The following is a 230,686-nucleotide window of genomic DNA, read 5'->3' as shown; positions in this document are numbered from 1 at the left end:
AAAAACTGCTTATTGCCCGGAGTTTATGCAATTTTTTTCACAAAATAACTATCAATACTTATTAAGTTTTTATGATCCCTGCAATACTATTTAACGACAAATACGTCAGATTATATTACAAATAATGATTTCCTATTGTTTACCAACAAAGTAGACTATTCAGCAGGATGCTACAGGATGGTAAGTGGCGGTTTGACCAGATTGCTGATTGACAAGTTGACAGGATTTATAGAGTTAATGATAGGGAATTCCAGACACCCGTTTATTAGTTCATATGTTTTTTAGCTCTTGAAAGTATCCGGGCAGTGAGTCACTCCGCAAGATAGCCGAAAGTCCGATTTTCGAGAATACTGACGCTCGCCTGTTGAGATCAACAACGATCTTGCGCCGCCAAATACTACTTCCTACTTCCTACCTCTCACTTCCTACCTCCTGCCCTCATTATCATCCCTATCCACCCTGTCACCCCAATCAACTTTCTACCTCCACTGCCGTTTGCCGTCTGCCGTTTGCCGTTTGCCTTTCCTTCTTAACATATTTTAACATTTCCAAAGCAGTGTAGCAAAAGTATTGACAAAAGTGTAGTACAAACCACCACAAAGTGAGTAGTTAAAATCAATCATCACTCACAAGATGATTGCATAATACAACCATACGCTTATTAAATGGTTATTATACGGTAAAACTAACGCTCATCAGTGTTCTAAGTGTTTATTACTAACCGCTTATCAAACAGGCCTATTTGTGTATAAGTTTTGAGCAAAGACATTTGTCTGCTGTGCTATAACTGCGTAAATTTGCAGCGCAAAATCCAATATAAGCTGACAGCAATTGCAACAAAAATACTCTGCGATCATTCTAACCATTGTTGTGTAAAAGCCATAGCCATTTCAATTCTCTTGTTTTCATTGCCATGTATCAATAATTCACTGACAGAGCTTTGCCGTAACGGTTAATCAAACATAAATTGTTTCCTTAGCATATCCTTTCCGATCTATGATCGGAAACAGTATTCCATTATCCGTGGAAGACCAGATCCTTATTATCCAATATCAGTCCTTGTGCACTTTTTAACACTATTGTATCTGATATCCGCGAAAAACCAGGCTACGAAAATCCAGTATCGGTCCATGTATCGATTTAATCCCTATTAGTATTCAATATCCGGGGAAAACCACGTGTACAGAAATCCAATATCAAGTTGCCCTGTACCATTTAATTAACCTATTAGTAGCCAATATCCAGGAAAAGCCAATCCGGTTCTATGAGGACAATCAATTTTTTATTTGTCCCCAATAGACGCTTATACGTTCCGTCCCGTCCCTTAAGATCATTGACGGCCCAATATCTATGAAAAGACCACCCAAGCAACCGATAGCAACTCTTCCGTTAATCCAGTATCCAATTAAATGAAGACTATCCGTCGGATTTTTTTGAAAAAAGCCCCCTTAGCAACCGGGGGCTTTTTTATTTTTTTCCAGTCTTTTATTGCAGATCAACGTGTTCAAATCGTTGGAAAATAACAATAAAAAAAGCCATTCCGATGAATCGGAATGGCTAACCACTTAAACAGATAACATATGTTTTATACCAAATACCCAAACAGCGTATCGTTCTTATTTAACGCTGTATAGTTTATGTTATAACGTTGCATGTTCAGCAACAGTATATCGTAATCTTCCTTTTTCTTTAACTCGATCCCCACTAATGCAGGACCGGCTTCTTTGTTTGTCTTCTGCATGTATTCAAACCGCGTGATGTCATCATTTGGCCCTAATACATGATTCACAAACTCTTTCAGGGCACCTGGCCGTTGTGCAAACTTTACCAGGAAATAATGTTTCAACCCTTCATACTGCAGGCTTCTTTCTTTTATCTCCTGCATACGATCAATATCATTGTTGCTGCCACTTATAATGCACACAACAGTTTTGCCTTTTATAACATCGGCATAATCATCCAATGCAGCAATTGATAAAGCACCAGCTGGTTCAACCACAATGGCATCTTCATTGTATAACTTCAAGATGGTTGAACAGGCTTTTCCTTCCGGTACCAGGTGCATTTCATCCAGCACTTCTTTACATATAGGGAAAGTAATATCCCCTACTCTTTTTACAGCGGCCCCATCAACAAAGCGATCTATTTCGCTAAGCATTACAGGCCCGCCAGCTTTCAATGCTTCAAACATGGAAGGAGCACCTTCGGGCTCCACCCCAATAATTTTTGTTTTGGGAGAATACGTTTTCATATACGTTCCTACCCCGGCACTTAAACCGCCACCACCAACTGGTACAAACACATAATCAATATCTGTTTGCTCTTCCAGTATTTCAACCGCTACAGTTCCCTGTCCTTCAATGATCCGGTAATCATCAAATGGCGGAATGAATGTCATGCCCTGCTGCTCAGTAAACTGTTTGGCAGCTACGGCACAATCATCAAATGTATCGCCAATGAGTTGAATTTCGATGTTCTCTTCCCCAAACATTTTGGTTTGATTCACCTTTTGTCTGGGTGTAATAATGGGCATAAACACCACACCCTTTACATTGAGCTTTTTGCAGGAGAAAGCAAACCCCTGTGCATGATTGCCCGCACTGGCACAAACTACACCGCGTTGTAACTGCTCGACAGGTAAACTGCTCATCATGTTATATGCTCCCCGCAGTTTGTACGAACGTACAACCTGCAAGTCTTCCCGTTTCAGGTACACCTGGCACTGGTATTTCCTAGACAGGTTGTGGTTATACATAAGCGGTGTTTTGTTCACCACTTTTTTCAACCGCAAAGCTGCTTTATGAAATTCTAATTCAGGCCTGGCTTGTGTGAATGTGCTCATACTTTGATTATATTAAAAAAAAAAATTAGCCACCGTCGAATGTTCCAGTCTTTCGACTGATTTCCGCTGTTTTAGTTATCAGACTTTCGGAACGGTGGCTAATTTTTTATATCGCTATGCAATTAAGCAACTACTTCGGCAGGTTTTTGATTTTCCGGACGAAGGCTGCGAACTGTTTTACCAGCTTGCCACATTTCGCTTTCACGCAGTTCTTTCAATTCAGCTTCCAGTTTTTCACGGTAATCAACCTGGCTGTTGCTGTCGATTGAACGTTGTGATTCTTTACCGGTAGCAACGCTTTCATACAAGTCGTTGAATACAGGCAATGTTGCATCACGGAACTTCTTCCACCAGTCCAATGCACCGCGTTGAGCAGTAGTGCTACAGTTGGCATACATCCAATCCATACCATTTTCTGCAACCAGTGGCATCAGTGATTGAGTCAGCTCTTCAACAGTTTCATTGAATGCTTCTGAAGGGGTGTGACCTTTACTACGCAATACCTGGTATTGAGCAGCGAAGATACCCTGAATAGCACCCATCAGTGTACCTCTTTCGCCAGTTAAGTCGCTGTATACTTCTTTTTTGAAATCAGTTTCGAACAAATAACCGCTACCAACAGCAATACCTAAGGCAACTACTCTTTCTTTGGCTTTACCAGTAGCATCCTGGAAAATAGCATAGCTACTGTTCAAACCACGGCCTTGCAGGAACATACGGCGTAATGAAGTACCAGAACCTTTAGGAGCTACCAGGAACACGTCTACATCTTTGGGAGGAACGATACCAGTTTGCTCGTTGAAGGTAATACCAAAACCGTGTGAGAAATATAATGCTTTACCAGCAGTTAAATGTTTTTTAACGGTAGGCCACAGTTGAATTTGGGCAGCATCGCTCAGCAGGTAGCAGATAATAGTACCGCGTTGTAATGCTTCCTCAATTTCGAACAATGTTTCGCCGGGTACAAATCCATCTTTCACAGCTTTATCCCAGGTTTTTGAATTTTTCCGTTGGCCTACGATTACATTGATACCATTATCTTTCTGGTTCAGCGCCTGGCCAGGACCTTGTACACCGTAGCCAATTACAGCTACTACTTCATTTTTCAATACCTGTTGCGCTTTGGCAAGTGGGAACTCTTCACGAGTTACTACATTTTCTTCCACCCCGCCGAAATTTAATTTTGCCATTGTTGAGAATGTTTATTGTTATTGGTTTTTTGTTTTGGTCTTTTATTTTAAAGAGAACTTTAAGGGTGAGTCACCCTGCAAGAGCGACCACCCAATTATTTTACATGGTAAACACCTGATCGCCTTTACCTAAATATTCGTTTTCAATTACGTCTTCACCGGGTTCTTTTTTCTCAAACTCTTTCAGTTTGCTATGGAAACCACTGCTGGCTTTAATGATGGCCACCCGGGCGCTCCGTACAAATTCAATTAAACCATAGGGTTCCAGTACAGCAATAAGTTTGTTGATCTCTTCGCGCTGACCGGTTGTTTCAAACACGGTATAATCCTTTCTGATCACTACAGCCCTTGCACCGTATTCACGCAATAATCGTTCTACCTTTACTTTTTCAGCAATTTCATCAGTAGGCACTTTGTACAAAGCCAGTTCCTGCCATACGATCTCATCGTTGGTATTGTAATAGGCTTTCAGCACTTCCACTTGCTTTTCAATCTGGCGTGCCAGCTTTTTCACTACTTCTTCCACCTCATTAATGACGATGGTGAAACGGTGAATGCCTTCTATTTCCGAAGGAGAGGTATTCAAACTTTCGATATTGATCTTACGGCGTGAGAACATGATGGCGATGCGGTTTAGCAACCCAATCTGATTCTCAGTATATACCGTTACGGTGAATTCCTGTTTCATAATATAACCCAATGGGTTTTAGATGAATTACGATTTGAGCTTTAGTTTTCTTTTATGGCTACTACGCGCAACCTTTTATTATCTGCATACCATTTCTGGTTCCTGAACTGGGTCTTCCGCAAGGCTTCCTGCACTTCTTCGAGGATGTTGTCTTTCGCTGCTGGTTCTATTCCTTCCAGGAACGTGCCACCAAACATATTCACCCAATCCTTTATTCCCTGCTGTGTATCTTTCAACTCTGTTTCGCGATTATAATGCGCAGCGTAGGTAACCCTGAATCCCTGTTTTTCCAGTAACCCGGTGTACTCACTCAGTGAAGGAAAGTACCATAATTCCCGGGAGGCCTGTTGTTTGTAGCCATGGTTGATCAGCGCTTTTTTCAGGGCCTGGATGATCGTTTCCACATTTCCTTTTCCGCCCATTTCCAACACCAGTCTGCCACCGGGCTTCAGGTTGTTGTACATGCTTTTAACAGCCTGCTCTTTTTCAATTACCCAATGCAGTACTGCATTGGAAAAAAGGGCATCATATGGTTCGTTGAAATCGAAGTCAGTTACTGATGCCAGTCTGAAAGGCAGGTGCGGATATTCGTTCCTTGCTTTAGCGATCATGTCAATGGAATTGTCCATTCCTGTTACCAGGGCCCCTGAAGCAGCAATCAGGTTGGTAAGGTAACCGGTACCACAGCCCACATCCAGGATGCGTTCGCCTTCCTGCGGGGTAAGCATTTGCACCAGGTACTCACCGTACTTAAAAACAAAGTCATGTTTTTTATTGTACAGGGAGGTATTCCAGGTGTTGTTTTCTGTGATAGCCATTCGCTGTTATTTTTATTTTAAACGAATTTCTGCTACGCTGCAACCTTGTGGTACCATGGGGAATACATTGTTTTCCTTTCCTACCATTACTTCCAACAGGTATGCACCTTTTGTATTCAGCATTTCGGTCAATGCATTTTTCAGGTCTTCCCTTTTTGAAATGCTTTGACCGGGTATTTTGTATGCACTGGCCAGTGTTACAAAATTAGGACTGGCAATATCTACGAATGAGTAACGCTTGTCATTAAAGAGCTGTTGCCACTGACGTACCATGCCCAGGAACTGGTTGTTCAGGATCAGGATCTTTACATCGATCTCTGTTTGCATAATGGTTCCCAATTCCTGCAGGGTCATTTGGAAACCGCCATCGCCAATGATAGCAACGGTAGTTCTTTTGGGCGCGCCTACTTTGGCGCCTATTGCTGCTGGTAAGCCAAAGCCCATGGTTCCCAATCCACCAGAGGTGATATTACTTTTTGAATTGATGAATTTCGCATACCGGCAGGCTACCATCTGGTGCTGGCCTACGTCGGTTACAATAATGGCATCGCCACCTGTTAGCTCATTCAGGGTTTTTATTACCTCACCCATGGTCATTGCTTCGGTAGTAGGATTCAACTCAGGGTTGATGCAGGCTTCTTCTTCCTCTTTCATCATATCCTTGAACTTCTGCAACCATTGCGGATATACTTTTTGTTCTACCAGTGCGGTCAACATGGGCAGGGTTTCTTTACAGTCGCCCCAAACCGGAACAGTTGTTTTCACGTTCTTGTCAACCTCTGCCGGATCGATATCCAGGTGGATCACTTTTGCCTGTTTGGCATATTTATCTAAACGGCCGGTAACGCGGTCATCAAAACGCATCCCGATCGCGATCAATACATCACATTCATTAGTAAGTACGTTAGGGCCATAGTTGCCGTGCATCCCCAGCATACCAACGTTCAACGGATGGTCTGAAGGGATAGCGCTCAAACCCATAACGGTCCAGGCGGCAGGGATACCTGCTTTTTCAATGAATTTTATAAACTCCTGCTCAGCTTTACCCAGGATAACACCCTGACCAAAGATCACAAATGGTTTTTGCGCTTCGTTGATCAGTTTAGCAGCTTCTGCTACGTATTCTTTACGTACAATTGGTGCAGGGCGGTAGCTGCGTACATGATCACATCTGGTATACCCCTCGTAATCGAATTTTTGTATTTGCGCGTTCTTGGTAATATCTATCAACACCGGGCCGGGACGTCCGCTGCGGGCAATGTAGAACGCTTTTGCCAGCACGGCTGGAATTTCGGTAGCATCTGTTACCTGGTAATTCCATTTGGTTACCGGTGTGGTAATATTGATCACATCAGTTTCCTGAAAGGCATCGGTTCCTAGCAGGTGCGCAAACACCTGACCGGTCACACACACCAATGGCGTACTATCGATCATTGCATCTGCCAGACCTGTTACCAGGTTGGTAGCGCCAGGACCACTGGTGGCAAATACGACACCGACCTCGCCGGATGAGCGCGCATATCCCTGGGCAGCATGGGTAGCTCCCTGTTCATGACGCACCAGTATATGATGAAGTTTTTCCTGGTAATCGTACAGCGCATCATAAATAGGCATGATAGCGCCACCTGGATATCCAAAGATGGTACTGACACCTTCTGCCAGGAATGCTTCCAACACAGCGACCGAGCCGCTGATATTTGTTACTGCTGGCTTCTTATCCGTCTTTCCTTTGGCAGGTGCCTTTTCGATTGTACTCATAAACTTTTTTTTGTGATTCAATTGTCGTTTAATTCCATTTCATTTTTTATGTGATGGAGCGGCATCGTTTATTCCGCTTCATCAGTTACACATCCTTCTGAAGCATCTTTTACCTGCTTCGCATATTTATAGAGAAGACCCTTTGTAACTTTTAATGGGGGCTGTTTCCAGGCCGCCTTGCGTTTTGCCCATTCTTCCGGAGCAACCTTTGCATTGATGGTGTTCTTCACTGCATCCAGCTCAATGATATCACCATCTTTCAGATAGGCAAGACCACCGCCATCAAATGCTTCGGGTGTAATGTGTCCAACCACAAAACCGTGTGTACCACCGCTGAAACGGCCATCGGTGATCAGGGCCACGCTTTTACCTAAACCAGCGCCAATCAGGGCAGCCGTAGGCTTCAGCATTTCAGGCATACCAGGTCCGCCTTTGGGGCCAACATAACGGATCACCACCACATCGCCGGGTTGAACTTTTTTATTTTGAATACCGGCAATCAGTTCAAACTCACCATCAAATACACGGGCGGGTCCTTCAAAACGTTCCCCTTCTTTACCGGTGATCTTGGCTACACTACCATTTTCGGCCAGGTTACCATACAGAATTTGTAAGTGACCGGTAGCTTTTATGGGTGTTTCAAGGGGAAGAATGATCTTTTGTTTGTTGAAGTCGAGGTCTGGAACACCGGCCAGGTTCTCTGCCAGTGTTTTACCAGTTACGGTCAGGCAATCGCCATGCAGCAATCCTTTCTGTAACAGGTATTTCATCACTGAAGGCAAACCACCATGCTCGTGCAGGTCCTGCATCAAATATTTTCCGCTGGGCTTAAAGTCGGCCAGCATGGGGATCTTATTGCTGATAGTTTGAAAATCGTCTTGTGTGAGGGGAATGTCTACGCTCTTTGCGATGGCGATCAGGTGCAGTACAGCGTTGGTACTTCCACCGAGGATCATAATGGTGGTGATGGCGTTTTCGAAGGCTTTGCGGGTCATGATATCCTTAGGCTTGATATCTTTTTCCATCAACAACCGGATGGCTTTACCTGCATCAAAACATTCTTTTCTTTTTTCTTCGCTGAGCGCAGGGTTTGAAGAAGAATAGGGCAAGCTCATACCCAGTGCTTCAATAGCCGATGCCATGGTATTGGCCGTGTACATACCGCCACAGGCGCCGGCGCCGGGGCAGGAATTCATCACAATGCCTTTGAAGTCTGCATCACTTAACTGACCTGCTATTTTTTGTCCCAATGCTTCAAAGGAAGAAACGATATTCAGGTCCTGTCCTTTATAATGACCGGGGGCAATGGTCCCACCATATACCATGATACCAGGGCGGTTCAAACGGCCCATAGCTATCAATGAACCCGGCATATTTTTATCGCAACCAGGGATGGTAATTACTGAATCATAATATTGTGCACCACAAACAGCTTCAATGGAGTCGGCAATAACATCACGGCTCACTAATGAATAGCGCATACCATCTGTTCCGTTCGACATACCATCACTCACGCCAATGGTATTAAAGATCAACCCTACGAGGTCATTCGCCCAAACACCTTCTTTTACAATTTTAGCCAGGTCGTTCAGGTGCATATTACAGGTGTTGCCATCGTATCCCATGCTGGCAATACCTACCTGTGCTTTTTTCAGATCTTCATCGGTTAAGCCAATGCCGTATAACATGGCCTGGGCGGCAGGTTGTGTTTCATCCTGCGTAAGTGTCTTTGAATATTTGTTTAATTCTGCCATAGTACCTGTCTAAAAACTATTAAAATTGGATTTACTTATTATTTCTCCCGAACAAGTGCGGCTGCCGTTACTCGTTCTTTGTATGCCAGTTGAATTTTTCTACTCAGGGTATCGTTCCAGTTGGCTGGGAATACCGCTTCATCTAACGATTGCCAGCCGATCACTTCTGCAGCAGTACCGCAAAAGAAAGCGGCATCGGCCTGCTTTAATTCATCGGTAGTGAACAAACGCTCTTCAACCGGGATATTCAGTTCTGTACAAATTTCCATTACAGTTGCCCTGGTAATGCCAGGAAGAATATTTCCAGTAGCCGGCGTAACCAGTTTGCCATTCTTTTCAAAAAACACATTGGCGCCAGGCCCTTCTGCTACAAAACCATTCATATCGGTCAGCAATGCTTCATCAAAACCTTTTGCTTTAGCTTCCTGGCTGGCCAGAATGGAATTCACATAATGGCCGCTGGCTTTGGCTTCTATGCGAAAGCCTTTGGGGTTGGGGCGTTGAAAGGAAGAGGTCATTACACGTAATAATTTCTCCCCCAGGAACAAACCCATTTCCCATGCAGCGATCATAATATATGATTCATTATTGGGATTGAAACTCATATTGGCCGGAGCGTATATAACTGGCCGTATGTAGGCATTCTGCAGGTTATTTTTTTCCAATACTGCATAAGTGGCTTCGATCAGTTCATTGGTATCCCAGCTGTATGGCATATTCAATGCAAGGGCTGAGTTTTTCAAACGATCGTAATGTTCTTTTGCCTTAAAGATCTTTGTTTCGCCACCGGCTGTTTGATACGATCTGATCCCTTCAAATACAGCATAACCATAATGAAGTGACTGGCTGTAATAGTCAGTAGTAGCTTCCGCCGCTTTTACAAAAGCGCCATTGAGATAGATGATCGTATTATCGTGATAGTAGCCCATTAGTTATATTTTTAGAACAAGGTTATTGATTTTAAGCCCGGCACTTCGCCTATACTCCCGCCTTCGCCCTTCGGCTGCCATAGCCTTGGCCTTCGCTAAGGCTTCGGCGGCACACAGTCGGCAGGCAAAGCAAAAAAAAACCCGCCTCGTTGGAGGCGGGTCTTTATGCTGATTTTTAGTATACGTTAAGCACCACCTCCATTTGTTGCAGGAATAACCACCACCACCACAATAATTATTATTGCAGTTACCACAGAGATGATGTTATTAAAGCTGCTTTTTTGCATAGAGGAATTCGTGTGCAACAAATATACACCCGCCGTTTTGAATTAAAAAGAGCTTTTTTTCTAAATTTTTGTTTTCCGGCCCTGAGTTACTTAAGTAAGACGAATGAAGCACGAGGTATGATTGCGCTCGAAATTTCAACACCCCTTCTATTTTCTGACCTCGTCATACTTCTTCCAATTTCTTACCTCTTACTACCTACTTCTTCTCATCAAATCATTAGCTATTAACAAACTAAATGATTGTCGACTTCCTCAATTCTATATTAGCTTTATTCACTCCACCTGGAATACGATTCGCGACGAAGTCACTCACCAGTTCACCAATGGTTGACGTGAAATAAAAGTTAATTGGATCAATATCTTTTGTTACAAAACCATTCACCAGTGTCCATTCTACACCAAGCCGTACAGCTTCTGCTTCCTTAGCCAGTCCAAAATGGTCGAGCAACATGGCTGCAGAAAGAATACATCCCAGCGGGTTGGCGATGTCTTTACCGGCTGCCTGCGGATAAGAACCATGGATAGGTTCAAACAGGGCCACTCCGGTGCCGATCGAAGCCGATGGCAACAAACCTAAAGAACCGCTGATCACACTGGCTTCATCACTGATGATATCGCCAAACATATTCTCGGTAAGAATTACATCAAACTGTTTTGGGTTCAGGATGATCTGCATAGCCGCGTTATCAACAAACAGGAAATCAACTTTCACCTCTGCATATTGCGACGCTATTTCCTGTACCACTTTACGCCATAATCTCGATGTCTCGAGCACATTGGCTTTATCTACCAGCGTTAGTTTCTTACGGCGCTGTCTGGCATATTGAAAAGCCAGGTGAGCGATCCGTTCAATTTCTGTACGCGTATATACGCAATTGTCAGCGGCACGATTCCCATCTTCGCTTAATTCCTTTTCTCCAAAATAAATGCCGCCGGTCAGTTCTCTGAAGATTATAAAATCAACTCCTTCTAATTGCTGTGCTTTTAAAGGAGATAAGTGTTGAAGAGAAGAGTACGTGGTTACTGGTCGAATGTTGGCAAACAATTGTAAGCTTTTCCGCAGTTTTAGCAGGCCCTGCTCGGGGCGTACTTTGGCGGAAGGATCGTTATCGTATTTTGGATGGCCGATAGCGCCAAATAATATTCCATCACTGTTAAGGCAGGCCTCAATCGTTTCGTCGGGCAATGGGTTGCCGGTTTTATCAATGGCATCGGCACCCATTAAGCAATACTGGTAGTTGAACTCGTGACCAAATTGGTCGGCAATGGCATTCAATACTTTTACCGCCTGTCGGGTTACTTCAGGACCTATACCATCACCTTCTATAACAACAATATTCTTTTCCATAAAATGTGTTTCAAAACACGGTTATCAAATCTCCGCATTCATTCATACACCTATTGCCTAACCAGCGCATACCGTTTGTAATGAAAAAGTAATCCTGTCGGGGTTATTTTTTCATTCAATGGTTGCACCATCAGGCGCGATACAAAAACTCTTATTGGTAATTGTTGATAATGCGTAAGCGTATAATGGAGTATGGTTTCACCAGTTGGGCGAGCACATGGAACCTTGTCGCTATTGCTTGAATTGTTCATTGTTTTTCTTTTCCATTTTCATGTTTCCCATCTGTAATGGGAGCTGGTTTTGAGAAAAAGCGTGGTGCAGACGCACCACGCGTAACAAAAACTACATGATTATGAGAAAATACTGCTCACTACACTGTGGCGGCCTGGTATTGATTTGCCAATACCTTCAGATCCTCATCTTCTACCTCTTTCTTTCTATCTGCTACTTTCAAAAACTGGTCGTACAACACATCAATATCATTGCGGTTGAACATGAAACCCAGCTTATGAAAACGATGGGCTAAAGCGCTTCGGCCGCTGCGCGCTGTTAAAACAATTTTACTTCCATCAGCCCCTACTTGTTCGGGGTTAATGATCTCATAGGTTTGTGCATCTTTCAAAAATCCATCCTGGTGAATACCTGATGAATGAGAGAATGCATTAGCGCCTACAATAGCTTTATTCGGTTGAACAGGCATCCGCATGGTGTCGGAAACCAGCCTGCTCAGTGGGTTCAGTTGTTGCGTTTTGATGTCGGTATAAAAACCGAGTGTTTGGTGTTGCTGGATCACCATTACCACTTCTTCCAGTGAGGTGTTACCTGCTCTTTCACCCAAACCATTTATGGTACACTCTATCTGACGGGCTCCGTTCATAGCACCGGCAATTGAATTGGCGGTAGCCAGACCCAGGTCATTGTGACAATGGCAGCTTATAACCGCTTTGTCGATATTGGGTACATTGTTGATCAGATAAGCGATCTTCTCGCCATATTGATGCGGCAGGCAATAACCTGTCGTATCGGGAATATTTACCGTGGTGGCGCCTGCAGCGATCACTGCTTCTACCACGCGGGCCAGGTATTCATTTTCTGTACGGCCGGCATCTTCGGCATAAAATTCAACATCATTTGTATAGTTCCGGGCCCATTTAACGGCTTGTTTAGCGCGTTCCAGGATCTCCTCACGTGTTGAGTTGAATTTCGATTTAATGTGGAAATCGGAAGTTCCGATACCCGTGTGAATTCTTGGCCTTTTAGCTGTTTTTAAAGCTTCAGCCGCCACTTCTATGTCTTTCTGCACGGCACGGCTTAAACCACAAATGACTGCGTTCTTGATCACTGCTCCTATCTCACTCACGCTTTTGAAATCGCCAGGTGAAGAAATGGGAAAACCAGCTTCAATAATATCTACACCCAGCTCTTCCAGGGCCAAAGCAATCTCTATCTTCTCCTTGGTATTAAGTTTACAGCCTGGCACTTGCTCGCCGTCGCGCAATGTTGTGTCAAAAATATAGACTTTATTCTTTGGCATAGGTGACTCTATAAAGTAGGATTTTATTTAAAAAAAGCAGGCTGTTCGATTTTGTGTTGCTTGCTATAAAGAGAAAAACAACCTGCTGAACCGAAATTATTCCTGTTTAACTAACTTCAAAAACCAAATTTGTCCTTAATTTACACTATTTAAATTGGGCCAACCTGGTCAAAAGCCTTGTTGGTCAAGGACTTTAACGATTTTTGATTACGATGCCCAACCGTTCCACAGATGCTTTGTTCCAGCTGGTAAAATCGCTGGAAAAATCAGAGAAGCGCAATTTCAAGCTGTATGTACAACGTAATTCATCCAGTGAGAACCTGAAAATTGTGCAGCTTTTTGATGCCCTTGATAAAATGGAGACTTATGATGAAAATTTATTGCTTAGCAGGTATAAGGACTTAAAAAAGCAGCAGTTATCGAATATAAAGGCCCATTTATATAAACAGATCCTCAGCAGTTTACGCCTTATTAAGAATGAGAATAACATCGACATTCAACTGCATGAGATGATGGACCATGCCCGCATTCTGTACAACAAAGGGCTATACCTCCAAAGCCTCAAGATGCTCGACCGCATGAAGGAATTGGCCCGCAACAATAATCAGATCACCTATTTGCTGCAGGTACTTTTCTTTGAGAAAAAGATCGAAGCGTTGCACATTACCCGCAGTATGACCGACCGTGCCGAACAACTCACAGGTGAGGTGGATGAAACCAACCGCCGCCTGGTGATGGTGAGCAAACTGAGTAATTTATCGCTGTTGCTCTATAGCTGGTACATTAAAAACGGCCATGCCCGTGACGAAAACGACGAAAAGGAGATGCAGCAGTTCTTCGAGCAGCATTTTCCCAAAGGAGCCGATGAGGCCAAAGGCTTTTACGAGCGCCTGTACCTGTATCAGAGCTATTGTTGGTACGCCTTTATAAGACAGGACTTTCTGCAGTATTACCGCAACACCCAAAAATGGGTAGAATTGTTTGAAAAAGAACCCTTTATGATTGAGGTGGAAACGGCCCACTATATCAAAGGCATGCACAACCTGATGGGCGCACACTTCGATCTGCAGAACCATACCAAGCTAAAGGAATCACTTGACAAATTCGAGGTATTCTGCAACAGCGATCTGGTGACCACCAATCATAATAACCGCATCCAGACCTTTGTATACCTCCATGTGAGCAAGATCAACATGCATTTTATGGAGGGCACCTTCACAGAAGGGTTGAAGTTGGTGCCATATATTGAAGAAAAGCTCCAGGAATACGAGATCTATCTCGATCGCCACCGCATACTTGTTTTCTATTACAAATTCGCCTCATTGTATTTTGGCAGCGGCCATTATGAAAAGGCCATCGATTATCTGAATAAGATCATAAACTGGAAGGTTGACCTGCGTACCGATCTGCAATGTTATAGCCGGCTGTTGCATTTAATAGCCCATTACGAGCTGGGTAATTTTCAGTTGCTGGAATACCTGTTCAAATCGGTTTATCGCTTTATGGCCAAAATGGGGAACCTTAGTGTGGTGGAAGAAGAGATCTTTCGCTTTTTGCGCCGTACGTTCCATTTGTCGCCCCGGCAGCTGAAACCTGAATTTGCCAAATTACTGGAGCAGTTAAAGCAATTACAAGCCAACCGGTTCGAGACCCGCGCGTTTGCTTACCTGGATATTATCAGCTGGCTTGAAAGCAAAATGGAGAATATCCCGGCTACCGAGATCGTGATCAGAAGAAAGTTTTTGGCTAAAATGAAACGGAAGGCGGATCCACAGTCTTAGTTTGTTAGTTTACGAACTAACAAACTAAAGAACTGCCTTCCTGGTTAACTGATCAACTGGTTAACCGGTCAACTAGTATTTCGTCAACTCCGGTTTCACTTCATCAATATAGGCCAGTATTCCTCCCTTTAAATTGTACAGATTAGTGAACCCAAACTTTTCTTCCAGCTCCCTGATGGCTTTGGCGCTGCGGCCACCCATTTTGCAATGTACGATCACCGGGATGTCTTTGTTGAATTTATCAGCCTGCGCAGCAACAGTAGCGAGGGGTATCAATTCGGCGCCAATGTTCACAATCTCGTACTCATATGGTTCGCGCACATCTATGAGTTGGAACGGGGTACCCTTTACCTGTAGCTCATATAATGCTGCCGCCGTTAACTCCTTTACTGGTTTTTCTACTGCTTTTACACCACAGAACTGTTCATAATCGATCAGCTGCGTAATGGTAGGATTTTTTCCGTTTAAAGGATTGTCATCGCGACGGGAGATATTAAAAGTGCGACTTTCGAAGTTCAATGCATCAAAGATATAAAAGCGGCCCGCCAATGGCTCCCCTACCCCGGTGATCACCTTGATCACTTCCAGCGCCTGCAAGCTGCCAATGATACCAGGCAGCACACCTAATACGCCGCCTTCGGCACAACTGGGTACTAATCCCGGCGGTGGTGGGGTTGGATACAAGTCGCGGTAGTTCGGGCCCGGTTCCCCGTTGGCATGGCGATAGTTGAAGACTGACACCTGTCCTTCAAACTGAAAAATAGAAGCATACACATTGGGTTTATCCAGGATCACACAGGCATCGTTCACCAGGTACCTGGTAGGAAAATTATCCGTACCATCAGCCACTACATCGTAGTCTTTTATAATGTCCAGTGCATTTTGCGAAGTAAGCTGGGTATTGTACAGTACAAATTCGAGATGCGGGTTCAGAGCTTGTAGTCTTGCTTTGGCAGCTTCCACTTTTGGCTTGCCTATTTCGTTTACACCAAACAACACCTGGCGTTGCAGATTGCTGTCATCTACCACATCAAAGTCAACAATACCGATGGTGCCTACACCGGCTGCAGCCAGGTATAACAACACAGGGCTTCCCAACCCACCGGAACCAACAACCAGCACTTTGGCGGCTTTCAACTTCTGTTGTGCAGCCAGGCCGAATTCGGGGATGATGATATGGCGGTTGTATCTCTCTAACTCTGCTTTGGTAAATGTCACTTCTTTACTCATGATGTGCTTCGGTTTATTAATCGTGAAACGGAAATGGTGAGTGGTCAACTCAGATCACGAATGTCGTTATTTCCTACAAAGATATTTACAAATGAACGGATCTGGCCATTGCCTCGCCCGCCGAAGCTTTAGCGAAGGAGGGCCTATTGCCTTCCTACATAGCCAGCAAATGATTATTTTCCTCTTCAAATGTCATATCATCATTCAACCGCCACGACCTGATGGGCCCTGGTTCTTTTTCATTCACTGAAATAATGAGGTATGAAAAGAAGGGTTGCGCCGCCGCCCGGTCATGCTCCGATGGAATTGCCGGATGGTTGGGATGTGAATGATAGATCCCCAGCAATTCGATCTGCTGTTCTTCTGCATATTTTTCCGCATCGATATAATCCTGGGGCGCAATTTCGAACCGGCGGTGTTGATCGCCTTCCTTTACATTGGTTACTGTACGCGCCAGGGTAATGTGGCGACGGCCATTACTGTCTTCATGGCCAAACACAAAACCACAACATTCATTGGGAAATGCCTGCACCGCATCTTCCACAATTATTTTTTGTACGTCGTTTTCCAGAATGATCATGTTATAATAGTTTTTTGATGATGTCTTTGTATTTGTCCGCATTATCGAAGTATTCAATAAAAAAAGCTCCCCGATGGAACGGGGAGCTTTTCGTATAGATACAAATGTTAATTAATTTAAGTATGGCTATCCTCCACCATAATAAACCACCTTTGCTTACAACAACAGGTAGCTTATGTGCAATTATTGGTCATTGGGTGAATGTGCTATCCGAATATACGAAGAAAACCGGGAAAATGAGCATGCCGGTTTTGCAATCTGTTAACGCAAGTGTAATATTGTGTAAAGGAATGGGTTACCTTTTTATCAACTATGATTTTCCATTTCAAGAATAAATTCCCGCAATTAAATGCCTATTGGGACAAGTACCTGCCTTTTCAAAAAAAGCAGGAAGTGCCCGCCAAAACCTTATTGCTACAAGAAGGCAGGCGATCGCAGCAATATATATTTATTGAAAAAGGCTGCCTACGGGCATTTTTAAACAAGGATGGGAACGATAAGACCGTGCAATTCTTTTTTGAACAGGAAGGACTGGCTTCTTTTGAAAGCTTTGTTAACAATGTGCCCAGCCCTATCTCCATCGAAACCATTGAACCTTCTATCCTCTATACGCTACCAAAAAAATATGCTTTACAACTGATCGACGAGTTGAGCAAGGAACCCTACTTTACACAAATGGTGTTGCAAATCAGCGCCCAGCGGCAAAACCATTATATGAATGAGTTTGTTTCTTTCATCCGCGACACTCCAGAACAACGTTACCAAAACCTGTTGAAGAAAAGACCACAGATCGTTCAGCGGGTACCACAGCATTATATTGCTTCTTACCTGGGTGTAAGCACTGTACACCTAAGCCGAATAAAAAGCAAGCTGGCCAAAGGCAAATCCCATTTCTGAAACTTGATAACATATGTTATCGTTCAGCCCCTGCGCGCTGCGCTAAATTTGTTATATCAAAAACAAATCAAAATGAAAGCAGTCATACTTTACCCCAATCAGGGATTGCCACAATGTGTAGAGTTACCGGACCCAACCGTTCAAAACGGAAAAGAAGTATCGGTCACCGTAAAAGCCGTCGCCATTAAACACCTCGATAAAAGCAAGGCCAACGGTAAACATTATTCAAGTGATGCGTCTAAAGAAAATAGCCGCGTTATTGGCGGTGATGGTGCTTGTCTGCTGCCTGATGGAACCCGGGTTTATGGGATGGCTGTAAGTGGTATGATGGCCGAAAAAGCCATCATTGATAGCAACATGATGGTCCCCATACCTGATGGAGTAAACGATCTGGTGGCAGCAGCCCTTCCCAATGCTGTTGCTGGCGCCGCCATGGCATTGCTGTTTAAAGCAGACATTCAACCGGGTGATGTAGTTCTCATTAATGGCGCCACTGGTTTTACCGGTCGGGTAGCCGTGCAGTTGGCCAAACACTATGGCGCTGAAAAAGTGATCGCCACCGGCAGAAACCAGTCATCCCTGAATGATCTGCTATCAATGGGCGCTGATGAGATCATTTCTATAGTTCCCGATGATGATGGGTTTAAAAGCCAGCTTATGGCTATTCATGATCAAACACCCATTGATATTGTCATTGATTACCTGTGGGGCCAACCTGCAGAACTGATCCTCGACTGCTTAAAAGGCAATGGCTCTTTTACCAATAAAATAAGATTTGTATCTGTAGGCAGTATGGCGGGAGATATTATACAGCTCTCAGCCGCCAATTTACGCAGCACCAATATTCAGCTAACAGGCTCTGGTTTAGGCGCCTGGTCAAAACAACAGATACAACAGTTCTTTAAAGAACTATTACCCAACGCCTTTCAACTGGCTGCAGCCGGCAAACTCAATGTAGACACCGTTTCCGTTAAAATGGAAAACATTGCCGACCTGTGGGACCTCGAAGTACCTAACGGACAACGTCTCGTTGTTACCATCTAACAACTCTCCTCAATCATTTATTTTCCTGTTATGATAGCAGCATTATTAATTGCAGCCTGGTCATTCTTTGCCATTAATTGTCGCCGGTTTCTTCCGTGGTCCAGAAAGAAGGGTTCATAGTTCAGGGTTTCCATTCCAACACCTGAACGTCCTGCGGCTCAATAGCCCTGGAGGTTTCGGCATCGCCCTGTTCAACCCGCTCCACAAACAAATGCAGCACTTTATCCTTCCGCCATAGCTCTTTATCATAACTGGGTTCCCATAAGCCAACGGGTGTTGTGGTAAGGTGTTTAACCTGCCACTTCCCCTGGGTTATGTTGTCGCAAACGGAGATACTTACCTTATCGCCCTGCTCGGCATCACGGTAAATGAGGATGCCTTGCACCATGCCTTTTTTATTCAACACCAATAATTGTGGCCGGGATATGGGGATGCGCCGGGTGCCGGTGCCTGATAAAGAGAACGGGGTAGTACGATTGGAGATCTGTTGCGTGTTCCATTGATGGCCATTATGATATACCAGCCAATATTGCGGGATGGTACTGCTGCTATCGCGCCAATAGGTGGCAATATATGGATGCCCCGCTTCATCGGTGGTCATGGTGGTGGAGTTGATGAGTTCACTTTTCTGTGAAATGCGGCAGGCATATTCTGCGGTGGCAGCCGTAACAGGCAATACATATTTTTCACCCGTGCTCTTTTCCCAGGTACGCCCGCCATCTTTTGAGCAGGCATAGCCCATATCATGATTGGAAGCCACATCCGGGGATTCACGCCATACCCAGGAGATATGGATGGTACCTGTTTTATCAACGGTCAATTGCCAATAGGGACTGCGTTGCCCCTCTCCATTTATCCAGCCGTCCTGCAGTTGCGTCCATTCTTTTGTTTTAACGTTATAATGGTTCAGCATCAAACTACCATTGCCACTGGCGCCATCGCGGTACAGGAACAGCAGATTGCCATTGGGCAACCGGTAAAACTCAGGGTAAGTAACACTGTTTTCTTTTTTGCCGGTCATGGACAGTTTATCAGTAAACTGCAATGCCCCCGGACTTACACTCCGGATATAACGTAATGCATTGTTGTGATGGTCCCACGCAATATGCAGATAGCCTTCGCCGTCAGTCATAATGCTGATGGTATTGTGCGCATCGGAGGCTTTGCCGTTGTAGGGAGTGGTAACCACCGTCCATTTGCTGGAACCAATGGTCCTTTTACCAACTACCAGCCGTTGAGCTGAATCGTAATACGCGATATATTGGGAATTTTTATAACTGGTGAGGGAATTATGCCGGAAAATAACGGTATTGACGGAATTAGCGGCCCAGCCTTTACCTACTGTGGAAAGATGAACGCCCGTTTGTGCAATCGTTGAAACGGCGGCTAGCAAGAAGACCGCGCTGATGAGTTTGTGCATGGTGTAAGATAAGGAAAAAGGCAATGGGCAATGGGAAATGGCAGACGGCAGATGGCAGACGGCAGACGGCAGATGGCAGACGGCAGACGGCAGACATGGTCCTTCGCTGCGCTCAGGACCGGGAAAGGCCCGCCTTCGCCCCTCCTTCACTAAAGCTTCGGAGGACAAAGCAAGGCTACTGCGGACAAGCACGCTGAACGAAGAACCAGGAATAACTTACCTTACATACATGTTCAATATCATCAAACAATCCTTACAAAAAATAATGCCCTCGATCTCCGAAGAGGAAATGGTTTTCTTTATCAGTAAACTGGAACAAAGAACGATCGCAAAACATGATTATTTTGTAAAGGAGGGACAGGTGGCACACGAGATGGCCGTTGTGACCAACGGCGCTTTCAGAATGTATTTTACTTACCAGGAGCGGGAACAAACCGGTCATTTTATGTTTGAGGGACAATGGCTCGGCGACTATGAAAGCTTTCTAACCCAAAAACCGGCCATGAACAATGTGGAAGCATTGGAAGATAGTGAGATCTTTTGCCTGTCGTACGACAATATGCAGGCCCTGTACAGGCTGGGCGCTCATTACGAACGCTTCGGCCGGCTTATTGCCGAGTATGTTTACCTGGTGGCCATGAACTCCTATAAATCGCTGTTATTAAAAACGGCCGAAGAAAGATATATTGAATTATTAGATACGCAACCGAATGTTTTGGAACGGTTGCCACAACATTACATCGCCTCCTACCTGGGCATTCAGGCCCCAAGCCTCAGCCGCATACGAAATAAACTGGCCCAAAAGCGTTAACCCATGTTAAGAAACCGGCATTACTTTTTGCCATTGGTTAATTTTTTTCTCGCATAACCATACCAATTTTGTATGGACAATCTTTTATTTTATGGCATTCTTAATCGGACTTATTTCCTTTTTCGGGATCGGCTTTTTGATCAGCCTGTTATCAGGCAACACCTGGTTGCCCACGCTAAACGACAAAGGCGCCTTCGCCCTGGCGATGATGTTTATACTGGTAGGTATCAGTCATTTTGCAAAACGCGAAAAACTGGAAGCTATGATACCGCCCCACTGGCCTTACCGGCGTGCCATGAACTATATCAGCGGGGCGGCGGAGATTATATTAGGAATGTTGGTGCTATTTGCGGCTACCCGTACCTGGGCTGCTTACGGACTGCTTCTACTTTTAACAGCCGTATTTCCTGCCAACATATACGTTGCCCGTACAAAACCTACTTTTTACAATGTTTCACGGTTGTTCTTTCAACCTGTATATATGTTGTGGATCTGGTATTTCTGTTTGCGTTAATTGCCCTTTACGTCCACTAAATTCACCATGGTGCCAATTCCATCAATACTGATGGTAACGCGGTCATTGGGTTGTAAAGTAAAATCGGTTGGTGGTACCAGGCAGGTCCCGGTCATCAGAAAACAGCCAGTAGCAAAATCGCATTCCTTGTACAGGTAATCCACCAACTCAGGCAGCATCCGTTTCATACGACTAATGGTGGTACTGCCTTCATACATTTTTTCACCATTGCGATGTATGGTCATATAAATACCTGTTTCGGGTGCTATGGGTTGTGCCGGCACATACAGACAGGGCCCTAAACCCGCGCTTTTTTCATAAACTTTGGCTTGTGGCAGATACAGGGGATTCTCGCCCTCAATACTTCTCGAGCTCATATCGTTACCAATTGTATAGCCCTGAATAACACCGGCCGAATTGATGTACAAAGCCAGTTCAGGCTCAGGAACATTCCAGGTAGAGTCTTTACGAATGTATACCTTTTGTTCATGTCCAACTACCCGGTGGGGCAACGCCTTGAAGAATAATTCAGGGCGTTCTGCTTCATACACCCGTGAATAACAATCAGCACCACCAGTATCCTTCGATTCTTCCATCCGTGCATCGCGACTGCGCAAATACGTAACACCGGCAGCCCATACTTCCTGCGAACCAATGGGCGGCAACAATACCCGATGACATTCAGCGGCTTCCTCGTTAGTTATTTTCCTACCGTTTAAATATTCTTCCAGCAGAAAGGAGTATAAATTATCGCGGTTGATCAGTTTATCCCAGTCATGCTGCAATACATAATATTCCTCTTTAAACTGTAACAATATTCCTTTGCCTGTTTTATATAATTTCATATGTGCAGGGATTTTATTCCTGACACTAAAATAATAAATAAAAACCTTTCTTAATGCCCGGGTTTATCCTGTAATACCTGCTCAAAAATGTCTGTCATCCCTTCATAATATTGGGCAAGGGTATATTTCTGTATAAACCGCTCCCGGGCGCTATATCCCATTTGTATACGTTCTTTTTTATTTACTAATAACTGCTGCAAACGGGCAGTTAATTCAGGTACGCTGCCCGGCTGAACCAGCAGTCCATTCACGCCATCCTGTAAAATATCGGGAATCCCCCCAACGCTGGTGGCTACCACCGGTAAACCAAACTGCATAGCTTCCAGGATCGTTAGCGGAACGCATTCACTGAAAGAGGGCAATACGAAAATATCGGCCTTTGCCAGCTCCGCAAACTTATCGGGTCCAAACCTGGGTCCGGTAATATCAACCAGGTGTCCAATACCTGACCTGGCACAATATGCTTTAGCCTCATCTATAGTATAATCAACCGGCCCTCCCACTACACTTGCCGTGAAACGACAGCCCTGTTTATGCAATTCTGTTAAACTTTGCAGGAACACTTCTATCCCTTTATTTATAACCAGGTTGGAAAGATATAGTATGCGGGGCGCTGCCGGGTCGCGTTCAACGATCTGTTTGTTCACCACTTCAATACCATTGGGCAGAACAAATGGTTCCGGCTTATATACTGTACGAATGTCTGCCGTCAATTTTTTAGACAGGCAGATTATTTTCGTTTTCCTGAATGTTCTCTGCAACAACCATCTTTTGTGACGGGAATCCCTGGCCATTTCCTCAATCCCCCTTTTGTGGAGATGAAAAACAATGCGGCGGCGAAACAACTTGATAAGTGCCGTGATCAATGCATCCCGATAAAAGATCTTCCCTGTTGGAACGATCGTAAAATATACAAGGGATGGTCTGAAAGAAATGAGAACACCGCATAACCTCACCAGAAACCAAACCATATGCATCATTTTCAATGGTGTAATTTTGCCAATGTCATCCAACTTCTGCCCAAAATGCAGTGGTAAGGTCTTTATATCATATCTCGATTGCCAATGGGGGTTATCAACCGTGTGCTGATTCATTACGGTTACACCATGTACGGGAGGCGGAAGCTGAACAATGAATAATACCCTTGGTCTCTTCATCCGGAAATATTGATTAATGGGAACGATTGTAAGTGTCGTCGGTTAGGGAAAGAAGAATCTGATCTGGTATGGCAGCAATCGTTATAATAAAAGCAAGCAGATAAGGGATGGGCACGATCATGACCTGTAAAACAAGGAACAGATCAGGGTGGCAAGTGTAATACCCAGGAAATTACTGGTCATATCGAGTAAGGAAACAGACCTTCCGGGCACAAAGGATTGACATATTTCAAAAAGCCCGGAGGATAGAAATACAGCTATCCAGAATACGCCTTTATGGCGACCACGGCAAAAAGCAATATACAATAGAATGGTGATCACAAAATAATAGCCCCCGTGAAAGATCATATCGAGCCACCAATGATAATTGGCGCCAAAATAATGCTCGGGGTGAAAATTAGGCCATTCGCAAAATAATCCGGTTACAATCAACAAGGCGATAAACAGCAATACCTTTCCAGCGCCTTCACTTCTATATCTTTCTACTTTCGTCACGTTTGTCTTAGAATGCATTCTCTTCGCCTTTAATAGTGTTAAATACGGTCAGGAACATGATCTTCAGGTCCAGCCACAGATTCCAATTCTCCATATACCACAGGTCGTATTCAACCCGCTTCTTCATTTGGTCGAGGGTTTTTGTTTCGCCTCTGAAACCATTTACCTGTGCCCAGCCGGTAATACCGGGTTTCAGGAACTGGCGGATCATATATTCATCAATGATCTTTGAATAGTCGGCCGTATGTTTTAGCATATGCGGACGAGGCCCTACAATGCTCATATCACCCATCAATACATTCAAAAATTGGGGGAACTCGTCCAGACTGCTACGCCGCAGAAATTGCCCCAGTTTGGTAATACGGGCATCGTTCCGGGTAGCCTGCATGGTATTGGCATTATCATTCACCTTCATACTTCTGAACTTAAAACACCAGAAGGTTTTATTATCCTGCCCGCTCCGTTGTTGTCTGAAAAATATCGGTCCTTTTGATTCCAGTTTGATCAACAGTCCGATCAGGGGAACCAACCAGGAAAGAATGAAGATGGTAACAAGCCCGCTTACTATAATATCGAATACACGTTTTTTGATCTTGTTGCCCAGGTCATCCAACGGTTCTTTTCGTAACGACAATACCGGGATCTCGTTCAGATAATCCACATATACCTGCCGTTTTACCAGGGCACCTATATCTGGAACTATCCTGAAACGGATACAGTTTTGATCTGCTTTTTTGATCAGGCGGTAGATCCCGGGATTTTGTTCCGGTACTATGGTAGAATAAATTTCCGTGGCGCCATAGCGTTTACATACATCCAGTGCTCCATTGATATTGCCCAGAATGGGATATCGCGACAATTCATGGATGTTCTCCACTTCTTCACAATAACCAACAACTTCTTTATTAACACCGTCTTCTTCCAGGTAATCAACCAGCCGTCGCGACAGGTCGTTGTACCCCAGCACTACTACTTTATGTGAAAAGGAATCGCGCTTTTTAAAATAATGGTATACGGCCAGGTATAAAAACCGGTTACAGGTTAGCAGCAAAGGAATGCCACACATGATCACAGCAATAAATAACCGGGAAATTATAAACCAATGGGAGAAGAACAAAAACGCACAGATCAGGAGCATAAAGTACAGGAAGGCCTTGGTAGACCGTCCGGCAAACAATTCAAACGTAAATATATTCCGCTCATGATATACGTTGTTCGAGAAGGCTACTATTAGCCAGGCTACAGTTAAATAAACGCCAAAATAAGTATATTCTACATACGCTTCAATCAGCATTTCTCTTCTGAAAAAGAACCGGGCTATAAAGAACACCATGTTTATGGCCACCAGGTCCATCGCCAGCAAAGTCAACTGCAAATGGCGCAAAAATCTGCTATTCATATGTCATTGTTAATGGTGGGTTATCAATGGTAAGTAGTCTGATTGTGAGTGGTGAGACAACTTTATCAACCCTTTCAACTTGTTAACTTGTCAATTGGTCAACTCCCTGCAATTCTCCTCACACCATGTACCTTAAAAATCTTTTTAAAGAACAAGTATATAAACAAGGAATTAGTAACAACATATCGTTTAAACAGCCGTCTCGGCTCCTGCATCAACCGGTACAACCATTCCAATCCCATGCCCTGTAACCAGCCGGGTGCGCGCTTTTGCATGCCCACCATAACAGGTAATGCACCACCTACGCCGATCATCACGGCATTTATCCTGCCCTTCATAGAGGCCATCCATCGTTCCTGTTTGGGACAACCCAGGATCACCAGCACTACTGCAGCGCCGGAGTTATTGATCTTCTCCACCAGCTGATCTTCTTCCTCAGGCGTAGCTGGTCTGAATGGCGGACTGTACATACCGGCGATGGGTAAATAGGGAAATGCATAACGCAAATAATGTTCTGTTTTTTCCAGCAAGGCAGGCGTGCCGCCATAAAAGAAAGCCGGCAATCTTTTCAACATCATTTGTTGTAAAAGGTCCGGTAACAGGTCCATACCGGCTACACGGTCCTGCCGGATGCCATATACATAATTTAGCACCCAGGTAAGCGGTTTGCCATCAGGGGTAACCATGGTAGCATCATTAATTATGCTGTTGAATGATTTGTCTTTGTAGGCCTCGATGAACATGTGTACATTAGCTACGCACACATTGGCGCTTTCTTTTTGATGCGCCATCGTAACAATGTTACTTACAAAAGAAGAATAGTTGCCCGTTGTAATACCAAAGTTGATAATACTTTTCCTTTCCATACCAATAAGTATTTTGGGGATGAATTTTACAGTTTGCCGTAATATTTGGATTGAACCAGTTTCAGGTGTGTTTCCAGGTCCAGTGGGTCGTCGAACCTGCTTCTTACTTTACGGGCAGGAACGCCTGCATAAATTGAATAGGGCTCTACATCTTTTGTTACCAGCGAACCAGCGCCAATAATGCTTCCTTCACCAATTTTCACACCACACAGTACCGTAGACCCATATCCGATCCACACATCATCTTCGATGATGGTGACCATTCCGAGACCTTTCCAATTATATGCAGGATCCCTGATCTGTTCTGCCAGGCGTATGGGTACCCCTGGTTTCTGATAGTGATGATCGTAGCGTCCTATAATGGCTACTCTGTTTCCAAACATGACATTATTGCCTATAATTACATCCGCTTCAATAAAGGAATCCCTCCCAATATAAAAGTTACGCCCAATCACAACCTTTTGCCTTCCCCAGATCCGCACCCGTAAACCGGCATGAAATCCTTCTGCTATATCGTATCGCCGGTATAACACCTTGCGCAGCAAAAGATCTCGCATTTGCCTGATTACATTTATAATCGACATATTGATTATTTAGCGGGTTTGTTTTAACTAAGCAGTTTGATCAGCAGCAATTGATCAGGAATAGCTCAGCGTATTCATTACTTGATGCATGCCGGCACATACTTCCAGCCGGGTAAATTTCTTAGCGATCCTCCGGTTATTCTGCGACATAGCATTTCGTAATGCATGATTATCGTATAATGTATTTATTGCTTTTGCCACACTTTCCGCCGATTGTCCATCTACCCATAACACGTTTTCGGGTTCCGATAAATGATCTTTAGCGGCCCTGATGCAGGAAGTGATCACCGGCAAACCGGCCGCTACCGATTTAAACAATGCCATGGGAAATCCTTCACTATCATAGGTCGGAAAAGCAAGCATGTCGGCATTGGCGTAAAAGTGATCGCATTCGTGATCGGGAACAAACCCCGGGAAACGTGTATAGGCAGTTACACTCAATTCTTCAGCCCGCTTTTTCAAGGCTGCCATATCAGGACCATCGCCTACAAAAATGAACTGACAATCTTCCCTGCCCGAAAGCATGGGAATACTTTCCAACAAACTGAATACACCTTTTGCACGTACAATACGACCGGCAAACAATATCTTGAACTTGTCCTCATCCAATGAATATTTTTCCCGGAACGCGAGTGATGCCACCGAACGGCCTGGGTCAACTATATTGGCTGTGACAAATACTTTCCGTGCTAATTCGGGATCATATTTCCGCACCAACTCTTTCTCATCGTTCGATAAAAAGAACCATGCCACCACCTGTTTCCTCAAAAAGGGGATCAATAACCGACGGTAAAAGAATTCCTCCCGTTGTAATATGGAGATATCGGAACCATGCGTTTTGATCACAATTTTTACTTTGCGGAAATAAAAAAGTCGAATGATCAGGATGGTTATAAAATCACGAACAGAACCAACCGGTTCAAACCGCGAGTTGAGGTATAAGAAATGCGGTTTAAAGGAATAAAGCTCCTTTACCACATTAAATGCTTTTCCCACGGTGCCCCATACTTTTTTGAGCTTGCCGGCAGTAGCATCATTTCGGCCATAGGTAACAGGTTTACAGGAATACCCCAGATCGGTGAAACCTGCAATTTCATCCTGTGATAAAAGAACGTGATGTTTTGGCGGTACCCCCACCAAGATCCGTTGAGCCATTAATTGTAGAATTGAGAGGTTATTAAATGCACTTTCCGCTCCCAGGTATTGCTCTTGGCATAGTTATATGCATTTACCGAGCACTGTTTTCTGAAGGCGGTATCTTCATGCAACCGGGTTATTGCTTTGGCAATGCCCTGTGCAGTTTCTTCTTTTGTGGTAGGTTTTACTTTAATGCCGCAATCACTACTGACCGCCAACGAAGAGCCATGCAGATCGAGGCAGATAATGGGCAGGCCAAAGGCCATGGCTTCATTCAACTGGGCCGGACAGGAATCGCGCAACGAGCAGAAGATAAAGACATCTGCCTGTTCATAGTGATGAACCACCTCATTAAAAGGTATTTGTCCCAGTATACGTAAGCGTTTCGGGTCCAGTCCGTATTGTTCTATCCAACCTTGCAGGAACTGGTATTGTTCGCCGCCGCCAACGATCGTGAAGGTGTATTCAACATCTTCAGGCACCAGCGACAACGCGTGCAGGATCAGGTTCAACCCCTTGCGCGGTAACATTCTGCCCACCCACAACAGATTTATCTGCTTGCCTGGCTTGCGGTCAATGTATTCCATGTGCTGCATGGATAAAGGGATCGCATTATCCAGGATCAGATGAATGTTTTGCGGAGCTGTCGTTTTTATCTTCTGTACAATATTGGCGGTATCCTGGTTCGTTACCAGAATATGATGTGAACGGGTAACCGTGTTCTTTAAGTTAGCACTGAATTTTATACTCAGTTTCGAGATCAGGCTGCGGATCTGTTCAATTTTCCAGGCCTGGCCAAAATATTCTTTAAACGCAGGCAGGGCCTCCTGTCCGCCCCCAACGGGGCCAAAGATGATGCGGGTATCTTTTAGCTTCCATAAGAAAGTACCCTGTTGAAAGCTGCCAAACGTTACGTGATGCGCCACATTGAAATGCATTTTCCGGTGTAATTGCATGGCGATACGGGCGGCCTTTTTTCGCCACAAATAGTAATGCAGGTAAATTGTTTTGGAAGAGGCATTCAACAACCTTTTATCAAGGTTAAACTTCAATTCCACAAAAACAATGTGCAAATTGGGCAATCCCAGTTTTTGCAATTCTATTTCTGTAGCTTCTTTGTCTTCTACATTAGTTAAACACCATACATCATACCCTTGCAATGCCAGGTTCAACGCCCAGCTCCAACCGTTGCCAGGTTCGCTTCCTCTAATAGGCGAACAGGCATACGCACTTAATAATACTTTCTTCATGAGAATATTGTTGTTTGCTTTGCTATCTCGGATCTAAACCGTTTCTAAATGCTTGCAGTCGTTTCTTAATGGAGGTCTGTATTCACTCTCCGCCAGCTGGCGGACCGGGTGGGTTACGATGCGTAGGCGTGCAACAGTATCTCTGTATTCCTGTTCCACAAATCCTCAGCGCGAGTACTATTGATATTTTGGGCCAGCACTTTATAATGGTCATTACGTAATGCAAAGCACATACCTTCCGCCAGCTTTTCCGGATCATTGGGCGGAACGAGTAAGCCATTCACATTTTCATTGATAAATTCGGGAAATGCCCCCACATTGGTGGCGATCACCGGAGTGTTGAATCCAAAGGCGGTCATCAGCACCCCACTTTGTGTAGCATCTTTATATGGGCAAACAATAAATTTCGATCTCTGTATCAATTCAGCCAGTTCTTCATTGGGAATATGTTTATCGAGCAGCGTGATATTATTCTTATACTTCTTAATCAATTCCTCATCAATATTAAAGTCATGCACCGTTTTCCCGGCAATGATCAATTGCTCATTGGGAAACTCATTAAATACAGCCGGCATAGCCTTTAACAGATCATCAATGCCTTTGTACGGCGATAGACGGCCAAAGAAAAGGATATGCTTCTTCTGCACTTCAGAATCCGACTTCACCATATTTTTCAAAAACCCGTAAGGGCTCATCTGCAGCACTGTTTTATGCTGCTTTTGCTTTTTATAATGTTCCTCAAATTGCTGTTTGGCAAATTGAGAATAGAACATGTATTTCTTTTTACCCGGTATACCGAACATGAAAGTGCGGGGCAGCGTTACCTTCCAGCTGTCTTCCCCGGTATGGGGAACCGGATCATGAATGGTGATACACACATTCTTGAACGCCTTCAGGTAGAACAACATCCCGATAGTGCGCAAGCCGAAAGTCTCAAAATGGAGAATATCCGGTTTAAACTGCCGGATGTATTTCCAGGTATCGAACGAGGCCTGCAACGTACTGTAGGAGAACCCGGTCCTGTGCGGGTGGATCACAAAGTGAACACTGGCCGTTCCGGTAAAATATGGTTTCAGGCTCTCATAACACCGTTTGGTAAGTATTTCCTCTGGTGTAACCAGTGTTTTCTTTTCGGGGAATTTATCAATCTCCAGCACGGTCAGGTTCTTGCCGTGGGGCGTTAATTCAATCAACACATGTAACTGTACATGCTTCTTCAACACATTGATCAACTCAATGGAGATATCCAAAAAAGCAACCTGCATGTAATACACTACTGTCATGGTAAACTATTTTCTGGTTTTGTATTGGGAGAAAGCTGAAAATTGAAAACCGGTAATTTTATAAAAGCCAATCCCAGTAGCAACCAATATCCTGTGAATAATGCTACTGGCGGGAATTTCATTGATAAGAATACATAAATACCCGCCAGTGAACCGGTGAGCAAATAGAACCTGAGTACATGCCCCATGGTAACCATCTTCTTTCGCAGCAACAACACATCCTGACAAATATGAAAGATGAGGAATGAGAAAAAGATGGAAAGGTTTACCGTAGTAAGGTTTTTTACAAACAGGAATCCTATAAAACAAAAAACTACGTTCAGGATCAGGCTAACCACATTAAACCACATATCAGACCGTTCCCTGTTCATTGCTACCAGCACATTGGCTTGTAACAAGGCAGTGGGGAAGATCAGGATGGTCAGGAACATTTCTTTGGTGAATACCCCGGTACCATTGTAGGTACTACCAAATGCCCAAGGGATCAGTACATCGGCAAATGAATAAATAAAGGTGTAGGTAAACAGGCCAAACAGTAAGTAGTAGTTAAATACTTTCTTGTAATAATTCTGGAAGTCAAGCCCCGTACCTGTTTTAAAATGCTGCACCAGTGCCGGGAAAACCGACATGGATACGATCAGCGGCAGGATCTGCGCTATGGAAAATACCCGGAACGAGATCTCAAAATTCGCAACATCGGCCAGCGACAGTGTTTTTGAGATAATGATGTTGGAAATGCGCCAATAAGCAATTGACACACTGCCAATAATGATAAAAGGCCAGTTGGCAAATACGATCTTTTTCACTTCGCTACGCGCCAGCGGATACCTGAATAGCGACCTCAGACTGATGGTCTTTGAAGAGCCAAAGGCGAGGAAAAAATTCAGGGTGATAAATCTCACCCCGATTAATAATAGGCAGAGGGTCGTAATGGAAAATGGATAAAGAAATAGCAAGCAACCGCAAGCAAACCTGAGCACCGAATCGATGATCAGGATAATAAAGGTTTTATTCTGGTTAAACTCGGCAATGTTCAACGACTTGATAGCATATATGATGTTATCAAAAATAATGTTCACTCCCAGTAAAATGATCAGGTATTGCAACACAGGATCACTGTACAACAGGAAGGCTACAGCTATGTTGCACACATAAAAGAATACACCGCTGTATAATTGTATTTTCACAAACCGGCTAACCAATTCCTGTTTATCGGTTATATCAACCAGCTCCCGCGTAAACCATTGCCCCAATCCCATGGTTGAAATAGCCGCCAAAAATTGATAGACAGTATTGGCAATTAAGAAAAAGGCAAATTCATTGGTTGTGTATTTACGCGCTACAATCACAAAAAACAGGCTGAGCAATACACTTTGAAGGCCATTGGCCGTAATTCCCCAGAAACTGTTTTTTATCAACCGCGACTTAAACAGGCTCTCCGCTAACTTCATCAGTTTGTTCATCAACAATTTTTGAACGATTAGATAAATAGATCAGGAATGAACACAAGCAGATCAGCACGATCAGGTTCCTTCGATCAGTGATGGAATACAACGACACAAACGACACCAGCCAGCTTATTATAGGCGCTATAAATAACAACACCCGTGCATCTGTTTGCTTTTTCACCCAGGCCCGGATACCACCTACAGCAGCGCCAATTATAAGTACGAAGACTATTAAAAATGCCGGGCCACCATATTCGGTGAGTATTTTTAAATATCCATTCTCTGGCTGATCAAGAAAAATGATCTCATTTTCCAGTACCAGGTATTGGTCCTGTGCATACCGGGATACATAATCCTGGTAGTTGCCAATACCAATGCCTAAAGCAGGATGTGCTTTATAAATATTAAAGGCTTCTTTCCAAATGCTGGCCCTGAAATCGAGTGAGTTATTGATATCATCATCCCGATTAAATACAACAAGTGAATGGGAAAATATAGCGATCAGGACCCCACCCGCCAAACAACCTGCAATGATGTACTTTTTAAATTGCATACCGGCAAACAATAACAGGAATAACACGCCGGCGCTCAATCCCAAAAAGGCTGAGCGGCCGCCGGTTAAGAACATTGCTACTGCTACCGATAAAAAAAGCAACAGGTTTGTTAATGCCGGCCGTTTTACATTCTTGTTATTCAACAGGAACAAAAAGCTCAGCATCGCCAGGAACTGTCCGTATTTCTGTGAATCGTGGAAATAGCTGGGATATCTAATACCGTTTACATCCTGGGTATTTTGGTTCAACTCTGAATACAGCTTAAAGTCGAGCCCAACCACCAGCTGTACTGCCAGGAACGCCATGGAAAACAAACAGGCAAATTGTAACCCCCGCACCATTTTATTGATGAACTCATTATCCTGTATACACTCCACCATCAACAGGCGGGCGTAAATAAATACAGGGAACACCGATAAAAGCGACAGCAGGGAATTGGTGATGAACGAGGAGGTTAGGCTGCCAAGCAGCAGTAAGAAGATCAACGTACAAAAACCACCAAAGTAAAACCTGTTTGGTTTATAGATGCTTAAAAAATCCTTATATCGCCAAAACAGCATTATATAGGAAAATGCATCAAACAGGGTTAAGCTTCCAAATTGCCAGGGCGTAACCTTAAAATCTATCAGCGGCAGCACATACACCATATACAGGAGATAGGTGCGCCGGGGCTGCTTGCTGAGTAGTGCTAAAACTACAAAAACCAGGATGGCTGCGGCGGTTAATACCACCATCAGAGATTTCATATCTTATAGTTATTTTGATCAGCTGATCAAATGTTCAAATTGTACTTTACCTGCTTTCTCAAATTCCAGTATATCACAGGCTACCATTTCTTTTACCAGCATTTGCAGGTCGTATTTTGGTTCCCAACCCAACTTTTCTTTTGCTTTGGTAGCATCACCGATCAACAGCTCAACTTCCGTAGGACGGAAATATTCCTGGTCTACAGATACTACCTGTTTACCTATTTCCAATTGGTAACTGTCATTGGTGCAGGCAACTACTATACCTTTTTCATTTACGCCTTCGCCGGTAAACTCCAGCATAATACCCAATTCGGCAAAAGCCATTCTAACAAATTCCCGCACTTCAGTAGTAGTACCGGTGGCAATTACAAAGTCTTCAGGTTTGTCCTGTTGTAAAATGCGCCACATAGCCTCTACATAATCTTTTGCATGGCCCCAATCGCGTTGCGCATTCAGGTTGCCCAGGAATAAACAATCCTGCAGGCCAAGGGCAATGGCGGCTACTGCACGGGTTATTTTGCGGGTAACAAATGTTTCACCGCGCAACGGACTTTCATGGTTAAACAAAATTCCATTGCAGGCGTACATGCCATATGCTTCCCGGTAATTTACGGTGATCCAGTAAGCGTATAATTTTGCTACTGCGTACGGACTGCGTGGATAGAATGGCGTGGTTTCTTTCTGTGGCACTTCCTGCACCAGGCCATACAACTCGGAAGTAGATGCCTGGTAAATACGGGTCTTTTTCTCCAGTCCCAGGATCCTTATCGCTTCCAGCAACCGAAGGGTACCAATACCATCTGCATTAGCGGTATATTCAGGGGTATCAAAACTCACCTTTACATGGCTCATCGCAGCCAGGTTATAAATCTCATCAGGTTGCGTTTCCTGGATAATTCGAATAAGATTAGTACTATCGGTCATATCGCCATAGTGCAGACGGAAGCGTACTTCTTTTTCGTGGGGGTCCTGGTACAGGTGATCTATGCGATGGGTATTGATCAGCGACGAACGCCTTTTTACGCCATGCACCATATACCCTTTTTCCAATAATAATTCCGCCAGGTACGCACCGTCCTGACCATTAACACCTGTAATGAGCGCTGTTTTCATATTCTATTTTGAGGTCTTATTTATTTAAAAAGTACATTATAAAAATAGTTGGCACCGTAAGAGGAAGCGACCGGTATGATCTCCACATTGTTCTTTTCCACTTCCGCGGTCATAGCATAGCCGAGGGTAGGCAGTTGTACTTTTACCGTTTTGCTTCTCACCTCTATTACCTCCCCTTCCTGCGCCATTAAAGGGCCGCTGGAAATGCGCACGCGGTCGTGCATGTTTACGTTTATCTTCTCCAGTTGTACATTATGGTATTCATCGAGAAATTGTTTTATAGTGTCAATTTCTTCATCCCGGATAACAGCTGGTTGACCCAGCCAGTACACGAAATTGAGAATACCCTCTGTTTGCTTTATAGTTAAATGTTCTTGCAGTGTTGTATGCACAAAAACATAGGATGTAAATAATGGCTCCAGAACCAGTTTCTTTCTATCAGCCCATTGACGAACAATTTTGTTCATTGGGCAATAGTGTTCAATGTGCTTTCTTCCCAGCAGATCGGCTACCTTCTTTTCCCAGCGTGGCCGTGTATATACGGCGTACCATTTTTTATTTGTATCCATATGCTTCAATTGATTTTGAGTTAAAAACAGGCTCCGCCCAACTCAGTTACAGACGCTGTAACTGGCAATTAATTTTCAATGTGTTGTATTAAGGTCGTAGCGAGAAAGTGAGCCGTTCGCCTGTTGACGGACGACCCACCTGTTGTAGTCTATATTGGCTTAAATGAGGATGTCTTTTTACTACTTCTCTTTTCTTTATAAACATAGCCATCTCCATAACCGTAGCCATAACCGTAATGATGTTTACCAAAACCGCGGGGACGGATGCCATTAAATACAATGGCCATATTCTTCAGGATATTCACTTTGCTGCTCTTATCTAATTGTTCAACCAGCACTTTTGGCGTATGCCTGTGTCTGACAATATAGAGAGTAGCGTCGCATAAAGGCGAAATGATATACGCATCTGTTACCGGAGCAACCGGGGCTGAATCGATGATGATATAATCAAAGATGCCATCAAGGTAATTCAGCAATTCAGGCAATCGGTTATTCATTAAAAGCTCAGTTGGGTTTCCCGACAATGGACCCGCAGGAATAAAGAATAAGTTGTCATTTAATTCCGTGCGTCTGATGATCTCTTCCGGTTCGCGGGTCCCCAGCAGGTAACTGGACATCCCAACCTCTCTGTCAATGCTCAGGTGTTCGCTAATAGCCGGGCTATGCAGGTCCATTTCCAGCAATACTACTTTTTTACCTGTTAATGCCATGCTCAGTGCGAGGTTGGTAGCAATAAAGCTTTTTCCTTCACCTGAAATACCCGAAGTAACCAGTACTTTCTTATGTGTGGTATTAATACCCAGGTAATTGAGCGCCACCCGTAGTTTACGGAACTGTTCGGCCACAAACGTGCGGTTGTTTGCTCCTATTACGATCGGTTCTTTTGTTTTACTTCTGGAGACCTCTGCGATCACCGGATGACTTGTCAGTCGTTCAATATCCTGGCGATACATGATCTTCCGGTTGAACAATTCCTTCAGCGTTACCCATACCACAAAAAATGCCATGGCAACTACTATAGCAATTGCAAATACGATCGGCATTTTTGGACTTACCGGCGCTACTGTTGAAGAAGCGCGGTCAACCACGCGGCTATCAGAAACATTGGCTGCATAGGAAAGCGCGGTCTCTTCTTTCTTCTGCAACAGGAAAGCATAAATGCTTTGCATGGTATTTTGCTGACGGCTTATTTCTATCAGGTCACGTTCCTTTTTAGGAATGGTTTGTAATACGGAAGTATAGGAGCTGTTGGTGCTTGCCAGGTTCGATTTACTGGCCTGTAAGTTGTGCCGCTGGTTTTGAATGTTTTCCAGAATGCCGGGTTTTATCCGGTTGATCTGGTCAGCAACTGAGGTCAGCAATGGATTACCTTCACCAGTTGTAGATTTCTTCTTTTCGTATTCCAGCTCCTTCTCATATAATTTATCAAGCAGGCTCGATAACACAGGGTCAGTTACGCCTAATGTAGAAGGTGCAATACTACTGTTGCTATCTTTTTGCTTTACATAATGCTCTACCTGGTCCAGCGCAGCCAGTTTCATATCGATCTCACTTAACTTCTGGTCGTTCGCGCTTACATTTTCCAGGAACAATTTACCCTGCTCACTTACATCCACGGCCTGCTGTGATGATTTATATCCTTCAATCTTTTTCTCAATACCGCTCAAATCACGCGATACGTGGTTCAGGCGGTCTTCCACAAACCGGAGGGTGTTGGCCGCCAGGGTGTTTTTATCCTTAAGCATCGCCACGTTATAGGAAGTCAGCAATGTGTTCAGGATATCTTCTCCCCGTTCGGGCACCTCATCCCGGATGGAGAGGTTGAGAATCGATGATAATTTACTAGCCGATGCAATGACCAGCCTGTTCTGAATATCGGCAATTACCTTTTTGGGTTGTTGTAAGGAGAAATAGTATTGTCCGTTTGATACATAAGTTGAATCTTCTAACCGGGGGTTAGGAGCAAACTGTAATGTACCATACGGCGTTTCTACCCATTCGTTTAGCGGATAACCTGTTGTACCCAGCACTACTTTCTGTTGAGCCCTGTCATACACAAAAGGCACTTTCTTAACTTCTCTTAAATAGTCAGGTTTTTGGGCCTGCACAATTACCGGTGAAGTTGTGTAAGCAGGAAGTCCGCCTGGTGAAACGCCTTTTTTTGATAACCAGGCAGTGTTCGTCTCCAGCCAGGAATCGATCTTTCTTTCTTCAAATACAGGTGCGTACAGTTGTAGATTGTTTACTACTTCTTTTACGAGGCTGCGGGATGATAGGACCTCCATTTCATTCTCCAATATCTTTTTAGTAGATATCAGGTTGAGGGACTCAAGCCCTTTGGAATCTTCTACCCCTTTCTTTTCATCTTTGATTAATAACCGTGCGGTGGACTCATACTTTGGAATAGCAAACCGCATGTACAGGCATGCCCCGCCCACTGCCAGTAACAACAGAAAGACAAACCAGGGCCAGTAAGAAGCGTAACGGTTCCATAACTGGGCAGCGCTGGTTTCCTTGCTCTCCATCTCCAGTCCGTTTTTGTGCGTCACTTGCATAAAAAATATTTTTCTTATTTGATAATTCTGTCTGCGACAATTATTCCCAATGACAAAGCACTTAATAAGATCGGTATCCAGGTGTTTGTTCTGCTTGTGCTGGCCACTTTCGCTTTATTTGGTTCCACATACACCACATCGTTTGACTGTAAATAATAGTATGGGGAAGTAAATAACTCTGTAGAATTAAGGTTTAACCGGTGAGTAACCTTTTTACCACTTTCGTCCCGGATCACTAATACGTTATCGCGCTGGGCATAAATGGTTAAATCACCTGCCAGCCCCAGCGCTTCCAGCAAAGTGATACTTTCACTGGGCACTGTAACTACGGTTGGATGCGCAACTTCGCCCAACACGGTTACTTTAAAATTGAGAAAACGAACGGCAATAATAGGGTCCACCAACAGCTTTTTTTCGACCAGTGTTTTGGTGATCTTGTCTTTCAATTCTTCTTTGGTTAAGCCAGCGGCTTTTATTGTTCCTAAAAATGGGAATTGAATATTGCCTTCCCCATCAACGAGGTAACCATTAGCTGGTGTAGTGGTAGCAGTTGGTTGGGAATTATTATTATTACTGTTATTGGCCCCACCGGGTTGATTGAATACCGCAGATGCTTCCGGATTCAAACTGCTAACAGTTATATTCAACAGATCATTGTTTTGTATAACCGGCTTAGGCATGGCCGGAGGTTGAAAAGAACCGGTTTGCTGACCGGAAAAATATACCGCCTTGCGGGTGTTTGTACAGGAGGTTACACCAACCAGTATAAATAATAAAATGCAAAAACCTTGTATGGCACGCCAAGCAAATGGCTGCGTTCTATTGCTATAACCCATATATGTTATTTAGTTTTGCTAGTAAAGCATACAGCTACAGAGGATCCTTCCTCAATAAATCAGGTGCTACGCCAAAGGCAGGGAGTTTTTTAATTTCAATCGTTAGAGATCGTTAAGATCAGCTACATCTATCAAAAAGCTTGCACATTATCAGCTATTATCATATTATTTTTATATGCAAACTGTGGATAACTCTTGTTCATTAATGATTATCAGTACACAAACCATTCTAATTAATAAACACGTTCAACTACAGCCGAGGCCGGTTTTACCTTGTTGTTAACAGAATATAAATAGCGTTCACCTTTCAACTTCTTTACTTCATTCACGTATTGCTTTATATCCTGTTCCTTTTCTTTCTGGCAGATCAACAGTACATCTGTTGTATCTACTACTATATAATTATTCAGGCCTTGTAATACCACCAGTTTTTCATTCGAAGCATGTACAACGCATTGTGTTGTATCTATTACCACCACGCCATTCCCCGCTACTGCATTTTCACGAACATCTTTTCCCATATTCTCCCAGGCGCTGTTCCAGGTGCCCAGATCGCTCCATCTGAACGATGCCGGAATGATAAAAACATTGTTTGCTTTTTCCATTACCCCAACATCGATGGAAAGATTTTCGCACACCGCGTAGATATCGGCGATGAGTAGTCTCTCAAAACTTGTTCCAAGCCAACTTTGCTTCTCCTTAAACAATTGATACAGATCGGTCAGATATTTTTCAATTGCATTTATAATTGATCTTGCCTTCCACACAAAAATCCCCGAGTTCCACAGGTATTCCCCACTGTTAACAAATTTTGCCGCGCGTTGCGCATCTGGTTTCTCAGTAAAGGAAATAACCTGGTGAACCCCATCTTTATCTGCATCCTTATTAAATTGTATATATCCATACCCAGTATTGGCATAGGAAGGCTTAATACCGATAGTGAGAAGGGCGTCGCTTGTTTCAATGAACTGCAATCCCTGTAAACAAACGGCTTCAAATTCCTGCTGATCGAGTATCAGGTGATCGGCAGGCGCCACTATAATAGAAGCATTTGAATCTCTTTGAAGGATCTTGAAGGAGGCGTACGCAATACAAGGTGCTGTATTTTTTCTTTCAGGCTCACTTAAGATATTCTCTTTGGGCAACAACGGTAATTGCTTTTCTACAATACCGGTATAATCTGTGGAAGTAACTACATAAATATTTTCCAGCGGCGCTATTTGTTCAAAACGACGAAACGTTTGTTGGATCAACGTTTCACCCGTTCCCAAAATATCGAGGAATTGCTTGGGATAGTCTGTTCTGCTTACTGGCCAAAAACGAGAGCCAATACCACCCGCCATTATTACCACATAAGTTGATCGTTGCATACACGTTTTGTTTTGTTTAGCGAAAATGAATGCCCTAACAAACACGAAACAGTTTGTGAAATGTTAGTAGCAATCGTTAATAATTGAAATGGAAAAACTAATATCCCCCATCGAAGCAACTCATGTCCTACACACTCTAAAGAATTTTAGTGGTCAATCTCCAAAGGTTTGCATGGAACCCGTCACCATAATGCAAATGATAAGCCTCAATTATAATATATAGTTTATTACAATATAAAGAGGTAATCAACAAAAACTGACCGTGGTTATGTGTAATAAAATACTCAAACCCCATTCTCTTTGACTGAAATGATCAAAAAGAATGGGGTCAGGAAAAAATTACCCAATATTATTGTAGATTATTATATAACTGTTATCCTGCTATTTAAAAAGGCAGATGACTGTAGACGATTGTGTCATCTTTCCGCCTTCAAAGTTCATAAGCATGAACATAAGAATAGTATTACCACTGTCCTTTATTTGTCCCACATCAAATGTGATGGTTGATGCAGTCAGGTTTTTAGGATCATTATCCATTACATCTCCATAATGTTCGTAGGTAAAGTGGTAACCGTTCCAGGGGCTTTTAAATGGGTTATCACTATTATCAACACCTGATTTATTAGTGAGCTCCAGCTCCTTTCCATTATAAAGGGGTTCATTCAACGCGGTATTGAACCTTATAGAATCCAGCACCTTTAACCGGCCCGTACCTTGAAAAACGAGGCTATTCTTTTTACGGGTGATAACCAGGGTCTCTTCCCCGGTTTTTACCAGTTCGGGAGTTGACTTTTTTTCACCAGAAAGGAGATACTCATCAAATTCAGCTTTGGTTAATCCAAACTTCTCATAAATGAGGGTAGAATCGGTAACATTAGGAAGGGAATCACGAACCCAGGCGGCATTCTTTGTCATAGCCTGTCTTACTTTATTGGAGAGCTCGATCTGACGGGGAGTAATGTTCTGCTTTACAGTCATAATGTCAACCTTGTGTTCGCCCAGCTTCAACCAGGATTTAATATCCTCACCAAACTCCTGCCCGCCGGCCGATTGACAATAACTTTTAGCAATAAAAGATACCAGGGTAACCAGGATTAATGTAATGGGTTTCATAGATATAATGATTAGCTCCCAAGATAATATAGTTTTTCAAAATATAAAATAGAAGTTGCCTCCCGGTCACCAGTCAGGTTTCAGATTATTGGTTTGTAATTTATTAAGTTCTAAGTTCTTTGTTCTGAGTTCTTTGTTGCCGGCGTCGCGGATCTCCGCTTTCTACCTTCTGCCGTCTGCGGTCTGCGGTCTGCCTTCTGCCGTCTGCGGTCTGCCGTCTGCCTTCTGCCTTCTGCCGTCTGCGGTCTGCCGTCTGCCTTCTGCCGTCTGCCGTCTGCGGTCTGCCTTCTGCCGTCTGCCGTCTGCCTTTTTCTCAATCCCTGCTGACATACTGTTGTCACTACCCATAACTTTCTTTGTACTAATAAAAACAACAAATATGGTTACCCAACACATGACCCCGGCCACTACCTCAGAATCGGCTATTGCCTATTTAATGAAGAACTATGCAAATTATAACCTCTGGGCAAATACCACCCTTCTTAGATGGTTGAAAAGCAAGCCCCAGGCTGAGCTGGCGCAGGAAGTGGCATCCAGCTTTCCCAGCATACAACTTACCCTGCTACATATTTGGCAAACAGAGCGTTACTGGCTTCACATAATCAAAAAACAAGACCAACCGCCTTATAGTGAGTTCAACGGCACCCTGCAGGACCTGTTCGACTCACTGCTGAAAACATCTGGCGAACTGGCAACATATATCAATAGTATGACCGATGAGACCGTGCAGGAAAGAACGTTCATTGAAAGCCCCTGGTTTAGCTGTGATTTCAGGAACTTCGAATACATTGTGCAAGTCGCCAACCACAGTACTTATCACCGCGGACAAATAATAACCATTGGAAGAAACCTGGGTTATACCGATGCACCAATGACTGATTATAACTTATATAATATAGATGGGAAGGAGTTCTAAGCTGTCAGGACCGCGCCGTTCTTTATAAATGTGGTTTTTACTATTATTCAAATACTTCAGGCAATGTGCAATCGTTACCGGTATCGATTGCACAAATTAATGTTAAAATCTAACTCTAACAATTTAGTACATGTGCTAAATTTAGAAGAGAACATTTTTTTTAACGATTAAAATTGCCTTAAAGTATGAAAAAAAGTTTCAGCGCTGTGGCGCTTGTGATTCTTATTGCCAGTTGTGCAAAGAACACCGAACATCCTGTAGATCCATCAGTCAATGACCGCTCCGTAACTACAGAAACTAACACTACCGTTACAACCGAATCTGCCTTAAAAACGGCCATTGCCAATGCCAAAGCCGGTGATATTATTACGGTTAGCGGTACTATCAAATTAACTTCTACCCTGCAATTACTGAACAGCGGCACCTCCAGCTCCAAGATCAATTTTACCGGCGGTACCCTCGACTGCTCTGGTCAACCAAGTGGCAGCTGGGGTGTAAAATGTAATGGCAGCTATTGGAACATCACCAATATGGTGATCAAGAATGCCCCTGATGCCGGTCTTGTATTCCAGACAGGAGGCTACAACTACGTTAATAATGTTACCACTACAGGTAATCACGACACTGGCTTGCAGATCTACAATGGCTCACACGACAACTATGTTCTTTCCTGCAAATCGAATGAGAATTACGACAATGCCGACGGTGGTGAAAATGCAGATGGTTTTGCCTGTAAATTATCCGGCGGCGCCAACAACAAATTCCAAAGCTGCGTAGCCAATCATAACTCCGATGATGGCTGGGACCTTTATGGACAACCTTACACGGTTACCATTACTGGCTGTACTGCTTCTAATCATGGTTATGGTTCAGCTGGCGATGGCAACGGTTTTAAACTGGGCAGCGCGGGACAAAACGTACCACATACCGTTACTAATTGCACAGCTACCAACAACGCAGCCTGGGGCTATGATGGTAATGGCAATACCGGTCATATAACTATTACAGGAAGTGGTGGTTCAGGAAATGGATCAGGATTGATGACAAGAATTTATTAATTTGAGGGCTATCAGTTATACAGGTTGTCCCGACTATTCGGGATAACCTGTTTTTATTAGTTTGAATGTGAGTTGTGAGTTATGAAACGGCAAACGTGAAATAAAACCAGGGTATCTGGCATCTCACTGCGTTAGAGGCATTAGCGCCTTCGCTGCGCTCAAATCGGCAATCGGCAATCGGCAATCGGCAATCGGCAATCGGCAATCGGTCTCGGCTCAGCCGAGAGCAATTTTGCCTCGCGAAACCCGGCCTCACGAAATCGTGAAATCCGCCAGCTGGCGGAGGAAACTCAAAAAAGGCCAAAGCATCTGGCATCTCCCTGCGTTCGATGCATTGGCACCTTCGCTGCGCTCAGGTATGGGCACCGATTGTTGAGATTTATAATTACCTTGCGCCGCACGAATTTATTGCCCTCTGCCCTCTGCCCTCTGCCCTCTGCCCTCTGCCCTCTGCCCTCTGCCCTCTGCCCTCTGCCCTCTGCCCTCTGCCCTCTGCCCTCTGCCCTCTGCCCTCTGCCCTCTGCCCTCTGCCTATCTCCCACTGCCTGTTGCCTTTTCCAATAACCCAACACTCTCCTGATCTCCTGCTCTTTTAGCATGGTCCAACGCCGTTTCCCCATTCTCATCTTTAATAGTTTGATCGGCATTGGCAGTCAGCAATACTTTTACAACATCGGGATGACGGTTCCGGCAGGCAGCCATTAATGCGGTGGCTTTATAAGTAGTTTCAGCATTCACCAGGGCGCCATTATCAATTAACAATTGAACCAGGTCTGCATAACCCTTGGTACTAAGCATCATTAATACGGTTTCATGGTCCTGCATCAGGAAATTCACATCGGCATGGTTAGCGATCAACAGACCGGCAATGTCTTTATGATTATTGATACAGGCATATGCCAGTGGGGTCAACTTTTCTTTGCTCACCTCATTCACCAATGCTCCATGTTTTAAAAGCAACGAAACAATGCCATGAAAACCATAGGTAGCACTGTACATCAGGGGAGTTACATTATCAATATTTACCGCATTTACATTTGCTTTGTTTTCTACCAGAATGTGGGCCACCTCAGTATGCCCTTTCATAGCAGCAACAGCAAGCGGTGTTTCCCCAAACCTGTTCTTATCTTCAGTATGGGCGCCATTTGCGATCAACAGGTGAACAATGTCTTTTTCATCCAAACTGGCGGCCAGGAATAAAGGAGTCCGTTCCTCCGAATCCTTCTTGTTCACATCAACCCGATTATTCCTAAGCATATGGTCTACACTACCAATATCATTCCTTTTAACAGCATCGAACAGATCGTTGTCAAATCTGGCACAGCCTCCCAGTACCAGCACGCTAACCAATATAAGTAAGGGTAAAACCTTTTTCATTTGTGTATTAACTATAATTTAGAAAGCTACAAAACAATGGCTACAGAACAATCCGGATTGACGAATATCAACACAGGAATTCTTTTCCAACCGCACAAATCTATATTAAAAAAATAATATATTTGAATTAGCAATTGATTGACTTCCCGTAGCCATTTCTCCTCCTCGGCACCTCACAAAGATTCTCAGGCATATTCCGGACCTATGAAAATAGGTTATACATCTTATTTAGTTTGTTAAACAGCCCTTAAAACCCCTCGGCCAATGAGAACAAATTGCACAAAAAAGGCATACCTGCTATCGGTTGCCCTGCTCCCGCTATTTCCTGCAAAAGCCCAATTTCATATTGGTATAAAAACCGGTATTGTCTTTGCCAGCGTTTCTGTAAAACCAGCTACAACAGGTGTCAATTATAGTACCAGAAGAGCCGGTACGGGTGGTCTTTTCGCCTACATTCCCATTCACAAAAAATGGTCAATACGTCCGGAAACAATGCTTACAGGCAAAGGAGCTAAAGCCTCGGCGCGCTTGCCGTTACACTGGGGGTTATTGCATTGGCATCAGCTATTGTAGGTGCGTCTTACGCTGGTATGTATCCATAAACACCCATATGCCGCTGATCTCATCAACGCCATATGGTTGTTTTTCCAATTTGTAAAATAGGGTGAACACCCGCTACCTTACCAGCGTTACCGTTTCGGTCTTATCCCCGGTGCGCAGCTTAAGGAAATATACCCCAGCCGCCTTAATATAGTCATCACCTATCGGCAAATTGTATGTGCCGGCTTCCTGTTTACGATCGAGCAGTACAGCCAGCAATGCACCTTTTGCATCATACAACCCTAACTGCACTTTGGCCGCTTGGGGCAACACATATCTGGCAGTGAATTTGTCTCCTACCGGATTAGGGAATACCAATAACCCGGTAACTGCAACGTTATCTGTTAATGCTTCCGGTAAAGCAGTGGTCTCTCTTGTTGTTACCGAAGATTCAAAACAACCCAGGTCCGGCGCTGATCCATTGTAAGCAAAACCAACATTTGTTCCTTTATTGATCAGATCGCTGCCTGTTACCAGACGCATAAAATTATTGACGGGCAAACTTCCGTCCGACTGACGCGCAGCAGTAAGCAGACTTTGATCTATACTCAGAAAATCTGCACTGTTAACGGTCACCGATAACGTAAAATAATTATAACTTACATTGCTTGTAGAAGTATTCAGGTTGTTGTACTCGGTGCTGCGGGCACCAAAACCCAGATTATTTTTCAGGTTATGGTCATACCCCGGCACATCCGCGGTATGATCGGCACTGCGGTTCAGCATATTGTAATTTACTGCATTATAATAAGCGGAATTATTGTACCAATTGTTTCCGCCCAGGTGGTGATTGGCATAAAAACCGGCTGATTTATTCCGGATGGCCAAACAAAAACGAACGTTGTGGCGGGGAATAGTAGCCGGTAAATTACTGAAATCGGTAACGCCAAAACCGCCAACTTTGAATCCATTACCATCGCCTAAGCTTCCAAAAGAAGAAGAATACCCATTGTAAAAGCTCCAACAGTTTTCTATGGTTACCGCCTCAAATGCATTGATGCAATCAAAGCCATCGTCGCTATTAAACCAGGCCCGGCATCCTCTGAACACATTATTGGTATACCCTACCAGGTCATTGTTGGGATGACAGCCAAACCCATCCGTATTGCCACCCAATCCGTTTTCAGAAACATTGTCCCAGTTATTGTAAGCATCGCAATTCAGGACCAGGTTGTTGCCGCCCTTGGTCAAATAAAATCCGATGGCCTTCCCATCGTGCATAGTCAGTCTTTCATAGATATTATTGCTGCCCGTGTTCTCAAAGCACTCACTTTGGGTATGCGTGGTAATATTTACCTGTACACCCACCACTTCAAGGCCTTTGATATGGATCCAGGAACCGGTGACCTGAAAGGCATTAATGCGATAACCCGAAGGATTAATATTCGAATAATTAAACACCGGCTTTTCATTGGGATAGTTCCAGTATTTGATGCGATTGTTACTGGTGCCGCTTTTATTAAGCAGCGTAACATAGGCCCAGATGCTGGAATACTGGGCAATTTGTGCAGTCGTCATTACGTAGGTCCCTCCCCGTATGTACACCGTATCCCCCGCTGCAGCGGAAGTTTGCGCCCGTTGCATGGTAAGGAAAGGAGAAGCGAGGGTGCCGGTGTTGGCATCGTTGCCATTGGTGGCAACATAATAGATCTTGCAAAATGCGGGTGTAGAAAACCCGGTTAACAGCAGGCATAGCGCTGCTGCAGCGTACATTTTTTTCATAGCAGGTTCAATCGTTTAGTATCACATAAATTACCCAAATCAGGCAGCACAACCATCCTGCGCCATCCTTACCGGATCACTTGATAGAAAGATGTAAATTATTATCTGTTATATATAAAAATTAACGACTTTGCAGCGATTGATCTGTATAGCGGAAATTAAAAGACATCACATGGAATATAAATTACAAAAACCAGTTCACGGCACTATCGGCACCACCAAATACCAATGCGTTATTGAATGGCGTAATGGACAATTCATTGCCGATGAGCCCGAAATACAAGGCGGCAAAGACACCGGGCCTGATCCTTTTACCTTGTTATTGTCATCCCTGGCCAGCTGCACCCTTGTCACATTGCGAATGTATATCGACAGAAAAGGCTGGGATATTCCTGAATTTAAAGTGAAGACCAACCTGTGGCAATCGAAAGACGGCGACAGTACGATCACGTTTATTGACCGTGACATTACCTTACCTGCCGGTATAGAACCTGAGAAAAAGAACAGGCTGCTGGAAATTGCGGCCAATTGTCCCATTTCAAAGCTGTTGGAAGGCAACATCAAAGTGAGAAGTTATATTTTTCACGAAGAAGATGTTGACAAGAAAATAAAATATACCAATGGAGACATCACCGTGGTTTGGAAACCGGAGCTTTGCAAACATTCGGGCCGCTGCGTGACGCAATTGCCCAAAGTGTTCAATTTAAAAACCAAACCCTGGGTCACCATGTCGGGCGCCGACACGGAAGCCATCAAAGCACAGGTTGAAAGATGTCCAACAGGAGCGCTTTCCTGGATTAAGAACGAAGATACTCCTTCCGAATAAATATGCTTTACTGATAGCTGGTTGAAAAATTTACTTGCTATTGGCTACTGGTTACGCCCTTCCCAGATACAAGATCCGGGTTATTAAGTTATTAGGTTATTGAGTAACATACTTATGAACCTAATAACTTAATAACCTTTCTTTATACCCAGGAACAACTCCTTTTTATCAATGGCATTTCACGTTTACAAATAGCCCTTCCTCCCACTGCCTATTGCCTATTGCCCATTGCCCATTCCTATTGCCTACTGCCTTTCCTGGTCCTGAGCGCAGCGAAGGACCATCTCTGCCCTCTGCCTTCTGCCCTCTGCCGTTTGCCGTCTTCCATTAAATAATCTTTATCAAACCATTTCCAAAACTTTAATTTAATTAAATCTACAATCACATAAGTTTATTTAACTTTAATTACTATTACTTTTGTTTCACAAGTGCCGCACTGCCCATATTATTTCATAGCCTGAAACACACCTGGTTCGAACCGCCCTTTTTTATTCTACCCCTTGTATTTTAATTATTGTCAATCAATAATGAATGATCTATTTCCATAAACCAAATACTCAATTACCAAAAAGCATTAACTAAAACTTTATCAACATGAAAAAAGGAAATTCAACCGAACCCGCCTGCCAACAGGCGAGCTGGCCCTCCTATGTAACCAGCAGTTTCATCTGGTTCCTGGCCCTTATTATTGGTTTTACAGCCTGTAAGAAAGCATCTTTTGAGGAAGTTACCGACAAACCCGCCATTGCTACCAAATCCAATGCGCGGGCAGCAGTGGCCGCCTCCGCTATTTCAGCGATGGACCCCATCAAAGTAATGTCGTTCAACGTAAGAAATGACGCTGCCGGCGATCCCTTTTCCCAGTATGTACGCAAGGATTACTGTCTGCAGATCATCCTCGAAAATGATGTTGATATCGTAGGACTGCAGGAAATTGCCGTTACCGATATTGAAGAATGGTTCAATACCCAACTGTCGGCCGCTGGCTATGGCTATTACAAATCCGGCACCTCTAACGGTTCGCCCAAAACGATCTATTACAAAAACAGCCGTTTTACCCGTACCAACGCGGGTTGGTTCACCATGATGACACCCGATTTCCGTACGGGCAAATGGGTGGTATTACAGGACAAACTCAACACAGCCAACAGCTATTTTGTCGTAAACAGCCATTGGACAACAGTAAGCTCAGCCGAGCGTCAGCTCGATGCCGATACGGTATTGCTGAACATCAATAACAACAACACGGCCAACCTGCCGGTCATTTGTATTGGCGATTTTAATGCCAAACCTGGCACTGCTGAAATGGGCATTATTAAAGACGGGAGCGGTCTTAACATGGTTGATGCGTTGTTCGATTCCAGCGGTGATCCTACGTTCCATGGCTGGGATGCCGTGGGTGATGCCAAGATCGACTGGATCCTCAGCACGCGCAATATGGCCTTCACCAGCTCCAGCGTGATCACCAAAACCTTTACCGTAAACGGACAAATGCTCTATCCATCTGACCACTACCCGGTAATGGCTACCTATGTACCAGGGATCTTCGGTGGAGCGCATACCGACGGCAATGGCATCAGCGCCAGTTCCGCTACCAAATATTCTTTTGCCGATGTGGATGGCGATGGCGATGCCGATAAAATTTACTGGAACTATACATTCGACAGTGGCAAACCCAGGGTATTCCTGTCGAACGGCGATGGTACCTTTGCCGCTACTGCTGTAACGCATGCTGCCGGGGCCTCCACTGCTGCTACCACCCGGTATTATTATGCCGATATCAATGGGGATGGCAAAGCCGATGAAGTGCGCTGGAACCCTACCCTCAACTCCGGACATACCCTCGTTTATCTGGCTACAACAGGGGGCAACTTCAGCACCACCGCTGTTGATAATCCCGAAGGCACCAGCGGAGGTACTACTACCATTTACAATTTTGCGGATGTGAATGGCGATGGCAAGGCTGATAAGATCTATTGGAACGCCACATTCGATGACGGGCATACGCGGGTATACCTGGCTACTTCCGGTGGCAGTTTTAGCGGCACCGTGGTATCGGGAACAGAAGGCGCCAGCACAACGGCCGGTACGCAATTCTGGTATGCCGATGTGAATGGAGATGGCAAGGCCGATAAAATTTACTGGCATCCCGATCTAAACTCAGGTAAAACCATGGTGTATACTTCCGATGGCGATGGCACGTTCACTGCCAACACTTCTTTCAGCAATTCCGCTACCAGCGGTTTATCAAACACCCGTTTCTATTTTGCTGATATGAATGGGGATGGTTTTGCTGATAAAGTGTATTGGAACCCGACTAATTATACAGGTTTCTTAAAGGTGTATTATTCCGAGTCCGGCGCCTTTAACGGACCTGTATATACATTAAGAGGTACTTCTCAAAGCGAGAACACAAATTTCTATTTCAATGATGTGAATGGAGATGGGAAAGCGGATCAGGTTCGTTGGAATTATGGAGAAAATTCAGGAGAATTAAGGAACTATTTCGCTAAGTAATAGTTTTTTAAATAGTAGGTATATGAAGTAGGATGTAGGATGTAAGAAATACGAAAATCGCGCACTCCTTACCTTTTATTTTTTACCTCTTACTTCTTACCTCCTACTTCTTACCTCTTACCTCTTACCTCCTACCTCGTATTTCAAAAAGTGAGCCGTCCTATAAAGAACGACCCACCGGTTATTGACTAAGAAGTAATCGCCTTTTTCCATCCATCATACCACTTCTTATTCCTTTCTATATCGGTAGGAACAAGCGTATCCTTCACCACTTTCAATTGTTGTAATTGTTGCAATCCGGTATACACACCGGTCTTTAACCCGGCCATATACGCGGCACCTAACGCAGATACTTCAGGGAAACCGCTGATCACTACTTTTCGGTTTAACTGATTGGCCAGGAACTGCACTACAAACCGATTACCGGTAATCCCGCCGTCGACCATCAACTGATCCAACAACAACCCGGCATCTGTTTCCATAGCGCCTATAACGTCTTTTATCTGGTAGGGAATAGTTTCCAGTGCAGCCCGCACCAAATGATTTTTGGTAGTAGCGAAGGTTAACCCATGAATGCTGGCCTTGCGGTTCATTTCCCAGTAGGGAGCGCCTAACCCGCTAAAAGCAGGGATCAGGTATACACCCTGGTTATCCTCCAGCGCCATGGCCATGACTTCGGTATCGCGACTGTCATTAAATAATTCCCACTCATTCTTTAACCATTCAATGGTAGCGCCGCAGGTAACGATCACGCCTTCCAGTGCATAACAAACCTGTTGTTCAGTACTCCAGCAGACGGTGGTCACCATACCCGTAGTAGACGCTTTAGGCTGGTCGCCAATATTCATCATCACTGAACAACCCGTACCTAATGTGGCTTTGGCAGAACCAGGTTCCAGGCATGCCTGTCCAAAGGCAGCCGCATGCGAATCACCGATCATGCCGGTAACAGGAATGGAATTTTCCAGCACGCCCAACAGATTGGTTTCGCCAAACATAAAGGAAGAAGGAACACAACGTGGTAAATTGAGTGATTGCAGGCTGAAAGCTTTCAATAATTCGGCATCCCAATTCAGCGAGGCAATATTAAAGAAAAGCGTGCGCGACGCATTTGTATGATCCGTATAATAGCTTTGTCCGTTCGTGAATTTATACAACAGCCAGGTATCAATGGTACCAAAATACGCCTCGCCCCTGTCTATGGCCTGTCTTACTTCAGCTACATTTTCATACAACCAAACCAGTTTGGTACCTGAGAAATAGGGATCTACCAGCAGCCCCGTTTTGTTTTTGATCTCGTTGGCAAGGGGCAATGGCTTTAAGCGTTCACAAATTTCCACCGACCGCTTACATTGCCATACCACGGCATTATACAATGGTTTACCGCTTTTATCCCACACAACAAATGTTTCGCGCTGGTTGGAAATACCAATGGCCTTTATAGCCCGTACATCCAACTGCTGACTGGCAAAATCTTCCAGACAATGTTTTACTGATGCCAGCACGTTCTGCACAATACCTTCGGGGTCCTGTTCCACAAAACCATTGGCGCCATAATTCGTTTGCAAAGGCTCATGACCACGCGCCACCACTTTACCCTGCTCATTAAAAATAATGGTCTTTGTACTGCTGGTGCCCTGGTCTATTGCCAGTACATATTGTTGTTTGCTCATGATCTTTATTTCTTATTACCACCTTTATCAATAATTACCGCAATTAAAATAACAGCCCCTTTCACCACCTGTTGCCAGAATGGGGATACGTTCAACAACACGAGGCCGTTATTCAATACGCCGATGATCACCGCACCCATTACCGTACCGCCAATGCTGCCCTTTCCTCCTGATAAAGAAGTGCCGCCGATCACTACCGCAGCGATAGCATCCAGCTCATAGCCGGTCCCGGCATTGGGTTGCGCTGAATCGAGCCGCGAGGTGACCATAATGCCCCCTACCGCCGCCAACGCACCGGCAATGCTGTATACAATGAGTTTAACTTTATTGATGTTGATGCCCGATAAGATGGCCGCATTCTCATTACCACCAATGGCATAAATATAGCGCCCCAGTCTTGTTTGCCGGGTAATAAATACCGCTAACAACACTACTATGCCAGCAATCCAAACCGGTACAGGGATGCCCAGCAACCAACCGGTACCGATAGTGGCAAATGAAGGACCGAGGTTACTGATGGGGTGGCCTTGTGTCCATAACATGGTAAGACCGCGTGCAATGGTTAACATGGCCAGGGTGCCTACAAATGGCGGCACTTTGAATTTTGTGATCACAAACCCGTTAAACCAGCCAAGCAGCGACCCTACAATAATGCCGCCCAATAAGGCCCCTAACAAGGTAAAACCTATAAACAGATCAGCCGAAGGAAGCTTGATCCCATTTTTTAACAATCCCGCAGTTATGGCGCCACACAATGCCAGTATTGAACCTACAGACAAATCAATGCCTGCTGTCAATACAATAAGGGTCATCCCCACGGAAATGCAGATGTTCACCGCAATCTGTCGCAGTACATTCCAGCCATTGTCCATGGTAAGGAACTTGTCGCTTAAGATGGCTATGATGGTACACAAAACAACCAGCGCTATCACAGATTGCAGCCGGGCAAGGTTTATCGTATTATTTCTTTGGATCGCAGTCATCAGGCAGTAATATTATGTTGTATGGCATGTTTCAAAATATTGCTTTCGGTCGCTTCGGCAATGGGTATATTGGCAGTGAGCCTGCCTTCCGCCATCACCAGTACCCGATGGGACGCCGTAAGGATCTCCGGCAGTTCTGACGATACCAACAGTATGGCCATGCCGCCGGAAGCCAGTTTCTTCATCAGGTTATAGATCTCAAAACGGGCATTAATGTCGATACCACGTGTTGGTTCATCCAACAGCAAGATGCTCGGGTTGGTGGCCAGCCATTTGGCCAGCACGATCTTTTGTTGATTGCCACCGCTCAGGTTTCCCGCCAAATTGTTTTCTGAATATGTTTTGATACCCAGTTGTTGAATGTATTCTTTCGATAGCTGGGTCTCTTTCTTATTATATAGTACGATGCCCCATTTTTCCAATTGGTTCAGCACCGTAATACTGATGTTTGTTTTTATTTTCTGATCGAGGATCAGGCCATGGGCCTTTCTGTCTTCAGGCACCAATGCAATGCCCTGATCAATGGCTTGTATGGGCGATTGTACCTGTACGGCTTTTTCATTTACGAAAATATTACCACTGGCTCTTTTAGGATGCATGCCAAACAGGGTTTCCATTAACTCCGTTCTACCGGCGCCCATCAATCCGTACAAACCAACGATCTCCCCTTTGTGCAGCGTGAAAGAGATATCAGTGAGCACATTAGTCTTATGACGCGAGGCGCTTTTCAGGTTAATATTTTGCACCCGCAAGACCGGTTCGGTAAACGTTTGCGTGGCCGCCGAGGTAGTACCGTTTACAGCACGGCCTGTCATTTTGCGGATCAGCTCATCCTGTGTCATCTCTGCCATTACCCCACTCTCTACTGAACAACCATCGCGCATTACCACAAACCGGTCGGCAATGGTGAACAGCTCCTTTAACTTATGCGAAATGTAAACGATTGTTTTGCCTTCGCTGCGCAGTTCATTAATGATCACAAACAGGTTGTCAACCTCTTTATCGCTGATGGCCGAAGTGGGTTCATCCATTATTATGACGTTGGCTTTTGTATGCAACGCCTTGGCTATCTCAACCAGCTGCTGCTGGCCAACTTTTAAAGAACCCACCAACTGACCGGGATCTGCATCCAGCTTTACTTTTTGCAGCAACGTTCTTGTTTCCTGCGCCATTTCCTTTTTATCCAGCATGCCCATGACATTGCAACATTCACGGCCCAGGAAAATATTTTCGGTGATACTCAAACCGGGTACCAGGTTCAATTCCTGGTGAATGATCACAATGCCTTTTGCTTCTGCATCTTTGGTGCCCGTGAGTTTTAATGGTTCGTTGTTGTAGATAATGGTGCCCTCATAATCTGTATACACCCCAGACAACACTTTCATGAGGGTTGACTTACCGGCCCCGTTCTCCCCAATAATGGCATTTACCTTGCCGGGATGCAATTCCAGGTTCACCTTATTGAGGGCGGTAACGCCGGCAAACTTTTTCGTTATGTTTTGTGCAATCAACATTGTTATTGTTGAATGATTTTACATTGTACAGGTATAATTTCCAGATCGCTGAGCGAGTAATGGGCTTCATTAAGCTCTAAAGCACCAATACAGGTTACCATATCGTCTTTCTTTACGTTGGCTTTAAAAGGAGGTAATACCACTTTCCTTACCTGTTTATTCAGCTCTTCTGAAATTTTATTCAGGTCGGTAGTGTTTACAAAATCTTTTATATTAATTAAACGCGAAGCGTCCCTTATTGCATTGCCATACACGTACTCCGTAGCAATTTTTACAGTAAGGGGCTCGTTGCTATTACCAGCCAGCAGGGTAACCTCATCATCACTTACCGCCAGTACTTTACCGCTTAATTTCACCAGACCATAGCGAATGTTGCCAATGCTCATGGAATTGAAATACGTATCGAAAGCCGCGCCGGGGTTCAACTTTATCGCTGTCTGCAAGGCATCGAGCGTAATGGCGCTATCGAGACGGGCGGGCAATTTGCCATCCCACAGCTTTTGTACAAAACCGGGGGCATCAAAGGCCTTTGGTTCTATGGTCTGAAGCTCGCTGAGCTTTATTATGAAGACTGATTTGTAGGCAAGCAAACCTATTACAATCGTGAGCAACCCGTATTTTATTATTTTCCTGGCCATACATTATTTTTTTCCGTAGGCAATATAATCGTTGATGTTTTTGGGTGTCACCAGCTCTACAGCTACCGGTATCTTCTGTGGAAAATCCCTTCTACCCTTAACGTATTCATCGGCAAACCGGGCAGCCGTTTCAGCCATAACTTTTGGGAACTGCATGCCGGTTGCGTATACTTTATTTTCCTTGATGGCGGTGATCACATCTTCTGCGCCATCAAATCCAAATACTTTTACTTTGGTGGCTTTCCCCGCAGCTACCAGTGCCTGGTAAGCACCCATGGCCATACCATCATTGCCACAGAAAACGGCATCGATATCAGGATGCGCCTGCAGAATGCTTTCCATCACTTCCATGGCCTTGTTGCGATCGAAATCGGCGCTCTGCTGGGCTACCATTTTCAGATCGGGGTAATTATCAGTAACGCTGTGAAAACCTTTTGAGCGGGCCCAGGTGTTGTTATCACCTACCAGGCCAAGCAACTCAACATAGTTGCCCTTCTTATGTAATTGCTGGGTAAAATTCACGCCGATGGCAACGGCACCGGAGTAACTGTCGGATAATATTTGAGAAGTAGCGGCATTGGTGGAATTGATCTCGCGGTCCATACAAAAGACCGGAATGCCAGCTCTCTTTGCTTTCATCACATTGGCCACCGATCCATTGGCATCGGTTGAGTTAAAAAGAATGGCATCATAACCGGCCACAATGATATTATCAAAATTATCGCCTTCCGTGGCCGTATTATTTTGTGAATCGAAGATCTTGGCATCGTAACCCAATGCCGTGGCTTTGGCAGCAGCCGTTTCGGCCAGGAAAACAAACCAGGGATTATTGAGCGTTGATACAACAACGGCCATTTTCTTTTTCCCGTTTTTAGCCTTTTGTTGTTTGCACTGGGTAAATACAAACAACAGGCTAAGCAATGTTATAAATATCGGCAAGCTTCGCTTCATCTGTGGAAATTTTTGATGATCCTAAGGTGGGTCACTCTTTCAGAGTGGCTCACCTTTTTATTTTACCAAGGTGAGCCGCCCTTTAAGGGCGACCCGCCTTACAGGTCATTATAATAAGCCTTTCACAACCTCAGCTATCCCCTCTTTGGTAAGATGATAGTGATTGAAAATATCCTGTTGAGAACCGGTCACTGTATATTCATCGGGAATACCTACAATACGGAATGGCTTGTGCAACCCATGTTGCATTAAGTATGCGGCGCAGGCTTCACCCAGGCCTCCATACACACTATGTTCTTCTACTGTTACAATAGCTTTGCAGTTGGCAGCCAGGTTAGCCAGCAGATCGGTATCAAGTGGCTTAATGGTATGCATACTTACCACAGTAGCATTGATACCCTGTTCTGCCAATAACTTCGCAGCCTGCAAGGCAGGATACACCGTTTCACCACAAGCAATGATAGCAGCATCGTTCCCTTCGGTGATCACGCGCCCCTTTCCAAAGGCAAAGGTATCGTCGTTTACATCCTTCAGGTTATTCATTACCCGCTTGCCAAAACGCAGGTATACCGGACTGTTGGTCTTTGCTGCCAGCGCCGTAGCCTGGGCCGTTTCAAAATTATCGGCAGGTACCACTACGGTAATATTGTTGATACACCGGAGTGCGGCAAAGTCGTGCAAACTATGGTGAGTAGAACCGAGTGCGCCATAACTTACGCCAGCGCTGATGCCTACTACCGTAACAGGATTGTCGCTATACGCCACATCGTTCTTGATCTGCTCCAGCGCCCGCGCAGTTAAAAAGCAGGCGGGCGAAACCGCAAACACTTTTTTTCCGGCAGCAGCCAAACCAGCGGCCACGCCTACCAGGTTTTGTTCGGCAATACCTACTTCAACAATTTGCTCAGGGAACTTTTTGCCAAAGGGAACCAGTTTACCCGATCCACGGGAGTCGCTGGTTACCGCAATAATATCCCTGTCTTTTGCTGCTAATTCCTGGAGTATTTCTGAGAATATCTCCTGGTTGGGTTTGTATCCGTTCGGATCTGTTGCTTCTATATGCGCCATTATCTTAAATTGTTACCGGTTTCCAGTTACCGGGGATCTTCATACTTCTTATTTCTTTCTTCCTTTGGTCGCCGAAGCCTTGGCGTAGGTGACCTACCTCCTACTTCTTACTTCCTACTTCCTATCTCCTACCTCTCACTTGATTTAAATTAGGACCTTCTCCATACTACTATCCAGCTCACTCAATGCCAATGCATACTCTTCCTTGCTAGGCACACCATGGTGCCACTTAAGATTGTTTTCCATAAAGCTCACCCCTTTGCCTTTTACAGTATGGGCAATGATCACACTGGGCTTACCGGGTTCAAAAGGCAAACTGTCAAAAGCCGCTTTCAGTGCTTCCACATCGTGCCCATCTACTTCTTTTACCGCCCAGCCAAATGCCTTCCACTTTTCATCCAACGGATCGGTGTTACACACTTCAGCTGTTGACGCGGTGATTTGCAACGTATTTTTATCTACAATAGCGCACAGGTTATCCAGCTTGTAATGGGCTGCAGTCAAAGCCGCTTCCCAGTTAGACCCTTCAGGCAACTCACCATCGCCCATAAGGGTATATACTTTATAATTGCGTTTATCGAGCTTGGCCGCAATAGCATTTCCAACGGCAATGGGTAAACCATGACCCAGGGCACCGGTATTTTGTTCCACCCCTTTTACTTTACGGGTGGGGTGCCCAATGTAGTGCGACTTATACTGACACAAGGTTTCCAGGTGTTCCTCCGGAAAAAAACCTTTATCAGCCAGTACTACAAACAAAGCTTCCACACAATGTCCTTTGCTTTGGATGTAGCGGTCCCTATCGGGCGAAGTAAAAGTCTGTGGCGATACCTTTAATGTGTGGTTGTACAACACATTCAGGATATCGGTACAGGACAGGCTGCCACCGGTATGACCGGCTTTGGCGCCTACAATATATTTGAGGATCTTTTTTCTGTATTCGACAGACTTTTTCTTCAGTTCTTGCATTTTCATATAATATTCATTTATCGGCAATCCGTCTCGGCTCAGCCGAGAGTCCCCTATCAACCTTATCACCCCTGTCAACGCTATCAACTAAGCATGCTGATACACCTGCCAGCCTAAATAATTCTCAAATGCCTCTTTTAAGATGCCTGCAGTTTTCGAAGCATTCATCACCACGTGGTGTTCAAAACCATTTCTGCATACATATTGCATCAGGCCCTGCAGGTTATTGATCTGTGCAACGGCACGGTTACCAAAAGTATTCAGCGCATCGTTGGTCAATTCGCCCTCACCAACATAGGCTTTAATGATCCCCTGGCTGTCATCGGTACTGATCCTGCCATAAGTAAGCGGCGAAGCAGGGGTACGACCTTCCAGGGCACCGTAAGTATTTTCAACACCCACAGATGTTCCCAGGATCGGCGCCGTGCTGATCTGGATATCGGGCAGGAATGATTTGGCCCAGTTACCACAATGGAACAGTACACACTTGGTATCATCATCCGCATAGTTATTGTTCCAGTCAACCAGGGCGCTGGGGGTGCCAGAAGCTAACTGCATGGCATACATGCTCAGCGTTCCGGTCACATCTACTTCGCAGGCGCTGGGCAACATATTCTCACTCATCATACTCATGTTGGTACACACGTTGCAACCATAATTCTGTTGCAGGGAGGTCCAGCATTGAATGGCAGTAGCATCCAAGGCATTTTCTGCCATGAAGTCTGCTAATACCACATCGAGCTTGGCAATTTGTACAAGTTTATCATTGGGCGTTTTGCCAGTTGGGGTATAGGCTTTAATGCCTTCCAGCTTTTCCTTCACGCGGGCATGGTCGGCTGTTAATTTATTGGCATTGCCTAAGATCTCAGACAGGTCAACAGTGGTAACAGAGATACCATTGCGTTGCAGGATCTTTTCGCTGTAGCGCACGGTATTAAAGGCACCGGGTCTGGCGCCTACGGCACCAATACGCACATTGCGCATGCCTTTAACTACCCGGCAAACGGCGATGAAATGTTGAAGATCGGCAATAAACGATTCGTCAGAAGGACTTACCACATGTTTGGTGGTGAGCGAGTATTTTATTCCAAATTGATACAGGTTATTACAAACAGAGATCTTTCCGCACCAGGCGTCTCTTCTGTTCACCACATCCATTTTTTTCAGATCGTCGGGGTAACCTTGCACCAGCACTGGCACATTCAGGTTAGCCAGCTTGATGGTTTCTGCCACGCCTTTTTCGTCGCCAAAGTTGGGCAACACTACCAGGATGCCCTGGATGTCGGCTGCATGTTTTTTAAACAGATCAGCACAACGTTGCGCTTCTTTAAAAGTTTCCACGCCACCCAGTTTGGTATCGGCATCAGTTAATAAGATGGGGGTGATGTTCAGTTTTTCAAACAGGGCAACAATTTCGGTGCGTGCTTCGGCCACTAATTTATCAGGAAAAAAATCTCTGTTTCCAATGATAACACCGAGCGTTGTTTTAGCAGTCTTCATCTGTAATTATTAATAATTTTTTTTCGATTTCAATGTGTGGATGACCTGTAAGGTCCGCATCGGGTCTTAAACAATCGGAAGGTTTATGCGGCCCCCGATAAATCGGGGCAGGATCTGACAGATCAGCCTTCCTATTCAATCAGACCTGTCAGATGCAAGGCAGCATACTACATGTGCTGGCTCAAATGATGCACCTTACAGGTCTTCTTTCAGCTGGCTACTATGAGTTCTATTTCGTGTTCTTCAAACAGTTTTCTGTCTTTATCTTCTATGCCATCATCGGTGATAATGTAATTGATAAGCGACAATGCCCCCAAACTGGCAAAAGCGTTCTTTCCTATTTTGGAAGAATCGGCTACCAGGTAAGTGGTTTCCGCCGCTTCTATCATGGCTTTCTTTACTATGATATCGCTTAAGCTGGGATAGGTCAATCCCGATTTCAGCGAAATGCCCGCTGTTGCTAAAAAGAGCTTCGACACATTGATGCCCTTAAAAAAGTCGGCAGCTTTTTGCCCCGTCAATGACAAGGTGGGTGGTTTAAATTCCCCGCCGGTCATTACGACCTCAATGCCCGGTTCCGTTCCCAGCAACATGGCAATGTTCAGGGCGTTGGTGATCACCGTCAGGTTTCTAAATCCTTTTAGTTTCCGCGCTATCTCGGTTACGGTTGAACCGGAATCGAGAATAATGGTATCACCGCTTTCAATAAATTCCAGGCATTTGGTGGCGATCTTTTCTTTCGCCTGCATGTGCAATTCCTGGTGGGCCACATAAAACTCTTTTACCTGGTCTTCGATATTTTTCAGGTAGGCGCCGCCATGTTCCCGGATCACCATTTCCTCTTTCTCGAGTTTCTCAAGGTCCTGACGGATAGTTACTTCGGTCACTTTAAAGATCCGCGCCAGGTCACCCACTTTTGCCGAACCATCCTCACGGAGCAATTCCAGTATTTTCTCTCGCCTTTGATTAGGAAGCATATAGTTTGTTTTGAGGGCTATGAACCAAAAATAAGAAAACAATCGAAAAAATAACAAAACAAACAAAAGAAAAAGCAAAATATTAAGCGCCCCAAGACTTTCGATTAATGCAGCAATTGAGCATATTTAATTGATTATCAGTAAAAGTTAGATTTAAACCTAATTTTTGGTTATTTACGTTCGAAGAAAAAACGAAAGAAGGTGGCAATAAAGGCATTGTTAGGTTATGTGATATTCCCAAAAGATAGCCATTTAGTGCCCTGGGGGTTGCACTGATATACTATGAGGGTTGCACTGGCTCCTTATTAATCAGTGCAACCCCCAACGTATAACAGTGCAATATGTAGCGTACATAAAGCCTGTTAAATATGGCTTTAACCCGTATATTATGCGATTAAAACGCGGTTGGGTTACAGCCAAAAGGTTCCACAATTCCTTCACTTTGGCGCCACACTTACTCCATTGATTCAATGGGTGAACAGTATAGGAACACTGGGGGCAGCATGAAGGAACAATGGAGGAACAGTGAAGGAAATAAAAACCGTCCCCCGTTTTCGGCCATTCGTCACACCATTTTCCCCGGACCGTCATACCTAAAATGGAATTTTCGAGGAGAGATAACCATTCGTCCCACCATTTTACGAAGACCGTCACAACAGTTTCCGAAGCCCGTCCCAGGATGGCGCTATCGCATGAAAGTAAAAGGTATCTTTAGATTATGAATAAATACGCACGTTATATACTGATAGGTGCGATTGCAATCCTGCAATTGTTTGCCATAAAAAGCGCTTATACCCAGGCGCCAGATAAACGGCTTAACATCATTTATATCATGAGCGATGACCATGCTTATCAGGCCATTAGCGCGTATGGATATGGGCTGAACCAAACCCCCAATATTGATAAACTGGCCGACCAGGGCGTGCTGTTTAAAAGGGCCTATGTTACCAACTCCATTTGCGGCCCGAGCCGGGCTGTAATGCTTACCGGTAAATTCAGCCATGTAAATGGATTTACCGATAACCATAGTACGTTTGACGGCAACCAGCAAACTGTTGCCAAACTATTACACAATAGCGGTTATACCACGGCTGTTATAGGAAAGTGGCATCTGGTCTCTGACCCGCAGGGGTTTGATTACTGGAATATTCATCCCGGACAAGGCGATTATTACAATCCTGATTTTATTGAGAATGGCGTGCGTAAAAGGGTGGAAGGATATTCAACCAACCTGGTGACTGATTTTACCATCAAATGGCTGGACCAACGGGATAAAAGCAAACCTTTCTTTCTTATGTACCAGCAAAAAGCACCGCACCGCAACTGGATGCCCGAGCCCAAATATTATCACCTGTTCGACAGCATACAATTCCCGATTCCCGCCAACTTCTTTGATGATTACAGTACCCGGACAAGTGCTGCCCACGAACAGGAAATGGAGATTGCCAGGCATATGAAAGACACCTATGACCTCAAACTGGCCTTTGATCTGCCTAAAGAAAAGCAACAGGGTTATAATGCAATCTGGCAGAACATGTATGATCGTTTAACACCCGAAGAAAAAAAGAAATGGGAGGAAGCCTACAAACCTTCCAACGATGCATTTTATAAAGCAAATCTTTCCGGTAAGGAATTGGCGCTCTGGAAATACCAGCACTATATGAAAGATTACCTGCGGTGTGTGCAAAGCGTTGATGACAATGTTGGCCGGTTGATGGAATACCTGAAAGCCAACGGCCTCGATAAAAACACCATCATTATTTATACCTCCGACCAGGGATTCTTTCTGGGAGAGCATGGCTGGTTTGATAAGCGATGGATGTATGAGGAATCTTTCCGTACACCACTTATTGTAAAATGGCCCGGGGTTACCAATAAAAAAACAGTTACGGAAAGCATGGTACAGAATGTAGATCTTGCCGAAACCATCCTGGATATGGCCGGTCTGCCCATTCCCGGGGACATGCAGGGAAAAAGTTTCGTACCCTTATTAAAAGGTAAGCAAAAAGGAAATGTTCACGATGCGCTGTATTATCATTTTTATGAGAACCAGGAGCACAAAGTGGCCAAACACATTGGCGTGCGGACAGACAGGTACAAACTGATCTATTTTTACGAAAAGAATGAATGGGAGTTGTATGATCTGCAAAAAGATAGTTCAGAAATGCACAACGTTTACAACGATGCTGCTTATAGTAAAGTACAGGGTCAGCTAAAACAAAAACTGCAGGAGCTTAAAAAACAGTATAACGACCCGGTTCCCGAGAAGATCCAATAAATAAATGCATAAAAAGCAAATGGGCCCATAGGGGCCCATTTGTACTTACTACCCATTTACTTATTTTATGAAGAAGCTTTCTTTCTGTTTTATATCGGTTGAAGAAGAACCTACCATTACACTGAACTCACCGGGCTCCAGCACAAACTTCATGTCACGGTTATACAATTTCAATTCTTCACGGGGAATGCTGAAGGAAAGCGTTTTGGTTTCACCTGCTTGCAGATGCACGCGGTCAAAACCTTTCAATAATTTTTCGTACGTTGTTACCGAGCTCAGTACATCCCGAATATAACATTGCACTACTTCATCACCAGCCAGTTTGCCGGTATTGGTAACCTCAACCGTTACGGTAATGGGATCAGCAGCTGTTTTGCCAGTATTTATTTTCAAATTGTTATAGCCAAAGCTGGTATAACTTAAGCCAAAACCAAAGGGATATAAAAGCCCTTTAATTTTTGCCCCTTCGCCCTGATCTGATTGTGCGCCAGGCTTGCTGGGGAAATTCAGGGGTATTTGTCCAACCGATTTTGGCCAGGTAAGCGTAAGCTTGCCACCAGGATTATAATCACCAAACAACACATCAGCGATGGCCGTACCGCCTTTTACGCCGGGGTAACCTGCGTAAACGATGCCATCGATGTATTTGTCGATCCAGTTAATACTCATAGGTTGTGTGCCGAGCAATACCACCACTACTGGTTTGCCGGTTGCTTTGATCGCTTTCACCAGTTCTAACTGATGACCAGGCAAATCAAGACTGGTGCGGCTTTTGTTTTCACCAGCGGTTTGGGTATTCCCCCCTAAAACGACAACTGCAAGCTGTGCCTGTTTGGCAATTTGTACAGCCGAGTCAAGCATAGCCTGTTCTTTTGCATCCAATGGCTCAGGCAGGATTTCACTTTCCGGCCAGCGTTTGTCAACCAGGTCGGCGCCTTTTGCATATAGGACTTTATCGGCGCCCAGTTTTGCCTGAATGCCCTGTAACACATTTACACTGGGAGAACCCAAAGGCCCATAATGCGTATGCGCATAATCGTCATCGGTGGCATTGGGACCAATCACCGCTACTTTTTCCAATCCTTTTGAGAGGGGGAGAATATTATTACCGTTTTTCAGCATCACAACGCTTTCGCGTGAGGCCTGTAGTGCTATCTGCTGGCTGGCTTCGCTGTTCACTAATTTGCGGGTTTCTGCGGCGCTTTCTACATATGGATGATCAAATAAACCCAGCTTGAATTTCACCCGCAATACATCAGCCACCCGATGGTTGATGGTATCCATGGGAATGCGGCCTTCTTTCACCAGTTGACGCAGATAAATAATAATACTATCGGGCGTACGGAAAGTAGTGCGCACGTTCATGCCAGCCATGAAGGCCTGGTAAACGGCTTCTTTTAAATTGGCAGCCACATGGTGTTTGGTGCTCAGGTACTCGAGCGCATCGCTGTCACTCACCACATAACCGGTAAAACCCATTTCAATACGCAGACGCTGGATCAGCCAGTAGTTACTGCCGGAAACGGGAATACCATCATAATCGTTGTATGAGCTCATGATCCCCATGATGCCCGCTTCTTTTATTACTTTTTTAAAGGGATACAACAACAGGTTTTCCACTTCACGCGGCGCCACTTGCGGGTCGGTGCGGGCTTGTCCTTCCCGGGCCCCTTTATTAGCACTGTACACCGCAAAATGCTTGGCAGTTGATGCTACCAGACCATCCTGTTGAATACCTTTTGCCATGGCTATGCCCATGCAGGCTACCAGGTAAGGGTCTTCACCAAAAGATTCTTCCAGCCGGCCCCAGCGTTGGTCACGTGCTACATCCAGAATGGGCGCGTACACATTTGTGTAACCCAATGCACGGGCTTCGCGCCCGGTAATAATACCTTCCTGGTGTACCAGCTCTTTATTCCAGGTCATACCCATATTGAGGGCGGTAGGAAAACCAGTGGCTTCGTATGCTTCAATGCCACGAATGCCTTCATTGGTGAAATCGGCGGGAATACCGAGGCGGGTTTGTTCTATAAAGAAACGCTGGGTCTCGTTCATGGCCCATACGTGCTTTTCCATATTGGTTACCAGTTCAACCGGCTTTGTTTTGCCCCAACCGGCAAAACCGTTCAGGTGTTCATCTATATTGGCAATACCATCTTTCCAGATAGCATTCTTCCATTCAGGAGTTGGTAACGAATCTTTCAAAACCCGGTGCCAGCCATAGAGGGTAGCCATCTGACAGGTCTTTTCTTCCAGCGTCATTTTCGATAACAGGTCGGTAGTGCGGGCGTTTACCGACTGTTTGGGATCTTCATAAATGTCTTTCTTACCGTTTTTATTCAGGTCTATCCAACCGTCCTTATAAATTGTAGTAAGGGGTTTGAATGAGACTACACCAAGCAGGGCAAGCAAGGCAGCATAGGGATATTTTCTTCCTTTCATATTTTGTAATGTGCAAGAAACAAATATATATAGAATGAATCCGTTGCCAGGAAGAATGTTACGCTAACGTTTGCGTAATAAAAAAAGTCCCCGGTGGTGGGCCGGGGCTGTTTGAAGATTAAAATAATTTATTGCAGTTTAAAGATCCAGGTATCACTCTTTCCATGATTGCCGCTTACATCACCATCATTTGCATTAGCAGTATTCGTAACGAGCATTGATCCATCAGCCCAGGCTGCTATACCACAATTGCCATCATACGCCGAGCTGCCAAATGTTTTTTGCCATAAAGTTTTACCACTGTTGTTTAATACAACTACCCAAATATCGGTGGACCCATGGTTTCCGGTTATGCCGCGATCGGTGCTGTTGGAGGTGCTTGAAATGGCAATATTGCCGTTGGGCAAACGCACCATGCTGTTTCCAATATCATCTTTCGATCCACCCAGACAGGCTTGCCAACCAATTTGACCATCATTGGTGAGCTTCACTACCCACATATCATTGTTGGAACCTGAACGCCCAACCACATCTCCATCCACACTGTTTGTTTGCCCCATTACAATGCAGCCACCATCGGTGTCGCCAATAATAGATGAAGATAACTCCAGGCGGGAACCGCCGATAGTCTTACTCCAGACCTTATTTCCATTGGCATCTATTTTTAAGACCAGCAGGTCCTGATCACCATGATTAGCACCCACATCCCCACTATTATTGCTTGAGGTATACCCCACTATTACATAACCGCCATCTGAACTAACAGCGGTTGTAGCAATATACTCATCTCCGGCACCACCAAAAGTTTTGGTCCAAACAACGCCACCATTGGCATTGAATTTTACAACCAATAAGTCCGAGCCACCCCGATTGCTTATAAAATCACCGGTCTTGCTATAGGTATTTCCGGAAGCAAGGCATCCACCATCCGGAGTACTGATTATGGCCCGTGCGAAATCGTGGGATTCCCCACCATATTTATTATTCCACATCACATTTCCAGCTGCGTCATATTTTATTACATCAAGATCAAGGAACTGGTTTGCAGCGTTGAGATTTCCTAAACCTACCGCTCCCCCATCGGGTGAAGCCGCTATCGACCTGTATCCTACACCTATTTGATTAATTTTTCTTTGCCAAAGCAGGTTGCCATCGCTCGTCGCACGGAATGTCCAGCCACTCATCTCGCCCATATTTCCCGATGCGTCGCCATCGGTACTGTTCGAATAACCTGTTGAAACAAACTGGCCATTGGGAAATATAGTCGTTGAGTATATATCCTCAATTTCTGATCCACCGTAACATTTTTGCCACGCCAGGCCGTATGCTTTTCGTGTAATGTTTATCTGCCGGTTTTGCCCATTCCAACCTACCGGGGTAATAGTAACCGTAGCCGTTTGAGCACCTGTTATATTAGCGGCAATAATTTTTATGGTGAGAATCGTAGTATCGCCTGTCGCATTTGTTAATGGATCAACTGATAACCAGGTATCGGACACATTTACTTTCCAATCGATATTTGATTGAATGACCACCGTATCGGTATAGCCGACATCATTGCCTACCTCTATATCGGTACGGCTGATGTTCAAGATGGGATCAGGACCTTTAGCGTCTTTTTTACAGGAATAGCCTAGTATGAGCAACAGGCAAATAATGAAAGATGGGAAAGGATTCGTTAGCATGGGAATGGTTTATTGAATACTAACAAAATTAATATCGGTCATTTATAACCGTTGAAAAACCTTACCAACGTGTCATTTTAGCCAATAACCGTGCAGATTTGGCAGATAAGTGTGTAACCGGGAAGGGCCATTATGCCTTCAATTTTTGCAACGTCCGGTTCAGGCTGCGGATGGTAATACCCAGGTAAGCCGCCATATCTTCCTTGGAGATCTCAAGCCCCTGCATTTGCTGTAATTCCAGCAATTTACCTAACGTATGCTCTACGGTATGTAACTGCTGAAAGGAGGCACGGGTGGCCGTGTTGCTGATGCGTTCGGCAAAAGATTCCAGTAATATTTTATTAAACGTCAGGTCTTTTTCCAGCAACGATTTAAAATAAGAGATGGAAATAGCATATACTTTCACCGGTGTTAATGCCTTTATATTACATAAACAGGGACTATCCTTTATAACCTCAATTTCGCCCATGATCTCTCCCCTGCCCAGGAATTCGACAATAAACTTACGGTCGTCTTCCTCATTAAAATAACATTTGGTGATGCCCTCTTTTAGCAGCAACACTTTGGCAGGCTTTTCCCCCTGCTGCAACAATAATTGCTCCCCGGCATACTCTTTTAAAAGAATGTCTTCCTTATGCTGTTGGATATTATACAGCGGTTCTATAAAAGATAAAAAAGCGTTATTGGTACGAAGCATATTATCAGGTTGGGACAAATGTCCTTTTTATTATTGAAGTAACCCTGGAATTTTGCAAGCTGGAAATATAAACAAATGTAGCTATGAGAACGCAAATAAAAATCATTGCTTTTGATGCGGATGATACCCTTTGGATAAATGAACCTTACTTTCAGGAAGCGGAAAACCATTTCTGCGAATTACTGGCAGGTTATTTACCACCCGACGCCGCCCGTCAGGAACTGTTTAATACCGAAATGAAAAACTTACACCTGTATGGTTACGGGATAAAAGGAGTTATTCTTTGCATGATTGAAACCATTACCCGGGTTTCGAATGGAACGGCCCCGCTGCAGTTGATCAACCAGGTGCTGGAACTGGGTAATGACATGTTAGAAAAACCCATCGAGATCCTGGAAGGCGTTGAAGAAACACTCAATGCGTTACAGGGCAAATACCGGCTGGTTATTGCCACCAAAGGCGATCTGCTTGACCAGGAAAGAAAACTAAACAAATCAGGCCTGCAGAATTATTTTCATCACATAGAGATCATGAGCAATAAAAAGGTCGCCAATTATCAAAAGCTGTTGAAACACCTGGATTGTTCACCGGCCAATTTTCTGATGCTGGGCAATTCAGTAAAATCAGATGTGTTGCCAGTACTGGCATTGGACGCATTTGCCGCACACATTCCATTTCATACTACCTGGCAACACGAATTACATGAAGAAAAAGTGGAACACCCCAACCTGCTTTCATTAAACAATATTGCTGACATCATTCAATATTTAGATTAGCCATGAAAACACCGATCGATATAAACAACTGGGTTAGAAAAGACCATTATAGGTTCTTTTCCCAATTTGAAGAACCCTTTTTTGGAATAACCGTTTCCATAGATTGTACAGCTGCATATCACTATGCCAAAGAGAATGCGATCTCCTTTTTCCAGTATTACCTGTACCAGTCATTAAAAGCGGCCAATAGCATTGAGAATTTCCGGTATCGCATTGTGAACGGAGAAGTTTATCTGTTCGATCAGATCAATGCCTCGCCTACCGTTCATCGCGCAGATGGAACTTTTGGGTTTTCTTACATAGATTATAGCGACAATGAAGATGTTTTTTATGCCAACGCCACCCAGATAGTTGAAGCAGAGAAACTGGCGAGCGGATTAACCCCGGCGGTATCAGGAGAAAACGTTATTCATTTCTCCGCCCTGCCCTGGCTAAACTTCACCTCGGTTTCCCATGCGCGGTGCTTTTCGTTTGCAGATAGCAGTCCGAAAATCACCTTTGGAAAGATCACGGAGGAAAATGGGAATAAGTTTCTGCCGGTATCGATACATGTTCATCATGCACTGGTGGATGGCTACCACGTAGGGCTTTTTGTTGAGCAGTTTCAAACATTAATGAATAGGACAAAGAAACAGCTGCCAGTTGTTAACAGCTGACAAGTGTTATATCCTAAAAAGCTGAAAATTCCGGGTATTTATGAATAATTAAAATGTTTTACTACTTTAGTCGCAAATAAACTACCCTATGAAGAAAATCCTACTAACCCTTTCAGGTGTTTGCAATTGGCTCATTTTTTTTGAACTATTATTTGCCGTGTGGTCGTTATTTGGCATTTTTTCCATGATTAACGGTGGATATACTGATTGGCAGATCTGGGCCTCCTTTGCGATTTACAGTACCCTGCTTTATCTTTTTGTAACCTTAAAAAATAAAATAGTCTTCTTCCGCGATAACGATGAAGAAAGTTTGTTAGAGGTGGATCCCACTGCCATTGTTCCAAACGGGTTCAGTACTCTTTTATTGGGCTTGTTTTCTATACATATGTTGTGGGCGCTCTATCTGGGAATAAGAGGTCTTGACGCACTACTCTATTCATTCATATCCTTCTCATTCAGAGGATATATGCTTCTCACTATTTTGACCTTTTTTATATTACCATTGGGAGTGGTTATAAATGGAGTAAGGCTGTATATTTTGATACTCAAATTCTACCGGCTTAAAAAACCCATTCGAATGATTGATAATGCATAATATACATTAAATATCTTTTTTCCATACCACTTGCATACATTGCATTAGTATGGGATACTATAAATACAAAAGCCTGCCATCGTTGAGTGGCAGGCTTTTGTATAACAAGCACTTTTGAAACTATATATCCTTTTATTGGCTGCATGACGCAGCCGAAAAAACTTTTAGAGACGACCACTATTTCTTGCCATACATGGCTTCTTTTATTTTTAAAAGAACATCAGGGAAACCGTTTTTTTCAATGAATTCCTTGGCTTCCTGACTTTTTTTATCCTTCCTTGGGTCCCTCACTATAAAATTCATTACCCACTCTTCTACAACCCCTTCAACAGCTCTTCTAACACTGCAGGGTCCATCTTCACCTTTACCATACCCATAGGACGGAACCGTTTGTTGGGCTGGTTGTAAGCCGCATATACGATCGTATAAACATTGTCGCCTTCAGGGAGCAGGCATAACGGCGTGCGCATGGTACTCCACCAGCGTTTTACTTTGGTGTGCAGGGGAATGTAACGGGCTTCGCTCCAGTGTATCCCATCTTTTGAAAGTGTGTAGCCGATCATATTGGGGAAATGATGTGCACCACCATCGGGCCCACCATCAAACACAGTTATATATGCGCCGTTTTGCAATTTATATACAATGGGATTTTCAACAAACTCGGGATTGATACTTTTAACCGGATTAACTGTAGTATCCAACCGTTTCCACGGACCATCCATGGAAGCTGATTTTGCCAATCCGATAAACCAGCCAGTGCCAGTCTTCTTAGGATAATCGGCCCAGGTTTTAAATGGGTAAGCGCCGGCATAAAAACCCAGCCAGCCATCCTGTACCGGATAAGGATAAAAGGAAGCCACGCCCTGCCGGCCCTCCCAGGGTTGTGCATCAAGACCTGGCTCCATGATCAGCTGTCCTTCATCGTAAGGACCACCAATGCCTTCCATTCCCTTTGTCTGAGATTTTGTGCACCAGATGCGGCCAAAGGAATGATTGGGTTGTATGTTTCGATCTACTGTATACGCCAGGTAATAACCATACCACCGGTCTTCTTTTTCATTAAACACCGCGTTGTACGACCAAATAGCACCGCGCCGGTCGTTCATTGGGTTATCTTCTTCGGCAATAGCATATTTACCACTTGCCTGATAGATGGTGCCTACCCGTTTCCAATGAATGGCATCAGGGCTTTCCCAATGACCTATCCGGGTTTTAACACGATCATAATAAGGTTCCACGCCTATTTCACCGGCGCGTTCTGTAGGGAACATATGGTAGGTATTTCCCACTTTCACACAGGTACCCCCTTCAAAACCACCCTGTACGCCTTCAGTACCCGGCATACCTTCATCAATAACGGGTTTGTCGGGCCCGCCAATGATCTCAAAAAGCCGGTGGCCATCAGTTAGTCCATCTGTGATATAAGGACGCCAGAGCCGGCCGTCAGGAAGATGGGCGCTTTGCATGGAAAGCTGTTGATCGGCGCCAATAACGCCGGCAATAAATCCTTCTTTACTTTCATAGCTCACATTTTGCCATCCTTTTTTGTAAGGGACTTTATATAAAGAATAAGGCGGCAGTCCGGTAACGGTGAAAGCACTATCAATTACCAGCTGGGTATTTGCAGTATGTAATTGCAGCCCCTGGGGAAGGGCAATAAGTACGTTTACGGAGGAGGGGAATTTCAGTTGAACCGCATTGGAGGCATCATTGCTTCTGACACCTGTTAACTCCGTGAGCGCCGGGGCCAAACGGATGATGGCATTTTTACTACCGGTAAACGGATAGCAGGGGTTCATTAACCGGAACGTATAGCCTTGTGACGGCTTTACATTAAAAGTAACTGGCTTTAAAGTCACGGGCATTTCCTGGGCAGCTGCATTAAACGATGCAGTAACAACGAAAAGAACAGAAATATTAAAAAAGAGTGATCTGTAATTCATCATATGGCAATAGATTAGCTATCGCCGTAAAACTAGCTCCTATGTATGAAAAATTGTCCTGTACTATCTGGCTATTTTAAATAAAAAAGCCCTCCCGACAAGTCGGGAGGGCAGGTTGGGCTACAAGGGGTGTTGCCCTGCTCATGTGACCCTTGCTTCTATCACACTTAACCCATTCCTATTTCACCTATCACCTACTTCAGATGCGCGCGTAAGAACCAGGCCATCTTCTCATGCGTTCTCATTAACCCGGTAATAAAATCGCTGGTCCCCTCGTCGTAATACTCGTTGGCAAATACATCGATGTGTTTACGCAGCTTTATAATGATGTGATCATGATCTTCGAGCATTTCCTTTATAAATCCCTCTCCATCGTTGCGTTGCCTGAAGATCTCAGTTAATTCTGTCAGTTCCAGGTAAGCACCCAGCGTTGCCGGCGCGTAATGCCCCAATTGCCGTATTCGTTCTGCTACATCATCTACAATATCCTGCAACTCGTTGTACTGGGTTTCAAAGAACAAATGCTTGTTAATAAAATCAGGCCCCTCTACATTCCAGTGGGCATTCCTTGCCTTTGTATAAAGAACAAATTCATCTGCCAGTAACTTGCTTAACTCATGGGCCACTTCTGACGTGTTGACTTCATTTATACCAATATTCGCTTTCATGATCATTTTTTTATTTAAGTGCGTTTTTCAATTCAGTAGCTGCCTGTAACATCGCCGAACGGGTAGCCGGCAGGGTGGCGAGCGGGTTCAACAAACCCCAGTCGTGTATTACGCCATCGTAACGGGTTATGGTCACCTTCACCCCTGCTTCATCCAGTTTATGTCCATAGGCCTCGCCTTCATCCCGCAACACATCGTTCTCTGCTGTTTGGACCAATGCAGGGGGTAACCCTTTCAACTGTTCGGAGCTTGCTTTCAATGGAGAAGCATAGATCAGGTTTCGCTGGTTTATATCGGTTGTATAATTATCCCAGAACCAGATCATCATATTTTTAGTAAGGAACCGACCATCTGCGTAAGCGTTATAGGAACCGGTTTCGAAATTGGCATTTGTCACAGGCCATAACAGCGCCTGGTATTTTATCTCAGGCCCCTTTTTATCTTTTGCCATCAACGATACCACCGCCGCCATATTACCCCCTACACTATTTCCGGCTACTGCCAGCTTGCTTCCATTCACGCCAATTTCATAGCCATGTAAGGACACCCATTTGGTAGCTGCATAAGCCTGATCGATGGCTAGCGGATAATGCGCCTCTGGTGATGGCGTATAATCCGGAAACACGGCTGCTGCGCCACTTTCCACTACCAGGTCACGCACCATACGGCGGTGCGTTGGATAATCGCCCAGCACCCAGCCTCCGCCATGGAAAAACATAAACACAGGCAGACCGATCTTTGCCCCGGCTGGCTTAACAATATGGATCTTCACCGTAATGCCATCCTGCGTAACGGTCTTCTCGCTTTCTTCAATACCTGAATAATCAACCGTAACCGATTTTTGCGCCCCGATCAACACCTGGCGGGCTTCCGCCGGGGTCATCTGTTCCATTGGTTTTCCATCACCTGCGTTTAATGCTTTCAGAAATACCCGAACGTCGTGATATATATGTGGGTCGTTTTCTGCTTTTACTGAATTAGATTGTGCCATAGCATTTGTAATAATTAATTGACTAAATAAACCTGTGACGAAAGGATATTTCATCCCTGACAATATATTTTTCATTAATGTTTTTTTATTGATGACTTGAGTAGGCTTGATTGCTAGCAAAACATTGTACTGTAAAACCTGGTGCAACTTACTTCAGGATCAAAGCGGGTTAAAGGGCCAGTCGTTCAACAAGCCAAACGGATCGGTAACAGGGGCTTTTTGCAAGTCGGCCATATTGTTTATCTTTAAGATATGAATGTCCTGATCGTAGACGATAATGAAATAGCCAGAGCTACACTGATCCAGCTAGCCAGCCGGGTAAAAGACATTACAGTAGTAGGAGAATGCATTGACGCTATGCAGGCTTATAATGTGTTGCAGGAGGAAGCCGTTGATGTGATACTGCTGGATATTGAAATGCCTGGAATGACGGGTCTGGAGCTGATAAGGAACCTGGGAACAAAACGGCCATTGATCATTTTCACTACCTCCAAAAGAGAATATGCGGTTGATGCCTTTGAATTGAATGTGGCCGATTATCTTATAAAACCCATTACCAGCAGCCGGTTTATTCAGGCCATTGATAAAGCCAGGGACTTGCTGGAGAGCAAGGAAGACCAGTTCAATATCAATACCAATGAATTTATATTCATCCGGGATTCCAATGTGGTGAGAAGACTTGAACTGGATGATATTCTTTTTGCGGAGGCTATGGGCGATTATGTAAAACTACACACCAGCCAGCGTTTTTATGCCATTCACAACTCGCTTAAAGCAGTAGAACATCACCTGCCGGCACAAAAATTCCTTCGGGTGCACCGGTCTTTTATTGTAGCGATCGATAAAATTGATACTATACGGGATGGGGTACTGATCGTACATGAAAAAACAGTACCGGTCGCTGACGCTTACAGGGCTACTTTAAACAAGAGAATGAATGTGTTATAGGCCATCGCCTGAATTTCCTTTTTTACCGATCGATTTTCCTTTTTTGCAGAGTACCCGCTTCTCAATTGGCAAGGCACAATTAATTTAGCATCATGTCAGGAAAAAGGATCATATTCTATATTCTCGGCGCCTTCATTATAGGAACAATTATACTCATCTATGTGGAGTATAATTCAACTAAACACCTGAATTCCCTCATTCGGGCCAATAAAGAGCTCATGGGTGAATTTAAGATCACCGAGAATATGTTGAATGCCGCGAAAAGCAAAGTGGTGATTGAAAGAAAGATCCGGGGATTTATCGAATCGGGAGATACTGGCTATTTAACCGGATTACACTCAGAGTTCGACGAAATACAGCGCTCTCAGCATTATCTGATGTCTATTCCCGGTGATTCCCACACCGTGGCGCTCATTCACAAGCTCGACACCAACATCCAAACAAAGATCAACCTCTTTCATAGCGTGCTACATGCCTACCACCGGCACGGCGTAAAAGCAGCTGAAGATACCATTAATTCAAATTTACCCGAATGGGTCTCCTACAACATTGAGAGCAACGTACGGGAAATAACCGATGCCAGAAGAGATGAGTTGTCGAAAATTACCAACTCCGTTCAACGCAGTGGAAAAAAGGCGCTTGAATTCAGTTATATTCTTATTGCATTGGTGTTACTGGCAGCAGGCGTACTCTTGTGGTATATTCTGTATATGATCCAGAAACTGATCAGGTCTGAAAGAAAAGTGCGGGAAACAGCGCGCATTAAAGAGAACTTTCTTGCTAACATGAGCCACGAAATACGTACGCCCATGAATGCCATCCTTGGTTTCACCCAACTTCTGGGACAGAAAAAAATGGATGCTGATGCCAAACATTTTGTTTCTACCATCCAGAGTTCCGGTGAAAACCTGCTAACTATCGTGAATGACATCCTCGACATTTCAAAAATTGAAGCAGGGATGATGCGGATCGAGAAACTACCCTTCAGCCTGCGCGGACTGGTAAATTCCATAGAGCAGATGGTGGAACAAAGGGTGCATTCAAAAGGGATCGCTTTAACCACCTCTATAGATAGTTCTTTACCAGATATCCTGGAAGGGGACCCCGTAAGGCTCACACAAATAATCAATAACCTGTTGAGCAACGCGATCAAATTCACTGAGCGGGGATCTATCTCTTTAAAGATCACAAAAAAAGAGATCGTCAGCAATACGGTTATCCTTAATATCGACATCAGTGATACGGGCATTGGTATTGAACCGCAAAAACTAAAACAAATATTTGGCCGTTTCCAGCAGGCTGATGATACCATTACCCGTCAATACGGCGGCACAGGACTGGGCTTATCGATCGTAAAAGACCTGGTTGACCTACTGAAAGGGACCATCAGCGTGGAAAGTGCGCCGGGTACAGGTACCGCTTTTCATCTTGCCCTTCCCTATATCATTTCAACTCAACAGATCCCTAATAACCTGGGCATTTCGGAAGTACCACTCGCCAACCATGTTCATCCCAATTTCCATATCCTGATCACGGAAGACAATGAGGCCAATCAAAGCCTGCTAAGCCATATCTTCAAAAACTGGAACATTCAATTCGATATCGCCAACAATGGGCTGGAAGCCATTGAAAAATTAAAGGCGAATGAGTACAATATGGTCCTGATGGATATTCAAATGCCGGTGATGGATGGCTATACCGCTGCCAGAAAAATACGCAATGAATTGAAAGCACCTATCCCCATTGTTGCCATGACGGCACACGCACTGCCTGGTGAAAAAGAAAAGTGTTTGAGCTATGGTATGAACGACTACATCACCAAACCGGTAAAACAGGATCAATTGCGTGCACTCATCAATCGCTTTACCTCCTCTGTTCAACCTATAGTGAATGGGGAAGCTGCCAGATCGGGAGTAGAAACAAACCATTATCAATACATTCAACTCGGTTACCTGGAAGATGTAAGTGCCGGAAATAAAAGCTATGAAAAGGAAGTGACCCAAAAGTTCCTCCAGGCGGTACCGGTGGCACTGCAGCAGTTGGAACAGGCTTTCGGGGAAGGTAATAGTGAGGCCATGAAGCGGATTGCCCACAATTTAAAAACAACCATTTCGGTCATGGGTTTGAATGATATACTGAACCCTTTGCTTGATGAAGTGGAAGCAGGCACCAGTGACCTTCGCAATACAATCAATAAAATAACCTATACCTGCGACCACGCCATGATCGAAGCAAAGCAATTCCATACAACGCTGTTGTAAACTTTACCAGCCATGATCTTTCCAGCTAACTTTACCTGTGTTCACGTCGTATAATGCTCCTTCTATAAGCAATTCATGGTCATCGTATTTTCTTTTTACCGCACCGCTGTGCTGTAAAATATCTCCCATGGTCAACTTTACATTATTTTTTGCAGTAGCATCGTAAGGTGGTTTGTCGTTGGGAACTTTCGCTCTTTTAACATGCTCAATCAATTCGTACAATTCTTTTGCTGATGAATCTACGTTGCCAAAGGCGGCGGCGATAGCTCCACAGTTGGTATGCCCCATTACCACAATTAGATTTACCCCTTTCTCAGCAACGGCATATTCTATGCTTCCCAGAATATCATCATCCTGGATATTGCCAGCAACCCGTAGCACAAACAGGTTCCCAATGCCCTGGTCAAAAATGATCTCAGGTGGCACCCGGGAATCCATGCAAGTAAGAACAGCCGCTATAGGGTGCTGTTCATTTCCCGTTTTTACAATCTGATCGTAATAGTTATAGGAACTGTCGGAGTGAACATTGACAAAAGAAAACTTACTCACAAAGTTTGTATTCCCTGCTTTTAATTTGGCTAATATTTTATCGGCTGTTTGTGGATGTTCAGCATAAGTTGTTACAACCTGTATTGAATCACTTGAATATGCAATAGGTTTTTGGGGCGCGTTTTGGCAGCCAATGAACCACCACATGGCGATAATGAAGATACTTATACGCATACAAAACCAATTTTATTCCTACTTCTTTAATTGCGCTTTGAATTCTCCATAGGTAGGAATGCGTTGCATAATTTGTGCCCGCATGTAAGTCAACAGGTATACTTCGGCCTGGTAAAATTCAAATGCAGTAGTAGCATTGGTGGCCGTCTTTATTTTTTTGTAATATTCCTCCAGGCTTTTTTCCTGGACCATCCGGTTCTCAAAATATTTTTTTGCAAGGGAATCAGCCATCCCGTCTGTCATATTACCATAAGAACTGGCAGTAGTTTCATACAACTGTAACCTGTTCTTTGCAACAGGGGCATTTTTTTTCTGGTATTCCTCATACAATTTCCAGAAAGCAGCAGAATCCTTTGCATCAACAGGCACCAGCCGGGCGATGGCTTCCTTTTTTTGAACGCCCAGTAAATTGATGATCGCGACAGCTTCATCATCTGAGGTCTGGGCAAAACCAGCCAATATAAATGCAGTAAAAAAAGCGGTGAGAAAAAGAGGTTTGATCATAACAACTGTTTGAATTAAAATAACTCAATTATTGCCGGATAGCGATCACCTGCTGTTATTTCACCGTAAAACACCTCTTAGTGTTATTAGCTGCTTTTAGCCATAAATACTCTTTTTGAGTGAAATATTTTACGGTTAAATCAGGGGCCGGCCGTAAAAAGAAATCGGAAATGTTCAAATTTGTCAGGGTTCGTAATAAAATAGATATGAGAAGAATATATAGAGTTATCCGTCGTCATATCATTACCGGTTTTATTTTTTTGATGCCGGTGCTGGTTGCTGTAGCCCTGATCAATAAATTCTGGGACAGAATCATGACCGTTTCAGCAAAAGTGGCAAAACTCCTCTTCATCGATGCATTGATGGGACCGGGTGGAAATGTGCTGGTGGCTCTTGTCTTATTATTCCTGCTGTGTTTGATCGCAGGCTTCCTGGTGAGGCTTACCTTTTTCAAAAGAATGAGTGAGTGGATCGATACTAAACTGGCTGGCTTTATTCCGGGTTATACTGATCTGAAAAAAGAAACGCAAAAAAAGATCGGTGAGGCGCCCAAAGAACCAGAAATTATATTTGAAACCTGTCTGGTTAAAACCCAGGACTACTGGAAACCTGCCTACCTCATTGATGTAGCCGAAAACGGAGATAGCATAGTATTCTTTCCCACCGCCCCCACCTTCGAAACCGGTCAGGTAGCCATAATACCTAAAGACTGCTACAGGAAGCTGACAATAGATTCAACAACGCTTAATACCTGTTTAAAAAAATTAGGTAAAGGGATCACTGTTAGTCTTTAAAAATACTTCTTAAACATTCAAGGCCAAAAAAAAAGCCCACCAACTGCAGTTGGCGGGCAAAGTAAGTATGGTTTCAAAAAAATGTCGCGTTATAACTTTACATCATTAATAACCATGGTATTGGTCCACCTGTCTTGCCAGGGGTTACAGGGGTCACCGAAAGCACTAAATACACAAAGGGGAACGGCCCGGCTAAAACCCCGGCCAATAGCTGTGCCGACAGAGATCCGGCTACCGTCCAGATAAACCGCTCTTGTTTTGGTAATATATTTACCAACAGACTTTCCTTTGAGTAACCCTTCTACTATAGACATAAATATGGCGTAGAAGAAAATTGACATGAGCCTGTCGAGGACATCCGTACCACTATCATCACTTGTCATTGAAGTAAATGTGGGTGGTGATACCATCAAAATAACCATAAAAATGGCCATCACAAACAAATAGAAAACGATAAGATCAATTATATAATTAGCGAAACGCTTTCCGGTGCTGGCTCTTTCATAATAGACTTCATCGGCCAGTAAATCTAGGGTAGGGTTTTGATCAACTTGCATTTGGTTAAGTTTTTAAGGTCAAAATAGGGTGAACAAATACGTTAAACATTCCAAAATACAATAAATATTGGAAACAACATACTTCCTCTTATCAGAAAACAAAACCTGCTGTAACAGAAAAGCCCATTTTTCAATTGGGAAATGCTTTTTTTGCTCACAAGACGTAAAAATTATTCCATGAGCAATTTCAACTTTCAAACAATTGACTGGGACCTAATTCCTGCAACTGAGCATTCCGGCACCAATGGTAAAGCCATTTGGAGGACCTTACAATTGGAAGGATTGCGTATTCGCAGAGTTGATTATTCAATGGGATACCTGGCTGATCACTGGTGTAAAAAAGGGCATATAGTACATTGCCTCGAGGGAGAATTTGTTAGTGAGTTGGATAATGGCCAACAATTCAGGCTTGGCCAGGGCATGACCTACATAGTATCGGATGACCTTAGCAGTCACAGATCGTATTCAGAGAACGGGGTGAAACTTTTAATTATTGATGGAGATTTCCTAAAGCGCTCTAAGTAATTGGTAATGGTAGAAAAAAGCCCCGCCCGATGAATCGGGAGAGGCTCCTGTTGTTTTCGTGGGAGGACAATCTGACAAGCCTCCCGTAATATAAACGCTGCTTAATTCTTACTTTCATCTGCAACCGCATCTTCCCAGTTGTCCCATTTGGGCGTACTGGGGTCATAACCATCATAGCCATAATTCTGACTCAGCTGGCCTTTATAATTTGAGGTAATTGCAACATAAGGAATGGGCCAGTACATATTCTTTTTATCCATTGTATAGTTGGGATTGCTATTACCTGTTGTATTGATCTGGATGGGGCCTTTATTATACAGGCTGTAATGGTTAATACGCTGATACCAATAACTTCCGCCTGTTGGCCCTGTTCCGGCTTGTTTGTCATAATCGTTCAGGTTGTATACATTACCCCATTCATCTGGTTGGCCGCTGCGGGCCAAACACAGCGATACCCGCTTTAACTCTACATTACGCCATTCTTCCCAATACAATTCACGGGCGCGTTCGTTCATAATATCGCCGATAGTAACTGCGCCCTGGTACAGCTGGGTGCATTTGGCTCTTTGCCGCACGGCATTCAGGTCGTCCTTAATAGTTACATCAGACGGATTCACATAATACTTTGCTTCGGCACGCAGCAGATAGGCTTCTGCCAACCGGTAGAGATACCAGTCTGCTATGCCACCGTTGGTCGCTCCCCTGAGTCCGTCGGAACCGGAGACATTGGCTTCGTTAACCGGATCATCCAAAAAGAATTTATAATGGGGCACATCGAACCAGCGGCGAATAGTATCGCTGCATAGCAGGGCGCCGTTGGTATTGTACAAAGTGATCGGGTTGCCAAATTCCTTAGAGGCTTTGTTGTTAACCCGGTAATCTTCCATGCGGATCCAGTTACCTACCTGTGAGTTGTGACGTAAGTCACCCGCATCCATCACTCCATTTACATTCCAAAGTGCATTGGTTGAAAAATTAGTGGGCCTGAAGGTGGCAATACCACGTCCGAACGCCCGCATGTAGTCATACTTTGAGTTATAATTAGCCGCATCAGATCGTCTTATATTCAATAATGCCTGTTTGCCATCTTTTGTCTGGATCCTGGAGTCAAATACAAATGGATACAGGATACGCATGGTGAGCATCTGAACGAATGACTCCTGGTCTGAACCCCTGTTTGGCATTCCCATAATCACCTCGCGGTTGGCCGCGATTAGTTTATTCTCCGGGCGGTGCAGGTCCCAGATCACATTACGGGTAATTGGCCACGTTAGCGGTTCGCCTCCATCGTTAAAGGTGCCAAAGGTATTTTGCATCAACGAATAACCCGACTGGTTGATCAGGATATCAGTCTGTTCCTTTGCCTTGGCATACTCGCCTATGGCCAGGTAACATTTGGCCAGCAGCATCCGGCAGGCGCCTTTATTTATTAATCCTACCGTTGGCATTTCTTTTTGATCGGGCACCCATTGCACCGCAAGTTCCATATCGTGGGCAAGCATTTGCAGGATGGCATCTTTTTTCGTGCTGCGCCAATTTTGCTTGGGCACTTCAATGATCGATGTTACCAACGGGATATCGCCAAACTCGCAAACAAGGTTCATATAGCGAAAGGCGCGATGAAAATAAGCCCGGCCTTTATACATGTTTTTGGTATTCTGGTCAAGCGATTCTATGCCATCTACATATTGTATAATGGTATTGGCATACATGATATTCTTATAGACCTCTTCCCACAAAAACCAGATACTGTTTGTTCTGTCGAGGTTCTGATAAACGGTTTCACTGGAAGGGGTAAGCATATTCGCTACATCGCACAACATGCTGCGTTTATCGGTAGCGCTGGCCACCATCATTTCAGAAAAGATGTATTCCGTTCCCAGTGTAAGCATTTCGGTATGATCTGTTGCCCAGTAAGCTTTCAAAGTCCGGTCGCACAAAGCCATGGCCGATATCAGTCCATTTTCGGTACTGAACGTAGCACCAGGTTCGTAAATAGACAGCGGATCAGGTTTTAAAAATTTCTTGGAGCAACTGCTTAAACATACTACACCAACAAGAAATAAGGTGAGGCAACTAAACACACGATTTAGCTTTTTATTTTTTGGCTGCATATCTTTCAGGCTAATAGATTAGAAAATTAAGTTTAGACCCAGGTTGTATACCCGCGTTGCCCATTCATTTGTTTCAGGGTCACCGTATGGCCAGTCTTTCGCCCATGAACGTACGTTACGTACGGTGCCGAACACTTTCACCCGGTTTAAGGTAACCCTTGAAGTCCATTCTTTAGGCAGGGTGTAGCCTACTGAAAAGTTGTCGAGGCGCATAAAAGAACGGTTGTACAACATCTGGGCACCTGCTGCGCCGGTTGGGCCCTTGGCCTCTATGCGTCCAAACTTGCCGGAGGGATGCTCGGGCGTCCAGTATTCTTTTGCGGAAACGTTCTGTAATGCGTACTGCATGCGTCCACCCAAATCGTCTGTATTTAAATACCCGTCGAATAAACTTTTATGCCCCAGGTAAGCGTACATGTTGAAAGAAACACTCAGGTCTTTCCATAATAAGAATTCATTGCGGATTGCCCAATGCCATGGCGGTGAGGTTGTCCCTAAGAACTCCTTGTCTTTGTCGTTATAAACATGGGTAATAGTGCCACTGGCATTTTTCGTGTCATCGCCGGTATAATTGTTCGCCACTTTTGGATCGCCGGGCAACTGGCCGTACTCCGCCGCTTCAGCCACTTCGTTGGCCTGCCAGATACCGGTAACCCGGTAATCCCAGATAGTACCGATGGGTTTTCCAATAAACCATTTGTTAGTAAAATCGTCCGCTTCTTTAGAACCTATTACATTCCCGTTTGCATCCAACACATCGGTCTGGTGAGAATTCAAATGCATGATCCTGTTTCTATTATACGATAAACTGAAGGTGGTATTCCATTGGAAATTAGGTTTGCGCATATTAACGGTATTCAAAGCCAGCTCAACCCCGTCGTTGTTAACCTGCCCCAGGTTGGTGGTAATGGTCCCAAAGCCGGTAAAACTGGGGATCTTTTCCTCCATGATCATATCGTGCGTCTGCATCGTATAATATTCCACTGACCCGGTTATGCGATCGTTGAGGAAACCAAAATCAAACCCTACGTTCCAGGCCGTAGTTTTTTCCCATTGCAAATGGGGGTTGGCTAACCTGTCGGCATATAAATACCGGTATAAAAGCAACTGACCGGCGGCATTCAAATATCCCTGCATTTTACCTGCTCCTTCAGAAAGGTTTGACAACGCCACATAAGGATCGTCCAGCGACCGGTTACCATTTTTCCCATAGGAAAAGCGCAGTTTACCATTACTCATGATATTATTCCACCGGAAGAACTTTTCGTTGGTGAACGTCCATGCCAGTGCCAGTGAAGGAAACACCGCATATGGATTGGAGGAACCGAATGCTGAATACCCGTCCCTGCGGATAGAGGTGGTGATCATATAGCGGTTGTCGTAAGAATAAAACAACCGTCCCAATAAGGCATCTGCAGACTGGTGCGCATCGCTGCTGGAGTAATTACTGTTCTCCTTACTGCCATTTTTTGTATTATGGAAACCCAATGCATCGGAAGGAAGAATATTTCGGGCTTCTATGCGATCTTTCCAGAACCTTCGGTCCTCCGCTTCCTGTACCAGGGTCACCATTACGTGGTGCTTATGAGCAAACCACTGGTCCCAGCTAATGGTGTTATTAAGCGACCAGTCGAAGCGTTTGTTCTGCTCCCGGTTGGCGCCGCGTGTTTTGGGATCGGAGCCGGGCAGTTCTGCCGACATAAAATAACGGTCGTAGAAGAACTGTAAGCGGGGCGAAGCATTGAAAGAATAAGTGATATTGAAAGGCAGCTTTACTTTGGCATTCAAAATAGTATTCAGCACCGTATACCCTTTTTCAAGTTCGAGGTATTTGTTCTGAAAATCATAATTGTATCCGCGCTGGCTGTATTCTGAGCTCAGCGGATATTGTGTAGGGTTACCAGCCCCATCATCGTAATCTGCAAACGGGCTGTTCCGCAACATCTGGTTGGTATCGATATCTATATTACCATCAGAGCGGTCCTGAAAATTCACATTAGCACCTACTTCAAACCATTTGTTCACCTTTGCATCTACTTTCAGATTGGAGCGTATTGAGCGGTAATTATCGCTTACCACGCCGCCCTGGTTCTTCAAATAACCCACGGAGAAATAGTAGTTGACCTTATCGCTGGCGCCACTTAAGCTAAGATTATAATCAGAATTGATCCCGGTCCTTAAAGTATGATCGGCCCAGTCTGTTGTTTTTCCATCCAGTAAATTCTGCAGGGCATTGCCGGTAAACCCTAATCGCCGGCCCCAAATGCTTTTGTCTGACTCGTTGGCCGTATTGCTGGTATAATTCCGCCATTGATCAAGGGAAACATTATCTGGCAGCTGATCGGGTTGCATAAAATATCCGGGCTTGCTGGCATAGGTGCCCATTTGGTAGGCTTCATAGGCGCCGGTTTGTGGATTTACCCCATAGGAGTTCTTTGTCAACCAGTCCTGCCGGTGTTGCAAATAGGCTTCAGGCGTAAATCTTTTCCGGTAATTACTTATTTGTGTAGCGCCCATGTTCATGGTGGCCGTGATTACAGGTTTGCCTGGTTTACCTTTTTTGGTAGCTATAAGAATTACGCCATTGGCAGCTTTTGCCCCATATACCGCTGCAGCCGAGGCATCTTTCAGCACATCGATCTGTTCAATATCATCGGGATTGATCTCGGACAATTCACCATAAAAGATCATCCCGTCCAGCACGATCAGCGGGTTGTTGTGCCCGCCATCATCATACACGGAACGACGGCCACGGATCTCCAGGTTACCGCCCCCCTTGGCAGAAGGATCATACCCTACCCGCAAACCTGGCGTACCGCGCAGGATGTCCTGAACTGTTTTTGGATTTTCGTTGGCGATATTATCGGGGCGCACCTGAATAATGGAGCCGGTGAGGTCCTTCTTCTTCATGGTACCATACCCTACCACCACCACATCGTCATAAACGGACGCCGCAGGCGTCAGGGTAATGGTTATGGGGGAATTTCCATCTACGGTAACTTCTTTGCCAACATAACTTATGTGAGAGATCTTTAAGGTGGTGCCCGTGCCCATCGGGATACTGAATGCACCTTTTGAATTGGTCTTTACACTCGTCGCTGTTCCCTTAACTGCAATCGTAACATCGGGTAATCCATTCCCAAGCGAGTCGGTAACCTTTCCGGTTACGGTTTTGTCCTGCGTGTAGGCACAAAAAGAAAGCAGCAGAAAAAAGGGCAGAAGACAGAGGGCAGAAGGCAGAAAGAATACACCTCTGCGCGGCAATAAAAAGGCATAACTCCGCCTGATTATTTTTAAATGTTTTTCCATAATGGTCAATCGTTTTGGTTTGATGCAATCGTTTGAACGTTTACAGCTTCCTGACTGTAAAAAAAAAGAACATCCATCGGATGTTCTGTTCAAACTCTTGTCGAATCATTCCAAAATGCCCCATCATTCGTTTAAAAGCCTGAAAGTATTGGGGAGCGCCATCAATTCGGCTGCTTTATTCTTACCTTTTTTAAATTGAAATGCTATTATCGCTGTTCTTCTTGGTGCCACCTGTGTATCAGAAAAATGCACATGAAACACATACAGCATCTTTCCGTTTGTATCCAGCAGGATATCACCATGTCCTGTTCCGTTTATGCCTATATTTTTTCTTGAAATAATGGGATTGCTGTTGCTTTTAGTCCAGGGACCTATTGGACTGGCAGCCGTTGCATACCCTATAGCATAGTCAGGATTACGAAAATCATTGGCGGAATAAGTCATATAATACAACCCATCCTGTTTTATCACGGTTGGACCTTCGGTCACTTTCCACGGCACTTTTTTTGTATCCTCCCAGGCCTGGGAAGCACTGATACATTCCTTCACCGTAGCCGTATCAATAGCAGAAAGGTCTTTTCCCAATTCGGCTACAAAAATGCGATTGCCATTCTGCAGACGCACATGATATAAATAAATCTTCCCTGATGGATCAAAATATACATAAGGATCGATCATTCTTACCGGCGCCTCCAATGGCTTTTGCTCCTTTTGTGTGAATGGTCCCAACGGACTATTTGCGCTGGCTATTGCAATATGTTCATTGGCTGTGTAAGCCATGTAAAATTTCCCCTGGTATTTAAAGATCTGAGGCGCCCAAAAGCCCTTGGTCCCATAGCTTTCGCCTTTGCGCAATACATACCCTTCCTCCTTCCAGGCTATTTTATCAACTGAACTATACGCTTTGAAACCACTGTCACTATTCTTTCCAACTGTTCCGTATAAGTAATATTTACCTTCATTATAAAACAAAGTAGGATCTGCCAATAATGGATTGGTGGTAGTTGCCAATTGTTGTTGGCCGGTGGTTGGTCCTTCTACCGTTAATATACCGTCCTTTGCTATTTTCATTTTATCAATAAACACCACCCGCTCATCACCCGTTTTACTGGTACGGCCATGGTATACACATAACATAGTTTTCCCGTCTGGCGCATAGGTAACGCTATTGTGGCCCGTGCCGGTAACAATTCCACCAGTTGCGGTATTTTTTTGAAGCACCGGGTTATTAGCCGCCTTTGTAAAAGGCCCTAGTGGATTTTTAGCCGTAGCATATCCGACCGCATAGTTCTTTCCACCAAAATAATTGGCCGAGTACATCATGTAATACGTATCGCCTTTTTTGAAAATACAGGAGCCTTCTGTCCAGCGGCGGTTCACTTCTTTTGAAATAACGGATTGGCTTTCCCATGTAGCCTGCGGATCTTTCATTTTTACCGGCGGACGCAATAACAGAACCGGTTCACCGATAACCCCGCTAAAATCTGGTTTCATTTCCACCCCATATACCCAGCTTTCTTCCACTTCATTAAACCAGCCTTTTTCACGGGCCCATGAGGCCACCTCGCTTTCTACAGGATGCTTATAACAACATCTGGAGTAATACAAATAAGTTCTGCCATCTTCGGCAAAAAGTACATTGGCATCTATGATCGGATATCCCGGATCAAATACCGGTTTATCCTGTAGATCAACAAATGGCCCGGTTGGTTGATCGGCCACTGCTACACCTATTTTAAAATTTTCCAAGTCCTTCCCGGGGTTCACTTTCCATTGCGCACTATAGAACAAATAATACTTTCCGTTTCGTTCATATACTTCGGGTGCCCAGTATGAATTTTCGCCCCAGCCATTCTTATTATTTCCATAATACACCTGGCCTTCGCGTTTCCAGTTTATCAGATCACCAGATGAATAAGCTACAAAACCATTTTCAGCGCCAGCCCCGGTCCCATACATATAATACTTTCCACCGGTAGTTCGTAAAATATAAGGATCACCAAACTGCACATTCAAAGGATTACTGTAGGTACCGGCATCCTGTGCATTCACATTACCAAGAAGGAAACAGAAAAGGGATAATAATACAATCTTGTGCATTGTTAGATCTTTATTTTTCAAGAAGCGCAGCAACACACCAAAGGTAAGGCGCCTGCCCGTGATAATCACCCTTATTGCGTGGCCGGTCATAATAATACTGTTTATCGTTCTTTTTATTGGTACCCACGCACACCTCGGAAACAGCGCCCTTTTCGTCAATATAAGGCACCATCGCCATCCAGGCTTTCCGGGCTACAGGTCCGTATTCTTTAGCATCCAACCAGTTTTGTTTTACCCCTGTGATCATGGCATAGGTAAACATGGCTGATCCGGAAGTTTCTGCCCAGCTGTCTTTTTCATCAATCAACTGATTCCACATACCACCTGGCGTTTGAAAATCCTTTAAGCTTTTCATCATGGTTTGATATCCTTGCATTATTCGGGAACGGTATTGATTGTTTTCAGGTAAATAGCGCAATAATTCCGTCATGCCTGCAGCCATCCACCCATTACCACGGCCCCAATAAAACGGCACATCGGGCGCATGATAGAACAGACCGTTCGGGCGTTGCAGCTGCTCTAAATAGAGTACCATTTCCCTGGCTGCACGATCAATATATTTTACATCCCGGGTTACCTTATAGGCCTGTGTTTGTACGATGGTGATCATATACATATCATCGATCCACAGGCGCGTTTCCCAGGAATACCCTTTTTCAGCCCAGGCCTTTTGTTCTGGTTTGCTGTTTTCAGGGACCTCCCATTGCGTATCGGCATAGGGCAACCCCAGTTCCAGATATTTTTTATCTTTTGTTATTTGATAAAGATTAAGCGGAAGACTGCCAAACATGTTCAGGTCCACATGGTTTTTAATAGGCAACAAGGCCGTATCTGTCGTTAACAGTGGCTGGAATTTTTGTTCCAAAGAATCAAGCAGCTTTTTATCATTGGTCAATGAAGCATACTTCAATGAACCATTCCAATAGAATGTTTCGGGATAGCTGATCCATTTACCTGCATGTAATGCATGTTTGGCATTTATAAAACGGTATGCGATCAATTTACCTACTTCTTGCGGCGTATAGCCTTTGGGAAATTTAGTGAGGCTGCTTTTTTGAGCTATCAACAACTGAAAAGGAAGCAACAACAAAACTGTTAGTACCTTTTTATACATACGCTTTAATTTTTAATCTGAAAGCTGAGACTTCTGCCAAACCTGGTTGGTTGCGGGAATCACAACCTGTAATGGTTAACTGTTTCATATATTGGTTTGATTAGTTGCTTCCCCGAACAATATTTTCCCCGGATGAATTCCCGTCATTGACCAGTATAAAATTTTTGAAAAACGCCGCCTTTTCAACCGGGCCTTTTGAAACCAACCCTACACGCACGGCCCTGTCCCACGGTGGCAGATACGAGATATCGGCAGCGTTATTATTCAGCACATTAAATGGTGCACCATCTGCACTGTATGTAAATGTGACCTCCGTATTGTTTTTCACCTGCGCTCTCAGGCTTACACTCGAAGGTTTTCTGATCCTTTCTTCAGCAATAACCTGTAGCTCCCCCTTTTTTACCTGTACCAGCCGAATGGCGTTGCTGTCAACTACGGCATATAAAATATTTCGGTCATCTCCTATTAAAGCAAGACCGGCCTGTGCCGTAGCGTTTTTTTGTACAGTAACTTCTGCATAGTAATTACCAGTTAAAACAGATTGTCCTATATAGGCGCCGGAAGCAGAAGGCAGCGCCTGTAGTTTTAATGTATTGTTTGCGATATTGTATTGCACAGGCTGAAAAACGCTCCAATGCCAGTTACCGGAAAGTGTTTTAGCGGAGAAACGATCAACAATTCTTTCGGGGGTTGTTACTTTGCCGTAATTATTACCATTCAAAAACCGCACCCATCCATCAGAGGTAAATTCAAACTCATTTAACAGCCCTTGTCTTCCGCCGTATGCCCCCGTATTTGCGCTATAAGCATGGTAAAGAAAATAGTATCTGCCATCCTTTTTTACAGGTGTTCCATGACCGGGGCATTTCCACTCGGTGTTGCCCGACAATACCGGGTTCCCCGGATATTTTTCCCAGGGACCAAGCAGGCTTTTAGCTCTTGCAATGCCGGTGCCATAAGTGCAGGATTTGCCGCAGCAGGCAGCCGCGGCATAAAAGGTATAATAGTAATCATTCTGTTTTATTATCGAAACCCCTTCTACCAGGCCTTTTTCCCAGGCCACATCTGCACGAAACAATTCCTGCTTCTCACCCACCAACGCCGTTCTATCCTCCTTCATTTCTGCAGCCCAGATAGGCGTAGGTTTGCCAATACTGTTGCCATCTTCTTTCCAGATCAGGTACAGCTTCCCATGTTCATCCCGCATGGAAAAAGCATCTATAGAGCCATCTTCCTGGCACATAAGAGGTCCCAGGTCTTTATAGGGGCCTTCAGGTTTATCTGCAACGGCTGCTGCCACACAAAGGTTCCCACCCTTTTTATGCGCTGTATAATACAGGTATACTTTACCATTATCGTACGTGATCTCGGGCGCCCACAGATAATAATCGGCCCAGGCGGGTAATTCTGTAAACACATGACCGGCGGCTGACCAGTTGACAAGATCAGTGGAGTGATATAAAGGAAAAGCGGGAAACCAGTTGGAGGTAGTGCCTACCCCCCAGTATTCATTACCAATTTTAACTACTGAGGGGTCGGGATGATCGCCAGGCAATACCAACTGCTGAGAATTACTTCTGAAAATAAAGAAGAATAATATCAATGACAAAAACAATCGCATAACGTTACTTTATATATAGCACAGCATTCACGTCAAAATAAATAAACCCCGTTCAAATGCTTTGTTCAATATTTTGCCGAATCGTGTCAATTCTGGAGTATTATAACCATCAATTATATATATTTGAATCAGGGAATTATGCGCTTGCTGTACCACATTATTACGTCGATACTTTTGTCGCTGCCTGCCACGTCCGCATCCTTTGGTCAATATTATTTTAAACATTACCAGGTGGATGATGGACTTAGGCATAATGCTGTAACGGCTATCATACAAGACGGCAAGGGACTGATCTGGATAGGGACACGCGATGGCATCAATCGCTTTGACGGTTATACTTTCAAAACCTGCGAAAATCAAAAAGACAAATTTGGCAGAATAGGAAATAACGTCATTAATTCCATTGCAGAAGATAAAAATGGGATGATCTGGGTGGGAACGGGCAAAGGTCTTTTTAAATATGACCCCTATAAAGAACTCTGTTTTGAAATTGAAACAGCCCCCAAAGAATACACCAGCAATCTAATTATAGACAAGAATAACGATCTGTGGTGTCTTGTAAATTTCTCCTTATGCAAGTACACGGCCGCTGACAACAGGTTTGAAAACCTAAAGACAACAGCTTCCTGTATTTCCCTGGACGCTGACATGAATTTGTGGATGGGCGACAATGATGGTAACATCAGCATATACGATCCGCAAAAGACAAATGGTCCCAAGGTCCGGATCGTTGATAAAAGCCTCCCTGATAACGCCCGGTCTGTAAGCAAAATATACCCCATCAACAAGAACGAATTACTCATAGGTTGTTTTAAACATGGATTAAAAAGCTACAATTCCCAAACCGGCAAAGTAAGCTCCTTATCCCTGCGCACCGATAAAAGCGACATTTACGTTCGCGACATTGCCATTGACAATGATGGGCAATACTGGATCGCTACAGAATCAGGGATCTATATCTTTGACCCCGTTCACAACATAAGCAAGAATCTGATAAAACAACCCGGATCACCTTATGCGATCACTGATAACGCCGTTTACACACTTTGCCAGGACAACCACGGTGGCATGTGGGCTGGCACCTATTTTGGCGGAATAAACTATTGCTCTAAAGACAACTCCCGGTTTGAAAAGTTCTATCCCATACCCGGTATCAACTCTATCTCAGGTGAGGCGGTGCGGGAAATAGCAGCCGACAACCACAATAACTTATGGATTGGTACCGAAGATGCCGGCATCAATAAGCTGAATTTAAAAACCGGTGAGATCACTAATTATACTTCGTCCGGAAAAAAAGGCGCTATTTCCTACCCCAATATCCATGGCTTGCTGGCCTGGGATAATCAACTATTTATTGGCCCATTCTTTCACGGCATGGAGGTAATGGATATTCGCACCGGCGCCATTACAGACCGGTTTAAATTTGTAGGCAGCAAGAACGACCTGCTAAGTGATTTTGTAATTTCCATTTACCGAACAAAAGATGATCATTTGTTAGTTGGTACCGCGTACCATGGCTCCGGCTTATTTGAGTACGACACCCAACATAAAACATTTACGCGAATTTCCCAGATCCCTTATAACTCTTATGTATTTGACATTTTTGAGGATTCAAAAGGGAATATCTGGACAGGCAGTGTAAACCAGGGCGCTTTCTACTATAATCCTAAAACAGGCCGGCATGGGAACTTCCGGTTTGGAGATACGGTAAACAGACAGTACATCAATGAATTTGCCGTATATAACATTTTTGAAGACAGTGAACACGCACTTTGGTTTGCAACCACCGGTGGCGGGTTAATAAAATTAAGTGCCGATTGGAAAAGCACTAAAAGTTACACTACAGAAAACGGGCTTCCCACCAACGTATTATATGGCATCCTGGAAGACAGGTCCGGGCACCTGTGGATCAGTTCCCTCAAAGGCCTGATACGTTTTAATATCGCCACTGAAGCGATAAAAGTATATACACAGGCAAACGGACTGATCACGGATCAATTCAATTATAATTCGGCTTATAAAGCCATTGATGGGAAAATGTATTTTGGTTCGGTAAAAGGGATGATTGCTTTCGACCCGGCTTCATTCGACAAGAAAGAACCAAGCCCGCCTACGTATATTACCGGTTTCCAACTCAATAATCAGGAAGTTATACCCAATGCGGATAACAGCCCACTTAATAAGTCAATCCTGTACACCGATACGATCGTCCTTGAATACAATCAGAATAATTTCAGTATTGAATTTGCCGCGCTTAATTTTTCCGCTCCGGAAGTTACAAGATATAAATATGTAATGAAAGGGCTCGACAAGTCATGGACCTATCTCAGCACCAACCGTAAAGCTTACTTTACTGATCTTTCACACGGGAGTTATGAATTTATTGTTCAGGCCGAAAGTAACATTGGAAGCTGGGTGGGAAAGGAACGCAATCTGTTCATTAAGATCATGCCCCCCTTCTGGAAAAGTAACACTGCTAATATTTTATATACACTGCTCCTGGTAACAGCTATTTATATTGCCACCCGGTTATATCGTCAATACCTCGACAAAAAAAATCTGCGTAAACTGCAATTATTTGAACACGAAAAAGAAAAGGAAATATACCAGGCAAAAATTGAGTTCTTTACCAATATCACCCATGAAATACAAACTCCGCTTACGCTTATTGCGGGACCAATAGAATGGCTGAAGAAAAAACTTGGTAAGGACCCCGAGATCAATAGAAGTCTGACGATAGCCGAAAAAAATGCCAGGCGCCTGGTGGAACTAACCAGCCAGCTGCTTGATTTCAGAAAAACCGAAGCAAGCCAGTTCAGCTTGAACTTTGTAAAAACAGATATTGTTGCCGTCTTAACTGATATGGTGAACGGTTTCAAAGAACAGGCAGCGGCCAATAATATTAAACTTACTATGGAATTACCTGCCAATCACTTTATGGCTTTTGTTGACAGGGAAGCATTCATTAAAATAAGTACGAACCTGGTATCAAATGCTGTTAAATATGCGGCAACCAGTACCTCCGTTCGGGTGAACAATTCAGACGAATATTTTACTATCAATTTTATCAATGATGGGAAAGCCATTCCGGAGGAATTCAGACATCAGATCTTTGAACCATTTGTAAGAGTACGCGGAAATAACAAACCAGGCACCGGTATTGGCCTATCCATTGCCAGATCGCTTACAGAACTACACAATGGATCGCTACAATTAATCTCAGGCGAACACGATCTGATTAATTTTGAATTGCGGATGCCTGTACATCAAAAATTTGAATTTCAATTAAGCAGCTGGAAAAAGATTGATTAATATGACAGACAGTATCCTTATTATTGATGATAACGAAGACATGCTGGAGTTCTTATCTGTAGTTTTAGGCGAAACGTATAAACTGCATCTTGCACTAAACGGAGAAATTGCCCAAACCATTCTAGATAATGAAGTGATCAACCTGATCATATCTGACATTATGATGCCGGGTATAGACGGGTTTGAACTGTGCCGCCTGATCAAATCAAATGTGGAATACTGTCATATTCCAATAATATTGCTTACTTCCAAGAATACCTATGCAGCACATATAGAAGGACTGGAAGTAGGTGCAGATGCCTATATACAAAAGCCTTTCTCCTCAGAACTATTGCAGATGCAGATCTCTAATCTGCTTAAGAACCGCCGAAAAATAAAAGATCATTTTGCCAGTTCACCATTTGATGATGTGGGCGTAATGGCACATTCAAAAACGGATGAAGCCTTTCTGAAAAAATTAGACGACTATATAAAGCTTAATATTAAAGATCCTAATATTGATATAGACACGCTTGCGGAACATATGTATATGAGCCGCACCACCTTTTACCGCAAAATAAAATCGCTTTCTTCCCTATCACCCAAAGAACTGATCGATATAACCCGATTGAAAAAAGCCGCCAGTTTAGTAGCTGAAAATGAGTTTTCCTTATACGAGATCTCAAAAATGGTGGGCTATAGCTCGCAGAGTCTTTTCAGCCGCAACTTTCAAAAGTATTTTAAAATGTCGCCGGGAGAGTATTTCAATTCGCTGCCGAGGAAATAACCTTTTCTAATTTCCACATGGTTCCATTCACCAAACTAAAGCCAATGATGCCTTTAGTCATACTCCAGTAAATTATGGACATATAAGTGGGAGCGGAAGTTCCTAACTCCTGATTCCTGATTCTAACGACATCAGCTATCACATTGGATCCTATTTGTACTACCTCTTTGTTACGTTTGTAAATGGAATCAAGATCTTCATTACTCCAAAAATGATAGTATTTACTCCAATCGTCGTAACTAAAACTTACATCTGTTTTTCCAGTCTGCGCAACCGATACGCTGATTAAATATTTTTTGCTCTTTAATGAATCACCCGCATTATGTAAAGGCCAAAGGCAATTCAGACGATAAGTTTCATAATTTGTATAGTGGGAGACCGATCCTACAGCAGTATAAAAGTCTTCATATCCTGATAACTTAATAGTATCCTTTTCACCCTGGTCGCTTTTAAAGATCAACCATTCATGCCCTTTGTAAGGAATAAATTTTTTGCTGTTAATGCTCAATCGCCTGCCACTGTCACTGTCACAGGCGGATAGTATCAAAAGTGTCAATACGAATATAATCGCACAAACCCGTTTCATAGAATACATTGTTTTTTAATACCCAAGGAGCTTATTAGCCGCCTGCAGGCAGTCAGAATGCAGTTACATAAGTAAAACCCAATCCCCAATGACACCAGCGACTAAAAGGCTGGCTTAGTTTTAAATTTTGCTACACACATTGTAAGCAAAAAAAACAATGAACCTACAATATATAGACCCAGGAGAGAACTAATCAGGTAGCTTATTATCTGGCCAAATGAAAAAAATGGAAAAACAAATTTAGGGATTTTCCAAAGGGTCATATACGTCACAAAAATGCCTACGGCATAGCCTATTAGTTTTATCAGCCCATTGGTTTTTCTTCCATCCTCGGGAAACAAGCTCGGGATCTTTGACAGCGGGGTAATAACCAGATACATGACGATTAATAATATCGAAGCGAAAGCTATAATATTACTATCCATTAGCAGGCTATTTGTTCTATTCACAAATTCATTATGTAAACTCGAATCAAACATTGTTTTGAGGGCGAATTCAACGTAATTAAACATTTCATCGATAGCCCTCAGTATATTACCAGGTCCTTTCAAGGCAAATAGACTTACGAATAAGAAAACTAACCAAACCAGAGAATCTGAAAGTCGAAATAACACCTGTTTTGTTCTGGACTTACTCGAAAAAGTATATGGCAATTCTTCAATAGCCATTTTTTCCAGATCCTCCTTTGATTCTCCCAATGGTTTAATAATAGTTCCCACTGGCAACCAACCTAATATATATACGATGCCATTAACTTCTTTTTTGACTAAAGAAAACCCTGGATTTAAGAAAATTGAAACCTCTACAATCTTTATCTTCCAAATTTTACAAAGCCATATATACATTAAATTACAAAGGGAAACAGCTAAAAAAATAATAGCGCCTAACAGAAACGCATTGTAGCTTAAGAGATTCATAAGATAGGAATGTTCGTTTAAGGGACAAGATAGTGTTTTTCTGAGATGCCTGCAATAGCTGCCCTTCCCATTTGAATGATCAATTCAATCGGTTACTGCCCGGCGAGAGGCCTTCGAAACCGAAAAGCACCGTTTATGGACACTTCCGAAAAAATAAAACCCACTCCGATAATTCGAAGTGGGTTTGTTGTCCGTTGAAGCGGTTTCTATTATTTCTTTCGATCTACTTTTACCTCAGATCTTATAGTAACGGGAATTTCCTGTGCCATCATTTGCAAGGTACCCTGCACATCGGTTTTAGTTTTACTGCTAAGCAATAACCCGGTTTTGATTTCCACCTCGGATTCACCGCTTTGCTCGCCCTGCAGCGAAGAGGTTACCTGCTGCCCCATAATGTTTGCATCCGCTTTATTACTGCTTACAACCCCTTTCGATTTAATAGTAGCTATATCATCATCTATATCTTTTAACTTGTTAGTTAATTGTACATCTAATGGGATCTCTCCTTTTTGCGTTGCACTCGTTTTCCAGCTGTCGCCTACATGAATGGCGGCATCAGGGTACAGGTTAAATAGCTGGTCAATGTTCTTCTTTAATATGCCTTCTCCGATAACTTTTTCTAATTGTGCCTGCGCCATTTTGCGCGATTGAACATCTGTATTTAAACCCGCCAGCATTTTATCACTCAATCCCTGGTAACCGGTAATGCTTGTTACTTTACCTGCGGGAGTAACGGTGGCAACAATATTGGCCGTTTTCAGCGCAGCCAGCATTTTTTCCATCGGATCAGCCGTTCCTTCCGCATTAGGCACCGTATACTCCGTTTCCTTATCTCCTGTTTTGGTACGAATGTGAATTTTATCATACTTGACCTGAAACAAATAATTGCCGGCGCTGTCTTTATCTATTACATAGGTAACTCCTATCTCTGACTGGTTAAGGACATTTATCTTTTTCCCTGCCACTTCCAGGCCGGTATTCGTTTCGTATTCAACCGTATAATGATAGGTTGAACCTTTTGCAAGGTTCAACCGAAGGTGATAAGCCGGGTTATCACCTTCAGCGGTCTCCGATTGTACTACTTCTTTACTTGTGCTGTCTGTTTTATCTGCTACAGGCTGCTGATGTTTTTTTGAACCTGTATTGCAGGAAAGGGCCAGGACCAGCATTCCAGAAAAAAGGATATGGGGTGTGAATGGTTTCATTTTATTCATTACAAATTTTGGTCTTTCTGTTTACTACGGATATCAATTTCCTTACCGATGCGCTCGACCATTTCAATAAATCTGCCCGTATCTTTTCTGGATTTAAGAAAAGCAATAACGTCAGTCATTGTTTTCTTTGCATCCTCAAATGTTTTATTATTAAAATATACAATTTTGCCTTTCTGCTCTACAGATGTCATAAAAACGCCTAACTCTTCCTCATCTCCCTTCTCTGTATTTTTATCATTAGAGAGCTTGTCAATTAAAGCGTCAAGCAATCCATTATTAATTTTATAAAAGTAAGTAGGGTCCTTATGTTTTAGAATTTCATGATTCTTTACAGCCTTAAAATCTTTATTGGACAAAATAACTGTCGTCATTGCTTTATTCATATCTCCGGCATGATCAAATGCTATAATTTTTGCATCAGATTGAGAATAAGAGCAAGCGCTAAATAAAGAGATCAGGATTGCTAAGATTATTTTCATTTTGCCAGATTAATATATTTTAATTGAAATTTTGTTGGAGGGTCAAAAGTTATTTTATCGATTGTTATTATCTTACCTGTTTTATCAATTCGCCATCCATACTGTATGGTTAAAATGTCCTGATATTTTCCAGAGGAATTTTTACCTACTAATGAAAGTTCCCCTTTCCAATACATTTCCTTTCCGGGTATCCAGGCTCTGGAGGGTCTGTCCCAAAATCTTGCATTGTATCCTGGGTATTTATTTCTTTGTGGCTCATCTTTATTCCAGTAAAATGGTTGATCATCCCCTCCCACATCAGGGTCGTTTATCTCCTGATCCTTTTCATCCTTACTTCCACTATTAAAATTAAACCTTGCTGTTTGAATCCAGTTAAAATTAGTAAGCTTCGATTTAAATTTTTTATAAAATACTGTAATTTCCACTTGTACTTGTAAACCCTCTTTCATCTGCTGGGAATTATTTTTATAAACTATTGACAGTTCTCCCGTTTTTTCACCTTTCGAGTTCACAAGAGGAATTACATCCGCATTATCGACTTTAGGTCCAACAGGATCACCAGTGGCTTTGTTCATTTCCTCTATTTTACCTCCGGTACCCGCTGGCAAAGTAACAGGACTTATATTTATGGCCGCTGCCAAATAATTCGCCGAATGGATACCCAGGTTAAGCGCCAGCTGTAAATTTACGGTCCCCAGCCCTGCTAAAAAGCCTGCTGCGGCACCAATACCAATATCACCCCAACTATCGCGACCGGTAGCATGGGTTGCTATGGCCCCCGCTGTAGCACCTACAATAGTGGTTATGGCAAGGCGGCCGGCCAGGGTTACTCCTTCAAATATACTTCCTCCACTCGGATCTATGTTATTAATGGGGTCGTTGCCCATACCCGTATAGGGAGAAGCAAATTCATCATATGGATCGACCTGCGCCCAGCGACCAATCTGCGGATCGTAGCTGCGCAATGCAAAATCATTCCAGGAAAGATCATCATCCATTTCGCTGAACTCACCCTGGTACTGGTAATTGTTTTTGATAGTACCTTCATTTACATCAGCTGCTTTACGGCTGCTGAGAGCAGCAATCTTCAATCCATAGGCGTAATAATGGTTCTCTTCAATAATATTCCCTCTTGTTATACCCACTTTGAGGTTATCGAAATACACATCCTGATCGCTCAGGTTGCTTACATAAACATATACATATCCATTGCGTGGCGCTTTTATGGTGCCTAAGCCCAAGCTACCTACGGAACCATCTACCTGTTGCTGCGCAACCCCACCATCCATGGCATCGATGAATTTAAACCGTTCATCAAAGAACAAAACCGTTAAATACGCCTTGGGTTTTATAGTGCCATCATCTGTAGGCATGGCGGCATTCAGGAATCCGTCTGTGCCATTCAACTGATTATTGATCTGCGTAACATTTGCTTTCACCGCGTCAGTTGCCCCGCCACCCAGTATGGCCTGTCCAAGACTGGTTAACAGGGTGGTTACAAAATTGGGGTTTCTGCCACCGGTAGCCGCCTCGTAGTAATATTGTACAGAAGTGGTTACCTGGTCACCAGCCATCACTTTTTGAAGCGTATTAGGCCCAACGTTGTGACCAGCTATATTTCCTAACTGGCTAACAGAAGCCTCCACATCCGCATCATTCCAACCATCGGGTTTAGGATGGCGGGTGGCATCCACTTCATTAGCCGCACCTGTTTGTCCAAATACAGCCTTTTCCTCATTTGCCCTCGTTGCTTCCATGGTACAGGTATTATAAGCAATATGTGTTTCATCCGTCAATACCATGCGCATATTGCCCTGGTGGTCCCGTACAAAATAATCGAATACACCCGCTTTTGCATTAGGCAAAGTAAGCGAGCCGGCAATTTGCATGGCGTTGCGGCCATTGTTCAACAAGGTAGGCACAATTACCCGGATGCGTCCTTCTTCAAAATTAATGAACGACAAATCACCGCCGGTAGTAGCAAATGGCGGGGCCTGCGTGGTGGTTACCGTTTCGGTTTGCTGATAAACAAACTCATCGATGTACGTAGTTACAGTGGCGGGGGCTCCAGATTCGGGTATAAATACCCGTTGTAGCTTTTCGCCCCTGGCGTTATAAACGATACGGATAGTACCCTTTCCGGCAATTCGTATTTTCTCTGGCTTATCCAGGAAATTGTAACTGATCCCGTTGGCGCCTACCTGGTTCTCCAGTTCTTTTACATTCTTGTTCAGGTCAATTACCAGGTTGCCATTGTCATCATATACATAGTCGTTTCCGGTTCCGTTGGCACCATCTTTCATATCGCCGAATTTTCCATTCATGCCACTACTGTTAAGCGGCGAATTATCGGTAACTGAGATCAGTTTGTTCGAGTTGGTTTCATAGGCATATGCCAGGTCATCAATAACTACCGGCGTTGCATTGCCCGGTATTACCCCTTTCTGCAACATGCTTAACAGATTGCCATTAAGATCGTAGTTTATTTTGCCGCCATTACCGTTTACTGAGAAGTCCATCTTGCTGTTGCTAAAGCCTTCGCCGGCATGTAGTTGCTCGGTAAAATCGGCCTTGCTCAAACGCCCGGCATTATCATATGTATATTCATATTTGCGCTGTGCGTCGTCGCCCTGGCTATTCCATAATACACCTCCTACCTGGCCGTTCAATTGTGCGTTGGTGAAAGCATGGTCTTTATTATCATAACCCAGGTACAGCCCAAAGAAATGACCGAATCTGTCGTAACCGGTACCAGTAGAAGATTTTAATGCATACTCTTTGTTTATACCGGTCAAAGTTCCCTGCAGGTTATAGCTATAATTCAGCGATTCCAGCTCATTATTACCACCGCCTGTATAACCCGGCGCCAGGTGTTTGGTTTTAAGGCGGCCCAGGTCGTCATAGTCATGGGCTGAAATGGTCTGGAAGGGATTGTCGCCAATTTTCTTTTCTGTGGTAGTAATCCTTCCCAGTTTGTCGAAATTGAATTTGGTAAGGGTTATAAAGTTGGTATAACCAGTTCCAGAAGTAGTATGGTCGGAACAGGTACTTAACAACCGGCCATCGTAATGATATTGAGAGGTAGCCACATCATAACCGGATTTTATATTGTCCTCAATATTTTGAATTGCCCGGCCCTTATCATCATAATAAACCGTTGTCATTATGAAGTTGTTGCTGCCCAGTACCCTTACTTTTGATCCAGTAACCATGTTTATAGTCCTGGACGATTTTGCAACGGGATCTATATTAGGATCACCACTGTAGGCAAGGGAGTTCTTATAATTATTATCGAAAGGTTTGGCCCCCGCATAATTGTAATCATCGTAATAGTTATAACGCAAGGCCATGTATTTCGACGGGTCAGCTATATCGTCTGGTAGTATGGGCCCGTTCCACCAGGTCCTATACACGATCATCGAGGGATCGATCTGTGCAACAAATTCTTCACCAGGGGCAGATTCAAACCCATCCTGGAATTCAATGCTTACTCCCGCCTGGTACAAGGGCGTATTCGGAACCCGGACAGGTACTTTTAAATAATTGGCGCTCGAATTGGGATCTATATCCGTACTTGTGGTAATGTCATTATTGGCATCAACCTGCAACGTACCGATGGGTTTTGATGTGGTATACAAACCTGTCTGGCTAATTCTGTCCAGCTCGTCATAAATAGTGGTAAGCCATTCAGATTTCTTGTATTGATTTCCATCCTGGGTAAATACCAACCGGTCACGTAGATCATAGATCATTTTCAGAGGCTCCAGACCGGGCGATTGCTTCCAGGTACATCTTCCTTTATCATCGTAATCGTAGGAATAACATAATGAATGAAAAATTTTATCCTTATCGGGGTCATTGCCGCCGCCAATGGTCCAGTTCACTGTTTGCAGGTATTTTACCGCTTCCGGAGTAATCTTATAACGCAGCAAACCCAAATGGTCATACACAAAATAAGTGCACAGCCAGCCATCATGCGCCACAGAAGGAACATCGGCAATTTGTACTTTTTTTAAAACCATTTGTCCCGATTTGTCGGTGTATTCAATCACCATCTTGTTGTTCTCATCGTAAGTGGTTACTTTATACAACATATTGGCAGGATAAGGTGTACCTCCGCCAATAGTTACACCCGACCCATACCCCGGGGTAAAATATTTCACATCTTCATCGGCACTGTTGAATTCGTATTTAAAAGATTGTCCCTGATTGCCGGCCCATGAACTACCCGGCTTTTTACCGTTCTTAACCCGGTTCAGCGAGTTAGGTTCAAACTCCAAAGATGCATAAGCTGATGTTTCGCTATACATATTTGCATAATACTGCGCCTGGTCAGTTGCTGGGACCGTTTTAAACTTTCCCGATTCTTTAGCAGTGGAATAAGGCAGGTATTTTTTTGTTTCCCTTCTCAATTCCCCATATTCACTGAATTGTACAACATCGCCCCAAACACCTCCCGCTTGTGCCGGCGTAGCTACTTCCCGGTCTACCTGTTCCACAACACGCCCGAGGCCATCAAAGTAAGTGGTGCTTTGCAGTTTTTGCCCAATAGGCAATTGATCTATCTGTTGCTGGTTATTGATACCCGGCACCAGTACATTGTACTTACGAATGTAATTTTTGTCTTCCCAATTGGCTGGCACAAGGGTGAGCTTAACCACGTTTGAATAAATAAAAGCACCAGCCGTATTGGTTGTTTTTTTCCGGTAATAAGTGGTTTGCGTCAATGCCGGGGGTGAATAACTAACACCCGATCCACTAGCGGGCACTGGTTGAAAATCCTCGTCCTTAGGCGTATAACAATACTCCCACTGGTAACTTAAGTTGGCAGAGGAATTAGCGGCCGGAAAAAGATCCACCAGCTGATCAGGCACCTGACCGTTTTGATAATTATATTTTCCCGAAGTAACGCCGATGGCATGGTTGGGGTTCCACTTTTGCGCATTGGCAACCGAAATGGCCCCCACCATCAACAGGCATATCATACTTGCCCTGAAAAATTTTATATGTAACATCACCATGTTTTATTTATAAGGATAACTCTTACTGATTTTAACTAGCTCTTTTTCAACTCCACTTTATTTACCCTGGCAGGGGCAGGTTGATTTATTATGACGGGCATGTTCATGACCCGCTGCATGATTGGCGACGAAAAAACAATATGATTACCCAGCGCTGCTAATAAACATTTAATGGTCTTTATTATATGCTTCATAACAAATGCTTTTGTTTTTATTTTAATTGTGGGTAAAGACACTGATCCAATAATTCATCAAGTCCATGCCTATACTAACGTTCTGAAACGTATAGGATCCCGTCTGACCATATATTTCATTTCTACAATTGCTGCCGTTACATCCAAATGTATAATCATGGAGGAGAACATTGTTAGTAGAGTTACTGAACGTGATATTATAGGTTCCTGGCGGCACACTTATACGACCTTGATAATCGACGTTGTTGGGTTTACGACTGAAAACATATTTCACACCAGTGGTCAGGTTAAAAAATTCGACATAAGCCCAGTCGCTACCAAAGTTCTCCCAAGCCATTGTCACATAAGGCTCGTGACAAGTACCATACGTATTTGCCTGCCTTTGCGCATCCTGCACTGCCTGGTTTTGGGCATCTGCAAGAGAATTATCAGAATGATAGATCCCGGGGGCTACCGTTGCCGGGTAAGGATTGGGGCCACCAGTTGAGCAATTCTGCTTATAATAAATTCCATTTATGTTATCGTTATAATAGGCAAACGGACATGCATCGCCGGGGCCGTTATCCTGATAGCTGGTGGTATTGTAGGTGGGACTGTTGGGATTCATATCTGTTGCCAATACCATTAAATGCGCAGGCGTTTGTCCATCTACATTATGACAATAGCTCGGGGCTCCTTCTTCTGATACCCAATGTGGATCAGTATCAAGGATACATGACATGTGTTCCGTCGCATTGGCATATGCCTGCCCATTGGCCTTGATCTCATCCAACGCCATCTGGTTGGGCTCATTCGGATCGGTTGACATGTACCTGTTGGCAGGAACAGTATACCTTACCTTGCCACCTATGTGACTGTCATCGCAGCTCTCCGTTTCAAAATCCTCCCACTTTTCTTCGTTATAATATACTTTAATACAATTATTACTTTGGTCAGCTGTCAATTGACCGTTGGCTTCTATCTCAGCTTCAGCCTGGGCATCGGCATCTTCCTGATTATAAATGGAGGAATACTTATTGGCAGGAACGGTATAGGGAACCTGTCCGCCTATATAACCCGGGCCACAATTAGATTTGGTAAAATACTCTGTTATCTCATTGTTGTGATAAGCACCCGGACAGCCAGTTGGGTTTGAAATGCTGTTATACTCGTATGCTTTTACAATGTTACTGTTCTCATCCTTTACGAAAAGCAACCGGCCCATGTTATCATATTGATAATAAGTAAGGCGGTTATTCTCATCACACTCTGCGGTTTTACCTATTATTGGATCATAGGCCACGGTAAGCATTCTGGCTGTTTGCGGATACAATCTTAACTCATCGATAACGGCATTTCCTCTTACAATGACTGAAGCCGTACCCTTTGCAATACTGTATTCATAATAAGTAAACCCATTAATTACCGGGGCCGACTTTACCAGGGTAGCATTACTGGCAATTGTTACCGGATTGTTTGCCCAGAACGATAAAACGTATGGTTTCTTATCATTTACCGGCGCCGAAATAGAAGAGCCTGCCAAATTCAATGACCAGGTACCGGTAATAGCCTGGGTGTTTACATACCCAACTGCGCCAGACACCTGCCAGCCGCCCAATTTCTCCGTTTCAAAACTTGTATAGGCAGCCTTATCTGTAGTAACATCTGCATTTATAACAGCAGCCACCGCATATTTATCTTTATAATCGTAAATATTGGTAAGCGTTCTATTGCCTTCATCTTGTACACCGGTTAAATTACCCGATGCATCATAAGTAAATTGCTGGGTTATTTTAAACTTGTTGTAATCAGTTCCACTGTTAGGCCCCTGGTACAATGACCAGGCTCCCAACGGCTGGGGTTTGCTGGTTCTTTCAACCAGGGTACGTACGGGCCGTACATCACCGTTAGGCAATTGCGTGAATTCGGTTACAGATTCATTAACAACGGTTGTTTGATTATTGCCGTCCAATAACTTTTCAATAACGTCAATAGGTGTGGCAATTATATTATTACTCTTCATCACATCCAACGTACCGCCGCTGAATTCGCCACTGTATTTAATATTTTTTATGCTTTTTGATCCATTGCTCAGTTTGCTTGTAATTGTGCTCACCTCATAATTGGCAGCCGGACTATACGTGTATTCCGTAACATTTTCCATATACTGGCTCTGATCGTCCCTTTTAAAGGTACGTTCGTACGTTTTGAGCAGCTCCATTCTTCCTGTATAAATATAGTAAAGGTCTACATCCATTGTATTATCGCTGGTAAGCGTATTCATACTTTGAAACTTATCCTGCACCCAGTCGCTTGAACGTTGAGATGAAGTGAATTTTACATTGCACTTACAAGCGGCCAGCGGTTTTGAAGTATTAAAAACTATAATAGGTGATTTTGTAATTGCCGGATCCGGATTGTAGGCGTTCTCCGTTTCCTTTACCTTTTTTCCATCCTTGTCATAAATGGTGATTTTCTTTGGCAGACCATACATCCAACTGCCATATCGCTGGCGGGCCGACATAATAGAATTATTGGGAACCCATAGGCCGTATTCGTCTGAACTTGTAAATTCCTGTATTGTTTTGCCATTGACACCATTCCCCTCAATAATTTCTACCCGCTTAAACTGGGTAGGAAGCGGACTAACGCCGTTCAGGTCGTAACTATAATAATTAGTTGTATTAAAATCCTTGGGGTGGCTTCCGTCTGTACAGCTTAAAGCAGTTACCAAAACAGAGCTTATAACATCTAATGCAGCAGCAACAATTGATAATACGCCGGTACTGCCCGTTATAACCATTACAATATCAACAACAGCCATTACTCCCGATAAAGCACCCAAAACAGGTTCGGCAGTTTCCATAAAATGCTGCATCCCCACCAGGTCTATGGCCTGGTTCTGTGACTGGATGCCCGGATACTGATAAGCCCAGTAACAGCATCCAAACAGACTGCCTTTACATTTTCCCCAACTGTACCGGTAATTCTTTTTTTCGGCATTGTAATGCATACCGGTTGTATTGGAATTATCAGGCATTTCCAATCCCCATAATGACGATTCGTTGGTAGCTGTAACGTAGTTGTATAAGGTAGTGATAGGATTGGCGCATCCATTTGAATAACCGCCATCGGTTGCACTGGTCTTTGATACGTGTACACCGGCCACCATTTGTGAGCTGCCATTCAATACACCTGTGTTCTGCGTATATTCATAAGAAAGGGTACCGCCTGTGGGATAAACAATCTGCTTTAAAAGCCCGTTTTTAGCCAATCCATTTGCCGGATTCAATACTACTCCCGAAACGCCCTGCTTTATATAACACAACCCTTTTAACTGGTTAAAGGAAAGCCCCGATACCCCAAAATATGGAGATACGATTTCGGTTTGGTTTGATAAATAACCGGTATTATTAAATCCGTTATAGTTCCCCCAAATGTCATGCGCTACACAAAACGGCGGCGGCACAAAATCACCATTGGTACTGGAGCCACCCAGGTAATAGTCGAACGAATAGGGCAACGCATCATCTTTCAAATCAATCCCTAACTTCTTTATGGAACGCAGGCAAAGCCTTGCCATATTTTTTTCAAAAATCGATGTGGGCGTACCATACCGGTTCGCCACAAAATAAGTATTGTTTACCTGATACCTTGCCAGGTTCCTGGTAGCGTCTATGTTATCCCGGTTCTTAACGGTATAAGTAATATCAACGGAAGTAAGCGCACTATCACCAGGCATATCGATCCTGGGTTTGCCATACCTGAAAGTAACCCGGTGACCATCTTCACAGGCAATAGTTGCTATTACAGGCGATTTACAGATAGAGTTTTTGTGCGTAACAACGACGTAATTACCTTCTGCTTCGTACGACAAATCAACTCCTGCCTCCCTGTTTATATTTCTTGTATTATAGCTAAACGTTATTTTCCGGTGGGTGAAAGGATCTTCAATTTCAGACAGATACCAGCTTCCGATCACCCATGGTTTAACGTATTTATTATTCTCAAAACCCTTTTGATGGTATACGCCACCCGATTTAAACTCAGGCTGGGTTTGCGGGGTTACCAAATTTTTATCAGTAAAATTCGATTCCAGTACCTTCGCCATTCCGTGATCTTTGAACCGGTAGATCAATCCATCCACATCCTGTATGGTAAATGAAGTGATGGTGGTTCTTATGTCCTGTAGGTTTTCGTCGGTTTGAAAAGTGATCTTCATCTTCGAATCGCCGATCATAGAACAGGTGTTGCCTGTTCCGGGGTTCACGACAAACATGCCCGATTTACCATTGAACTGAAAGGCAAAATAATCGGGTTGCTTATCGGCAGCTACCTTGTTATTTTGTTTGTATACCTGGTTCTTCGATCCGAAAATGGGGTATTTCGTAAGTCCCACGGGGCAACCCGCCTCAGGTGGGTTACTGTAAAAGGCATACAAATAACCATCCGGATACTTGGTGATATCACCCTCCTTCTGATTATCGCCGTAAGCTTTCTGATCATCGGGTTCGCCAAGTTGCATCCTCGAGATCACGCCACCGGCCATTAGGGTCCAACCCTGTCCGATGTCCGAAGCCACATCATTTACTTTTAATCCACTTCCTGAACTGTAGCTCATAGCCACATCAAGTTTTAACCTGCTCTTGTTGTCATTCCAGTTAAACATAGGTAACCCAAACGTTGCACTGCCCGTTTGCAGGTTTACCTGTCCGAAACCGGTAATAAAACACAGGAAAAAGGTACATACGCTAATCAGCCTTCTTTGCAACATAACAATGTTTTTATCCATATCATAAATACATCCATACGACATTGCCTCAGGGCATATGAGCCCTTCTGCAATCGTTTGAATCAATTAAAAACTATAGCCTACACGAAATTTAAAAGCGGCTGTCTGAGGTCGTTGCTGGTAACTTAAAAAGTCCCATAACAACTGTAACCGTGTTTTTTTAAATGTCTTTGATTTTAAAGACACGATCTTGGTAAGCCCAATTAACCCGCTTTTGGTCCAGGCAGCGGGCTCACCTTTTCCATTGCCAATCATGCCGCCACCTGTAGAAGAAGTGAGTGTATCTGATAATGCTATTGGCTGGTAATTATATTCAAGGCCACCGCTTGCATAAAAACTTCCTTTCAGTTTTACGTCAAGAAATGACCGTAATCCCATTCCCTGTTGTGTAATGGCAATGTGGCGCACATCTTTTCCCCAGCCCACTTTGTAACTGGCGCCCACACCAATAATGTTTTTGTCGCTTATTTTATAACCTACCGACAATGCCAGATCTGTTGTGGTAGGAAAAAATGTATTGGCCTGGGCCGACTGGATATTGGTCCCATACTCAAGCCGTTTTAAAAAGCTTTTTGTTTTTTGTGCATTGGGCTTGAAGTCTGGCATTTCCAGATCACCTTTTCCACCACCCACGCTATTCAGTTTATCCCTTAATGCATTTATCTGCCCCTGGGCCGACTGTACATTCTGTTGTACCATGGCGCCGGCATTGGGTCCCGTTGTGCCCATTTGGGTTTGCACCTGGTCCATTACCTGGCTTCTTGGCTGTAAGCCTGTTACCACCAGTGTGGGATCTACCTCACCGCCTGAACCCGGCAGGTTGAACATACTCGCCAGCATTGAGTTCTTTTGCATGAACCGGGAAAAAGCTGGTACCTTGTTCAATACAGTAAAGGCTTTCTGCATCGCCTGATCGGGATCAAGGAGTATGGTCTTATATTCTTTCAGTTGCTGGGTATAGTAAAAACATTCCTTGCTGTAGTTTTTATAAGCTGCAGTTACTTTGCCAGGCAAACCGGGATAATTGCTTAAACTGGCTTTTAGTTGTGCCTTTCTTTGTTGAACGTATTGTTTTAATTTATCGGCACTTTCTATTTTAGCCTGTAACTGTTGTACCTGGCTTAAAGACTTTTTAACATCGGAAGGGAGTATTTTGGAGGAGTTGGTAAGCTGAGGATTTTTTTCCAGGAATGCCAGACTGGTCTTCATAGAGTCAAGGTAAGGCAGGTATTCACCGGTAAACCCACGTTTTACAAGCGCTGTATCCGCTTTAAACTTTTGAGCAAGTGCTTCATACCGATCGGCAGGGTCGCCGGGAAACAAATTCTTTGCGGCATTTGAATCAACTTTAGATAATTTCCGTTTCAGCCGATTCTCCTGTTTTGCCATCCGGCGCAGGTATTTTTCAGTGTTGATAGTGAGTTTGTCTTCCAGGTTAGCTGTTCTTTTGTTTATGCTGCCTAAGAATGAGTGCGGAAAGTTGATGATGCGCTCAAATTTTGAAGTATCAGACTGCGCATTCGCATTGGCGGTAATTAAACAGCTGCTCAAAATGATTAGCAGGCCTGCAAGACAGATTTGAAAACAGGATTGATTTTTACATTTTACAGAAAAGGGAATAACCCGACCTGTTTGCGCATAGCAAAACCTGGGAAACGGCAGTTGTACGGAGTTGGGGCACATAGTATAGGGGTAAGGCTATTATAAGTTTTCTATAGGACACACATACTAAAACATGTCTTTCAATAATGCCTAGAATTTTTCAAAAGTAATATCAACAATCAATAATAAGAAAACATTTTATTCCCGTGTCGTTTTCGTGAATAACCGTGTTGATTTGGCCGATAAGCGTGTAGTTGTTTTTTGCACCCCATGTGTTCAACGGCGTATTGCGCTAATGAAAAAATATATTTCACACATAGTTTAGTCATTCTTATAAAAAACATATAGTGACTTTGTCTTATAATTTTCATTCGTCCCTGGTATGTTATTGTTCATCCCGTTTTTTAGCAAACCCGTCATCTCCCCCAACTTTTCAATATGATCCTTTGTTCGCATGACAAGCAAGCTTGCATGCTACCAAACAACAAAGCCCCTGGCTTTCGCCAAAGGCTTTGTTTGTTTTGTCGGCAGAACTGGACAGATTTACCGGTAGCTTATTGTTTTACAAACTGCAACACCTGTTTTTTACCGTCGCTTTGCAGGGAAAGGAAATAGGTACCGCTGGTCAGTTGGGTTACTGGTATCGAGATCACCTGGCCGGCAGCAGACAGGTTGTTAAATTGTTGTACCACCTGCCCGGTGATGTTGATAACCTGCACATTCATGACTGAATAATTATTGTTCACGCGCAACTGTAATACATCTGTAGCGGGATTAGGAAATACCATTATCTCCATTGTCGAATTGCTTTGCAATAACTGAATGTTGCTGTATTCGCTGTTGCCGTTCTCAAACATGATCTTCAAACGATAATATAATTTCTGACCGCCTGCACTGTTATCTGTATAGGTGTAGATGGATTGTCTTGTCGTATTTTTAGCCGTTACTTTTCCTATAGTAGTGAAGTGTACGCCGTCTGCACTTTTTTCTATTTCGTAGCAACAGGTAGCGGATTCATTATCGGTCACAAATTTTAAAAGCGCGGTTTTTCCTTTAGTTAGCCAGGAGGCGTTGAACGATACCAGGTTAACCGGCAGTGCACCCAGCGAAGTGGTGAGTAATACATTGTCTACATAACGCCAGGGGCTGTACAGCTGTCCGGTAATGGCGGTAACCGGATCATATTTTATGCGGGCCCTTATTTTGGTGTACCTGCCGCCGCTTACTTTAACAACCAGGTTCTTTAATTCGGTACCGGTAATCCCCAGGTTGGTATAACTTCCCTGTGCCGTATAAAGTACGCTGTTGGTAATTGGGGTGCCGCTGAAGGCATTGTAGTTCAGCCTTGTTTCCCAAACCAATTTTCCTTTCTGGCTGCCCAGGAACGATTTGGCGATCAGGCCTGCTCCAAAGTTGGGCAGGCTGAAGTTTGCGCTGCTGATGGGAGTGGAAAGATCGGTATTGTACAACCGCAGGTTGTTCCGACGACCGGTTCCGGAACTGTTGCCATAATAGATAAAGGCAGCGCCTTCATTGCTTTCTCCATTATCGTACAGGTATGCACCCACAATAACATCACTGTACCCGTCGCCGTTCACATCCCCGGCGCTGGCAACAGCCGATCCCAAATAAGCTGAGGCCTGGTTGCTTTCCACCATAGTGGCAGCCGTGGTGCTGATGCCGGCGGCAGACCCATGATAAATAAAGGCGGCCCCTTCGTTGCTTATTCCATTATCGTACGTGTATGCACCCACAATAACATCGCTGTACCCGTCACCATTTACATCGCCGGCGGCGGCTACTGAAAAGCCGAAGCTTGCACTGGCCTGATTGCTTTCTACCAGTGCGGCAGCCGTGGTGTTGATGCCGGCGGCAGACCCAAGGTAGATAAAGGCAGCGCCTTCATTGCTTTCTCCATGATCGTACAGGTAAGCACCTGCTATAACATCACTGTACCCATCGCCGTTCACATCCCCGGCGCCGGCAACCGAGATGCCCAAAAAAGCCAGGAACTGATTGCTTTCTACCGTTGCAGCGGCCGTGGTGCTGATACCGGCAGCCGACCCATGATAGATAAAGGCGGCGCCTTCATTGCCTTCGCCATCAGAAAAAAATGGTGCACCCACAATAACATCGCTGTATCCATCGCCGTTCACATCGCCCGCACCGGATACTGAAGAGCCGGAGTTTGCACTGGCCTGATTGCTTTCTACCGTTGCAGCAGCTGTGGTGCTGATACCGGCAGCCGCCCCATGATAGATAAAGGCAGCGCCTTCATCGACTTCGCCATTATCATACATAGATGCACCTACGATCACATCACTGTACCCATCACCGTTCACATCGCCGGCGCCGGCTACTGAATAACCGAAATTGGCACTGGCCTGATTGCTTTCTACCATAGCGGCAGCCGTGGTGCTGATACCGGCGGCAGATCCGTGATAGATAAAGGCAGCGCCTTCATCTGCCTGGCCATTATCATACATATAAGCGCCTACGATCACATCACTGTACCCATCACCGTTCACATCGCCGGCGCCGGCTACCGAATAACCGAAATTGGCACTGGCCTGATTGCGTTCGAGCATGGCAGCGGCCGTGGTGCTGAGACCGGCGGCCGACCCATGATAGATAAAGGCAGCGCCTTCATCTGCTTCGCCATTATCATACATATAAGCGCCTACGATCACATCACTGTACCCATCACCATTCACATCGCCGGCGCCGGCTACTGAATAACCGAAATTGGCACTGGCCTGGTTGCGTTCCAGCATCGCTGCCGGCGTTGTGCTGATGGGGTCGATGGTAATAGGATATACTGCATTGCTGCTTTGCACGTGAATGCAATAGTCGTTCTTATCTTTTTCAAATGCGGCTTCCAGGGGCCGGCCGTTGGCATCCCAAACCTTTAACTGGTTGTAAGCAAGTACCAACCCGCTCTTATGATGATAAAACTGCAGGCCCTCTTTTTGCCACTGCTGTTGAAGATTGGTGCTTACATTAAAACGAAGCTTCAGATCTTCCTTGTTATTTAAAGGTTCGCGCACTATAAAGTTCTGCCGCATACCCTCTTCGTTATTGAGGTATTGTACGATGATATTACCGGTCTGGTATTCGGCCCGGTTGCTATTGATATGCCATACGCCCTGGCCTACCTGCTTCTTATCCAGACTAAAGGCCACCTTCCAGTCGGGAATATTATCATATTCTATTGCATCCTCAACCTGAATAGCTTCCGGTTTTCCTACAGGTACACGCGTAGTACGGGGTTGCACAGTAAACCCATTACAGGAATAATTAAACCGCAGGTTGTTTTTGCGGTTGGGCGTAGTAAAGGTGTTAGCCTCAGCCGCGTGACTGAACTCGTATTCCCTGCTTTGTAATTTTTTCAAAACCTCACTGTACCAGTTGTTCTTTTTTAACGAGTCGGCATTTAGCGTAGCAGGGGCACTTACGTAACTGCTTATAACGCCAGTCAACAGTGGCTGTATTTTTAATGCAGCAAGTTTTTCATCGGCTGCATGTTGATCAATTTGGGTATTGATTAACGGTAATAATGCAATGAATACGGTAAAGGGTAACGATTTTAACATTAAGTATTTTTTTTTGACAAATTGGCACTAGGCCTGAAAGTACCAATGCCTACATTTTGTGCGGAAGTACTTTTAATAAAAAAATATGAATGTATTATTTAATACCAGTCCCGGCCTGCCACGTGTGGTCAACTGCGTAAAATAGTAGGTGAACAGCGGAGGTTTGTAGGTCTATGATTTTGTAGCATTTTCGATACCGTGTACAGTTTGTTAGGAACTGGCGCCTGGCGAAAAATCTGAGGCAAAATTTTTGCGTCAGTTGTTATTGGAAGTAGAACGAAAGCTTAGAACGTTGATGTTACAAAGACAGAACTATTTGATGGGTGTGCCAGGCATAGGCCGTACGATAGCCATATTATGGTTGCTGGAGATTGGAGATGTACGTGGCTTTGAAAATAGAGACCGGTCGGGAGGACAGGATTGCCTTCGGCGATCCTGAAATGGGCGGAGCTAAAACATACAAAGCCTTTCCGTCCGCCAGCTGGCGGACGTATGGTCTTTTTTATTTGTTCGCATGGCAAGCAAGCTTGCATGCTACCAAACAACAAAGCCCTTGGCTTTCGCCAAAGGCTTTGTTTGTTTTGTCGGGTGGACTGGACAAATGTCGAACCTGTTCATAAAGGATTTATTGGAAATTACAGATTACGTATATATTGAACAATAAAATATTGGCAATTTACTGAACAGACATAGCACATGGCGCTGACCGTCGACAAAGTCAAAGACGATGAGATAAACCATTATACCGGTAAATCGATAGCCAATCTGGTGGCTGACCAGATCAAATACAATGAGGAATTTATTCCGAATCCGGGATTAGTCAGGTATGAAATTAATTGGCAGGGTAAAGGGGAAAAATTACCTGATCCCGACAAAATAAAAGATTATAAATCCGGCGATAAACGGCGCAGATTGGTACACCTGACCTTGAACCTGCTGCCTGGTTCGTTGTATAGCCAATATGTCCCTGAGGATACTGAGGAAAAGGGTCTGTTATATACTGCTTTAATTTTCTAACCAGTAGCCTCGAAGGCAAAAACGGAGAAGGAATAGAAGCATAACGAAAGCAGCTTCGTGAGACATGTAGTCGGGAGAACTGGACAGATTTCTAATGAAAAAGAACTAAAATGCTATATTATTTTGATATAATTTGCGTTATTAATTAATTTTTTATTCTATTATGAAAAAAATAATCCTGGCCCTATTTCTGGCAAGTTCGTTATTTGCCTGTAAGAAAAGCACCTCCACTGATGACAGTTCAGCAGCAACCGAAACTAAGTATCCCGTAAGTTTTAGTATTTCCAATTTTTTAATTGAAACTAAAAACATGCGAGTGGAGACAGATTCTACCCTGGCCGCAATCACAGACGTTTACTATTACGCTTATGGAAGCGATGGTTTGCTAAAAAACTCCATTCATCAAGTTCGAGCTCAGACTTCGGCCGGTTTTGGAGTAATAGATGATTCCTTGAAGTCTGATACCTATACTATTGTGGTATATGCATCGTCCGGTCCTGTTGGAAAAAATTTAGGTGGGGTGCTTAATGTTGCCGCATTGGGTCCGCAAGATTTAGTGAATAGTGAAGCAGCTTCATTTCCGGATGTGTTTTTTAAAAAGATCTCTGTTACAGTAAATTCATCAGGAAACCCTGTGCCACAACCTCAGCAAATAGCATTAAATCGAATTACAGGGTTGTTACGCGTAGAACTATATAACGCATTGCCCGATACTGATCCTAATGGGGCGGTAACTGTTAAGTTAAACAATATACCTGTCTGGTTTTATGTAAAAAATGAAACAATAGACAACAGAAACCCTCCTGTGTTTACTTATGCAAAGAGGCTCAATCAGACAACTTTTGAAGCCTATGTAATTGGCTCTACTACTGTTCCCATTACCACAAGTATTATGTATATAAACCAGACTGGAACTACGCAGACTAAAACTTTTAATAATTTAATAATCGAAGCAAACAAAAAAACAACTATTAAGGGAAATTTAAGCGACTTGGCAAATCCTACTGCAGGCGATTACCTGATATCGGTAAATCCGATATGGAGCGATTCTACAGTTATTAATCTTAATTAAGCTATACTGATAATATTCAAAGGCGTCTTATAATAAGTAAGGCGCCTTTTTTACTTTCAGCGTTCTTTAGTTTCTGACCCAAAACGTATTTTGAAGGGTCTAATGAGGGTTGACTTGATCCGTTGATAGTTGGAACTTTCCCAAAATAAAAAAAGGAACACATTGCTGTATTCCTTTTTCTTAGTCGGGAGGACAGGATTGCCTTCGGCGATCCTGAAATGGGTGGAGCTAAAACATACAAAGCCTTTCCGTCCGCCGGCTGGCGGACGTATGGTCTTTTTTATTTGTTCGCATGGCAAGCAAGCTTGCATGCTACCAAACAAAAAAGCCCTTGGCTTTCGCCAAAGGCTTTGTTTGTTTTGTCGGGAGGACAGGATTCGAATATCCTCCATAATTTATTGAAAATTAATTACCTATAAATCAAATTTATCGAACTCACCGGATCACTCACTGAATGAGGGATGTGAAAGAGCTTGTATATCAAAAGTAATCAAACTATATCAAAAAATCTACACTCAGGTAACATCGCCTGGTTCTGGAAGTTGCTTTTAAAAACAATTGATAATTTTTTGCCTCTTTCAATACCGTTAAAAACAACATAACCAAAGCTTGTTACTAATCCAGTACGCGTTTAGTTATACAGTGCTTCCGTGGATAAACCCACCCTAAAAACTGAAAATGAAAAAGGCGCCCCAAAATTACTTTTGAGATGCCCTCTTCTTTTTTATACAAGGTGCTGCTATTGCACAGCCACCAGTCTGCTTAATGTTCTGTTTCCATCACTCCAAACAATGGTGTAAATGCCTGCCTGCAATCCGTTTACAGAGGTAGCCGTTTCCGTTACACCCTGCGCCAGGTTGATCAGCTTTACCGAACGGCCGGTAATATCAACAAACCGCAACGTAGCTGTTTTTGAAGCAGCCGGGTGTTTAATGATCAACACATCACGCGCCGGATTCGGTTTTACCATCAGCTCTTTACTGTTTGCATTTGCCGGATCAACAATAGCCGTTAAGGCATCGTAAATAAAACCATCGCATGTTCCTTTGCCAATGGGTGTTGTTACAGCCACTGTACCTGAAGTCCCCACCCCAACTACAGCCGTAATAACAGAATCGGAAGTAACGCTGAATGAACGGGCCGCCACACCACCAAAACTTACCGCAGCTGCGCCTGTAAAGTAAGTACCCTTTATAGTTACGGTAGCGCCTGTTCCTGCTGTTGTTGGGGTGAACGAGGTAATAACCGGTGCGCCAATATAAGTAAAGCTGCTCAGGCTCACTGTGCCCACCGGTGTGGTTACAATTACATCGCCCGATTTACCGGCGCCCACCACCGCAGTAACGGTATTGGCATCAACCACCGTGAAAGAAGAAACAGATACACCGCCAATGGTAACCGCAGTAGCGCCGCCCAAATTTTCACCTTTAATGGTAACCACGGTTCCCGTAGTACCGCTTGCAGGTGAGAAAGAGTTCACCACCAGTGAGCTCAATTTGTTACGGAAAAAAGAAATGCTTCCTACCTGCTCATTAGACACAATAATATCAGGGCGCTGGTCTGAATCAATATCAGAAACACAAATTGAATACACCCGTGCGGCGGTCGTCAATTCTATTCTATTGCCAAAGGAGAAACTACCAGTCGTGCTCGTATTGGGAAAGATAGCCAGTGCCCCGTTATCGGCAGCAAGAATATCAGGTTTACCATCGCCATTCAGATCGCCGATCTCCACTGCTCCCGGTGTACCAATGGTAGTGAGGTCTTTCCTGTTATCCATTAATATGTTACCGGGTATGCTCAGGTTCCTTACAATGGAGATTGAATTTTTACTGTTTCCGCCGGGTATCAGAATATCCAGCTTACCATCGCCATCCATATCGCCTACGGCTAAATACCGCGGGTCAGGACCGGTTTGAAACGGCTTACCCTGTTCAAATACGATCGTGCCGGGTGTACTTGTATTTCTCATTACAACGCCAAGGCTGTTCGATGAAACGGAGTGTGCCAACAACACGAGGTCTGTTTTTCCATCATGGTCAATATCAGCCACTGTAAGCGCATTTATATAAATACCAGCGTTAAAGGGGGCTCTAACAAAAGACAAATTACCTACCGTGCTGGTATTACGATATACATAAGCACCGCCGTATGCAGAGACGATGATGATGTCTGGTTTTCCGTCGTTATCAATATCGGTGCAGGCTACATAATTCGCATCGGGACCGGTATACGGATAATATACCTCGTTCTCGAATGAAATGTTATTACCGGTGCTGTTGTTTCTGTATACCGAAAGATTCTGACCATCCATTGCATTGGCCACGATCAGATCGAGTTTACCATCGCCATCCAAATCACCGGTGGCAGAATTAAGTGGGCCGTGCGTTGAATTAATGAGTTGTTTTGGTAAGAACGACAGTTTACCAACATTTGAATTGTTTTTAAAGATGGCAATGTGTTCTGTACCTATAGTACCGATATGACAAACGGCTACATCAGGTTTGCCATCGAGGTCAAAATCAGCAGCATTTACCTGCCTGGGCGAAGAACCCCAAATACCCCAGGCACTATCAATTCTCGCTTCAAACGAAGCGACGCTTAATGGCGCAGTTGCATTCAGCAATGCCTTGAACTTTCCTTGTGAATAACCGGTAAGGTTATTATTGCTTACAGTTATATAATCATACGGTGCACCCGCCGGCACTTTTACCGTGAGCGATTTTGCAGAAGCAGTTAATACTTCTGCTTTCAGTCCGCCAAAGTATACGATGTTTGCCGCCGCCGTTGTATTAAAGTTGGCGCCCGTAATGGTGATCGTTGTTCCCGACAAAGCCGCTTCCGGTGTAAAGCTGGTAATAATGGGTGCAGTGGTATAAGTAAAACCATTAAACGTACCAATGCCCAGAGGCGTAGTAACCGCCACATTACCCGTTGCTCCACCCGCTACAGTAGCCGAAATGGAATAAGGAGAATTCACCGTAAAGGAAGCAGCAGACACACCGCCAAACTTTACGTCTGATGCCTGTGAAAAGTTAGAACCTTTAATTTCAACAGTTGACCCCGCAGTACCCACATTGGGTGTAACGGATGTGATGGTGGTATACTGCGACACGTAGGTAAAGGCATCGCTGAAACCCGAAAATCCATCCGGCAGGGTTACAGTAACCAGCCCTGCTCCACCTGTTGGCACGGTAGCCGTTATACTTGTAGGTGAGTTTACCTTAACTGAAGTTCCGGCAACACCACCAAACGATACTTTAGATCCATTTACAAATCCTGATCCTATAATGGTTACAACCGTACCGGGCCCGCCGGTAGCAGGAGAAATTGAACTAATGATCACCTCTCCAAAAAGGAAACCCGATTTTTTACCTGTACCCGAAGGGTTGGTAACGGCAACATCGCCAGAAGCGCCCGCACCAACTATGGCCGTGATATAGTTATTTGAAGTGATCGTAAACGAGGCTGCCGGCACGCCGCCAAACGTTACACCTGTAACACCGGTAAACCTTTCGCCGGTAATAATAACAGCCGTTCCTTCCACCGCATGTGCAGGTGTTAGCTCGGTAATTGCAGGTGGCGGCGGTATATATGTAAAGCCGGGCAATGAGGCAGTGCCGCCATTGGTTGTTACCATAACATCGCCCGAATTGCCGGCGCCAACCGTGGCGGTCATACTCGTTTGGGAGTTCACCACCACCTTCGATGCACCCTTATTACCAAAATACACGGTTGTAATTTCCGGGTAAAAGTTCTTACCGGTTATGGTTACCTGTGTTCCTGTAGCTCCCGACGTTGGAGTAAAAGAAGTTATTTCGGGTGGCGCATACTGGAAGTAAAAATAATCGTTCGAAACGCCAGAGGCAATATCATTATATACAGTAATAGGACCACTGTAGCCAACACCGGCAACAGCCGTTATAATATTATCCGACACAACGGTGAATGAAACTGCTTCAGCCGGTCCAAACAAAACCTTGCTTGCAGTAGTGAAATGCTGGCCGGTAATGGTAACCGTAGAACCAACGGGACCTGTGGTTGGACTAAACGACGTGATCACCGGGCGTGGCTTAACCGTTAAACCCGGTAAACTGGCATTACCATAGGGCGAAAAAACGGCAACATCGCCGGAAGCGCCGGCGCCCACCCAGGCGTAGATGGTAGTTGGATTATCTATAGTAAAACTGGTAGCCGCAACGCCGCCAAACTGAACGCCGGTCACGTAGCTAAAGTTAATACCGGTTATGGTAACCAACCCGTTTGTAGGTGCTACCGACGGGGTAAATGAGGTAATGGTAGGCGGAGGTACGAAACTAAAGCCATTGATGGTTGCCGTGCCGAACGGAGTTGTTACGGCAATAGCGCCAGAAGCGCCGCCTTCTACCACCGCATTAATGCGGGTTGCAGAAACGACCGTGAACGACCGGGCCGCTACACCGCCAAAACTAACCGCAGTGGCCCCCAGCAAATTTGTTCCGTTGATGGTAATAGTTGTTCCTGCTCCCCCCTTGTTCGGACTAAACGATGTAAGACCGGGTATGGGCGTATAGGCAAACCCGGGAACCGATGCGGTGCCGTATTGTGTAGTAACACTTACATCACCCGATGTTCCATTGGCCACTTTGGCAGTAATGGTATGATTGTCTATTACAGAAAAAGACGCAGCGGCCGTGCCGCCAAAACTTACAGCAGTGGCGCCTGTAAAATAATTACCCGTGATGGTTATAGATTCACCATTGGAGGCGCTGGAAGGATTAAACCCGGTGATAACCGGCGGTGAAGTAAAAACGAACCCATTAGCCCGGGCAGAGTCTGTTGAAGTTTTTACTGTTACCGGTCCCGATTCACCTGCTCCTACCACTGCTGTTACGGTATTATCATTCACTACCGAAAACGATGCGGCAGGAACGCCGCCAAAACTTACGGCATTCACGCCAGACAAATAAACACCACTAATGGTGATAGTGGTGCCGGCCATAGCAGTAGCAGGTGTAAATGACAACAACTGCGGACTGGCCGTTCGGTTCTTCCAGATGGTTACCCGATAGATACCGCTTAACGGCGCCAGATCGGGTTTGCCATCGTTATCAAAATCGGCTACGGCAATGGTTTCATTAAACGTAGCGCCCATTTGTACATTACTACTAAATGAAATAGCGCCACCGGAAGCACTGGTATTTTTATAAAGCGCAATTGAGTTACTGCCCACACCAACTGCCAGGTCAGGCTTGCCATCACCATTCAGATCGTTGATGGCTAACCCAAAGGTATTATCGCCCAGCGGGTAGTTCAGAGTGTTAGAAAAACTAATGGTGCCCGATACGCTGGAATTAGTAAGAACCGATATACTGGTTCCATAATAATAGGACACCAGCAGATCGGGTTTACCATCGCTGTTCAGATCGCCCACTTCAAGGTGATCGGGGTTAGAACCGGTGGCAACAGTTTGTTTGGCAGCAAAAGAAAGTGCCCCTGTTGTAGAGGTGTTCCTGTAGATCTGTATTACGTTAAAATTGAAATCGGGTAACACAAGATCCGTTTTGCCATCGCCGTCAATATCAGCAACCCTGAGATCGTCGCTTAAACCAGCTACGGTCATAATATCGATCTTATTGGCAAACGAAATGGTTCCGCCGCTGGTGGTATTCCTGAGCACCGACACCATGGTCTCCAGTCGCTGGGTACGAATGACCAGGTCGGGTTTGCCATCATTATCAAGATCGGTTACTGAGATGCCCGCAGGGTCCTGCTCCGTAGCAAAATCAACTTTGGGCGCAAAGGAAATGACCCCGCCGGTGGTAGTATTCTTAAAGATTGAAACAGTATAATCATTGGTGTTGGAAACGATCACATCGGGTTTTCCATCGCCGTCAATATCGGCCACGGTAACGGCTCGCGGATACTGCCCTGTGGGATAATCGGTTTTTGGCGCAAAAGAAATAACGCCGCCGGTGGTCGTGTTACGGTAAACAGATAGTGTATTGTGCAACCTGTCAACAGCTACTACATCTATCTTTTTATCATCGTCAAAATCGCCCACCGCTTGCTTGGTAGTTTCAATATTGCTATCAACCGAATCAACCCGGCCGGCATAATCGAAAGAACTAGTCGTAAACAACGGCGTAGCGCCGGTAAAAGTTACATTAAAAGGATTTTTGGAAAAGGCGGTAAGTCCATTGGTAGTAACGGTAATGGGCTGATACATGGCCCCCGAAGGTACAGTAACCGTTAGTGAACCTGTACTAGCGGCGGTAACGTTGGCTTTTACACCGCCTACAAATACGATATTACCAGCAGGTGTGGCACTGAAATTAAGGCCTGTAATGGTAACCGTGGATCCAACCGGGCCTGAAGCCGGCGAAAAAGCGCTTATGGCTGGCTGAGCAAAGGAGATAACAGAGATACATAATGATAAAAAGGAAAGGAGCACTCCTTTCCGCAGCGTTTTTGGTGTAAAAGTGAAAAACATATGACTAAGATATACCGAAAATTAATCAACCAAAAACAAGTTGGCGGTCAGGGTTTTATTAACACGCTACACTAACGCCGTCAGGGGGTCGAAATACAAGTGGGTTATTTTTTTTAAGTCAGTCCGAACTTTGCCAACGTCTTTATGAACTATTCCGGCGCGTTTCAGCGCGTAGATGTCTTTAAAACAAATCGCTACATATGATTTACCGTTTTCATAGATTGCATCTTTTAATGACTGGTAGATGGCCAATGCCCCTTCATCTTATCCTGTAACAACAGTGCATGGGCAAGATTTATTTCACTCCTTTATCGGCTGCTAATTCTGCCTCTTTAAACCGGTGGCAAATAACAGGTACCAGGCTAGGACCCCGCAACTATTGACGTATTCCTTTTTGCGGGCATTGTCGTTTGGGTACACAGTATAGATGCGGTAATACATCGCATTGCTCTTTTCCTGGTACGTGATCCTGTCAGGCATGCTTTGTATGGTATCTGCAATAGCTGCATAAAGCCTCGCCGGGTTCCGGACACTAAAAGCCCACTTCGACGTATAAGTGGCAGGGTCAGCCTGCATCAGCTTTTCTCTCATGGCAATTGCCTGTAAGATCTTCTCTTCTTTTCGTCTTTACCAAGATATATATTCTTTATCCTGGCAACTGAAATTTCTTCATTGCTCAGTTTCAGATCCAGGTAAATCTCGAACAGCTTTACTTTAACCGAATCCAGGAAAACGGAGAGTTTAACCAGATAATCTGTTGTTTGCTTTGGCAGTCCTTTTCGCATATCCCAATCACTTCTTTTTACGCTATCAATAATGACATTTCTATTGGTGGCGCTTCCGGGATATTCAAACAACAATAAACGCAATATTCCCTTCTGTTCTTTTTTCTGCGTATATAAAACCCAACTTTGAACGAGATAGCAACTGCCATAATCGCTTCATTAAAGATTACATAGTGTGATGTTGTAGATATGGAAGAAGGTTAATTGTATAGCACAAACGCGGATGGTTAAACAAGAAGTACGAGCGTTATCATAGGCTATAAAAAGAGACAATTAAACAATGCATAAATATAATACGTATGTATATACCCTGTAAGCTTTTAGCCAAGTTCTAATCCTCAAAGGATGCAGAACAGCAACTTATATTAATGATTAACAACAACTTACAGCAAATGCCAACTTTTACTCACCGAATCACTCACTGCAAATAAGTGCATTTTTGATACATTTGAAAAATAGCGCAGCTAAAAAAAGCAAGGTAACAAGTTGATTAACTGAACATTACGTACTCAGTTGCGACTCAGTTGTGGACTCAGTTAGAAACAAAAAAATCTTCCAAATGGAAGATTTCCTTAAAAATATAAAAGCCTCTAAATGAATCAGTTAGAGGCTTTAGTCGGGAGGACAGGATTGCCTTCGGCGATCCTGAAATGGGTGGAGCTAAAACATACAAAGCCTTTCCGTCCGCCGGCTGGCGGACGTATGGTCTTTTTTATTTGTTCGCATGGCAAGCAAGCTTGCATGCTACCAAACAAAAAAGCCCTTGGCTTTCGCCAAAGGCTTTGTTTGTTTTGTCGGGAGGACAGGATTCGAACCTGCGACCCCGTGGTCCCAAACCACGTATTCTACCGGGCTGAACTACCTCCCGAGCATCTTTCTGGTTGTTACCAACCTACCAAGATTGAGGTAAAAATCTCCGCTTTCGTTTTGCGTCGGCGGACTTTCGCGGAGAGGGAGGGATTCGAACCCTCGGTACAAGTTTAAGCTCGTACAACGGTTTAGCAAACCGGCCCTTTCGGCCACTCAGGCACCTCTCCTTTTCCAGCGGGAGGCAAAATTAAGAGAAAAATTCAAATAATAATCAACTGAATAGAAATATTTAGAAGTTTTTTTTTCCAACAAGAAGAGGGGTTTCTGTAACCAGGAGATACCCTATTGATCACCTCTTGTAGCCTTCACAACGCCCCTATAAACAACAAATCCTTTCCGGCTTGCCGGAAAGGATTATCGGAAGAATTCAAATATTTTATGCTACATGGCGGCCAGTTGTACTTTTTGCTGCAATTCCATCACGCTTTCCCGGAAGGTGCTGTCGGTGTCCATAAGGTCTTTTACCGTTTGACAGGAGTGGATGACCGTTGTGTGGTCACGACCACCGAAATGCTCGCCAATGGTCTTTAATGAGTTTTTGGTGAATGCTTTGGCCAGGTACATAGTAATTTGCCGGGCCTGAACAATTTCACGCTTGCGGGTTTTTTGTAGCAGTTTGTCGTACGGCACATCGAAATATTCACATACCATTTTCTGGATGGTTTCGATGGTGATTTCCTTGCTGCTAGTTTTCACAAAATTACGGAGGACTCTTTTTGCCAAGTCTAGGTCAATTTCCCGCTTATTAAGCGAAGATTGTGCCAATAATGAGATCAAGGCTCCCTCCAGCTCCCGCACATTGCTATTGATATTATAAGCCAGATACTTAACTACCTCTTTGGGCATTTCCAACCCATCATTCTTCATCTTCCGTTCCAGTATTTCAATCCGGGTTTCATAGTCCGGAACCTGCAGATCAGCACTTAACCCCCAACGGAAGCGGCTTAACAACCTTTCCTGAACCCCTTCCAGGTCTTTGGGCGGTTTGTCAGACGTTAAGATCAATTGCTTGCCACTTTGGTGCAAATGATTAAATATGGCAAAAAAGGCATCCTGCGACTTTTCAGCCCGGTTAAAGAACTGTACGTCGTCTATTATTAACACATCTATCAATTGATAGAAATGTATAAAGTCATTAATGGCATTGTTACGGCTATGGTCCTGAAACTGGTTAATGAATTTTTCAGAGCTTACATATAATACCACTTTATTTGGATGCAACCTCTTTGTGTCATTACCTATACTTTGGGCAAGGTGGGTTTTCCCCAAACCTACACTACCATATATTACTAAGGGATTAAACGAACTGGCCCCTGGTTTTTCCGCAACGGTTTTTCCAGCTCTCCGTGCTACACGATTACTATCACCTTCAATAAAATTTTCAAATGTATAAATGGGATTGAGCTGCGGGTCAATCTGCATTTTTTTCAATCCCGGAATTACAAAGGGATTCTTAACAGGATTATTTATAATGAGTGGGAAATCCATCTCATTACTTGAAAAAGTTTTGTAGCCGTGTGTAGGAACATCCATAGTTAGCGGTTTGTTATTATGATTACCACTATCAACCATTATCCGATATTCTAATCTGGCATCCTTACCCAAAACCCTTCTTAATGTTTTCGCCAACAGATTTACATAATGCTCTTCCAGGTATTCATAAAAGAATTGACTCGGAACCTGAATGATAAGTATATTGTCTCTCAGCTCCACTGGTTTAATTGGCTCAAACCAGGTTTTGAAATGTTGCCACTCAACAATATCCTTAATTATTTCCAAACAGTTACTCCAAACTTTTTCGGACGTCTTAGCCATTATACTAGAAGCAGTTTTTTTATGTTGAGTTAAGTTGCTATTCATCTTCAATTACACACAATTAGTCTGACTTCACAGGACAGTTGGGGAATCTCAGAAACTTAAAAAGGGCGACGAATATCAAATTTTTCTTCTGAAAAAAAAATTTTTTATTCACTAGTTTTTGACAATTCTACACTCCACCCTACTTATTATTTTATTTTATTTTTTACTGTCAAAATAATCCCCATCAATAACTCTCCCATGCAATTATTATGCGCAGATCTTAGTTACTGTTCCAACCTGTAAGCACTGGCTAATACAAGTAAAGTATCACAAAAAACAGCAGCCCTCCCATTCATCATTTGACAGTCATTGCTGCGTACTTTTGCGACACTACTATTACTAGCAGCGCTCATCAACTTTTTATATGCCCGGGAAATTTTTAAGTGCGGGCCTGCCAACCGTGAAGCTCCTGGTTTACATTGAACGGATTTTAGTGTATTGGTTTTGCAGGAAATGCGAATGAAGAAAGACAACAACGCAGTAATATCAAACAATTCTTTCTTCATATTATTTATTGGATGCTATTGAAGGTACAAATAATTTGAAATGCAGGAAATATAAATCCACTTTTTTTTATTTCTTGATCAAAATAAAAAAACACTTACACCATTGCATTAACTGAAAAAAAGTTATAGATTAACTTTTTACTGCATTAGCCTTACATACACCTACATTCAATAACATTTGTAAGCCTAAAGTACTCAAGGTATTCCCGTATTTTTTAAAAAACAATAACACACAGTGGTATAATTTTACACCCTGCCCAAACAACCAAGTCCATTTATAAATCTTTACATTCCACCGCAACAGATCATAAGAAAATCCCTCCCTTATTACTAATACAAAAAGCTAAATAACCTTATTGCTTTAGCAAGCAATTATAGTAATGGGTCCTTCTCTAATTTCTTTCTAATCGTTCGTGGAACACTTTTGTGAATCGTATTGTACCTTTGCAGGATTAAATAATTTTTAGGTTAACTACCTAACACTATGCAACAACGAATCACTTTAAAGCTTCTTCCTTCTGAAGCTGCCAACGACGCTGTTATACAACAATACGCCGCACAAAGTTTAGGACTGTCACTTACTGCCATTACCGGTTTCCAGGTTGTTAAAAGATCTATTGACGCCAGAGGCCGTCAACCTTGGATCATGTTGACGATCACTGCATTTGTAAACGAACCCTTTACTCAGCGAAGTGTTAAAGAACTGCAACTGCAGGATGTTACACAGGCGACACAACAAGTGATCATAGTAGGTGCAGGGCCCGCCGGTTTGTTTGCTGCGCTAAAATTGATTGAGCAAGGCATTAAACCGATTCTGCTGGAAAGAGGTAAAGATGTAAGAGCCCGCCGTAGAGACCTCGCCGCCCTAAACAAACAAGGTATCGTAAACAGTGAAAGTAACTATTGCTTTGGTGAAGGCGGAGCCGGTACATATAGCGATGGTAAATTATATACCCGCAGTACCAAACGTGGCGATGTAGAACGCATTTTAAATATACTGGTTCAATTTGGTGCCCAGGAACAAATACTTTACGAAGCCCATCCCCATATAGGAACCAATAAATTACCTGAGATCATCACCGCAATAAGAGAACAGATACTTCAATGTGGTGGTGTTTTTTTATTTGAACAAAAAGTAACCGACTTTCTAATAAAGGAGAACACCATTTATGGTGTTAAGACCGCCAGTGGTAATACATTCAATGCAAATGCGGTGATTTTGGCAACCGGTCATTCGGCCCGAGATATATTTGAACTGCTTCATACTAAGAATATTCTTATTGAAGCAAAACCATTTGCCCTGGGCGTTCGTGTAGAACATCCGCAAAGTATTATCGACACTATACAATATCATTGCTCCCCTGGTAAAAGCCGAGATGAATTGCTGCCACCCGCGTCTTACAGCCTGGTGCAACAGGTAAACGACAGAGGCGTTTTTTCCTTTTGCATGTGTCCCGGTGGCATTATTGCACCTGCATCAACCAGTGATGGTGAACTGGTGGTAAATGGGTGGTCGCCAAGCAAAAGAAATAACCCCTTCGCCAATTCTGGTATTGTTACCGCTGTTGAAGTTAAAGATTTCATGCAGTCTCAAAAGAACCCCAGCCCTTTATCCGGCATGTATTTTCAACAAGCTGTTGAACGCAAAGCCTTTAAATATGGCGGTGGCAAGTTGGTAGCCCCTGCGCAACGCATGGTTGATTTTACTCAAGGAAAACAATCTGCTTCGTTGCCCGACTGTTCTTATTTACCTGGAATTACAACCGCTGCATTGAACGAGGTGTTACCGCCCTTTGTTTATTCGTCTTTGCAACAGGCCTTTATCGAATTTGGAAAAAAAATGAGAGGCTATTTTACCAATGAAGCCGTGCTGGTCGCCACTGAATCAAGAACTTCTTCCCCTGTTCGCATTCCACGCGATACAGACACCACACAACACCCACAAATAAAAATGCTTTTCCCTTGTGGCGAAGGCGCCGGTTATGCTGGTGGAATTGTAAGTGCCGCTATGGATGGGGAACGCGTTGCAGAAAATATTGTGGCACTTTTAGCAGTTTGATATAATGTTATATTAACAATTGTTTTGATCGATATCAACAAGTAAGTTTTAAGTTATAGAGTTCTTTTCTTTTTAAGAACTCTATAACTTATAAACTAAATAACTAATGAATTTATGTTGATTTTACTCCTCACTTCCCCATCATTCTTCTTTATCACTTCCCTGCTTTGATATTAATAATTTTTTCTCTAACAATTGATTCTTCCTGAAAGCATCATATTCCATTTTCAATTCTTCTTTTTCTTTGGCTGAGGCTGGCGTTTGAAATACCTTGTTCAAATTTGGACAACCGGCATCGACCCAGCTTGTATACCAGAAATCAGCTACAAGATCAGCAGCGTTGATCAGCCGTTCATTGATGGTTTTACCCAACTTTGCACTATACGCCTTTGCGAAGGCAGAAGTATAACTTTTACTTTCCCGGCCATTGCGCATTTGCACCCGGTACTTCTCTCCTTCTGTAAATGATTTGGTCACTTCCTTTTCCTGCTCAAACACATCATGCAATAATTTATATGATTGCCGGATAGCCTTCCAGATATTTCTTTCCGGATGTTTAAGGTAATGCGCTTTATGCTTGCTGCGCAAATCATATTGCTGGATCTCTATCTCGGGGACCATCGATTCCCATAAACTGTGCAACCCCTTTTGACCGGTTAATTGTCCATCGTAGTTCTCCGATACATGTAAAGGCACATGCGCATCACTTATATAATGGCCAAGGTCAATGGCATAAAACAAAATGCTGTCTTTATTGCCATTGCGAAAAGCGGCAGTGAGCCGGTCTTTCATGGTGATCACATAATATGGTACATACCCGCAATGGGCCAAACTGTCCTTACCATACTTCTTTAAAGCAGCTTCCCATTTCAGGGGCATTTTCCAGGCAGCGGAATCACCATACAACTCCAGGTCAATGTAATGTTTGGGGGCTTCCTCCTTGTCCTGGTTGCGTCGCTGATCCGGTCGTACAGATTGCTTCACAAGCTCATTCATATTATGGTGAAAGAACATACGCATTGATGGCGGCAATTCATATACGGCCAGTTGATGAATGGTACGGTGGCCCAGAAAACCCCAGCTGCTGCAGATCAAAGCCGTTACTATTAATATACTACCTACTACTATCAGTCGTTTCATGCTGCTTATTTTGAAATGAAATTGCATAAATATAGCATGCGTATGTAATAATTATGATTTTTTTGCTACTAATTAACTGTTTCATTACCTTAAGTATCAGTCTTTCCCTCAAAAGCTTGCATACAATGAATAGATTGGAAGTTAAACATCTTAAAAAATATTATACTTCGCAAAAAGCGGTAGATGATATTAGTTTCTCCCTGGCGCCTGGCAGCATCTTCGGTTTGCTGGGACCAAACGGAGCCGGTAAAACCACGCTGATAAGAATGATAACCGGTATTCTTTATCCTGATGAGGGTGACATTATCTTCAATGGACAACCGTTCAATCCCGATAAAGACAATGCCTATATAGGTTATATGCCCGAAGAAAAAGGGCTGTATAAAAAGATGAAGATCGGCGACCAGGCCATTTACCTGGCACAATTAAAAGGACTGAGCAAGGCAACTGCCATTGAAAGGGTAAAACAATGGTTCATAAAGTTTGAAATGCAAAGCTGGTGGAATAAAAAAGTGGAAGACCTGAGCAAGGGCATGCAACAGAAACTGCAGTTTGTTACCACGGTGTTGAACGATCCCAAACTCATTATCCTCGATGAACCTTTTAGCGGTCTTGACCCGGTGAATTCCAATCTTATTAAAGAAGAAATACATAAACTGGCCCAGAATGGCGCCAGCATTATCTTCAGCACCCACCGGATGGAACAGGTAGAAGAAATATGCGATCACATTATTCTTGTAAATAAAGGACAAAAAATATTGGATGGAACGGTGAGCGGCGTTAAACAACAGTTCAAGGAAAATATTTTTTCCATTGGGCTCGACAGCCAGCCAGGTCCCATTAATTCTCCTGCTTTTGAGGTCATTAATAGTAGAGACGAACAACTTATCCTTAAGATAAAAGAAGGGTTCAGATCAAATGATGTGTTGCACTATTTTCTACAGCAGCAGATAGGCATTAATTCATTCCAGGAAATATTGCCTTCGTTAAGTGAGATATTTATAAAACTGGTGGAAGGCACGCCCCTCACCCGGCAATTTGAAACTGTAACTGCATAATACGATATTGTCATGAACAAGATATTACTCGTAATACAACGTGAATACCTGGTACGGGTTAAGAAAAAATCATTCGTGGTTACGACCATCCTGGTACCTATTGTTATTGTGGTTTTTTATGCAGTCATTATAGCCATTGGCATGAGTGGCAGCAGTGAAAAAAACAAGATAGCCGTGATCGATCAGGCCAACCTGTTCAATGGAAAAGTGGAGAATGCCAAAAGAGATGGTTCGCAATATGTGTTTATCACCGGACAGTCGCCGGACTCAATAAAAGAGTTCTACCCTAAAATGGGGTATGATTACTTTTTATTTATTCCGCCCATGGACTTTTCCCAGCGGGTCAATAACATTCAGTTATACAGTAAATCACCGGTCTCGGTTACGCTAAAAAGCAAAGTTGAAAAAACCATCAACAATGCCATTGAGCAAAAACGGCTGCAATCGGCAAATATCTCCCCGGAACAATACCGGTCTATTAAATCAGATATTTCCATTGAGAACAAATTGAAAAACGGCAAGGAAGAAAAAAAGAGTGTGGCTGGCGTGGCTTCGGGTGTGGCATTCTTCTGCGGTATGCTCATTTATATTATCATGCTTATATACGGCACCATGGTAATGCGGGGTGTAATGGAAGAAAAGATAAGCCGGATCGCTGAAGTTATGGTGAGCTCTGTAAAACCATTTCAATTGATGATGGGCAAGATCATTGGCATAGGCGCCGTAGGCCTTACCCAGTTCGCCATCTGGATCCTGCTTATTGCTGGATTACAATTTATCCTGCCTTTCTTTATTCCCGGCCTCGATGCAAGCGCCATACCCCAGGCAGGACCAACCGGGGGAATGGCAGGCACAATGGGCATGATGGAAACCATGCGTACCGGCTTACACTCAGTACCCTGGGTGTTGATCATTGGTTGTTTTATCTTTTATTTCCTTGGCGGCTTTTTATTATACGCCTCCCTGTTTGCTGCGGTGGGCAGCGTGGTAAGTGACGACCAGCAGGAAGCGCAACAAATGGTCTTCCCGATCATGATGCCGATCATCCTGGGCTTCGTTATTATGACCAAAGCTATTTCTGAACCGAACTCCCCACTGGTTGTTTTCGGGAGCTTATTTCCGCTTACATCGCCTGTGGTGATGATGGGCCGCATCATGTACGATGTGCCCGCAAGCCAGTTGATCACTTCCATGCTTTTACTGGTGCTGGGCTTTTTGTTCTTTGCCTGGTTAACCGCTAAAATTTACCGCACCGGCATATTAATGTATGGGAAAAAAGTTAGCTGGAAAGAAATGATTAAGTGGGCTTTTAGAAAAAGTTAGTTTATTTAGGTTTTACAGTTGCAGGTTATTGGGTTCTTAAGTTCGTTGGTCCGCAAACCTTAGAACTTACTAACTTACGAACCTAATAACTTAGGAGCTTTGTAACTATATGCTTCACTTTATAGCCATAGTGACACCAGAAGAGATCAATCGAAAAGTATTGCAATGGAAGTTTTATATGCGTGATCAGTTCGGGTGTAAGGTTGCCTTGAAATCGCCGGCGCATATTACGCTCATTTCTCCTTTTATGATGCCCGATAATTTACAACCTGGCTTACAGGAACTGTTGCAACCGTTTGCCAGCCGGGAACAACACTTTTCCATTCAATTAAAAAACTTCGCAGCCTTTAAACCCCGGGTAATTTACGTTGATGTATTGCCCAGCCCGCGGTTAACCGAATTTAAAACAGCCCTTGAAACAACCCTGCTACAAAGCAACCGCTTTCCGGTAAAAAAAGAAGAACGTCCCTTTCACCCCCATGTTACCATTGCCAACCGCGATTTGCATAAAAAGGACTTTCCCCTGGCCTGGCAGCATTTTCAGCAAATAAACTATGAGGTAACTTTTACGGCCAATGCCTTTGCCCTGTTGCGTCATAACGGACAGATATGGGAAATTATCCACTCGTTCCCATTGGGCAACTAAACGTTAAAAAAAGTTAACCAGTTAAAAATTTATCTCCTCATGCAACAATTTACGAAATCTATCGTATTTTTATACGAAAGACATCGTAATCAGTCACTCTTAAAAGTAACAACCATGAATTTGAATCAATCGTTTATCCGCTGGGGTTCCCTGGCGCTGGTAGCTAGTGTGGTTACCTTACTGGCCTTTACCGGCGGCCCGCAACAAAATACGGCTCCCAATGGCAATCGAGATTACCATTTTGCTAACCATGCTACCGATACCATACCTACGCAGAAAAGAAATAAAATAACCAGGGATGAGGCCAACGACCGCGACCTGGATAAAGAAATACGTCAGTTAGATGAGGCAAAGGATAAGCTGGAGAAAATGAAAGACAAAGACTGGGACGAAATTTCACAGCGTGTGGAAGAATCGATCTATAAAATAGATTTTGACAAAATACAGCGACAGGTTGATGAAGCAGTAAGGCGTATCGATGTTGAAAAAATGCATCGTCAGGTAGAGGAATCATTGCGTAAAATTGACTTCGAAAAAATTCAACGGGACGTACAACAATCACTGGAGGATGTAAGTAAAATAGATAAGGAGGCACTGAAACGTGAAATTGACAATGCCAGAAAAGAGGTTGACAAAGCGCTCAGGAATGAGGAATGGAAACAGGAGTTAAAAGAGGCGCAGAAACAACGCCAGATAGATGTGCAAAAAGAGCTGGAAAATGCCAGGAAGGAAATGGCCCGCGTAAAGGAAGAAATGAAGCACCAGCAAATTGACCTCAAAAAAGAAATGGACAAGGCCCGGGAGGAAATGGGAAAGGCCCGGGAAGAAATGCAGGGCTATCAGGAAATGATATACGAGATGGAAAAAGATGGTTTACTAAACACGAAAGAGAATTACAGCATTGAATTTAAGTCGGGCGAGCTGTACATCAATGATAAAAAACAACCGCCAACAGTTACTGATAAATACCACAAATACATAAAGAAAAAGAATATAGCCATAAAGAAACAAGATGGTAAAATGAACATCAACCATCAAGAACGTTCGGATACGCATTTAGACTAGTGATTTTCTCACGCGTCCCGGTTCCCCGGGACGCTTTTTTTTGCGTGAATCGGCAATCGGCAAACGGCAATTTGGGCCTCTCGAAATTTGAGACTCACGGAATCGTGAAACGTCAAACGTGAAACGTGAAATAAAAACCAGGCATCTCACTGCGTTCAATGCATTGTCACCTTCGCTTCGCTCAGTAATAAGTTCGCGATCGTTGAAATTAATAACTACTTTCCGCCGCTCAAAACCTTCTACCTTCTGAGCGACACGCGTAGCGTGGAGCATCCTGCTGTATTTCATTGCCGATTGCCGATTCACGATTGCCGAAAATAATAGGAGTTCCGCAATAAGGACTTTCATGTTTCACGATAAAGCACCTTAATACAAAAGGCCCCACTGTAATAGTGAGGCCCTTTTAATTAGTTTATAGTACCAATCATCCTTCCATCATCCGGAAGAAGGGATGGAAAACATCGCCTTCCTCTTCCAGTTGCATATTGGTGATATCAAAGCTCATTTTAAGAGAAACACCTTCTTTGATTATGATGCCTTCCCGGCGGGTAGTTTTATATCCTTTCTTCTCCAGGATAATGATCACTTCGCCTACCGGCATTTGTGGCACTTTAAAGTTGCCTGATGCATCGGTAGTGAATTCTTTCTTCTCCTGTCCTTTTGAAGTGGAAATGGATACAGTAACGCCCTGTACTGGCTTTTTGGTGCCTGCGTCAGCTACGCATCCCTGTAGCACCGGCTCGGTCGATTTACGAGTACCGTTATCGCCATTAGCTTTGGTTAGCAGCGATAGAGGCAATAACGCTGCAAGCAATAGGTAATTTTTTTTACCTCTCATAAAAATTAGTGTTTAAAAGGTTGGCAAACCAAACATCAGCTGCCACAAGTTTTCAACCCGGAAACAACATAAAGACACGAGGTGCGTACATTATGTTGCATTCCTAGCCTGAAGGTACTCAAAATTTACCCAGTTAGGTTATGTTTTAAACCTAAATATTTGTTCACGATTCACCCAGGTCTATTTCGGTATTGTCGCCAATATTTAAACTTCTGCTTTCACCTTTTACCTCGGTATCACTACCAATGAGAGAATTTGTCAATACTATATCGTAGAGGTCTGCAAATGAGCCAATAATAGAATCTTTAATAATTGAATAACTGATGGTGGTTTTTTCGCCAATGGTAACATTAGGCCCAACAATGGAATTCTTTATATCGCAACCTTCCGCCACACTAACGGGGGGGATAATGATGGTATTTTCAAAATTGTGATCGGGTGAAATAACGCCGCCAAACTTTTTTAGCAAAGTGGCATTTGACTCCAGCAGGGTATCTTTTTTGCCGCAATCGAACCAGTTTTGGACCTTGTAAGGCTGAAACCGGGCCCCATGTTGTATCATACACTGAATAGCATCTGTTATGCTGAACTCACCCCGGACCATAACCTGGTTCATAATATTGCTTTCCAGGCAATTGAACAGGAAGGAGGTTTCCTTTATGCGGTAAATACCCACCAGCGCCATATTCGACTTGGGGATCTGCGGCTTCTCTACCACGCGGGTAATAAAACCGTCTTCGCCCAGTTCTGCCACCCCAAAATCGCGGGGATCATCAACCCGTTTAACGCCCAGTGCCGAGCACGGCATATCCAGCAGTTCCTTTACATCATATTCACAAATGGTATCGCCCAACACAATGAACATTTCATCGTCGCCCACTATGTCTTTGGTCAATTGTATGGCATGGCCAATACCGTGACGTTCGCTCTGGGTTACAAACCAGGCTTTCAGTTCGGGATATTTCTCTTTTACGTAATCCTGTATTTTATCACCCAGGTATCCTACAATGAAAACAAATTCATTGATACCTGCTTCGTGCAGCTGGTCAACAATAATACTAAGAATAGTTTTGCCGGCCAGGGGTATAAGTGCCTTTGGTTGCGTATACGTATGTGGTCGCAGTTTTGTACCTGCACCAGCTACGGGAATGATTGCTTTCATTTGAAAAATATTTGCTTTTCAGCCATCCCATCCGCCTTTTAGCGAAGGGACCATTCATGCTTATTTATTTGACTCTTACTTTCTTTTTTTACAAGCCCGCTAAGCACTGTTATAACTTGAAAAACAAGTGGTTTGTTTTTTTTCAAAGCCGTGAAAATAGTAAAAATTATTTTACCAGCGTTTGTTAGTACAAAAGTTGCTATAAGCTTAATGCTTCTGAAGGGCAATAAGCAATAGGCAGACGAGACGGCAGACGGCCCGCCTACGCCAGGGTTTCGGCGGGCGAGGCAGTAGGCAGTCCATGTTGCGGCCCCTATCAACTCGTGAAACGGCAACCCTGAATCGGCAATCCGTGTTGCAGACACCTATCATCTCTGTCAACCTTATCAACCCTATCAACTGGCCAACCCGTCAATTGGTTAACTTGTCAACTTTTCAACTCCGTTAACTCCCCAAACCGCTGTATATTTGCGCCATGCAAAAAGACACGCTTGTTTTTGACCTTCTCAGGAAAGAACTGGAACGTCAAAGAAATGGAATAGAACTCATTGCTTCCGAAAATTTTACGTCATACCAGGTAATGCAGGCCATGGGCACTGTTCCAACCAATAAATATGCGGAAGGCTATCCCGGCAAACGCTATTATGGTGGTTGTGAAGTGGTAGATGAAATTGAAACGTTGGCTATTGACCGCCTTAAAAAGGTCTTCAATGCCAGCTGGGCCAATGTGCAGCCCCATGCAGGCGCTCAGGCAAATGTGGCAGTATTTTTAGCCTGTTTAAAACCAGGCGACAAGATCCTGGGTCTCGATCTGAGCATGGGTGGTCACCTTACCCATGGCAGTCCCGCCAACTTCAGTGGTAAAAACTACCAGGCGCTGTCATACGGGGTGAATAAAGAAACCGGTCTTGTTGATTACGATCAACTGGAGGCAATTGCCAGAAAGGAAAAACCCAAAATGATCATTTGTGGTGCTTCTGCTTACAGCCGCGACTGGGATTATAAACGCATCCGTACCGTGGCCGATGAAATTGGCGCCCTGGTTATGGCCGATATCGCTCACCCCGCCGGTTTAATTGCTAAAGGTTTGCTCAACGATCCGTTCGATCATTGTCATATTGTAACTTCTACTACCCATAAAACTTTGCGCGGACCCCGTGGTGGTATCATCATGCTTCGTCATGATTTCGATAACCCACAGGGTATCAAAGACCCCAAAGGAAACATCCGTCCCATGAGCGCTCTGCTCGATCTGGCCGTTTTCCCTGGTATGCAGGGCGGACCACTGGAGCATGTGATAGCTGCCAAAGCAGTGGCTTTTGGTGAAATCCTTACCGATGAGTTCAAAACTTATGGCCAGCAGATCATTAAAAATGCACAAGCCATGGCGGCGTCTTTTGTTAAACGCGGCTACAACCTCATTAGCAATGGTACCGACAACCATTTAATGTTAATTGACCTGCGTAATAAGAACCTCACCGGTAAAAAAGCACAGGAAACCCTCGATAAAGCACACATTACCCTTAACAAAAATGCTGTGCCTTTCGACGATAAAAGCCCGTTTGTTACCAGTGGGATCCGTGTGGGTGTTCCTGCCATTACTACCCGCGGCATGAACGAAGGCCACATGGAAACTGTGGTAAGCATGATCGATAAAATATTAATGGATATTGATAATGAAGCTACCATCACCGCTGTTAAGCATGATGTGCATGACTTCATGAAACAATTCACGCTTTATCCTGAATTGGGATAACGGCGAGGTCAGTGGTGAATTCCCGGCAGACAAGCTTTGTTGGGAGGCCGACCGTGGTGGTCGGCAGGATCAGTGGTGAGTAGGTTCCCGAATGTTTAGTAGTCTGATCATTCGCGAGCTTACTCACAACTCACCGCTCACAACTCACCTGACTTACTCACTTTTCTCAAACCTATTGACCCATGATCCAACGTCTACAATCAGTTTGGTTACTGCTGGCCGCTGCAGCCGCTTTCTGCAGTTTGAAGTTCTCTTTTTACAGCGGCAATTTGATAAAGGATAATCAACCCAAAGCATTTGTGTCGTTAACGGCGCAAAGCAATTTGTTGTTGCTGATCTTAACTGCAGGTGTAGGCATTGCTTCCCTCATTGCGATCTTCCTCTATAAGACCAGAAAGATGCAAATGCGCATCGTTTTAATAACCCTGTTAGGTTCGCTGTTAAATCTGGGATTATACTTTTCCGAAACCCAAAAGTTTGTTGCGGGCGAAGGAAAATATGACCTCACAGCAATATTCGCCATCTTCATTCCCGTTCTGCTGTTTTTTGCAATCAGGGGAATTCGTAGAGATGAAAAGCTTGTCAAAAGTCTTGACCGCTTAAGATAGAGATCGTTTGAGTTATTATGTTATTAAGTTATTGGGTTACTATGTACCAGGAGCCGGCTACAACTAACTCAATAACCTACGAACGCAATAACTTACTAACTAAATAACTATTTCCCCAGTTCCAACTCATAGGCAATATACTTTCTCCCATCTTTTAATGCGGTGGTGATCACTTTTACCCGGATAGTGAAGGTGCCGTTACTGTACAGCGTATGCTGGGCTTCTTTAAAATCGAATTTCGCCGTGCTGTGATAGTTATTATCCAACAACCAGGCGGCTATTTGCTGGTATTCTTCTTTCTTATACGTTCGGTAGGTAATTAACCGGCTTTTCAGGTTTCTGACTGCTGCATCGGCGTAAATGAACGAACGCACCACTGCTTTTCCATCCTCCTGTTTATCGAACCAGGAATACTGGAATAAGGAGCTGGCTGAGTCCACGTCTTTTTGCATCAGCAGATACCCCTCTTTTTTAAGGGTGGTATCGATCCTTGTGGAGTTCCAGTCGAGCATCTCAATAAGCTGCGGTACCTCTATCTCTTGTGCACGAACGCTTACAGAGATGATTATCAGAATTAAAGAAATTATAAATTTATGCATGCAACTTGCTAATGTTTTTGCAAGGTACGTATTCAAAATGCTTTTGTTATGTTAAAAGAGAAATTACAGGCATGCAGACTTCGGTTATCCCACTTCGTAAAACTCCCCAATGCACTCACAATCACATTTTAATCCCGCAAATGATTTTGAAATCTAAATTTTATCATTATCTTCGAAACATATCCACCCCCTATTAAAGTTCAGAACACGTACGACCATTTAGAGTTTTCATCCCCCTAACGTAGTAACCATACTCCAATATCTGTTAGAATTTCCTTCCTGTTGTATTTCCCTGTTTGAAAGATTTTTTATTTGATCCATATCCTGTGTATATCCCACCGGTTTAGGTTTTTATTTACTCCCAAACTGTTCCACTCCTGTCTAAAGCCCTCGCGGTCTTACAGCATGTAAGTCGCTAACCGTGATCCGTATGTTTTTTTAAACAGCGGTTAAAACAATGCATTCTATTTCTGAACCTAATAAATGTATGTATGAAAAAGTTTTACCTCTTAATCATGGCATTGGTGTGCTATGTAACTACAACTATGGCTCAACCGGACCCGGATTGTCCAATAAACTATTTTGCTATTCCTTATATTGTTCCGGGCGGACCCAATTACTGCAAAGTGGTGGTTGGTAATGGACCCATTGGCGACCCCGGTACTGACATCAGATTGTTTATGTATGCACCAGACGGCCATCTGATCTCTGATTATAATAATTCAACTTCTGTTTTCTTCCTGACTGTTAACGGACCTGTATCTACCGGGAACTTTAATTATGCCTGCCAAACAATTGAACACATTGATGTAGAATACTCTGTAGGGGGTATTATCAAAACATGTACTATAAAACCGCTGCCTGCGGCTCCCCTCCCCATCAAATTATCGTCTTTTAACGGTCGTTTGAGCACTGAAAGTGAAGCTACTATCGCCTGGAGTTCTTCTATGGAAGAGAATAGCTTTAAATACGAAGTACAAAGAAGCGCTGATGGCAAAAACTTTGTAACGGTGGGCACCATAACTGCAGCCGGTACTACATTAGAAGGCGCTAAATATTCATTCAAAGATGTACTTCCTGCCAATGGCGGTTATTTCTATCGTCTTAATATGATTGACCTGGATGGCAAATCTGAATTTTCGAAAGTGGTATATGTAAACAGCAAAAAAGGCGCTGGCGTGGTAACAAAAGTATTCCCCAGTCCTTTCATCAGCGAAGTACAGTTGATCGGTGCTACATCTGCTGACCTTACTCCCAACAACATCAAAGTATTCAGTGTTACCGGTCAGTTGATCAAGTATCGGATTGTTGGTGCCAACGCCATTGCGATCGATGAAAATGCCCCTAAGGGTGTATACATTCTTAAAGTGAAGGACCAAACCTTTAAGTTGAGCAAACAGTAAACGCTAAATAGTTACCATAGGTAACGTTGTTCATAGAAAAAACCTGTCCCATTAACGAGACAGGTTTTTTAAATTATTGTCAGTGATTAGAATAGTTTAAAATATTTCGGAACTCGCCAACCTGGCGATCACTACCAGTTCAGCCGCCCACTCACAACTCACCACTCACTACAAAAATTTCCCTGTATAGCTCTCTTTCACTTTCTTCAACCCCTCCGGCACACCGGCATATACAATATGTCCGCCACCATCACCCGCTTCGGGGCCCAGGTCAATGATCCAGTCGGCGCTTTTGATCACATCGGTATTGTGCTCTATCACAAGGATAGAATGTCCCTGCTCTATGAGCGCATTGAAAGAGGTTAATAATTTCTTTATATCGTGAAAATGCAACCCGGTAGTAGGCTCATCAAAGATGAATAAAATGTGCCCCTGACTGCGCCCTTTACCCAGGAAGGAAGCCAGCTTTACACGTTGTGCTTCCCCACCCGACAGGGTATCTGACGACTGGCCCAGTTTAACATAGCCAAGGCCCACATCGCTGAGGGGTTTTATTTTATTGATAATGTCTTTTTCATCCTTAAAGAATTCCAGCGATTCATCTACACTCATTTCCAGTACCTCATACACGCTCTTCTCTTTATAGGTCACTTCCAGTACTTCTTCCTTGAACTTTTTACCGCCACATACTTCACAGGTAAGGTGCACATCGGCCAGGAACTGCATTTCAACGATCTGTTCGCCTTCTCCCTTACAGGTATCGCAGCGACCACCATCAACATTAAACGAAAAGTGTTTAGGTTGAAAACCGCGTATTTTACTAAGCGGTTGTTTGGCAAACAGATCACGCACTTCATCCCAGGCTTTTATATACGTTACCGGGTTACTGCGGCTCGATTTACCGATCGGGTTCTGATCAACCAGCTCTATCTGGGAGATGTAGTCAATATCGCCGGTAATGGCTTTATGCAAACCTGTTTTATCAACCGGTTCCCCTTTTATCTTTTTCAAACCCGGATACAGGATTTGTTTTACCAGCGTAGTTTTACCGCTGCCGCTCACCCCACTTACCACACACAACAAATTCAGCGGGAATGTTACATCAACACCCTTTAAATTGTTCTGCATAGCGCCTTCTATACTTACCGAACGGTTCCATTTACGAGTAATGCGAGGTACTTCAATTTTCAGGTCACCGCGCAGGTACTTGCCCGTAAGGCTTTTGTCATTCTTGATAATGGCATCATAATCACCCTGGGCTACTACTTCTCCACCCAGGTGGGAAGCCAGCGGTCCCATATCGATGATATAGTCGGCCTCGCGCATCATCATTTCATCGTGTTCCACCACTACTACCGTATTGCCCAGATCGCGCAGTTCTTTTAACACGCGGATCAACCTTTCCGTATCGCGGGAGTGTAACCCGATCGATGGTTCATCAAGTATATACAATGAGTTGGTGAGGTTACTGCCCAGTGAGCGTGTTAATTGTATACGCTGGCTTTCGCCGCCACTTAAGGAGTTGGCCAGCCGGTTAAGGGTCAGGTACCCCAAGCCTACATCGAGCAGGGTCTTTATCCGGTGGCTTATTTCAATCAAAATACGCTTACCTACCTGTTTGTCGTATTCGCTCAATTGCAGTTCGGCAAACCATACAGCCAGGTCTTTCACCGGCATTTCACACAGCTCGCCAATATGTTTACCACCTACTTTTACAAACAACGCTTCCTTGCGCAGCCGATACCCGTTGCAATCGGGGCATTGAGTGCGGCCGCGGTAGCGCGATAGCAATACGCGGTATTGTACCTTGTATAAGTTCTGTTCTACTTCTTTAAAAAAGTCGTTGATGCCATTTACAAACTCATTACCCTCCCACAATACTTTGAACTGGGCCTTGGAAAGTTCCATTACGGCTTTGTGCACCGGAAAGTCAAACTTGCGGGCGCCGCGGATAAACTGGTCTTTCCAGGCCCCCAGCTTCTCGCCTTTCCAGGGCGCTACCGCCCCTTCATATACGCTTAACCTTCTGTCGGGGATCACCAGGTCTTCATCAATACCCAGCACCTGACTAAAGCCTTCGCAGGTTGGACAGGCCCCAAAAGGGTTATTAAAGGAGAATAAATTGGGAACAGGTTCTTCAAACTGCATCCCATCCAGCTCGAACCGGTTGCTGAACTGTAGTTTGGTGGTACCATTCACTTCCAACATCAATTCGCCTTCCCCTTCATAAAAAGCGGTGCCGATGGAATCGGCCATGCGATGCCGGTCGTCTTCGTCAAAATCCTTTACCACCAGCCGGTCTACCAGCACGTAGGTATCACCGGTGAGTTTTGGCCCGGAACCTTTTGCTGTTGCTGCGTCGATCAGCTCTTCAATGCGTAATATTTCGCCATTGTATAAGCGGGAAAAACCTTTTTGCAACAGGATGTTCAGCTCTTCCAGCGGTTTGCGGTTCTTATGCTGTTTAAAAGGGATGAGAATAAGCACTTTATCGCCGGCTGGCCGTTTGGCAATAGCCTCAATTACATCGTTTATATCGTCTTTTTTTACCTCACGACCAGAAACAGGGGAAATGGTTTTTCCGGTTCGGGCGAATAACAACCGCAAGTAATCGTAAATTTCCGTCATACTTCCCACGGTACTGCGTGGGGTACGGGTAATTACCTTCTGTTCTATCGCAATTGCCGGGCATAAACCCTTGATAAAATCCACATCGGGTTTTACCATTCTGGCCATAAACTGGCGCGCATAAGCACTAAGGGATTCTGCATACCGGCGCTGGCCTTCGGCAAATAAGGTATCTATGGTAAGTGAGGATTTTCCCGATCCTGAAACACCGGTAACTACGATAAACTTATTCCGCGGGATCTCTACCGAAATGTTTTTTAAGTTATGCACCCTGGCCCCTTTAATAAAAATATTATCAGAGGATTTAGGCACAGGACTTGCTAATTTGTTAGCTTTTGTTGATGTTGCCATAATATTAAGGATACAAATTTATTGTATAACATCGCTTTTCGTAAATAGTTTCTTTAACGGTTATTGGGTAAAAAAATCTAAAAATTGCTTAAAGTTTGCTTTTTTCGAAAAAGTCTCTATCTTTAGTTAGTAATTTGTACAACGAATCTGAAAACTAAACACACACCGCCTATTGCACGGACACTTCTACTCAGAAAAGCCACTCAATTATAAAAATCCATTTAATAAATATCCTATCACCTTCAAAAAACCGTAGAAGTTATGAGTTCACTACGTAAAAAAACCGATCATGAGTTAATCCAAGACTTCCAGGATGGAGACTTGTATGCTCTTGAAACACTCATTCTCCGCCACAAGGAAAAGATGTACACTTCCATTTTATTCCTAGTTAAGGACAAATATCTCGCCGAAGATATTTTCCAGGATGTGCTTATCAAGATCATCGACACTATTCGTGGAGGTCGTTACACCGAGGAAGGAAAATTCCTTCCCTGGGCAATGCGTATTGCTCACAACTTGTGTGTTGATCATTTCCGTAAAGTAAAACGTACCCCTGCTATCAAAACCAGCGACGACAGGGATATCTTTGAAGTGATCAATTTCACAGAGGACGGTGCCGATCAAAAAATGATGAAGCGTCAAAGTTATGACCGCGTTCGTCAAATGCTTGATCTGTTACCGGATGATCAACGCGAAGTGATCATTTTACGTCATTATGCCGATCTGAGCTTCAAAGAGATCGCTGCCCTTACTAATTGCAGCATCAATACTGCATTAGGAAGAATGCGTTATGGCCTGATTAACCTCCGCAAAATGATGTTACAAAAAAAGATCGCTTTGTAAGAATTTTTTACTTTGGGTACTTCAGAAAAAATTTAACAGCATTTTCTGATTAGGGAACGGAACGAGCTGCTTAGATTTGAGATAACGATTCGAGAAAGTAAAAATATTGTCATTCTGGCCCTCCATCCGGGCCCATTTCCTGAATTGCTTGCTTGCCGGAAGGCTGGAACAGAATGACGCCTAATTAAACACCCCACTCAGGCTGAGCGGGGTGTTTTCTTTTTCTCCCATCACCGCCAACTGGCATACACGCAGGCCCTTCGGCTACTCACAATGCATTCATCTTCTTTATTAGTACTGAAATGTCACCGTCGCCCCCTAGGAAAATACCTGCTTTTCTTTAGTAAAAACATAATAAAAGCCCGGCAAGACCCTAGTCAGACATAGTGCAGATCCTAGTGATATATATCACTTATATACTACATATCCCACCAAACGGCAAGGAAAACGCCACTAAAACGCCACTGAGCAGTGGCCTTTTGGTGGCGTTTCGGTGGCGTTTCGGTGGCGTTTGGGTGGCGTTTTTAGGCGGGAAATGGCCTGCAGGACTACATCTGGAGAGAATCTGACTAGAAGTAAACTGGAGGATGAACAGGACTTCACTACTAGTCAGCCTCGTCATTATATTGATTTACACCTCTGCCGGTAGCATCTAATCGATAATAGGCATAAAAAGCCCTTGGTTGCGCTAAATGGACGTTGTACTCGGCACCCCAGACGCTTTCCCAACCACTAACGCCATCCAGGGGCGTAACACTGCCGCAGCGTAATGGTACCAGCATTGTATTGGGGTTGTAGTTTAATGGCCTGTATATTGTCTCAGGATGCTCTACGGATGCTCTACGGATGCTCGGGATATGCTCTTGGGCAAGACAACTACCAGACAATATTCAGACAACTTCCTGAGCACTACCTGGCCACTCCCCTACAGGGTAACGACCATTCCGGGAACAAAACCGCGCTAATGGTTACCTAACGAACCGGTTGAACCTGGTGTAAACATTAAAATATATCTTTGTTAATGCGTTCCATTACCCCCTTCAACTGCAACCAGCAATAAACAAGCTGTGCACGAAAAATCAGAAAGCTGCGGTAGGCGAAAAGGGAAGATCAGACAATAAACTCAAGCAATTATGCAAAAAAACATTTTATATGCTTTCGTACTGCTGTTTTTCATTGTTTCCTGTAATGACAAAGATTCACCCATTGACCCTGTTGAGCAGACCGATAAATGCCGTCTGATTAAAATGATTCAGGGTACGCACAATGGTGCTGAAGCGGATACCACATTTACCTTTTTTTACAATACTGCAGGTAAAGTAGAAAAGGTAACCGAATATAACCCCTACTACAACACTAAGGATACCTTTCTGTTGGCATACAACGATGCAGGACGGTTAGTGAGTGTAAATGCCCGCTATCGAGCCAACTATTTTAAATATAATTCCAACGGTACGCTGGCTGAAGCAATAGCAACAGGCGGTCTAACCGACACTACACGTTTTCGTTATGAATACGCCGGTTCTATCCTTCCACAAAAAAGTATCTGTTACCAGCATGACCTTGTTAATAAAACCTGGGATACCACAGAGTATCGCTATGTGTGGCAAAATGGCAATGTAGTTTCAAGGGAACAATTTTCAAAGGGCGTATCGGTGATCATTACAGGTTATCAATATGACACCATTCCCAACGTAGCCCCCGATCTGTTATTGATGGGTTTTCATTATACAATACCGATTGGCTATTATGAAGAATTTCTTTACTTCAACAAAAATGTGGTCAGAAAAGAGTCTACCCGCTATGCTGCAAGTCAATACACTTATCAAACAGATTCAGGCAGAATAGTAAAAAGTATAGAAAGCTATCTCAGGCCCCCTTATAATACCGATACAACTACCGGCTATACACGGAACTATTTCTACGAATGTAAATAAACATATTCCCTTATAAACAACAATCCCTTCCTACTGGCCAGGCCAATAAGAAGGGATTGTTTTATTATATCGCTTACTGTTTATTTAGAAGCGGTTTCCTGACCTTTCTTGTATGCATCAACACCACACTCCAGCCACTGGGCAAATTCCTTTGCACTGGGCGTGTATCCCTTGGTTTTAGTCAGTATCTTTTGATCGGGGCTGATGATCGCATATTGTGGTTGTGCTACTGCATCAAAATTCACTGATTGAAAAGTAGCCCACAGATCGCCCACGGTAATAATGTTTTTCTTCGTATTCGTTTTCTTATTATCGTATTCAAACTGTTGAGCTGCAGGTAACTGTCTCCGTTCATCTACATACAGCGATACAATAATAAACTTATCCTTTATTAAAGCGCCTACCTTATCGTCGGTCCATACGTTCTCTTCCATGCGGCGGCAGTTCACACAGGCCCAGCCGGTAAAATCTATCAACACCGGTTTGTTCTCTTTTTTAGCCCGCGCCAGTGCTTCCTGGTAATCATTGTGCAAAGGTTCTATACCCTTTTCGCAGTTCACCGGGTTTTTATACAAGCTATAGCAAAGCGGTGGCGGAAAACCACTGATCAAACTCAGGTTGGCGCTGTGTGTATTGGTAAGTCCGGGTATAACATACAGGGTGGCGGCACTAAACAGGGCAATAAACGCGAGCCTTGTTTTGCTAAATTTCTTAACCGGGCTGTCGTGCGGGAATTTGATCTTACCCAGCAAGTACAACACGATCAAAATGCCCACTATTACCCATATTCCAATAAATACCTCTCTTTTTAAGATACCCCATTGTTTTACCAGGTCGGCATTTGATAAAAATTTCACGGCCATGGCCAGCTCCAGAAAACCCAGCACCACTTTAACACTGCTCAACCAACCACCCGCTTTAGGTAATGATTGTAACCAGCCGGGGAACATGGCAAATAAAGCAAATGGGAGGGCCAGGGCGAGACCAAAACCAGCCAGTCCTACTGTTAGGGGCCAGGCGCCTTCAGCCGCTGTACCGGCCAGTAATGAGCCCAGGATGGGGCCTGTACAGGAGAAGGAAACAATGGCCAGGGTCATTGCCATAAAGAAGATACCACCCAGGCTACTCATGCCCGACCTGGAATCAATTTTATTGGCGAGCCCGCTGGGCAAACCAATTTCAAAATAGCCAAAGAACGAAATGGCGAAGAACACGAAAATGAGGAAGAAGAAAATGTTCAGCCAGATGTTGGTACTGATGTTATTGAGTATTTCGGGGTTTACACCGCTTACCAAATGGAATGGAATACTCAACAGAATATAGATCAGGAAAATAGAGAGCCCGTACATAACAGCATTGGCCACTCCTTTCTTTTTGTCTTTCGATTGCTTGGTAAAGAACGATACCGTTAATGGGATCAGGGGGAATACACAAGGGGTAAATAAGGCAATAAAACCACCGAGCATCCCCAGGAAGAAAATGCTGAGCATGCCTTTACCACCGGTATTTTCATCGCCACATCCGCTTACCGGGTGTTTAAGATCAAATGTAGACACATCTATCACGGGTCTTGCATCAATCCCACCTTCGAGTGGCACCGAAAAAGAGTATGCATTTAGCGGATAGAATTCATCCCCTTTTCCATACGTATAGCTAAAAGTACCTAATAACTTAGCCGGTACATCGCCGGTAAAAGTTACCGTTGCGGTAAAGGCGGCCTTGCCTTCGTATATTTTGAAAGTAGCATTGTCAAAAAGGGAGTTTTTGAATGCTTTATTATCGCCTGATTCTTTGAAGGGCTTTGTTATTTGAATGGAAGAATCGGCCAGCGCCAGTTCTACCGCCGGCACATCGCTGATCACTTCATTGGGGCCATACAGTTGCCATTTGGGGCTACCGGTTGTTGTGAAAGTTAATTCGTAAACTTTATCCTGGATCTTTTTTCCGGATACTTCCCATTGATAAGCAGTTGAATCCTGGCCTTTAACCACAGTGGAGTTAATAAAAAGCAGCATTATTAAACTCCATAGAAAATATTTCATAAAACAGAATACTGGTTGATTTAAAAAAACAAACGAGTTCTTTCAACAAGAACCCGTTTTTATCATTTGTTAATTACATGTAAGGTCTTAACCACCTACGGCAACAGAAAATGTTGTTTCAGATGGCGGTAAACATTTTTCATCGTTACAAACCATATACTCTACTTTACCAGCCACATTGGTCTTTGCTTTCGATTTTGTTTTAACTACCTGTATAAATTCAACCTTGTTTTCGTAGTACCGCACTTCACCGCCCCATACTTCTTCATTCTTTTTGATCAGTTTTCCGGTTTCTTTAGGCGCTCCGTCCAAAGCAACCAACGGATTTTTGGTGAAAGTAAAGGCAGTAGGGATTGGTCCATCTACTCCTACATTTTGAGAATAAATATGCCAGTTTCCGGTAACAGCAGCTGTGGCATGCACTTCATATGTTTTATCGGCGATCTTCTTGGAAGAGAACGTCCATTTAACCTGAGTACTTGACTGTGCAAAAGACACAGCACCGATCATCATTACCAAAAGGGAGAGCAGAGTTGCCTTCATGTTGTTTTTGTTTACTTATTAAAACAGTTTACCTGCTCCAAAAGTCTAAGAAATATTCTTAATAATTATCTAAAAATTTACCAACGCAGCTTTTTCATTGGCAACGGCGTTCACACCCAGGATCAACGATCCCATAACGATGCGGCCATCGGTATTTCCCAGTGCTTCGTTCGTTGCTCTTTCAGGGTGTGGCATCATGCCAAACACATTGCGTCCTTCATTACATATTCCGGCAATATTGCGAATGGCACCATTGGGGTTAGACAATTGTGTAACCTCGCCATTTTCGTTGCAATAACGATATATTACCTGGTTATTTTTCTCCAGTTTATCTAATGTTGCTTCATCGGCAAAGTATCTTCCTTCGCCATGTGCAATAGGTATTTTCAGTGCTTTATCAGCTCCCAGGCCTTTAATGTGTACATTTTTGCAAATAAACTGCTGGTTGGCATTGCGTAATAACGCGCCAGGCAATAAATGCGCCTCACATAAGATCTGAAAGCCATTACAAACCCCCAGCACTTTGCCGCCTTTATTGGCAAATTCAATCACGCTTTGCATTATTGGGCTGAACCGGGCAACGGCACCAGTACGCAGGTAATCGCCATAAGAAAAACCACCAGGCAGAACAATACAGTCTTCCGTGGAAAACATACTGAGGTCTTTTTCTTTATGCCATAACATGATTACTTCCTGATTCAGATCATTTTGCAAGGCATCCTGCATATCTCGATCGCAATTGGAGCCGGGGAAAACTACAACACCAAATTTCATCTGCTAATATTTATTGTTTTAAGCGAGTATTTGAACAAATAGGGTGCAAAGATAACACAGTTTCTTGTGAGCCGAAAGCCAAAAGCTGAAAGCCGGAAGCAAATACAATTTCCAGCCCGATCGCTGCTTCAGACTTTAGGCCTTAGGCTTTTGCCTGCCTCCTGTGGACTCATTAGCTATTAACTATCAATCAATTAACTAAACCAGGGGCTAGCCAGTAGTTAAGGTAGATCGCATACCCAAACAGGACCCACTGGATAAACATGGGCAGGCGGCGGGATGGGATGTAATAATAAGCGGCGGCATGGAATGCGGTAATTGGCACGGAGCAAAGCATCCAGCTGATATAATTATTGCCTCCATCGGCCATAATGATCAGCATGGCCATGATCAGGTACAACAACATCAGGCTCCAGCTTTTACGCACATGAATGTACATTTTGTTGAGGTTGGCCTGTACATAATATCCTCCGATTATAAATGGCACTATCAACAACGTAATGCTTATAGTGGTATATATATTGGATGGGATGGCAGGCAGCCCGATGGCAAAAACCGGTTTTATTTTGTTCCAGTCCCATTTATTACCCAGGTATAACACCAGGGCCAGAAAATAATAGGGTATGGTGATCCCCAGCACATTAATGGCCCATTCCCGCAAGCGGAACGGTCGCATGATAAACAGGGCCAGTAGTATCAGCAAAACAAATACTACAGCCGGTTTATATAATAACGTAACAATGCCTATCTGTATCCCAATACCCAAAATGGCAGGCGCCGGTCTTTGAATAGTGGGCAGGGTGGTCATGCGGTAAAAGATCCAGATCAGGAAGGTATTGGCCAGCAGGGGGGCCGAAAAATAGTTCCACTCCACAAAAAGCGAAGTAGTAAGCATGTGGGCCATGGCCGGCAGGTAATTAGGCCGGGGCAAGAGCTTTTGGTCGTTACAAATACGATTGAATAATAGCGCCTGACCGTACAGCATCAAAAAGGTGATAAGCACATACAGTACAGCCGGGATATGCAGGGGTTTTAACCACTCTATGAGCCAATTGTATAAAAAATGATCTTCCGGTTGTTGTATGGGACCGGCAGGGTGCAGAAAGCAATTAAATTTCAGAATTAAACCATAAACCAGCAATAACAGGATATTGCTGGAGGTTTTTTGCTTGAATATTCCTGTCACTCAAACAGTAATTTAAAATTCAATTTTGGCGAAAGTAAGATAGTTTCTGTATTGACATGGAACAAGTATGGAACCCGCACTTATCTGCTTAGCCAGTCTGGGCATGAATTCCACGCCTCTTTCCAGGTTTTTTAGTGTTGGGTGCCGGGTTATTTTACCATCTGCGCCCACACTGTGATCGTTCAGCAATAAGGTCCTTCGTTCGTACAAATTAAATAAAAAATGCAACTCTCCGCCGGTATTCATCAGGGTATGCGATACCAGGGCATCCGTTTCATCATCAAACTGCGTTTTGGAGATCACATTGCTCCATTGCAGTGTTTCGTCTTTATCGAACGACAGCACCATGATATTTTCCGCATGGTACCTGGTAGCAGCCGAACCTCCATAGCGGTTCCAGGGCGACCGCCAGGGGCTATAGTAGGGCGACCAGTAACTATAATCAAGTGGCGACGACCATGGATTGTTGTAATACAGATAATCCCATCTATTAAACGTGCCGCCGCGTGATGTAGTATACATTGATTCGGCGGTAAGGATATACCCCCCATCGCGCTTTATGATAATGTCATTGATGAAATAGTCATTAAAGGCAATGCGTAAGTTGGCATCGGGTCCCTTGGCCTGTTTGCGCAGGTCGTCATTAAAGACAAGCATTTGTTCCCTGAGCACCGAATCGGCGGCTTTGTCCCAGATCACGGTATACAACCCTTCTACATTGCCCCTTTTTTGTTTATAATACAGGGCCGAAAACAAATAACGCTTGTTAGTATTGTCGATCTTTACCTTCACCTCATCCAACACCCGTTCGTCTTTTCGGTCAAGGTCGCGAACGGTGAACTTCTCCTCCCTTGCTTTTTTTATGATCAGTTCCAGATTGCTGATGTAATCGCTCCCGTTCTTTCGCACAAACTTGCCAAATACCATATCCCCATCATTATCGATCAGAAAATCGGTAAAATAATCGTTCCGTTCTTCCATGGCCATGCTCATATGGTGCCTTTGCTGCAGTTGCATTTCTCCATTATAAAGCAGGGTGGTGAACAGGAAGTTCTTGGGATTCTTGTTATTGATCTTGAACACCATGATCTTCTGTTTGTCGTCGCTGAAAACGGTGCTGTATAATTTATTGCTGGCAGCCCAGCCAATGCGGGTGGTGTCCAGCTCAACAGGCTCGGTAAGACGTTTGGCATTGGCATCCAGCTTTACCGCCATACAATACACAATGCTTCTGCGCTGAAACTGGTAGATCATCCACACATGATCAGTGTAAGGCACAAAATCCACATTGATCCAACGGTCATCTAACGCGTCAACCTTCACCCGATCAATCAGTTTCATGTCCTGGTTATAAACGCTGATGGCATTCTCGTTACGGTTATTTTTAAAAACAAGGATGTTCTGACCAATTTTCCCAATGATCTCAAAGTCTGTTCTTCGGCTGTCTTCCCGTTCAGCTTCCGAATAAGTGATCTTTTGAGCGGTACTGATTGAAGAAAAAGTAACCAGCAACACTGCTATAAGGAACAATTGTCGCCCGATTTTTTCGCAATATTTCGTCATGATGGTGAAATACATGTTATATGCCAAATTACTGATTGTTAAACGGCTGCCCAAACTTTCAATATAAATTTAAGCATTCATTTTTCATGATTCAGAAACAACCGAAAGTGCATAAATTTCGTTCCCTTAATGAATTGGAGATAAATCCATGGGGAATTAATTTTTTTACGTATACCTTTGTGTAGCGCCCCGGGCTACTAACCCGGGGTTCTATTATTTTTACAAAAAACCCTTTGATAACGGGATAAGCAACAACTACCGTGGGCAAACAAATTAATAAAGTTACAGTTGCCACCTTACTTATTGCGTTAGGAATTATTTATGGCGATATTGGAACATCCCCATTATACGTTCTGACAGCAATTACCGGTGGCCGGACGATAGATGAAAGATTGATTCTGGGTTCTTTGTCCTGTATAATCTGGACACTCACCCTGCAAACCACTCTCAAATACGTTGTGCTTACGCTTAAGGCTGATAACCGTGGGGAAGGGGGCATATTTTCGTTATATGCACTGGTTCGCAGGCAAAGAAGATGGCTCGTACTCCCTGCCATGCTGGGGGGCGCTGCCCTGTTGGCCGATGGCATGATCACCCCGCCTATTTCGGTCACTTCTGCTATCGAGGGTTTACGCAATATCAAAGCGTTAGGTCGTATTGAAGACAACACCATCGTATATATTGTTATTGCCATTCTAAGCGTACTGTTCTTTCTGCAGCAATTCGGAACTACTGCCATAGGTAAAATGTTTGGACCCATCATGTTCTGCTGGTTTAGTATGCTGGCGGCGCTGGGCGCCTCACACCTGTTGGACGATATGCATATTTTTAAAGCACTCAGTCCATATTACGCAATAGACCTGTTGGCCAACTATCCCAAGGGTTTCTGGTTGTTGGGCGCTGTATTCCTTTGTACAACGGGGGCCGAAGCCCTGTACAGCGACCTGGGTCACTGTGGCCGGGCCAATATCCGGTACTCCTGGATCTTTGTAAAAAGCACACTGATCCTGAACTATTTGGGCCAGGGCGCTTACCTGCTTTCGAATTATCATGGTAAAGTGATCACCCATGAAATGATCAGCAACGGGTTCAACCCGTTCTACGCCATCATGCCACACTGGTTTTTGATCCCGGGCATTTTAATCTCCACCGCTGCGGCCATTATTGCGAGCCAGGCCCTTATCAGCGGGTCGTTTACGCTTATCAGTGAAGCCATGCGGCTGAACCTGTGGCCCAAACTGAAGATCAATTACCCTACCGAGGAAAGAGGCCAGCTGTATATTCCCGGCATAAACATGCTGTTATTTGTGGGTTGTGTGGGCATGGTATTATACTTTAAAAAATCTTCCAACATGGATGCGGCCTATGGCCTGGCCATTACCATTTGTATGATTGCCACCACCATCCTGTTTGCCAACTTTTTAGTAAGCCGCCGGGCCAAACCCATGTGGATCTATCTGTTCCTGATCGTTTACTTCACCCTGGAACTTTCGTTCCTGTTCGCCAACCTGGAAAAATTCCCGCATGGTGGTTTTGTGACCCTGCTGGTAGGCGGTGGGCTGTTCTTTGTGATGTACATCTGGTACCGCAGCCGTAAGATCAAGAACCGGTATGTGGAATTTGTTCGGCTGGAACATTATATACCGCAGATCCAGGAATTGAGCAACGATAAGACCGTTCCCAAGTACGCCACACACCTGGTGTATCTTACCAGCGCCAATAACCCCAAGGAAATTGAACATAAGATCATTTACTCTATATTGAACAAAAAGCCCAAACGGGCCGATATTTACTGGTTTGTTCACGTTGATACCCTGGACGATCCCTATACCTGCGAGTACACGGTTGAACACATAATCCCCAACGATATAATCAGGGTTGAATTCAGGTTAGGGTTCAGACTGGAGCCCAAGATCAACCTTATGTTCCGCAAAGTGGTGGCCGACCTGGTAGCCAATAAAGAGGTGAACATAACCAGCCGGTACGAAAGCCTGGAACGGAACAATGTGGTGGGCGATTTCCAGTTCATTGTAATGGAAAAATACCTGAGCCAGGATATCGAACTCCCCTTCTTCGAGAAAATGATCATGCGTCTGTATTTTATGGTGAAGGAATATAGTTTATCGGAAGAACGCGGTTTTGGATTGGATGTGAGCAATGTGACCATCGAAAAATTCCCGCTTATTGTGGCACCCGTACCAAACCTGAACCTGAAAAGGGTTTATCACGGGGACGAAGGTCTGTAATGGGTTGTTGTTTGTGGTTGTCTTTAATTGGGAAACCTGACTATGCGGGAAGCCTGCCTTTCTTTAAACTCCCCAAAGTTCAGTAATTTCAACAGGTTGCATTAAAGCGAGCCTGCCATTTAGCGGAGGTTTCGAATAAAAGAACTACAAACCATAAACCCAAAACTGCTCTTTTGCCTACGATTGTATACTATATTGTCGGGAGCCTGTTGCTCTTAAGCATTGTTGCTTATTTAATACAGGACCGTTTTATCTTCAAACCTGAAAAGCTACCACCCGATTTTCAGTTCCGGTACGATGTTCCTTTCAATGAATTGAATTTTGATGTATCGCCCGGCGTGCGTATCAATGGGCTGCATTTTTACCGCCCCAAGCCCAAAGGACTGATCCTCTATTTTCATGGCAATACCCGTAGTATAAAAGGCTGGGCTAAGTATGCCCGTGATTTTTACCGTTACGATTACGATGTGGTGCTGGTTGACTACCGGGGTTTTGGGAAAAGCACCGGCAAACGCAGCGAAAAGGATATGCTCAACGATATGCAGTTTGTTTATAATGTTTTAATTGGAAAGTATCCCGAACACCATATCATTGTATACGGGCGCAGCATCGGCAGTGGGTTTGCCGCCAAGATCGCGGCTGACAACCGACCACGTTACCTCATTCTTGACTCTCCTTATTACAATTTCCGCATTGTGGTGAAGCGGTTCCTGCCCATCTTGCCCGTAAACTGGGTATTACGATATCACCTGCGAACCGATAAATGGATCCGCCATGTAAACTGCCATACTTATATTCTTCATGGCACCCATGACCGGCTGATCCCCCTCCGGCACAGCGAGAAACTACAGGCCATTAACCCCAATAAGATCACCCTGATCAGGATCATTGGTGGCCGCCATAACAACCTGCCCACCTTTCCTGAATACCATAACTTTATCAGGGACATTCTAAAATATTGATTCAGTTTGAGGTTTCAAACAACTACCTTGCAGCCTTGTTATGAAAAAGAAGATCCTTTACCGCTGGCTTAAATTATTCATTCTCATATATTGTATAATTGGGATTGCCATTTATTACGGACAGAATAAAGTGCTGTTCCATCCACAGCCTGTAACTGAGCATTCGCAATACAGTTTTCCCTATCCCTTTAAGGAAGTGAACCTGCCTTATACGAAGCATTCGAACATCAACATCATTCAGTTTACGGCCAATCAACCGCAACCCAAGGGAGTAGTGTTGTATTTTCATGGAAATAAAGAGAATATTACCCACTACGCGAAGGCGGCGCCTGATTTTACCAGCCGGGGGTATGATGTATGGATGATCGACTATCCTGGTTTTGGCAAAAGCACCGGTGAATTTACCGAAAAGCAGTTGTATGACTGGGCACTGGTATTTTATAAACTGGCGAAGGCAAAGTATGCGAAGGACAGCATTATTATTTATGGCAAATCAATGGGCACCGGTATTGCTTCCCAGCTGGCCACTATTCGCGATTGTAAGGCCTTGGTACTGGAATCGCCGTATTATAGCTTTCCTTCCATAATTGGCAGCTGGTTGCCTGTATACCCGGTAAACAATATGATCAAATTCAAAATACCAACCTGGCAATACCTGAAAGAGGTCACCAACCCGGTTGTGATATTTCATGGCACCAGTGACTATACGATCCCAATTCGTAATTCAAAAAAGCTGATCCCGTATTTGAAGCCTACGGATATGTATATTCCGGTTGATGGTGGAGGCCATAATGATTTACCTACATTCCCTGTCTATAAAGAAAAGCTTGATTCCTTACTTAAGTAAATGACGTAAGAAGTAAGACGTAGGAGGTAAGAAGTTCTCGAAACTTCAGTATTTCCTACCTCTTACGACCTAACTTCCTACCTCTTCTTCCTCGTCAACTGATCAACTTCCTATTACTTAAATTGGAACCACATTAAGGTCCTTATTCATTTTTATCTTATCGGGGATCGCATTGATGATCTCTTCCTTCAACGCTTCAATAAGGCGTTTCTTTACAAAATCGCGGTGCACTACAATGCTTACTTCCCGCATGGGGGCGGGCTTTTTAAAATGCCTGATCAGTTGCAGTTGACGGGCGGTCATATCCAGTGTAGTGAGTTCGGGCAGAATGGTAATACCATCATTCAGTTCCACCATCCGGCGCAGGGTTTCAATACTTCCAGCCTCGTATTCGAAATGGGTGCCCATTTCACTGGCGCGGCGTAATTCGCACAGGTTTACGATCTGTGAACGGAAACAATGTCCTTCTTCCATTAACCATAATTTTTCGGGGTCAATGTCCTGCGGCAGTACATATGTTTTTTTGTAAGCTGCATTTTTACGGGAAACATAGGCCAGCAGTTCTTCATAAAACAACACGTGTTCCTTGATGCCATTTTCCTGTAAAGGCGTTACCAGAATACCTACATCGATACGGCCTTCGCGCAGGCGGGTAACAATAAACTCCGTCATCAACTCCTGCACCACCAGTTTTATATGTGGATATTTCTTATAGAAACTTTGAATGAACAGGGGGAGTAAATAAGGTGCCAGGGTGGGAATAATGCCAATACGAAGTTCCCCGGTGAGGATGCCTTTTTTGGCTTGTACCATTTCATTGATCACATTCTTTTCAGACAGGATCCGGCGTGCCTGTTCAATGATCTCCACCCCTATTTCAGTAGGCACAACAGGTTGTTTACTGCGATCGAAGAGCTTTACACCCAGTTCTTCCTCCAGCTTTTGCACCTGCATGCTTAATGTAGGCTGCGTTACAAAACAATGTTCGGCGGCGGTAGCAAAATGCCGGTAAGTATCTACTGCTACTACATATTCCAACTGTACAAAAGTCATAAATAGATTTCCTCTATAGTTCTATAATATTAATCAATTTGCTTTATAATCAAAATTATAGAACATTATTGAAGCAATCTAATCTTTCATTATAACAACAGCACCCTCCTTCGCTAAAGCTTCGGAAGGCTCCGGCCAAAGGGCTTTGCCGGCGCGAGGCAGGTATAAAAACAACAAAACCCGACCCATTAACCGGGCGGGCAAATTTTGAACTAACTAACTAACTAACTAACTTCCACATCCACCACAACCACCACCGCATCCGCCGCCGCAACTACTGCCGCAGCCTCCACTGCTGCCACCACCACTACAACTGCTGCAACTACTAAAGGTATGATCGGTGCCAGTGACCTTGTTATGGTTTAGAATAGGATAAGGAGCAAAGATGCTGGTGAGCAGGGCCCCCTCTGCAAACCATACTATGGCATTGTCGCCATTCAGGGCGAAGCTGGATACCACGGTATCATCATACTGAATGCCTGTGTCTTTGTTTTCCTTTGACAACGCTTCCACCTTATCAAGCACGATCTTCTTGCGCGATAAGTACTGGGAAACCATATAGGAAACAACGAAGTAGCCAAACATTTCCATGAAGAGATAACTTACTGGTCTTTCATGATACAATCCCTGAAAGAACCGCGCAATACCTACTGCAAACGGGATAAGCAGCATATGGTACTTTTTGAAGTAGTGTTCCTTGCGATATGCCAGCAAGTATAACTTTTGGAGGGCGGGATGCTTTGCCTCTTCTTCATTTAGCCAGTCGGTTATTCCTTCATAATTAGTACTCTCGTACCGCTCTTTTAAAAACCCGCTTATTAATGGATTTTGTTCATTCCCCACCACATGGTACCTGTTTGTATGAACCAGAAATCTTTTTTCTGCAGTAAGCTCAATCAGATTTCTTCGTATCAGGTCTACAATGGCTGCCTGTATAGCGCGGTGTTTACCGTATAAGAACTGTGCTGTTTGGAAAATGGAAGCATTGGAAGGGAAATGATCAACGACCAGCTGTTTGAGTATTCGCCCTTTTTCGTATTGAAGAATGATATAACAAATGAAACTACTAAGGGCGAGCAATGGAAAAAAATGTAAAAACTGGGGTCCGGTGAGCGCGAAAGGTAAAAATTCTCTGTAAAGGTAAGCGCTCACAATGAGCGGAAGTATTAACAACATTACAATAAGAGCGATCACTTCATTTCGTATTGGCCAGGCCGGTTCCGGTATTGGCAGTTGATCTTGCGGTGGTGGCCAGATGTCATCAGGTGGTGGTGTGCCAAAAACCGATTCGTACAGGAGCAGGGTTTCGGCATACCAATCGCGGTGTTTGTGGTCTTCTTCATCCCCTCCCCGCGATGGATGGTGGTGAATGTCTTTGTTGAGCGTGTTTTTACACAAGTCGGTCCAATAGGATCTTGTGTACGTGAGGTGTAAATGCCAGGCTTCGTCTACTATCGGTGAAGGCGAAGCGCCATTTGGAGAGATACAACATAAGAAGAGAAATTTCCGGTATTCCTCAATAACCCGTTCTGTAAAGTCGGGTGACCAGTTTTGCCTGGCAGCCAATTTGTGGGAGAAAGTAATTGCTGCCTGGGGGTCATCGAGTGGAAATTGTTGTATACTACTCCAAAGACCCCGGTGTTCTTCCATTTTCATAAATCTGTCTTTGGTTATAAAATATGATATCAAAAAGCTTATTTACGTACACCTTTAGCTTCCATTTCTTTTATTAAACTTCTCACATCGTGAACATAACGCTGAGACTCTTTGCTGCGCCGAAGAACGTATTCCTTATCCTCGTTACTGCCCTCAAAAAAGGTTTTCCCTTCCTCAATTTCTCTATCAATGAAAGGACCTACACTGAATAGTTCAATCAGTGCAAGGCCATCAGCATACAGTCCAATGGCGTCATTACCATCAAGGGCAAAACTGCTTACGACACTATCAGGATGGAATACCTGGAATTCCCGTAGTCTGTTCACCAGTTGTTTTGCCTTCCAACGAACCACTAAACCACGGTTAACGTTTGTTATCAAAAAACAAACACCGATCATCAATAGTAGTATCCCAAAAAGCTCACCGAACGATATGTCATCATTGACCATGCTTTGAATTAACCGCCCCCCACCAATTACAAACGGCAGCAGCAGTATGCTGTACCTTTCCAGAAATACTTTGTGATCTGCCAGTAACTGTATTGGATGTAGTACCGGATGCTCAAACAACTTTTCATCATACCACATATACATGATCCTGTCGTATGTTACACAGGGTCTATCTTCATTTATCAAGGCAGGTAGTAATGGATTTTGTTCATTTTCTGGTTGCACGTATCCCTGTTTATTTATCTGGAACAAATTGTCTTTGGTTACCACCAGCAGATTACGGCGTACCAGGTCTACAATGGCCGTTTGAACGGCCCTGTTCTTTCCAGACAAAAAATAAGCAAGTTGAAGGATGGACGCATTTATTGGAAAGGCGGCTTTTACAAGCGGGAAAAGCGCCAGGCCTTTTTCAAACTCCAATAAAACATAACCGAGCGAACAACTAACTGCGAATAAAATAAAGAAAAGGTCAAAAGAAGCATCAGGGAGAGAAAAGGGAGATAAAACTTTGTAGTTATAGGTGCTTATTATAAGCGGGACTAAGAGTAATACAACGACGATCTTAATGATCTGGTTTCTTATTGTCGATCTGTATCCCAAAGCCCCTCTGTCATCGGTACTCATGCTATTGTCTTTGGTTATACAAAGGTATAACGGAGTTATTCAAACGTGCAAGGAAAGCTATGTTACCAAATTATTAAGCCCTGTCCCGACTCATCGGGACAGGCTGTGGAACCTGAGGAACGGTATTAATGGTGCTGTGGAACTGTCGTGGAACCCCTAAGATAAGTTAATCACTCCCGCTGCCGCTACATCCACCGCAGCCGCCGCCACCGCCACTGCTGCAGCTGCTGCTGCAACTGCTGTCGCTGCTACTACCACCACCCGAAACAGGTGGAGGAGGTACAGGAAAAAGAACAAACATCGATGCCAGCATAAGCGTTGCCGGCTGCCAGTCCAACACCAGCCGGCCGTTTAAAGCAAAATCATTGACCACCTGATCGGGATGTAATTTGCTACTGCCTGCTTTATCCAACAGGTGCTCTTTAAGTCTTGTAAAAGCATATGTCTTCACTGAAAATGTATAGCTAAGTAACCCGGCTCCAATCCCTAAAGCGATCACTTCCACAAAAAGTAAACCAACAGGGCGGTCATTGTTCCATCCCTGTAAGATGCGCGCCAGGCCTATCAATAACACAATGCCAATTAGCAGATATCTTTTTTTCCTTGGTTCATTGTCTTCACCCAGGTTGAATATTTTCGCAATTGCCGGGTGCGCAAACGACTGACTATTACACCAACCCTCAATATCTGTATAATACACCCAGCTTTCATCAGGATTGGCCAATAGTGCCGGAATAAGCGGGTTCTCTTCCTTTTCAGGCGCCCGGTATTTGTTTTGATGTCCTATGATCTTCCTTTCATCTTCATTTACTGATACCAGCTCTCTTCTGTACAGGTCTACCAGGGCCGTTTGTACGGCCCTTTCCTGCCCATATATGATATTTGCTAATTGAAAGATACTGATCCCGTTCAGGGGTACCGCATCTATCGTTCTTTTCATATAGAGGTATCTGGCCTGTCGCATCTGACGATGTGCCAATAATGCACCCCCTATCAGCAAGGCATAAAACAATAAGAATTGTGGTCCCTTTAATGAAAATGGAGAAATTATTCCGGTAATAAGGTAACTAATAACAAATGGTGATAATACCAGTATTACAACAGTCAATATCAATCCCTTCCCCATTTGATAGGGTTGTTCAGGCTGTGGTAACGACTGCACGTTTACCTGTTCCTGTTTTACCGGCGATGGCCAGATATCAGCCGGAGGCGGGGCGAAAAAAATCGAGGCATATAAGCTCAGCGTTTCAGCATACCAGTTGGTGTGTTTATGATCTTCCTGTTCTCCACCGTTTGATGGATAATGATGTATATCCTTACCCAGGGTATTTTTACAGAATGCATTCCAGTAAGATTGGGTGTAAGTGAGATGCAAATGCCAGGCTTCATCTACCGCCTTTGAAGGCGAGGCGCCGTTGGGTGAAATACAACACAGAAAAATAAACCGCCGGTATTCTTCAATAACCCGTTCTGTATAGGATGCCGGCCATCGTTGCTGATCGGCCAGCTTTTTTGAAAAGGTAATGGTAGCGTTCGGATCATCAAACGCAAACTGTTGGATCTTGTTCCATAGTGGTTGGTGCTCAGCAAGGGTCATAGTTAAAGGTTTTAAGGTATGGTGGTCGGTCTCTCACCCAACCAACACGGTCTTCGATTTCCCCACTTTCAATTTATAGCCTATGCCTACTTTTAATGCATAGTTTTCTTTTTCATGACTTACAGGAAAATCAAAACAAACGGGATAGTCGTATTCCTTCACTTTATCGCGAATGATCTCATATACATTTTGTCCGAATGGCCGCTCCGTATCCTTGGTATCGCTAAAGCCGCCGATGATCAGTCCGGCCAGTTTATCCAGCTTGCCGCTGCGTTTTAACTGAAGCATCATGCGATCGATATTGTACAGGTATTCGCCCACATCTTCGAGGAACAAGATCCTTCCTTTTGTTTTTATATCGCTTTGGGTGCCTACCAGATGTGCCAACAAAGCCAGGTTACCTCCTACCAACTCGCCTATGGCTTCCCCTTTTCTGTTAAAAGCATGACTGGGCACTTCATACCTAATGCTTTTTCCTTCCAACACATTTTTCAACGATTGCACATACTCATTCTTGTAACCTTCGTTGTTAAAAGCACCGGCCATAGGGGCATGCAGGGTTGCAATACCATAATTGGCGTAGATATGGGAATGCAGTACGGTTATATCACTAAACCCGATCACCCATTTGGGATGCTTTTTAAATTTCTTGAAACTGATGTGATCAATGATCCGGCTTAAGCCGTAACCACCGCGGGCGCATAGTACGGCATGCACATTGTCATCGTCGAGTATCTGTTGAAAATTGATCAGTCGCTCCTCATCGGTACCGGAAAAATAATTGGAGGAGTGGCTGCCAATGGTAGTGCCTACCTTTACCTGGTACCCCCATTCTTTCAATATATCCACACAGGTTTGCGCTTTTTCCATTGCCATATACCCTGAAGGACATACCAATGCTATTGTATCACCTGGCTTTAAATAAGGAGGAACTTGTACCATTGTTGTAAATATTATGAATGCGCAAAAATAAGCAAACCATTTCACCCTCAAATTTCCCGCAGCATTACATCCTCATTAGAAACGGTGAGCCGGTGCAATACCCCGCATTTTAAGGCAAAATTGTTCCGTTGGTGGCCAACAGGAAAGTCGAAACATACGGGATATTTATAATCTTTCACTTTTTCCAGCACAATATCCTGAATAGTACGGCCAAACTCCTCCCCCGGATCGTCAGGTTTTATTTTAAAGCCGCCCACGATCAGTCCGGCCAGTTTTTCCAGCTTACCGGTCCGTTTAAGGTTCCAGAACATGCGGTCAATGCTGTACAGGTATTCACCGGTATCTTCTACAAAAAGGATCTTGTTGGTGGTATGCAGGTCAGATTTTGTGCCCGCCAGCGTTTCAATCAGCTTCAGGTTGCCGCCCACTAATACGCCTTCGCCCTTGCCTGGTTTATTCAGGGGATTCACCGGTGCGGTATATTTCATTTTTTCCCCGGTGAGGGCCTGCTTTACAGACAGAATAGTTTCAATCTGGATCGGCTCCGCCTTATTCCAGTCGTCGGGAAAGCTGTTGCACATTTTGGAGTGGATGGAAGCAATGCCATAATTCCGGTTCAGGTGGCAGTGCAAAACGGTAATATCGCTAAACCCGATGATCCATTTAGGATGGGCTGCCAGTTTAGTGAAATCCAGTTTATCTATTATCCGAACAAAGCCGTAGCCGCCACGGGCACACATAATGGCTTTTACTTTGGGATCGTCGAGCATCTGTTGAAAATCGCGCGCCCTTTCTTCATCAGTACCACCAAAAGTAAAATCCTTTTTCCCTACGGTATCCCCTACCTTGATATTAAACCCCCATTCCACCATTTGCAACATAGCAGGCTGTATTTCGGGCAGGGTAATAAAACCAGCCGGACAGGTAATACCAATGGTATCGCCGGGTTTTAAATAATGGGGTAAAATGGGCGCAGGAGCTTCGGTTTCGCCATCGCTATGCCAGGCAGACCAACCAGGGAACGGCAAACCGGCTACCAGAAAAGAGGATAAAAAATGCTTACGGTTCATGTGCTAAATATGAATTTTAAATATACCGGAAAGTTTTATGCGACAATAACCCAAAATGCTATTTTTACTCCATGTACGGTCGTTTTATTCAGGCCATATTTACTGCTGTAGCGCTGGTTGGCTGGGTCGTATACCAACTGGCTATTCGCAAAAAACGCTTTTCTGAAATTTCGAGCGACGTTTTGTTCATTGTGTTTTTTGTGGCCGTTTGGTTTGGTCTTTGTTACTGGATGCTCAATTAGTATTTACTTCCTTCCAACCTTTTACATTCGCTTCATCCATCCCATAACGTTACTGAAAAGGTGACAGCTTATGGAAAATCGCCTGTTCTTCATCTATATAGAAATCCGTTACCCCTTGCATAAGCATACAATAATGGCAGGCAAAAAATACCTCACTCCCATGCTGGGACTGCTGGCTGTGGCATCAATAGTGATCTTTACAGCCATCAAACCATTCCGGCATAATGATAAGAAAATAACCACTGCAGTCAAACAGCAAGCAATGGTTGCCCTTCCTGTACTCCCGCCAGAGCTACCGCCGCCACCGCCGCCGCCAACAATACGATATACTGCTTGTGTTTTTCCCCGTATTCTGGAACAAGCTCCAATAGTAACTATTGAAGAAGGGATACCGGAAATATGTTACGTCCTCCCTCCGCCGGAAGAAGTTGAAAAACCCAATGCCAACCAATTGCTCCAATCATTTTTCCAACAACTGGAAAAACCGGCACAGGAATTCAATATTGATAATGCGCGGGATACCATCCTTGTTGCCCGGGAAGGCACAAAACTGATCATTCCGGCCAATACGCTGGTAAGCAAAGCAGGGCCGGTAAAGATCATGATGCAGGAATATTATAAGTACGAAGATATAATAGCTGCCAGACTGAACACCACCTCAAACGGAGCGCAATTGGTTACAGGGGGTATGTTGCAAATAACCGCAGAACAGGCAGGTGAAGCTATAAAGATAGCTCCGGATAAGGCAATTACGGTTCAAATGCCAACCAATAACTATGACGTTAACATGCAGTTGTTCACTGGTACCACTCCGGCAAATGATACCGTTAATTCGGCAAAAGTTAACTGGATATCCGCAGGCAGGTTTAAAGTACCAGCCAGAAAGGAACGTACTTTAGAATTTCTGAATACCGATGACGTGCAGCCTGCTTCGGTAACCCAGGGGCAAAAAACAGTCGCTACATTCTTTTGTGGACCATTAGTTCGTCGTGCCTATAAAAAATTAATACTGGAGGAATTAAAAGACCGGTTTGGCTCTACATACGACGAAATAAAATTAAAACGCCCCCGGAGAAAGGATTATGAGGTTAATAATGAAGCCGAACATCCCATTATCATAAGCACAAAAAATGTTGAAGTTTCCCAAACATTTGGTTGGGGGGCATTATCAAAAACAGACAGTCTGTACTATGTAAAGTTACTGCGTCGCGATAGCCTTTCCTATGTAAACGCTTTAAAGCGGGAGAAAATGTATTATTTCACCATAAGCGACTTTGGCTGGGTCAACTGCGATCGCTATTGGTCTGACAGTGGACCTAAAGTAACACTTGTTATTAACCTTGCCGAAGGAGAAAAAGCCTCGAAATATATCTCTACACTGGTATTTGCCCGTTACAGATCGATAATAACAGGTTATTATACAGATAATAAAATATGTTTTCCTAATGTACCCAAGGGCGAACCGGTCCATTTGGTAACTGTTTCGGCAACAGGCGATAAAGTGGTATCGAACTTTCAATCTTTCAACCTTTCCAACCGGGAGATAAGCGATCTTCAATTTGAGCCCACCACCCCGGAACTACACAAACAAAAACTACAATCACTGGTAGCTTCCCCCCAACAGGCTGAAAAGGCAGATAACTAAGCGCCTGAAACTCTGTATGTTGAAGAGTGAACTTTGAATGGAGAAGGATGACCTGAAAACCCCTGATAATAGTTATTTTTGCAATCCACCCTTTGCCCGCCTGGCTGCATAGCGATATGTTGTACAAGCGATCCGCCAATTGGCGGAAAGGGACGATGATCAGAAATACTAAAGACGATTACCAAAATGAGCAATTTTAAGCGCTATCTAGTTACAGCGGCCCTGCCGTACGCCAATGGCCCGGTGCATATCGGCCACCTGGCAGGCTGCTATTTACCGGCTGATATTTATGTGCGTTACCAACGGGCGCAGAAAAGAGATGTCAAATTTATTGGTGGCAGTGATGAACATGGGGTCCCCATTACCATCCGCGCCATGAAAGAAGGCGTTAGTCCACAACAAATTGTAGATAAATACCATGCCCTGATCAAGGAAAGTTTTGACCAGATGGGCATTTCCTTCGATATCTATTCCCGTACCAGCAACCAGGTCCACCACGAAACGGCAGCTGCCTTTTTCAAAAAGCTGTACGACGATGGGCTGTTCGAGGAAAAAGAGACGGAACAATACTATGATGAAAAAACCAATACGTTCCTGGCCGACCGCTATATTACCGGTACCTGCCCCATTTGCGGCAATCCGAATGCCTATGGCGACCAGTGCGAGCGTTGCGGTTCATCATTAAGCCCTGAACAATTGATTCACCCGCGTAGTACCCTCAGTGATGCTGTTCCTGTAAAACGGAAAACCAAACACTGGTATTTCCCGCTGCAAAACTATGAGGAGTGGCTGAAAGGCTGGATCCTGGAAGGACATACAGAATGGAAGAACAACGTATATGGGCAGTGTAAAAGCTGGCTCGACAGTGGCCTGCAAAGCCGCGCCATGACCCGCGACAGCAGCTGGGGTGTAAAAGTTCCCCTGCCCGATACCGAAGGCAAAGTACTGTACGTATGGTTCGATGCCCCCATCGGGTATATTTCCGCCACCAAAGAATTGACAGAAGAATGGGCCGACTACTGGTGTAAAGACGACACCAAGCTGGTTCACTTTATTGGTAAAGACAATATCGTTTTCCACTGTATCATTTTCCCGGCGATGTTACAGGCGCACGGCGGATTTGTACTGCCCGATAACGTGCCTGCCAACGAATTCCTGAACATTGAAGGTGAGAAAGTAAGCACCAGCCGCAACTGGGCGGTATGGGTGCATGAATACATAAAGGATTTTCCGGGTTGCGAAGACATGCTGCGGTATGTACTGTGCGCCAATGCGCCTGAAACCAAGGATAATGACTTTACCTGGAAAGATTTTCAGACAAGGATAAAAGGGGAATTGAGTGACATTTTCGGAAACTTTGAAAACCGTGCATTTGTGCTTATGCATAAACTGTGTGGTGGAAAAGTGCCGCCTTTGCATACAGATATTCTCGATGAAACGGATAAAACCCTGCTGGCTGAATTTGAGATTGCCAAAGCAAAAGTGGAAGAAGGCATTGAGAATTTCAAATTCCGCGATGCATTGTTCGAGGTAATTGAGCTTGCGCGGAAAGGCAACAAATATATGCAGGAAAAAGAACCCTGGAAAGTTGCCAATACACTTGCGGAAAATCCGGACAATCAAAAACTGATCGATAACTGTTTGCACATTTGTTTACAGTTGACAGCCAACCTGGCAATTTTGATCAATCCTTTCCTGCCAGCCACCGCTAAAAAAATGCTCCACAAAATGAAGGTGGTGGAAAAAATGCTGGAATGGGAGAACGCCGGTAAAACAAAATTGCTAAGCGTGGGTTATAGCTTACGGGCACCGGAATTGCTGTTCCGTAAGATAGAAGATGCAGAGATTGAAGCGCAGGTAACAAAACTTAAGGCCGGACTGATCAAACCAGCCCAACCTGCCGATACAAAGCCTGAAGCGGCAGCTGCCGACGAAGAACCTGATGCCCTTAAAGCTCAGATCGTGTATGATGATTTTGCCAAACTCGATCTTCGGGTAGGCACTATTGTGGCAGCGGAAAAAGTACCAAAGGCCGATAAGCTGTTAAAGCTGCAGGTTGACCTGGGTTTTGAAACCCGTACCATTGTATCAGGTATTGCCGAACATTTTCAACCCGAGCACATCACCGGTAAACAGGTGGTGGTGGTGGCCAACCTGGCGCCCCGTAAAATGCGCGGTATTGAAAGCAATGGCATGATACTGATGGCGGAAGACAAAGCAGGCAAACTGCATTTTGTGAACCCTATCGATGCAATTGACAACGGATCTTCAGTAAGCTAAATAGTTTATTCACCATTGTGCCCCACTTGTTTTGCGCAATGGCAAAGCAAGTGGGGTTCTTTTTTAAATACTATTATATGAAAATCGGATTTATTGGATTGGGTAACCTGGGCACTCCCATCGCTGAGAATATTCTGGAAAGCGGTCATGAGTTGTATGTATACAATCGTACCGCCGCCAAAACAAAACCATTGGTTGAAAGAGGTGCCATTGAGGTTGGATCAGTAAAAGCACTGGCCGCGGAATGCGCATTCATCATCACCATGGTTTCGGATGATAAAGCATTAAAAAGTATTACTGAAGGTGCCGATGGAATAGTAGCCAATATGCAGCCCGGTGGTGTACACCTTTCCATGAGCACCATATTGCCACTCACGGCAGAAGACCTGAGCAAACTGCACACGCAAAATGGTTCCCAATACCTGGCCACTCCTGTATTTGGCCGGCCCGATGCGGCGCGTGCCCGTAAGCTGAATTTTGTTGTATCTGGTGAGGCCAAATTACGCCAGCAGTTTGAACAACTGTTAAAAGATGCCGGGGGCGCCGGGGTGTGGGACTTTGGTGACAGCATCACAGCCGCCAATACCGTTAAATTATGTGGCAACTTCACCATAGCCGCCGCCATGGAAGCTATTGGCGAAAGCGCCGCCCTCGCCAGCAATAGTGGCGTGGATGCGCAAAAGATGTGGGCCTTCTTCTCTCAAACCATTTTCAATACGCCGTTATATCAGAATTACAGCAAGATCATAGTGAACCAACAATTTACACCGGCCGCCTTTAGTATGCAGCTGGGATTGAAAGACATTAACCTGGTATTGTCGCAAGCCGGCCAGGTACAACAAAAAATGCCGTTGGCCGATCTGCTGAAACATCATATGCTGGAAGTAATTAAAAAAGATCCTGAAATAGACTGGAGCGCAGTGGCGCAAGGCGGACAGCAATAAACAAGAGGCAAGACCTGTAAGGTGCATCACTGGGTGTTGCATTATCAGGCTGATGTATTGGTCCTGACAGGTCGGTTTAAACGCGTGACCTGTCAGGATCGCGTCATCACTCCGGGCGTTTTACACCCGATGGCGAACCTTACAGGTCATCTTAAGGAATCAGCACCACTATAATATCCATCACATTCGTATGCGTAGGCCCCGTAGTAACATGCCCCCCTGCCTGGTGAAAGAAATTCCAGGAATCGTTTTGTGTTAAGTATTCTTCAGGTGAGAGTCGCCGTTGGTTGGCCAGCTGGAGCACGCCTTTATCCACTATAGCACCAGCAGCATTGGTGGGGCCATCAGTACCATCGGTACCGGCGCTCAATAAAACAGGCATCTTATCCCTATCGGGGAATGCTTGTTGCATTGCAATCAAAGCAGCCAGCGCAAACTCCTGGTTACGGCCACCCTTTCCCGGATTTTTAATGGTAACAGTGGTTTCACCACCCAACAACAAACAGGCCGGGCGCGGTCCTTCATACTGTTGCACCTGAGCAACCAGCTCCTGTGCTTTTTCCCGGGCCTCTCCTTTTAGCGAATCGGTCACAATCACCGGCGTATAGTGTAACTCCCTGGCCATGGCAGCTGCAGCTTCCAATGCAACGCGATTGGTACCAATAAGGTAATTGAAGCTCCTGGTAAAAATGGGATCAACTGGTTTAGGTGTTTCTGCAACCTGATTGTTCAACCCCAATTGTAACCAACGGATAACACTTACCGGTAGTTTCTCCAACAACTGGTATTTACGAACTATTTCCCAGGCATCGGCAAAAGTACTGCGGTCGGCAACGGTAGGCCCACTGGCAATACTATCAAGCGGATCACCGATCACATCACTTAAAATAAAACTTACTACGGTGGCAGGCCAGGCTGTGCGTAGTAATTGTCCCCCCTTAATACCGGCCGATAAATGCTTACGCACCGTATTCATTTCTTCAATAGTTGCCCCACATTGCAGCAGCCTGTTAAAAACAATTTGCAGTTCATTCAACAAAATACCGGGCGGACAATCAACCAACAGCGCCGAAGCGCCACCACTTATTAATGCGATCACCACATCTTTTTCAGTAGCATTTTTTAGCAATCGCATAATTTCCCGGCCAGCCTGTACACTGTTATCATCCGGAACCGGGTGGGCTGCCTCTATACATTGAATGTTCTTAAGCGGAAATGTATGTTCATATTTGGTAACAATGATGCCGGCATCGAGGCGGTTACCCAGAATGATCTCCGTTTCCCTCGCCATGGCGGCACTGGCCTTACCGGCTCCTATAACAAAAACTTTATTTATATCAGGCTGTTTAAACAGCTGCTCGCCCAACTGTAATTGCGGCGGCTGCCAGCGCATATGCTTTGGCAACAAATATTGCGGCTGTACAGCCCGCACCCCTGCAGTAAAAATTTTAAGCGCATCGTTACGCATGCTTTATCGCAATTTTTAAACGGATAGCCAATAACTTATACAAATGCTTATCAAAAGCATAGTTCCTATAAACTTACTAAATTATAAAAAGCTCTTGGTTGCTACGTTTAAATCATTATCTTTGGAAATAGTTGTTTAGCTAACTATTTTTTTATGACCAAACGAATCATTAAAAAAGTAGCAGTATTGGGCAGTGGTGTTATGGGTTCACGAATAGCCTGTCATTTTGCAGGTATAGGTGTTCAGGTGTTGTTATTAGACATGGTGCCGAAGGAAGCTGTAGAGAGCAATAACAAAGCCGCCCGTAACAAACTGGTTAACGATGCGCTGCAAGCTGCTTTAAAAAGCAATCCTTCTCCTGTTTATTCCAAGGATGTGGTGAAGAAGATCACCACCGGTAATTTCACTGATAATATGAAAGATATTACCGGGTACGATTGGATCATTGAGGTTGTAGTGGAACGCCTTGATATTAAACAACAGGTATTTACAGAAGTAGAAAAGTTCCGCACACCGGGCACGCTCATTACCTCCAACACATCGGGCATTCCTATTCACCTGATGGCTGAAGGCCGAAGCGAGGACTTCAAAAAGCATTTCTGCGGAACACACTTCTTCAATCCGCCCCGTTATTTACGCTTACTCGAAATAATTCCAACACCCCATACGGATGCCGCTGTAGTTGACTTCCTGATGCAATATGGTGACCTGTACTTAGGTAAGACCACCGTACTGTGTAAGGACACCCCAGCTTTCATTGCCAACCGTATAGGCGTATATGGCATTATGGCCATCTTTGGCCTGGTTGATAAAATGGGATTGACAATCGACGAGATCGATGCACTGACCGGTCCCATTATTGGCCGCCCCAAGTCGGCTACATTCAGAACTGCCGATGTGGTGGGTATAGATACCCTGGTAAAAGTGGCCAAAGGGGTGTATGATAATTGCCCTAACGACGAGCACCGGGATACGTTTATCATTCCCGCATGGTTAGAGAAAATGGTGGCCAGCAACCAGCTGGGTGATAAGACCGGACAGGGTTTCTTCTCCAAAAAGAAAGGCGAGAAAGGTGAAAAGGAAATATTTACCCTTGATCTAAAAACATTTGAATATAAACCCCGCGCCAAAGCAAAATTTGCTACGGTAGAAGCGGCCAAGCCCATCGACGACCTTTATACAAGGTTAAAAGCGTTGTGCGCAGGCAGCGATAAAGCCGGGGAATTCTATCGTCATTTTCATTACGGACTGTTTTCGTATATCTCACACCGCATACCCGAAATCTCAGACGAGATCTACCGCGTTGACGACGCAATGATGGCTGGCTTTGGCTGGGAGATTGGCGCCTTCGAAAGCTGGGATGTACTGGGTGTGGAAGGCACCGTAAAGAAAATGAAGGAAGCCGGCTATTCCGTTGCCCCCTGGGTGAACGATATGCTGCAAGCCGGTGTAAAGAGCTTTTACAAGGTTGAAAATGGCAAACGGCTGTTTTATGATGTGGCCTCAAAATCGTATAGATCATTGCCTGGTGGTGATGCGTTTATCGTAATGAAAAATTTTGAGAACCAGACCGTGTGGAAAAACAGCAACTGCCGACTCTACCATTTGGGCGATGACGTGCTGGGGCTTGAATGGAGCACCAAAATGGGTAGCATTGGCGGCGAGGTACTGGAAGCCATTCAAAAATCGATTTCCAAAGCGGAAGAAAAATATAAAGGACTGGTTATTGCCAATGACAGTCCCAACTTTAGTGCCGGCGCCAATGTAGGCATGATTTTTATGTTTGCTATTGAGCAGGAATACGACGAGTTGGATATGGCTGTTCGCATGTTCCAGAACACCATGATGCGGGCACGATATTCCTCAGTTCCGGTGGTAGTGGCCCCTCATGCCCTGACACTGGGCGGTGCCTGTGAATTAAGTTTGCATTCCGACAAAGTTTGTGCGGCGGCTGAAACCTATATTGGTTTGGTGGAATTAGGGGTAGGATTGATCCCTGGTGGCGGCGGAACCAAAGAGTTTGTATTACGGGCTGCCGATGAAATGCATGAAGATGAACCGGATACCAATACATTAAAAAACCGGTTTCTTACTATAGCTACGGCAAAAGTGGCGACCTCTGCAGCTGAAGGTTTTGAACTGGGCATATTACGCAAAGGAAAAGACGAAATAGTGTTGAATCAGGGCCGTCGTATAAGTGAAGCTAAAAAAAGCGTGATCGAGTTATTCGACAGTGGGTATGTTACCCCAATACAACGCAGCGACATAAAAGTACTGGGCCGTTCGGCACTGGGCGCTTTATATGCCGGTATCAATGGCATGTGGCGGGCAAATTATGCCACCGATCATGATGTAACGGTAGCTAAAAAACTGGCCTATGTAATGTGCGGCGGCGACTTAAGCGAACAAACTTTAGTATCTGAACAATATTTACTGGATCTTGAAAGGGAAGCCTTCCTCTCCCTCTGTGGTGAAAAGAAGACCCTGGAAAGAATTCAAAGCGTTTTAAAAGGCGGAAAGCCAATCCGCAATTGATAACAAATTAGGCGTCACATGAGAAAATCGGGCGTTCCGTTCAATCGGGGCGCCTTTTTTTATTAAATTAGTGAATGGGCGAAGTCGAACTAGATAAAGTCTCCAATAAACTGATCATCCATTCAGTATTCTTCTTTTATGGAGAGGCAGCCACTAAAGACCTTTCCTGGCAAGTAGCCAATGACATTGGCAAACACTGGAATGAACCACAGGCCAGTATAAAGATCAAAAGCAACTGGTATACAGTTCAATTTGAAATTGATGGCATTTATGAACCAGACCTTGACCCCAAAAAGGTGTGGAAGAACCGTAATCCCCGCTATAATTTTTTTCGCATTGAAGAATTTGCCAGCGGTGATATTTCTTTTGTTGATGGTATTGGAAGCAATACCGGTTATTTTAAACTGGACAATCTGATCCAATCGACTACCACGGCCCCTCATGAATATGGGCATACGTTAGGACTGATCCACCCCGTCAATCTCGACATCAGGGGACAGGGCGTACCCGGTATCATGTATCCTCGTGGCACCATAGTTGACCCACCCTTCCAATACGACCCCGCGGCAAGGGCCGGCGATAATACCAAAGGGGGCACCATGCATCCCAAATACCGGAAAGTGCTGCCTTCCGATATAGAGGACCTAAATCTGAATAAACTGTTTTATTTCAGGAAGAAAGCGGTAGTAGGAAATTTTACCAACCTGTATCATGAAAAGCAAACACCATAAATCTCATAATTAATGTTCCCCTTCCGATATTTCCGGTCTTCCACCGGTAATATTTGACAGGTGGCCGCGACTTACGTAAGGCAGTTTTTGATAATTGGCCCAATCACCCGTTAAACCGGTCATCATGGCAATTCTTACCGTTGAGAATCTACATAAGCACTACGGCCCTATCCAGGCATTAAAAGGGATTTCATTTTCCGTACCCAAAGGAGCGGTCTACGGCATCCTGGGCCCTAACGGCAGTGGAAAAACGACCCTGCTGGGCATAATCCTGAACGTATTAAAGGCCTCTTCCGGTTCCTTTAAATTATTTGATGAACCAGCCACCCATGTGCACCGGCAACAAATAGGCACCCTGCTGGAAACGCCTAATTTTTACCATTATCTGAACGCAGTACAGAATTTAAATATAGCCGCCGCCATTAAACAGCGGGGCAAAGCAGACATCGACCGAGTGTTGGAACTGGTTAACCTGGAAGAACGTAAACTGTCGAAATTCAGCACCTATTCATTGGGAATGAAACAACGACTGGCCATAGCCAGCAGTCTGCTCGGCGACCCCGATGTGCTTATCTTTGATGAACCCACCAATGGACTTGATCCCGTAGGTATTGCAGAAACCCGGGAACTGATCAAAAAACTACACAAGGCTGGCAAAACCATTATTATGGCCAGTCACCTGCTCGATGAAGTAGAGAAAGTTTGCACCCATGTAGCCATTCTGCAAAAAGGCACCCTGCTTACCGATGGACATGTTGATGAAATACTGATCACCGATGAAATTGTGGAAACTGCCGCCGCCAACATGCAGCAGCTGCAAAGCCTATTACAACATTACCCGGGCGCCAAAAAGGTGAGTGTGAATGCGCCATATGTTGAGTTAACTTTTGCCGCCGGCACCGCCTCGCTGGAAGCGTTGAACCAGTATTGTTTTGCGCAGGGCGTAACGCTTTATCACCTGCGTCTTCGTAAAAAAAGCCTGGAAACCAAATTCTTTGAACTTACGCAAAACATTAAATAACATGGGGCAATTATTAGCTATAGAATGGATGAAGCTGAAGAATTACCGGGCATTCTGGATCCTGTTTTGCACTTACCTGGTCACCATCTTTGGCGCTAACTATATCATCTATCGCATCCAGCTGCATATTTATTCTGAACGGCGGATGAAGGGCATTGCCGCCATGGTGCTGGGCGACCCGCCCTATTCCTTCCCGGCCGTTTGGCAGTCAGTGGCCCATGTAAGCAGCTGGCTGTTGTTTATTCCCGGGTTGATCATAATCCTCACCACAAGCAACGAATACAGCTTTAAAACCCACCGCCAAAATATCATCGATGGCTGGACACGCAAGCAATTCATTACCTCTAAAATATTATTGGCAGCAGCGTTAGCGATCATTTCTACCCTTGTGGTAGCCATCACAGCCGCTATATTCGGATTTATGTCGGGCGATGCCAGTTTCAGCTTTGAAGGGTTTTCTTATATCTGGAATTGCCTGTTGCAGGCAATGAGCTATATTATGGTCGCACTATTAATGGCGATATTGTTCAAAAGAGGGGTATTGGCCATTGGCGTTTTCTTCGCCTATTCCATGGTGTTGGAACAGATAATTGTATTGCTATTAAACCGGTATGCCAATTATGCCGGCCGGTATTTGCCCCTGGAAACAACCGATATCATGGTGCCGTTCCCATATATTCAAAATTTGGCAAATAAACTACTGTCTACTACGCCAAACTATACCCTCATTTTTATTGCATCACTGGTATACCTGGCTATATACCTGTTTATTACGGTAAAGAAATTTCAGACAGACGATATGTAGTTATTTTTTCAGCAGGTCGTCCAGCGCCACTTCCAGGGTAGGAAATAAAAACTGGAAGCCGCTGCTTTTGATCTTTTCGCAACTTACTGTGGTGCTTTTCAGCAGTTCAATGCTTACCTCGCCCACTGCTAATTTCAATAGAAAGGCAGGTACATATACAGGGATAAAAAACTTCCCTTTCATTTTTTTAGCAAGGGTCAACATCAGGTGTTTATTGGTTACCGGATCAGGAGAAACGGTATTGTATTCCCCGCTCATTCTTTCATTTTCAATGGCCCTGTAAATTATCCGGCACAGGTCATCGATGTGGATCCAGCTAAGCACCTGCTCGCCACTGCCAAAGAAGGTAGCAATACCGGCCTTTATGGGTTTTTTAAATTCTGCCAGGGCGCCGCCTTCGTTGCTTAATACAATACCAGGGCGTATGATAACCAGGCGCTTATTCAGGGCAGTTACCGGCTTTATGGCATTTTCCCATTTTACACAGGTATCGCCGAGGAAGCCAGGATCGGCAGGATCGCCTTCACTAAAGAATTTTTGTGAAGGGGCTCGTTTACTATCATCACCATACCAACCAATACCACTCGCACTGACAACCGCTTTTACTTTATTGGTATTTTCCTGCATGGCTTTCACCAATAGCTGACCACTTTGCACGCGGCTGTCAACTATTTCCTGTTTACGCTTTTTCGACCAACGTTTATCGGCTACCCCCGCACCGGCGAGGTTGATTATATAATCAGCTTTTTGCAACGCATTAATATCAATGGTTTGATTAGCAGGGTCCCAGGCCGCATACGAGACAGCACCATTTGCCTGCCGGGGATGGCGGGTGAGGATAATTACTTCGTGCTGTTTCTCCACTAAAAATTTACTCAGGCTTTTGCCTATTGTGCCGGTACCGCCGGTGATTAATATAGTTGCCATGCTACAAAAATAAGAATGTATTTCTTTTGATTGGAGTCTTTGAGGAATGAAGGATCGGGGCCTACTTTCAATAAAAAATCCCCCCGATTAGTCGGGGGGACTACAACTAAAAACAACAATCGCTGTGTTAAAACAATCGATTTATACCTGGTACCCCTGTTCAATGAACCTTTACTCTCAATACAAACAGGTAGCACACTAGGTGGGACAGGATACTAAACAACTATTATTAATCCGGTTTCTTTCCATCTAAAAAGGTATTCAGCGTGGAAATTTGGGTATTATTATTTTCGTCGGTTTTTACTTCATACTTACTGTAAAAGTTCTCAACGCTTGAAAAGGTGTTATACAATTCCAAATTGCGGCGGATGTATGCCGGCACAGTTTCAAACTCGTTGTTAGGGTCTGCTCCGTTAATGTTAAACGAAAGGTTTCGCAACTTTTGAATTCGTTCAGCTGCGCGGCGTTTTTGTTCTTCTGCTTCGTCTAGCATCGCCAGGTCCTCTGCAGAAATATTGCCGCCACTAACAGGGGGTTGAGAATGGTAGGCCCCAGGCACATCCGTCGCTGAAAGATCATCTTTGAAAACCAGATGCAGGTCATTGGAATCATCTTCCTGGACCGGTTTTGCATTGGTACTTCTGACAGGTTCCTTCACAGGCGTTTGCTCTGGTTTGGATTCATTCGTTTTCGGTTCTGCATAAATATTGGAAGGCTTGGCCAAGTATCCTCCGGATGCTGCAGACATCGAAGAATTATTTTGATTCTTTTGTGCTTGTTGTTGCGAGGGCACGGGGTCGGATGGTTGCGAAAGTACCCATTCGATCCTTTCCGAGGCCTCATTTTTATCCACAGTATTTTTACCTGCGTCCTCCTGCGTAAAAATTTCCATAGTAGGTTCGGCAATGCTACTATCACCGTCAATTAACCGGGGAGCCAGTTCAGGTTTTATATCGAGGTCACCTTTCTCGCCCATTTGCTCAGCAGCCGGCTGTTCCTTTTTAGGTTTTTCCGGATGTGGGTTTAAGGAAAGCAGGATCTTCTCATCTTTTTTTGGCTCCACTTTAGGAGTGGCTTTCTTAAAAGGGTCTTTATGCTCAAAACCGGTAGCAATCAGGGTGATACCTATTTTATCGCCGAGGGTACTGTCATAACCCATACCCAATATCACGTCTGTATCTTCACCGGCCTGGCTTAATAAATAGTTTTGTATGATCTCTACCTCATCCATAGTGAACTCATGATCACCTTCCGCAGAATTGATATTTATTAATATCCATTTAGCACCACGGATATCATTATCGTTCAGCAATGGTGAGTTCAGCGCTTCTTCAATACAACGAATAGCGCGGTCTTCACCTCTTGTTGCGGCACTACCAAGAATAGCCACCCCGCCATTACGCATGATGGTACATACATCGGCAAAGTCAACGTTTATCTGACCGGTACTATTGATTACATCAGTAATACATTTAGCAGCGGTTGACAATACATTATCAGCTCTTGAAAATGCATCTTTCATTTTCAGATTACCAAACTGGTGACGCAGTTTGTCGTTGCTGATCACCAGCAAGGTATCAACCGACTGTTTCAGTTGTCTGATACCATTCTCGGCCTGCGCCTGGCGTTTTGGACCTTCGTATGAAAAAGGGGTAGTTACAATACCTACAGTAAGAATGCCTAATTCCTTACATATTTTGGCAATAATAGGCGCACCGCCGGTACCGGTTCCACCACCCATACCCGCAGTAATAAACGCCATTTTAGTATTTACTTCCAAAATACGTTTCAGCTCTTCCAGACTTTCTTCAGTAGCCTGACGGCCAATTTCAGGATTTGCACCGGCACCCAATCCCTGTGTAAGATGGGGTCCCAACTGCACTTTATTTGGCACCTGACTTCTTGCTATTGCCTGGGCATCGGTATTACAAATGATAAAATTTACACCCTCTATCTGCTGGCTGTACATGTGGTTAACCGCATTGCTACCGCCGCCTCCTACACCTATGACTTTTAGTATAGATGATTTTTCCTTCGGTAAATCAAAATGAATCATAGCTTACTGTTTAACAGCCCCACCAGCCTACCCTCACTCGCTGCTGAGACCAGATTAAGAATAACGGGTTAGTTTAACATTTTTGCATTGTAATGGTTTACCCATCATAATGCTGGCATTTTTCATATTCCCCGGATTTTCTTTTTCAATAGGTTGATTGTATAGCAGGCCAGTAATTCCAGTCTTATCCGCCAAAGTTTTAGCACAGGCGGGTCTGTTACTTGTTTCTAAGAGTTATATCTATTTGTTATAATGCATGATCTTCTTCTTCCTTGAACAGTTCAATGATACCATCTTTGAACTTGCCCCAGAAGTCTTTAATGCCTTTACGGTTCCTTAACTTTTCGGTTTGCAGTTCTTCTTCCTCGTCAAAAGCATCTTCTTCTACCAGTTCTGCCTTACGCAGGTTTTCGGGTATTTCCATTTTCCTGAACTGGCTCTCAAACTGTTTGCGATGATTTTCATAATCGCTGTAACCTTTCATAATAAGACCGATACAGGTTGAATAAGTTGGGCGGGCCAATTCTTCAATATGTCCTGCAGCCAGGTGTTCTGTTGGGAAACCAATGCGGGCATTCAAACCAGTTACATATTCTGTTAATTGGATCAGGTGTTTTAATTGAGAGCCACCACCGGTCAATACGATACCACCATTCAGCATTCGGTTATCCAGGCCAACCTGCTTTAAGTGATAGGTAACAAAATCCATGATCTCACTCATCCGGGCCTGGATGATATTAGCCAGGTTCTTTACACTGATCTCTTTGGCTGGCATACCACGCAAACCAGGAATAGTAATGAAGGCATTGCTGCGTGCTTCATTGGCCAGGGCGCTACCAAACTGAACTTTCATTTGTTCAGCCTGTGTTTTTAACACCCCCAAACCGGTTTTAATATCATTGGTAATATTCTCACCACCGAACGGGATAACAGCAGTGTGTTTCAAAATACCTTCATAGAAAACAGCCAGGTCGGTAGTACCACCACCAATGTCAACGATGGCCACGCCTGCTTCCAGGTCTTCAATTCCCATAACGGCCGCTGCAGATGCCAGTGGTTGCAATACCAGGTCCTTTGTTTTCAGTCCACTTTTATCTACTGCACGGGTAATATTGCGGATGGCATTTTTATCGCCGGTGATGATGTGGAAATTAGCACCAATTTTCACGCCACCATAGCCAATTGGGTTAGGAATATTTTGAAAATTATCAACCGTAAACTCCTGGGGTATCACATCGATGATCTGATCACCGGCAGGGATATATGTTTTATACTGATCATTGATCAACTGATCGATCTCACGTTGCGAAATTTCATCGTCGTTATTCTGACGCACAATATCACCACGGGTTTGCAGACTTTTTATATGATGACCTGCAATACCAACATATACTTCACTTATTTCCAAACCGGGATTTGATGCATAACAGTTCTCAAGAGCCATGGTAATGGCCTTGATGGTTTCGTCGATATTAAGCACCTGTCCGTGCTTAACACCATTGGAGTTGGCCCGGCCAAAACCGAGTATCTCCAGCTTGCCGAACTCGTTCTTTCGCCCGGCAATCGCGGCAATTTTTGTCGTACCGATGTCCAGTCCGACAATGATGGGTTGTTGTTCGTGTTGCATATCTATCCTGTTTTTAGTTGTTGTATAGGGAGTGACTTATATTTAATTCTTCAATCTTTCTCTTACTGGTAACCTGCTATTTCTTATGTTCCCTTCACCCCAATTACCTGTCGTGCGTATCGTACGTTCAGCTTTTGGTAAACATCCATGCCTGTTTTGCTCAACACTTGCTGATAAAACAACAGCAACCGCTTAAACTTTTTCTCATAATCGGTACCATCTCCAAATTCAATGATATGGTTGCCTACTACCGGGATCATTTCAAATGTGCGATCGGGTTGGATGTCTATCTGCGAAACCTGTGCCATCCAGAATTCATCATGTAACAGGTAGTTGCTGACATGAATGATATCCCGCATCATCACACTATCTGCTCCGGTTAGTTTATCCTTTTCTGATGGAAAGCCGGTAACTACGGGCAAACGGGCCGAGAACTTATCTGACAGCGGTAACTTTTCGCCACTGCTATCGATATAAAAACTATTGCCCGCAACCGTAAATACCCTGGCAACGGGTACCCGCTCTTCTACCCTCACCTGCAATACCCGGCTGTTATCAAAGAACAGTTCTGCATCCTTTACCCACACATTACTTTTCAACTGGTTCTCCATCCGGCGCAGGTCAAAACTTTTTATCGACCGGCCCTTGATGCTACCCTGGTTTGTTAACAGGGTGGTGATGTCTTTTTTATCGAGGAACCATTCATTTGCTTTACCCTCGATACGGATCTCCTGACCCTTACAGGTTTTATTGCTCTGCGCTTTCATGGCCGCTGCCAGCAATACTATAGTACCGGCTGCTACACACAGCCAGAAGATTGCCAGTATTGGTTTCCTGAAAGAACGCTTCTTTTTCACTTTTGTCAATTATTTCGTTTCAATGATCTGCTTAATGGGTTGCACCAGGGTATCAATGTCGCCAGCACCGGCTGTGATCAATAACCAACCACCTGCGGTTTTTGTTGATGCACTTTGCGCTGCTGTTTTCACCCATTGCAACAACTGCGCTTTGTCCAATACCTGTTTATGATCATTCTTCATTTTATCAAGTATTGTATTGCTGGTCACCCCTGGTATCGGTAATTCTCTTGCCGGATAAATTGGCAACAGTACTACTTCATCGGCCATGTCCAGCACTTCGGCAAATTCACTGGCCAGGTCTCTTGTTCGGGTAAACAGGTGTGGTTGAAACAACACCGTGCATTTCTTATTCCCAAACAATCCTTTGGCACCGGTTATCAATGCCCGTAACTCTTCGGGGTGATGGGCATAATCATCTACAAATGTTACATCCTTGTCCTTGATCACATATTCAAACCGGCGTCTCACCCCCCGGAATGCTTCCACGGCCGCTTTGATCTTCGTAGCTGAAATTCCCAGGTGATGCGCAATCGCTATGGCGGCTATCACATTTTCTATATTATGCAACCCGCCCATATTCAACACCACGTTTGTCAGCTTCCAGTCTTTTACCTGTACATCAAAAACATAAGTACCATGTTCCATTTGAATGTTACAGGCATATATATCGGCCTGGGTGTTTTCCAAATGATAAGTAAGCTGGTTCGGCGCTTTCAGATCGTTCCCTCTTGGCAAACCATATTTGCTGATGAGTAAACCGCCAGGTTTTATTTTACCGGCAAATTCAATGAACGCTTCCTCCATAGCCTCAGTGGTGCCGTAAATATCAAGGTGATCGGGGTCCATGGCACTGATCACGGCTACATCCGGGGTTAACCGTAAAAAGCTGCGATCGTACTCATCGGCCTCTACTACACAGGTATCGCGTTCATCACTCCAGTAGTTGCTGTTGTAATTCACGGCTATGCCGCCTAAAAATGCATTGCAACCATATTCACTGTGCCGCAGGATATGCGCCACCATAGTGGTCATGGTTGTTTTGCCATGCGTTCCGGCCACACAGATATTAAAAGAACTTCTTGTAATTGCTCCCAGCACTTCACTTCGTTTTAACAACGGATAGTTGTTTTGCTGGTAGTACATAAACTCGGTATGCCCTTTTGGTACGGCTGGCGTATACACTACTAATTGTGCATCCTTCGGCGCCAGGTCCAGGTTATCGTCATAATGCACCGGAATGCCTTCACTTACCAATTGCTTTGTAAGCGGGGTTTCGGTTTTATCGTATCCACTTACTTCCTTGCCATGAAACTTAAAGTACCGGGCAAGAGCGCTCATCCCTATGCCCCCGATTCCCAGGAAGTAAACCTTATTTATGTCTTTTATATCAACCATATATCGTGAAACGTGAAACGTGAAAAGTCCTTATTGTTGAGTCCTGACTGTTATCGGCAATCGGCAGTCGGCAATTTCGCCTCTCCTCAGGCTCGCGCCTTTTTATTAACTGGTTAACTGATCAACTGGTCAACTCTAAATCAACCTCAAAATCTCCTCAGCAACCACCGTATCTGCATTTGTTATAGCTAACTCTCCAATATTCTCCCTCAGCATTTGTTGCTGATCTTCATCTTTTGCCAGTGCAATTACCATCGGCACCAGCTTTTCCTTTGCCTCGCTGTCCTTGATCATCAATCCAGCCTGTTTGGTTACCAGATTTTGTGCGTTGGCGGTTTGATGGTCTTCTGCCGCAAATGGAAAGGGTACAAATACCACCGGTTTTTTAGCCACACATAATTCTGCTACCGACATAGCGCCTGCCCTTGATACCACTATATCTGCGGCGGCGTACGCATATTCCATTTGGGTTATAAAACTATTGGCCCAGATATTTTTATTTTCTACTGCCCGTGCACTGGCTTTTTCGGCATACGGTTTACCGGTTTGCCAGATCAGCTGTACATCATTTTGTATAAAGGCTGAAATACCGGCATCTATCGCTTCGTTTATTCCTTTCGCCCCCAAACTACCACCAGTAACAAAAACCGTTTTCTTCGCCGGATCTAACCCGAAGAACTGAATTCCTTCAGAGCGGCTGATCTTGTTGTTCACTATATTCTGGCGTACCGGGTTGCCGGTGATCATGATCTTTTCTGCCGGAAAGAATTTCTCCATTCCATCGGTGGCCACAAATATTTTGCGGGCTTGTCTGCCAAGCAACATATTCGATTTACCGGCAAAGGAGTTGGCTTCATGTATGAAGGTGGCAATTCCCTGTGCCTGCGCATACCGTAGTACCGGGAAACTTGAATAGCCACCAACGCCAATCACCGCATCGGGTTGAAACGATTTGATGATGCTTCGTACCTGCCAGAAACTTTTTATCAGTTTAAATGGCAGTCCGATATTTTTGATCAAAGAACTTCTATTGAACCCGGCTATGTCCAGCCCTTTTATTGCATACCCTGCCTGCGGCACTTTTTCCATTTCCATTTTTCCTTTGGCGCCAACAAACAAGATGTCGATGCCTGGCTGCAGCTTGCGCAATGCATGTGCTATTGCCACTGCGGGAAAAATATGTCCGCCCGTTCCGCCACCTGCTATAATTATCTTTTTATTCACGGATATGTTTTTAATATGCTCACTTTCCTTGCTTCATGTCATTCATTGCTATATCGGTCAGTGGTTTCAACGCTGCTAATTTTGCGGCCTTCTCCTCGGTTGTTTCCACTTTCTCTTTTTCCTTTTCTTTCTTTTTTGCCTTTGGCTTTTTAGCGGTTATCTTTTCTTCTTCCTCCTCCTCTTCTTCTTCGGCTTCTTCTTTTACTTTTTTATTGGCAGTTCTTTTCTCTTTTCCCTCTTCAACCGGAGCTTCCAGTTGTTCCACATTGCGGGCCACACTCAAAATGATGCCTATGGCCAAACAGGTAAACAGAAACGAGCTTCCGCCCATACTTACCAATGGCAAGGTTACCCCTGTTACGGGAAACAGGTTCACCGTAACGGCCATATTGATCAGCGCCTGAATAACCAGCGTGAAGCTTAAGCCCAACGCCAGAAATGCCCCAAAAGCATAAGGGCATTTTTTAAATATTCTGATACTCCTTAATAGGAATAACAAGTAAATAAACAATAGAAAACAGCCTCCCGCCAGTCCATACTCTTCAATGATGATGGCAAAAATGAAATCCGAATAGGGATGCGGTAAAAAATTCCGCGTCTGGCTATTACCAGGTCCCAGTCCCAGCAACCCGCCTTTTGCGATGGCGATCTTCGACTGGTTTATCTGATAGTTCTCATCTTTGTCTACCTGCTTGCTGTCGTAAATAAAGTTTTGCACGCGGCTGATCCAGGTGGGCACGCGGGCAATATGTAAAAAGAAGGGCAGTTCGGCACACTTCTCTTCTTTTTTGTCGTAGAACCCAACGGCCAGCATTACCAGAAAGGCAACCGGTATCAGGGCTACGCCAATTGTCATCAACAGGTGCTTGGTGCTTACCCGGCCAATAAATAACAACAACATGCTGGTAGCGCCTACCAGTAATGCGGTTGACAGGTTGGCGGGTGCGATCAATACACAAATGATGCCCACCGGTATGATCACCGGAATGAATCCTTTTTTGAAATCCTTGATCACTTCCTGCTTCTTGCTCAGCAGCCGGCTCAGGAACATGAACAGCGACAGCTTGGCAAGGTCAGAAGTCTGAAAGGTTAAATTGATGATAGGTAACCGTATCCAGCGGCTACCTTCATTAAGTTTCAAACCAAAGAATAATGTATATATTAATAATGGCACTGATGCCATAAACAATATGCGTGCTACCCTACTGTACAGTGTATAATTCACCCGGTGTGAAAAATAAATGATCCCCAGGCCTACCGCGGTAAATACTACCTGTTTAAACAGGTATACTTCCGTGTTACCACGATTGTACTTGTATGCCAGTAAGCCTGTAGAGCTATATACGGCAAGCATAGATACCAGGGCCAATACTACCACTATTGCCCAGATCACTTTATCACCCTTGGTTTTGCTTAGCAAGCCGCCAGTCGCCTTTCTACCGTTAGGCAGATTTGCTCCATTTAACGATATGTCATTTGCGCCCGTCATTATTTATATCAGAATGTCTTTTCCAGTGTACTTACTTACCCCTCTCCTTCATTACTTGCAATTCATAATTCGCGAACTGCCTGTTTGAACTGATCGCCACGATCTTCATAGTTCTTGAACAGGTCAAAGCTGGCGCAGGCCGGGCTCAACAAAACGGTATCGCCAGGACTTGCCATATGAAATGCTGCTTTTACTGCTTCTTCGGCACTGCTGGTGCTTACCATCAGCTGCACATCGTTTTTAAATGCTTCCTGTATTTTACCATTATCAGTTCCCAGACAAACGATCGCTTTTACTTTTTCGCGAACGAGGTCTAACAGAACTGAATAATCATTTCCTTTATCTACTCCACCCAGTATAAGAATAGTAGGGCGCTCCATGCTTTCCAGCGCAAACCAGGTGCTGTTCACATTGGTAGCCTTGCTGTCGTTGATGAACTCAACTCCACGCACTGTTGATACCGGTTCCATTCTGTGTGCCAGCGACTCAAACGTTTGAACGGCTACGCGGATCTTCTCCTTGCGGATCCCCATCGTTACGCCACCTAAAGCTGCTGCCATTGTGTTATTCTGGTTGTGTTTTCCCTTTAAAGTAAAATCACTCACATTCATCTGCATCTTCTCGTCGTCAACTGTTACAGTCATCTGTCCGTTCCTGATAAAGCCGCCCTGGGGTAATTCTTTACTCATACTGAATGGTAATGGGTTAGATTTGATGGAATATTTCTCTAAGTATTGCATGGTCACCGGATCATCGGCACAGTAAATAAAATAGTCCTGCGCTGTTTGGTTCTCCGCAATCCTGAACTTACTATGTATATAATTTTCGAACCGGTAATCATAGCGATCCAAATGGTCTTCCGAGATATTGGTGAGAATAGCTACATCCGGTCTGAACGTTTGGATATCATCTAACTGAAAGCTGCTGATCTCCGCCACATACAACTCTTTAGGATCTTCAGCAATCTGCTTGGCAAATGAATATCCGATGTTCCCTACGAGCGCACAATCCAAACCTGCTGTTTTGCAAATGTGGTACATCAGCGACGTCGTAGTTGTTTTTCCGTTACTACCGGTAATACCAATGATCTTACTGTTGCCTTTGTAGCGATATGCAAATTCAATTTCACTGATAACCGGTATCCCTTTTTTCCTGATCTTTTTCACCAGTTCGTTCTTTTCAGGAATGCCCGGACTCTTCATCACTTCATCAGCATTCAGGATCTTTTCCTCGGTATGTTGATTTGCTTCCCACTCTATTTCGTATTTATTCAGCTCTTGCTGATATTTCTCTTTAATGGGTCCACCGTCTGACACAAAAACATCATACCCCTGCTGCCTGCCAAGGATGGCAGTGCCTACGCCGCTTTCGCCGGCCCCAAGTATTACCAATCGCTTACTCATTGTAATTACTAACTCCATTACGTCCCAACATTACATCGGGACAACTTTATTATTAATCGGGATAAACCGGATTAAAGGGGGTTCTTCGCTAGTATGAATTCTTACTGCTTTACCACACTCCTACCTACTACTATGATTGGTTTTCCTTAAGTGGAAATTCAGAGTGGTGGTTTTTCAGCAATACACTTTATGTTTTTAAGGTACCGGCCTAACCGATCACGCTCTTTATTATCTTATTTTCAAAGTCACTATCGCAAACACGATGCACAGAATTGTTACAATCCAGAACCTTGTTACGATCTTCGACTCATGATATCCCAGTTTCTGATAGTGGTGGTGTAGCGGGCTCATCAGGAAGATGCGTTTGCCCTCACCATATTTCCGTTTTGTATATTTAAAATAGGAAACCTGTAAACTTACGCTTAACACTTCCACCAGGAACACCCCGCAAAAAATGGGGATCAACAATTCTTTCCGCACAATGATGGCCAGCGCTGCGATGATGCCACCCAGTGTTAAACTACCTGTATCACCCATAAACACCTGTGCGGGATAGGCATTGTACCACAAGAACCCTACACAAGCGCCAATTAACGCACCAATGAATATACTCAGCTCACCCAGGTTGGGGATGTAAATGATATTCAGGTATTCTGCAAACCGGATGTTACCACTGGCGTAGGCAAAAATACCCAAACATGCACCGATGATAGCACTGGTCCCCGTCGCCAACCCATCAATACCATCTGTTATATTGGCGCCGTTCGATACAGCGGTTACAATAAAGATCACTATGATCACATACAGTATCCATGTCAATGAGCGTAGCCCTGCAGGCAACAACTTTGAATAGTTGAACTCGTGCGACTTTACAAACGGGATGGTGGTAACGGGTTCATTCGCTTCCACAAATACTTTCACCCGGTTATCGATGGGCACCCGGTGGATCTTAACCATACTGGTATCAGCGGGTAAAGTATCACCGGTGAACTCGCGCCATGCTTTTGTATTGTTATTAAATAACAGCGTCATGGCAACCACAAAACCCAGCACTACCTGACCGAGTATTTTAAACCAGCCGGCCAACCCGTCTTTATCGCCTTTTTTATATGCAATACCTTGTTGCTGTGCCAGCTTTTTGGCCCGCAGTTTCAGGTAATCATCTATAAATCCTATCAGGCCTAACCATACGGTTGCAAAGAGCATCAGCCTGATGTATGCTTTACCCAGATCGGCCAGTAACAACGTGGGTACCAGTATGGCGGTGATGATAATGAAACCACCCATAGTTGGCGTTCCCTTTTTTTGTTGCTCGCCCGCCAGGCCAAGATCACGCACTGTTTCCCCTACCTGTTTTTTACGCAGGTAATTGATGAACTTTTTTCCAAACACGGCTGATATTACCAGCGACAGTATAACTGCCAGTAATACCCGGGATGTAATGAACTGGAACAGTGCATTCCCCGGAATCTTAACCCCCAATTCCTTCAGCCAATCAATTAAATGGTACAGCATATTGGTATTTTTAGGTGTACGCTCTCGTCCGCGCTATTTTTCATACAGCTCAAACATTTCCCGCATCACCTGCTTATCGTCGAAAGGATGTTTTACTCCTTTTATTTCCTGGTATTTTTCGTGGCCCTTGCCAGCTATCAACAGGATATCGCCTGGTTTCGCCATACTCACCGCCAGCTTAATGGCTTCCTTGCGATCAACCACCGATACATATTTTCTTTTGGCAGCTGTGTTCAAACCGGTTTCCATATCAGTTAAGATCTGCATTGGATCTTCGCTGCGTGGGTTATCGGAGGTGAACACTACTTTATCACTGTGCTCGCAGGTCACTTCTGCCATCACCGGGCGTTTGGTTTTGTCGCGATCGCCGCCACAACCTACTACCGTGATGATCTGCTCATGACCTTCGCGTAATTTTTTTATTGTTTGCAACACATTCAGCAAAGCATCGGGGGTGTGGGCATAATCTACTATCCCGATTATATGCTGATTGGGCGAAATAATATAATCAAAGCGGCCTTCAGCCCCGGTGATCTCACTCAGACACCGCAATACTTCCTGTTTATCTTCACCCAAACAAATGGCGGCACCGTACACAGCCAGCAGGTTGTAGGCATTGAATTCACCAATGAGGCGGAAGTGTACTTCCTGCTCGTTAATGGTCATTACCAAACCAGTGATGCTGTTCTCCAGAATTTTTCCTTTGAACTCTGCCATCGTGCGCAAACTATACAGGAATTTGCGCGCATGGGTGTTTTGCAACATCACCTGACCGCGTTTATCGTCGGCATTTGAAATAGCAAATGCATCGGATGGCAGCAAGTCGAAGAACGATTTCTTTACCCGGATGTATTCATCAAATGTCTTGTGATAATCCAGGTGATCGTGGGTGATATTGCTGAACAAACCACCTGCATACTTCAACCCGGTAATACGATGCTGGTGTATGGCATGCGAGCTGGTTTCCATGAATACATGGCTACAGCCGCTGTTCACCATTTGTTGCAGCAAGGCATTCAGCGAAATGGCATCTGGCGTGGTATGGGTGGCTGGCACTACTTCATTCCCTATATGATTTTGCACGGTGCTCAGCAAACCGCATTTATATCCCAATGATGTAAAGAGCTTGAATAATAAGGTAGCAATGGTGGTTTTACCGTTGGTGCCGGTTACACCTACCAGCTGTATCTTTTCAGAAGGCTGGCCATAAAAATTATGCGCCATATAACCGGCTGCGGCTCCACTATTCTCTACCTGCACATAGGTCACTCCCTCTCTCAGTTCAGCTGGCATGTTTTCGCAGATGATCCCGGTTGCACCCTGCATGATCACCTGATCAATATACTGGTGACCATCTGTAGCGGAACCTTTTACCGCAATAAATACCGATCCCTCGCTTACCTTTCGTGAATCCAGCTGCAGGTCACGCACGGGTATACTGGTATTGCCATGTACCGAGCGAATGCTTACTTTATATAATATATCCTGCAGTGTCACTTTATCTGTTTAATTAATTCAATTCTAAAATTACTGTTTGATGATTGCTTACATAGGTCCCCGGTTCAATACTCTGACTGCTTACTTTACCCCGGCCATGGAACACTACTTTCATCTTCCGGTTCTCTAACAAAAACAATGCATCTTTTAAACCCATGCCCCGCATATCGGGCATTATATTATTAGCAACAGCTCTTTTGCCTAACACCGATTGATCATTCACCATAGCCAGGCGGCCCCATTCATCTGCCTTTGCCGAATCACGGTATTTCATCTTCAGTGTCGACATCACCTCTTTTATATCTTCTGTTGAGCCGGCGTAAAAGTAATTGCTGCTATCTTTTTTCAGTGTCACCTGTCTTATGCCCTGGTCTGCGTGCTGAGCATACAATTTATCAGCGATCTCTTTAAATACTGGTCCGGCTATTTTGGCCCCATAATAAACCGGTGCAAATGGTTTGTTCCTGATCACTACAATACAACTGTATTGTGGGTGGTTGGCCGGAAAATAACCAGCAAACGATGACTGATAAATATGGTCTTTGTATCCGTTGTTGCCGTTGGCCATTAAAGCGGTACCGGTTTTACCAGCTGCTTTATAAGGTGCGCCTCTTAACAGATCGGCGGCGGTCCCATCGGTACAAACACCTTCCAGACATTCTTGTAAGAGCTTCAATGTTTTGCTACTGCAAATAGATTCTTCCAACACTTCCGGCAGATTCTCCTTCACCTTCACGCCATTTTCCATTACGGCATTTACCAGGTAAGGTTTCATCATTTTGCCATCATTCGCCACTGCATTGTACAACATCAATGTTTGCAATGGGCTCACCAGCACTTCATAGCCAAAACTCATCCATGGTAGTGAAGTAGAACTCCATGATTTTGATTTAGGCGTTTTTACTACTGGTTTTGATTCGCCCAACAGGTCGATGCCTGTTTGTTGATCGAATCGCAGTTTCTTAATGTGATTTATAAACCGGGTCGGATTTTTACCGTAATAGGTTGTTGCCAGTTTCGCCATGCCCACATTCGAGCTCAGTTCAAACGCATGTTTCACTGTGGCGTCTTGTCCATGATCTTCTGTATCGTACACCGTTCTGCCATTCACATTCCAGCTTCCGCCTTCGAGATCGATGTGTTGCTGCAAAGTTATTAATTGATCTTCGAGCAGCGACAACATGGTTGCCAGTTTAAACGTAGAACCTGGTTCAGATGCCTGAATGGCGTAATTGAAGTTCTCCCAATAACTGCCATCTTCTCTCCGGCTCAGGTTGGCAATGGCTTTAATTTTTCCGGTTGCCACTTCCATTACTACACAAGTGCCATATTCACATTCATTTGCAACCAGCACATTCTCCAACGCATTCTCCGTAATGTCCTGAATATTCACATCCAGGGTTGTGATGATATCCTTCCCGTTCTGTGGTTCAATTTCCGAGCCATCTACGGGCGCAAATACGCCAGCGGCAATTTTTCTCATCAAACGTTTTCCACTTTCACCACGCAATTGCTCGTCGTACGTTTTTTCAAGCCCCACATTCATACTGCGCATTACGCCACCGCTATCGATGTATTCGCGTGATAACCCGATGGTTCTGTTTGCCAACAGGCCAAACGGGTTTAATCTTTTATCTTTTACGTCAGCAATGAAACCGCTTTTGTTTTTTCCTTCGCGCACTAATGGCAATCCACGAAGCTGTTTATATTGCTGAAATGTCAGGTTCTTTTTTAACAAATAGTACCGGTTCTTTTTCCGATAACCGGTTTTCAGTTCTTTACGCCACGATGCCATATTTTTTTCAGGGAACATGGCTGCCAGTCCAATCGACAGTGAATCCAGATTCTCATCAAACCGTTTTCCGTTCTTATCGCGCAATCCCTCTGCTGCAAAGTCAATATAGATATCGAAATACGGCGTAGAGGTGCTGAGCATGCGGCCGTCTTCACTGTAAATGGTTCCGCGTTGTGCATCTATCTCTACAAATTTCTGTTGTTGTTCTTTTGCCTGTTCACGCCAGTAAGGCCCCTGCACCTGCTGAATGTACACTGCACGGCCCAGTATTAATAAACTGAATACCACGATGCCCAGAAAGGCCACGTACACCCGCCATAATATGTCCTTTTTTACTTCCATGGTCAGTGGTGAGTGGTCAGTGGTGAGTGGGCTTCCTATATTCCAGATTCACTACTACCTTTCACTCTTCTAATTCTTCATTTTAATTCTTCATTTCCCTGCCTCGCTACAATCCAGTTTCGCTACTATTTTTTATCTGATACTTTTTAACTTGTCAACCTTCTATTTTTCATTCACAGCAGTACTATCAACCAGCACTGCCGGCGGCACTCTCAATTCTTTCAACCCCAATGGTTCAACTGCCTTCGCCATTTCACTTTGTTTACTTCGGAACATCACTTCACTTTTCAAAAACTTGTATTCATATTGAAGTTCCTTCAGGTCGCGGTTCACTTTGTTGATGTTACGAACTGTATTATCAGCATAGTGCCCATTCGCGATATATACAATGGCCAGCACTGCCAGGAACAGGAAGAAGGGTAAATTCTTTACGATCCACCTATACCCAAACAACCTTTTCCGTTGTCTTCTTCTGCGCGATATTTCTTTTTCTTCACTCATTTTTTAATCAAATAGCGGTCAGACAGGTCCTATCCGTCTAACCGCTAATGAATGCTTAATTCACGAGGCTTAATTCGAAATTAGAATTGCAATTTCTAATACCCTTTATATTGAGAACAAGAGCTCTGGAATTGTGAAACGTCAAACGTGAAACGTGAAAGGGTTTCCCTACATTCTGGCCTCACTACTTTTCGCCAACTTCCTAACTTCTCATTTTAAATTCTTCATTTTTCATTTCCGGTCTTGTGGAATTATCTATTCCTACATTTTCATCACCTCCTCATTGCTACTTTTCAACGTATCAACGCTATCAATCCTATCAACTATTCCTCTTCCTTCTCTCCTACTCTTAACCTGGCGCTGCGTGCCCTTGGGTTTCTCTTCATCTCTGCGTCAGTTGGAACGATTGGTTTTTTTGTTACCGCTTTAAGTGGTGGAGGGGTTGTTGCCCGGCCAAATGCATCGGTTTCCACTGCTGAATCTTCAAAAATTCCTTTGCGAAAGAAGTTCTTTACTATCCGGTCTTCCAGTGAGTGAAACGTTATAATTGCTACACGTCCGGCGGGTTTTAACAGGGGGGGAACCTGTTGCAGCATGTCTTTCAATGCGCCTAGTTCATCATTCACTTCAATGCGCAAAGCCTGAAATACCTGGGCAAAGTACTTGTTAGGATTTCCTTTTACAATGGAATGCAGCGCCTGTTTAAAGTTAGTGATGGTTTTAAGCGAGGCCGTTTTTCGGACCTGAACGATGGTTTTGGCCAGTGTTTTTGAATTGGTGACCTCGCCATACTGTTCAAACAATTTGTGCAATTGTTGTTCGGTGTAGGTATTCACCACTTCAAAAGCGGTAAGTTCCTGGCGTTGGTCCATTCGCATATCGAGATCGCCTTCGAAACGGGTACTGAACCCGCGGTCGGCGGTATCGAACTGGTGGCTGCTAACCCCAAGGTCGGCCAGAATGCCATCGACCTGTGTTACTTTATGCAGCCGGCAAAACCGTTGCAGGTGCCTGAAATTGTGCGGTACGAAAATGATACGATCATCAGCTGGCACATTTTTCCGGGCATCTGCATCCTGGTCAAAAACAACCATACGCCCATCGGCATTCAGGTGTTTCAAAATTTCCAGGGAATGGCCGCCGCCACCAAAGGTACAATCAACATACACCCCATCGGGGCGGATATGTAATCCGTCGATCACCTCGTGCAATAAAACCGGTACATGGTAAACAGGCTCACTCATAACATTACAATTGTGTAGTATTTTGACCACCCATTACCCGCTCTGCCAGATCGCTGTACTTTTCCGGTGTAAAAGACTCAAAGAACTGTTGGTACTTAACTTTATCCCAGATCTCAATTTTATTTATAACAGAAACCAGTACTATATCTTTTTCGAGCCCTGCATGGGCTTTTAAATTGGGTGGCACCAACATCCTTCCCGCTGAATCCAAATCACACAATGAAGCACCCATGGTAAAATATCTTAAGAACTCTCTATTTTCGGCTTTGTATTCGCTAACTTTACTCAGTTCGGCCAGTATGGGATCCCAGTTTTTTTTGGGATATAAAGTCAAACATTTTTCAAATCCACGAGCTATGACAAATTGGTCTCCAGCATCCTCCGGGATCTGCTTTTTAATGCCTGCCGGTAGGAGAAAACGCCCTTTTGCGTCCAAGGTTGCTTCGTATTCTCCGAGAAATTGTATCATTTACAATGAGTTGCACCTATTTGTCTAATACCTACACAAAATAACACTTTTTCCCACTTTCTTACTTAGATTGTGAAAAATTATTTTTTCCACAAGGAATTTTATTTGTATACAGGTGAACACCAGTGATTTCTGGGGGTTTTCATGTAGTCAACAACCAAAAACATGTGCATAAGCATGTGGACAAGTGTGGATAACCGTGCATAAGCTGTGAATTAACCCTGCAAATGGGATTCTGAGGTTATTTTCCCTCCTAAAACTGCCCAAAAACACCTGTTATTAGCCTAAAAATTGACTGAAATAGCTTCAACCTCCTCGTTTCTTACGGTGGGAAAAAGGGGGAAACGATTCCTACAGCCACCAGTTTGGTGGGAAAAAATGGTAATCGGATACCGGTTTTTCGAAAAGGTGGGAGAAAATGGGAGGATTTGAATTACCTGTTTCCCTGTCCAACCCCCTGGTCACATCCTGGTCAGATTCATTCCAGATATACTAAAACAGGCCATTTCACCGGTCATAATGCCATCGGAATCCCATCCGAATCCCATCCGAATGCCATAGGCTATGGGATTTTGATGGGATTATTATGGCAGATTTTAGGGATTTGTATAGGATGATCCCAGGATTTCACCCGGACCAAACAGGGACCTCACAAGGACATAACAGGGACCTCACAAGGACCTGAAAGGGATTTTATCCCTGTGAGGTCCGGGTAAACCCCCGGGTTGGCCCTGCCGGGTTTATAAAAGCTCCCAGTCTTGTTCTGTAGAAAAATGGGCTGCCGCCTGCCGGTGAGATCACAATTGATGGCAGCTGAAAGTACTGCTCCATTTTAATGATCACATGACAGATAAAGTTTTAAGCATCGCAAAAAACCGCACCTGATGGAAAAACCTATCTAGTCAGTGCTTCTTATTCATGGTTAGTGGGTAATTGTGCTTGTTCTGCTGTAGTGTTAATATGTTTTATAGGCTCATTGCAGTATGTGGCTTGATGCTTGCGGACTGTAGTTGTATGCTGGAATGATCAAAATAAAAAAGCCTCCCGGAGGGGAGGCTGCACTAATCAAATACCATTAACCATTAAACCTTATCCTATGCCACCAAGTTACGAAAGATTTGAATACACGTCAATATTATTTTTGAATTAAATAAAAACTAGATCCTAATCAACTTTTTATTAATTGTAGATAATTTCTATACTTTTTTTTAGTCATGTTTAAATATTGTTTGTTGCCGCTTAACGCATTACCTTAGCAACTCATCAAAACCGCGGCAGTTGGCCGCCTATACGATGCATCCAAAAGACTTATCAGTTCACGATTTTACTTATGAGCTGCCGGAGCAAAAGATTGCCCGGTACCCGCTCCCCGAAAGAGACAGTTCCCGCCTCCTGATCTACAAAGAAGGTAACATTCAGGAATCCATTTACCGGGACATTTACCAGCAACTTCCGTCTGATTCCCTGCTGATCTTCAATAACACCAAAGTGGTAGCCGCCCGTCTGTTGTTCCAAAAGCCAACCGGCGCCGTGGTGGAGATCTTTTGCCTGGAACCGCCGCCCCAGTATGCTGATATGACCACCGCCATGACCCAAAAGGGCCGGGTTACCTGGATCTGCCTTATCGGTGGCGCTTCCAAATGGAAGCCTGGTCAGGTCCTGGAAAAGAAGATGACCTGGAACGATCAGGAAATTGTACTGCAAGCCCGGTACCTTGGCAAAGAGAAAGACAGCTTTGCTATTGAACTGTCCTGGTCGCCCGAATCGCTCACCTTTGCAGAAGTGTTACACGTTGCCGGGAATATTCCCCTGCCACCGTACATAAAACGGGAGGTAGAACAGGCAGATAGCGACCGGTACCAAACCATTTATGCCCATACCGAAGGATCGGTAGCCGCTCCTACGGCTGGTTTGCATTTTACCGATGCGGTTTTTGAACAGCTGGACCGGAAACAGATACACCGGGAATATGTTACCCTGCATGTAGGCGCCGGCACCTTTAAACCGGTGAAGAGCGATACCATGAATGATCATCCCATGCATGCGGAGTTCATTGATGTATCTACCAGTACTATTACCTGCCTTTTAAAATACCTCGATAAACACATTACGGTTGTAGGAACCACTTCTCTGCGCACCATTGAAAGCCTGTACTGGCTGGGAATGAAAACTGTGCGTCAACCTGAGTTGCCATTGGAAGAACTGGTAGTGGACCAGTGGGACCCCTATGCAGGGGATGGAACGCCTTTACCAGCGAGAACAGCCCTGGAAAGCCTGTTGAAGTATATGCAGTCGCATAATTTAGACCGCCTCATCACCAAAACATCTTTGCTGATTGCGCCGGGTTATACTTTTCAGATCCCGCGGGCGCTGGTCACCAATTTTCACCAGCCGCAATCCACCTTACTGCTATTAGTAGCCGCTTTTGTGGGCAACGACTGGCGAAAAATATATACGTATGCGTTAGAGAACGAGTTTCGCTTTCTTAGTTATGGCGATGGTTGTTTACTGTTTCGGAATTAGCGCTATCCTTGAGCAGCGGAATTTCGAGGTTGAAGGCAGAGCCTTTGCCCAATATGCTGTCGACCTTGATCTTGCCGTCATGGGCGTCAACCACGGTCTTTACATAGCTTAAGCCCAAACCGAAACCTTTTACATTATGGAGATTACCCGTGTGGGCGCGATAGAATTTTTCAAAGATCCGCCTCACGGTTTCCTTACTCATACCAATACCATTATCTTCTATTCGTATACCGATGAATTTATTGGTATTATAGGTGGCGATTTTTATTAAGAGATTATCTTTTGAGTATTTAACAGCATTGTCGATCAGGTTCGAGATCAGGTTACGGAAGTGCACCTGATCTGCCTCAATAAAATCAAAGCGGGCATCGAGGCTCAGTTCGGCCCGGGCCCCTTTTTCTTCCAATTGCAGCTTGTAATTATCCATGATCTCATGAATAAGCTTGTGCACATGCAATGGCACCTTGTTCAATGTTAATTCCTGACGGTCCATCACCGCCGCCTGCAGAATGGTCTCTACATGCTTGTTCATCCGTTTGTTCTCTTCCTTAATAATACCGCTGAAGTAGTTCATTTTTTCGCGGTCCTGAGCCACTTTTTCATTGCGCAGGGCATCAACCGCCAGTGAGATGGTAGCCAATGGCGTTTTGAACTCATGCGTCATATTATTAATGAAGTCGTTCTTTATCTCACTCAGCTTTTTCTGACGCAACAAGGCATTTACAGTGATATAAAAAGCCGTGATGATCATCAGGGTGAAGAACACCGCACCCACGATCATCCAGCGCATATCGCTCAGGACTATTTTTTTAACGTTGGGAACAATCACCGTCATTATTTCCTCAGGCACCAGGTTCTCGAGGTCGCTGCCACTGGGTGGCTGAAAAATATAATACAGCACCAGGTTACGGTCGCTGGTTGTATCTTCAACCTGGTTCAAAAAGGCCCGGGATTTTATTTCGTACGAAAGCAGGTTTACGTTGCTGGTAATGGCAAACTCAAACTTCACTTCTTTTAACCCTTCCGCCGCAAAGGCTTTGTGTAATTTATCAGCTACCTCCTGTTCGGTAAACTTCTGGGCTATGGTTGGCGGCCGCATCAGCTCTGACCGGAACTGTTCTGATTGCAGGCTGAAATCAGGACGAATACGATAGTTCTTAAGAGAAGGCAGGGAACTTTTTTGTTCCATCAGGTTCGTGCCTACCTCATTAATAGATTTTATCAATTTGTACCTGAACTCCTCATGCTTGTCAACCAGCATGGTACGCAACCAGCTATACTGTACGTAAATGGTTCCGATCAGCGATAAGCTGATCAACACAATGATGACAGGAAAAATTTTCCTTAACTGCAATGTCTTAGGTTTTAATAACGCCGCTGTTGTCATTATCTACCGGTTATCCTTTTCTACTTTTCTTCTCCTGGTTAATGGGAAATCTCAACATCCCATGCAGATAATTTTAGTAACCGGCAAATTTAATAAACGAAATTCGTCGCTCCCATGGCACGGATTTCGTAGCCTATGGTTTAACTTAGATTTACCAAGTTAGCCCCCTACAGGGGGCGGAAACTTTAGCGAGCCACTAACTTATAAAAGTTTTATTGAATCGCTAAAATTTTTAAACAATCATTTTTGTTACCCGTTTTAAGTACTAATTTCAGGATATGGTAAACCCAGGACCAGGTACATTACTTATTGCGGAGCCTTTTTTAAAGGACCCGAATTTCAGCCGCACTGTTGTGTTTTTATGTGATCATCAGGATGAAGGCAGTTTTGGTTTTGTAATAAACCGGGTATTTGGCCATACCCTGAATGAACTTATGAACGACCTGGATGAATTAAAACTTCCTGTCTTTTATGGTGGTCCGGTCCAAATGGATACTATTCATTTCCTGCATCAATATCCCGACTTAATTCCCGGCAGTTATGAAGTGCTGGATGGTATTTACTGGGGTGGCGATTTTGAAACAGCCATTACCCTTATTAAAGCGGGATCTATTGACACTACAAAGATCCGATTTTTTATAGGTTATTCCGGCTGGGGCAGTGGCCAGCTCAATGATGAATTGAAAGAAAAATCATGGCTTACCGCCCCGGCAACCCGCAAGCTGGTGTTCCACCGCAAAGCCGATGAAATTTGGAAAGAATCCCTCAAACATCTTGGCGGCGATTATGAAATGATGGCGAATTTCCCGGTTGATCCGCAACTGAATTAGTGAGTTGTCAGTTGTGAGTTGTGAATGGGTCTCTGAATTTTCAGGACTCATAATCGATTTGCAAGCTCTCCAAAAGCTCAACAGCGAACTGAACGTTGAACGGAGCGTCGCAACGGCAGCACATAAACACAAAAACCCACCCCTACCTCCCGCAAAGCGGGACAGGCTCTCCCAGGAGGGGATTCCTAAAAAAGAACCCCGCCGAAGCGGGGCTAAAACTTTGAACTGGGAACTGTGTACCTGGAACTAAGAACCTAAAGGAAATTTCACCCCCAATCCTGCTCCCCAGTTATTCAGGTTTTCCACTCCATCCATTTTGTAAGGCATATAATTGTAGGCACCAAACAGGTGAATACCTGCGGGGCCGTCTTTCCTGAATGGAACAAACAACCCAACTTCAGGGCGTGCTGCGAATTTGAAGCTTGACTTTGAATTATCAAACTCACCAAGGTACTGGTCGAAGATGATCATATTACCGCCAACGCCTACTCCCACATACGGTTGTACCGTTTTACCTGGCAACAGTCGATATTGAAACTGGGCCAGTAACGGAATGGTTTGAATGGAATTGGTCAATACCGCCGATATTTCGCCGCCTTCGCTTAACTTATACACGTCGCGGGGATACTTCTGGTAGAAATCCTGGAAACCGGTCCCTACCCCTACTGAGATCTGGGGCGTAATGTTATACATCAGGTTGGCCGTCCACCCGCGGGTGGAAACTTTATCTATGGCATCTTTTTTAAAAGAACTGCCGGGAATGCCAACACTGTAATTTATGTCCAGCTGTAATCTCTTTTCCTGCGCCTTACTGGTAAATGGAATCAAGGCTAAAAAGAACAGACTGGTAATCAAAAACATAGCCGTTCTAGTCTGCGTTTTCATATCTGTAATTTTTTTGAATTCGTAATTGAAATAGAATCAGGATGCTTTAAAGTAGCTGCTTTGGTCAAACAGGGCCTTCACCCCCTTATTAGCGGCTGAAACGCTAAAAACACCTGTTCCCCTGAGCAACCCATTCCAAATGCCGCTTATTTTATTTGACTCCTTCACATCTTTTAAATTAAAGACGTCGATTGACATAGCCCCTTCTGTAATGGAGTATGTTCCATAGTAATACGACGGGAAGTAGTAGCCATATCCGCCATAACCCCAGTAATCGGGCCCCCAATACGAGCCATAATAAGGATCCCAGTAGGAACCATAGTCAAATACCCCGGTGCTGGTATTATAGATCTGGCTTACGGTAATACCCAGTTCGGGGTTCTGGTCTTTGCTCACCAGCGTATACCCGCGTTGGGTAAGCTGATCTTTAACCGCTTTGATATAGGCGGCATCTACATCGGTGAGCTCTTTACCCAGTAATTTGTTGTTTTGGATAACGGCCACCGAATCGGCGATACTAAACGTTCGGAAAGAGGAGAAGTTAACGGAGTCGGAGTGTTTGGTGATATAGATCTGTCCTTCATCACCTTCCAGATTCTTGATAGGGTCTTTCTTGCAGCTGGTCATAGCGAGGATACCTGCTGCCATTAGCACGGGAATCACTATTTTCTTCATAACCTATATTGTTTTAACAAATTGAGAATGCATTATTGAAACAAGGTTTATTGCCCAATGTTTGCAATTTGTATTCCTTAACGGTTCTGTAACAAGGGATTAAAAATTGGGGGTCGTTTTTTAATGTGGCCTGGAGATAAAGAGTGGTGCTGGAGGGTCAGGAACGGGAAAGCTGCAAGCTGTAAGCCACAAGCAATACACCGCGGCGCGGCAACCCACCCCCGGCCCCTCCGGTGGAGGGGAGGAATACAGCCCCGCGCTATTATTCAACTTATAAACTTGTCAACTCGTCAACATATCAACACGTTAATTAAATTTGCGCCATCAAAGGAACAACCGACATACTAGCCAATCCCATTGAATACTTAAAGGGTGTGGGGCCACAGCGGGCCGATCTGCTCAAAAAAGAGCTGAATATCTATTCTTTTAAGGACCTGCTTGAACTGGTCCCCTATCGCCACATCGATAAGACCAAAGTAAACCTGGTACGGGACATAACCCCGCAAACCGAATTCGTTCAAATTGCCGGCAAGCTCACAAGCACCGGTTTAATAGGCGAAAAAAGAGGCAAACGGCTGGTAGCTGAATTAAGGGATTCCACCGGCTCCATTGAGCTGGTATGGTTCCAGGGGATAAACTGGATCCAGAAAAGCCTTACGATTGGCCAGGCCTATCTGGTTTACGGTAAAGTAAGTTTTTTTCAGGGTACTCCTCAAATTACCCATCCCGAGCTGGAAACCTTTAGCAGAGAGAAGTTGGAAGGAAAAAGCACCCTGGAACCGGTATATCCAAGCACCGAAAAATTAAAATCCCGGGGAATGGGTGGCCGGCAGATTGGTCATTTTACAGAAACTTTAATTAAATTGTTACAGGAAAATAACATTCCTGAAATTCTACCTGATTCTGTATTACAACCCCTGCAACTGATGCCTCGTTTCAAGGCTTTTGTGAACATGCATTTTCCTCCCGACCTGGAAACGTGGCAACAGGCAATAAACCGATTGAAATTCGAAGAGTTTTTCATTGCGCAGATACGAATGGGTTTGTTGCGACAGCAACGGCACCGTTATTCAAAAGGAATTGTATTTGGCCAGGTAGGCGAAATATTCAATACCTTCTATGAAAAATATCTTCCGTTTGAATTAACCGGCGCACAAAAAAGAGTAATAAAAGAGATCCGACGCGATACAGGCAGCGGCAAACAAATGAACCGTTTGTTGCAAGGTGATGTTGGAAGTGGCAAAACCATTGTAGCGCTGCTGGTGCTTTTGCTGGCCATCGATAACGGTTATCAGGGTTGTTTATTAGCCCCCACCGAAATATTGACCCAGCAACATTTCAACAGCATCAGTAAACTGTTATCCGAACTACCGGTGAATGTGCGCATGCTAACGGGTTCCACAAAAACGAAAGAGCGTAAAGAGATCTTAAAAGGACTGGAAGAAGGTACCATTCATTTTGTAGTAGGTACCCATGCGATACTGGAAGATACCGTAAAATTCAAAAACCTGGGGCTGGCTATTATTGATGAACAGCACCGGTTTGGCGTAGCACAACGGGCCAAGTTGTGGAGCAAGGGAGCCATACCGCCCCATGTGTTGGTAATGACGGCCACGCCTATTCCACGTACGCTTGCGATGACAGCCTATGGCGATCTGGATACGAGTATCATAGACGAACTGCCACCCAACCGTAAACCTATTTTAACCGTACATCGTTATGAGACGGTTCGCAGCCAGGTAATGGATTTTATCAAGGCTGAAATTACGAAAGGAAGGCAGGCTTATATAGTATTTCCGCTCATTGAAGAATCGGAGAAACTGGATTACGAAAACCTGATGAAAGGTTATGAAAACGTGCAGGCATATTTCCCTGAGCCCAAATACTGGATCAGTATGGTGCACGGTCAGCAAACGCAGGAAGTTCGTAACACCAATATGCATCGTTTTAAAACCGGTGATACGCAGATCATGGTAGGTACAACGGTTATTGAAGTGGGCGTTGATGTACCTAATGCCAGCGTAATGGTGATAGAGAATGCTGAAAAATTTGGGTTATCCCAACTACACCAGTTACGTGGCCGTGTAGGCCGGGGAAGCGAGAAAAGTTTCTGCATATTATTATCTGGTTCTAAACTGAACAATGATGCCCGGGAACGGTTAAACACTATGTGTGCTACGAACGACGGTTTCAAGATAGCAGAGAAAGATCTTGAACTGCGTGGTCCCGGCGATATTGAAGGTACCCGTCAAAGCGGGGCATTGAATTTTAAACTGGCAAGTATCGTTCAGGATAGAAAGTGGCTTGAGATTGCCCGCGAAATAGCCGAACGTGTACTTGATGATGACCCTGACCTGGCTTCGGCAACAAATTTGCAGCTAAAATATTACCTGCAATCGCTTCAGGGAAAAACCGCCTGGAGCAAAATATCGTAGGTATCTAAGCACCATAAACCAACACTGCTAAATCATGCAGTTTGCAATTCGCCTTATTGGAAAATTGTAAACGCTTAACTGCTTACTTGAGATTGATCGTACACATTGATTGTACCATACATTATTAGTTCCATCCCCTGCTATTTAACCATACACTGCGTAGGTTTAATATGTTTTTAATATTATTCCAGGCAGTAAGAATAGAATAGATCAGTTTTTATTTTTTATACAACGTAAATCGACAGGCATTGGGCAGAATTAGTTTACTCATACTTTTTCTTACCATCAAAGCCCTTGAAATGTTCGCTCAGGGTGGTCCGTCTACCTTTGAGTTTACTGAGAACAAAGGCCAGTGGGAGAGCAAAATAAAATTTAAGGGCGAATTACCTGCAGGTGATTTTTACCTGCATCCTAACGGTTTTACCGTTGTACAACATAACACCAGCGATCTGCTTCGCTATTTTCAACGGCAGCATGGCGCCGTGGACGGTAATCCTGAGAATTCGCAAGCCAGTGCCCGCATAGCCCATTATGATCCGCACAAACCAGACAATGATGGCGGAGCTTCTAACCCCAACTATCCAACTTTCGTTATTCACTCCCATGCTTACCAGGTCCAATTTGTGGGTGCTTCCGCCAATGCGGAAATAGTGCCTGATAAACCGGTATCAACCTATAGCAATTATTTTATTGGTAATGATCCTTCCAAATGGGCTTCCCATGTGAAGATCTATCAGGCGGTGTTGTATAAAAACATTTATCCCAATATCGATGTACGCTATTATTCCGAGAACGGACAATTGAAATATGATCTCATTATAAACCCCGGCGGTGATGTAGGCAACATACAAATGCGCTACGATGGCGCCGATAAACTGTTGATCAAAAACAAAGAGCTGATCATAAAAACCTCCGTTGGTGATGTAAAAGAATTATACCCCTATTCCTATCAGTTTGATCCCGTAAAGGGCCGGCAGGAAACCACGTGCTCGTATGTACTGGATAAAAACATTGTTCGCTTCAGCGTTGGCAATTACTCAAAAACAAGCACGCTTATCATCGACCCCACGCTGATCTTCTCTTCCTTCACAGGCAGTAAAGCCGGTCAATATGGTTTTACGGCTACCCCCGGGCCCGATGGGTCTTTATATTCCGGCGGTATCGTTTTTGGGAATGGGTTCCCGGTTTCACCTGGCGCCTATCAAACAACCTTTCAGGGGGGGTCGGCCAATGGTGGGGTTGATATGGGGATCTTTAAATTCAGTCCCGACGGCACTCAACGGAGTTATGCAACCTACCTCGGCGGTGAAGGAAACGATTACCCGCATAGCCTTATCTGTGACCAGCAGGGCAACCTGGTAGTTATGGGCAGAACTTATTCTTCCAAATATCCTGGTACATTAGTAGGTCCTGGCGGTGGAGCTGATATTTGTGTTACTAAATTCAATGCTGCCGGTACCGCTCTTATTGGTTCGCTTCGTATTGGCGGTACTGGTCCCGATGGCGTTAACATCAGCGACATGCAGGAAGGCGGTTCCATTAATTTATCTTCTACCCTGCGTTTTTATGGCGATGACAGCCGGAGTGAAGTAACGTTGGATGGTGGTAATAATATTTATGTGGCCGCGCAATCGCGTTCTGATAATTTCAAGATAATCGGTTCCGTATTTGGCCCTACCCCTGGTGGTAAACAGGACGGCGTAGTAATGAAAATAGACCCCACCTGTAATAACGTAATATGGAGTAGTTATTTAGGGGGCGAAGGTGATGATGGCGCTTTTGTAATTTCGGTTAGTCCTGCCACCAACAATATTTATGTGGGGGGCGCCACCAACAGCAGCAACCTGCCTGGCAACAAGAGCGGTGTTTATCAGGCCAGTAATCAGCAAAATGCCAATGGCAATTCTGTGGATGGCTTTGTGGCGGAGATCACCAATAACGGTTCTTCCATTATCCGGAGCAGTTATATGGGCACTTCTGGTTTTGATGCCGTGTATGGGATCAAGTTCGACAGGTTTTCCATCCCCTATATCATGGGTACATCTGAAGGTAACTGGCCCCGGGTGAATGCGGCGTACGGGTCCGACAATACCAAACAATTCGTTGCCAAGTTGCAAACCGATCTTTCGGGTTTTATATATTCCACCACCTTTGGCGCCGGCACCAGCAGGCCAAATATTTCACCTGTTGCTTTTCTGGTTGACCGGTGTGAGAATGTATACATTTCCGGTTGGGGCGGCTGGATCTCCAGCAGCGGACGCGACCCCTTCAATATGGCGGGCGTAGCTGGTATGCCCACCACACCCGATGCGCTGAAATCAGTTACCGATAATCACGATTTCTATTTTATAGTAATTAAAAAAGATGCGGCCTCCCTGTTGTACGGCACCTTCTTTGGCCAAAGCGGTGGTGAAGGAGAACACGTTGATGGCGGCACCAGCCGCTACGATGCACAAGGGGTCATTTACCAGGCCATTTGCGCCAATTGCTTTGGCAGTTCGGTAGGCAGTATTTCAGTACCCTACCCTATTACCCCCGGTGTATGGGGCCCTACCAATGGTACCGGTACCTCCAACTGTAACCTGGCTGCGGCCAAGATCGCGTTTAACTTTGCCGGTGTTGCCGCCGGGCCAAGGTCTTATTTCAATGGCGTGATAGATACACTTGGCTGTGTACCTTTTACGGTTACGTTAAAAGATACGGTTCTCAATGCCAAAAGTTATGAGTGGTCGTTTGCCGACGGCTCGCCCGACGAAACAACCACCGATCCGTCGGTTTCCCATACCTTCGGCGCCGTGGGTGACTACCGGGTGCGTTTGGTTGGCGTCGATTCAACCACCTGTAATATCAGGGATACTGCTTATGTGACCATTCATGTGCGTTCAGACAAGGCTAACCTTGACTTTATCTCAACCAAATTATCGCCCTGTCAATCGTTGAATTACCGATTTGAGAATAAAACAGGTTTCCCCCCCAACAAACCATTTAATCCCAACAGCTTTACCTGGGATTTTGGCGATGGTACCAGAGTAACGCCAGCAGCGGCTATTATTGAGCACTCTTACGGATCGGCAGGCACTTACCAAACCAAATTGATACTGGAGGATACCAGTTATTGCAACTCGCCCGATTCTGTGGTGAAAGAGTTGCGCGTTTCCCCGTTGGTTGATGCCCGCTTTGAAACCCCGTCATCTGGCTGTGCGCCTTATACCGCTATTTTTAATAATACGTCGCTGGCCGGACAACAGTTTTCCTGGAATTTTGGAGATGGTTCGCCAATTTCCAACGAAATAAATCCGGTACACGTATACAATAACGTGGGCACCTATCGGGTTACATTGGTTGCGGTTGACAGTAGTACATGTAACATAGTGGATTCAACCTACATGGATATTAGTGTGAATCCGTTGCCAACCGCTGACTTTTCGGTGGCACCTATACCGCCGGTAACGAATAAACCTACCATATTTACCAATTTATCCGTCGGCGGAGCGCGGTATGTGTGGTTGTTTGGCGATGGGGATTCCACTATAAAGGCCACCATGGATACGGTATCGCATCAATATAATGAAACGGGCACGTTTAATGCCTGTCTCATTACCTTCAATCAATTTGAATGTAGTGATACGATCTGTAAACAGGTGGAAGCGATCATTGATCCGTTGCTGGATGTACCCAATGCCTTTACACCCGGCCGGTTTGGCCGCAATGCCTATATCGCGGTTGCCGGATTTGGCATTTCAAAAATGACCTGGCGCATTTATAACCGGTGGGGGCAGCTGGTATTTGAGACAGATAACAGAAAAGCGGGCTGGGATGGCACCTTTAAAGGATCGCCGCAGCCAATGGATGTGTATGCTTACACATTGGATGTTGAATTCTCGGATGGCAAGAAGCTGAGGCGAACGGGGGATATTACTTTGATAAGATAGGGGTAAGTTGATCAGATGACCAGTTGATCAGTTAACACCGTTGACAGGGTTGATAGGGGCCGCGACGCGGATTGAGGATTACCCCCGCCTTCGCTAAAGCTTCGGCGGGCGAAGGATTGCCGACTTGGCCACCGAAGCCTTGGCGTAGGTGGATTATCGTAAAAAGTGAAACGACTAACGTAGAAAATACGAACAATTATTACCTATGAAACACCCTTTGGTAATAATACGTTAAAGCCTGGGAAAAGCTTTAACAGCATTTAACAAATTGTAATTTTAGACGGGTGGTTTATGAAGAAAAATATAACAAAACAAATGGCCTGGCCCCCTGTGACTCGAGGAATGAAATACCTGTTTTTTAAAGCCTTTGTGCTGCCGCTATCCTGTATAATGAGTTTTTATTATCAGGCTGCAGCACAGGACCTGCATTTTTCACAATGGTTCAACTCCCCGCTCACAACCAATCCGGCCAATACGGGCTTTATTCCCGATGCCGACTATCGATTAGGAGTTAATTACCGTAATCAATGGTCATCTATCATGAGTGTACCGTACAAAACCATGAGTATTTGGGGCGATGCACAGGTTTTTAGAGATCGAATTGAAAGCGGCTGGCTGGGATTAGGCGGTTTAATATTACGTGATGTAGCCGGTTCGGGCGGCTTAACCTCAACCAAAATATATGGTTCCGCAGCCTACCATCAGATGCTGGGCGTGGCACACCTGTTATCATTTGGGATGAATGTAGGTTGGGCCAATAAACGCATCAATACTACCGATCTTAAGTTTCCCGATCAGTTTGATGGCAAGTTCTTCGACAGCAACCTGCCCACCAGTGTGGTGCTCGATGCCCCGAATGTGAGTTATTTCGATATGCAGGTTGGCGTTAACTATGCCTACTTCCCTACCGATAAATTATATGTGAATGGTGGTTTTTCTGCCATGCACCTCAACACGCCCCGGGAATCCTTCTTTAAAAGTACTGATCCTGCAACCGGAGCAGACGGTCGTATTCCCCGCCGGTATAATGCCTTTGGCAATGCCAGCGTAAAGTTAAACGACCAGGTGATCGTTAACCCAATGGCCTATTACAGCTTTACCTCCAAAACCAGTGAACTGGTTGCCGGAGGTAATGTTCAATACAATTTGTCGGGCGATGGTGAAAGCCAGTTGATCGGTGGTATCTATTACCGGTCTGGAGATGCCGTTATTCCGATGGTTGGATTTATCTGGAAAAGCTTAAAACTGATGTTCACATACGACGCTACCACTTCATCCCTGAACAAGTATAATTATAGCCGTGGCGCCTTTGAATTTGCATTGACGCAAAACGGGTTCTATAACGAATACAATGGTGACAGAAGACAGTCTATGTGCCCATCATTCAAATATTAAAACAGGGTAACATTTAAAACAGTATTCCCTATCATAGCACCAACCTTCCTATTTATTACACCTTGAAAACACGTATTTTGGTTAAGAATATTCTGATGGTTATAGCGCTGCTCGTAACTGGCGTTATACGCCTGGCTGCGCAATCACCTTCTACATTTGAATTTGTTGAGAATAACGGGCAGTGGGAAAAAGAGATCACCTTCAAAGGCACATTACCTGCTGGTAATTTTTATCTGCATAAAAATGGTTTTACGGTTGTACAACACAATATAGACGACCTGCAACTGTTGCGTGATAACCACGAGCCCTCCGCTAACCAAAACAGTAGCAGGAGATCAACCACCAGCAATGCCCGGCAGGTTACGAATGCAGTGGATTCTCCCTTTACCGTTCGCTCCCATGCCTACAAGGTGCACTTCATTGGCGGCTCCGCCAATCCTGAGGTTGTTCCTGATAAAGTATTACCTGGTTATAGTAACTATATTATTGGCAAGGACCCCGCCAAATGGCGCACCAATGTAAAAAGCTGCCAGGCGGTGATCTATAAAAATGTTTATCCCAATATCGATGTTCGCTATTACTCTGAGAACGGTCAGTTGAAATACGATATAATTGTGAACCCCGGTGGCGATGTGAACAACATTGCCATGCAATACGATGGGGCCGATAAACTGTCTGTCAAAAAAAGCGAGCTTGTGATCAAGACAAGCCTTGGTGAAGTAAGGGAACTGTATCCCTACAGTTATCTGTTTGATAAAGTGCGTGGCAAACAGGAAACGCCCTGTTCCTACAAGATCGATGGCAAAACAGTACGTTTTAAAACCGATGCATATTCAAAAACAAGCACATTGGTTATTGACCCCACCATCATCTTCTCCTCTTTTACGGGCAGTACATCCGATGAATGGGGATTTACGGCCACGCCTGGCCCTGATGGCTCCTTTTTCTCGGGTGGCATTTCATTTAATTCAGGCTTTCCTACTTCGCCCGGTGCTTATAAAACTACCTGGTCGCGTGGTGGCAGAAAAGGGATAGATATCAGCATTTTTAAATTCAGCGCCAATGGTTCTACCCGCGTGTATGCTACGTACCTGGGTGGCAGCGCCGATGAATTTCCCCATAGTTTGTATTGTGATGCACAGGGTAATCTGGTGGTTTTGGGTCGTACTTATTCTACCGACTATCCTGGCGACCTGATAGGCAAAACGACTGAAGGATCTGATTGCGATATGATAGTTACCAAATTGAATGCCACCGGTAGCGCCCTGATTGGTTCCATGCGTATTGGCGGCACCGGTAATGATGGATTGAATATTGAAGACCAGATGGAGACCAGTGGCCATAAAATAACTTCGTTGCTCAGGAACTATGGCGACGATTCGCACAGTGAAGTGATCATTGATAACGCCGGATTTATTTATGTGGCTGGTCAATCACAATCAAGCGATTTTCCGATAAGAGGCACTACTTTTCAACAAAGAAAAAGCGGTGCACAGGACGGTGTAGTACTGAAAATAGCACCCGATTGTAAAAGCATTATCTGGAGTTCATTTGTTGGCGGATCGGGCAATGATGCAGCTTTTGTACTGGCACTAAGTCCTGTCAACAACGATATATATGTAGCCGGTGGAACTGAAAGCAGTGATTTCCCCGGCGCATCAGGTCCGGGATCGGGGGTTTTGAATGGCACTTTCCAGGGATACATAGATGGCTTTGTCACCATTATTTCAAATGACGGTACCCAACAAAAGAAAAGTGTTTTCCTGGGCACAGATAAATCGGATATTATCTATGGTATCCAGTTTGACCGGAATAACTATCCCTATGTAATGGGTGTTACCCGGGGCACGTGGCCAGTGATAAATGCCGCTTATAAAAATGACGGCACTAAACAGTTTGTAGTTAAACTAAACACTGACCTCACCAATATAGAATACTCCACCACATTTGGATCTGGCGATAAGCCCAATATTTCACCAGTGGCTTTCCTGGTTGACCGTTGTGAAAATGTATATATCTCAGGCTGGGGTGGTTGGTATGTACCTGCCTCTACACAGGCCGATCCATATGATCTGGGTGGTACTCGTGGTATGCCGGTTACCTCCGATGCATTAAAATCAATTACCGATAACCGCGACTTCTATTTCATCGTACTTAAAAGGAACGCGGAATCATTGTTATATGGTACTTTCTTTGGTCAGGATGGCGGTTTGGGTGAACACGTTGATGGCGGCACCAGCCGGTTTGATCAAAACGGGGCCATTTATCAGGCCATTTGCGCCAACTGTTATGGTAACATCCGCGATCTGCCTGTTAGCAAATCGTATGTGACCACCCCTGGCGTATGGGCGCCAAAGAATGGTGCAGGTACCCGTGGCTGTAACCTGGGCGCCCTGAAGATCTTATTGAATTTTAGCGGGGTGGGGTCTGGTCCCAAAGCTTATTTCAAAGGAGTGTTCGATACGGTAGGCTGTGTGCCCTTTGAGGTTACTTTTAAAGATACCATTCTGGATGCGCGAAAATACATCTGGAGTTTTGGCGATAATACGCCCGATGTGGAAACGTCATCTTATAATGTTACACACAGATTTGACAACGTGGGTGTTTTCCGCATAAGCCTTATCGCTATTGACTCAAACAGTTGTAATATCAGCGATACGGCGTACCTGACCATCCATGTACGCGATGATCCGGCCAATATAGACTATACCTACAAAAAGCTGCCCCCCTGTCAATCGCTGCTATACGAGTTTGTGAATACCTCAACATTCCCGTCTCACAAACCATTTAAACCAAGCAGCTTTATCTGGGATTTTGGCGATGGCACCCGTATTACACCCGGCGACTCCATTATACGGCACTCTTTTGAAGCGGCTGGCACTTATAGAACAAGACTTATTTTAACCGATACGGCGTATTGTAATGCCGTGGATTCGCTGGTGCAGGAGATACGGGTATCGCCATTGGTTGATGCGCGGTTTGAAACGCCTTCAGTTGGCTGTGCCCCCTATGTTGCCATCTTCAATAATACCTCACTGGCGGGTATGGAGTTCGAATGGGACTTTGGTGATGGTTCCCAAAGTAGTGATGTAAACCCGGTGCATATTTATCCGAATATAGGCACCTATCGCATTAAGCTGAAAGTAACTGACACCACTACCTGTAATAAGGTTGACTCTACGTACATGGATATAACTGTTTATGCCAAACCAGTGGCCAATTTCTCTTTTGCGCCCGTACCGCCATCAGTTAACAAACCTATCATTTTTACCAACCTGAGCTCAGGGGCTGTTGAATACCATTGGATATTTGGCGACGAAGAGATCGTCACTAAAAAAACGGCTGATACCGTAAGCCATCAATACAATATTACCGGCACTTTTGATGCCTGTTTGGTGGCAGTGTCTGAAAGCGGGTGTACAGATACTATTTGTAAGCCGGTTGACGCATTGATAGATCCCCTGCTTGATGTGCCTAATGCCTTTACGCCTGGCCGCTTTGGCCGTAATAGTTATATTACCATAACCGGCTTTGGCATTGCGAAAATGAGCTGGAAGATCTATAATCGCTGGGGCAAGCTGGTGTTTGAGACCAACGATCGCCGTGCTGGCTGGGATGGTACCCTCAATGGCCAGCCACAACCGATGGATGTATATGCTTATACGCTCGATGTAGAATTCTTTGATGGGAATAAGCTTCGTAAAACCGGAGACATTACTTTGATAAGGTAACCAGTTGATCAGTTGACCAGTTAAAAGGAATACAAAATAAAAAAGGGCTCAAGTGGGTTAAACCGCCTGGGCCCTTTTTTATTATTAGTTTATAGGTGAACCTATGAGTAGTGAGTGGACGCGCGACAGTTGCTAACTTGCGCCGCCAAAAATCCATTGCCCATTGCCTCGCCCGCCGAAGCTTTAGCGTAGGAGGGCCCATTGCCTTTATCTATGCTGTTCATACTTATTGGCTATAACAGCGTGTTGTAATACAGAGAGGTCCTTTTCGGTTAGCATAGGCGTTTTAAACGTGGCCACGGCTTCTTCCAATTGTTGTATGGTCCTTATACCTGTTACGGCTGTGGTAACGGCTGAATTATGTAACACAAACCGGAGGGCAGTTTGAGCAGCATTGCGTTGGGTATTTGAAATTTCCTGAACTGCAGCAGCAGCCTTCTCCACTTCCTGCAGGGAGTAATTCAGGTATTCTTTTGGTGATTTATTAACCAGCAATCCCTGTGCTACGGCGCCACGGACCAGTACGCCAATATTGTTTTCCTGCAATAGCGGCAAACAGGTTTCCTCTGGCCGGCGGTCTAACAAACTGTATTGCATCATCACGCTTACGATATTCGAGCGCTTTATATACTCCCTGATCACATTGGGGCGAATAGAGGAGATGCCATAATACCTGATCTTACCTTGTTGCTTCAACAGCTCAAAAGCCTCAATAGTTTCATCGATGTTGTCGTCGATGGTCCCGCCATGCAACTGGTACAGATCTATATAATCAATTTGCAATCGTTGCAAACTCTTTTCTACTTCAGCCAGAATATATTCTTTGCGTGGGTTCCAGTCCCACCCACTCCCATCGGCCCGCCACTGATTGCCCACTTTAGTGGCAATGTATACTTTATCGCGATATCGTTTCAACGCTTTACCTACCAACTGCTCATTCATCCCCTTTGCATACAGATCGGCCGTATCAAAGAAATTGATACCAAGATCAAGGGCGCGGTGTAAGATGAGCTCATTGGCATCATCATTATCCAGCGACATACAACCAAAAGCAATGCGGCTGATGCGCATGTCTGATTTTCCTAATTGTACGTATTCCATCTTATAAAGGTACTATTATAGGCATAAAATAAAAGTGGTCTCGGCTGAGCCGAGACCACTCTTGGAATATTCTTTAGTAGTGTTACATTACCATCTGAAGTCGAAGTATACAGAACCGCTGTACGAATCATTAGCGCTTTTCAGGCTCTTGCTGGGTACATTCTCAGCAGGTTTGGTACTCAAACCACTGATCTGGTTCATAAACCCGATGTTACCATTGTCAGGGAATGGTGCAGTAGCGAACTCGTTCAACAGTGCACCCTGTTTCAATGGGTTGAACAATTGCAGGTACATGTTCGGTTGATCGGTATACAGCGTGAAGTTACCCATGTTTGTTTGGTACTGCACCCAGTATATATCTGCATGCCATCCTTTGAACTCGCCATTATTGACGTTAGACTTGTTCGATCTTTCCCACACACCAATCTGTTGTCCTTTTTGACGGTTTTTCCAAACCTGGAAAGGACCACGGCCCATCCATTTCATACCTGTGATCTTTTCCTCAGGGTATTTGAAAGTGATACCTGCGTATTCACCTACAGGCTTCATTGAGTAGTTGTATTCCATCCTTGGTAAATCACCGGTGTGGAATGTCCATCTTACCCACAATGTGCTCTCGCCTTTATAAGTAACCTCCACGGTGTGGATGTTATCTTTTACGATGTGTTTGAAATCGGCCAGGGCATAACCACTGTGAACACCTGCCAGGAAAGGACCGGTGAATGCCAGGTCACGTTTACCAACATATACTTTGGTGATGTTACCAGTCTTTTTATCGAAGATATAGTTGATACCATCGCACACCAGTGACAGGAAGTCGGCTTCTTCTGTACGCATGATGGTAGAGATAGAAGATACTTCAGGGCTGGTTGCCACCACATCCACAGGTTTGCGGATCTGGAAAGTGTAGGTATAAACTTCTTTATCGCGTGAATCCAGTACAGTCAGCTGCAGGGCGTCACATACAGTGAACTGGTTTTGGAAGTTGAACTTCAGATCTGCTTTTTCGCCAGGTCCGGTGTACGGAGAAGCGATGGTTCCCTGTTCAACCACCAGAGGTTCCAGGGTCTTTTGGGTAGCTTTAGGGAACAACACCAGTTTCCAGTTGAACTTTAATCTGTTCAGGTTGGTATACAGGAATTTGTTCTCAATAGTGATAACACCATTCCAGGAAGCGGGAAGCTGGCTGATATTGAAAGCCAATGGCGACCATATTTCCTTGATGGCATAATAGCTGGCCCATTTATCTTTTGATTTGGGATCAAAGCCACTGGCAGATTCAATACCATTGTCATCGCGGTAAGTAGCCAGGAAGCTTCCAGAGAATTTGTTCGACTTGCTCATTTCAGACCAGAACTCATCTAAACCGGCAGCACGACCGCCATTGAAGATACCGTTACCTATTTCAACGGGGGTGAAGGCTTCGGTACCATATAAGATAGAGTTGGCAACTGTATTGAAATCTGAGCTCTTTTTATCTTTATTTATGGGATGTATAACATACCGGCTTTGTACGTCGTATGCAGCAAATTCCTTATCCAGTTCCTTATTGGCGGCGAGGTCTGGGCCAGTTGACCAACAGATCACTGAAGGGTGGTTCAGACCGCTGAACACGATGTCTTTTACCATTCTCTTATCTGTACCAGGCAATTCACTGATCACAAACAAACCAATAGAATCGCACAGGTCGAAGTATAAAGGATCAACCGGATAGTAGGACAAACGAACAGCGTTCATGTTCAGGTCCTTCATGGTATTGATGTCGGCCAGGTAAGCTTCTTCAGATGTTCTGTAGTTGCCCAGGTTGGCACTGCGACAGTTCATCCCTTTAAAGATCGCCTTTACACCATTTACATATATACCATCAAGTTTTGACTCAACTGTTCTGAAACCGAATTTTTTAAGAAAAGTGTAGATTACTTGTCCAGTGGCATCTTTTAATGTTAATACAATCTGATACATGTGCGGGTTCTCAGGGTTCCATGTTCTGATCATGGAGAACTGCTTCTTTATGGTAGAAGTTTCTGTAGCAGTTACCTGAGCAGGTTCACCCAATGCTTTGCCGGTTGGATCAAAAACCTGCATTTCGATGGTCTCATTGGGTTGAAGGCCTTTACTATACACCTGCATCTCAAAATCGCCAGATGCTTTGGCATCGATAGTTACCCGTTCTATATAAGATTCGAATTCATTACCATGGCCGGCAGTACTACCATAATTATTACCAGTTCCCTTTTCACCCAGTAAACCAGGCAGTGGAATCTTGGTCTTAATATTAGCATGCTCATTCGCTGAATAAGCTCCCCACAGCGTGGAGTGGTCATTCGCGGCCCCTAAGTGTTGGGAGGTTTCAGTTCCCTGTGCAAGCGCCTGGGTTAAAATCCCATGCATGATCAACAAATGCAGGATAGTCTTTTTCATTTCAGGTGTATGGATAAGTAGCTACTAAATAAGATATCAGACCCGTGTAAAAACTACTGACCAGACTTATATAACCAGCCAGCAGCAAAAGAATACCTCAGCGGTTATTCCATGCGGTTGTTGGGTTGGCGGGGTTATATAGTTCCCTATAGCTGTAATATGTTTTTCGAACCTGCTTTACATTGAACAGAAATGGTACTGTTCCTGTTTCAATTAAAGCCATACACACATTGCATTACAGGAAAAATCTATAGGTAGCTTTTACGAACGGTGCAATATAATACTAAATTTTGTTTTGTCTAAGCGTTCTAAAACCTTTTACTATTGTTATATGTTACCTATCTTTTTTGCAAACCAGTTTTGCTTTTTTCAGCTGCGCTTATCCTTTTAATATCGATTCAATCTCACTTAGTTCCGCAGATGAGAACTGCCTGTTGGCAAGACAGGCCAGGTTATTATCCAACTGCTCTGTTGAGCTTACGCCGATCAAAACTGTTGTTACTCGTTTATCTTTCAGTATCCAACTCAGTGCCATTTGTGCCAATGACTGGTTACGGCGTTGTGCTATCTCGTTCAGCTTTTTTATTTTCCCGATCTTCTCAGGTGTAATTTCATTAGCCTTTAAAAAACCATGTTCCTTTGATGCTCTTGAATCTTCAGGAATACCTTTTAAATATCTATCGGTCAATAATCCCTGCGCCAGGGGTGAAAACGGAATACAACCTACACCATATTCTTCCAGCACATCGAGTAACCCATTCTCAACCCACCTTTCAAACATCGAATATTTCGGTTGATGAATAAGACAGGGAGTACCTGCCTGTTTCAAGATCTCAAATGCTCTTTTGGCTTCAGCAGCCGGGTAGTTTGAGATACCTGCATATAAGGCCTTTCCACTTTTTACTATATCATGCAAGGCCATCATTGTTTCTTCCAGCGGTGTATCAGGATCGGGGCGGTGCGAATAAAAGATGTCGACATAATTCAAACGCATCCGTTGTAAACTTTGATCGAGGCTTGCCATCAGGTATTTCCTCGACCCCCAATTACCATAAGGCCCCGGCCACATCAGGTATCCTGCTTTGGATGAAATGATCAACTCATCGCGCAGATAACCTGAAAAGTCTTTCTTCAACATGGCTCCGAAATTTTCCTCGGCCGAACCGGGCGGCGGCCCGTAGTTATTCGCCAGGTCAAAGTGGGTGATCCCTTTGTCAAAAGCATGCCGAACAATACGACGTGCATTTTTGAAATCGTCTACTCCGCCGAAATTATGCCATAACCCAAGCGACAAAGCCGGTAACAATACACCGCTATTGCCGCAGCGATTGTACGTCATGGAATCATAACGGGTTGAAGACGGGGTATATGCCATCTCAGTTATTGATTAATGTAATTTGTAAATGATGAAAGCTCGATGGTTCCTGAGCCACTGGGCATCGATCGTCATTGCACATAATCTAAGCTATTCAATGCGTAATATATATAACGCGTGATACTAATAATTAAGTACGTATAAGTAAGAATAATACTTAGTTCCCGGGTTTAGACAGTACCCGCCCTTCAAGATCGCCCGCGGAGTAACCTATACATTGCTTTAACGCAACAAGGGTTATTTAATTATGTCGAACTACTAAACTAACAACTGTTCTTTTAACAAATTATTGTGTATTGGCGGGCATTTTATTCGGATAACTGCTTGCGCTGCAAGGCATAAGGCGGCTTTCGGGAAATACTGGGCAGCGGGGGTAACATTCCCGTATATTTTACACGCGGGACATAAAAAATCCAGGTTGCCCGGGATTACCGAACAACCTGGAAAAAGGAAAAGGCTAATGGCGAGCAATCGTTCAGCAATTAGGGGGTTATCAGGCGCCCCTAATAGTACCAGTTGCTAAAGTACCGGTTGCAATAGAATACAGGGGTAGTAAAATTTGTTTTTCTGGGTAGTAAAATGTTAACCAGTTCCTATTGGTTTGAACTGGAAACAGGGATAACATATTCCATTTCAGCAGATTAGCACCATGCAATGTTGAGAAAAAATGTGGACCATCCTCCTTTTCGGCAGATGGCCCACACGTTATTTATTTCATAGTTACCGATACTTGTTCTCCGAGATATTGGATGGTGGTTGCGGGCTTATCGTCTTTTTTTTCTGGCGAAAGGGCCTTTGTTCTGGATATCCAAACGATATTAAAACTGCGCTGTTTCAACATCCCGGCATAATTACCGGTGCGCTGACCAATGGTCAATGTTTTATTGGCTTCATTGTAAGCGATGGGTATGTTGGAAAAAAAGCCTTTTTCATAATTGTAATTGGTGCCTTCATCTTCATATAAGGTGAAGGAGGCATCTTTGCCCGTATACACATACAGCGTAATGGGGTCGGTTTGTTTTTCACTGGTATACTGCAGATCAGGCCCAACGGGAATAATGCTTCCTTCCTTTACAAACAACGGCAGCTGTTCATAACTGGCTGCGGCATTGATCCGCTGTCCACCGCCCAGGTAAGCGCCTGTATAGAAGTTATACCAGCCAGTATTGGCAGGCAGATATACCCAACGGCTTCTTGCCTTGTATTCATATACGGGGTTTACCAGCAACGATGGACCAAACATATACTGGTCGCCAATGTTCTCTACAGCCTTGTCAGCAGCAAAATCCATCACCAGCGGACGCATGATGGTATAATCATGATGATACACCTGTGCGGCTATAGTATAGATATATGGCATCAGCCGGTAACGCAACTGATCGTAATACAACATGCTTTTATATGCAGGATGGTCAGGGGGCGCAACATTAAAGATCTCGCGATAAGGGAATTGGCCATGCACCCGGAAGATGGGACAGAAGGCTCCAAACTGATACCAGCGTGTCATCAACTCGCGCCACTCATCCAGATCGCTGCCGGTTGCCTTTTCAAACCGCTTTTCAACTGCAAAACCACCAATGTCGGTTGTCCAGTAAGGTAAACCGGAAAGCGAAAAGTTAATCCCCGCCGCTACCTGGTTTTGCAGATCATTCCAACGGGCACCAATATCACCACTCCAGGTTACAGCTCCATATTTTTGTAACCCCGCGTATGCAGAACGGGTCAGGATAAATACCCGGTCAAGCGCATTGGTGCGTCGTTGTCCTTCATAAACACCTTTGGCATTCTCAACGGCAAAGTCGTTGAAATAACTGGTTGATGAACCACGCGCCACAGGTGCAATGAGTTTTTTTCTTTCATCAATGCTGGTATTTGATAATATATCAGGCTCAGTTGCATCCATCCACCAGCCATCTACTCCCTTACTGTATAATTTCTCGTTCATCAATTTCCAGAACAGTTCCCGCGCCTGTGGATTGTAGGCATCATAAAAAGTAGACACATATCCTACCCAGTCTTTCTGGTTGTTCAACACATTCTGTTTGTATAACCAGCCTTTTTCATTGAACAGGTCATAGTTTTTTGTACCTGTATAAAACTTTGGCCATACCGAGATCATGAAATGGGTGTTGTATTTTTCATGCAGGTCTTTTATCATGGCATCTGCATTGGGAAAACGGCTGGTATCAAATTCATGACTGCCCCACTGATCGGGTTTCCAGTAAAACCAGTCGAGAACAATATTGTCAATTGGAATTTTTCGCTCGCGGAATTCTTTTACAACCGATAACAACTCATTTTGTGTTTTATATCGTTCCCGGCTTTGCCAAAAGCCCATGGCCCACTTGGGTAACATAGTGGCATTGCCGGTGAGTTCGCGATAGCCGGAAATGATCTCATCCATATTATTTCCATAAACGAAATAATAGTTGATATTATCCCCCGCCTCTGACCAAAATGAAAAGTTGTTTTGACTGGTATCAGGTACAGGGCTCAACCATTTCATGGCCACATACGATTCACCTCCATCGGGTATCCATTCTATTTTTACGGGGTATTGTTTTCCTTTCTCCATATCCGCCTTTACCAGTGTAGTAATAGGGTTCCAGCATTGCCGCCATTTATCAACCAGCAACTTGCCATTGAACCAGTATTTTAAATACCCGCCTGATGAAAACAAAAAGCTATGCTCGCCTGAATAGGCAGATGAGATCTTTCCTTCCCATTGCACCCGGCCTTTTTGTAAAGGGAACCCCGCTGGGATGTTCTTTAATGCCGGGATAAATTCATAATCGATCTCCTTTTCACTCCGCCTGGTGAATACACTGTCTGCTTTTTTATTGGAAAAATAAGTGGCGGTCAATGCACCGGAAGTCCCATCTGTACCTGTTAACGATAAAGTATGTAATGGTTCAAACGGGCGGCAATCGCCAAACCGCGAAATGGAATAATTATCCCATAACAATCCATAGTTCCGATTGGAGACCATAAATGGTATGGCCACTTCTGAATTTTGTTGCAACAATGAAACCTGGGTGCCTCGATAATTAAATAATCCCTGCTGGTGTTGTCCCAGTCCATACCAGGCTTCGCCGGCCGGGGATTCAAAAGATTGGGAAATTGTAAAGGTAGACTTGCTCTCCAGGTCTTTTTTCACAAATGCCCTTCCCCCTGCGGGAACCTCCTTTAAAACTACATTTCCCTTCAAGTCGGTGAATTGTACATTGCCCGTTGTACGGGAAACGATGGCCCGTAAACTGGCTGTTTGCAATATCAACTGATCGCCCTGTTCTTCCAGTTTCCATTGAGGGTTACGTTTTACCCCTTCAATCATTAAACTGGGGGCAGCAGCAAATGAATCGCTGGCAGCAGCAGTTACATGAATAATTTTATCATTCACTATCTGCAACTTTACATTTACGGCTCCGCCGGCCTGAGGTTTTTCAATTTTTACGATCACCCCATCCTCTAACCAGGTGAAGTTGTTGAAAGCAGGTTTATGGAATGAGATTAAAACTATTAATCCTATAAGCACAATGGCTACAATGCCGACAAGCAGTCGTTTAAATGGGGTTTTCATGGAGTGTTCTGTTTTGGGATATTTCTAAACACCATAGTATGCTCAAAATTAACCAGATACGAATCGGCGGAAGGGTGTCAAATGTTATTAATTAGGGCGTGGTTTGTTAACCTTGTGTGTGGAGAGTGATGGCCTTTGGCGGAAAGTCGAAATGCGGCACCTGGTTATGGTTATTCGGAGCCCGAGGCAGGTTGCCGGGCCTTCGACTCCCCTCAGGGTATTGGAAATTAAACAAAATGATATTATAATTGCCTTTTATATTCATTCGCGAAATTCAATACCCTAGAAATGAACTGTAAAGTTTTTGTGCTGGCTTTGCTTGTACTGATTGGAAGTAGTTGTAAACATAAATCGGCAACGGAAAATACACCGCCCCCCCAGGAGACCCCACAACCCACCACCCCACAACCCCAAGGTCCGGGATCTCAGTCACCCCATACGCCCGGGCATGAACATGATGACACGAACGGGCACCACCATGAGCACGACCACGATGACGATGATGATGATCAGGACCATGATTGCCACGACCGTGACTGCCACCACCATGATTGCCATCACCATGACTGCCATCACCATGACTGCCACCATCATGGCAAGAAGCATCACCGGTTGCCACCCGGACAAGAAAAGAAATTACATGGAGACCAGTCAGCCAGGGATTATGCCCCGGGACATAGGAAGGGCAAGGGGAAATAGGAAATGGGCAATCGATGTTGTTTAGTTAAGCGATTTGATTAACCTGGAATGAAACACAGGGAATAATATTAACATTATAAACCCACACCTACCTCCCGCAAAGCGGGACAGGCTCTCCCAGGAGGGGATTCCATAAAACAAGCATTAACAAAACGACGTTGAGTGGACAGGTACCTACGCTTTACCTTTCTGAGCTATATATTCTGAAGGTAATAAGCCAAACTCTTTCTTAAAAGTCCGGGCGAAATATTTGGGGTTGTTGAAACCCACTTCATAGGCAATCTCAGAAATGGTGAACTGGCTTTTTTCAAGCAATTGGGCGGCGCGTTTTAACCTTATCGTCTTTATAAAATCTAGGGGCGATTTACCGGTTAACGCCAGCAGCTTTTTATACAGGGCTACCCGGCTCATGTGCAAGGCGCGGCTTAGGTCCTCAACTGAAAACTCGGGGTTACTGATGTGCTGTTCCACCGTTTCTATTGCCTGGCGAATTATTTGTTCATCGACCGAAGTGATACTTATTTCGGAAGGACTTACCTCTACCTGTTTATGGAACAATTTGCGCATGGCTTCCTGCTGCAAAAGCAGGTTCCTGATGCGGGATTGTAACATTTCAATACTGAACGGCTTTGTCACGTAATCATTAGCTCCTACCTGGAAGGCTTCGAGCTTGGGTTCTGCCGCCGACCTGGCGGTTAATAAAATTACCGGAATGTGTGAGGTTTGTTTATCATGTTTTATGGTACGGCATAATTCCATACCATCCATCACCGGCATCATTACATCACTTACAATAAGATCGGGTTGCAGTTGTTTGGTCTTTTCCCAACCTTCTGCCCCATTCACAGCTTCGTACACGACATAATTCCGGCGCAGGTTGTCTTTCAGGTAAAAACGGATGTCTTCATTGTCGTCAACGATCAGGATCACCGGTTTTTTATGGGAAGCTTTACCGGTCACTTCCCTGGCTCCTTCGCCTCCCTGTTGCAGCAACAATTCTTCCTGGCTTACCACCAGCTCGGCAACCACATTATTCACGGGTAACAACACAGTAAAGCAAGTACCCTTTCCAGGTTCGCTGGTTACGGAAATAGTACCCTGATGTAAGCGCACAAATTCTTTGGAGATGGCCAACCCAATACCACTTCCCTGGTTCAGGATACTGCCTGGTATGTCGTGTTGAAAAAAACGTTCGAATATTTTATCCTGGTCCCCCTGGGGAATACCAATCCCACTGTCTTTTACCATAATAGAGACAAACTGTTCTTCCTGCCCTACTATAACCTGGATGCTTCCATGCTCCGGTGTAAATTTAAAAGCGTTGGACAGCAGGTTGAACAAAATACGTTCGAGCTTATCGGGGTCAAAAGAGATCTGCAACGACTCTATACTGTTGCTGAAATTGAAATGGATATGTTTGGCGCCCGCCATGTCAGTGAATGAACAGGTAATTTCTTTTACGAATGAAACAATATCACCCATGGAAGGATAGAGCCGCAGTTCCCGCATCTCCAGCTTTCTGAAATCGAGCAATTGATTCACCAGGGCGAGCAATCGCCGCGCATTTCGATAGATCAACTGATATTGTTTCTTTTGTTCTGGCTCGTGGGAATGGTTCAGCATTTTTTCCACCGGGGCCATGATCAATGACAACGGTGTTCTGAACTCATGACTTACGTTGGTAAAGAATTTCAATTTCAACAGGTCAAGCTCGTGCACTCGTTCTGCTTCTTTCTTTTGTTGCGCCAGCTGAAAACGCATGTGCGCGCGTTGTATGGTGAGCCGCCGGGCCGCAAATAAAATAGCGCCTAACAGTACTGCATAAATAATAAAGGCCGGAACAGTTCGCCAGAACGGAGGCAGGATGATAATCTGCAGTGCCGTACCTTTTTCATTCCATACCCCATCGCCATTGCTGGCTTTTACCCTGAAAGTATATTTACCAGGATCGAGGTTAGTATAAGTAACGGTGCGGTGCGTGCCATCGGTTGTTAACCAATCGTTGTTGAATCCTTCCAGCTTATATGCATATTGATTTTTCTCGGGGTTGGAATAGTTGAGCGCGGCAAACTCCAATGAGAAAATATTCTCATGGTATTTCAGGGTAATGGCCTTTACTTCTGAAATGGCTGTTTGCAACAACACACGGTTATTGATCACTTCACCGGGTTGCGGGTTTTTATCAAACACCCGTAGATCGGTCAGTACAACTTCGGGCACCACGGTGTTGTGTGAGATGGCTTCAGGACTGATGATATTAAATCCATTGGCACCGCCAAAGATCAGTTCGCCCTGTTTTGTTTTCAATGCAGCATTTTCATTGAACTCCCGCCCCTGCAATCCATCGCGTTCATCATAATTTCTGAACTGTAACCGGATGGCCCCATTTGTTTCATGCTTTACCCAGGCCCTGCTCAGGCCATTTGATGTTCCTAGCCACAGCGTATGGGCGTTGTCTTCCATCAGGGTGAGGATGTTGTTCTCTGACAATCCATCAGCCTGGGAATAATGATGGAAAGAATGGGTCACTTTATCAAATAAGTTCAGTCCATCGCGGGTGGCCACCCACATATTGCCGTGACTGTCTTTCAACAATGAAGTCACATTGTTATTGCCTAAACTGCTTTTATCTTTTGTATCGTGCTGGTACCAGGTAAAACCGCCGCCTTTTTTATTTAACACACTAATGCCTGATTCGGTGCCTATCCACAAGTTACCATCCTGGTCTTCGGCCAGTGCCGAGATGTAATTTGAATTAATGGAACCATTTCCCTTTCGATAGGTATAGAATCCTTTTATTTCCGGGTGAAAGCGGTTCAGCCCACCACTCAATGTTCCGATCCATAATTGTTGTTGCGCATCTTCATAGATCTCCCAGATGCTGTTATCAGAAATACTGGTAGCAACTTCCGCATCATGTTTATAATGAATAAACTGGTGGCCGTCGTAACAATCAAGTCCGCCATAGTACGACCCGATCCACAACTTTTTATTATGATCAATGCATAAACTTACGATTACATCATTGCTGATACTGTTTGTATTGGTAGCACTGTGTTTATAGGTATGATAATTCCCGGTAATTCTATCGTAATAGATCAAGCCGCCCCCATTGGTCCCGATCCACAGGTTGCCTTTATCGTCTTCTACAAACCGGTTCACATCGTCGAACGGTAAACTATGGGCATCGGACAACAGATGCCGGTAAACCGGAAACTTAATGATGTTCTCATGATAATAGTTGATCCCTTTTTTATAGGTTCCCAGCCAAATAATACCGGTGTTGTCTCGGTAAATGGCATTAATGCTGTTCTGACTAATGCTTTTAAGATCTTCCGGTTTATTCTCTAAATACCCGATAACGCCTGTTCTTTTATTCAACAGGTTTACTCCCCCATGATCAGTACTGATCCAGATAAGGCCATTGTTATCCTGCTGAATACCCGTAACCAGGTTATTGTTTAACTGGTTGCCGGGCGCATCGCGGTGATAATGTGCCAGGTTATTTGATTTTATCTGGTAACAAAAGGCCCCTTGTGGCAGCCCTTCTGTATAGATCCACAGGTCGTTCTCTGCATCGGCAAACAGGCGGTACCGCAGTTCCTCGGCCCGTTTAAACAATCCAGAATTGCTGACGATCATTTTCTCCGTAGCGGTATTATATGCTTCCAGCAATCCATCGGTATAAATGATCCAGATGTTGCCGGCATTATCAGCCGTCATATCGGTTATATCGTGTTGCCGCTTAAAACGTGTTACCGTATGCGTTACCGGGTTATACCGGCTGGCACCATAGCCAGTTTGGGCAAACCAGTAACAGCCTTGTTTATCCTTTACAATATCGGTAACAAACGTATTGGGTAAAGATAGTTGCTGGCAATAACCTGCCGTATTGGTCATGGCTTTTTCCGATACGGGATCAAAGAGACACTGCCCGGCCCGGGTATCGATCCAGAATTTATTGTCAGGTCCCTCCTGGATCTTTACAATTAGATCGTCATTAAGCGAGGAAGAGTCGTTTTCGCGGTGCCGGAAAACTTTGAAGGTATAGCCATCATAGCGGTTGAGACCGGAAGCTGTTCCAAACCACATAAAGCCCTTTGCATCTTTTATAATGCTGTTAACCTGGTTGTGCGATAAACCGTTAGAAATATCGAGGTGCGAAAACGGGTATTGCACAGGCTGTGCAAATAGTGGACGCAGGTATGGAAAGCAGATAGTTAGTATCAGTATCCGTTTGATCATCGTATATGGCAAAGCAATCGTAGCAATTGTTTCAATGACAATATACGGGGATTTTCTGATTACCTGCCTGTGTAATGTATAATACATTACAATTCATTATCTGCAATGAGGTTACAACGGAAGTTGACAAGGAAGAAAGCCTGTTCCAGTTTCCAGGTTGCAAAGCCAGGACTTCCCTGTAACCTTTAACCTGTAACTTGCAACAGGCTCCCGACCAAAGGACTGTCCGGCTTTATCTTATATTACCATTACCTTGTAATAACCATTTCTCAGTAACCAACTTCTCTAATGCAAAAGGCCCGCGGGCATGAAGCTTTTGGGTGGAAATGCCGATCTCGGCACCAAGGCCCATTTCTTCCCCATCGGTAAACCGGGTGCTTGCATTGGTATAAACAGCAGCCGCATCTACTTCCTGTAAAAAGCGGGCGCACTGTTTTTTGTTGTTCGAAACAATGGCTTCGCTGTGTTTGGTAGAATGTTCACGGATGTGGTCCAGCGCTTCATCGATGTTCTTTACCACCTTAACGGCGCATTTCAGGCTCTGGAACTCGCGATCAAAATCTTCCGGTGTAGCCTTTTGTAAATGAGGGTAACCCTTTAATAATTTATGCGATTTGGCATCGGCAAATATCTCTACCTGATGCTCATTGAATTTTGATTGTAATTGTTTCAGAAAAGCAGGCGCTACGGCTTCATCCACTATCACCGTATCCATAGCATTGCAAACTGATGGACGTGATACCTTGGCATTTACAACAATGTCAACCGCCTTTTTTATGGACGCTTCTTTTTCTACATACACATGACATACGCCAGCCCCGGTTTCTATCACCGGCACCAGGCTATTCTTTCTTACAAACTGGATCAGCGATTCGGAACCACGGGGTATAAGCACATCCACATATTTGGTAGCAGTAAATAATTCCTGCACGGTCTCCCGTTCTGATGGCAACAGGGTTACGCAATCGGGATCGATGTCATTTGCTTTTAGCACTTTTTTTATGAGGCGGATGGCTGCCAGGTTGGAGTTCTCCGCTTCGCTGCTGCCCTTGAGCACACAACCATTCTGGCTGCGAATACAAAGCGCTGCTATATCATAAGTAACATTGGGTCTTGATTCGTAAATGGCGCCTACCACGCCCAACGGCACGGCGATCTTATGCAGCAACAGGCCATTGTCGAGCCGGCGTTTCTCCAGCGTTTTACCAGCAGGGTTAGGCAACTTGCTGATCTTCCGGATGCTGTTTGCAATACCGGCAATGCGTTGTTTGTTCAACAACAGTCTGTCGACTTTTGGATTGTTTGGGTCCTGCTTTTCTACATCGAGCTGGTTGGCTTTTATAACAGCCGCGCTGTTCTTCTCCAGTTCATCGGCCAGTTGCAATAAAACAGCTTTCAGTTGTTTATCAGTTGCCTGCCGCAAGTTGATAGCGGCTTTCCAGGTCTTAATTATCAATGGTTGTATACTGCTGCTCATCAGGTCTAATTAAAATATTACTATATCGTCGGCATGTGCTGCCAATACATTTTTTTGAGAAATGCCATCGCGAATGGAGGCGGCATCCAGTTTTACTTTGGCAACGCCAATAATGCTTTCGTCTTCATCTTTTATTTGTACTACTTCTCCCGCTGCAAATTTTCCCTGCACCTGGGTAACGCCTACGGTAAGCAAACTTCGGCGCTGTTGCAAGGCTTTTACCGCGCCTTTGTCAACCAACAGGGTGCCCAATGTAATAGAACCGCTGGCCAGCCATTTTTGCCGGGCTTTTAAATTCGAATCCTGCGAAATAAAGGTGGTCCCGTTTTTACCGGTGAGGGCATCAGCAAAGGGAGTTTTTCCGCTCAGCCCGCAAATGATCACCTGAATACCCAGGGAGGTGGCTAAACGGGTAAAGGTGAGTTTGGAGGTCATGCCACCCAGGCCAAGACTGCTTTTACCGGTTTGTACAAAGCCCAACACCTTGCTGTCGATCTTTTCTACCCGGGGAATGATGTTTTTGGCATCATCCATAAAACCGCCCACTGAGGTACAGATCACTAAAGTTTCTGCATCGAAACCCACGGCAATGAGAGTGGCCAGTTCGTCGTTGTCGCTGAACTTCAGCTCCACATTACTTACCAGGTCGTTCTCATTCACAACAGGCAATATACCGTTCTGCCAAAAAGCTTCAAAGGTTTCTTTCAACTGTACAAACTGAAACCGGTTGCTGAAATGGTGCCGTTCGCACAGAGCTTGCGCTACGGGTATATCGTACTTCGAAAATTGTTTCTGGTATAATTGTATCAATAAGGGATTACCAACGGCCGCGGCGGCTTTGCGTTCAGTAATACTGCCCTTATAATTTTGAATGTATACTTTTCCGCTGCCCACTGCCCCACTCGATACCAACACCACCCGATGGGTATGAAACAGCTCCGCAATTTCTGACGCTACCTTCTTTATTATGGTATGACTGATCACGCCTTCCTCATTGGTAATAACCGCTGTGCCAAGCTTTATTACAATAACCGGTTTTTGCATGCGCAAATTTAAGCCGGAAACACCGAACGCAATCGCTTAAGGCATTATTTGTCTACAAGAATGCAGGACTTTCCTTTTTGTGTCGTAGGCTTTCGAACGTTCGTATTCTGGGCAAATAACTCCACAAAAAATCACATCAAATATATGAATACCAATATATTATAAGAGGCATATGGTTTTAGATACTACTTGTAAATCTCGTGTTATGATTAAGAAATATTACGGCTTATGCTTTCTGTTGATGACCTTATTCTATTCAGGTTGTGCTGCAGTTGAAGGCATTTTTAAAGCAGGGATGTGGTGGGGTATCTTTTTAGTGGTACTGGTAATTGGATTGATATTCTGGATAATTAGTAAGATTTTCGGCGGGAAATAAGTTTGTTAGTTGTTTAGTTATTGAGTTTTTGAGTGCGTAACAGCAAGCTCAACTCAATAACTTCAACTAAATAACTAATTTCTAAACTCCTGTGAGATCATGAGTCCATATTTTCCTCCATCCACTATACCGATGCCGAGCCGGCCAAATTCAGGCCTCAGGATATTAGCGCGGTGCCCGGGTGAATGCATCAATCCGCTATGGGCAATATCCAACGTAGGGGCCAGCGCAATATTCTCGCCGGCATTGGTAAACTGCACGCCATCCTCTTTCATCCGATCAAAAGGCCCTTTTTCATCGGGCGATATATGTGAGAAATAGCCCCGCTGAAACATATCTACAGAATGTTTGCGGCCAACAGCAGTTAACTCAGGATCCAATTTCAGTGTATTCAATCCTGCTTTTATCCGCTCAGCATTTACCCAACTTAACATCAGGGTTTCCAGATCGGACCGCGGGGGCGGCGCCATCACCTTAAAAGGCAGAATGACAGTTTCATTGGAACCGGGTTTGACAGTTAACCGGTTCATCGTTCTTTCTACCTCGGTAAACACCAATGACAATTTGGTCTCAATTAGTTCGGCTGGTACCGACAAAATAACCACAAAGCGGCTTTGACGGGTTTTACTGGAGATATTATTACTGATGGGTAATGCCAGCAACAGTGCCGCCACTATTACTGCATGGGTAACGCCATTTATAAAACCGGGTAGCATACCGAGGAATTTATTATCCCACCGACCATGCGCATCGGCTGGGATCTTATGTAATGTTCTGTTGGTTAGCACATTTGTAAATACCCGCATTAAAACATAGGTAACTATAAATGCAAGCGGCAATGCCCAGGAGCCGAGTGAAGGAAAGTATTTGTTGATAAAATTTGTAGGGTATGGATATAATAAAAAAGTAGCCGCAATACTAATTATGAGCCCCATCAAATATAATAGTTCCAGGATAAATCCCTTTTGCCAGCCATCCCACATACCATAGGCTACTATTATCAGTAGCAGAAAATCTATCCAATTCATACTTGCAGCCTTTGTTATTTACACTAAAAAACCATGCTACCTATACGGGATTGCATTTTCATGGGCCGGAGATTGAACATATACATAAGGCAGGAGCGTATTGTTGCTAAATTTCTACATTTTTATTGGAAGGAGGATGTTAAAATAAAGAAGGCCCGGATAGAAATCCAGGCCCGTTAAAAATCCAATATCCTATGAAAAACCGATATACTAACGGTGTTCGTGGTTCGCAAATTGTTTCGGGGTTAAAATTATTTTTCCGGGCAGTGATTACCTCTCCTTTTAATCTGAAAATGTGTTGATTATACCTATTAATATTATCTCAACAACCTACCGCTTCAAAATCACCCAATTCACATTTTCACCCCGTATAAAACCAGCTCTTATTTCATTATGCCGGAATCAACAACACGTCCTACATATTTATTATCCTGCAAAATCCAGGTTACTTCATACTTACCAATGGCTTCGTTGTTCACCATATAAATATACATCCGGTGTTTGTCTTTCGAGAGGTACACGGCATTATGGGTTTTAATGGTACCGCCTTCTGAGTACGTAAATTCAGGGTGATACAGGTCGGCAAATGCAGCCGGAGGAACTGCAACTGTATCCTTATTATTAAGGATAACATTAACCGAAGAAATAGTAGTGGTGGGAACCGTACCATAATCGCCATAGTATGGTTTACCATCTATTTTTACCAGGTACTTCTTATCGTAGTAATAGAATAGTTTGTGTTTGGAAGCTTCAAATGTACCGCTGGTGATAACCACTTTCAGAGCCTGCCCCGCAATTGCGGGGTTGTTGCCTTCAAAGGTTATAGAATGCATATTGTAGTCGGTGGCCGGTATCTTCTGTAAGGGCTCCTTACCCAGTCGTTCGTCGATGCCGCCAATGGTAAAAGTGGCCAGGTCGTCCCGGATCTCACCTTTGGGGGATTTTAAAAAGCTTTCTTTTTTGTTTCGAAGATCGGGTAAGGACTCATCCTGGGCCTGGGCGCCTACAAATGAAACAAGCAGGCACAAGCATAAAAAGGAACGCATAGAAAATGGTATTGAGTTATCGAATTTGCAAATAGATCCCAGCGAAAATAACTACAAAAAGAGGATTTTGAGCTAAAAGAATGTTAAGTCGGGAAACGGGAAACGGCAGACGGCAGACTGCAATGGGCAATGGGCTAAGTAAGCAGCTTTTATTTAGTTTTTAGGTTCTTTAGTTTGTACGTTTTGTGCTGCCAGTTACTGGTCGCCGGTTCCCGGTTCCGGATCCATATTCTCAGCTCGCTATTTTTCTAAGCATCCCATTCCTCCAACCCAATTCAAGAAACCAGGAACTCAGTCGCCGGTTCCCGGCTCCGGATCTATATTCTCAGTTCGCTATTTTATTTAAGGCCTCCGTTTAAACGGCAGACGGCAGACAACAGACGGCAATCCGCAAATAAACCCAACATTTCAATAACTCAATAACTTATAAACTTAATAACCTGTAACTAACTTAAAAACTTTTAGTACTCAAACTTGAGGGACGAGCATTTACACTACTTCCCCAATCAGTTGGTTTGGCCTGTAAATAGATCTCCAGCACGCCGCCCTTCCTAATGACCTCATACGGGATGAAATTCTTTTTATAGAGGGTGCCGTTCAATTTTATTTGTTGAATATAATGATCGTTTGCATTTTGTTTGTGGCAAACGATCTGTAGTTTCTTGCTTCCTGGTAATTGAAGGGTAATTTTATCAAAAACAGGCGAGCTAATGATATGCTCACCCGAAACCGGATCAACGGGATATAAGCCAATGGCTGCAAAGATATACCAGGCACTCATTTGACCTGCATCATCATTCCCGCTCAATCCACCGGCGCCATCGCTGTATTCTTCGCTTACAATATTCTGTACCACCTGTTGTGTTTTCCAGGGTGCAGCCGTGTAGTTATACATAAACGGGATCTGGTGACCTGGTTCATTACCATGCCAGTATTCATTCTTTGCAAAAAGGGAGTCCAGTGCATTTTCCAATGCTTTATCGCCGCCCATCAGGCTAGCCAGTCCGCTAATATCATGCGGCACATAAAATGTGTACTGGCGTGGCGTTCCTTCTGTAATATAGGGTTCGCGTTTATCGGCATTAAAGGGTTTGTACCAGTGCCCGTCGGCATATTTACCCCGTACTAGCCCTACTGCACTGTCAAACACGTTGCGGTAATTGAGCGCCCGTTTGCGCAGTGCAGTATAATCGGCTATTTTATTCAATCCTTTGGCAACAAGGGAGAGGGCATAATCATCATAGGCATACTCCAGGGTGCGGCTCACCTGTTCTTTTTTATGAAAGGCTTCGGGCACGCTGTCTTCCATGGGTATATACCCATATTGTAAATACGATGGCAGGGCCCGGCGGCCTTTTCCATTTATATAATCTTCGTTATTGGGAATATCGAAGGCGTTTTGCCGCATCAGTTTGTAAGCTGCGACCACATCATAATTACGAATGCCTTTTGTCCACGATGAGGCAATAAATGCGGTAACATGATCACCGATCATGGCGGCGGTATAGCTGTTCCAGCAGGGAAAAATAGGCAACCATCCGCCCTGCTCCCCTTTCAAGACCAGACTCGACACCAATTGATTCACCCGCGCTGGTTGCAAGATCTGCAATAAGGGTAATTGGGCGCGGTAGATATCCCACATGGAAAAATCATCATAGTACTGTCCATTCGCCAGCTTGCGGATGGGTGAGCCACTGGCAAATGAAGGATAGGTACCACTCACATCACTGAACAAACGTGGGTGCTGCATGGCGTGGTACATAGCCGTATAAAATATGCGTTTGTCCTTTTCATTGTCGCCCTGTACCTGTATTTGTGCCAATGCCTGTTGCCAGGTTTTTTGCGCACTGGTTTGGATCGATGTAAAGTCCCAGGTCGTTATTTCAGCCTGCAGGTTTTTCTTTGCTTCGGCTACACTGCTGAATGAGGTGCCAATACGAATACGAAGTTTTTCTCCTTTTTTCAATTTAAAACCGGCAAACACCCCGCTGTTCTTTTGATCGCGGATACTATCGATCGCGAATACATTTCCATCCTGAAATGTTCCCGTACGCACGGGCACCTTTTCGAATTGTATAAAGAAATAACCACTGAAGCCTGCCTTGTTTCCCCAACCCTGGTAAATGCGATGGGCAGGATTGTATCCCCAGACTTCCCCTTTTGCTGCATTGATATTCACCACACTTTCACCCCGATCGCTATTAGGAATAACCAGCAGGTATAAACTATCATCCTGTTGCAGGGTGAATTGCATCATGCCGCAGCGGGCAGTGGCCGTCATTTCAGCAATACATCCATAGGCTGGTAATGTTACTTTATAATAGGCGGGTGTAGTAACTTCATTGGTATGCGAAAAGGGAGTGGCAAAGTCTTTCGTTTTTAATTGCCCGGTTATGGGCATAATGGTCATACTGCCATAGTCCTGCATACAGGAGCCACTGATCCAGTGGGTGCCCCGAAAACCGCTTATGAGACTGTCTTTATAAAAATAAGGAGGAATACACTTGGTTTCGGTTGCTCTTGTTTGCGGTGTCCATTGCGTCATGGCGAAGGGTAAACCTACCGCCGGAATAGTATTGGCGTTTTTTTCAGAACCAGCCTCGCTGTGTTTTTGTGCGGCAGTTGTTGTGGAGGGAGCAGTGCCTGACAATGGTTGTACATATTTTACCAGGTCCTGGCTAAAAATAGATACTGGCAAACAGGTTAGAAGAAGTATTAGTTTACAGTTCATATTTCAAAGTTCCGGGTTCAAAGATCAATGTTGCGCAGGCAGCGGACAAATTTTATAATTCAGTGTATAGCTCAGCGCTCTCTGTTCTCAACGTTTTAGTTCATAGAAAAAAAACTCCAGGCTGGAAAGCCCGGAGGTTGTAATTACTGCTACATGATTATGAAAAAGAAGTTTATTAGTAGCTGTTAACAGTGGTTCCTCCCTATTCCGCCAGCCGGCGGATCCGGTGGTTAAAATTGGCCGGACCCGATGGTCAGGTCCGGCGCTTTGTCATCGCACTTCTCCTAAAACTAAAAACTAATTATACCCAGGGTTTTGGGTGAGTTTTGGGTTAACTGCAAACGCATTGGTTGGTATCGGGAAGATCCTGCGATACTCATCTGCATTTGTTTTGAAACCCCATTTACCCT

Annotated in this window: 166 protein-coding genes and 2 tRNA genes (1 of these 168 cut by a window edge); 51 read left to right on the top strand and 117 right to left on the bottom strand. The window is 44.3% G+C overall.

The window, feature by feature from the left end; genetic code table 11:
- Positions 1-1,585: 1,585 nt before the first annotated feature.
- From ilvA to J7I42_RS11360, 9 genes are all read right to left on the bottom strand, one after another.
- Positions 1,586-2,842: a threonine ammonia-lyase gene (ilvA, locus tag J7I42_RS11400; RefSeq protein WP_209138906.1), complete on the bottom strand. Its 1,257-nt coding sequence runs from the start codon at positions 2,840-2,842 to the stop codon at positions 1,586-1,588.
- Positions 2,843-2,964: 122 nt separating this feature from the next.
- Positions 2,965-4,032: a ketol-acid reductoisomerase gene (gene ilvC, locus J7I42_RS11395; protein ID WP_209138905.1), complete on the bottom strand. Its 1,068-nt coding sequence runs from the start codon at positions 4,030-4,032 to the stop codon at positions 2,965-2,967.
- A gap of 100 nt (positions 4,033-4,132) precedes the next feature.
- Positions 4,133-4,720: an acetolactate synthase small subunit gene (gene ilvN, locus J7I42_RS11390; RefSeq protein ID WP_209138904.1), complete on the bottom strand. Its 588-nt coding sequence runs from the start codon at positions 4,718-4,720 to the stop codon at positions 4,133-4,135.
- 41 nt (positions 4,721-4,761) lie between these two features.
- Positions 4,762-5,538, bottom strand: coding sequence for a class I SAM-dependent methyltransferase (locus tag J7I42_RS11385; protein ID WP_209138903.1), 777 nt, complete (start codon positions 5,536-5,538; stop codon positions 4,762-4,764).
- 12 nt (positions 5,539-5,550) lie between these two features.
- Positions 5,551-7,296, bottom strand: a complete 1,746-nt coding sequence (ilvB, locus tag J7I42_RS11380; protein ID WP_209138902.1) for a biosynthetic-type acetolactate synthase large subunit — start codon at positions 7,294-7,296, stop codon at positions 5,551-5,553.
- A gap of 68 nt (positions 7,297-7,364) precedes the next feature.
- Positions 7,365-9,050, bottom strand: coding sequence for a dihydroxy-acid dehydratase (gene ilvD / locus J7I42_RS11375; RefSeq protein ID WP_209138901.1), 1,686 nt, complete (start codon positions 9,048-9,050; stop codon positions 7,365-7,367).
- 38 nt (positions 9,051-9,088) lie between these two features.
- On the bottom strand, positions 9,089-9,979 hold the full coding sequence (locus tag J7I42_RS11370) for a branched-chain amino acid transaminase (protein ID WP_209138900.1): 891 nt from the start codon (positions 9,977-9,979) through the stop codon (positions 9,089-9,091).
- 519 nt (positions 9,980-10,498) lie between these two features.
- Entirely contained in the window at positions 10,499-11,614 is a 1,116-nt protein-coding gene (gene leuB / locus J7I42_RS11365; protein WP_209138899.1) for a 3-isopropylmalate dehydrogenase, read from the bottom strand.
- 370 nt (positions 11,615-11,984) lie between these two features.
- Entirely contained in the window at positions 11,985-13,148 is a 1,164-nt protein-coding gene (locus J7I42_RS11360) for a 2-isopropylmalate synthase (RefSeq protein ID WP_209138898.1), read from the bottom strand.
- Positions 13,149-13,360: 212 nt separating this feature from the next.
- Here J7I42_RS11360 and J7I42_RS11355 point away from each other — a divergent pair, with 212 nt between their 5' ends.
- Positions 13,361-14,929 (top strand): hypothetical protein, encoded by a 1,569-nt coding sequence (locus J7I42_RS11355; RefSeq protein WP_209138897.1) that lies wholly within the window; start codon positions 13,361-13,363, stop codon positions 14,927-14,929.
- A gap of 72 nt (positions 14,930-15,001) precedes the next feature.
- On the opposite strand, the gene moeB is transcribed toward J7I42_RS11355, so the two are convergent.
- Positions 15,002-16,159 (bottom strand): molybdopterin-synthase adenylyltransferase MoeB, encoded by a 1,158-nt coding sequence (gene moeB / locus J7I42_RS11350; RefSeq protein ID WP_209138896.1) that lies wholly within the window; start codon positions 16,157-16,159, stop codon positions 15,002-15,004.
- A gap of 154 nt (positions 16,160-16,313) precedes the next feature.
- Positions 16,314-16,739, bottom strand: a complete 426-nt coding sequence (locus J7I42_RS11345) for a Mov34/MPN/PAD-1 family protein (protein ID WP_209138895.1) — start codon at positions 16,737-16,739, stop codon at positions 16,314-16,316.
- Positions 16,740-17,051: 312 nt separating this feature from the next.
- Here J7I42_RS11345 and J7I42_RS11340 point away from each other — a divergent pair, with 312 nt between their 5' ends.
- Positions 17,052-17,636 (top strand): Crp/Fnr family transcriptional regulator, encoded by a 585-nt coding sequence (locus tag J7I42_RS11340; protein ID WP_209138894.1) that lies wholly within the window; start codon positions 17,052-17,054, stop codon positions 17,634-17,636.
- A gap of 72 nt (positions 17,637-17,708) precedes the next feature.
- Entirely contained in the window at positions 17,709-18,680 is a 972-nt protein-coding gene (locus tag J7I42_RS11335) for a quinone oxidoreductase family protein (RefSeq protein ID WP_209138893.1), read from the top strand.
- A gap of 121 nt (positions 18,681-18,801) precedes the next feature.
- On the opposite strand, the gene J7I42_RS11330 is transcribed toward J7I42_RS11335, so the two are convergent.
- Positions 18,802-20,100 carry a BNR repeat-containing protein gene (locus J7I42_RS11330; protein ID WP_209138892.1) on the bottom strand — a complete coding sequence of 433 codons (1,299 nt, stop codon included), beginning with the start codon at positions 20,098-20,100 and terminating at the stop codon, positions 18,802-18,804.
- A 37-nt stretch (positions 20,101-20,137) separates the two neighbouring features.
- Here J7I42_RS11330 and J7I42_RS11325 point away from each other — a divergent pair, with 37 nt between their 5' ends.
- Positions 20,138-20,911 carry a Crp/Fnr family transcriptional regulator gene (locus tag J7I42_RS11325; protein WP_209138891.1) on the top strand — a complete coding sequence of 258 codons (774 nt, stop codon included), beginning with the start codon at positions 20,138-20,140 and terminating at the stop codon, positions 20,909-20,911.
- 91 nt (positions 20,912-21,002) lie between these two features.
- Complete coding sequence (locus J7I42_RS11320) at positions 21,003-21,425, top strand: DoxX family protein (protein WP_209138890.1); 423 nt, start codon at positions 21,003-21,005, stop codon at positions 21,423-21,425.
- On the opposite strand, the gene J7I42_RS11315 is transcribed toward J7I42_RS11320, so the two are convergent.
- The 17 genes from J7I42_RS11315 to J7I42_RS11235 form a co-directional block, all read right to left on the bottom strand.
- Positions 21,422-22,270: a fumarylacetoacetate hydrolase family protein gene (locus J7I42_RS11315; RefSeq protein ID WP_209138889.1), complete on the bottom strand. Its 849-nt coding sequence runs from the start codon at positions 22,268-22,270 to the stop codon at positions 21,422-21,424. The two genes, J7I42_RS11320 and J7I42_RS11315, sit on opposite strands and share 4 nt — an antisense overlap.
- Before the next feature lie 50 nt (positions 22,271-22,320).
- A complete protein-coding gene (locus J7I42_RS11310; RefSeq protein ID WP_209138888.1) occupies positions 22,321-23,427 on the bottom strand; it encodes a glycosyltransferase family 4 protein in 1,107 nt (368 codons plus the stop codon).
- 117 nt (positions 23,428-23,544) lie between these two features.
- Positions 23,545-23,940, bottom strand: a complete 396-nt coding sequence (locus tag J7I42_RS11305) for a VanZ family protein (RefSeq protein WP_209138887.1) — start codon at positions 23,938-23,940, stop codon at positions 23,545-23,547.
- Positions 23,930-25,321 (bottom strand): undecaprenyl-phosphate glucose phosphotransferase, encoded by a 1,392-nt coding sequence (locus J7I42_RS11300; RefSeq protein WP_209138886.1) that lies wholly within the window; start codon positions 25,319-25,321, stop codon positions 23,930-23,932. Before J7I42_RS11300 ends, J7I42_RS11305 begins: the two co-directional genes overlap by 11 nt.
- Positions 25,322-25,419: 98 nt before the next feature.
- Positions 25,420-26,187: a WecB/TagA/CpsF family glycosyltransferase gene (locus tag J7I42_RS11295; RefSeq protein WP_209138885.1), complete on the bottom strand. Its 768-nt coding sequence runs from the start codon at positions 26,185-26,187 to the stop codon at positions 25,420-25,422.
- Between the two features lie 26 nt (positions 26,188-26,213).
- The gene (locus tag J7I42_RS11290; protein WP_209138884.1) at positions 26,214-26,744 is read right to left on the bottom strand and encodes an acyltransferase; all 531 of its coding nucleotides are present in this window, start codon (positions 26,742-26,744) and stop codon (positions 26,214-26,216) included.
- An 81-nt stretch (positions 26,745-26,825) separates the two neighbouring features.
- Positions 26,826-27,926: a glycosyltransferase family 4 protein gene (locus tag J7I42_RS11285; protein ID WP_209138883.1), complete on the bottom strand. Its 1,101-nt coding sequence runs from the start codon at positions 27,924-27,926 to the stop codon at positions 26,826-26,828.
- Positions 27,926-29,158 carry a glycosyltransferase family 4 protein gene (locus tag J7I42_RS11280; RefSeq protein WP_209138882.1) on the bottom strand — a complete coding sequence of 411 codons (1,233 nt, stop codon included), beginning with the start codon at positions 29,156-29,158 and terminating at the stop codon, positions 27,926-27,928. Before J7I42_RS11280 ends, J7I42_RS11285 begins: the two co-directional genes overlap by 1 nt.
- A 113-nt stretch (positions 29,159-29,271) precedes the next feature.
- Positions 29,272-30,441 carry a glycosyltransferase family 4 protein gene (locus tag J7I42_RS11275; protein WP_209138881.1) on the bottom strand — a complete coding sequence of 390 codons (1,170 nt, stop codon included), beginning with the start codon at positions 30,439-30,441 and terminating at the stop codon, positions 29,272-29,274.
- The gene (locus J7I42_RS11270; protein WP_209138880.1) at positions 30,438-31,904 is read right to left on the bottom strand and encodes a lipopolysaccharide biosynthesis protein; all 1,467 of its coding nucleotides are present in this window, start codon (positions 31,902-31,904) and stop codon (positions 30,438-30,440) included. The genes J7I42_RS11275 and J7I42_RS11270 overlap by 4 nt, the downstream gene beginning before the upstream one ends.
- Positions 31,867-33,189, bottom strand: a complete 1,323-nt coding sequence (locus J7I42_RS11265) for an O-antigen ligase family protein (RefSeq protein WP_209138879.1) — start codon at positions 33,187-33,189, stop codon at positions 31,867-31,869. Before J7I42_RS11265 ends, J7I42_RS11270 begins: the two co-directional genes overlap by 38 nt.
- A gap of 18 nt (positions 33,190-33,207) precedes the next feature.
- The gene (gmd, locus tag J7I42_RS11260) at positions 33,208-34,305 is read right to left on the bottom strand and encodes a GDP-mannose 4,6-dehydratase (RefSeq protein WP_209138878.1); all 1,098 of its coding nucleotides are present in this window, start codon (positions 34,303-34,305) and stop codon (positions 33,208-33,210) included.
- 20 nt (positions 34,306-34,325) lie between these two features.
- Entirely contained in the window at positions 34,326-34,874 is a 549-nt protein-coding gene (locus tag J7I42_RS11255; protein ID WP_209138877.1) for a UpxY family transcription antiterminator, read from the bottom strand.
- Between the two features lie 149 nt (positions 34,875-35,023).
- Positions 35,024-37,429, bottom strand: coding sequence for a GumC family protein (locus tag J7I42_RS11250; protein WP_209138876.1), 2,406 nt, complete (start codon positions 37,427-37,429; stop codon positions 35,024-35,026).
- A gap of 14 nt (positions 37,430-37,443) precedes the next feature.
- A complete protein-coding gene (locus tag J7I42_RS11245; protein WP_209138875.1) occupies positions 37,444-38,265 on the bottom strand; it encodes a polysaccharide biosynthesis/export family protein in 822 nt (273 codons plus the stop codon).
- A 233-nt stretch (positions 38,266-38,498) separates the two neighbouring features.
- A complete protein-coding gene (locus J7I42_RS11240; RefSeq protein ID WP_209138874.1) occupies positions 38,499-39,635 on the bottom strand; it encodes a mannose-1-phosphate guanylyltransferase in 1,137 nt (378 codons plus the stop codon).
- Between the two features lie 381 nt (positions 39,636-40,016).
- Positions 40,017-40,748 carry a hypothetical protein gene (locus tag J7I42_RS11235; protein WP_209138873.1) on the bottom strand — a complete coding sequence of 244 codons (732 nt, stop codon included), beginning with the start codon at positions 40,746-40,748 and terminating at the stop codon, positions 40,017-40,019.
- A gap of 379 nt (positions 40,749-41,127) precedes the next feature.
- Between J7I42_RS11235 and J7I42_RS11230 the strand changes: the two genes are divergently transcribed.
- Positions 41,128-41,664, top strand: a complete 537-nt coding sequence (locus J7I42_RS11230; RefSeq protein ID WP_209138872.1) for a DinB family protein — start codon at positions 41,128-41,130, stop codon at positions 41,662-41,664.
- A gap of 185 nt (positions 41,665-41,849) precedes the next feature.
- Complete coding sequence (locus tag J7I42_RS11225) at positions 41,850-42,722, top strand: right-handed parallel beta-helix repeat-containing protein (protein WP_209138871.1); 873 nt, start codon at positions 41,850-41,852, stop codon at positions 42,720-42,722.
- Positions 42,723-43,253: 531 nt separating this feature from the next.
- On the opposite strand, the gene J7I42_RS11220 is transcribed toward J7I42_RS11225, so the two are convergent.
- A complete protein-coding gene (locus J7I42_RS11220; RefSeq protein ID WP_209138870.1) occupies positions 43,254-44,099 on the bottom strand; it encodes an ankyrin repeat domain-containing protein in 846 nt (281 codons plus the stop codon).
- Between the two features lie 264 nt (positions 44,100-44,363).
- Between J7I42_RS11220 and J7I42_RS11215 the strand changes: the two genes are divergently transcribed.
- Positions 44,364-44,672 carry a porin family protein gene (locus J7I42_RS11215; RefSeq protein ID WP_209138869.1) on the top strand — a complete coding sequence of 103 codons (309 nt, stop codon included), beginning with the start codon at positions 44,364-44,366 and terminating at the stop codon, positions 44,670-44,672.
- 102 nt (positions 44,673-44,774) lie between these two features.
- On the opposite strand, the gene J7I42_RS11210 is transcribed toward J7I42_RS11215, so the two are convergent.
- Positions 44,775-46,421 (bottom strand): right-handed parallel beta-helix repeat-containing protein, encoded by a 1,647-nt coding sequence (locus J7I42_RS11210; protein ID WP_209138868.1) that lies wholly within the window; start codon positions 46,419-46,421, stop codon positions 44,775-44,777.
- 172 nt (positions 46,422-46,593) lie between these two features.
- On the opposite strand from J7I42_RS11210, the gene J7I42_RS11205 reads away from it, so the two are divergent.
- A complete protein-coding gene (locus J7I42_RS11205; RefSeq protein WP_209138867.1) occupies positions 46,594-47,247 on the top strand; it encodes a (4Fe-4S)-binding protein in 654 nt (217 codons plus the stop codon).
- A gap of 594 nt (positions 47,248-47,841) precedes the next feature.
- Complete coding sequence (locus J7I42_RS11200) at positions 47,842-49,764, top strand: FG-GAP-like repeat-containing protein (protein WP_209138866.1); 1,923 nt, start codon at positions 47,842-47,844, stop codon at positions 49,762-49,764.
- 188 nt (positions 49,765-49,952) lie between these two features.
- Here J7I42_RS11200 and J7I42_RS11195 read toward each other — a convergent pair whose 3' ends face one another.
- The 9 genes from J7I42_RS11195 to J7I42_RS11155 all read right to left on the bottom strand — a co-directional run bounded on the left by J7I42_RS11195 (position 49,953) and on the right by J7I42_RS11155 (position 60,037).
- Positions 49,953-51,437: an FGGY family carbohydrate kinase gene (locus J7I42_RS11195; protein ID WP_209138865.1), complete on the bottom strand. Its 1,485-nt coding sequence runs from the start codon at positions 51,435-51,437 to the stop codon at positions 49,953-49,955.
- 5 nt (positions 51,438-51,442) lie between these two features.
- Entirely contained in the window at positions 51,443-52,420 is a 978-nt protein-coding gene (locus tag J7I42_RS11190) for an ABC transporter permease (RefSeq protein WP_209138864.1), read from the bottom strand.
- Complete coding sequence (locus tag J7I42_RS11185; protein WP_209138863.1) at positions 52,420-53,934, bottom strand: sugar ABC transporter ATP-binding protein; 1,515 nt, start codon at positions 53,932-53,934, stop codon at positions 52,420-52,422. Before J7I42_RS11185 ends, J7I42_RS11190 begins: the two co-directional genes overlap by 1 nt.
- 2 nt (positions 53,935-53,936) lie before the next feature.
- Positions 53,937-54,572, bottom strand: coding sequence for a DUF2291 domain-containing protein (locus tag J7I42_RS11180; protein ID WP_209138862.1), 636 nt, complete (start codon positions 54,570-54,572; stop codon positions 53,937-53,939).
- A gap of 3 nt (positions 54,573-54,575) precedes the next feature.
- Positions 54,576-55,523 carry a D-ribose ABC transporter substrate-binding protein gene (locus J7I42_RS11175; protein WP_209138861.1) on the bottom strand — a complete coding sequence of 316 codons (948 nt, stop codon included), beginning with the start codon at positions 55,521-55,523 and terminating at the stop codon, positions 54,576-54,578.
- A 108-nt stretch (positions 55,524-55,631) separates the two neighbouring features.
- The gene (locus J7I42_RS11170) at positions 55,632-56,591 is read right to left on the bottom strand and encodes a transketolase family protein (protein ID WP_209138860.1); all 960 of its coding nucleotides are present in this window, start codon (positions 56,589-56,591) and stop codon (positions 55,632-55,634) included.
- A 144-nt stretch (positions 56,592-56,735) separates the two neighbouring features.
- Positions 56,736-57,566, bottom strand: a complete 831-nt coding sequence (locus J7I42_RS11165; protein ID WP_236065413.1) for a transketolase — start codon at positions 57,564-57,566, stop codon at positions 56,736-56,738.
- A gap of 81 nt (positions 57,567-57,647) precedes the next feature.
- The gene (locus J7I42_RS11160) at positions 57,648-59,060 is read right to left on the bottom strand and encodes an L-fucose/L-arabinose isomerase family protein (protein ID WP_209138859.1); all 1,413 of its coding nucleotides are present in this window, start codon (positions 59,058-59,060) and stop codon (positions 57,648-57,650) included.
- 209 nt (positions 59,061-59,269) lie between these two features.
- A complete protein-coding gene (locus tag J7I42_RS11155) occupies positions 59,270-60,037 on the bottom strand; it encodes a DeoR/GlpR family DNA-binding transcription regulator (RefSeq protein ID WP_209138858.1) in 768 nt (255 codons plus the stop codon).
- Positions 60,038-60,755: 718 nt separating this feature from the next.
- On the opposite strand from J7I42_RS11155, the gene J7I42_RS11150 reads away from it, so the two are divergent.
- The gene (locus tag J7I42_RS11150) at positions 60,756-62,315 is read left to right on the top strand and encodes a sulfatase family protein (RefSeq protein WP_209138857.1); all 1,560 of its coding nucleotides are present in this window, start codon (positions 60,756-60,758) and stop codon (positions 62,313-62,315) included.
- 60 nt (positions 62,316-62,375) lie between these two features.
- Here the strand turns inward: J7I42_RS11150 and J7I42_RS11145 are convergent, their stop codons facing one another.
- From J7I42_RS11145 to J7I42_RS11135, 3 genes are all read right to left on the bottom strand, one after another.
- Positions 62,376-64,757 (bottom strand): glycoside hydrolase family 3 N-terminal domain-containing protein, encoded by a 2,382-nt coding sequence (locus tag J7I42_RS11145; protein ID WP_209138856.1) that lies wholly within the window; start codon positions 64,755-64,757, stop codon positions 62,376-62,378.
- Between the two features lie 128 nt (positions 64,758-64,885).
- Positions 64,886-66,442, bottom strand: a complete 1,557-nt coding sequence (locus tag J7I42_RS11140; protein WP_209138855.1) for a BACON domain-containing protein — start codon at positions 66,440-66,442, stop codon at positions 64,886-64,888.
- A gap of 130 nt (positions 66,443-66,572) precedes the next feature.
- A complete protein-coding gene (locus tag J7I42_RS11135) occupies positions 66,573-67,139 on the bottom strand; it encodes a Crp/Fnr family transcriptional regulator (protein WP_209139157.1) in 567 nt (188 codons plus the stop codon).
- 83 nt (positions 67,140-67,222) lie between these two features.
- On the opposite strand from J7I42_RS11135, the gene J7I42_RS11130 reads away from it, so the two are divergent.
- The 3 genes from J7I42_RS11130 (at position 67,223) to J7I42_RS11120 (ending at position 69,166) form a co-directional block, all read left to right on the top strand.
- A complete protein-coding gene (locus J7I42_RS11130) occupies positions 67,223-67,915 on the top strand; it encodes an HAD family hydrolase (RefSeq protein WP_209138854.1) in 693 nt (230 codons plus the stop codon).
- Between the two features lie 2 nt (positions 67,916-67,917).
- Complete coding sequence (locus J7I42_RS11125) at positions 67,918-68,571, top strand: chloramphenicol acetyltransferase (RefSeq protein ID WP_209138853.1); 654 nt, start codon at positions 67,918-67,920, stop codon at positions 68,569-68,571.
- Positions 68,572-68,659: 88 nt separating this feature from the next.
- Positions 68,660-69,166 carry a hypothetical protein gene (locus J7I42_RS11120; RefSeq protein ID WP_209138852.1) on the top strand — a complete coding sequence of 169 codons (507 nt, stop codon included), beginning with the start codon at positions 68,660-68,662 and terminating at the stop codon, positions 69,164-69,166.
- Positions 69,167-69,343: 177 nt separating this feature from the next.
- Here the strand turns inward: J7I42_RS11120 and J7I42_RS35335 are convergent, their stop codons facing one another.
- The 4 genes from J7I42_RS35335 to J7I42_RS11105 form a co-directional block, all read right to left on the bottom strand.
- A complete protein-coding gene (locus tag J7I42_RS35335) occupies positions 69,344-69,469 on the bottom strand; it encodes a hypothetical protein (protein WP_262898105.1) in 126 nt (41 codons plus the stop codon).
- Between the two features lie 11 nt (positions 69,470-69,480).
- Positions 69,481-71,112, bottom strand: a complete 1,632-nt coding sequence (locus J7I42_RS11115; RefSeq protein WP_209138851.1) for a glycoside hydrolase family protein — start codon at positions 71,110-71,112, stop codon at positions 69,481-69,483.
- 191 nt (positions 71,113-71,303) lie between these two features.
- Positions 71,304-71,777, bottom strand: coding sequence for a Dps family protein (locus tag J7I42_RS11110; protein WP_209138850.1), 474 nt, complete (start codon positions 71,775-71,777; stop codon positions 71,304-71,306).
- 10 nt (positions 71,778-71,787) lie between these two features.
- Entirely contained in the window at positions 71,788-72,843 is a 1,056-nt protein-coding gene (locus J7I42_RS11105) for an alpha/beta hydrolase (protein ID WP_209138849.1), read from the bottom strand.
- 177 nt (positions 72,844-73,020) lie between these two features.
- On the opposite strand from J7I42_RS11105, the gene J7I42_RS11100 reads away from it, so the two are divergent.
- Together J7I42_RS11100 and J7I42_RS11095 are read left to right on the top strand one after the other, a co-directional pair.
- On the top strand, positions 73,021-73,716 hold the full coding sequence (locus tag J7I42_RS11100; RefSeq protein WP_209138848.1) for a LytR/AlgR family response regulator transcription factor: 696 nt from the start codon (positions 73,021-73,023) through the stop codon (positions 73,714-73,716).
- Positions 73,717-73,808: 92 nt separating this feature from the next.
- Entirely contained in the window at positions 73,809-75,977 is a 2,169-nt protein-coding gene (locus J7I42_RS11095; protein WP_209138847.1) for an ATP-binding protein, read from the top strand.
- A gap of 3 nt (positions 75,978-75,980) precedes the next feature.
- Here the strand turns inward: J7I42_RS11095 and J7I42_RS35330 are convergent, their stop codons facing one another.
- Both J7I42_RS35330 and J7I42_RS11085 read right to left on the bottom strand, forming a co-directional pair.
- Complete coding sequence (locus J7I42_RS35330; protein WP_209138846.1) at positions 75,981-76,700, bottom strand: carbonic anhydrase; 720 nt, start codon at positions 76,698-76,700, stop codon at positions 75,981-75,983.
- 18 nt (positions 76,701-76,718) lie between these two features.
- A complete protein-coding gene (locus tag J7I42_RS11085; RefSeq protein ID WP_209138845.1) occupies positions 76,719-77,204 on the bottom strand; it encodes a hypothetical protein in 486 nt (161 codons plus the stop codon).
- A 206-nt stretch (positions 77,205-77,410) separates the two neighbouring features.
- Here J7I42_RS11085 and J7I42_RS11080 point away from each other — a divergent pair, with 206 nt between their 5' ends.
- Positions 77,411-77,998, top strand: coding sequence for a hypothetical protein (locus J7I42_RS11080; RefSeq protein ID WP_209138844.1), 588 nt, complete (start codon positions 77,411-77,413; stop codon positions 77,996-77,998).
- 89 nt (positions 77,999-78,087) lie between these two features.
- On the opposite strand, the gene J7I42_RS11075 is transcribed toward J7I42_RS11080, so the two are convergent.
- Entirely contained in the window at positions 78,088-78,555 is a 468-nt protein-coding gene (locus J7I42_RS11075; RefSeq protein WP_209138843.1) for an RDD family protein, read from the bottom strand.
- Between the two features lie 177 nt (positions 78,556-78,732).
- On the opposite strand from J7I42_RS11075, the gene J7I42_RS11070 reads away from it, so the two are divergent.
- Positions 78,733-79,080, top strand: a complete 348-nt coding sequence (locus J7I42_RS11070; protein ID WP_209138842.1) for a DHCW motif cupin fold protein — start codon at positions 78,733-78,735, stop codon at positions 79,078-79,080.
- Between the two features lie 101 nt (positions 79,081-79,181).
- On the opposite strand, the gene J7I42_RS11065 is transcribed toward J7I42_RS11070, so the two are convergent.
- The 5 genes from J7I42_RS11065 to J7I42_RS11045 form a co-directional block, all read right to left on the bottom strand.
- On the bottom strand, positions 79,182-81,194 hold the full coding sequence (locus J7I42_RS11065) for a RagB/SusD family nutrient uptake outer membrane protein (protein WP_209138841.1): 2,013 nt from the start codon (positions 81,192-81,194) through the stop codon (positions 79,182-79,184).
- An 18-nt stretch (positions 81,195-81,212) separates the two neighbouring features.
- Positions 81,213-84,503: a SusC/RagA family TonB-linked outer membrane protein gene (locus J7I42_RS11060; protein ID WP_209138840.1), complete on the bottom strand. Its 3,291-nt coding sequence runs from the start codon at positions 84,501-84,503 to the stop codon at positions 81,213-81,215.
- Positions 84,504-84,626: 123 nt separating this feature from the next.
- A complete protein-coding gene (locus J7I42_RS11055) occupies positions 84,627-86,603 on the bottom strand; it encodes a glycoside hydrolase family 43 protein (RefSeq protein ID WP_209138839.1) in 1,977 nt (658 codons plus the stop codon).
- Positions 86,604-86,613: 10 nt separating this feature from the next.
- Positions 86,614-87,717, bottom strand: a complete 1,104-nt coding sequence (locus tag J7I42_RS11050) for a glycoside hydrolase family 88/105 protein (protein WP_209138838.1) — start codon at positions 87,715-87,717, stop codon at positions 86,614-86,616.
- Between the two features lie 100 nt (positions 87,718-87,817).
- A complete protein-coding gene (locus J7I42_RS11045) occupies positions 87,818-89,338 on the bottom strand; it encodes a glycoside hydrolase family 43 protein (protein ID WP_209138837.1) in 1,521 nt (506 codons plus the stop codon).
- A gap of 138 nt (positions 89,339-89,476) precedes the next feature.
- On the opposite strand from J7I42_RS11045, the gene J7I42_RS11040 reads away from it, so the two are divergent.
- Both J7I42_RS11040 and J7I42_RS11035 read left to right on the top strand, forming a co-directional pair.
- A complete protein-coding gene (locus J7I42_RS11040) occupies positions 89,477-92,650 on the top strand; it encodes a ligand-binding sensor domain-containing protein (RefSeq protein WP_209138836.1) in 3,174 nt (1,057 codons plus the stop codon).
- A 1-nt stretch (position 92,651) separates the two neighbouring features.
- Positions 92,652-93,416 (top strand): response regulator transcription factor, encoded by a 765-nt coding sequence (locus J7I42_RS11035; RefSeq protein WP_209138835.1) that lies wholly within the window; start codon positions 92,652-92,654, stop codon positions 93,414-93,416.
- Here J7I42_RS11035 and J7I42_RS11030 read toward each other — a convergent pair.
- The 9 genes from J7I42_RS11030 to J7I42_RS10990 all read right to left on the bottom strand — a co-directional run bounded on the left by J7I42_RS11030 (position 93,394) and on the right by J7I42_RS10990 (position 111,793).
- Positions 93,394-94,002, bottom strand: a complete 609-nt coding sequence (locus J7I42_RS11030; protein WP_209138834.1) for a hypothetical protein — start codon at positions 94,000-94,002, stop codon at positions 93,394-93,396. The two genes, J7I42_RS11035 and J7I42_RS11030, sit on opposite strands and share 23 nt — an antisense overlap.
- A 101-nt stretch (positions 94,003-94,103) precedes the next feature.
- Positions 94,104-94,919, bottom strand: a complete 816-nt coding sequence (locus J7I42_RS11025) for a hypothetical protein (RefSeq protein WP_209138833.1) — start codon at positions 94,917-94,919, stop codon at positions 94,104-94,106.
- Positions 94,920-95,128: 209 nt separating this feature from the next.
- A complete protein-coding gene (locus J7I42_RS11020; RefSeq protein ID WP_209138832.1) occupies positions 95,129-96,124 on the bottom strand; it encodes a DUF6263 family protein in 996 nt (331 codons plus the stop codon).
- Between the two features lie 8 nt (positions 96,125-96,132).
- Entirely contained in the window at positions 96,133-96,612 is a 480-nt protein-coding gene (locus J7I42_RS11015; protein ID WP_209138831.1) for a hypothetical protein, read from the bottom strand.
- On the bottom strand, positions 96,609-101,597 hold the full coding sequence (locus J7I42_RS11010) for a DUF6443 domain-containing protein (protein WP_209138830.1): 4,989 nt from the start codon (positions 101,595-101,597) through the stop codon (positions 96,609-96,611). Before J7I42_RS11010 ends, J7I42_RS11015 begins: the two co-directional genes overlap by 4 nt.
- Positions 101,598-101,668: 71 nt before the next feature.
- The gene (locus tag J7I42_RS11005; protein ID WP_209138829.1) at positions 101,669-101,827 is read right to left on the bottom strand and encodes a hypothetical protein; all 159 of its coding nucleotides are present in this window, start codon (positions 101,825-101,827) and stop codon (positions 101,669-101,671) included.
- A gap of 22 nt (positions 101,828-101,849) precedes the next feature.
- Complete coding sequence (locus tag J7I42_RS11000; RefSeq protein WP_209138828.1) at positions 101,850-106,580, bottom strand: DUF5977 domain-containing protein; 4,731 nt, start codon at positions 106,578-106,580, stop codon at positions 101,850-101,852.
- A gap of 84 nt (positions 106,581-106,664) precedes the next feature.
- Complete coding sequence (locus J7I42_RS10995; protein ID WP_209138827.1) at positions 106,665-108,149, bottom strand: hypothetical protein; 1,485 nt, start codon at positions 108,147-108,149, stop codon at positions 106,665-106,667.
- Positions 108,150-108,754: 605 nt separating this feature from the next.
- Complete coding sequence (locus J7I42_RS10990; protein WP_209138826.1) at positions 108,755-111,793, bottom strand: FG-GAP-like repeat-containing protein; 3,039 nt, start codon at positions 111,791-111,793, stop codon at positions 108,755-108,757.
- 696 nt (positions 111,794-112,489) lie between these two features.
- Between J7I42_RS10990 and J7I42_RS10980 the strand changes: the two genes are divergently transcribed.
- Both J7I42_RS10980 and J7I42_RS10975 read left to right on the top strand, forming a co-directional pair.
- Positions 112,490-112,810 carry a hypothetical protein gene (locus tag J7I42_RS10980; RefSeq protein WP_209138824.1) on the top strand — a complete coding sequence of 107 codons (321 nt, stop codon included), beginning with the start codon at positions 112,490-112,492 and terminating at the stop codon, positions 112,808-112,810.
- Positions 112,811-112,973: 163 nt separating this feature from the next.
- On the top strand, positions 112,974-113,882 hold the full coding sequence (locus J7I42_RS10975) for a hypothetical protein (RefSeq protein WP_209138823.1): 909 nt from the start codon (positions 112,974-112,976) through the stop codon (positions 113,880-113,882).
- 739 nt (positions 113,883-114,621) lie between these two features.
- On the opposite strand, the gene J7I42_RS10970 is transcribed toward J7I42_RS10975, so the two are convergent.
- The 7 genes from J7I42_RS10970 to J7I42_RS10940 form a co-directional block, all read right to left on the bottom strand.
- Positions 114,622-120,354: an IPT/TIG domain-containing protein gene (locus J7I42_RS10970; RefSeq protein WP_209138822.1), complete on the bottom strand. Its 5,733-nt coding sequence runs from the start codon at positions 120,352-120,354 to the stop codon at positions 114,622-114,624.
- Positions 120,355-120,672: 318 nt separating this feature from the next.
- Positions 120,673-120,945: a hypothetical protein gene (locus J7I42_RS10965; protein WP_209138821.1), complete on the bottom strand. Its 273-nt coding sequence runs from the start codon at positions 120,943-120,945 to the stop codon at positions 120,673-120,675.
- Positions 120,942-121,223, bottom strand: coding sequence for a hypothetical protein (locus J7I42_RS10960; protein ID WP_209138820.1), 282 nt, complete (start codon positions 121,221-121,223; stop codon positions 120,942-120,944). The genes J7I42_RS10965 and J7I42_RS10960 overlap by 4 nt, the downstream gene beginning before the upstream one ends.
- Positions 121,224-121,933: 710 nt before the next feature.
- Positions 121,934-122,007: transfer RNA gene (locus J7I42_RS10955), tRNA-Pro, on the bottom strand.
- A gap of 78 nt (positions 122,008-122,085) precedes the next feature.
- Positions 122,086-122,176: transfer RNA gene (locus J7I42_RS10950), tRNA-Ser, on the bottom strand.
- A gap of 214 nt (positions 122,177-122,390) precedes the next feature.
- Positions 122,391-123,824: a chromosomal replication initiator protein DnaA gene (dnaA, locus tag J7I42_RS10945; RefSeq protein ID WP_209138819.1), complete on the bottom strand. Its 1,434-nt coding sequence runs from the start codon at positions 123,822-123,824 to the stop codon at positions 122,391-122,393.
- A gap of 269 nt (positions 123,825-124,093) precedes the next feature.
- Positions 124,094-124,375: a hypothetical protein gene (locus tag J7I42_RS10940; RefSeq protein ID WP_209138818.1), complete on the bottom strand. Its 282-nt coding sequence runs from the start codon at positions 124,373-124,375 to the stop codon at positions 124,094-124,096.
- A gap of 484 nt (positions 124,376-124,859) precedes the next feature.
- Between J7I42_RS10940 and J7I42_RS10935 the strand changes: the two genes are divergently transcribed.
- Complete coding sequence (locus J7I42_RS10935; protein WP_209138817.1) at positions 124,860-126,434, top strand: NAD(P)/FAD-dependent oxidoreductase; 1,575 nt, start codon at positions 124,860-124,862, stop codon at positions 126,432-126,434.
- 141 nt (positions 126,435-126,575) lie between these two features.
- Here the strand turns inward: J7I42_RS10935 and J7I42_RS10930 are convergent, their stop codons facing one another.
- Positions 126,576-127,574 carry a zinc dependent phospholipase C family protein gene (locus tag J7I42_RS10930; RefSeq protein WP_209138816.1) on the bottom strand — a complete coding sequence of 333 codons (999 nt, stop codon included), beginning with the start codon at positions 127,572-127,574 and terminating at the stop codon, positions 126,576-126,578.
- Between the two features lie 125 nt (positions 127,575-127,699).
- Between J7I42_RS10930 and J7I42_RS10925 the strand changes: the two genes are divergently transcribed.
- The 4 genes from J7I42_RS10925 (at position 127,700) to J7I42_RS10910 (ending at position 131,666) form a co-directional block, all read left to right on the top strand.
- The gene (locus J7I42_RS10925) at positions 127,700-128,632 is read left to right on the top strand and encodes an ABC transporter ATP-binding protein (RefSeq protein ID WP_209138815.1); all 933 of its coding nucleotides are present in this window, start codon (positions 127,700-127,702) and stop codon (positions 128,630-128,632) included.
- A 12-nt stretch (positions 128,633-128,644) separates the two neighbouring features.
- Positions 128,645-129,955, top strand: a complete 1,311-nt coding sequence (locus J7I42_RS10920) for an ABC transporter permease (RefSeq protein ID WP_209138814.1) — start codon at positions 128,645-128,647, stop codon at positions 129,953-129,955.
- Between the two features lie 109 nt (positions 129,956-130,064).
- Entirely contained in the window at positions 130,065-130,601 is a 537-nt protein-coding gene (gene thpR / locus J7I42_RS10915) for an RNA 2',3'-cyclic phosphodiesterase (protein ID WP_209138813.1), read from the top strand.
- A 114-nt stretch (positions 130,602-130,715) separates the two neighbouring features.
- Positions 130,716-131,666: a V-type ATP synthase subunit I gene (locus J7I42_RS10910; RefSeq protein ID WP_209138812.1), complete on the top strand. Its 951-nt coding sequence runs from the start codon at positions 130,716-130,718 to the stop codon at positions 131,664-131,666.
- Between the two features lie 424 nt (positions 131,667-132,090).
- On the opposite strand, the gene J7I42_RS10905 is transcribed toward J7I42_RS10910, so the two are convergent.
- The gene (locus J7I42_RS10905) at positions 132,091-132,504 is read right to left on the bottom strand and encodes a carboxypeptidase-like regulatory domain-containing protein (RefSeq protein WP_209138811.1); all 414 of its coding nucleotides are present in this window, start codon (positions 132,502-132,504) and stop codon (positions 132,091-132,093) included.
- 163 nt (positions 132,505-132,667) lie between these two features.
- Positions 132,668-133,666, bottom strand: coding sequence for a sugar phosphate nucleotidyltransferase (locus J7I42_RS10900; protein ID WP_209138810.1), 999 nt, complete (start codon positions 133,664-133,666; stop codon positions 132,668-132,670).
- 475 nt (positions 133,667-134,141) lie between these two features.
- Here J7I42_RS10900 and J7I42_RS10895 point away from each other — a divergent pair, with 475 nt between their 5' ends.
- Positions 134,142-135,422 (top strand): serine hydroxymethyltransferase, encoded by a 1,281-nt coding sequence (locus tag J7I42_RS10895; RefSeq protein WP_209138809.1) that lies wholly within the window; start codon positions 134,142-134,144, stop codon positions 135,420-135,422.
- Positions 135,423-135,604: 182 nt separating this feature from the next.
- The gene (locus J7I42_RS10890) at positions 135,605-136,030 is read left to right on the top strand and encodes a DUF4293 domain-containing protein (protein ID WP_209138808.1); all 426 of its coding nucleotides are present in this window, start codon (positions 135,605-135,607) and stop codon (positions 136,028-136,030) included.
- A gap of 107 nt (positions 136,031-136,137) precedes the next feature.
- On the opposite strand, the gene J7I42_RS10885 is transcribed toward J7I42_RS10890, so the two are convergent.
- Positions 136,138-136,629 carry a hypothetical protein gene (locus tag J7I42_RS10885; RefSeq protein WP_209138807.1) on the bottom strand — a complete coding sequence of 164 codons (492 nt, stop codon included), beginning with the start codon at positions 136,627-136,629 and terminating at the stop codon, positions 136,138-136,140.
- Between the two features lie 491 nt (positions 136,630-137,120).
- On the opposite strand from J7I42_RS10885, the gene J7I42_RS10880 reads away from it, so the two are divergent.
- Positions 137,121-138,032 carry a T9SS type A sorting domain-containing protein gene (locus tag J7I42_RS10880; protein WP_209138806.1) on the top strand — a complete coding sequence of 304 codons (912 nt, stop codon included), beginning with the start codon at positions 137,121-137,123 and terminating at the stop codon, positions 138,030-138,032.
- A 168-nt stretch (positions 138,033-138,200) separates the two neighbouring features.
- On the opposite strand, the gene uvrA is transcribed toward J7I42_RS10880, so the two are convergent.
- Positions 138,201-141,011, bottom strand: a complete 2,811-nt coding sequence (uvrA, locus tag J7I42_RS10875) for an excinuclease ABC subunit UvrA (RefSeq protein WP_209138805.1) — start codon at positions 141,009-141,011, stop codon at positions 138,201-138,203.
- A 261-nt stretch (positions 141,012-141,272) separates the two neighbouring features.
- Between uvrA and J7I42_RS10870 the strand changes: the two genes are divergently transcribed.
- The gene (locus tag J7I42_RS10870; RefSeq protein WP_014223477.1) at positions 141,273-141,854 is read left to right on the top strand and encodes an RNA polymerase sigma factor; all 582 of its coding nucleotides are present in this window, start codon (positions 141,273-141,275) and stop codon (positions 141,852-141,854) included.
- Positions 141,855-142,459: 605 nt separating this feature from the next.
- Here the strand turns inward: J7I42_RS10870 and J7I42_RS10865 are convergent.
- Positions 142,460-142,636 carry a hypothetical protein gene (locus J7I42_RS10865; RefSeq protein WP_209138804.1) on the bottom strand — a complete coding sequence of 59 codons (177 nt, stop codon included), beginning with the start codon at positions 142,634-142,636 and terminating at the stop codon, positions 142,460-142,462.
- Between the two features lie 351 nt (positions 142,637-142,987).
- Between J7I42_RS10865 and J7I42_RS10860 the strand changes: the two genes are divergently transcribed.
- Complete coding sequence (locus J7I42_RS10860) at positions 142,988-143,791, top strand: hypothetical protein (RefSeq protein ID WP_209138803.1); 804 nt, start codon at positions 142,988-142,990, stop codon at positions 143,789-143,791.
- Positions 143,792-143,871: 80 nt separating this feature from the next.
- Here J7I42_RS10860 and J7I42_RS10855 read toward each other — a convergent pair whose 3' ends face one another.
- From J7I42_RS10855 to J7I42_RS10835, 5 genes are all read right to left on the bottom strand, one after another.
- Positions 143,872-145,833, bottom strand: coding sequence for a protein-disulfide reductase DsbD family protein (locus J7I42_RS10855; RefSeq protein WP_209138802.1), 1,962 nt, complete (start codon positions 145,831-145,833; stop codon positions 143,872-143,874).
- A gap of 87 nt (positions 145,834-145,920) precedes the next feature.
- Positions 145,921-146,376, bottom strand: a complete 456-nt coding sequence (locus tag J7I42_RS10850) for a protein-disulfide reductase DsbD domain-containing protein (protein ID WP_209138801.1) — start codon at positions 146,374-146,376, stop codon at positions 145,921-145,923.
- Positions 146,377-146,445: 69 nt separating this feature from the next.
- Complete coding sequence (purQ, locus tag J7I42_RS10845; protein WP_209138800.1) at positions 146,446-147,150, bottom strand: phosphoribosylformylglycinamidine synthase subunit PurQ; 705 nt, start codon at positions 147,148-147,150, stop codon at positions 146,446-146,448.
- Positions 147,151-147,340: 190 nt separating this feature from the next.
- Entirely contained in the window at positions 147,341-148,336 is a 996-nt protein-coding gene (locus J7I42_RS10840; protein ID WP_209138799.1) for a hypothetical protein, read from the bottom strand.
- A gap of 12 nt (positions 148,337-148,348) precedes the next feature.
- Positions 148,349-149,926, bottom strand: a complete 1,578-nt coding sequence (locus J7I42_RS10835) for a hypothetical protein (protein ID WP_209138798.1) — start codon at positions 149,924-149,926, stop codon at positions 148,349-148,351.
- Positions 149,927-150,159: 233 nt separating this feature from the next.
- Here J7I42_RS10835 and J7I42_RS10830 point away from each other — a divergent pair, with 233 nt between their 5' ends.
- From J7I42_RS10830 to J7I42_RS10820, 3 genes are all read left to right on the top strand, one after another.
- A complete protein-coding gene (locus J7I42_RS10830; protein WP_209138797.1) occupies positions 150,160-152,145 on the top strand; it encodes a KUP/HAK/KT family potassium transporter in 1,986 nt (661 codons plus the stop codon).
- 173 nt (positions 152,146-152,318) lie between these two features.
- Positions 152,319-153,107 carry an alpha/beta hydrolase gene (locus J7I42_RS10825; protein WP_209138796.1) on the top strand — a complete coding sequence of 263 codons (789 nt, stop codon included), beginning with the start codon at positions 152,319-152,321 and terminating at the stop codon, positions 153,105-153,107.
- A 40-nt stretch (positions 153,108-153,147) separates the two neighbouring features.
- Entirely contained in the window at positions 153,148-153,954 is an 807-nt protein-coding gene (locus tag J7I42_RS10820) for an alpha/beta hydrolase (RefSeq protein ID WP_209138795.1), read from the top strand.
- 117 nt (positions 153,955-154,071) lie between these two features.
- Here the strand turns inward: J7I42_RS10820 and J7I42_RS10815 are convergent, their stop codons facing one another.
- The 6 genes from J7I42_RS10815 to J7I42_RS10790 form a co-directional block, all read right to left on the bottom strand.
- The gene (locus J7I42_RS10815; RefSeq protein WP_209138794.1) at positions 154,072-155,007 is read right to left on the bottom strand and encodes a hydrogen peroxide-inducible genes activator; all 936 of its coding nucleotides are present in this window, start codon (positions 155,005-155,007) and stop codon (positions 154,072-154,074) included.
- Positions 155,008-155,235: 228 nt separating this feature from the next.
- Positions 155,236-156,663, bottom strand: a complete 1,428-nt coding sequence (locus tag J7I42_RS10810; RefSeq protein ID WP_209138793.1) for a hypothetical protein — start codon at positions 156,661-156,663, stop codon at positions 155,236-155,238.
- A gap of 38 nt (positions 156,664-156,701) precedes the next feature.
- Complete coding sequence (locus J7I42_RS10805) at positions 156,702-157,736, bottom strand: DUF2207 domain-containing protein (RefSeq protein WP_209138792.1); 1,035 nt, start codon at positions 157,734-157,736, stop codon at positions 156,702-156,704.
- 166 nt (positions 157,737-157,902) lie between these two features.
- A complete protein-coding gene (locus tag J7I42_RS10800) occupies positions 157,903-159,333 on the bottom strand; it encodes a hypothetical protein (protein WP_209138791.1) in 1,431 nt (476 codons plus the stop codon).
- Between the two features lie 33 nt (positions 159,334-159,366).
- Entirely contained in the window at positions 159,367-160,275 is a 909-nt protein-coding gene (locus J7I42_RS10795) for a S66 peptidase family protein (RefSeq protein ID WP_209138790.1), read from the bottom strand.
- Between the two features lie 47 nt (positions 160,276-160,322).
- Positions 160,323-161,345, bottom strand: a complete 1,023-nt coding sequence (locus J7I42_RS10790; protein ID WP_209138789.1) for a S66 peptidase family protein — start codon at positions 161,343-161,345, stop codon at positions 160,323-160,325.
- A gap of 71 nt (positions 161,346-161,416) precedes the next feature.
- Here J7I42_RS10790 and J7I42_RS10785 point away from each other — a divergent pair, with 71 nt between their 5' ends.
- From J7I42_RS10785 to J7I42_RS10770, 4 genes are all read left to right on the top strand, one after another.
- Entirely contained in the window at positions 161,417-161,587 is a 171-nt protein-coding gene (locus J7I42_RS10785; RefSeq protein WP_209138788.1) for a hypothetical protein, read from the top strand.
- A gap of 133 nt (positions 161,588-161,720) precedes the next feature.
- Positions 161,721-163,232 carry a hypothetical protein gene (locus J7I42_RS10780; RefSeq protein ID WP_209138787.1) on the top strand — a complete coding sequence of 504 codons (1,512 nt, stop codon included), beginning with the start codon at positions 161,721-161,723 and terminating at the stop codon, positions 163,230-163,232.
- A 186-nt stretch (positions 163,233-163,418) separates the two neighbouring features.
- Positions 163,419-165,512 carry a methionine--tRNA ligase gene (metG, locus tag J7I42_RS10775; protein ID WP_209138786.1) on the top strand — a complete coding sequence of 698 codons (2,094 nt, stop codon included), beginning with the start codon at positions 163,419-163,421 and terminating at the stop codon, positions 165,510-165,512.
- A 77-nt stretch (positions 165,513-165,589) separates the two neighbouring features.
- Positions 165,590-166,456: an NAD(P)-dependent oxidoreductase gene (locus J7I42_RS10770; protein WP_209138785.1), complete on the top strand. Its 867-nt coding sequence runs from the start codon at positions 165,590-165,592 to the stop codon at positions 166,454-166,456.
- Positions 166,457-166,607: 151 nt separating this feature from the next.
- Here the strand turns inward: J7I42_RS10770 and J7I42_RS10765 are convergent, their stop codons facing one another.
- Positions 166,608-167,924: a glycerate kinase type-2 family protein gene (locus J7I42_RS10765; protein ID WP_209138784.1), complete on the bottom strand. Its 1,317-nt coding sequence runs from the start codon at positions 167,922-167,924 to the stop codon at positions 166,608-166,610.
- 153 nt (positions 167,925-168,077) lie between these two features.
- Here J7I42_RS10765 and J7I42_RS10760 point away from each other — a divergent pair, with 153 nt between their 5' ends.
- From J7I42_RS10760 to J7I42_RS10745, 4 genes are all read left to right on the top strand, one after another.
- On the top strand, positions 168,078-170,459 hold the full coding sequence (locus J7I42_RS10760) for a 3-hydroxyacyl-CoA dehydrogenase/enoyl-CoA hydratase family protein (RefSeq protein ID WP_209138783.1): 2,382 nt from the start codon (positions 168,078-168,080) through the stop codon (positions 170,457-170,459).
- 74 nt (positions 170,460-170,533) lie between these two features.
- Positions 170,534-171,190 carry a hypothetical protein gene (locus tag J7I42_RS10755; protein ID WP_209138782.1) on the top strand — a complete coding sequence of 219 codons (657 nt, stop codon included), beginning with the start codon at positions 170,534-170,536 and terminating at the stop codon, positions 171,188-171,190.
- A gap of 124 nt (positions 171,191-171,314) precedes the next feature.
- Positions 171,315-172,211: an ABC transporter ATP-binding protein gene (locus tag J7I42_RS10750; protein ID WP_209138781.1), complete on the top strand. Its 897-nt coding sequence runs from the start codon at positions 171,315-171,317 to the stop codon at positions 172,209-172,211.
- Position 172,212: 1 nt separating this feature from the next.
- Positions 172,213-173,016 (top strand): ABC transporter permease, encoded by an 804-nt coding sequence (locus J7I42_RS10745; RefSeq protein WP_209138780.1) that lies wholly within the window; start codon positions 172,213-172,215, stop codon positions 173,014-173,016.
- Here J7I42_RS10745 and J7I42_RS10740 read toward each other — a convergent pair whose 3' ends face one another.
- The 14 genes from J7I42_RS10740 to mraZ all read right to left on the bottom strand — a co-directional run bounded on the left by J7I42_RS10740 (position 173,017) and on the right by mraZ (position 191,360).
- Positions 173,017-173,943, bottom strand: coding sequence for a TIGR01777 family oxidoreductase (locus J7I42_RS10740; protein WP_209138779.1), 927 nt, complete (start codon positions 173,941-173,943; stop codon positions 173,017-173,019). It lies immediately after the preceding gene.
- A gap of 229 nt (positions 173,944-174,172) precedes the next feature.
- On the bottom strand, positions 174,173-175,999 hold the full coding sequence (gene ftsZ, locus J7I42_RS10735) for a cell division protein FtsZ (RefSeq protein ID WP_209138778.1): 1,827 nt from the start codon (positions 175,997-175,999) through the stop codon (positions 174,173-174,175).
- A gap of 247 nt (positions 176,000-176,246) precedes the next feature.
- Positions 176,247-177,626 (bottom strand): cell division protein FtsA, encoded by a 1,380-nt coding sequence (gene ftsA, locus J7I42_RS10730; RefSeq protein ID WP_209138777.1) that lies wholly within the window; start codon positions 177,624-177,626, stop codon positions 176,247-176,249.
- A gap of 83 nt (positions 177,627-177,709) precedes the next feature.
- Entirely contained in the window at positions 177,710-178,483 is a 774-nt protein-coding gene (locus J7I42_RS10725) for a cell division protein FtsQ/DivIB (RefSeq protein WP_209138776.1), read from the bottom strand.
- A gap of 9 nt (positions 178,484-178,492) precedes the next feature.
- The gene (murC, locus tag J7I42_RS10720; protein WP_209138775.1) at positions 178,493-179,881 is read right to left on the bottom strand and encodes a UDP-N-acetylmuramate--L-alanine ligase; all 1,389 of its coding nucleotides are present in this window, start codon (positions 179,879-179,881) and stop codon (positions 178,493-178,495) included.
- Between the two features lie 135 nt (positions 179,882-180,016).
- Complete coding sequence (gene murG / locus J7I42_RS10715) at positions 180,017-181,105, bottom strand: undecaprenyldiphospho-muramoylpentapeptide beta-N-acetylglucosaminyltransferase (protein WP_317196233.1); 1,089 nt, start codon at positions 181,103-181,105, stop codon at positions 180,017-180,019.
- Positions 181,106-181,124: 19 nt separating this feature from the next.
- Positions 181,125-182,594 carry an FtsW/RodA/SpoVE family cell cycle protein gene (locus tag J7I42_RS10710; protein WP_209138774.1) on the bottom strand — a complete coding sequence of 490 codons (1,470 nt, stop codon included), beginning with the start codon at positions 182,592-182,594 and terminating at the stop codon, positions 181,125-181,127.
- Positions 182,595-182,656: 62 nt separating this feature from the next.
- A complete protein-coding gene (gene murD, locus J7I42_RS10705) occupies positions 182,657-184,015 on the bottom strand; it encodes a UDP-N-acetylmuramoyl-L-alanine--D-glutamate ligase (RefSeq protein ID WP_209138773.1) in 1,359 nt (452 codons plus the stop codon).
- 210 nt (positions 184,016-184,225) lie between these two features.
- Positions 184,226-185,512, bottom strand: coding sequence for a phospho-N-acetylmuramoyl-pentapeptide-transferase (gene mraY, locus J7I42_RS10700; RefSeq protein WP_209138772.1), 1,287 nt, complete (start codon positions 185,510-185,512; stop codon positions 184,226-184,228).
- Between the two features lie 33 nt (positions 185,513-185,545).
- Positions 185,546-187,009 (bottom strand): UDP-N-acetylmuramoyl-L-alanyl-D-glutamate--2,6-diaminopimelate ligase, encoded by a 1,464-nt coding sequence (locus tag J7I42_RS10695; protein WP_209138771.1) that lies wholly within the window; start codon positions 187,007-187,009, stop codon positions 185,546-185,548.
- A gap of 13 nt (positions 187,010-187,022) precedes the next feature.
- On the bottom strand, positions 187,023-189,146 hold the full coding sequence (locus tag J7I42_RS10690) for a penicillin-binding protein (protein WP_209138770.1): 2,124 nt from the start codon (positions 189,144-189,146) through the stop codon (positions 187,023-187,025).
- 162 nt (positions 189,147-189,308) lie between these two features.
- Positions 189,309-189,647 carry an FtsL-like putative cell division protein gene (locus J7I42_RS10685; protein WP_209138769.1) on the bottom strand — a complete coding sequence of 113 codons (339 nt, stop codon included), beginning with the start codon at positions 189,645-189,647 and terminating at the stop codon, positions 189,309-189,311.
- A 323-nt stretch (positions 189,648-189,970) separates the two neighbouring features.
- Positions 189,971-190,891 carry a 16S rRNA (cytosine(1402)-N(4))-methyltransferase RsmH gene (gene rsmH / locus J7I42_RS10680; RefSeq protein WP_209138768.1) on the bottom strand — a complete coding sequence of 307 codons (921 nt, stop codon included), beginning with the start codon at positions 190,889-190,891 and terminating at the stop codon, positions 189,971-189,973.
- Between the two features lie 4 nt (positions 190,892-190,895).
- The gene (gene mraZ / locus J7I42_RS10675; RefSeq protein WP_209138767.1) at positions 190,896-191,360 is read right to left on the bottom strand and encodes a division/cell wall cluster transcriptional repressor MraZ; all 465 of its coding nucleotides are present in this window, start codon (positions 191,358-191,360) and stop codon (positions 190,896-190,898) included.
- Between the two features lie 1,278 nt (positions 191,361-192,638).
- Here mraZ and J7I42_RS10670 point away from each other — a divergent pair.
- The gene (locus J7I42_RS10670; RefSeq protein ID WP_209138766.1) at positions 192,639-193,883 is read left to right on the top strand and encodes an S-adenosylmethionine:tRNA ribosyltransferase-isomerase; all 1,245 of its coding nucleotides are present in this window, start codon (positions 192,639-192,641) and stop codon (positions 193,881-193,883) included.
- On the opposite strand, the gene J7I42_RS10665 is transcribed toward J7I42_RS10670, so the two are convergent.
- Entirely contained in the window at positions 193,846-195,237 is a 1,392-nt protein-coding gene (locus J7I42_RS10665) for a sensor histidine kinase (protein WP_209138765.1), read from the bottom strand. The genes J7I42_RS10670 and J7I42_RS10665 overlap by 38 nt on opposite strands.
- A gap of 311 nt (positions 195,238-195,548) precedes the next feature.
- Between J7I42_RS10665 and J7I42_RS10660 the strand changes: the two genes are divergently transcribed.
- Positions 195,549-196,100, top strand: coding sequence for a YqgE/AlgH family protein (locus J7I42_RS10660; protein ID WP_209138764.1), 552 nt, complete (start codon positions 195,549-195,551; stop codon positions 196,098-196,100).
- Positions 196,101-196,346: 246 nt separating this feature from the next.
- Here J7I42_RS10660 and J7I42_RS10655 read toward each other — a convergent pair whose 3' ends face one another.
- Together J7I42_RS10655 and J7I42_RS10650 are read right to left on the bottom strand one after the other, a co-directional pair.
- Positions 196,347-196,985, bottom strand: coding sequence for an outer membrane beta-barrel protein (locus J7I42_RS10655; RefSeq protein ID WP_209138763.1), 639 nt, complete (start codon positions 196,983-196,985; stop codon positions 196,347-196,349).
- 36 nt (positions 196,986-197,021) lie between these two features.
- Positions 197,022-197,660, bottom strand: a complete 639-nt coding sequence (locus tag J7I42_RS10650; protein WP_209138762.1) for a DUF4136 domain-containing protein — start codon at positions 197,658-197,660, stop codon at positions 197,022-197,024.
- Between the two features lie 314 nt (positions 197,661-197,974).
- Between J7I42_RS10650 and recG the strand changes: the two genes are divergently transcribed.
- From recG to J7I42_RS10630, 4 genes are all read left to right on the top strand, one after another.
- A complete protein-coding gene (gene recG / locus J7I42_RS10645; RefSeq protein ID WP_317196242.1) occupies positions 197,975-200,095 on the top strand; it encodes an ATP-dependent DNA helicase RecG in 2,121 nt (706 codons plus the stop codon).
- 248 nt (positions 200,096-200,343) lie between these two features.
- On the top strand, positions 200,344-204,027 hold the full coding sequence (locus J7I42_RS10640; protein ID WP_209138760.1) for a DUF7948 domain-containing protein: 3,684 nt from the start codon (positions 200,344-200,346) through the stop codon (positions 204,025-204,027).
- Positions 204,028-204,318: 291 nt separating this feature from the next.
- On the top strand, positions 204,319-205,422 hold the full coding sequence (locus J7I42_RS10635; RefSeq protein WP_209138759.1) for a PorP/SprF family type IX secretion system membrane protein: 1,104 nt from the start codon (positions 204,319-204,321) through the stop codon (positions 205,420-205,422).
- Between the two features lie 77 nt (positions 205,423-205,499).
- A complete protein-coding gene (locus tag J7I42_RS10630; RefSeq protein WP_209138758.1) occupies positions 205,500-209,153 on the top strand; it encodes a DUF7948 domain-containing protein in 3,654 nt (1,217 codons plus the stop codon).
- Between the two features lie 207 nt (positions 209,154-209,360).
- Here the strand turns inward: J7I42_RS10630 and J7I42_RS10625 are convergent, their stop codons facing one another.
- The 4 genes from J7I42_RS10625 to J7I42_RS10610 form a co-directional block, all read right to left on the bottom strand.
- On the bottom strand, positions 209,361-210,254 hold the full coding sequence (locus J7I42_RS10625) for an aldo/keto reductase (RefSeq protein ID WP_209138757.1): 894 nt from the start codon (positions 210,252-210,254) through the stop codon (positions 209,361-209,363).
- Between the two features lie 87 nt (positions 210,255-210,341).
- Entirely contained in the window at positions 210,342-212,675 is a 2,334-nt protein-coding gene (locus tag J7I42_RS10620) for a glycoside hydrolase family 2 TIM barrel-domain containing protein (protein WP_209138756.1), read from the bottom strand.
- 379 nt (positions 212,676-213,054) lie between these two features.
- Positions 213,055-214,050 (bottom strand): L-glyceraldehyde 3-phosphate reductase, encoded by a 996-nt coding sequence (gene mgrA / locus J7I42_RS10615; protein ID WP_209138755.1) that lies wholly within the window; start codon positions 214,048-214,050, stop codon positions 213,055-213,057.
- Positions 214,051-214,759: 709 nt separating this feature from the next.
- Positions 214,760-217,630 carry a glycoside hydrolase family 31 protein gene (locus J7I42_RS10610; RefSeq protein ID WP_209138754.1) on the bottom strand — a complete coding sequence of 957 codons (2,871 nt, stop codon included), beginning with the start codon at positions 217,628-217,630 and terminating at the stop codon, positions 214,760-214,762.
- Between the two features lie 478 nt (positions 217,631-218,108).
- Between J7I42_RS10610 and J7I42_RS10605 the strand changes: the two genes are divergently transcribed.
- Positions 218,109-218,354 carry a hypothetical protein gene (locus J7I42_RS10605; RefSeq protein ID WP_209138753.1) on the top strand — a complete coding sequence of 82 codons (246 nt, stop codon included), beginning with the start codon at positions 218,109-218,111 and terminating at the stop codon, positions 218,352-218,354.
- Positions 218,355-218,503: 149 nt separating this feature from the next.
- On the opposite strand, the gene J7I42_RS10600 is transcribed toward J7I42_RS10605, so the two are convergent.
- The 3 genes from J7I42_RS10600 to proB all read right to left on the bottom strand — a co-directional run bounded on the left by J7I42_RS10600 (position 218,504) and on the right by proB (position 225,095).
- On the bottom strand, positions 218,504-222,574 hold the full coding sequence (locus tag J7I42_RS10600) for a hybrid sensor histidine kinase/response regulator transcription factor (protein WP_209138752.1): 4,071 nt from the start codon (positions 222,572-222,574) through the stop codon (positions 218,504-218,506).
- A 232-nt stretch (positions 222,575-222,806) separates the two neighbouring features.
- Positions 222,807-224,051 carry a glutamate-5-semialdehyde dehydrogenase gene (locus J7I42_RS10595; RefSeq protein WP_209138751.1) on the bottom strand — a complete coding sequence of 415 codons (1,245 nt, stop codon included), beginning with the start codon at positions 224,049-224,051 and terminating at the stop codon, positions 222,807-222,809.
- A gap of 9 nt (positions 224,052-224,060) precedes the next feature.
- Entirely contained in the window at positions 224,061-225,095 is a 1,035-nt protein-coding gene (gene proB, locus J7I42_RS10590) for a glutamate 5-kinase (protein ID WP_209138750.1), read from the bottom strand.
- A gap of 205 nt (positions 225,096-225,300) precedes the next feature.
- Here proB and J7I42_RS10585 point away from each other — a divergent pair, with 205 nt between their 5' ends.
- Positions 225,301-225,471, top strand: coding sequence for a hypothetical protein (locus J7I42_RS10585; RefSeq protein WP_209138749.1), 171 nt, complete (start codon positions 225,301-225,303; stop codon positions 225,469-225,471).
- Positions 225,472-225,545: 74 nt separating this feature from the next.
- On the opposite strand, the gene J7I42_RS10580 is transcribed toward J7I42_RS10585, so the two are convergent.
- The 4 genes from J7I42_RS10580 to J7I42_RS10565 form a co-directional block, all read right to left on the bottom strand.
- The gene (locus J7I42_RS10580; RefSeq protein WP_209138748.1) at positions 225,546-226,499 is read right to left on the bottom strand and encodes a CvpA family protein; all 954 of its coding nucleotides are present in this window, start codon (positions 226,497-226,499) and stop codon (positions 225,546-225,548) included.
- A gap of 383 nt (positions 226,500-226,882) precedes the next feature.
- Entirely contained in the window at positions 226,883-227,545 is a 663-nt protein-coding gene (locus tag J7I42_RS10575) for a hypothetical protein (RefSeq protein ID WP_209138747.1), read from the bottom strand.
- A gap of 451 nt (positions 227,546-227,996) precedes the next feature.
- On the bottom strand, positions 227,997-230,276 hold the full coding sequence (locus J7I42_RS10570; protein WP_209138746.1) for a GH92 family glycosyl hydrolase: 2,280 nt from the start codon (positions 230,274-230,276) through the stop codon (positions 227,997-227,999).
- Between the two features lie 297 nt (positions 230,277-230,573).
- Positions 230,574-230,686 carry the 3' portion of a RagB/SusD family nutrient uptake outer membrane protein gene (locus J7I42_RS10565; protein ID WP_209138745.1) on the bottom strand. The gene runs 1,540 nt beyond the window's last position, so only the last 113 of its 1,653 coding nucleotides appear in the window; the start codon falls outside the window, past its right edge; the stop codon is at positions 230,574-230,576.

Source organism: Niastella soli, from assembly GCF_017742245.1.
Lineage (GTDB): Bacteria > Bacteroidota > Bacteroidia > Chitinophagales > Chitinophagaceae > Niastella > Niastella soli.
Note: the sequence above shows the minus strand (reverse complement) of the source record. Positions and strands in the feature narration are given on the sequence as shown.

Coding starts and splice junctions, on each gene's coding strand:
- J7I42_RS10970 (WP_209138822.1), bottom strand. CDS start 120,354: ATGTTTTTCACTTTTACACCAAAAACGCTGCGGAAAGGAGTGCTCCTT.
- uvrA (WP_209138805.1), bottom strand. CDS start 141,011: ATGGCAACATCAACAAAAGCTAACAAATTAGCAAGTCCTGTGCCTAAA.
- J7I42_RS11335 (WP_209138893.1), top strand. CDS start 17,709: ATGAAAGCAGTCATACTTTACCCCAATCAGGGATTGCCACAATGTGTA.
- J7I42_RS11015 (WP_209138831.1), bottom strand. CDS start 96,612: ATGAAAATAATCTTAGCAATCCTGATCTCTTTATTTAGCGCTTGCTCT.
- mraY (WP_209138772.1), bottom strand. CDS start 185,512: ATGCTGTACCATTTAATTGATTGGCTGAAGGAATTGGGGGTTAAGATT.
- J7I42_RS10790 (WP_209138789.1), bottom strand. CDS start 161,345: ATGAACCGTAAGCATTTTTTATCCTCTTTTCTGGTAGCCGGTTTGCCG.
- J7I42_RS11020 (WP_209138832.1), bottom strand. CDS start 96,124: ATGAAACCATTCACACCCCATATCCTTTTTTCTGGAATGCTGGTCCTG.
- J7I42_RS10900 (WP_209138810.1), bottom strand. CDS start 133,666: ATGAAAGCAATCATTCCCGTAGCTGGTGCAGGTACAAAACTGCGACCA.
- J7I42_RS11330 (WP_209138892.1), bottom strand. CDS start 20,100: ATGCACAAACTCATCAGCGCGGTCTTCTTGCTAGCCGCCGTTTCAACG.
- mraZ (WP_209138767.1), bottom strand. CDS start 191,360: ATGATACAATTTCTCGGAGAATACGAAGCAACCTTGGACGCAAAAGGG.
- J7I42_RS10580 (WP_209138748.1), bottom strand. CDS start 226,499: ATGAATTGGATAGATTTTCTGCTACTGATAATAGTAGCCTATGGTATG.
- J7I42_RS11340 (WP_209138894.1), top strand. CDS start 17,052: ATGATTTTCCATTTCAAGAATAAATTCCCGCAATTAAATGCCTATTGG.
- J7I42_RS11385 (WP_209138903.1), bottom strand. CDS start 5,538: ATGGCTATCACAGAAAACAACACCTGGAATACCTCCCTGTACAATAAA.
- J7I42_RS11115 (WP_209138851.1), bottom strand. CDS start 71,112: ATGATGAATTACAGATCACTCTTTTTTAATATTTCTGTTCTTTTCGTT.
- J7I42_RS10965 (WP_209138821.1), bottom strand. CDS start 120,945: ATGAGAGAAAAGCTGATGCAGGCTGACCCTGCCACTTATACGTCGAAG.
- rsmH (WP_209138768.1), bottom strand. CDS start 190,891: ATGAGTGAGCCTGTTTACCATGTACCGGTTTTATTGCACGAGGTGATC.
- ilvD (WP_209138901.1), bottom strand. CDS start 9,050: ATGGCAGAATTAAACAAATATTCAAAGACACTTACGCAGGATGAAACA.
- J7I42_RS11190 (WP_209138864.1), bottom strand. CDS start 52,420: ATGACTGCGATCCAAAGAAATAATACGATAAACCTTGCCCGGCTGCAA.
- J7I42_RS10870 (WP_014223477.1), top strand. CDS start 141,273: ATGAGTTCACTACGTAAAAAAACCGATCATGAGTTAATCCAAGACTTC.
- J7I42_RS10605 (WP_209138753.1), top strand. CDS start 218,109: ATGAGCACGACCACGATGACGATGATGATGATCAGGACCATGATTGCC.
- J7I42_RS10815 (WP_209138794.1), bottom strand. CDS start 155,007: ATGACTTTTGTACAGTTGGAATATGTAGTAGCAGTAGATACTTACCGG.
- J7I42_RS11280 (WP_209138882.1), bottom strand. CDS start 29,158: ATGAAGAAAGTATTATTAAGTGCGTATGCCTGTTCGCCTATTAGAGGA.
- leuB (WP_209138899.1), bottom strand. CDS start 11,614: ATGGAAAAGAATATTGTTGTTATAGAAGGTGATGGTATAGGTCCTGAA.
- J7I42_RS11120 (WP_209138852.1), top strand. CDS start 68,660: ATGAAGAAAATCCTACTAACCCTTTCAGGTGTTTGCAATTGGCTCATT.
- metG (WP_209138786.1), top strand. CDS start 163,419: ATGAGCAATTTTAAGCGCTATCTAGTTACAGCGGCCCTGCCGTACGCC.
- J7I42_RS10930 (WP_209138816.1), bottom strand. CDS start 127,574: ATGAAACGACTGATAGTAGTAGGTAGTATATTAATAGTAACGGCTTTG.
- J7I42_RS10780 (WP_209138787.1), top strand. CDS start 161,721: ATGGCAGGCAAAAAATACCTCACTCCCATGCTGGGACTGCTGGCTGTG.
- J7I42_RS11300 (WP_209138886.1), bottom strand. CDS start 25,321: ATGAATAGCAGATTTTTGCGCCATTTGCAGTTGACTTTGCTGGCGATG.
- J7I42_RS10920 (WP_209138814.1), top strand. CDS start 128,645: ATGAACAAGATATTACTCGTAATACAACGTGAATACCTGGTACGGGTT.
- J7I42_RS10610 (WP_209138754.1), bottom strand. CDS start 217,630: ATGAAAACCCCATTTAAACGACTGCTTGTCGGCATTGTAGCCATTGTG.
- J7I42_RS11175 (WP_209138861.1), bottom strand. CDS start 55,523: ATGAAGCGAAGCTTGCCGATATTTATAACATTGCTTAGCCTGTTGTTT.
- J7I42_RS10940 (WP_209138818.1), bottom strand. CDS start 124,375: ATGAAGAAAGAATTGTTTGATATTACTGCGTTGTTGTCTTTCTTCATT.
- J7I42_RS10880 (WP_209138806.1), top strand. CDS start 137,121: ATGAAAAAGTTTTACCTCTTAATCATGGCATTGGTGTGCTATGTAACT.
- J7I42_RS11030 (WP_209138834.1), bottom strand. CDS start 94,002: ATGAAACGGGTTTGTGCGATTATATTCGTATTGACACTTTTGATACTA.
- thpR (WP_209138813.1), top strand. CDS start 130,065: ATGCTTCACTTTATAGCCATAGTGACACCAGAAGAGATCAATCGAAAA.
- J7I42_RS10635 (WP_209138759.1), top strand. CDS start 204,319: ATGAAGAAAAATATAACAAAACAAATGGCCTGGCCCCCTGTGACTCGA.
- J7I42_RS11295 (WP_209138885.1), bottom strand. CDS start 26,187: ATGGAAAGGAAAAGTATTATCAACTTTGGTATTACAACGGGCAACTAT.
- J7I42_RS11165 (WP_236065413.1), bottom strand. CDS start 57,566: ATGAAAATGCAAGAACTGAAGAAAAAGTCTGTCGAATACAGAAAAAAG.
- moeB (WP_209138896.1), bottom strand. CDS start 16,159: ATGAGTAAAGAAGTGACATTTACCAAAGCAGAGTTAGAGAGATACAAC.
- J7I42_RS11220 (WP_209138870.1), bottom strand. CDS start 44,099: ATGAAAAAGGTTTTACCCTTACTTATATTGGTTAGCGTGCTGGTACTG.
- J7I42_RS11130 (WP_209138854.1), top strand. CDS start 67,223: ATGAGAACGCAAATAAAAATCATTGCTTTTGATGCGGATGATACCCTT.
- J7I42_RS10820 (WP_209138795.1), top strand. CDS start 153,148: ATGAAAAAGAAGATCCTTTACCGCTGGCTTAAATTATTCATTCTCATA.
- J7I42_RS11100 (WP_209138848.1), top strand. CDS start 73,021: ATGAATGTCCTGATCGTAGACGATAATGAAATAGCCAGAGCTACACTG.
- J7I42_RS10585 (WP_209138749.1), top strand. CDS start 225,301: ATGATTAAGAAATATTACGGCTTATGCTTTCTGTTGATGACCTTATTC.
- J7I42_RS11125 (WP_209138853.1), top strand. CDS start 67,918: ATGAAAACACCGATCGATATAAACAACTGGGTTAGAAAAGACCATTAT.
- J7I42_RS11070 (WP_209138842.1), top strand. CDS start 78,733: ATGAGCAATTTCAACTTTCAAACAATTGACTGGGACCTAATTCCTGCA.
- J7I42_RS10575 (WP_209138747.1), bottom strand. CDS start 227,545: ATGCGTTCCTTTTTATGCTTGTGCCTGCTTGTTTCATTTGTAGGCGCC.
- J7I42_RS10795 (WP_209138790.1), bottom strand. CDS start 160,275: ATGGTACAAGTTCCTCCTTATTTAAAGCCAGGTGATACAATAGCATTG.
- J7I42_RS11080 (WP_209138844.1), top strand. CDS start 77,411: ATGAGAAGAATATATAGAGTTATCCGTCGTCATATCATTACCGGTTTT.
- ftsZ (WP_209138778.1), bottom strand. CDS start 175,999: ATGATTCATTTTGATTTACCGAAGGAAAAATCATCTATACTAAAAGTC.
- J7I42_RS10750 (WP_209138781.1), top strand. CDS start 171,315: ATGGCAATTCTTACCGTTGAGAATCTACATAAGCACTACGGCCCTATC.
- J7I42_RS10625 (WP_209138757.1), bottom strand. CDS start 210,254: ATGGAATACGTACAATTAGGAAAATCAGACATGCGCATCAGCCGCATT.
- J7I42_RS11230 (WP_209138872.1), top strand. CDS start 41,128: ATGGTTACCCAACACATGACCCCGGCCACTACCTCAGAATCGGCTATT.
- J7I42_RS11025 (WP_209138833.1), bottom strand. CDS start 94,919: ATGAATCTCTTAAGCTACAATGCGTTTCTGTTAGGCGCTATTATTTTT.
- J7I42_RS10855 (WP_209138802.1), bottom strand. CDS start 145,833: ATGAAATATTTTCTATGGAGTTTAATAATGCTGCTTTTTATTAACTCC.
- J7I42_RS11310 (WP_209138888.1), bottom strand. CDS start 23,427: ATGAAGAGACCAAGGGTATTATTCATTGTTCAGCTTCCGCCTCCCGTA.
- J7I42_RS11320 (WP_209138890.1), top strand. CDS start 21,003: ATGGCATTCTTAATCGGACTTATTTCCTTTTTCGGGATCGGCTTTTTG.
- J7I42_RS11145 (WP_209138856.1), bottom strand. CDS start 64,757: ATGAAAGGAAGAAAATATCCCTATGCTGCCTTGCTTGCCCTGCTTGGT.
- J7I42_RS11160 (WP_209138859.1), bottom strand. CDS start 59,060: ATGAAGACTGCTAAAACAACGCTCGGTGTTATCATTGGAAACAGAGAT.
- J7I42_RS10570 (WP_209138746.1), bottom strand. CDS start 230,276: ATGAACTGTAAACTAATACTTCTTCTAACCTGTTTGCCAGTATCTATT.
- J7I42_RS11200 (WP_209138866.1), top strand. CDS start 47,842: ATGAAAAAAGGAAATTCAACCGAACCCGCCTGCCAACAGGCGAGCTGG.
- J7I42_RS11315 (WP_209138889.1), bottom strand. CDS start 22,270: ATGAAATTATATAAAACAGGCAAAGGAATATTGTTACAGTTTAAAGAG.
- J7I42_RS11235 (WP_209138873.1), bottom strand. CDS start 40,748: ATGAAACCCATTACATTAATCCTGGTTACCCTGGTATCTTTTATTGCT.
- murD (WP_209138773.1), bottom strand. CDS start 184,015: ATGGAGTTAGTAATTACAATGAGTAAGCGATTGGTAATACTTGGGGCC.
- J7I42_RS11345 (WP_209138895.1), bottom strand. CDS start 16,739: ATGATCATTCTGGAAAACGACGTACAAAAAATAATTGTGGAAGATGCG.
- J7I42_RS10800 (WP_209138791.1), bottom strand. CDS start 159,333: ATGACCCTTGCTGAGCACCAACCACTATGGAACAAGATCCAACAGTTT.
- J7I42_RS11040 (WP_209138836.1), top strand. CDS start 89,477: ATGCGCTTGCTGTACCACATTATTACGTCGATACTTTTGTCGCTGCCT.
- J7I42_RS11215 (WP_209138869.1), top strand. CDS start 44,364: ATGAGAACAAATTGCACAAAAAAGGCATACCTGCTATCGGTTGCCCTG.
- J7I42_RS11285 (WP_209138883.1), bottom strand. CDS start 27,926: ATGGCTCAACGGATCTTGGTGGGGGTACCGCCAAAACATCACGTTCTT.
- J7I42_RS11180 (WP_209138862.1), bottom strand. CDS start 54,572: ATGGCCAGGAAAATAATAAAATACGGGTTGCTCACGATTGTAATAGGT.
- ftsA (WP_209138777.1), bottom strand. CDS start 177,626: ATGCAACACGAACAACAACCCATCATTGTCGGACTGGACATCGGTACG.
- J7I42_RS11105 (WP_209138849.1), bottom strand. CDS start 72,843: ATGAAAAATATATTGTCAGGGATGAAATATCCTTTCGTCACAGGTTTA.
- J7I42_RS11195 (WP_209138865.1), bottom strand. CDS start 51,437: ATGAGCAAACAACAATATGTACTGGCAATAGACCAGGGCACCAGCAGT.
- J7I42_RS10885 (WP_209138807.1), bottom strand. CDS start 136,629: ATGCATAAATTTATAATTTCTTTAATTCTGATAATCATCTCTGTAAGC.
- mgrA (WP_209138755.1), bottom strand. CDS start 214,050: ATGGCATATACCCCGTCTTCAACCCGTTATGATTCCATGACGTACAAT.
- J7I42_RS11050 (WP_209138838.1), bottom strand. CDS start 87,717: ATGTATAAAAAGGTACTAACAGTTTTGTTGTTGCTTCCTTTTCAGTTG.
- J7I42_RS11305 (WP_209138887.1), bottom strand. CDS start 23,940: ATGCATTCTAAGACAAACGTGACGAAAGTAGAAAGATATAGAAGTGAA.
- J7I42_RS11275 (WP_209138881.1), bottom strand. CDS start 30,441: ATGACAGTAGTGTATTACATGCAGGTTGCTTTTTTGGATATCTCCATT.
- J7I42_RS10805 (WP_209138792.1), bottom strand. CDS start 157,736: ATGAGTACCGATGACAGAGGGGCTTTGGGATACAGATCGACAATAAGA.
- J7I42_RS10710 (WP_209138774.1), bottom strand. CDS start 182,594: ATGACGGGCGCAAATGACATATCGTTAAATGGAGCAAATCTGCCTAAC.
- J7I42_RS10850 (WP_209138801.1), bottom strand. CDS start 146,376: ATGAAGGCAACTCTGCTCTCCCTTTTGGTAATGATGATCGGTGCTGTG.
- J7I42_RS11095 (WP_209138847.1), top strand. CDS start 73,809: ATGTCAGGAAAAAGGATCATATTCTATATTCTCGGCGCCTTCATTATA.
- J7I42_RS11110 (WP_209138850.1), bottom strand. CDS start 71,777: ATGAAAGCGAATATTGGTATAAATGAAGTCAACACGTCAGAAGTGGCC.
- J7I42_RS11060 (WP_209138840.1), bottom strand. CDS start 84,503: ATGGAAAAACATTTAAAAATAATCAGGCGGAGTTATGCCTTTTTATTG.
- J7I42_RS11075 (WP_209138843.1), bottom strand. CDS start 78,555: ATGCAAGTTGATCAAAACCCTACCCTAGATTTACTGGCCGATGAAGTC.
- J7I42_RS11265 (WP_209138879.1), bottom strand. CDS start 33,189: ATGAAATCTCTGATGGTGGTATTAACCGCCGCAGCCATCCTGGTTTTT.
- J7I42_RS11205 (WP_209138867.1), top strand. CDS start 46,594: ATGGAATATAAATTACAAAAACCAGTTCACGGCACTATCGGCACCACC.
- J7I42_RS11170 (WP_209138860.1), bottom strand. CDS start 56,591: ATGGCGCATATAGAAGCAACAGATCCGAACGGATACAAACCCAACCAG.
- ilvA (WP_209138906.1), bottom strand. CDS start 2,842: ATGAGCACATTCACACAAGCCAGGCCTGAATTAGAATTTCATAAAGCA.
- J7I42_RS10890 (WP_209138808.1), top strand. CDS start 135,605: ATGATCCAACGTCTACAATCAGTTTGGTTACTGCTGGCCGCTGCAGCC.
- J7I42_RS11355 (WP_209138897.1), top strand. CDS start 13,361: ATGCCCAACCGTTCCACAGATGCTTTGTTCCAGCTGGTAAAATCGCTG.
- J7I42_RS10760 (WP_209138783.1), top strand. CDS start 168,078: ATGACCAAACGAATCATTAAAAAAGTAGCAGTATTGGGCAGTGGTGTT.
- J7I42_RS11225 (WP_209138871.1), top strand. CDS start 41,850: ATGAAAAAAAGTTTCAGCGCTGTGGCGCTTGTGATTCTTATTGCCAGT.
- J7I42_RS11240 (WP_209138874.1), bottom strand. CDS start 39,635: ATGCAACGATCAACTTATGTGGTAATAATGGCGGGTGGTATTGGCTCT.
- J7I42_RS10810 (WP_209138793.1), bottom strand. CDS start 156,663: ATGAAAATGGAAGAACACCGGGGTCTTTGGAGTAGTATACAACAATTT.
- ilvN (WP_209138904.1), bottom strand. CDS start 4,720: ATGAAACAGGAATTCACCGTAACGGTATATACTGAGAATCAGATTGGG.
- J7I42_RS11010 (WP_209138830.1), bottom strand. CDS start 101,597: ATGATATGCCTGTTGATGGTGGGGGCCATTTCGGTTGCCAATGCGCAA.
- J7I42_RS11150 (WP_209138857.1), top strand. CDS start 60,756: ATGAATAAATACGCACGTTATATACTGATAGGTGCGATTGCAATCCTG.
- J7I42_RS11045 (WP_209138837.1), bottom strand. CDS start 89,338: ATGCGATTGTTTTTGTCATTGATATTATTCTTCTTTATTTTCAGAAGT.
- ilvB (WP_209138902.1), bottom strand. CDS start 7,296: ATGAGTACAATCGAAAAGGCACCTGCCAAAGGAAAGACGGATAAGAAG.
- J7I42_RS11325 (WP_209138891.1), top strand. CDS start 20,138: ATGGCAGACGGCAGATGGCAGACGGCAGACGGCAGATGGCAGACGGCA.
- J7I42_RS10655 (WP_209138763.1), bottom strand. CDS start 196,985: ATGAAAACGCAGACTAGAACGGCTATGTTTTTGATTACCAGTCTGTTC.
- J7I42_RS10595 (WP_209138751.1), bottom strand. CDS start 224,051: ATGAGCAGCAGTATACAACCATTGATAATTAAGACCTGGAAAGCCGCT.
- dnaA (WP_209138819.1), bottom strand. CDS start 123,824: ATGGCTAAGACGTCCGAAAAAGTTTGGAGTAACTGTTTGGAAATAATT.
- gmd (WP_209138878.1), bottom strand. CDS start 34,305: ATGAAAACAGCGCTCATTACAGGTGTTAATGGTCAGGACGGTGCGTAC.
- J7I42_RS10975 (WP_209138823.1), top strand. CDS start 112,974: ATGAAAAAAATAATCCTGGCCCTATTTCTGGCAAGTTCGTTATTTGCC.
- J7I42_RS10770 (WP_209138785.1), top strand. CDS start 165,590: ATGAAAATCGGATTTATTGGATTGGGTAACCTGGGCACTCCCATCGCT.
- J7I42_RS10660 (WP_209138764.1), top strand. CDS start 195,549: ATGGTAAACCCAGGACCAGGTACATTACTTATTGCGGAGCCTTTTTTA.
- J7I42_RS10935 (WP_209138817.1), top strand. CDS start 124,860: ATGCAACAACGAATCACTTTAAAGCTTCTTCCTTCTGAAGCTGCCAAC.
- J7I42_RS11250 (WP_209138876.1), bottom strand. CDS start 37,429: ATGCAAGTGACGCACAAAAACGGACTGGAGATGGAGAGCAAGGAAACC.
- J7I42_RS10865 (WP_209138804.1), bottom strand. CDS start 142,636: ATGCTGGTACCATTACGCTGCGGCAGTGTTACGCCCCTGGATGGCGTT.
- J7I42_RS10620 (WP_209138756.1), bottom strand. CDS start 212,675: ATGAAAAAGACTATCCTGCATTTGTTGATCATGCATGGGATTTTAACC.
- ilvC (WP_209138905.1), bottom strand. CDS start 4,032: ATGGCAAAATTAAATTTCGGCGGGGTGGAAGAAAATGTAGTAACTCGT.
- J7I42_RS11155 (WP_209138858.1), bottom strand. CDS start 60,037: ATGCTTCCTAATCAAAGGCGAGAGAAAATACTGGAATTGCTCCGTGAG.
- murC (WP_209138775.1), bottom strand. CDS start 179,881: ATGGTTGATATAAAAGACATAAATAAGGTTTACTTCCTGGGAATCGGG.
- purQ (WP_209138800.1), bottom strand. CDS start 147,150: ATGAAATTTGGTGTTGTAGTTTTCCCCGGCTCCAATTGCGATCGAGAT.
- J7I42_RS11270 (WP_209138880.1), bottom strand. CDS start 31,904: ATGAACAAACTGATGAAGTTAGCGGAGAGCCTGTTTAAGTCGCGGTTG.
- J7I42_RS10980 (WP_209138824.1), top strand. CDS start 112,490: ATGGCGCTGACCGTCGACAAAGTCAAAGACGATGAGATAAACCATTAT.
- J7I42_RS10925 (WP_209138815.1), top strand. CDS start 127,700: ATGAATAGATTGGAAGTTAAACATCTTAAAAAATATTATACTTCGCAA.
- J7I42_RS10600 (WP_209138752.1), bottom strand. CDS start 222,574: ATGATCAAACGGATACTGATACTAACTATCTGCTTTCCATACCTGCGT.
- J7I42_RS11185 (WP_209138863.1), bottom strand. CDS start 53,934: ATGTTGATTGCACAAAACATAACGAAAAAGTTTGCCGGCGTTACCGCC.
- J7I42_RS11255 (WP_209138877.1), bottom strand. CDS start 34,874: ATGGATACAAATAAAAAATGGTACGCCGTATATACACGGCCACGCTGG.
- J7I42_RS11290 (WP_209138884.1), bottom strand. CDS start 26,744: ATGCGAGATCTTTTGCTGCGCAAGGTGTTATACCGGCGATACGATATA.
- J7I42_RS10990 (WP_209138826.1), bottom strand. CDS start 111,793: ATGTTAAAATCGTTACCCTTTACCGTATTCATTGCATTATTACCGTTA.
- J7I42_RS11035 (WP_209138835.1), top strand. CDS start 92,652: ATGACAGACAGTATCCTTATTATTGATGATAACGAAGACATGCTGGAG.
- proB (WP_209138750.1), bottom strand. CDS start 225,095: ATGCAAAAACCGGTTATTGTAATAAAGCTTGGCACAGCGGTTATTACC.
- J7I42_RS11065 (WP_209138841.1), bottom strand. CDS start 81,194: ATGCAGCCAAAAAATAAAAAGCTAAATCGTGTGTTTAGTTGCCTCACC.
- J7I42_RS10745 (WP_209138780.1), top strand. CDS start 172,213: ATGGGGCAATTATTAGCTATAGAATGGATGAAGCTGAAGAATTACCGG.
- J7I42_RS11140 (WP_209138855.1), bottom strand. CDS start 66,442: ATGCTAACGAATCCTTTCCCATCTTTCATTATTTGCCTGTTGCTCATA.
- J7I42_RS10755 (WP_209138782.1), top strand. CDS start 170,534: ATGGGCGAAGTCGAACTAGATAAAGTCTCCAATAAACTGATCATCCAT.
- J7I42_RS10860 (WP_209138803.1), top strand. CDS start 142,988: ATGCAAAAAAACATTTTATATGCTTTCGTACTGCTGTTTTTCATTGTT.
- J7I42_RS10650 (WP_209138762.1), bottom strand. CDS start 197,660: ATGAAGAAAATAGTGATTCCCGTGCTAATGGCAGCAGGTATCCTCGCT.
- J7I42_RS10910 (WP_209138812.1), top strand. CDS start 130,716: ATGAATTTGAATCAATCGTTTATCCGCTGGGGTTCCCTGGCGCTGGTA.
- J7I42_RS10765 (WP_209138784.1), bottom strand. CDS start 167,924: ATGCGTAACGATGCGCTTAAAATTTTTACTGCAGGGGTGCGGGCTGTA.
- J7I42_RS10895 (WP_209138809.1), top strand. CDS start 134,142: ATGCAAAAAGACACGCTTGTTTTTGACCTTCTCAGGAAAGAACTGGAA.
- J7I42_RS11055 (WP_209138839.1), bottom strand. CDS start 86,603: ATGCACAAGATTGTATTATTATCCCTTTTCTGTTTCCTTCTTGGTAAT.
- J7I42_RS11210 (WP_209138868.1), bottom strand. CDS start 46,421: ATGAAAAAAATGTACGCTGCAGCAGCGCTATGCCTGCTGTTAACCGGG.
- J7I42_RS11085 (WP_209138845.1), bottom strand. CDS start 77,204: ATGATCAAACCTCTTTTTCTCACCGCTTTTTTTACTGCATTTATATTG.
- J7I42_RS35330 (WP_209138846.1), bottom strand. CDS start 76,700: ATGCGTATAAGTATCTTCATTATCGCCATGTGGTGGTTCATTGGCTGC.
- J7I42_RS11005 (WP_209138829.1), bottom strand. CDS start 101,827: ATGAAGCATATAATAAAGACCATTAAATGTTTATTAGCAGCGCTGGGT.
- J7I42_RS11245 (WP_209138875.1), bottom strand. CDS start 38,265: ATGGGTTATAGCAATAGAACGCAGCCATTTGCTTGGCGTGCCATACAA.
- J7I42_RS10905 (WP_209138811.1), bottom strand. CDS start 132,504: ATGAGAGGTAAAAAAAATTACCTATTGCTTGCAGCGTTATTGCCTCTA.
- J7I42_RS11135 (WP_209139157.1), bottom strand. CDS start 67,139: ATGCTTCGTACCAATAACGCTTTTTTATCTTTTATAGAACCGCTGTAT.
- J7I42_RS10685 (WP_209138769.1), bottom strand. CDS start 189,647: ATGAGTGAAGAAAAAGAAATATCGCGCAGAAGAAGACAACGGAAAAGG.
- J7I42_RS11360 (WP_209138898.1), bottom strand. CDS start 13,148: ATGCCAAAGAATAAAGTCTATATTTTTGACACAACATTGCGCGACGGC.
- J7I42_RS11000 (WP_209138828.1), bottom strand. CDS start 106,580: ATGTTGCAAAGAAGGCTGATTAGCGTATGTACCTTTTTCCTGTGTTTT.
- J7I42_RS10740 (WP_209138779.1), bottom strand. CDS start 173,943: ATGGCAACTATATTAATCACCGGCGGTACCGGCACAATAGGCAAAAGC.
- J7I42_RS10785 (WP_209138788.1), top strand. CDS start 161,417: ATGTACGGTCGTTTTATTCAGGCCATATTTACTGCTGTAGCGCTGGTT.
- J7I42_RS11370 (WP_209138900.1), bottom strand. CDS start 9,979: ATGGGCTACTATCACGATAATACGATCATCTATCTCAATGGCGCTTTT.
- J7I42_RS10690 (WP_209138770.1), bottom strand. CDS start 189,146: ATGGAAGTAAAAAAGGACATATTATGGCGGGTGTACGTGGCCTTTCTG.
- J7I42_RS35335 (WP_262898105.1), bottom strand. CDS start 69,469: ATGAATTTTATAGTGAGGGACCCAAGGAAGGATAAAAAAAGTCAGGAA.